The organism is Streptomyces sp. SP18BB07, from assembly GCF_036322545.1.
Lineage (GTDB): Bacteria > Actinomycetota > Actinomycetes > Streptomycetales > Streptomycetaceae > Streptomyces > Streptomyces deccanensis.
Map to the genome: position 1 here is coordinate 230,687 of NZ_JAQYWT010000370.1, position 227,547 is coordinate 458,233.

The window sequence follows — 227,547 nt, forward strand, 5'->3', positions numbered from 1 at the left end:
CCGGCGTACCGCGCCGACGCGACCGCCAAGTGCGACAGCGCGACGGCCGTCGACACCAACAGCACGGCGGCCGCGATCCAGGCGCTCGCAGCGGTCGGCGGGCGGGACGCCGAGGCCGGTCGGGCGGTGCGGTGGCTGAAGGACAACCAGAACGAGGACGGCGGCTGGGGCTACACCGCGGGCGGCCCCAGCGACGCGAACTCGACGTCCGTCGTGATCGGCGCGCTGACCGCTGTGGGCGACGCCCCCGGGAAGCAGCAGAAGGACGGCAACTCCCCCTACGAGGCCCTCCGTTCCCTCGCCCTGCCCTGCGGCGACGGGGGCAGGAAGGACGGGGACGCGAAGGACGGCGGGGCCTTCGCCTATCAGCCCGACAAGAAGGGCGGTCTCGCCGCGAACGCCGACGCCACGGCCGCCGCCGTGCTCGGCAGCCTGGGCAAGGGGTTCGTGGTCGGGGCGGGTAGCGGCGAGGGGAAGGGCGGGGCCTCGTTCGACTCCTGCGCCTCGGGTGACTCTCCGGAGGACCTCGCGCACAACGGGGCCGTCCATCTCGCCGGTGCCCTCACCGCCGACGGCTATCTGATGTCCTCCCTCGCGGGTGCGGAGGACCAGCCCGACCACGGCAACACCGCCGACGCGGTCGTCGCGCTCGCCGCCGCCGGGGACGTGGACGCGACCGAGAAGCCGCTCGCCTGGCTGGCGAAGAACCACGGCGTGTGGGCGGCCAAGGCCGGGCCCGCCGCGTACGCCCAGCTCGTCTTCGCGGCGCACGCCTCCGGTGGCGACCCGCGTGACTTCGGTGGTGCCGATCTGGTGGCCCAGTTGCAGGAGACCGGTCCGGCCGGGGAGGTGGACGACTACTCCTCGGTGCCGGTCGACGACACGGCCGCCGGGGACGAGGCCGACGGGACCGGCGACGGTCTCGCGGCGGGCGTGTGGTGGGTGATCGGGCTCGGGCTGGTCGTGGTCACGGCCGTGGTCGGGTTCGGGCTGGTGCGGGGCGCCCGGAAGCGGCCGCAGGCGTGACCGGGCGTCGGCCACGGGGTGGAGCGGTCGCGCCGCGAGGCGGGGTGCCCCCGCTGTGGGGTGGCGTGCCCCGGCTGTGGGTGGGGGTGCCCCGGCTGTGGGTGGAGGTGCCGGCCGCCTTCCTGAGCGGTCTGCTGCTGGTGCTGGGGAGTTCGACGCAGGCGCATGCCGCCGCGTACCGGTACTGGTCGTTCTGGGAGCGGGACGGTTCCGCGTGGGCGTACGCCACGCAGGGGCCGTCGACCGCGCGGCCGACGGACGGGGCGGTGCAGGGCTTCCGGTTCGCCGTGAGCCGTGACTCGGCCGACGCGCTCCAGCCGCGTGGCGCCGCCGACTTCGGTTCCGTCTGCGGGGACACGGCCGCGCGGGGCGGGGAGAAGCGGGTCGCGCTGGTCATCGACTTCGGTACGGCGGCGGACGCGCCGGAGGGGGAGACGCCTCCGGCGGCGCGTACGGCCTGTGCGCGGGTGCCGGACGACGCGACCACGGCCGAGGCGCTGGCGTCCGTCGCGAAGCCGCTCCGGTACGACACGAACGCGCTGCTGTGCGCGATCGGGGGATATCCGGGGAAGGGGTGCGGGGAGGCGGTCGGCTCCGACGCCGGGTCCGATGCCGGGTCCGATGGCAGGTCCGATGGCAGGTCTGATGCCGGCTCAGCCTCCGACGGCCCTGCTCACGCCCCGAGTTCGTCTGCCGCGGCTGCCCCCGAGGAGGGGCAGGGGCCGTCCGTCGGGTTGTTCGTGGGCGCGGGTGTGGTCGCCGTGCTGGGGGCCGCCGCGGTGTGGCGGGCGCGGCGGCGCCGGGGGTAGGGCGGCGCGATGCGGTGGTTCACAGGACGCCCGGAGTCGGGGCCGGCCGGGGGCGGGTCCCGCGACCCGGCGGCGCCGCACCGGCTCGGCGCGAGGTCGCACCGGCTCGGCGCGGGGTCGCGTCGGGGTGGGGTGCATGCTCTTGCCTGGTGGGGATGGGCGCTCGGGCTCGGGACCGCCGCGTCGCGTACCACCAACCCCCTGCTCCTCGCGCTGCTCATCGCGGTGGCCGGATACGTCGTGGCCACGCATCGGACCGACGCCCCCTGGGCCCGCTCGTACGCCGCGTTCGTGAAGCTCGGGCTGGTGGTGCTGGGCGTTCGGCTGGGGTTCGCGGTCGTGCTGGGCTCGCCCATCCCCGGGACGCACACCCTGCTCACCCTCCCCGAAGTGCCGCTTCCCGCCTGGGCGCAGGGGATCCGGCTGGGCGGTCGGGTCACGGCGGAGGGGTTCCTGTTCGCGCTGTACGACGGGCTGCGGCTGGCCACCCTGTTGATCTGCGTCGGCGCCGCGAACGCCCTGGCCAACCCGGCCCGCCTCCTCAAGTCCCTCCCTGGCGCCCTGTACGAGGCCGGCGTGGCCGTGGTGGTGGCGATGACGTTTGCGCCGCACCTGGTGGCGGACGTACAGCGGTTGCGGGCCGCGCGGCGGCTGCGGGGCCGGCCCGACCGGGGCGTGCGCGGGCTCCTGCATGTCGGACTCCCGGTGCTGGAGGGCGCGTTGGAGCGCTCGGTCGCGCTCGCCGCCGCGATGGACGCGCGCGGCTACGGCCGTACCGCCGAGGTCCCGGCCCGCGTCCGCCGTACGACCGCCGCGCTCACCCTCGGTGGACTGCTCGGCGTCTGCGCGGGAACGTACGGCGTGCTGACCGCCGAGGGCGGCGGCTACGGCCTCCCCGTGCTGCTCGCCGGACTGGCCGCCGCGCTCGCGGGACTGCGGCTGGGCGGCCGGCGCTCACCGCGCACCCGCTACCGGCCCGACACGTGGGGTGCGCGGGCGTGGCTGGTGGCCGGGTCCGGGGTGGCCGTCGCCGCGCTGCTGATCGTGTCCGCCGCGTACGACCCCGCCGCCCTGCACCCCACCGTCGTCCCCCTCACCTCCCCCGATCTGCCCCTGCTGCCCGCCGCCGCGATCCTGCTGGGCCTGCTGCCCGCGTTCGCCGTACCCGCGCCGACCGCCGCCCCGTCCGAGGAGGACACCTCATGATCCGCTTCGAGGACGTGTCCGTGACGTACGACGGAGCGACCGAACCCAGCATTCGGGGCGTGGACTTCGAGGTGCCGGAGGGTGAACTCGTGCTGCTCGTCGGGCCGTCGGGGGTCGGCAAGTCGACCGTGCTCGGGGCGGTGAGCGGGCTCGTGCCGCACTTCACCGGGGGCACCATGCGCGGGCGGGTGACGGTGGCCGGGCGGGACACCCGCACCCACAGGCCGCGTGAACTCGCCGACGTGGTCGGCACGGTGGGCCAGGATCCGCTGTCGCACTTCGTGACGGACACGGTCGAGGACGAACTCGCCTACGGGATGGAGTCGTTGGGGGTCTCCCCGGACGTCATGCGGCGCCGGGTGGAGGAGACGCTCGACCTGCTGGGTCTCGCCGATCTCCGCGACCGCCCGATCGCCACGCTCTCCGGCGGGCAGCGGCAGCGCGTCGCGATCGGGTCCGTGCTCACCCCGCACCCCCGTGTGCTCGTGCTCGACGAGCCGACGTCCGCCCTGGACCCGGCCGCCGCCGAGGAGGTCCTGGCCGTGCTCCAGCGGCTCGTCCACGACCTGGGCACGACGGTCCTCATGGCCGAACACCGCCTCGAACGCGTCGTGCAGTACGCCGACCGGGTCGCCCTCCTCCCGGCCCCGGGCGCCCCGCCGGTCCTGGGCACCCCGGCCGAGGTGATGGCCGTCTCGCCGGTGTACCCGCCGGTGGTGGACCTGGGCCGCCTGGCGGGCTGGTCCCCCCTCCCCCTGACGATCCGGGACGCCCGCCGCCACGCGGAACCACTCCGAGAAACCCTCGCCCTCAAGGGGCGCGGGGAACTGCGCGATCAACCACAAACCACCCGCACCCCGCAGACAACAGAAGCCCCCGAGCTCTCCCCGGCCCCACGCTCCCCCCTCCTCCGGCGCCTCCTCGGCAAACGCCGAACCCCCCAAGCCCCCTCCCCGCACCCGTCACCGAACCCGTCCCCGGCGACGGTCACCGCCCTCTCCGTCCACCACGGCCGCGTCCACGCCCTCACCCACGTCTCCCTCACCGTCACCCCGGGCGAGACGATCGCCCTCATGGGCCGCAACGGCGCCGGCAAGTCCACGCTGCTGTCCGCCCTGGTCGGGCTCGTGGAACCGGCGGCCGGTTCGGTGCGGGTGGGCGGGCTGGTCCCCCACCGGACGGCGCCCCCGGACCTCGTACGCCGCGTGGGCCTCGTACCGCAGGAACCCCGCGACCTGCTCTACACGGACACGGTCGCGGCGGAGTGCGCGGCGGCGGACCGGGACGCGGGGGCCGCACCGGGCACCTGCCGGGCCCTCGCCTCCGAGCTGCTGCCCGGGATCGGGGACGACACGCACCCGCGCGACCTGTCGGAGGGGCAGCGGCTGGCCCTCGCGCTCGCGGTGGTCCTCACGGCCCGCCCACCCCTGCTGTTGCTCGACGAGCCGACCCGGGGCCTGGACTACGCGGCCAAGGCTCGCCTGGTCACGCAGCTGCGCGCGCTCGCGGCCGACGGTCACGCCATCGTCCTGGCCACGCACGACGTGGAACTGGCCGCCGAGCTGGCGCACCGGGTGCTGATCCTCGCCGACGGGGAGGTCGTGGCCGACGGGCCGACCGCCGAGGTGGTCGTCGGCTCCCCGTCCTTCGCCCCGCAGGTCACGAAGATCCTCGCCCCACAGCCCTGGCTCACCACGACCGAGGTACGCCGCGCCCTGAGAGCGACGGACCCGGCACCCGAGCCGGAGCGGCCCGCCGCGCCCACCCGGGAGGAGCACCCGTGAGCAGCAGCCCCCCGCCCCTCCGCCGCCCCCGTCCCGTCCCCCTCTCCCCCCGCACCGTCGCCGCCCTCCTCCTCGTCAGCGTCATCGGTGCCGCGGCCTTCGGCTGGCCCTTCTTCGCGGATCCCGGTTCGCAGGTGACCGCGCACGCGCAGGACGCGCCCTGGCTGTTCGCCGGGCTGCTCGTGCTGCTGGTCGGGGTCGTCGGCGCGACGCTCTCCGAGGCGGGTCTCGGGGCGAAGGCGGTGGCGATGCTCGGGGTGCTCGCGGCGGTCGGCGCGGCGCTGCGCCCCATCGGGGCCGGCACCGCCGGGATCGAGCCGATGTTCTTCCTGATGGTGCTCAGTGGCCGCGTCCTCGGTCCGGGCTTCGGCTTCGCCCTCGGCGCGGTGACGATGTTCTCGTCCGCGCTGCTCACGGGGGGTGTGGGCCCGTGGATGCCGTTCCAGATGCTGACGATGGGCTGGTTCGCGATGGGCGCGGGGCTGCTCCCGGGCGCCCACCGTCTGCGCGGCCGCGCCGAACTCGCCCTGCTCGCCGGTTACGGCTTCGTCGCCGCGTTCGCGTACGGCACGGTCATGAACCTCTACGGCTGGCCCTTCATCGACTCCCTCGCCGCGAGCATCGCCTACGAGGCGGACGCGGCCCCGGCCGCCAACCTCGCGCGGTTCCTCGCGTACTGCCTGGCCACGTCCCTCGGCTGGGACCTGGGCCGCGCGGTCGTCACCGTCGTCCTCACCCTCACGCTCGGCACCCCGGTCCTCAAGGCGCTGCGCCGGGCCACCCGCAGGGCGGCCTTCGAGAGCGCGGTCACCTTCACCCCGCCGACCCGGTGACTCTCCGAACGGGCCGTGCTCACCGTCCGTCGCGTGAGCCGTGAACCACCCCACAGGACCCACATCACATACGAACCGGGCTCGTAGATCGAAACGCTTGGCATGCCCACGGTCTTACCCGCGCCGACCTGGGCTTTGAGAGCCACGTCACAGAACGGGCCGCACGCACGGATACGACTACAACTAGCAAAAGGGGTCATTGCGGACGACCGCCCCGGCTGTTTCTCTGGATGAGTCGCAACGGCGCCGACGAGCCCACCCGGGCCTCGGCGCCGACGTACGCCCCCACCACCACCTCACGTGGTGACGGCATGCCCGCGACGACCATGTCCCCGAAGAAAAGGATCCCCGTGACCCTCTCCGTTCTCCGCCGCATCGCCTCCCCGAAGAAGGCCCTCGCCGGTGCCACCCTGGCCGTCGCCGCCACCGGTGCCGTACTCGCCGCCGCGCCCGCCCAGGCCGCGTCGGAAGCCTCTCAGGCCCAGGCTGTCGCGAAGAAGATGATCGGGGACTCGGCGCAGTACAAGTGCTTCTCCAACATCGTCGACCACGAGAGCGACTGGGACGTCAACGCGACGAACGCGTCCTCCGGCGCCTACGGCCTGGTCCAGGCGCTCCCCGGCTCCAAGATGGCCTCCGCCGGCTCCGACTGGAAGACCAACGCGGCCACCCAGATCGAGTGGGGCGTGGACTACATGAAGGACCGCTACGGCAGCCCCTGTGGCGCGTGGAACTTCTGGCAGGCCAACAACTGGTACTGATCCGGCACGAGCGGCACCACCGGCGCGACCGAGCGCCGACACGGACCGAAGGCGGCGGCCCCCGATCCCCGGGGCCGCCGCCTTCGTCGCGTTCCGGGCCCTACCCGCACGCTCCGCCCGGCTCCTGGTCCGGCAGATACAGCGCCCTTTCCTGTCGGGAGAGGTCGCGGTGGACGGCTCGGCAGAGGTGGTCGATCACCTCGGCGGGGAGGGGCAGGTCGACGTCCCACAGCCGGAGACCGTCGCGCTGGTCGCCGACCACGAGGGTGCGGCCGTCGGGGCTGAACGCCAGCCGCGCCGAGCCGCCGTCCCCGCCGGGGAGCGTCGCCCGGGCGTACCTCGTGGTCGTGTCCCACAGCCGTACCGCGCCTCCCCCGGCCGTGGCGAGCGTCCGGCCGTCGGGGCTGAAGGCGAGCGTGACCGGCCCCTGCGTGAGGCTGACGGTGAGCGTGGCGTCGAGGTCTCCGGTGGCGGTGTCCCACAGCCGTACCGTGCCGTCGGCCTCGGCGGAGGCGAGGACGCGGCCGTCCGGGCTGAAGGCCATCGACTCCACCTGCCGGAACAACAGCGGGTCGTTCCGCGCCCCTCCTGGCGTGGCGCCGCCCACCGGTTCCGTGAGCGTGCGGCGGACGCGTCCGGTGGCGGCATCGCGCAGCCGGATCTCCGCCTCCTGTCCGCCGGTGGTGGCGAAGACCTCGCCCGTGGGGCTGAACGCGAGCGATGAGCCCTCCTCGGCCTTGGGGAGTTCGACGCGGGGGCGGCCGGTCCGGGTGTCCCAGAGGACGAGGCCGTCGCCCACCGTCACCAGCGTGCGGCCGTCCGGGCTGAACACCATCGCGCTGACGAACCGCTCGGGGAGGGTGAGCCGCGGCCGGCGGGTGCGGACGTCCCACAGTTGGGCCCGGGGGTATGCGGCGAGGGCGAGCGTCCTGCCGTCGGGGCTGATGAGGGCCTCCCCGACGTGGTTCCGCCGCCCGTCCAGCAGGGTGCGTGAGCGGCGGGTGGCCATGTCCCAGAGCCGTACGCTGCCGGTCATGTCCCTGGGGTTGTCGGACGTCCCGACGCTGCTGGTGACCAGGGTGTCGCCGTCGGGGCCGAGGGACATCGACTGCAGATCGCCGCCCGGGACGTGCAGCGTGGCCCGGGGGCGGTTCGTGCCCGCCTTCCACAGACGGATGGCGACGTCACCGCCGCCGCCTCCGAAGGTGTCGGCCTCGTTGCCCGCGACCAGTCCGCCCCCGTCGGGGTCGAACGCCACCGACATGACGGGGCTGGTGTGGCCGGTGAGGGTGGTGTCGGCGCGGCCGGTGGCGAGGTCCCAGAGGCGTACCGTGCCGTCGTAGCTGCCGGCGGCCAGGGTCCTGCCGTCCGGGGCGAACGCCATGGACTCGACCCTGCTGCTGGCGCTGGTGAGGGTGGTCCGCTGCTTGCCGTCGGCCACGTCCCACAGATGGACGGTGCCGTCCTCGGTGCCCGTCGCGAGGGTCTTCCCCGCGGTGTCGAAGGCCAGCGAACTGACCACTCCGGTACCGCTCTTGAGGGTGGAGAGCACCATTCCGGTGGCCAGGTCCCAGAGTTGGGCGGTGCGGTCCCGGGTGCTGGTGGCGAGGGTGCGTCCGTCGGGGCTGAAGGCCACTGCCATCTCGTGCCCGGTGGGGCCCTTCAGGGTGGTCGCGATGCGGTCCTCGGCCACGTCCAGCACCTGCCCGCCCTCGGCCACGGCGAGCGCGCGGCCGGCGCGGTCGAAGCCGACGGCCGCCATGTTGTCCTCGTCGGGTTTCCGGAGGGCGACCGTGGCCCGTACGCGTCCGGTGTCCAGGTCCCACAGCCGCGCGTCGTCGCCGTGGCTCGTGGCGAGGGTCCTGCCGTCCGGGCCGAAGGCCACGGTGCGGACGAGATCGGGGTCGTCCGCGTCCGCCCGGCCGGCGAGCACCTTACGGGTACGTCCGGTCGCGGTGTCCCACAGCCGGACCGTGCCGTCGAAGCCGCCGCTGGCGAGGGTCTTCCCGTCGGGGCTGTAGACCAGCGCGGACACGGTCCCGGTGTGCCCGGTCAGCCGGCGTTCGAGGGGGACGGCCGCGGCGGCGTACAGGCTCCGGGTGGCCTCGCGGGTGGGGCTGGTGCGGTACGCCTTGATGGCGAGCAGCGACGCGAGGTCGGTGTCGCTGTCCAGCAGGGCGGCGGACTGTGCCGCCAACTGGCGGGAGAGACCCTCGCGTTGGGCGTCCAGGGCGCTCTGGCGCTGCCAGTAGGCGACGGTGGTGGCGGTCAGGGCGAGGGCGAGGAGGCAGGCCAGGGAGGTGACGAGGACGCGCAGCCGGCGGGTGGTGCGGGCCTTGGCGCGCTCCTCCTGCTCCAGCGCGCCGAGTCCGGCCGCGAGGAAGGCGGCCTCCTGGTCGGTCAGGTCGTCGGTGTGGCCCGGACCCGCGAAGTACTCCCGCGCCGTGGCGAGCCGGCTGCCCCGGTACAGCGCGCCCGCGTCGCGGCCCAGCTCCTCCCAGGAGCGGGCGGCCTCGGTCAGTTGCCGGTGGGCGCGCAGGCGGTCCCGGTCCTCCTCGATCCAGCCACGCAGCCGGGGCCAGGCGGTGATCAGTGCCTCGTGGGCGAGGTCCACGGTCGGGCCGTCGAGGGTGAGGAGGCGGGCCCGGGTGAGCGCCTCCAGAACCCGGGCGACCTCGTCCCGTCCGGTGCCGGTGGTCTCCAGCTCGGCGCGTTCGGCGGGGCGGCGGGTGTCGGGCGTGCCGTCACCGGGCGAGATGAGCCGCAGCAGCACCCGGCGGGCGGTGGCCGCCTCGCTCTCGGTGAACCGGCCGTGGACGTCCTCGGCGGTCTTGGCGATCGCCCCGTCCAGGCCCCCGGCCGCCTCGTACCCGGCGAGGGTCAGGGTCTTGCCCCGGCGGCGCCGCCAGGTCTCCAGCAGGACGTGCGACAGCAGCGGCAGTCCGCCGGGCGCGTCGGTGATCTCCTCGACCAGCCGGGTGGTCAGCGCCCGCTCCACGGTCAGTCCGGCGGCCGCGGCCGGCTTGACGACGACCTCGCGCAGCTCGGCCGGACTCATCGGCCCGGCCAGCAGGTTGGCGTCGCCGAGCGCCTCGGCGAGCGCGCGGTGCTCGGCGCACCGGCCGTAGAAGTCCGCGCGCACCGCCAGCAACACCCGCAGTCCGCTGCCCGGTTCGCGTGCGGTGAGCAACAGATCGATGAACCGGGCACGTTCGGCGGCGTCGTGGCAGAGGGTGAAGACCTCTTCGAACTGGTCGACGACGACGAGAGTGTCACCGCCGCCGACACCCGCGCCGGAGCCGGTACCGGGGCCGGAGCGGGAGCCGGGGCCGGAACCCCCGCCGGGGCCGGAGCCTGAGCCGCCACCCGAGCCGGAACCACCGCCGGAGCCGGAGCCGGACCCGCCCTCGGAGCCGGCGCCACCACCGGCGCGAGTGCCACCGCTGGTGTCGCCGTCGCCCCCCGTGCCCCCTCCGCCGCCGCACGCCTCCCGCAGCAGCTCATAGGTGCGGGCCAGTTGGTCGCCGGGGGTCAGGATGCGGATCGCGGACGGGCGCAGGCCCGGCTCCTCGGACTGTCTCAGGGCGGGGATCAGACCGGCGCGCAGGAGGGAGGACTTGCCGATGCCGGAGGGGCCGAAAACCGCCGCGAACCGTCGACGGCGCATCAGGTCCACGAGGTCGGCGGTGAGGCGGTCCCGGCCGAAGAAGAGGCCGCTGTCCCCGGTCTCGAACCGGGCGAGACCGCGGTACGGCGGCTCCGCGGCCGTCTCGTCGCCGTCCGGGTCGAAGGCCGCGGCCTCCTCGACGGCCTGGTGCCACCGCGCCTCCCACTCCGCCGGATCGCCCCCGCAGGCCCGGACGAAGGCCAGGGCCACCGGCAGGGTGGGCAACTGCTCGCCGCCCGCGGCCTGGGAGAGGGTGGTGATCGAGTAGCCCGCCCGCCCGGCCATCGCCCGGTAGGTGAGGCCACCCGCCTCGGTCCGCAGTTTGCGCAACTCGAACGCGAACCGTTGCACCGGCCCGGCCCCCGGATCGACCGGCACCTCACGACGACCCGCCACCGCGCTGTTCCCCTCCCACCGCACCCACACCGTCCGCCACCAACGTACGCATCCGGCCACCCAAGCGGAGAGATCGCGTCCGGCCATTGTTTGGCAGCCTCGACCCCCCTGCCTGACAATGCGCGACCCGGTGAAATCAGTGGTGTGGGCGGTACGGGGGCCGCGCACACCGGGGGAACGGGCGGCACGACCGACCGCCACGGGGGAGCACGGCGGCACGGGGGAACCTGCCGCCACGGGGGAAACGGCGGCACGGGGGACTTGCCGCCGCAGGGGAGGGCCCTGCTGATCGCGGGACGACCAGCAGGGCCCTTTTTCCCCTCCCCCTCTTTCTCCTCCCGCCCGTCAGAGCCGCTGGATGATCGTCCCGGTCGCCAGCCCGCCGCCCGCGCACATCGTCACCAGCGCGAACTCCTTGTCCGTACGCTCCAGCTCGTGCAGCGCGGTCGTGATGAGCCGCGCCCCGGTCGCGCCCACCGGGTGCCCGAGGGCGATGGCGCCGCCGTTGACGTTCACCTTCGCCAGGTCCTGGTCGAAGACCCGCGCCCAGCTCAACACCACCGACGCGAAGGCCTCGTTGATCTCGACCAGGTCGATGTCCCGCAGTGTCATCCCGGCCTTGCCCAACACGGCCTTGGTGGCGTCGATCGGCCCGTCGAGGTGGAAGTGGGGGTCGGAGCCGACCAGCGCCTGGGCGACGATCCGTGCCCTCGGCCGCAGTTTCAGTGCCCGCGCCATCCGTTTCGACGCCCACATGATCGCGGCCGCGCCGTCGCTGATCTGGGAGGAGTTGCCCGCCGTGTGGACGGCCGTCGGCATGATCGGCTTCAGCCGGGCCAGTGCCTCCATGGAGGTGTCGCGCAGCCCCTCGTCGTGGTCGACGAGCCGCCACATGCCCTGCCCGGCTCCCTGTTCGGCCTCGGTCGTCGGGACCTGGACGGCGAACGTCTCCTTCTTGAACCGCTCCTCGGCCCACGCTGCGGCGGCCCGCTCCTGGGAGAGCAGACCCAGCGCGTCGACATCCTCCCGGGTGAGCCCCCGATGCCGGGCGATCCGTTCCGCGGCCTCGAACTGGTTCGGCAGGTCGACGTTCCACTCTTCCGGGAACGGTTTGCCCGGCCCGTGCTTGGACCCGGACCCGAGCGGCACCCGGGACATGGCCTCGACCCCGCAGCTGATCCCGACGTCGATGACACCGGCGGCGACCATGTTGGCCACCATGTGCGAGGCCTGCTGCGAGGAGCCGCACTGACAGTCGACGGTGGTCGCGGCCGTCTCGTACGGCAGGCCCATGGTCAGCCAGGCCGTGCGCGCGGGGTTCATGGACTGTTCGCCGGCGTGGGTCACCGTGCCGCCGACGATCTGCTCGACGCAGTCGGCGGGGATGCCGGTGCGGCCGAGGAGTTCACGGTAGGTCTCGCCCAGCAGGTAGGCGGGGTGCAGGTTGGCGAGCGCGCCGCCGCGCCTGCCGATGGGAGTGCGTACGGCTTCGACGATCACGGGTTCCGCGGCCATGGGAATCCTCTCGACGGTTACCCGCGCGGCGCGGGGCGTCCCGGCCCGACCCGCCACGCAGAACTAGTACGCGTTCTAGTTCTCTCCAGCAGTCTGCGGAGGGGCACTCCGGCACCGCAAGGGGCGTGCGGCAATTGGAAGCCGATTGGGGAGCCCGCACCCCTTGCTTGTTCTAGAACCCGTTACTACCGTCACCGCAATTCCCTCTATCTGATGCTCCGTCAGGAGTTGCCGATGCCCTGTCCAGCGCTGCCCGACGGGTTCGACTTCACCGACCCCGACCTGCTGCACCACCGTGTCCCCCTCCCGGAGTTCGCCGAACTGCGCCGCACGGAACCGGTCCACTGGGTCCCGCAGGAACCCGGCATCGCGGGCTTCGGGGACGAGGGCTACTGGGCCGTCACCCGGCACGCGGACGTCAAGTACGTCTCCACGCACCCGGAGTTGTTCTCCTCGACGGTCAACACCGCGATCATCCGCTTCAACGAGCACATCGAGCGCGACGCCATCGACGCCCAGCGGCTGATCCTGCTGAACATGGACCCGCCGGAGCACACCCGGGTCCGCCAGATCGTGCAGCGCGTGTTCACCCCGAGGGCGATCCGCGCGCTGGAGGACAACCTGCGCCATCGCGCCGTCACCATCGCCCGGGAGGCCGCCGACCGCCCCGGCCCCTTCGACTTCGTCACCGAGGTCGCCTGCGAACTCCCCCTCCAGGCCATCGCCGAGCTGATCGGCATCCCGCAGGAGGACCGCATCCGGATCTTCGAGTGGTCGAACCGGATGATCTCCTACGACGACCCGGAGTACGCCATCACCGAGGAGGTCGGCCAGCAGTCGGCGATGGAACTCATCGCCTACGCCATGAACATGGCCGCCGACCGCAAGCAGTGCCCGGCGAAGGACATCGTCACCACCCTGGTGGCCGCCGAGGACGAGGGGAACCTCGCCTCCGACGAGTTCGGCTTCTTCGTGCTGATGCTGGCGGTCGCGGGCAACGAGACCACCCGCAACGCCATCACCCACGGCATGCACGCCTTCCTCACCCACCCCGACCAGTGGGAGCTGTACAAGCGCGAGCGTCCGGCGACGGCCGCGGAGGAGATCGTGCGCTGGGCCGCCCCGGTCAACTCCTTCCAGCGCACCGCCACCCAGGACGTGGAACTCGGCGGCAAGCTCATCAGGAAGGGCGACCGCGTCGGCATCTTCTACGCCTCCGCCAACCACGACCCGGACGTCTTCGACAACCCCGACACCTTCGACATCACCCGCGACCCCAACCCCCACCTCGGCTTCGGCGGCGGAGGCCCCCACTTCTGCCTCGGCAAGTCCCTGGCCGTCCTCGAGATCGACCTGATCTTCAACGCGATCGCCGACGCGATGCCGAACCTCCGGCTCGCCGGCGATCCGAACCGCCTGCGCTCGGCCTGGATCAACGGGGTGAAGCACCTCCAGGTCACCACCACCTGACCGCCCCCCCTGAGCTCGGGCCGACGGCCTCCCGGCGCCGTCGGCCCGTCCCCGTCGCGGCCCGGTCGGCCCTGGTCAGCCCCAGTCAGCCTCGGTCAGCCCAGGGGAGCGGACAGCAGTGTCTCCAGGGCGACGCGGGCCTCCGCGACGCGGGAGCGCCACCGAGCGCCGCGCAGGGCCGTGATGTCCCATGCGGTGACCGGCTCGCCGCCGCTCACGCAGTAGCCGTAGACCTGGTGGGCCACCTGCTGGGTGAGCAGTTCGTCGTAGTGGAAGGAGCCCTCGAAGGCGGTCCAGGCGACGGCCCGCGTGCCCTCGCAGACCCGGCGGAGGGCCGCCCGCGTGTAGGCGTGGAGATCGAGCGAGTCGTCCTCGAAGTCGAGGTCGTACGAGACGAGCCCGAGCCGCGCCACGGTCGGCGGCGGCTCCCTCAGCGGGAACGCCGACACGGCGTCGGGCACGAGCCCGGCGAGGTGGAAGGCCTCCTTCGGCAGGGGCGTCCAGCCGGCCCCCAGGACGAACACGTTCACCGAGACCGGCCCCCTCCAGCAGAGGGCCGCGCGCAGGGAGTCCACCGCCGTCACCCGCTCCTGCGCCGCCCGGCCGGGGTGAGCCCGCCGTCCGGCCGGGCTCCGTCGCGCGGTCCCCCGTCGTCCTCGCGGGCCGTGTCCGTGCGGGGCCCGGTCAGGAGGTAGGTGAGGCCGAAGCCGGCGCCCACGACGGCCGCGCCCCCCACCGCGTCCAGCACCCAGTGGTTGCCCGTCGCGACGATCGCCAGGGCCGTGAAGAAGGGGTGGAGCAGGCCGAGGACCTTCAGCCACACGCGGGGGGCGACGATCGCGATCGTGAGCCCGCACCACAGGGACCAGCCGAAGTGCAGGGACGGCATCGCCGCGTACTGGTTGGTGAGTTCGGTCAGCTTGCCGTAGTCCGGCCGGGAGAAGTCCTGCACGCCGTGGATGGTGTCGATGATGCCGAGGCCGGGCATCAGCCGCGGCGGTGCCAGGGGGTAGAAGAAGAACCCGACGAGCGCGAGGACCGTGGTGAAGCCGATGGCCGTGCGCGCCCAGCGGTAGTCGGCGGGGCGGCGCCAGTAGAGCACGCCGAGGACGGTCAGCGGGACCACGAAGTGGAACGACGTGTAGTAGAAGTCGAAGAAGTCCCGCAGCCAGTCGACGCCGACCACCGCGTGGTTGAACCAGTGCTCGACATCGAGGAACAGGGCCTCCTCGACGGAGAGGACCTGCCGGGCGTGCTCCTCGGCGGTCGCCCGGCTGCCGGTGGCCTCCAGACGGGTGCGCTGGTAGGCCGCGTACGTGACGCGGATCAGCAGCAGTTCCAGGAGCAGGTTCGGCCGGGTGGCGACCCGGCGCAGCAGCGGGGCCCAGCTGAAGCGGGTCTCCGCCTTCGGGGCGTACTCCGTGGGGACGGGCGCCCGGTAGTACTCCGAGGTGCGGGACAGGAACGGCACGACGAGGGCGGCGGCGAGCGCGGCCAGCAGGACGACGTTGTCACGGACCGGGTGCAGGAGGTCCACGTTCGGGACCATCATCTTCGCCGGCAGGGTCATCACCAGGACGACCGCGACCGGCCACACGTACCGCGAGGACGCCTTCGTGCCGACCCGGCCGACGACCGCGAGCAGCACCCACAGCAGCTGGTGCTTCCAGGACGTCGGGGAGACGGCGACCACCACACAGCCGGTGATCGCGACGGCCAGCAGCAACTGCCCGTCGCGGGCGTGGTGGACGGCCCGCCGCATGCCGAGCACGGCGACGGCGGCGGCCAGCGCGAAGAAGACGACGATCTCCAGCGGGCCTTCGAGGCCGAGCCGGAGCAGCGCGCCGTGCAGGGACTGGTTGGCGAGGTCGTCCGCCCGGCCGCCGAGGCCGACGCCCGCGAGGTGGTGCACCCAGTAGGTGAACGAGTCGTGCGGCATCGCGGCCCAGGCCAGCGCGGTGGCCCCGGCGAACGTGATCCCCGTGCTGGCGGCGGCCCGCCTGCGGCCGGTGAACCACAGCAGCGGCACGAACAGCAGCACGGTCGGCTGGAAGGCCGCGGCGAGCCCTATGCAGACGCCGCTGGTGCGCTCCCCCCGTACCGCGAAGCAGCCCGCCAGGACGAGCAGGACGGGGATGATGCTGGTCTGCCCCAGGTAGAGCGTGTTGCGCACGGGCAGCGACAGCATCAGCAGGGTGACCGCGACGGGCGCCGCGAGCAGGGCCGTACGACGGGTGACGGGCTGGGGCAGGGCGCGGGCGGCGACCAGGCCGAGGGCGACGACCAGCAGGAGGGTGCCGAAGGTCCAGCCCCAGCCGAGGGCCTGTTCGGCCGTACGGGTGAGGGGCTTGAGGACGAGGCCGCCGAAGGGGGTGCCGGTGAACCGCGTCGAGTCGTACAGCGAGCCGTTCACATGGAGGACGCCGCTGGGCCCGACCCAGGTCTCCAGGTCCGTCAGGCGCTCGCCCTTGGGCGTGTGGAGCACGACCGCGATCTGGCGCACCGCCAGGACGGCGGCGACCAGCCACAGCACGGCCCGCAGGGCCCCCAGCCGCGCCGCCCCCGCACCCGTACCCACGGCACCGCCCGGTCTGCTCTGCTCCGTCGCCACGCGCTGTCGTCCTCCCGCCCCGTCGACCGTCCCCACCGGGAAGGCTCGCACCGTCCCCCGTGGTGAGACGCGGGCAACCCGGACTTCACCTGAGAGTCGCCCCTGTTTTGTCCGGATGACGATAGTCCGCGGAAGGCCTCCCGCCCGCTCAAGGGCACGACGCGGATCACGGATGCGCATCACGGGCACACCCGTGACAGGCCACTGACAAACACCTGGAACCATGGTTCCGAGCGGTACGGCACGTCAGCGGGGCAGGGGAAGGGCACGGGGGATGACGGGTTCGGTACGGGGGCGCGCGCGTCCGGTATGGAGGGCTCACGGGGGGCGCGGGGTACGCGGACGGCTCGTGGTGGTGGTGCTGGCGCTGCTGGGGCTTCAGTTGGCGTCGCTCGTGGCACCGGCGTACGCCTGTGGTTGCGGCGCGATGGTGCCGGACGACCAGCGGAGCGTGTACGTGAGCCGTGAGCGGTCCGTGCTGCGCTGGGACGGGCGCGAGGAACAGATCGTGATGAGTCTGACGGTCTCCGGTGACGCCCGGACGGCCGCGTGGATCATGCCGGTGCCCAACCGGGCGACGGTGGAGCTGGGCGACGCGTCCCTCTTCGACCGGCTCGACGAGGAGACCGCGCCCCGGTACGAGAAGCGCGAGTACTTCTGGCCACGCTCGGACGACTGGCCGTTCGACATGTTCGAGGGCGACGGGATGGCGGGGGACGCCGCGCCCGGGGACCCGCGGTCCTCGGTGGGCGTCGTCGGCCGTGAGCGGCTCGGCCCGTTCGACGTGGCCCGGCTGACCGCCACGGACTCCGGCGCGCTCGGCGACTGGCTGGAGGAGAACGGCTTCCGGCTCCCGGACCGTCTGGACACGGCGCTGGAGCCGTACGTCCGGCAGAAGTGGGAGTACGTGGCGATCCGGCTGGCGCCCGAGGACACGGCCGACTCCGCCCCGCTCTCCGGCACCCTCGACCCGCTCCACCTCACCTTCGCCAGCGCCGAACCGGTCTACCCGATGCGGCTGTCGCGGCTGGCCACCACGCCGCAGGCGCTCGGTCTGTACGTGCTCGCCGAGCACCGGATGGAGCCGGGTTCGGCGATCGGCGGGGACGAGCCGGAGGTGACGTTCGCCGGCCGTCTCGGCGCACCGGGCGGCGCGCTCGGCGAGCTGACCGAGGGCGGCACGGACTTCCTCACCGCCGTCGAGCAGGACTTCCCGCGGCCGGAGCGGATCTCCGGCGACCACACGCTGCGGCGGGCCGCGGCCGACGACACCTATCGAGAGGTCATCCACGTGGACGAGATGTGGACCGTCTGGGGCATCCCCGGCTGGCTGCTGTCCTTCGGCATCGGCATGGCCGTGCTGGCGATCAAGGCGGTGGCGGTCGCGATCGTGCTCAAGCGCAACGCCAAGCGGCAACTGCCGCCCGTACCCCCGCCGGGCGCGGCCTTCATGCCGCCGGGCGCCTATCCGCCGGGGGCACCGGGCGTCTATCCGCCGGGGGCGCACATGCCACCGGGCGCCTATCCGCCGGGAGCACACATGCCGCCGGGAGCACCGATGCCCCCCGGGGCTCCGATGCCGCCCGGGGCCCATCCGCCGGCCGCGCCCGAGGCCCCGGCCGGCCCCAAGTCCGCGCCGAACGGCTGACACGCCTCCGGGAACCGCTGACAGGGAGCCCACCCCGCGCCTATATTCATTAGCGCACCTACTTAGCCGTTCTAAGTAATAACCCTGATGGAAGGCGCGGGAGGCACAGCTTCATGAGCGAGTCACGGACCTGGGACGACGTCGACGCCTACTTCTCCACCCACCTCGCCCCGAACGACGAGGCCCTGGCGGCGGCCCTGCGCGACAACGAGGCGGCCGGACTCCCGGCCATCGACGTCGCCGCCAACCAGGGCAAGTTCCTGCACCTGCTCGCCCTGATCCAGGGCGCCCGGCGCATCCTGGAGATCGGCACCCTCGGTGGCTACAGCACCATCTGGCTGGCCCGCGCGCTGCCCGCCGACGGCCGGCTGATCTCCCTGGAGTACAGCGCGCGGCACGCGGAGGTCGCGTGCCGCAACATCGCCCGCGCCGGGCTCGACGGACTCGTCGAGGTACGGGTCGGCCCCGCCCTGGAGTCGCTGCCCAAGCTGACCGACGAGAACCCCGAGCCGTTCGACCTGGTCTTCATCGACGCGGACAAGGCCAACAACCCGCACTACGTGGAGTGGGCCCTCAAGCTCACCCGGACCGGCAGCGTCATCGTCGTCGACAACGTCGTACGCGGCGGCCGGGTCGCCGACGCCGGCAGCACCGAACCGGACGTTCGCGGCACCCGGGCCGCCATCGAACTCATCGCCACGCACCCGAAGTTGAGCGGCACCGCGCTCCAGACCGTGGGCAGCAAGGGGTACGACGGCTTCGCGCTGGCCCGGGTGACCGACTGACCCCGCCGCCGGGAGCGGGCCCCCTCAGGCCTCGTGGTAGAAGCCCACGTTGACGCTGCGGGGGGCCGTGCGGTCGAGGATGACGAGTTCGCCGGAGCTGCCGTGCGGGAGCTTCGCCGTGCCGCCGTACGGCAGGGGCGAGGGCTGGTGGCCGAGCAGGGTCAGCCGCACCTCGGAGGATGGGTCGGCGTGCGACCCGCGCAGCCAGGTGACCTGCCAGCTCCCGTCGGGGGCGCACAGGAACTCCAGGTGCACACGGGAGACGAAGAGCCAGTCGTCGGGTGTCGCGAGCCGGCACACCGCCCGATCGCGGCCCACCCGGAGCACGCCGCCCGGCTCGCTGGGCGCGTCGGCCATCTGCATGCCGGCCGTCGCCCCGGCGTCCGCCTCGGAGACCGAGGCCATGGTGAGTTCGAGCACGTACCGCTCCTAACGGGTCAAACTCCAATTGTCGCTGCGCACGGCGCGTTTGGCGCGCCGCCGCCGCATGATAAATCGCCGGATCGTCCTGTTGTGCGGGCTCCGGCACAATGGACGCATGACCGAGCGAAAGCCCCCCGGTGTCAGCTTCGAGTCGTTCGTCGACAAACAGATCCGCGACGCCGAGGCGCGCGGCGACTTCAAGACCCTCCCCGGCGTCGGCCGGCCCCTTGAAGGCGACGACACCACGTACGACGAACTGTGGTGGATCAAAAGCAAGATGGCCCGCGAGGGCATGTCCGTCCTGCCCCCGACGCTGGCCCTGCGCAAGGAGGCCGAGGACGCCCTCGCGGCGGCCGCCGAGGCCCCTTCCGAACGGGTCGTCCGCAAGATCGTCACCGAGATCAACGCCAAGATCCGCGACATGATGTTCAAGCCCCCACCGGGACCACCGCTCGGCCTGAAGCCGTACGACGTGGAAGAGCTCGTACGCGAGTGGCACGAGCGCCGGGAGGGACGGCAGCGCCAGGAGGGGTGAACCCGCCGCCCGACCCCCGACACCCGTGCGGCCGACCCGCTCCCCGAAGCCCCCGGCGTCCCTATGCTGTGGGCCATCCACGAGGGGGCTCCATCTGCTGGTGCTCGAAGTCAGGTGAGTGAGCGTAACCATGTATGAGTGAGTGTCGTTGTCGGAGTGTGAATCTGACGGAATGGGCGAAGACGCAGGGCGTGCATCCGCAGACCGCGTATCGCTGGTTCCATGAGGGAACGCTGCCGGTACCGGCTCAGCGGGTCGGGCCACGCACGATCTTGGTGAACATCGACGCGAACGCCAGGCCCGAGGCCATCGGTGGTCTGGGCCTGTATGCCCGCGTCTCCTCGCGCGATCAGAAGACCGATCTGGAACGCCAAGTTGCTCGGCTGTCGGCGTGGGCGGGGAAGGCCGGTCACCGAGTCGTTCGCATTGAGGCGGAGATCGCTTCCGGGATGAACGGCTGCCGTTCCAAGGCCCGGTGTCTGCTGGCCGACCCGAACGTGACCTGCGTGGTGGTGGAGCACAAGGACCGGCTCGGCCGGATGAACGTCGAGCTTGTCGAGGCCGCCTTGTCCGCGACGGGCCGTCGCCTGCTGGTGCTGGACGACGGCGAGGTCGAAGACGACCTGGTGCGCGACATGGTGGAGGTGCTGACCTCGTTCTGCGCCCGCCTGTACGGGCGCAGGTCGGCGAAGAACCGCGCTCGCAAGGCACTGGAGGCCGCCGGACATGGCTGACCTCCGCCCGGTCGCCGCACCGGTCGTCGCCCTCGGCCCGTCCGGTGTGGCGGTACGTGACCGCCTCAAGCACCTGACTGGCGAAGACGAGAAGGTGTTGAGTCTGGTCGGCGCGCACCTCGGGTCGCTCGCCTCGAAGGACCTCAAGACCCGCTGCCGTGACGGCTTGGAGCACTCCACCCACACGTGGGCGGCCCGGAAACGGGAGCTGACCGCCGAGTCGTCGTCCAGGTGGGCCGGTGCGATCACAAAGGCCACTCACGACCAGTGGGCGCTTGCCCGGCGCGGCCAGGTCGCGCACGTGAAATCCCTCGAAGCAGGTATCACGACGATTCGGCACCGGCTGTCGCTCCCGGTGGGGGAGAAGGGAAGCAAGCGCGCCCCCGGCGGATACCGCTCCACGCACGAGTGGTTCCACAAGACGCGACGGCTGCATGTGCTTGAGGAGCGGCTCGACCAGGTTCAGGCCGACAGAGAAGCCGGACGTGTACATGTGGTACGCGGCGGTAAACGTCTGCTGGGCACCCGCCACAACCTTGAGCAGGCGCAGCTCACCGAGGACGAGTGGCATGAACGCTGGGAAGCCTCACGCTGGTTCCTCCAGGCCGACGGCGAGTCGGGGAAAAGGTTCGGCAACGAGACGATCCGCATCACCCCCGAGGGCGAAGTATCGATCAAGCTCCCCGCCCCGCTCGCCGACCTGTCCAACGCCAGGCATGGCCGGTACGTACTCACCGCGAAGGTACGGTTCCCTCACCGGGCACAGGAGTGGGCCGACCGTGTGGAGGCCGACCGGGCGGTCGCCTACCGCATCCACCATGACGTGCAGCGCGGACGCTGGTACCTGACCGCCTCCTGGCAGCACCCGGTCACCAAGACCATCCCCATGGCCACAGCCCTGGCCCAGGGCGTGGTCGGCGTGGACACCAACGCTGACCACCTCGCCGTATGGCGTCTCGACACGCACGGCAACCCGATCGGCCGGCCGCGCCGGTTCTTCTACGACCTGTCCGGCACCGCCCAGCACCGCGACGCCCAGGTACGGCACGCCCTCACACGGCTGCTGAACTGGACGAAAGCCTGCGGCGTCAAGGCCATCGCGGTCGAAGACCTCGACTTCCAGGCCGAGAAAACCAGAGAGAAGCACGGGCGAAGGCGCCGCTTCCGGCAGCTCATCTGCGACATGCCGACCGGCAGGCTCCGCGCCCGGCTGACCTCCATGGCCGACACCACCGGTATCGCGGTCATCGCCGTGGACCCGGCCTACACCAGCAAGTGGGGCGCCCAGCACTGGCAGAAGCCGATGGCCGGCCCCACCCGTAAGACCACCCGGCACGATGCGGCGAGCATCGCGATCGGACGACGCGCCCAGGGACACCCGATCCGGCGACGGACGGCACCGCCCCGTGCACACCAGAGCGATGTGCACGGGCATCGGACCGTCCAGGCCGACCGGCGTACCCCTGGGCGTGAGGGACCCCGCCCCCGCATCCCCGGACCACGGACACGATCCGTGCCGCCGGACGCGGCGAGTACGCGGGCGACCAGGACATCCAAAACCGTTCGGGGTGTCCGCAGTGACCAGGCATGGGTCCAAGACTCACTCCTGCTCACTGAATAGGAACGGTACGTGTGGACGCTGTTGCCGGTGCTCGCCTGGCGTCGAGCGTGGTCGCTCCCCTGGTCAAGAAACTCTTCGTGCAGCAGGGCGCCGGCGCCGGTCTCGTCTCCCGGCCGGTGCGGGTCTCGGGGCTGGTGTCGTTCCGCGGCGAGAAGCGGACCCTCGGCGAGAAGGAACTCCAGAAGGTCGCGGCGGAGCTGGTCGCGCGTGCCGTCGGTTCGGCCGGCCCGGTCGAACGGCCGGTGGCCGTCGACGAGGAGGAGGCCGTCGCCGCGGCGCTGGCCCGGACGCTGAGCGCGCTGGGCGACCTGGAGATGGACGACGTCCAGGCGGTGCAGCTAGGCCACCGGGCACTGGCCAGACGGCTGCGTGACGCGGACCCCCGGGTGACCTTCGACCTCTCCGACGACGCCGCCCGGCTGCACGACACCCTGGTGGACGTCGCCTGCCTGCACATCCTGCGCTTCTTCACCCAGCGCTCGACGTTCGTCACCCGCACCCTGGTCAGCCAGAGCAGCCGGCTCGCCGAGGCCGTCACCCGGATCGACCTCCTGCTGGAACGCACCCCCTCACGGATCGGCGAGGACGCCGCCTTCGAGGCGCGGTACGCGGCGTACGTCATCGAGAAGTACGGCACACTCACGATCTACGGCATCGACTTCACCAACTCCCCGACGCCCGCTTCGAGATCACGACCATCGTCTGACGGGGCGCGACGGTCGGCCCGACCGCCCCGGTCACGCCTTCACAACAGCGCCCAGAAGATGCCACCGAAAAAGGCCAACGCGATCAGGATGCCCAGCAGTACGGCAAGCAGTGTGCGGGCGAGGGAGTCGGGGGCAATGATCGACTGCGGGTCCGCCGTCGACGTCGGCCAGACCGTCGACGGCTTTCGCGCGGGCTCCGGTCGGACCCGGGTGCGTTCCGCCTCACAGGTGCCCTCGGGTGTCCTCGACCAGGTCGTGCCCGTGGCGTGGTTCGTCGCGGAGAGGCGCACCAGGGCGTCGTGGTCGACGTCGAGCCTCACGTCGATGTCCGCGGCCCGGCCCCGCGCGGCCGCCGGCAGGTCGGGCAGATCCAGAAGGCCGATCAGAGCGTTGTCGGCCGCGTTGTCGCTCTCGCCCTCGTAGACCGGGATCCGGACGACGGCGCAGTCCTCCGCGTCCCCGTCGCGGGCCGGGGTGAACAGCTCCGAGCGCAGGGTCGGAAGGGTGGTGTCCCGCGCGATGAGTGTTCGCATGACGCCGCCCCGGGTGGCAACCCCCAGGGAGTGCGAGGTCACTTCCAGGACCAGGGCGTCGCGAACGATCCCGGTGAGTACGCCCGCCTGGAGCGCGGCGCCGTACGCGACAGCCTCGCCCGGCTGCGTCACCACGATCGGTGTGTGGTCGCCGAAGTGGTTCCGGACCAGCGAGAGCACGGAGGGCATCCGGGTCGCCCCTCCGGTCATGACGACCCGGGACACCTCCGACACCGAGATGCCCACAGCGGCGAACACCTCCGCCAGGGCTGCCCCGCACCGGTCGAGAAGAGGCCGGGTGACGTGTAGGAACTCGTCCCGGCTCAGCCGGTCGCGCAGATGCAGCGGCCCCGCTGCGGACATCGCGACGCAGGGCACCTCGATCGTGGCCTCGGGGGCCGACGAGAGTTCGATCTTGGCGTTCTCGGCGGCCTCGCACAGCCGGCGCAGGGACGTCGGGTCGGCCGCCGGGTCCATTCCGTGCAGCTCCCGGAAGCGGGCGGCGAGATGCCCGGCCGTCTCCCTGTCCCAGTCGTCACCACCGAGACGGGCGTCACCACGGCTCGCCTTGACCTCGACGACGCCGTCCCCGACCTCCACCAGGGAGAAGGCGAAGGTTCCACCGCCGCAGTGGACGACCAGGACGACCTCGTCGTCGCGGTTGATCCCGTCGAACAGGGCTGCCGCCGTGGGCTCGTTGAGGAGGCGCAGCACCGGCAGGCCCGCCAGTGCGCCCGCTTCTTTGACGGCCAGGCGGGCGGCGTGCGAGAAGTGGGTCGGCACGGTGACCACGGCACCGGTGACCTCCTCGTCAAGATACGTCTCGGCATCCCGCTTGAGCTTGGCGAGGAGCAGCGCGGTGATCCCGCTGGCCCTGTGGGTCCTCCCGCCGTGGACGTAGATCCGGCCGGTGCCCATGTGCTGCTTGACGCGGGAGACGGTGCCGGAGACATCGGCGACGGCCTGCCTGCGGGCCGCCTCGCCGATCAGCGTCATATCGTCCGCCGTGAAGGCCACCAAGGACGGTGTGATGCCGGAACCCTCAGCGTTGGGGACGACGAAGGGTTTTCGCCACGTCTCGGCGGTACCGTCGAGCGCTGCGACGATGGCGCCCTTCGTGCCCAGATCGATCCCCACGACACGTGCCATGCCGCCCCCTTCGAACATTCACGCAGCCTGAAGGGATGCTAGGAGCCCAGGGGCGCCCCGGGCGTGGTGCAGCGTGGATGCGCCCCCGGAACGCAACCATCCGCCGCACGACCATCCTCGCCCGGCCGGCCTGCGGCACCCCGGAATCGCGCACAGGAGACCGCGCCCCGGGGCACGACCCGGGGCGCGGTCTCGGCGTGTGCCGCCGTCGCCGTCAGAGGCGCAGCAGCCGTTCGGTCAGCTCGCGGTAGTCGCGCAGGGCGAGGCGGAGCTGTTCGGTGTCGGTGGCGGTGGCGCGGTCGTCGGCCGTGGTCTCCCAGGAGGAGCGGAGGGTACGGCGCCGCTGGGTCATCGCGTCGGTGAAGCGGGCGGTGACCTCTTCCAGGACGTGGTCGGCCTCCTCGACGGCGGACCGGGGCCCGTCGACGAACCCGCCGACCGCGTGCTGCATCCGCAGCGTCAGCTTGTCGCTTTCGTCATGGGGCAGCAGCGATGATCCGGCCCCACCTGCGGACCGGGAGCCGGTCCCGTCGGAAGCCCGGGTGGCGTTCTCGCCCCGGCCCCGGCCGGGCTCGTCGCGGACGCCCATCGTCTTGTGCTCGGTACGGCCGCCGGTGCCGCCCTCGTCGAGGTCGTGGCCGGCCACCAGCGATGCTCCGGTGCCGGTGCCGCCCGCCGTCGAGCCGGTCGCGTCCGCCGCGCGGGTGCCCGCAGCGACGCCGCCCGTCCGCGTGCCGTCACGCCTCGCGTCGGCTTCCCGCGTATCACGCGGACCGCGTTCGCGGATGCTCTCGCTCTTCGTCACGTCGTCAGTCATCCCCCTCAACTCCCTTTCGCGTGGCGCCTGGCCGGCGCCCATGGCAGATGGGACCGGTGGCGGCCGTCGGCAGCCGCACCGTCGCGCCCGTCGCGTCGGGCAGAGCCGTCGCGGTGAGCGCGGCCCGCGGAACCGGCCGAGGCGTCACGGTCGGCCCGCGCGTCCCGGCGGTCCGGTGTCACCAGGTCCTCGAACAGGGCGCGGGCCTCGATCACGGCCTCGCGCAGGTCCTCGGTGCCGGTGCCGGGACCGACGCCGTTGGCGTCACCCGTTCCCGTGCGGCCCTGCGTGGTGTCGCCGCTGGTGTGCGCCGCGAGGTGCACCCGGCGGTAGCCGTGCACATGGTGGGCGTGGTGGACGGAGAGCGCCTCCAGCTGGGTCTCGTAGCGGTCCCCTTCCGGGAAGCCACGGGCCGCGGCCACCTCGGAGAGCAGCCGGTCCGCCTCGGCGACCGCCTCACGGGGCGAGTCGACGAAGCGCTCCTGGGCGGCGGCCCAGCGCGACTCGTACCGTTCGCGCTCGGCGCTCGACAGCGGCCGCTTCTCCAGCGAGCCGTGCCGCTTCACCCGCTCCGCGAGTTCCCGGGCGGCGGCCCGCTCGTCGCCGTCGTGGCGGGCCACGGTCCGGTCGTACTCCGGTCCGAAACGCCGCTTCAGCGAGCCCCCGCCACCCGCGCTCCTCCGGGCGCGCAGGGCCAGGACTGCGGCCACGACGACCACGACCGCCACGATCACGATCAAAGCGATGATCAATCCTGTGGACATGAATGCCTTCCAGAGTCCTCGGCCCGGGCGTCTCGCCCCGTCGGGCCGTTTCGCACCGGGTTGCCCGAACCCGGTCGTTCAAACGGCAAGCGCGTGCGCGCGGACGACGACGTGACGCGCGGGGCGACGACGGCGTAAATCGTTTGCGAGCCGCCCCTCCCCGCTCCCGACAATGACCGCCATGACCCGTACGACACCCACCGCGGCACGCTGGTCCGTGGCCGCCGAGCCCTACGACTCCCCCGTGGCCGCCGCTCTCTGGCGGGCGTACTACACGGAGGTCAGCGACCGTTGGTACCTGCTGCACGAAGGGCGCGCCACGGACCCGGACGAACTGGAGCGGGAGGTCGCGGCCGACACCGGGGAGTACCTGGCGCCGCCGAACGGGCTGCTGTTGCTCGCGCAGTACGGGGGCGAGCCGGTCGGCACGGCCGGGGTGCGGCTGGCGGACGCCACGACGGCCGAGCTCAAGCGGGTCTACCTACGGCCGCAGGCCCGGGGCAGGGGCGGCGCCGCGCTGCTCGTCACGGCGGCCGAGGACGCGGCCCGCGCCCTGGGCGCCGAACGGGTGGTGCTCGACACCCGGGGCGACCTGGTGGAGGCCCGCGCGCTGTACGCGCGGCTCGGGTACGTGGAGAGCGCCCCGCACAACGACCACGCGTACGCGGAGCACTGGTTCACGAAGGAACTGACGGGGACGTCGGGGCCGTAGGAGGCGTGGGGGGTGCCGGTGGCCCGCCGGAGGTCGGCCTGACGACGGCCGACCGGCGGGTGATCGCCCCTGCGGCGTGCGGGCGTTCCTCGTCGGACCCGCACAGTTCGGCGTTGAGTTCCTCGACGAGACGGATGAGGTCGGTGGGACGGTCGGGGCCCCACCAGTCGCCGAGGAGTTCGGCGAGGGAGTCCTCGCGGGCCTTGGCGAGCCGGTCGGCGGCCTGGTGGCCGGTGTCGGTGAGGATGAGATCGATGCCGTCGCGACGGGCGAGACGACGCTCCTCGACCTGCCGGGTCGCCGCCATGATCACGTCGAGCGGGACGGTGCTGCGTTCCGCGAGCACGGCGGGTTCGGCCCAGCCGTACCGCCGGATCCGCAGCAGCAGCCAACTCGACGCGGGCAGCAGGTCGTAGCCGGCCCGTGCGGTGATCTTCCGGTAGATCTCGCGGCGGCCCTCCCGGGAGCCGAGCACCGACAGCGCCCGGCACACCTCGTCGTACGACGACCGCTCGACCGGGTTGCTGGCGAGCGTCTCCGTGGCGTCCGGCGCCGTCACGGACGCCCGCAGCCGGTCCTCGCGCAGGAACCAGGCGAGGACGAAGCCGAGGAGGGCGACCGGGGCCGCGTAGACGAAGACGTCGGTGATGGAGGAGGCGTACGCGTCGAGGACGGGCGGGCGCAGCGCGGCCGGAAGGTCGGCGATCTCACGCGGATCGGCCTTCAGCCCCTGCACCGTGACGCCGGAGGGCAGCGCGGCCCCGTCGAGCGCGTCGGTGAGCTTGTCGCCGAGGTGCCCGGCGAAGACCGTACCGAAGACGGCTACGCCGAACGAGGCACCGATGGACCGGAAGAAGGTCGCGCCGGAGGTGGCGACGCCGAGGTCCTCGTAGGAGACGGCGTTCTGCACGATGAGGACGAGGACCTGCATGACGAGGCCGAGCCCGGCGCCGAAGACGAAGAGATACGCGCTCATCTCACCGTCGCCGCTGTCCGCGTCCAGTTGGTGCAGGAGCAGCAGGCCCAGCGTGGTGACGGCCGTACCGGCGAGCGGGAACACCTTCCAGCGGCCCGTGCGGCTGACGATCTGTCCGGAGACGGTCGAGGACAGCAGCAGCCCGAACACCATGGGCAGCATGTGCACACCGGACATGGTCGGCGAGACGCCGTGCACGACCTGAAGGAACGTCGGCAGATAGGTCATCGCGCCGAACATCGCGAACCCGACGACGAAGCTGATCACGGCGGACAGGGTGAAGGTGCGGACGCGGAACAGCTTGAGCGGCAGGACGGGTTCGGCGGCCCGCCGCTCGACGGCCACGAACACGACGACCAGCAGCACGGCCAGCACGCAGAGGCCGACGATCTGCGGCGAGTTCCAGTCCCAGGTGGTGCCGCCGAGGGAGGCGACCAGGACCAGACAGGTGGCCACGGAGGCGATCAGGAAGGTCCCGAGATAGTCGATGACATGCCGCTCGGACCGGCGCGGGATGCGCAGCACGGCGGCGATGACGACCAACGCGACCGCTCCGACGGGCAGGTTGACGTAGAACACCCAACGCCAGCTCAGATGCTCGGTGAACAGTCCGCCCAGCAGCGGCCCGAGCACACTCGTCGCGCCGAAGACAGCGCCGAACAGCCCCTGGTAGCGCCCGCGTTCGCGCGGCGGGACGAGGTCGCCGACGATCGCCATCGACAACACCATGAGTCCGCCGCCGCCGAGACCCTGCAGCGCGCGGAACCCGATCAACTGGGGCATGTCCTGGGCCGCCCCGCACAGCGTCGACCCGATGAGAAAAATCACGATCGCCGTCTGGAACAGCCGCTTCCGGCCGTACTGGTCCCCGAGCTTCCCCCACAGCGGGGTCGCCGCCGTCGCGGCCAGCATGTACGCCGTGACCACCCACGACAGGTGCTCCAGCCCGCCGAGATCGCTCACGATCGTCGGCAGGGCAGTCGACACGATCGTCTGGTCCAGCGCGGCCAGCAGCATCCCCAGCAGCAGGGCCCCGATGGAGACCATCACCCCGCCGGGCACCCGCTCGGAGATGGGGACGCCGTGGCCACGAGGGCCGGGCCGGGGTGTGGGGCCGTGCGTGGGCTGGTGCGCGCGGTCGTGCGCGGGCCGGTGCGCGGGCCGGTGCGCGGGCTCGTTACCGATGTCGTCGGTCATGCAGACCTCCTGAGGACCCGAGGACCTCGTACAGCGCCCTCAGTCTCCTCTTCTTCTCCCTCTTCCTCCATGTCCGTTCCATGGTGGTCGGTGTGACCGGTTATGGCCTGTCGAAGCTTTCCGGAACCCGTCATTCCCGGGGTGCCTGGGAGATTCTGTGTCGACGCTTTGCTTAAACTCTGGAGACTTCACGGGGAGGAACGACACGTGAGTGAACCGACCAGTCACATATGCCCGGAGTGCTTCACACCCCGGGCCTCGGACGGCACGCCGTCCTGCGCGTGCGGCCGCCGCGCGTCCGAGGCCCTGCTGGAGACCCGTACGGCCGAGGCGGCGGCCGCGGAGGACTTCGACCCCCTCCGGATACGCCCTTACGTGGAGCTGGGTGACGACAGCGACGCCCGCCCCGGCCAGGCGCCGACGATCGCGATGCCGATGACCACGGCGAAGAACGCGACCACCGGGACCACCCCGACCGCACCGGACACGTCAGCCGTACGGCGGTCGTTCCTGTCCGGCCCCACGACCTCGGCGGCGCCCGCGACCCCCTTCCCCTCCGCCGCGACCGCCACGCCGTCGCCGGGGCGGCCCCGGGGCCGGCGCCGCCGCCGTACGGGGCTGATGGTCGCCCTCGCCGGGACGGCCGCCGCCGGAGTGATGGCCGCCGCGGGATTCGCGAGCGGGCTGTTCTCGTACGAGGCCCCCGTGCGGGACCGCGCGCTGCCGGACGACCTGCGAGCGAGCGTGCCGGACACGTCGCCCGACGGGGAGGCGTCGCCGGTGGAGCCGTCCGGTGAGGGCGGCGGCGGGGGCGGGGTGCCCGCACCCGCGCCGTCGAGCGGCGGCGGGGGGTCGCCGAGCCCGACGAAGGACCCGTCACCCTCTCCGTCCCCCTCCGAGCCGTCGGGCTCGCCGTCGCCGTCCGTGTCGCCGACGCCCGAGCAGAGCGCGCCGAGCGCGGGCGCCTCCACGGGTTCCTCGGCCGCCGGCGCGAACGAGGCGGACGACAGCCGCATCGTGGCCCCCAAGACGCTCCGCATCGGCGACGACGACCCCGAGGTCACCGAACTCCAGCTCCGGCTGCGCCAGTTGGGCATCTACGCCGGTGACATCGACGAGAGCTTCGACGAGCAGGTCGAACAGGCCGTCCTCGTCTACCAGAACACGCGCGGCATCACGAAGGACAGGGAGGAGCCGGGCGTCTACGGCCTGGTGACCCGGCAGCGCCTGGAGTCCGAGACGAAGGAGCCGTGACCGACGGGGGACTGCCGCTGCCCCCTCGTCGCACGTGATGCAGGATGAGGCCATGAGCATCGTCAAGATCAATGTCCTCACGGTTCCGGCCGAGCAGCGCGAGACGCTGGAGAAGCGGTTCGCTTCCCGCGCCGGGGTGGTCGAGAACTCCGATGGCTTCGAGTGGTTCGAGTTGCTGCGCCCCGTCGACGGCACCGACAACTACCTCGTCTACACCCGCTGGCGCGACGAGGCCGCGTTCCAGGCGTGGATGGAGGGCCCCATGAAGCAGGCCCACCAGGGCGGCGGCGACCGCCCCAGGCCGGCCGCCTCCGACTCCTCCGTCTGGACCTTCGAGGTCCTCCAGCAGACGGGCCCGAAGACCGACGCCTGACCCCCACTCGAAACACCTCCCGGCACCTGACCGCCACGACTCGGCGGTCAGGAGGCCTGGTGGTGGGACACCGTGACGCCGTCGGCCTTCAGGGTCGTGGGGTAGCGGGCCGACACCTCGTCGATGTCGGAAAGAACGAGCGCCGCGGGCCTCCCGCGCGCGGGGCGGACGGACGACCGCGCCTCGTCGCCCGGATCCGTGAACAGCTCGGCCTCGATACGTTCGTCCGGTCATCCGGCCTCCACGGGCCGGCGCCCACCGGCACACACGCGCGGGACCCCGATGCCCCGCCCCCCGAATACCCACCTTTTTGTGGGTACTTGGCGGCCGGCCGAGGGCGGGCGATCCTTGTGGTGAGGGAGCGGCCGACGGGGGCGCGCCACTGAGCGGGGCGGAAGACGAGACGATGACGTGACGGTGAGGCCTACGGCGACGACGTCGCCGACAGTGACGCTCCGGTGAGCGTCTCCAGGCGTCGGTGCCCCCAGTCCGACAACGGCCCCAGCAGCTCGGAGAGTTCGCGGCCGAACGGGGTCAGCGAGTAGACGGTCTTCAGCGGCAGCTCGTCGTGCACCTCCCGGTGCACGAGCCCGTCCGTCTCCATCTCGCGAAGCGCCTGCGTCAGCACCTTCTCGCTGAGACCGGGCAGCAGCCGACGCAGCTCACCCGGCCGGTGCGGGCCGGACTCCAGCCGCCACAGCAGCGACGTCTTCCACTTTCCCTCGATCACGGCGATCGCCGCGGTCACCCCGCACACACTCGCGTCCTGGGCACGCCTGCGCCTCATTCCCGCTCCCCCCAGCCCATCAGTCGCGAATTCACCAACCCACCTATTCTGCACAGGAGTTACCGAGCCATGCCCGCACACACCGAAGAGCACACCGCCGCCGACACCCCCGCCGTCACCGTACTCGGCCTGGGCCCGATGGGCCGCGCCCTCGCCGGCGCCTTCCTCGACGCCGGGCTGCGGACCACGGTCTGGAACCGGACGCCGGGCCGGGACGAGGAGCTGGTGGCGCGCGGCGCGATCAGCGCCGGGTCGGCGGAGGAGGCGGTGGCCGCGAGCCCGCTGACCGTCGTCTGCGTGGTCAACTACGACGCCTCGGACGCGGTGCTGCGCACCCCGGCGGTCACCGGCGCCCTCAAGGGCCGCACGGTGGTCAATCTGACCGCCGACACCCCGCACCGGGCCCGGGACACCGCCGCGTGGGCGGAAGAGCACGGCGTCGCGTACCTGGACGGGGCGATCATGACGCCGACGCCGGTCATCGGCACCCCGGACGGCGTGTTCATCTACAGCGGCGACGCGGAGCTGTACCGGGCGCACCGGCCCGTGCTGGACGCGCTGGGCGGCGCCCACACCCACCTGGGCGAGGACATCGGCCGGGCCGCCACGTTCGACGTCGCGCTGCTCGACCTCTTCTGGACCGCGATCACCGGTTACACGCATGCCCTGGCGCTGGCCCGGGCGGAGGGTGTCAGCGCCCAGGAGCTGACCCCGTTCGCCCAGGGGATCGCCGCGATCCTGCCGCCGCTCTTCGAGGAGGGCGCGAAGGAGGTCGACAGCGGCCGGCACTCCGGCGAGGGCAACCCGCTCACCTCGGCGTTGTCGACCATGACCCATGTCGTCGAGGTCTCCGAGTCGCACGGCATCGACGCGAGCGTCATGCGGTCGGCCGAGGGCTTCGTCCGCCGCGCCATCGCCCAGGGCCACGGCGAGGACGGCTTCACCAGGCTGACGGAGGTACTCGACCACCAGCGCTGACACCACGCGCCCCGGGGCCCACCAGGGCCCCGAGTCGCATTCGGAACATCAACCCACCGTGAGCCGGATCAGACCACCCGCGGCGACCTCGACCCGCACCGTGGTCAGGTCCGGCACCACGACGTCCGGCCCGTGGGACCGGGCCCGCTCCCCGATGCCCACGACCCGCATCCCCGCGGCGCGCCCGGCCCGGATCCCCGCCTCGGAGTCCTCGAACACGACGCAGTCCTCGGGCGCGACGCCCAGTTCGGCGGCCCCCTTCAGGAAACCCTCGGGGTCCGGCTTGCTCGCGCCGACGGACTCGGCGGTGACGCGCACCTCGGGCAGCGCCAGCCCGGCCGCACCCATCCGTGCGGTGGACAGCGCGACGTCCGCCGAGGTCACGAGGGCGTGCGGCACACCGCCGGCGACGAGGGAGGCGAGGAACTCGGGCGCGCCGGGTATCGGGACGACACCGTCCACGTCGGCGGTCTCCTCGGCCAGCATCCGCGCGTTGTCCGCGAGGTTCTGCTCCATGGGCCGGTCCGGCAGCAGAACGGCCATCGTGGCGTAGCCCTGGCGGCCGTGGACCACCTTCATGATGTCGGCGCCGTCCAGCCCGTGCCGCTCGGCCCAGCGCCGCCAGACGCGTTCGACGGCGGCGTCCGAGTTGACGAGGGTGCCGTCCATGTCGAGCAGGAGGGCGCGGGCGGTCAGAACGGTCGTGGCCGTCATCAGCAGCTCCAAGGCGCGAAAAAGGGGGCCGCGGACGGGGTCGCACCCGACGAGGCGGCCCGGAGGGAACAAGGCGGCCCCGCCCACCGGTCAGGGAATGCGGGCGGGAGCCACTTTGTTCCCCCACGGTACAAAACAATCCCGGCCCCCGCCACCCCCCTCACCCATCCGGCCCCTCATCCGGCCACGGCCTCCCACAGGCTCCACACACCGAGCCCGAGCATCAGCACGGCGGCGATCCGCGTGATCAGCGCCAGCGGAACCCGCTTCATCAGGGCCCGGCCGCCGACGATGCCGAGCCCGGCCACGGCCCACAGGGCGAGGACGGCCCCGAGTCCGACGGAGAGCGGGTCGTCGTAGCGGGCCGCGAGGTTCGCCGTCATGATCTGGGTGAGGTCACCGAACTCGGCGACCAGGATGAGCATGAAACCGGCGCCCGAGACCTTCCAAAAGCTCTGGTCCTCGGGCCTGCGGATCTCCTCCTCGTCCTCGTCCTTCCTCATCAGCAGCACCGCCGCACCGCCCAGGAACAGCACGCCGGTGAGCGCGTGCACGATCTGCTGCGGCAGCAGGGTGAGGACGCTGCCCGCCGCCACCGCGAGGGCGACATGCACGGCGAACGCGGCGGCGACCCCGGCGAAGACGTACGAGGCGCGGTAACGGGTGCCGAGGACGAGACCGGCGAGCGCGGTCTTGTCGGGGAGTTCGGCGAGAAAGACGACGCCGAAGACGAGCGCCGTGACACTGAAGCTGATCAAGGTTCCTCAATCGGTCGGGCCGCCCCACCGAGAGAATTCATCCGCTGACGCGACACCTCGGCACGGCAGCACACGGTCGGCCCGCGCCGGACGGCACGGACGGTGCACTGCTTGCCGAAGGTCTCGCTGGCGCGGTCCCGGTCAACGGGACCCGCCTCCGGGCGCCGGCTCAGACGAGCTGAGCAGTATGTCGACGGTCCGGCGAAGAGCTACTCCCCTTCTGCGCGGTCCATCGTACGCGGGGCGCGTCGCAGCTCGGGAGCGGGGGTCGCGTGAAAAGCACGGGGCGCAGCCCCGGCTTTTCAAGGGCGCGGGGAACTGCGCGAGCAACCACGAACCACCCGCACCCGCCGACGAATCAGGCACCCACCCCGAAGGCGCCCGGTCACAATCACGACCGCACCCCTTGTCGTGTCATGCACACGTCATTAACTTCTCACCCTACGCACATCCGCCGGTAACACCACGCCGCGACCCTTCAATCGCCGCTCCCCAACACCCCCGGCCCCACAAGGAGTTCACATGCGCAGGTTCTACGCGCGTCGACGAGTCAGCATACTCGCGGCGCTCAGCGGATTGATAGCCTCCGCCGCGCTCTTCAACGCTCCCACCGCCTCCGCCGCCCTCCCCACCCCCATCAGCGCCGCCACCGCCCGCTCCTACCTCGCCACCCTCACCGTGGCGACCGAGGACCGCACCGGCTACAACCGGGACCTGTTCAACCACTGGATCACCATCAGCGGCACCTGCAACACCCGCGAGACGGTCCTCAAGCGCGACGGTACGAACGTCGTCACCGACTCCGCCTGCGCCTCCACCAGCGGCAGCTGGTACTCCCCGTACGACGGCGCCACCTGGACGCTCGCCTCCGACCTGGACATCGACCACCTCGTGCCGCTGGCCGAGGCCTGGGACTCCGGCGCCGACGGCTGGAGCAGCGCCACCCGGCAGGCCTTCGCCAACGACCTCACCCGCCCGCAGCTCATCGCGGTCACCGACAACGTGAACCAGTCGAAGGGCGACCAGGACCCCGCCACCTGGATGCCGTCGCGCACGGCCTACCGGTGCACGTACGTCCGCGCCTGGGTCCAGGTGAAGTACTACTACGACCTCTCGGTCGACTCCGCCGAGAAGAGCGCCCTCACCAGCTACCTGGCGAGCTGCTGACCGCACGCGAGAAACTGGTCAGGAACCTCCCCGTTCCCCTCCGTCGTTCCGTACCGTACGGGGCGACGGAGGAGGGCGAGCCGAAGGGGCGCGCCGGTGCCGGGACGACGAACGCGCGGAGGCCCGAAGGGCTGAGCACGTTCGTCGTCCCGGCACCGGCTGGAGCGCCCCGGAGGCGAGCCCGACCAGAAAAAAGGTGTGTGATCGCTCATGGCGGGGCTGCGTCTGGGACCACTGCTGAGATATGTGGACGGCTCGTCCGCGACCGTCTGGGTCGAGGCGAGCCGACCGTGCGTCGCCGAGGTCCGCTGCGCGGGCGGCGGGCGCGGCGAGGCCCAGACCTTCCAGATCGCCGGCCACCACTACGCGCTGGTCCCGGTGACGGGACTCACGCCGGGCACGGTCTCGGCGTACGAGGTGCTCCTCGACGGCACACCCGTGTGGCCCCTCCCCGACTCCCCCCACCCGCCCTCCGAGATCCGCACCCCCACCGAGGACGACACCGTCCGGGTCGCCTTCGGCTCCTGCCGCTGGGCCGCGCCGCCCGCCGGGGAGCCGGACCCGGTGGGCCCGGACGCCCTCGACACGCTGGCCGCCCGGCTGGCCGCCGAACCGGGCGCGGAGCGCCCCGACGTCCTCCTGCTCCTCGGCGACCAGGTGTACGCGGACGAGACCTCCGACGCCACCCGCCGCTGGCTCGCCGCGCGCCGCGACCTCGCGGAACCGCCGGGTGACCAGGTGGCGGACTACGAGGAGTACACCCACCTCTACTACGAGTCCTGGCTCGACCCCGAGATCCGCTGGCTGCTCTCCACCGTCCCCAGCTGCATGATCTTCGACGACCACGACGTCATCGACGACTGGAACACCAGCGAGTCCTGGCTCGCCGACATGCGGGCGACCCCCTGGTGGCGCGAGCGGATCCTGAGCGGCCTGATGTCGTACTGGGTCCACCAGCACCTCGGCAACCTCTCCCCCGCCGAACTGGCCACCGACCCCGTCCACGCCGCCGTACGCGCCACCCCGGACGGCACGGACGCGCTGCGCGCCCATGCCGCCGAGGCCGACCGGGACCCGGCCTCGGTCCGCTGGAGCTACCGGCGGGACTTCGGCCGCGTACGGGTGCTGATGCTCGACTCACGGGCGGCCCGGGTCCTCGACGAGGGCGAGCGCTCGATGCTGAACCCCGGCGAGGCGCGGTGGTTGCGGGACCAGGCGCTGGACGCGCGCGGCTCGTACGACCATCTGCTCATCGGCACCTCCCTGCCCTGGCTGCTGCCCCACCTCGTGCACGACGCCGAGGCGTGGAGCGCCGCGCTCTGCGGGGGCGAGCGCGGGGACCGCTGGGCGCGGTTCGGGGAGAAGCTGCGCCGGGGCGCCGATCTGGAGCACTGGGCGGCCTTCCCCGACTCCTTCGAGGCCCTGACCCGGCTGGTCGCCGAGGCGGGCGGCGGCACCGACGCCCCGGCGACCGTGCTGGTGCTCTCCGGGGACGTGCACCACGCCTACATCGCCGAACCGTCGTGGCCGGAGGGCGGGACGGGCGGCAGCGGGGGCCCCGACGCCCGCGTGCTCCAGCTCACCTGCTCCCCCGTGCACAACTCCATCCCGCTCTCCATAAAGCTCGGCTTCCGCTTCGGCTGGAGCGGGACGGGGCGGGCGCTCGGCCGGTGGTTCGGGCGGCACGGGCGGGGCGCGCGGCCGTCCATCGACTGGCGCAGGACCGACGGCCCCTGGTTCGGCAACCACCTCATGACGCTGACGCTGCGCGGCCGTTCGGCGCGGCTGCGGCTGGACCGCGCACGGGTCCGCCGGGGCGGCGGGGCCCGACTCGAAATGGCGTCGGAGTCGGTACTCGCCCCCTAATCCACCCCTTGCGCACGGTTGTTGCCCCTGTTGTCCGAGATGCTCGTGAGGCATCCCACACCCGGCACTCCCGATGAGCCCCAAGGCTCTGTTCACGGCGCGCACGACGGCATGATGAGGCGGACCGTCCGCTTACCGGCGGGCGGTCCGCCGCACCGCGCCCCACCATGCGCCCCACACGCACGGGAGTTACTCCTTTGTCCGAACGGCCAGGGATCAGTGACATCGGCATCGCCCTCGTCGGAGCCGGCCCGCGCGGCACCAGCGTCCTGGAACGCCTCTGTGCCTCCGCCCCCGAACTGCTCGGTCCCGGCAGCCGTCTGACCGTCCATGTGGTCGACCCCGCGCCGCCGGGCCCCGGCCAGGTCTGGCGCACCGAGCAGTCCCCCCAGCTGCTGATGAACACGGTGGCTTCGCAGGTCACGCTCTTCACCGACGACAGCGTGGACTGCTCGGGCCCGACACGCCCGGGCCCGAGCCTGTACGAGTGGGCGAGCCGGGGGGCGGGGGAGCCGGGCGGGCCGGGTGCGCTGAGCCAGTTGGGGCCCGACGACTATCCGACTCGGGCCCAGTACGGCCGCTACCTGGAGTGGGTCTTCGCCGAGGTGGTGCGCGGCGCGCCGCCCACGATCCGGGTCGAGGTGCACGGCACCCGTGCGGTCCGGCTGGAGGACGCCCCCGACGGCGGCCAGCGGCTCACGCTCGCCACCGGCCGCGTCCTCACCGGCCTCGCCGCCGTGGTCCTCACCCAGGGCCACCTCCCCGCCCTCCCCGACCGGGCCGAACGGGACCTGACCGCGTACGCCGACCGCCACGGCCTGCGTCACTTCCCGCCCGCCAACCCGGCCGACCTCGACCTCTCCTCCGTCGCCCCCGGCGAACCCGTCCTCCTGCGCGGTCTCGGCCTCAACTTCTTCGACCACATGGCCCTGTTGACGACCGGGCGGGGCGGCGCCTTCGTATACGACGTTGAGAAGGGGGGCCTGCGGTACGAGCCGTCCGGCCGCGAGCCCCGTCTGTACGCCGGCTCCCGGCGAGGTGTCCCGTACCAGGCGCGCGGCGACAACGCCAAAGGCCCCTACGGCCGCCACACCCCGCTCGTCCTGACCCCCGAGGTCATCGCGGCGTTCCGCAAACGCGCGGACTCCGGCGAGGCACCGGACTTCCTGACGGAGATATGGCCCCTGGTGGCGAAGGAAGTCGAAGCGGTCTACTACGAGACCCTGTTGCCGACGGCGGGGCCGGCGTCGGCGTGCGGCACCCTCTCCCCTGCCTCCCCCTCCCGTGGCGGTGTGCGCGGGAGTTCGGCGTACGGGCCGTTCCCCGTGGTGTCCTGCGATCTCTTCGGCGGAGCCACCCTCTTCCGTGACCGTTTCCTCGCCGCGCCCCACGGCTCCCCCCAAGAGGCCGCCGTCCTCGACGAGTTCGGGATCGCGGAGACGGACCGGTGGTCGTGGGAACGGGTCTCGCGGCCGTACGCGGGGCGGGAGTTCACGGACGCGGCGGACTGGCGGGGCTGGTTGCTGGAGTATCTGCGGGAGGACGCCGCGCAGGCCGCCCTCGGAAATGTCCACGGCCCGGTGAAGGCCGCGCTGGACGTGCTGCGGGACCTGCGGAACGAACTGCGGCTGATCGTGGACCACGGCGGACTCGCGGGCGCGTCACGCCGGGAGCACCTGGACCGCTGGTACACGCCCCTGAACGCGTTCCTGTCGATCGGCCCGCCCCGTAGCCGCGTCGAGGAGATGTCCGCGCTGATCGAGGCGGGCACCCTGACCGTGCTGGGCCCCCGGCTCGAGACCCGCCCGGAGGACGGCGCCTGGCTGGCGCACTCGCCCGACGTACCGGGGTCGGCGGTCCGCGTGACGACGGTCGTCGAGGCGCGGCTCCCGGAGCCGGACCTGCGCAGGACAGCCGACGCGCTCCTCGCCGACCTGCTGGCGACGGGAGCCTGCCGTCCGCACCGGGTGGACGGCTACGAGACGGGAGGGCTGGACGTCACCCCCCGGCCGTATCACCTGATAGACCGTCAAGGAGTGTTTCACGCACGGCGGTTCGCGTTCGGCGTGCCGACGGAGGGCGTGCACTGGGTGACGGCCGCGGGTGCCCGGCCTGGAGTGGATTCGGTCACGCTTTCGGACGCGGACGCCGTGGCGCGAGCGGTTCTACGTGCGGCGACACCTGCGACGGCTCCCCAAGTCCAGGCAAAACGCTGGCCAGATGTTGAACTTGCAAGCATCGATTGAGCCTGCCTACCGTGGGTGACTCACCGGTAATAACCGTCCCCTCCGGTCTCACGAGGACCGGGTCACTACCGAAGGAGTCCCCCCACCATGACCGGACGCCTCAACAGCGCCCAGCCATACGCCCTCGGTCTCTTCCGCATCGTCATCGGCCTGCTCTTCGCCTGCCACGGCGCCATGACCCTCTTCGGCGTCCTGGGCGGCGCGGACGGGCAGGGCGGCACCGTCGCCGCCGGCACCTGGCCCGGCTGGTACGCGGCCGTCATCCAACTCGTCGGCGGCGCCCTGGTGCTCGTCGGCCTGGGCACCCGCTACGCGGCGTTCATCGCCTCGGGCTCCATGGCCTACGCGTACTTCAAGGTCCACCAGCCGGAGGGCCTGTGGCCGGTCGAGAACGGCGGCGAGGCCGCGGCGTTCTTCTGCTGGGCCATGTTCCTGCTGATCTTCACCGGCTCCGGCGCGCTCGGCCTCGACCAGCTCTTCGCCAAGCGCCAGGCCGCGTCCGCGGACAGGACCGCCACGAGCAAGGCCACCGTGACCGCCTGACCCCCACCGGCGGCCGGCCCTGACCCTCTCCCCTCCCCCATGAACACGGCGTGACAGACACATGAGCCCCTGTGAGCCGTCTGTCATACCCGGGGCGTACGCTGTTCGGCTGTCACGGGTCGCCGTGACGTCGGGGGAAAACAGGAGAGTGCTCGGTGCTTGAGAGTCTGGGTTGGCTGGCCGCCGGCCCATGGATCTACGCCGTGGTGGGCGCGTCCATCGTGCTGGACGTGTTCCTCCCGGTCCTCCCGAGCGGTGTCCTCGTCGTCGCGGTGGCCACGGCCGCCGCGGCGGAGACGGCGGCGGGCGCGATGCCCCGCGAAGTCCCCGACATCCTGGTGCTGATGCTCTCGGCGGCGACCGCGTCCGTGCTCGGTGACCTCGTGGCGTACCGCCTGGCCTGGCGCGGCAGCGCACGACTCGACCGCGCCATCGCCCGCTCCCGCCGTCTGACCACCGCGCAGGAACGTCTCGGCGCCGCGCTCGTACGCGGGGGCGGCCTCCTGGTCGTCGTCGCCCGCTTCGCCCCCGCCGGCCGCTCCGTCGTCTCCCTGGGCGCCGGCGCCGCCCGCCACCGCGCCCGCGACTTCCTCCCCTGGTCCGCGCTCGCCGGTCTCGCCTGGGCCGCCTACAGCGTGGCCCTCGGCTACTTCGGCGCCCAATGGCTCGGCCCCACCTGGCTCGCGACGGCGGTGTCCCTGGCCGCCCTCTTCGGCGCGGGAGCGGCAGCGGCGTACTTCATGCGCCGCCCCCAGCCCAACTGACGCGGGGCGGACGTTTGTTCAGGCTCCGGTGCCGTAGCGGGCGAGCATGAGGGCGACGGCTTCGTCCACGATCGCGGCGTCGGTGGGGTTGGGCGGGACGAAGTCGGTCCGTACGAGCTGAGGCCAGAGGAACTGGCCGGAGATCATGCCGAGGAACTGTTCGGCCACCGCCGACGCCGACTGGGGCTGTCCGTCGGCCGAACGGAAGTCGAGCGTGCCGGCCTCCGCTTCGGCCTCCAGGTAGTCGCGGAGCCGGTCGAAGAAGGGCCCGCGATCCATGGCGAAGCCGGTCCCGACGATGTCGGCGAGCTCCGGCATCTGGGGGAGTTCGGTGATGATGAGGCGGCACAGCGCCGCTGTGTGGGGCCGCGCGACCAGGCAGGCGTAGTCGCGGCCGATGTGGTCCAGGCCGTACCGGGGATCACCGGGCGGGGGCGGCGCTGCCCACTCCACATCCAGCTGCCACTGTTCGGCGGTGACGGCCGCGAACAGCGCGGCCTTGGAGGGGTACCGCTTGAAGAGGGTGCCGGTCGAGACGCGGGCCTCCTTGGCGATCTGGGCCAGGGAGGTCTTGTCGTACCCCTGGGCGAGGAAGAGGTCGCGGGCGGCGCGGATGATGCGCGCGCGGTTCTCTGCTTTGATCTGCGCGTGATATCCGGCTTTGGTCTGCCCGGGAGACTGGGTCCGGCACGTATCGCCACCGGTTTCCGCTCGGCCCGCCACCGACATACCCACGCCCCTCGCCCCTCGCCCGTCTCCCGGCCGCGTCCTCGCCGTCAGAGGACGGTCTGGCCTCCGTCCAGGATAAGGTCCTGGCCCACGGCGAAGGCCGAGGCATCCGAGGCCAGGTACACGACGGCTTCCGCGACCTCCTCGGGCAGACCCATACGACCCAGCGGGATACCGGCGCTGATCCCCTCCAGGACCGCCGCCTGCACCGCGGGGTCCTCGATCCCGAGCTTGGAGTAGAGCGGGGTGTCCACCGGGCCGGGGCTGACCGCGTTGAAGCGAATGCCGTGCGACTTGAGCAGGTCCGCGTTCCACGACCGCATCAGGGAGCCGACAGCCGCCTTCGTCGCGGCATAGGCGTTCGAACGCCCGTAGCCGCCGTGCGCGCTGCTGGACGCGTTGAGGATGACCGAGGACGGGTTGGCCAGCACGGGCACCAGGGCCTGGGTGAGGAAGAAGACGCTCTTGACGTTGATGTCGAAGAGCCGGTCGAAACTGTCCTCCGTGTGGTCCTCGAACGGCCGCCAGTCCGAGACGCCGGCGTTCAGGAACGCCACGTCCAGCGCCCCGAAGTGCTCACGCACCTGCTTGGCCAGGCCGCGCTGCGCATCGAGATCGCGTGCGTCGGCCTGCACGACCGGCACCTTGTCCCCGAGGATCTGGCGCGCCCTGTCGATGCTGGCCGGGGTGACGCCCGTGACCATGACGTCGGCCCCCTCCGCGACAAAATGCCGCGCGGTCTCCAGACCGATCCCGCTCGTGCCGCCGGTGATGAGGGCGCGCTTGCCCGCAAGACGATTCATTTCAGTCGTTCCTTGCCGAGTCGTAAGGTAAGTCAATGAACTCACCATGCGAAGCTAGCTCGCGCACCGACCTTATGGCAAGTCGGTCCACTTACCTCTCGGTCCGGGGGTAGGTGCGGCGGGCTGCGCGACAACTAGCCCACCCGCCGCGCAGCCCCCTTCACCTCCAACCCGGCCAGCAACGCGGCCGTAGCCTCCGCGACCGCGTCCACCGCCTGTTCGAAGACCTCACGGTTATGAGCGGCGGGCGCACGGAAGCCGGAGACCTTCCGGACGTACTGCAGGGCGGCGGCCCTGATCTCGTCCTCGGTGGCCTCTTCGGGAAGGACGGGCGGTCGAAGCGTCTTGATACTGCGGCACATGCCCCCAGTCTCCCGCGCACACCCGCCGAACCCCACCCCCGGAAGTCAGCAGGTCACCACGACACCGCAGTCCGCCCGAGCAACCCACCCAAGCCACCCCTTGGGTACTGGCAAGGTCCCCCGAGGATTGACTGCACCCTCCCCCCTTGTGATCATCACCGAAGCCGGCTCGACCCACCCGGCGGAAACGAGGGGACCATGTCGAACGAACGGCTCACGGTGGCGGTACTCGGCCCCGGCGGCGTGGGCGGACTGCTCGCCGCCCTGCTGGCCCGCGCCGGCAACCGCGTGATCTGTCTGGCCGGCGAGCGGACCGCCGAGACCCTGGAGCGGGACGGCATCGAGGTCACAAGCGCCCGCTTCGGCGACTTCACCGCCCGCGTCGAGACCGCGACCGAACTCCGGGAACAGGTCGACGCGGCCCTGATCACGGTCAAGCACACGACCCTGACGGCCTCCCTGGACCGCCTCCCGGCAGCGTCCCTCGGCCCCGGCACCCTGGTCGTCCCGTTCCTGAACGGCGTCGAGCACCCCGCACACCTCCGCGCCCACTACGGCGACACCGTGCCCCTCGCCCCCGCCACCATCCGCGTCGAGTCGACCCGGGTCGCCCCGGGCGTCATCGAGCACGGCAGCCCGTTCGCTGAGGTCGACCTGACCGGCGACAGGGTCCCCAAGGAGCGCCTCAACTCCTTTGCGGGGGCCCTGGAATGGGCAGGCGTGGGCACCCGCGTCCTGCCGGACGAGACGGCCGTGCTGTGGGCGAAGATGTCCTTCCTGGCCCCGTTCGCCCTGCTGACGACCCGTCACGGCCTGCCGCTGGGCGAGATCCGCACCCGCCACCGCGAGGAACTGACCGCCCTGGTCGAGGAGACGGCCGCGGTCAGCACGGCCGCCGGCGCCCCCGTCGACCCGGCCGAGACCCTCCGCCGCTACGACGCCTTCCCACCCGCCACCAAGTCGTCCATGCAACGCGACGCCGAGGCCGGCCGCCCCCTCGAACTGGACGCGATCGGCGGGGCATTGCTCCGTACGGCCGAGCGGCACGGCGTACGGGTGCCGGTGGCGACGGAGGTGGTGGCGGAGCTGGGGCGGCTGAGCTGAGGGCGGCGGAGGGACGTCGGACTGCCGAATAACCCCGCACAACCGAAGAACCCTGTACGGCGAACCACTGAGCCGACGTGCTTGAAGCGGAGGCCGGGACTCACTCCTCGACCGCCCGCACCCCACCCCCCACCCGCACCGCGTGCCGGGCCACCGTGTCGGCGAAGGCGCGGGCCGGGGGCGACAGGGCGTCCCAGCGCCGTACGGCCCAGCCGACGGTGAGCGGGGGCAGGTCGGGGACCGGGACGAAGCGGAGCCCGGGGTGGCCGGGGCCCGTCCAGCCCGGGAGCGCGGGGACCACGGCGTGGCCGACGCCGAGCTCGGCGAGGAGGATCGCGGTGTCCCAGTCGGCGACCCCGGCCCCGGAGGAGCTGACGGAGATGCCCAACTCCCGGTAGGCGGCGCCGAGATGGGCGTACGAGGTGGAGTTCTCCGGCAGCCCGATCAGCCGCATCCCGTCCAGTTCCCGGCCCTCCACCCGCTCCCGTCCGGCGAGTTCGTCGTCGGCGCGCACGGCGAGCACCCAGGGCAGTTCCGCCACGGCCCGCTGTTCGATGCCCCGGACGGCGGGCCCCAGTGTCAGCCAGGAGAGGTCGAGATCCCGGGACGGGTCGGCCAGCGCGTCGCAGCACCCGGCGCTCGACCGCACGGTCTGGAACTCCAGGCCCACGTCCGGGTACGAACGCCGGAAGTCGACGATGCCCTGCGTCATGAAGTGCCGCACGGTCGTGCCGCCGGTGGCGACCCGTACGACACCGCCGTCACCGCGCACCATCTCGGCCAGTCGACGCAGGGCGAGGTCAAGCCCGGTGATGCCTTCGGCCGCCGCCTCCTGGAGCACCCGGCCGGCCCGGGTGGGCACGACCCCTCGGGCCTGCCGCTCCACCAGGGCGACCCCGACCTCCCGCTCCAGCCGCCGCACGTGCTGGCTCACCGCCGACTGGGTGCACCCCAGCTCCCGGGCCACCGCGCTGAGACTCCCGGCCCGGCAGACGGCGACGAAGACACGGAGATCATCGAGGGTCATGTCGCGACGATACCCAAGGCTCACCTTGGGTACTGATCCGCACTCCAAGAGAGGCCTCTGCCGCACCCAACCGTTCGAATGAACCCGCGCCCGAAGTGTCAGAAGGAACTCGCATCCCAAAATCGAACAGGCGTACCATTGCCGTGTGGCTAAGACCTATGACTTCCCAGAGGACCTTCTCGCCGGTCAGGAGGAGCTGCATCAGGTCCGGGCCGAGCTCCTGGCACTGCTGAAGCGGTTGCCCTGGTCGGTCGCGCCCCTGGACGGTTTCAGCGACGACAACGGCTGGCGCAAGGTCGAGCGCCCCGCCTCGCCGGGCTGGACGGCCGACGAGCAGGCCGAGGTCGAGAAACTGCGCGAGCGCGAGCGGGAACTGGCGGTCTTCGTGAGCTGCCACCGCTTCTGGTCGGAGATAGCCACCGAGGAGAAGGTCGAGGCCCGCACCCATCTCAAGCACGCGCGGGATTCCCACGCGCGAGATTCCTGAGGCCCACGGGCCCGGACGCGCGAAGACCCCGGCCGTGATCGGCCGGGGTCTTGGTCTCGGTGGGCATGGACGGTTTCGAACCGCCGACATCCTGCTTGTAAGGCAGGCGCTCTACCCCTGAGCTACACGCCCGAGTACGCGTCGACAGCCTACATTGCCCGAGGGAGTGCCCGGCAAACGCGTATCGGGGCCGGCTCGGGGGTTAACCCCACCCCTGATCCGGGAGTGGCCCGGATCCCCCCGAACTCCCCTGCTCCGTACGGTCGAAGGACATCGAAGGACCGGCCCAGGGGGAGATCGTCATGACACGCACCGCTCGCACCGCACGCCCGGCGCATACCGCTCGTACGGCTCGTACGGCTCGTACGGCTCGCAGGTCGCGTGCGGGAGCGATGGGGGTCGCCGGTCTCGCCGTGGTGCTCATGGCGTCCGTGGCCGCGTGCGGGGCGGACGCCGGGGAGGACCGGGATCCGGAGCACCGGAGCTTCGCCCTGGCGGGCCGGACGCTCACGGTCGACTCGGACGACTCCGCGCTCGAACTGGTCGCGGCGGACGTGGACGAGGTCGAGGTCACCCGGTGGTTCGAGGGGCGGGTCATGGTCGGCGGGAAGCCCCGGGTGACCTGGGAGATGCAGGACGACCGGCTGGAGCTGCGGCTGAAGTGCGACGGCATCGTCGCCGACTGCGCGGCCAGGCACCGGATCGAGGTCCCGCGCGGGGTCGCTGTCGCCGTGCGCAGCGACGACGGGAGTGTGACCGCGAAGGGCTTCGCGGAGCCGCTGGAGGTCCGGTCGGCCGACGGTGCCGTGCGGGTCGGCGACACCACCGGGCCGCTGGAGCTGCACACCGACGACGCCTCCGTGCGGGCGCTCGGGGTCGCGTCGCGGAGCGTCAAGGTGAGCACGCAGGACGGTTCGGTCAAGCTCGAACTCGGGGTCGTGCCGGACCTGGTGGAGTCGCGCAGTGACGACGGTTCGATCAGTATCGGGCTGCCCCGGGACACGTCGTACCGGATCGAGACCGGGAGCGACGACGGTTCCGTGGACGTCTCGGTGCCCCGTGACGAGGGCAGCGCCCATGTGGTGACCGCCCACACGCAGGACGGTTCGGTGACGGTTCGCAACGTCGGCTGAGGGGCGGCCGCGAACATCGAACCGCTCGGCCCGTGTTTTCGTCCTTGACCGGTGGGAGAATGGCACCGGTCAGGGTGGATGACAGCACGGGAGAGGGAAGTGACGGCGACACCAGCAGAGCCGTACACACCAAGGGTGCCGAGCGCACGACAACCCCAAAGCCGCGCCCCCCACCCACCCACCGCCCCCGCGCCCCCACCCCACCGGCCCGACAGCCTCACACGCCCGCCGGCCAACCCGACCGCACGCCCGACCCCCGCACCCGCACCCGCACCCGGGACCGACGCCCCCGTGTCACGGCCCGGCGGACCCGCGCCCCACACCCAGCGCCCCTCCCTCCGGTCCCCCGTGACCCGGCGGGTGCGGCGGCGGGCGGCCGCGCTGGATCGGGCCGTGCTGATCGTGCTGCCCCTCCTCGCCGGTCTCGTGTTGCCCGCGGCGTTCGCCGGAGGCGGGACGCGGCGGTGGTTCGGGGGCCGGGCCGAGGGGCAGCGGGCGGAGGCGCAGGCGGCGAAGGACGCGGCCGCGGCCGCGTTCTACGAGCTGGACACCGCGCAGCGGGATCTGCGGATCTCCATAGAGACGATCACGGCGGTGGACGACTCCCCCGGCGCCCGCCACACGGCCGACGGCTTCGCGGCACTGGGCCGGCGGATCGACGAGGTCAGCCACCAGTACATCAACGCCGTCGACGCCCACGACCTGGACCGCGACGACCTGGAGGCGTCCGCGGCCGCCCGCGCCCGCACCGAGCTGACCGCCGCCAAGACCGAGCTGGACCGGGTCAAGCAGGAGCTGGACCGGTTCGCCCAAGGGCTCGGCCCGCTGCTCGGCAAGGCCGAGACCCAGCTGGCCCGGCTGGTCCCGGCGGTGGAGCGCGCCCGGCAGGGTCTGCTCGCCGCCTCCAACGCCCTGGACGCCGTACGGGGTTCGGGGCTGAAGGCCGACGATCTCGCCGCCCGTCTCGCGGCCCTCGCCCCCGAGCTGACCAAGCTCAACCAGGGGGCCGGGCAGCACGGCGTACGGGAGACGCTGGAACGGGCCGACCGGGTCGTGCGCGAGGCGGAGGCGGTGCGCGCGGAGGCCGAGCGGCTGCCGGAGAGAGCAGCCGAGATCGACCACCGGCTCGTGTCGCTGCGCACCCGCGCGGAGGCGCTGGGCACCCGGGCCGAGCAGGTGCCGCAGGTGCTGAGCGAGCTGCGGCGGCGGTTCGTGGCGGCCTGCTGGCAGGACCTCCAGCAGGTGCCGGACCAGGCCGCGCGGGACGTCGAGCAGGCCCAGCTGAAGCTGCGCGAGGCGCGGGCCGCGCGGGACGGCCAGCGGTGGCCGGACGCGACCTCGCTGCTGTCGACCGTGCGGGCGCTGCTGAACCACACCGACGAGGCGGTCTCGGCCGCCGGGGACCGGTTGCGGCGGCTGAACGCCGTGCAGAAGGACTCCCAGCAGGAGATCGACCGGACCAGGTTCGCGATCCGGGACGCGCAGCGGCTGGCCATGGCCGGGCGGTCGACACCGGATCCGCGGCACGCGCGCCCGCTGGACGAGTCCGTGGCACGGCTGGACCGGGCGATCGCCACGCTGGAGGGCCGGCACCCCGACTACTGGCACTTCCTGAGCGAGACCGAGGCCGTGCGGCAGGCGGTGGCCCGCGTGGTGGACCAGATCCGCAAGGAACGCGGCGCCGGAGCCTGACACCTCCTCCCCGACCCGGTTGCCCGGCGGAGCCGCGCGGCGGATGCTGAAGGGGTACGCAGGCCTCCGCGCACGCCCGATGGGAGGCGGACATGGCCACGCACGCCACGCACACACTGCGTCCGGGCAAGGGTCGGCACGCGGGTTCCCGGCGGCGGATCAGGATCGACGAGCACCTGCCCGTCGACCACCGCCTCAGCAGGGTCTACCGGATCGGGGCGGGCCTGATGGGTCTGTTCCTGCTCGCCTTCGGCATCCTGGGGCTCATCGACAAGGTGGGCTGGTTCGACACGAACGGCGACGAGGTCGTGGGGCTGAGCACCAACGGCACACTGAGCGTGCTGTCGATCGCCGTGGGACTGCTGCTGCTCGTCGGCATGGTGATCGGCGGCAACTTCGCCTCCACGCTGAACATGACCCTGGGCGTCCTGTTCATCCTGAGCGGCTTCGCCAACATGGCCCTGCTGGACACCGACTCGAACTTCCTGGCGTTCCGGATCCAGAACGTCCTGTTCAGCTTTGTCGTCGGCATCCTGCTGATGACGTTCGGGATGTACGGCAGGGTCGGCACGGCGCTGCCGCACGACAACCCGTACTGGCGGGCCCGCCACCCGGAGGAGTCGGAGCGTGAGACGCGGCGCGGGGAGGGTGTGGGGATGGCCGAGCGGGAACGGGCCGACGCCCTCCCCGATGCCACGGCGGAGTCCGGAACGGACACGGCCACGGGCGGAAAGGGCGCCGGCTGAGGCACCGTGAGGGCTGGGCTCAGGTGCGGTACGCGTAGTAGTTCGCGGTCGGGTACGAGGCGATGATGCTCGCGACCGAACGGCGGTAGGTGTCCGCGTCGTGGTACGTCAGGTACGGGACGCCGCTGGAGCTGCGGTAGGTCGTCATCATGGAGTGGTCCTTGGACCCGTCCTTGTCGAAGTCGACCTGGAGCACGTCGCCGACGTCCATCTGGTAGACGTTCGCGAGCGCGGTGGTCCGCTTGGCGGTCTGGGTGAACCAGGACCACTCGTTGACGCCGATCCACGCGTCGGCGGTGCCGTTGGAGGCGTAGTACCAGGTGTCGTACTCCTCCGGCGTGACCGTGGAGATCTGCTTCCAGCCGCCCGCCAGGAGGCCCTGGCTGAGGTAGTTGGTGCAGTCGCCGCCGGCCGCGTTGTACTTGCGGTACGCCGGGTTGTAGTTCTTCCAGTACTTCTCGGTGTACGTGGCCATCGCCTTGTAGTCGTAGGCGCCACCGGTGAGCGTCTTCGGCTTGGGGGCCGGGTTGCGCGTGGTCGCCGCCTTGGGGGCCTGGATGATGGCCATCGGCGTACGGCTGAGCTTGGTGTCCGCGGTGGCGGCGACGGGCTCGTTGATCCGCGGGGCGCCGCCGTCCGTGGAGCGCATCGCGGTCAGCTGCCAGGTGCCGTTCGCCTGGGCGGTGAAGGTGAGCACGTGGTGCGCGTCGAAGCCCGTGGAGGCGGGTTCGTCGCCGCGTATCTTCTTGTACTTCAGGGTCGTGGTCTCGGTGACCTGGACCGTGGCCTTCTTGCCCTTGACCTTGGCGCCGTCGACGGTGACCTTCGTGTCGGCCGAGGTGTAGGCCTCGCCCAGCGACGCCAGACGGGACTTGGTGCCCTTCAGGGCGGACAGCTTGCCGTCCTCGGCCTTCTTCTGGCCGGCGGACAGCTGCACACCGCCGGTGGGCTTCAGCGACTTGCGCGCGGCCTTGCTGCCGAGCAGCACGGCCGTACGGTCGGTGAGCACGTTGTCCGCGACGCGCCCGAAGGCGTCCTTGGTCGCCTTCGTGACCTTGGGCGTCGACGCGGCGGCGTTCGCCGCGGCGACGGGCAGCAGGGCGGAGGCCACGACGGCCGCCGCGAGGGTCGAGCCTGCGAGGCTCAACGTCCTTGATCTCACTGGGAATCTCCTTGACCCCGAGTTGGTCGTACCCGGGAGCGAATCTTTACATGACCTCCTCAAGACAAGTGAGGTCGGGGGGTGTAACAAGTGAGCAACATGGGTATCTGTGGGGCTATTTCACGACCGATGCCCAATCGGCCGGGGCCTGGGCGGGGTCGAGGCCGCGCAGGTTCGCCAGGGTCTCCGGCGACTGGACGTCCATCCAGTCGGCGAGTTCGTCGAAGGACACGCACTTGACGTCCTTCTTCACGCACACGGTCTTGATGACCTCGTCGACGGCGTTCATGTAGATGCCGCCGTTCCACTGCTCGAAGTGGTTGCCGATGAGCAGGGGCGCCCGACTGCCGTAGTACACGCGGTTGAAGCCGGCCATGTAGGTGTCGATGGTCTCCTGCTGCCAGGTCGGGTACATGGCCGGATCACCGTCGGTCTGGCCCTCGGACTGGTTGTAGAGGAAGTTGAAGTCCATCGACAGGGCCTGGTAGTCGTCGTTGTACGGGAGCATCTGCAGCGGGAAGTCCCAGATGCCGTTCTTCTTGCCCGGCCACACCTGGAAGGCGCCCGGGGAGCTGGCGTCGTAGCGGTAGCCGAAGTCCTTGACGGCCTTGAGGAGGTTGTTCTGGCCTTCCAGACAGGGCGCGCGGCCGCCCTTGACGGCGTCGACGGTGAAGGGCAGCGGGTCGAGGTCGGTCGCGCCGGTGTTGGTCTTCCAGTTGGCGAGGAAGGAGTTGAACTCCTTGATCTCCTGCTTCCACTCCGCGACGCTCCAGTCCGCGCCGCCCTTCTTGCCGCAGAAGTGGCCGTTGAAGTGGGTGCCTATCTCGTTGCCCTCCTTCCACGCCTCGCCGAGCTCCGCCAGGGTGGTGCGGACGTGTTCGTCGGTGGGGTAGCTGATCGCGGCGGCGCCCTTGTCGTGCTGCGGCGGGTCGTAGAGGTCCCGCTTCTCCTTGGGCAGCAGGTAGATGCCAGTGAGGAAGAACGTCATGTGGGCGTCGTACTTCTTCGCCATCTGCCGGTAGTGCTCGAAGAGGTTGTCGTCGCCCGCCAGCGCGCCGTCCCAGGAGAAGACGACGAACTGCGGTGGCTTCTCGCCCTTCTTGAGCCGCACGGGCTTCAACCGCCCCTTCTGCGGGCCCGTGTAGGAGGTGGAGCCATCCCCGATGATCTTCGTCTTGCCGTCCCAGACGGGTTCCTTCTTCGTGGCCCCCTTGTCGCTGCCGCTGCCGGCCGACGAAGCGGTCGGCGCGGTGTCGGCCGACTGATTCAGCACCAGGTAGCCGCCGACCAGGGAGGCCACCACGAGGAGCGCGGCCACCGTCAGGAACTGCGGGCGGGTGGTGCGGCGCGGCGGGCGCGCCTTGCGACGGCGGCCCTTGTGCGGCTTGCTGCCAGACTTCATGTACGGCTCATTCTGCGAGGGTGGCGGGTGCGGGTGCTCATCGGTGGTCAGCCGATCCTCATCGCACTGGACCAGATGTCGTAGGGGACCCCGGCATTGGGTGTTCCGGCGATCCCGTCGAGCGGCAGCGGCTCCAGGCTCTTGGCCAGGTCGATGCGGTAGACGACGACGGCGGTCGACACGTCGTCGGCCGTTCCGACGTACCAGGCGGCCTTGTCGTCCTGGGTGGTCCCACCCTTGGCGGCCACCTCGTAGGAGGCGGCGCCGGGCGAGGTGGGGTGGGCGTTGCGGTAGGCGTCGGTGAGCGCGGAGGTGACCTCGGCGGCCACCTTTCCGCTCATCGCGCGCTGCGGCTTCGGGGTGTTCAGGGCGACCTTGGACCCGTTGTGGGTCACCTTCCGCACGGAGTACGGCTCGGTGTGCTTGCCGAGGGCGGCGAAGGTGCTGTAGCCGCTGGCCATCCGGATCGCGCTGGGCGTGGCGCTGCCCACGGAGAGCGCCGGCACCTGGGCGCCGAAGCTGGAGCGGAGCAGTCCGGCCGCCTCGGCGGTGCCGCGCACCTTGGCCAGGCCGGTGTCCATGCCGAGCTGCATGAACGGGGTGTTCACCGATCGGGCGAGCGCGTCGTGCAGGGTGATCGGGCCCCAGGACTTCTTGTCGTCGTTGTGGGCGAAGACCCGGTCGCCGTCCCGGTCCCAGTAGGGCCCCTCGGGGGTGGTCACGGGCACGGCGTCGTTGCCGTCGTAGACCGTCTGCGGGGTGACAGGTGTCGCCTCGCCGTCCCGTTCCTTGACGACACCGTGTTCCAGCCCGGCCGCGTAGACGAAGGGCAGGAAGGCCGAGCCGGCCGGGACGGTGGTCGCGTTCGACTCGTTGAAGCCCTGTCTGCGGTGGTCGGGGCCGCCGTAGACGGCGAGGATCCGCCCGTCGGCGCCGACGGAGGAGGCCCCGATGTGCGCGGTCCTCGCCTTCTTCGGGTTGTCCTTCCGCACGTCCCCCCGCGCCGCGGTGACGGCGTCGGTCAGCTCGTCCTGCCGGTCCTTGTCGAAGGTCGTGTAGATCTGGTAGCCGCCCCGGTCGAACTCCTGGTCGGTGAGGTTCGCCGCGTTCTTCGCGTACTGGGAGGCCAGCTGCACCAGGTAGTCGCTCTGCTTGCCGGTGTCGTACTGGTTCGCCTGTTCGATCGGCTCGGGGAACTTCGTGTACGTGGCGCGCTCGGCCTTGGACAGCTTCCCGATGTCCACCATCCGGTCCAGGATCCACTCCCAGCGCTCGACCGCCCGCTCGCGGTTGGCCTTGCTGAGGGTGGGGTCGTAGAGGCCCGCCCCCTTGAGGAGGGAGGCGAGGACGGCGGCCTCGCTGACGTTCAGTTCGCTGACGTCCTTGCCGTAGTACGCCTGGGAGGCCCGCTGGATGCCGTAGGTGCCGCGGCCGAACCAGCTGGTGTTGAGGTAGCCCTCCAGGATCTCGTCCTTGCTCATCTGGTTGTCGAGCTTGAGGGCGAGCAGTGCCTCGTCGAACTTGCGGCCGAGCGAGCGGTCCTGGGTCAGATAGACGTTCTTGACGTACTGCTGGGTGATGGTCGAGCCGCCCTGGGTGTCCCCCTCGCCGACGGTGCGCACCAGCGCCCGGGTGATGCCGCTCACGGAGATGCCGGGGTCGGAGTAGAAGCTCGCGTTCTCCGCCGCGAGGACCGCCCAGCGCACGTCCTCGGGAACGTCCTTCAGGGGCATCGCCTGGCGTCGCACCCAGCCGGTACGGGCCATGGGGGAGCCGTCGGACCAGAAGTACACGTTGTCCTGCTGGGTGGCGAAGGTGTTGAGGTCCTCCGGGATGTCCGTGGCGGCGTAGGCCACGGACAGGAACATGCCGCTGATGCCCACGGCGAGCCCCGCGGCCCCCAGCGACTGCCGCCAGGACGGCACCCAGCGGCGCCAGTCGGCACGGCCCGGACGGGGGTACTGCGGGCGCATACGGCGGGCGAAGGGGGCGAACGGGGCCAGTCGCGCGCCGGCGACGGCGGTGAACCTGGCCAGAACGGACGGCCTGGGCGCCTTGCGCCTGCCTCGCTTCCCTGATGTCGGCTGCTCCTGCGGGAGGTCGAACGTGCCCGGCTCCAGCACCCGCAGCTGCATGGTCTCGTCCGCCCGGGCCGGCGGGAGCTTCAGCTGCATGGTGAGGTCGGACTCCTCGGGCATCCCCTCCCCCTGCCCCTTCCCCTTCCCCCGGCTACCCACGGCGGGCTCCCCGGCACGGACGGCCCGAGCGATGCGCAGCAACGATTCGGCGGTGCGCGGCAACCTTTCGCCCGCGCACGGCGACTATGCGACCGGGACACGTGGCTCCCGATCGACAAAGGACAGCGGTCATTACTGTCCCCCCTCCCCACTTGGCATCGCCGCGCGGATGGTCACTGCCGCCACACCCGCGACAGTGAGCCCCCTGTTCCCCTGACCTTCCGGTCTCCACACAGCGACCACAAATTATCAGTCAGTTTCACAACTGCTTCTGTCAGTAGCGTGAAAATTTGGCCAGTGTGACCGACCAGGCAAAACGCGGCGCTCCTGCCGCTCCCCGGACGCCGGTTAGCCTGACCCCATGCCTCGCTACGAATACCGCTGCCGGACCTGCGGCGACACCTTCGAACTGAGCCGCCCCATGGCCGATTCCTCCGCCCCCGCGGACTGCCCCGGGGGCCACTCCGACACGGTCAAACTTCTGTCGACGGTAGCCGTCGGAGGGACGGCCGCCGCGTCCGCCCCAGCGCCCAGGGCGGGCGGCGGCGGTGGCGGGTGCTGCGGTGGCGGCTGCTGCGGTTGATCAACACACTTCGATCAACGGACCCCGACGCCCGACCGTTCACCGACGCCTCAGGCTGCCTTCAGCTTCGTTCGTCTAGCGTGCGCGCATGACAGCCATGCAAGCGGAGTCGATGAGCGGCGCGCCCCTGTGGATCATCGGTCTGATGGATCTGCTGGGGGCGCCGGGCGCGGGCATCGCCGTAGCGCTGGAGAACCTCTTTCCGCCGATCCCCAGCGAGGTCATCCTCCCCCTCGCCGGCTTCGCCGCGAGCACGGGCCAGATGAACCTCTTCGCCGCCCTGCTGTGGACCACCGCGGGCTCGGTCGTCGGCGCCCTCGCCCTCTACGGCGTCGGCGCCCTCCTCGGCCGCGACCGCACGGTCGCCATCGCCGCGAAGCTGCCCCTGGTCAAGGTCTCGGACATCGAGAAGACGGAGGCCTGGTTCCTCAAGCACGGCACCAAGGCGATCTTCTTCGGCCGCATGATCCCCGTCTTCCGCAGCCTCATCTCGGTCCCGGCCGGCGTGGAACGCATGCCCCTGCCCGTCTTCACCCTCCTCACCACCCTGGGCAGCGCCCTCTGGAACACGGCCTTCGTCCTGGCCGGCTACTTCCTGGGCGCCAACTGGACCGAGGTCACGACGATCGTCTCGACGTACTCGAAGATCGTGCTGGGGGCGGCAGCCCTAGCGGTTCTGGCATTCACACTGGTCCGCTTCCTGAAAAAGAACCGCAGCAGCCAAGGTCAAGGGACGCGGGGAACTGCGCGACAAGCCACAGAGCACCCGCGGGCCGAAACGCACAGCACCCCCGCCCCCTGACCGGCACAGTCCCCCGGAGGGTCACCCCTCCCGCGACGCCCGCAAGAACTCCCGAAGAATCCGCTCCCCGGCCAACACCCCCCGCTCGGGCAGCGCACTCACCCCCGGCGCCACGAACCCCGCCTCCGCCAGCTCCCCATGCCCCGGCCGCCAGGCCCGATCCGCCGCCAGCAACAGATCCGCGTCGAGCAACGAATCCCCCGCGGCCAGGGTCAGCTCCACCCCGGTCCGCCGCGCGACCTCCCGCATCGCCGCCGACTTGGTGAGCGGCTTCGGCACGGCGTAGATCTTGCGCCCCTGGAGGGACACGGTCCACCCCCGGTTCTCGGCCCACACCGCGAGGTCCTTCACCCACTCCTCGGGAAGCAGCTCGCGCTCGACGACGAGATAGACGAACAGCTCCTCCGCGACCCGGTGCTTGCGCACCCACAGGGGGTCCGCCGTGGCCTCCAGATGCTCCCGCACCTCGGCGAGCGGCGCGCACTCCTCGGCGAGCCGGGCCGTCACCCGCTCGTGCCAGGCGACGTCCGTGACACCGTCCACCAGCAGGTGCCCGCCGTTGGCGCAGATCGCGTACGCCGGCTGCGGGCCCGGCAGATTGATCCGCTGGTACTGCTTGCGCGTCCGGGTCGTGGTCGGCACGAACACCGCCGCGTCCCCCAGCTCGGCGAGCAGCCCCGCGGCCGTCTCCGTCATGTACGACAGCGGCCTGCTCTCGTGCACCTCGACGGTGAGCAGCCGGGGCGCCCGCGCGTCCGGCATGGTCAGCGCGAGCGCGGCGGCCGAGTAGATGAGCGTACGGTCGAGATCGCTCGCGACGAGAACCCGAGGACCCGGCATCAGACCGCCACCGCCTTGCCGTCGGCGCCGGTGGCGCCCCGCGTGAACTTCGGGTGGATCAACCCCACGCATGTGTACGGCAGTTCGGCCACCTCTTCCACCGGTACCCCTCTCTGTTCGGCGAGCAGACGTACGTGGTCGAGGTCCGCGCCCGCCCCGGCCCGCGCGAGGATCTTCCACGGTACCCGGCGCAGCAGCACCCGAGTGGTCTCGCCGACACCGGGCTTGACCAGGTTGACGTCGTGGATCCCGTGCTCCTCGCTGATCCGCTCGACGGCCGCCCAGCCCTCCCAGGTGGGGGTGCGGTCGGCGGCGAGCAGCTCCTTCGTACGGGAGTCGACCGCGTCCGCGACGTCGTCGAACCGCTCGGACACGGCGTCCAGGAAGGCCACCGACACATCGACGCCGGCCAACTCCCGGTAGAACTTGGCCCCGTGGAAGTCGTCGGGTCCTATGAGGTCCGCGCGCAGCACGGTCCGCGAGATCAGCCCGGAGACGGTGGAGTTGAGGCAGGCGGAGGGAATCAGGAAGTCCTCCCGCGTGCCGTACGTCCGCACGCACGAGCCCGGGTCGGCGAGCACGGCGATCTCCGGGTCGAAGCCGGTGATCCCGTCGGACGCCTCGAACTCCTCGATCGCGGCGGCGAGTTCACGGGTGATCGCGCCCTTGCCGGTCCAGCCGTCGACGAACACGACGTCGGCGGGGTCGTGGTGGGCGGCGAGCCAGCGCAGCGCGTTGGCGTCGATGCCGCGGCCCCGCACGATCGACACGGCGTAGTGCGGTACGTCGATCCCGTGCCGGTGCCGTGCCCACCGTCGCATCAGCACGCCCACGGGGGTACCGGCCCGGGCCAGCGACACGAGGACGGGTCGCGCCGACCGCTCGGCCAGCACGGTCTCGGTCACCGCGCCCACGGCGACGGCGATCCGCTCGGCGGACGCGTCGAGGGCGCTGTGGAAGAGGGCCTGGTACTGCTCGCTCGGCTGGTACTCGACCGGCAGGGACTCCGCGTAGTGCGCGCCCCCGCTCTGGATGGCCTCCTCCCGCTCCTCGGTGGGCGCCTCCAGCGTCACGTCCGACAGGTCCTGGAGCAGCCACCCCACCTCGTCGGCCGCGTAGGAGGAGAAGTCGGGGCCGCGAAGGGGCTCGGGAAGCATGGATGACCTTTCAGGGTGGTGCGGCGGGGGCGGTGGCGCCGGGACGTACGACGGCACGACGGCGAGCAGCACGGCGGGGGTGTGGGCGGCGAGGGCGGCCGGCAGACCGTCCTCGGCGTGCAGTTCCACCGTGTCCGCGACCGAGTCCACGACCGCGATCACGGCGTCGAAGCCGGCGCCGGCCACGTTGTAGGCGTAGCGCTCCCCCGGGCCGTCCGCCGGGTCGTCGTGGGAGGGGAAGACGATACGGCTGCGTATCGCGTAACCGGGGTCGTCGACGGCGAGGACGGGCGACCGGGTCGTGGTGGAGAACCGTATCTCCAGCCCGTCCGCCGCCACCGCCTTCTCCAGCTCCCGCGCGAGCGCCAGCGGGGCGTACATCAGCTCCTCGAAGCCGAGCACGAGCACCCGACGGGCCCCCGCCGGCAGGGCCTCGGCGAGGCGGGCCGCCATGGCGGGCAGCGCGCGCTCCAGCCGGGCGCGATGCGCGGGGGTGAAGCCGTGCCGCCCCCCGTCGGGCACTCCGGCGGGCCACCCCAGCTCGACCCGCGTGACCCCGGCCACCGAAGCCCGGGCCGGATCCGCACCCGTGCCCACACCCGCGGCCGCCTCGTGTTCCGCCACGAGTGCCTGGCCCTTCTCCAGGACCCCCTCCGGCAGCCGCACGGTCCCCTTCGCGGCGGCCACCAGGTCGACCCGCGCCCCGATCTCCCGGGCGAACGCGGCCAGCCGCCCCTGGTCGGCGGTCGAGCGCATGTCGACCAGCGCCACGACGACGTACCGCTCGCGCGGATACCGCTCGTGCAGCGCGCGGATGGTGTTGAGGACGGTGTTCCCGGTGGAGAACTCGTCGTCGACGAGCACCAGCGGCCCCGGCCCCGCGAGCAGCGCGGGATCCTCCGGCAGCAGCAGGTGCGAGGTCGCGTGGGAGTGGGACTCCTCGAAGCCCCCGGCCTGGGCGACGCCCTCGACGGGACGCCGGGTGGAGTGCAGGTAGGGCGCCTCGCCCACGCCGTCCGCGACCGAGTGCCCGAGCCCGGTGGCCGTCTCGGCGTACCCGAGGACGACCGCGGCCCGCGCCCCGTCCTCCCCCAGCAGCTCCCGCACCCGGCGGCCCAGCGCGAACCCGTGCCCGTACACGACGGCCGGGGACTGCGGCACATGCTTGCCGAGGACGTTCGACACCAGCAGATGCGCCCGCTTGGGGTTGCGCCGCAACGCGAGCCCGAGCAGCTCGGTCAGCTCCTCGTCCCCGACCAGTTCCACCCCGAGCCGCTCACGGACCCAGGCCCCGGACCAGACCGCGCCGGGCGCCCCGCTCGTGTCGTTCGCTGTGTTGATCATCGATTCCTTTGTCGGTACGGCGAGTGGATGGTCAGTCGGGCAGGCCCGCGGCAAGGGACGGCTGGTCAGTCGGGCAGGCCGGCGGCCAACAGGTCCACGAACCCGATGTCCTCGTTGGCGACACCGAACACCTCGGCGCGCTGCAGAACCCTTTCCGCCCAGGCGCGGTGCGGCTTGACCTCGTTCATCTTGTTGCGGGAGGCCGAGCGCAGGACCCCGCCCCCGTGCCGGTCGGGCCGCACGATGTCCTGGGCGTCGCCGAACTCCTCGCGGCTGACCACGGACAGCGCGTGCACCGGCAGGACGTGCGAGGGATGGATGCAGGTCTTGCCGAGCAGACCGTTGGCGTGGTCGAGGGAGATCTCGCGCAGCAGACCGTCCAGCGCGTGCTCGATCAGCGACTCGCGCAGCTCCACGGCCCGGTTCGCCAGGAAGGGGCTGGAGCGCAGCTGTGGCTTGAACATGCGCTCCTGGACCCGGAAGTACTCCCATACCGGCCCGGTCACCGTGAACCCGGTGCCGTCGGCGCGCCCCAGCACGTTCACCACGTCCGCGATCACGGAGGCGATGATCTGGACGTCGTACGCGGTCATGTCGGGCGCCCGGCGCAGCGCGTAGGAGGAGCAGAAGTCGGTGACGCCGAGGCGCAGCGCGAGGACCCGGTCGCGGTACTTGTCGACGGTGTGGGCGATGCCCTGGAGCGCCTCTACGCGCGTCTCCCTGTACATCAGCTCGGGCGATTCGAGGACGGGCATCCCGAACAGCCGCCGCCCGCTCGCGGACTCGGCGGCGGTGAGCGCCTCCAGGAAGGCCACGCCCCGTTCCTCGGTGAACTTGGGGAACACGAAACCGGACAGCAGCCGTACGGCAGGGCCGAACCTGCTGACCAGGTCGGGTATCTGCTCGGGGAAGCGGACCCGGATGAAGAGCAGCGGAAGCTCGACGTCCGGCCGGCCGGCGAGGTCCGTGAACTGCCGGACGAGGTTCTCCTCGGCGCCCACGACCTCCGCGTCGTCGATGGAGTCCTCCAGGCACAGCACCATGGAGACCACACCGCGTCCGGCCTGCTTGACGATGTCGTCGGCGAGCCGCTCCCGGGTCGCCGGGCTGTAGAGCGTGGCACCGAGCGCGACGGCGAGCACCCGGGCCGGGGAGTCGGCGTCGAAGACACCCGGCTCCCGGTAGAAGAGACGCCGCCGCTCCTCAGGGGCGATGTGCCCGAAATGACGCATGTGGTTCCCCCGTGGCTGCTCGGCTTCCGGTCACGATCGTGGCCGGTAATAGTACGTACAAATGTGTGACATCAGTTCCCGGCGAGCGTGAAGTTCTGGTAACCCGGCCATGTCGGGCGCTGAACGATTTCACCGACGGTTCGCCGCCCCCGCGTTGTCGTGATCAGGACCGAGAAGGCAGGATGACCGCATGACGCACGCGATGCTGAAGGGGTCGAACGTCCCGATCGAAGCCACGGCGGTCCGCGCCGTGCTGCGCTGGGCGCCGGGGCAGGACGCCCCGGACGTCGACGCCTCGGCGCTGCTCCTCGGCCCCGACGGACGCGTACGGTCCGACGAGGACTTCGTCTTCTACAACCAGCCACGCCACCCGTCGGGCAAGGTCTGGCGGCTCGGCAAAAAGCGTGTGGCCGACGGCCTCACCGACACCATCCAGACGGATCTGAGCGGTGTCGAGTCCGCCGTCGGCCAGATTCTCCTCGTGGCCTCCGCCGACGACGTCTCCGGGGAACCCGTCTCCTTCGGCCGCGTACGGTCCCTGCGCATCCTGCTGTACGACGCCACGGTCGCCGACGCCGAACCGCTGGCGTATTTCGACATCAAGCCGGAGACCGGCGACGAGACCGCTCTGATCTGCGGCGAGCTCTACCGCCGGGGCGGCGGCTGGAAGTTCCGCGCGCTGGGCGAGGGCTACACCAACGGCCTCCAGGGCCTCGCCATGGACTTCGGCATCTCGGTGGACGAGTCGGAGGCGGCTGCCGCGGCGGCGGACGAGGCCGCCACGACCCAGACCCCGGCCCCGGAGGTCTCGGCCCCCCTGCCCCCCGAGCAGCCCCCGACGGGTGTCCCGGCGCAGCCCGGGTACGGCTACCCCCCGGCGGCCCCGCCCCAGCAGCCGGCCTACGGCTACCCGCAGCCGCAGCCGACCCCCGCCACCAGCAACGGCCCGGCGTACGGCTACCCGCAGCCCACGGCGGCGGCCCTGGACCCGAACTTCCGTCTGCCCCCGCAGGGCCCGCAGTTCATCGGCCGCTGAGCGGCGGCCCGTCCGGGCGCGGGGGTGCCAGGACCCGCGTCAGCGCTCGGTCTTGGTCTTGTAGCCCCGGCCCCACTGCAACCCCCACCCGTACAACCGATCGAGCTCGGCCTGGAAGCCGTAGACGAACTTCACCTCCCGGCGCACGGTGATCTCGCCCTTGACGTTCTCGATCATCACCACGGCACACGACCGGGCCTGCGGATGCCGCTCGTCCAGGCCTATCTCGATCCGGGGCCCGTTGCTCGGGTACAGCGTCACGATCGCGTGCGTCCGGTCGAAGGCCGGCGTCTGGTCGTAGATGTAGACGAAGACCAGCATCCGCTTGAACTGGTCCCGGTGGTCCAGGTTGATGTACATCGTCTCGCCGGACCCGGAGCCGAACCGGTCGTCCCCGCTCAGCCGCATGTACGGCGCCTCGTTGATGTCGCCGAGGAAGCCGCCCAGCGGCTGGACGACCCCCTTGGTGCCGTCGGCCAGCTCGTAGAGGCAGCCGAGGTCGAGGTCGACGTTCACCATGCTCTGGCTGTGCGCCTGCACCTCCTCCGGCCTGAGCGCCTTGAAGGGGTGCCGCAGCACGCTCTGCCGCTTGGGCCCGCCGATGTCGGAGGTGCGCATCCGCCAGGACAGGTTGACGCGCAGATGTCCGGCCGCCGCGTTCTGCTTGGAGAGGGACACCTTCTGGTGCCGCTTGGTCAGCTCGATCGCGTTGGTGGCCGCGTTGCCCGCGTCGAACTCCGAGGCCCGCCCGCGCCACAGGTTGTCCAGAAAACTCATGCCCGCCCCACACCTGCCGTGTCGTCGCGTCAACCACCAGCGGGGCGGCCGACGAGGACGCATCCTCGTCGGCCGCCCCGCTCAGAGCCTGCCCTCACCCCGCAGGTGGTCACACCCCGGAGGAGACCTCCGCCTTGTCGGCGTCAGCTTTTCCCTCCGCGGCCGCCAGCGCCTTGTTGCGGCGGACGGAGGACCAGAAGGACCAGGCGATCAGGATGACACCGACGGAGCCGGTGATGAACTCGTTGATCTCGTACTGGATGGTGACCAGCAGGATCGCGGCGAGCGCGCCGATCGCGTAGTGCGCGCCGTGCTCCAGGTAGACGTAGTCGTCGAGGGTGCCCTGGCGGACCAGGTACACGGTCAGCGACCGGACGTACATCGCGCCGACACCGAGGCCGAGCGCCATCAGGACGATGTCGTTGGTGATGGCGAAGGCGCCGATGACACCGTCGAAGGAGAAGGACGCGTCCAGGACCTCCAGGTAGAGGAACATGAAGAACGCGGCCTTGCCGGCGAGGGCGACGGCCGAACGGGGCTTGCCGGTGCGGGCCGCCTCTTCCTCCTCCTCGTGCTCGCGCTCCTCGTCCTCCTCCAGCTTGTCCTCGAAGTAGCCGGAGAGACCACCGACGATCAGGTAGGTGATGAGGCCCGCCAGGCCGGAGATCAGGACCGTCTGCGCCTTGTCGGCATGGGTGCCGCCGTGCTGGTGGGCGTGGGTCGCGAAGGTCATCGAGGTGATCAGCAGGACGATCATCGCGATGCAGGCCGACAGCATGTCGACCTTGCCGAGCTTGGACAGCGGGCGCTCCAGCCAGCCCAGCCACTTGATGTCCCGGTCCTCGAAGATGAAGTCCAGGAAGATCATCAGCAGGAACATACCGCCGAAGGCCGCGATCGACGGGTGCGCGTCGGTCACGTACTGCTGGTACTGGTCCTTGTCGGTCAGCGCCAGGTCGACGGCCTCGATCGGCCCGAGCTTGGCGCTGATGGCGACGATGACGACGGGGAAGATCAGCCGCATACCGAAGACGGCGATCAGGATGCCGACGGTGAGGAAGATCTTCTGCCAGAAGGCATTCATCTTCTTCACGATCCCGGCGTTGACCACCGCGTTGTCGAACGACAGCGAGATCTCCAGAACGCAGAGGATCGCGACGAGCCCGAGGGCCGTCCATCCGTCGTAGAGAACCGCTGCGACCAAGCCGAGCGCGGTGACCGCGAACGACCAGCCGAAGGTTTTCAGAACCACTGGCTACCCAATCGTGTGTGTACGGGGTTCCCCTGCGCCGCGCGCGGCTTTGCGAAACTTTGAACCCGAAGTCTAGTCGGGTACCTCTCGCACCCCACACGGCCCCGGCTTTTGCGCTTATAGCGCTACGAGACGTTCACCCCGAAGTCGAGGGCGATGCCCCGCAGGCCGGACGCGTACCCCTGTCCCACCGCGCGGAACTTCCACTCGCCGCCGTAGCGGTAGACCTCGCCGAAGATCATCGCGGTCTCGGTGGAGGCGTCCTCGGAGAGGTCGTAGCGGGCGAGTTCCTGGCCGTCGGCCTGGTTGACCACACGGATGAAGGCGTTGCTGACCTGCCCGAAGGCCTGACCGCGGTTCTCGGCGTCATGGATGGAGACCGGAAAGACGATCTTGTCGACGGCGGCCGGCACCCGGGAGAGGTCGATGATCAGCGACTCGTCGTCGCCATCGCCCTCACCGGTGAGGTTGTCGCCGGTGTGCTCGACCGAGCCGTCCGGGCTCTTGAGGTTGTTGTAGAAGACGAACCACTCGTCCCCCAGCACCCGGCCGCCCTGGCACAGCAGCGCGCTGGCGTCGAGGTCGAAAGGGGCTCCGGTGGTGGTCCGGACGTCCCAGCCGAGCCCGACCAGGACTTGAGTGAGATTCGGCGCGGCCTTGGAGAGGGAGACATTGCCTCCCTTGGCGAGTGTGACGCCCATGGTGCTGGTCCTCCCCGATTTTCGAGCTTCAGTGGCTCAACTGTTCAGTTGTTCCGTACGCGCGGGCCGCCGGGCCCTCGTCGTACGAGCGCGTCCGGCGCCGCGGTCGGTGTCGACCGCGGCGCCGGACGTGGTGAGTCTGTGGCGCACGGGGGTCTTCCCCCGTGACTCAGACGTTCACACCGAAGTCCTGGGCGATACCGCGCAGACCCGAGGCGTAGCCCTGGCCGATGGCGCGGAACTTCCACTCGGCGCCGTGCCGGTAGAGCTCACCGAAGACCATGGCGGTCTCGGTGGAGGCGTCCTCGGAGAGGTCGTAGCGGGCGATCTCCGCCTCGCCCGCCTGGTTCACCACGCGGATGAAGGCGTTGCGGACCTGGCCGAAGGACTGCTGACGGTTCTCGGCGTCGTAGATCGAGACCGGGAAGACGATCTTCTCGATCTCGGCCGGGACGGTCGCGAGGTTGACCTTGATCTGCTCGTCGTCGCCCTCGCCCTCACCGGTGAGGTTGTCGCCGGTGTGCTCGACCGAGCCGTCGGGGCTCTTCAGGTTGTTGAAGAAGATGAAGTTGGCGTCACTGCTGACCTTGCCCGACGCGTCCAGCAGCAGGGCACTGGCGTCCAGGTCGAAGTCGGTGCCGGTCGTGGTGCGGATGTCCCACCCCAGCCCGATGATGACCGCGGTCAGGCCCGGCGCCTCCTTGGTCAGCGATACGTTGCCGCCCTTGCTGAGGCTGACTCCCACGAGGTCCTCCGTTTGGTTTCAGGGGCGGGGAGCCCCTGCGTTGCGTTGGTGTCGGATCAACGTGTCGATCCTAGTGACGGGTTCCCGTTCCCCGCAGGGTGTGGAACCGAAGAATCACAGGGTGTCGAGGGCCGTGAGGTACTCGTTCAGGTCGCGGGCGTCGGGCAGGGCGTTGACGACCGTCCAGCGGACGATGCCCTCCTTGTCGACGATGAACGTGCCGCGCACCGCACAGCCCTTGTCCGTGTCGAACACGCCGTACGCCCGAGAGACCTCGCCGTGCGGCCAGAAGTCCGACAGCAGCGGGTACTCCAGACCCTCCTGCTCGGCGAAGACCCGCAGCGTGTGGATCGAGTCGTTCGACACGGCCAGCAGCTGCACGTCGTCGTTGACGAACTTCGGCAGCTTGTCCCGCAGCTCGCACAGCTCGCCCGTGCAGACCCCGGTGAACGCGAACGGGTAGAAGAGCACCACCACGTTCTTCTCGCCCCGGAAGTCCGAGAGCCGCACCGTGGCGCCGTGGTTGTCCTTGAGCTCGAAGTCGGGCGCCTTGTCACCGACCTGGATCGCCATGATTCTTCCTGGGTCCCTTCATGGACTGTTCGGGTGACCCAGCCTAAAACGACGCCCCTCGAAGGGCCCCGCAGGGGCACCTTCGAGGGGCGCGGGGAACTGCGCGACAAGCCACGACGTACGCGCGGCCGCCCTGGCGCAGAACCCACCGAGTTCTCAGGCGAGCGTCACCTCTTGCCGGACTTCGCCGCCTTCGGCGTCACGAGCCGACTGCCACTCCAGTCCTTGCCCACGCTGACACTCTTCGACGCGGACAACCCCGCAGTCGTCGCGGCCTCCGAAATGTCGCTGGGCTCCACATAGCCGTCGCGCCCGGTCTTGGGCGTCAGCAGCAGGATCGAGCCACCTTCCTCGATGTACGTGGTGGCGTCCACCAGCACATCCGTCAGGTCGCCGTCGTCGTCTCGGAACCACAGCACGACGGCATCGGCCACGTCGTCGTAGTCCTCGTCGACGAGCTCACTGCCTACGACTTCCTCGATGGACTCGCGGAGCTCCTGGTCGACATCGTCGTCGTAGCCGATCTCCTGGACCACCTGCTCGGGCTGGAACCCCAGCCTTGCGGCAGGGTTCGTCCGCTCCTCCGCGTGGTCCGCGGTCGCGCTCACGGGTTGCCTCCTGATCATGTTCGGGTGGGGTCGCCCCCTGGGGAATCAGCCACGCGCGTGCGCGAAGCATTGGCCGTAGTCCACACGGGCGGGGCGGATCGCGCAAGTACCCAGCCTTCGAGACCGCCGAAACGGTGACGATCCGGGCCGTGTCACCGCAACTCTCTACGCGGATTCACAGCCTCACGTGACGCACGCCACACCGTTCTGCCCGTTTTGCGCATTCGGCAACCATCCGGGGGTACGAGCATCGAATACCTTTACTACCTTTGTCGAGCGAGTAACCGTCCTGGTTACCTCTCGGTAGAGATGACGTTTGCGTCCCCGAGGTACACGATGGGGGGCGGTGCAGGCACCTAGAGAACCCCCTCAACACCCTGCAGAAACCCTGAAGAGCGGCCCTCTGACAGCTAAGGAACAGCGTGGCTTCCGGATCCGATCGCAATCCGATCATCATTGGCGGCCTTCCGAGTCAGGTCCCTGACTTCGATCCCGAGGAGACCCAGGAGTGGCTCGACTCGCTCGACGCCGCCGTGGACGAGCGCGGGCGTGAGCGCGCGCGCTACCTGATGCTCCGGCTCATCGAGCGGGCCCGCGAGAAGCGCGTGGCCGTGCCCGAGATGCGCAGCACGGACTACGTGAACACCATCCCGACCAAGGCCGAGCCGTTCTTCCCCGGCAACGAGGAGATCGAGCGGAAGATCCTCAACGCGACCCGCTGGAACGCCGCCGTGATGGTCTCGCGCGCGCAGCGGCCCGGGATCGGCGTCGGTGGTCACATCGCGACCTTCGCGTCCTCCGCCTCCCTCTACGACGTGGGCTTCAACCACTTCTTCCGCGGCAAGGACGAGGGCGACGGCGGCGACCAGATCTTCTTCCAGGGCCACGCCTCGCCCGGTATCTACGCCCGCGCGTTCATGCTCGACCGGCTCGACGAGCGGCAGCTGGACGCGTTCCGCCAGGAGAAGTCCAAGGCGCCGTACGGGCTGTCCAGCTACCCGCACCCGCGTCTGATGCCGGACTTCTGGGAGTTCCCGACCGTGTCCATGGGGCTCGGCCCGCTGGGCGCGATCTTCCAGGCGCGGATGAACCGGTACATGGAGGCGCGCGGGATCGCGGACACCTCCAAGTCGCACGTCTGGGCGTTCCTCGGCGACGGCGAGATGGACGAGCCGGAGTCGCTCGGCCAGCTCACGATCGCCGCCCGTGAGCACCTCGACAACCTCACCTTCGTGGTGAACTGCAACCTCCAGCGCCTCGACGGCCCGGTGCGCGGCAACGGCAAGGTCATCCAGGAGCTGGAGTCGGTCTTCCGGGGCGCCGGCTGGAACGTGATCAAGCTGGTCTGGGACCGCTCCTGGGACCCGCTGCTCGCGCAGGACCGCGACGGTGTGCTGGTCAACCGGATGAACACCACGCCGGACGGCCAGTACCAGACGTACGCCACGGAGACCGGGGCGTACATCCGCGACCACTTCTTCGGTGACGACCACCGGCTGCGCGCGATGGTCGAGAACATGACCGACGACCAGATCCTGCACCTGGGCCGCGGCGGTCACGACCACCGCAAGATCTACGCGGCGTACAAGGCGGCGTACGAGCACAAGGGCCAGCCGACGGTCATCCTGGCGAAGACGGTCAAGGGCTGGACCCTCGGCCCGAACTTCGAGGGCCGCAACGCCACGCACCAGATGAAGAAGCTGACGGTCGCCGACCTCAAGGGCTTCCGCGACCGGCTGCACCTGCCGATCTCCGACAAGGAGCTGGAGAGCGGGGCCCCGCCGTATTACCACCCCGGGCGGGACTCCGAGGAGATCCAGTACATGCACGACCGCCGCAAGGGGCTCGGCGGGTACGTCCCGACGCGTGTCGTGCGTGCGAAGCCTCTGCCGCTGCCCGAGGACAAGACGTACGCGAGTGTGAAGAAGGGTTCCGGTCAGCAGTCGATCGCCACGACCATGGCGTTCGTGCGACTGCTGAAGGACCTCATGCGGGACAAGGAGATCGGCAAGCGGTTCGTGCTGATCGCGCCCGACGAGTACCGCACCTTCGGCATGGACTCGTTCTTCCCGAGCGCGAAGATCTACAACCCGCTGGGCCAGCAGTACGAGGCGGTCGACCGCGATCTGCTGCTCGCGTACAAGGAGTCGCCGACGGGTCAGATGCTGCATGACGGCATCTCGGAGGCGGGCTGCACGGCGTCGCTGATCGCCGCCGGTTCGGCCTACGCCACGCACGGCGAGCCGCTCATCCCGGTCTACGTCTTCTACTCGATGTTCGGTTTCCAGCGCACCGGTGACCAGTTCTGGCAGATGTCCGACCAGCTGGCGCGCGGTTTCGTCCTGGGTGCGACCGCCGGCCGTACGACGCTGACCGGTGAGGGTCTGCAGCACGCGGACGGCCACTCGCAGCTGCTGGCGTCCACCAACCCCGGCTGCGTCGCCTACGACCCGGCGTTCGGGTACGAGATCGCGCACATCGTGAAGGACGGTCTGCGCCGGATGTACGGCGAGACGCCGGACGGCAAGCCGGGCGAGGACGTCTTCTACTACCTCACCGTCTACAACGAGCCCATCCAGCACCCGGCCGAGCCGGCGGACGTGGACGTCGAGGGCATCCTCAAGGGCATCCACCGCTACCGGGCCGGCGAGGCGGGCTCGATCCCCGCGCAGATCATCGCCTCCGGTGTGGCGGTGCCGTGGGCGGTCGAGGCGCAGGAGATCCTCGCCGCCGACTGGAACGTCAAGGCGGACGTCTGGTCGGCGACCTCCTGGAACGAGCTGCGCCGCGAGGCGGTCGAGGTGGAGCGGCACAACCTGCTGCACCCCGAGGAGGAGCAGCAGGTCCCGTACGTGACGAAGAAGCTGAGCGGCGCCGAGGGGCCGTTCGTGGCCGTCTCCGACTGGATGCGGTCGGTGCCGGACCAGATCTCGCGCTGGGTGCCGGGCACGTACCAGTCGCTGGGCGCGGACGGCTTCGGCTTCGCGGACACCCGGGGTGCGGCGCGGCGGTTCTTCCACATCGACGCGCAGTCGATCGTGGTCGCGGTGCTGACCGAGCTGGCGCGTGAGGGCAAGGTCGACCGTTCGGTGCTGAAGCAGGCCATCGACCGGTACCAGCTGCTCGACGTGACGGCGGCGGACCCCGGGGCCGCGGGAGGCGATGCATAGCATCGGTTTTCAGGTCAAGGGGTGGTGAACCGGTGGGTTCACCACCCCTTCACGTTTTCTACTATGCGGCCATGAAGCAACGAGCGGTCTCGGCGCAGATCCGGTGGGAACAGCGGACTCAGCGGCCGTTGTTCGGCCTGGCCCTGGTGTTCGCCGTCGCGTACGCCGTGCCGATCGTGCGGCCGGACGCGAGCGCGGACGTGAAGTGGTGGTGCGAGGTCGCCGAGTGGGGGGTGTGGGGCGCGTTCGCGCTCGACTACGTCGTCCGGCTCCTTCTCGCCGAGCGGCGGTGGGAGTTCGTCCGGACGCGATGGCTGGACCTGGCGGCCGTGGTGCTGCCGATCGTCCAGCCGCTGCGGCTGCTGCGGCTGGTGGCGACGTTGCTGCTGGTCGGGCAGCGGGCGCGGATGGCGTCGCAGATAAGGCTCACGACGTACGTCGGCGGGGCGGTCGTCGGGCTGCTGATGTTCGGGTCGCTCGCGGTGCTGTCCGTGGAGCGCGACGCGCCCGGGGGCAACATCAACACGCTGGACGACGCCGTGTGGTGGTCGTTCACGACGATGACGACCGTGGGGTACGGGGACCACGCGCCGACGACCGGGCTGGGGCGGGTGCTGGCGGTGGGGCTGATGCTGTCCGGGATCGCGCTGCTCGGTGTGGTGACGGCGAACATCGCGGCGTGGTTCATAGCGCGGTTCGACAAGGACGACGCGGAGGAGCGGCGGCAGACGGCCGCGATAGCGGAGCTGGCCGAGGAGGTTCGGCTGCTGCGGGCGGAGGTGGCGTCGTTGAAGTCCGTGTCCGTGGAGGGGGTGCGTGAGCAGCGCCGGTGAGTGGGGACCGTGGGGTGCGTTGTCGGGTGCGGGTGGGTGGGGCTTCTCGCGCAGTTCCCCGCGCCCCTGAAAGACCAGGCCCTGCGGGCCTGAAAAGCGCGGGGCGCAGCCCCGGCTTTTCAGGGGCGCAGGGAACTGCGCGGGAAGCCCCACCGGAGCCGCAGGCCGCGACGGGGGCGTACCCCTATGGCGCGGCTCGGGTCAGAAGACGCCGATTCCCGGGCCGGCCGTGCCGGACAGCCAGATGATCGCCAGGATCGTGTCGATCGCACCCAGAACGACCGCGATGAGCGCAGGGACGGGGCGGGCACCGGACCACGTGCGGTTCATGGCCAGCCAGCCGCAGAGGACCGCCACGGGTCCCAGGACGATGCCCAGGACGAAGAATCCGGCGACCGCGCAGATGACTCCGATGATCCCCAGCGTCGCGCGATCCGGCCCGCTCCGTGACCACGTCCGGCCACGTGAGCGAGGGTGCCTGCGCGAACTGTGTCCGAAACCCGCCATTGTCAACAACTCCCTGAACCTCGCGGTCAGTTCGAGTACGACGTGGCGAGTACCCCAGCGAAGTGGTTGAAACCAGGGACGGTTGGCGGAGCCGTCTGCGCGCGCTGCCCCCCTCCGGCAGCGCGCCGCAGACCCCCGGGTTCCTCCGCGGTCGAACGACCATGCCGTGCGGAGGACTTGACCCACTGTGACCTGCGGCGCGCGCCGGGTGGAAGCGATCTTCAGACTTGTCACCCTGATAGGCGAACGCGGGCGGAAACCCGCGCGTGAAGCAGCGGTGGAGCTGTTAGATGTGCGCCGCTCCGGCACCCGCCTCGGCGTTCGCGCCGCGCTTGGTCAGGAACGCCACGACAACGGCGACCGCGGCCACCCCGGCGGCGACGAGGGACGCGAGGCTCATGCCGGAGATGAACGTGTCGTGCGCGACCGTGGTGATCTTCGCGGCGATCTCGGCCGGGGTACCCTCGGCGACCGGCGCGGCACCCTGCTGCACGGCCTGCTTGGCCTGGGCGAGCTGCGCCTCGTCGAGCGGCGGGAGCCCCGCGTCCTTCCAGTTGCCCGCGAAGTCGCTGTCCACCTTGGACGTCATCACGGCGCCCAGCACGGCCGTGCCGAGGCTGCCGCCGATCTGCATCGCGGCCTGCTGGAGACCGCCGGCGACACCGGACAGCTCCAGGGGCGCGTTGCCGACGATGACCTCGGTGGCGCCGACCATCACCGGGGCGAGGCCCAGGCCGAGGAGGGCGAACCAGAGGGACATCACGGCGCTGCCGGTGTCGGTCTGGAGCGTCGACATGCCGTACATCGCGATCGCGGTGAGGGCCATGCCGCCGGCCAGCGGGATGCGCGGTCCGGCCTTGGTGATCAGCGCGCCGGCCAGCGGCGAGCCGACGATCATCATGCCGGTGAGCGGGAGCAGGTGCAGGCCCGCGTCGATGGGGCTCATGCCGTGCACGTTCTGGAGGTAGAACGTCACGAAGAACAGGCCGCCCATGAAGGCAATGGCCATCAGGACCATCAGCACGACACCCGCCGACAGCGGTACGGAACGGAAGAGGGCCAGCGGGATGAGCGGCTCCTTCACCTTCGTCTCCCAGAGGGCGAAGAGGGCGAAGCCGACGACGGAGACGACCAGGAAGGTCCAGGTCTGGGCGTCGCCCCAGCCCCACTCCGGGGCCTTGATGAGCGCCCACACCAGGCAGAACATGGCTCCGGACAGCAGGACGATACCGAGGACGTCGAAGGAGCGCGGGGCGTTCTCGGCACGGTGGTCCAGCAGGATCCAGGCGCCCAGGGCCACGGCGAGGACACCGACCGGGACGTTGATCCAGAACACCGACTGCCAGCTGACGTTCTCCACCAGGAAGCCGCCGAGGATCGGGCCGCCCGCGGTGGAGGCGCCGATGACCATGCCCCAGATGCCGATCGCCATGTTCAGCTTCTCAGCGGGGAACGTGGCCCGCAGCAGGCCGAGCGCGGCCGGCATCAGCAGCGCGCCGAAGAGGCCCTGGAAGACGCGGAAGGTCACCACGAAGGCGACCGAGTCGGACAGACCGATGGCGCCGGAGGCGGCGGCGAAGCCGACCACGCCTATGAGGAAGGTCTGGCGGTGGCCGAAGCGGTCGCCCAGCTTGCCCGCGGTGATGAGGGTGACGGCGAGGGCGAGGAAGTACGCGTTGGTGATCCACTGGACATCGGCCCAGGTGGCACCCAGATCCTTGGCGATGGCCGGGTTGGCGATCGCCACGATGGTGCCGTCGAGGGCGACCATCATGACGCCGACGGCCACGGTGAGGAGGGTGAACCAGGGATGGCCGCGCAGGCCCCGGCCCTGGTTCGTCGTCGGGTCCGACGGGACGCCTGGCGCCTTGTCCCCCGGTCCCGTCTTGTCGACAGTGGTCTGACTAGTCATGCGTGCGAGGCTAATGACAGCCACTGACAGTTGACAAACCAATTCACAAGTCGGTAACTGTCACGTCACTCGCCGCAGGGGCGGGTGGAAACGAGGGTTCATGGAGACGGCGTCGACGGCGCGGGAGCGGCCCGGGCTGCGCGAGCGGAAGAAGCAGCGCACCCATGACGCGCTGCTGCGGGCGGCCCTGGAGCTGTTCACGACCCGGGGCTACGACGCGACCACGGTCGACGACATCGCCGAGGCCGTCGACGTGTCGCAGCGCACCTTCTTCCGCTACTTCGCGGGCAAGGAGGAGGCCGCGCTCGCGGTCATGAGCCTGACCCACGAGCACTTCCTGGCGGCGGTGCGCGCCCGGCCGGCGCACGAGGCCCCGCTGGAGGCCATGCGCAACGCCGTCCTGGAGGGCTGGGACGCCTTCGGCGAGGCCGTCGACCAGGTCGTTCCGCTCGACCTGCATCTGCGGGCGTACGGGATGGTCGAGTCGACGCCCGCGCTGCTGGCCGCGCATCTGCGCCGGGCGGACGAGGTGGGGCGGCAGATCGAGCGGATCATCGCGGAGCGCGAGGGGCTCGACGTGGAGACCGACCCCCGGCCGCGCGTGGCGGTGGCCGTGTTCGCCGGCGTCATGCGCGTGACCGAACGGCTGTGGGCGCAGGGCGGTGACCTCAGCATGGAGGCGATGCGGGAGCTGACCGCCGCGCACCTGGACGCCCTGCGCCCCTCGTTGGCCGAAAAGTGGCGCACTGACTGAAACCTGTCAGCAAGGGCATCATCGGGACCTTCTCTGCGCACCGTGCGGAACAGGCGTGATCGAAACGTGATCCGCCTCACTTGGTTAACGCGAGACCCTTCCGTTCTCTTAGTGTGTCCTTTCAGTGACTTCCTTCGACTCCTCCCCGCAACTGAACGTCTGGCGCGCACTACTGGCGCTGGCCGTGGTTTTCGTGATGCTGGCGACCACCGGCTGGACCGCGATCCGCAGCCACCGAGAGAAGTCGCCGCTCCAGGCGTCGCTCTCCGCGTGGCAGAGCGGACACCTCGACGGCCGTGAACTGCCGGACGCCGAATCGCCCCCGCACCGCCTGGCGGACTTCTTCGCCTCGCTCACCGCGCCGCAGCGCACCCGGCTCGCCCTGCGCTACCCGCTCGCCGTCGGCAACATGAACGGCGCGCCCGTCGAGCTGCGTTACCGGGCCAACCGCGTCGCGCTGAAGCAGCAGAGCCGGCACGAACGAGAACGCATGCACGACAAGCGGCTCTCCGAGACCGGCCGGTACGAGGCCGGCCGCCGGATGCACCGCTTCGAGATGCTGGCCGCGAAGAAGCGGCACATCCTCGCCTTCGACCCCGAGGGCAACGGCCGCGTCGCCGAGGTCTTCGGCGACCTCGACAAGGCCGAGCGGGTGTCGGTCGTCGTCCCCGGCGTCGACACCAACGTGCTCAACTTCCAGCGCACCAACCGCCGGTACTCCGCCCCCGTCGGCATGGCCGAATCGCTCTACGACGCTGAGCGCGCGGCGAGCCGCGGGACGCGTACGGCCGTCATCGCCTGGGCCGACTACACCGCGCCCGACGGCCTCGGCCTGGACTCGGCGACCGCGCTGCGCGCCGGACAGGGCGCGATCCGGCTGAACGCGCTGGTGCGGAGCCTGCCCGGCGCCTCCACGGTCGCGCTGGTCTGCCACAGCTACGGCTCCGTGGTGTGCGGGGTCGCCGCGCGCTCGCTGCCGTCGCGGGTCACCGACATCGCGGTCGCGGGCAGCCCCGGTATGCGCGCCGAGACGGTCGGCCAGCTGCGGACGGCGGCCCGGGTGTGGGCCATGCGGGACGCCGACGACTGGGTCCAGGACGTGCCCTACCTGGAGGTCGGCGGGCTCGGTCACGGCGCCGACCCGGTCTCCTCGGAGTTCGGGGCGCGCATCCTGTCGGCGGCCGACGCCCAGGGGCACAGCGGCTATTTCGAGCCGGGCACCGAGAGCCTCCACAACTTCGCCGAGATCGGCATCGGCGCGTACCAGTCGGTGCGGTGCGCGCGGGACGACGACGCGTGCCGGACGGGTCTGTCCGACAGCGCTGCGGCCTGACGCGCGTAGAGGAGGGTAAAAGTGCGGTTCGCCTCGGTCGGGACTTCCCCGCGTCGCCCGCATACGATGAGCCGCATGGGTGACGTACTGGCCGGATTTCATGCCGCCTGGGAGTTCGAGTCCGACTCCGTGCTCATCCGCTTCGAACGGGGGATTCGTACGCCGAAGCTGTTCGCCGCGCTCGGCGAGCGCCGTATCCCCCTGGAAGCGATCGCGGACGTGACGCTGACACCGGGGAAGCGGGGCACCGTCGTACTGCGTGCCGTACCGCGACCGGGCGCCGATCCACTGATGGAGGCGGCGGCGGACCAGCTCAAGGAGGGTTCCGACCCGTACCGGCTGGTGCTGCCCGCCGAACGGGAGACGCTCGCGGAGTACTACGCCGACGGGCTGCGGGCGCGGTTGACCGGGACCGGGCCGGCGGAGCGGTTCCTGGTGGACGCTCCCGAGGTGCCGTTGCAGTTCAAGGCGTACGACGGGAAGGCGTCGTTCGACGGGAGCTCGGTGTCGTTCCGGTGGTCCTGGACGGGGGCGTCGTCGGCGAAGTGGAAGGCCGGTGACCAGAGCTTTCCGGTGAGCGCGCTGGGCGGGGTCGAGTGGCGGTCGCCGGAGGTGTTCGAGGGGTATCTGCGGTTGCTGCGGCGCGATGCGTCCGGGGAGCGGCCGGCTCAGCCTGATCATGATCCGGCCGCGGTGGTGTTCGGGCTGGGGTACGGGCCTGTGCACGAGTCGTTGCCGTTCGCTGCGGCGGTGTTGGCGGCGGTTCGCTCCGCGGGGGGTGCGGCGGCCGCGGCGCCCGCCGACGCCGGGGGCCGGCGGGACCCGGCCGACATCGCCGACCGGATCCGGCATCTGGGTGAGTTGCATGAGGCAGGGCTGGTGACGGATGAGGAGTTCAGTGTGAAGAAGGCGGAGTTGTTGGCTGAGCTTTAGCCACGCGCCGTTCGTGGGGAGCGCCGTGGACCAGGGACGGTGCGTCGGGGCTCGTCGCGCCCACGCGGCGGAGCCGCAAATCGACACAGCCCCGCGCCCCTGACTCCGCTGCCGTACCCCCGCCCGAGAAGTCCGCCCTCCTCCCCGCCCGGTAAGTCGGTCCTACTCCCTGCCCGCCGACGTGAAGCGCATGTCCGCGTAGCGGTCTCCCGCTACCTTTGCCGCTATCGGTTCCAGGAGGGTCATGTCCTCCTCGCCCAGGACGATGCCCGTCGCCGCCACGTTCTCCTCCACCCTCCCCGGCCTGCGGGTGCCCGGGATCGGGATGACCGGGAGGTCGTGCGTCGCCGACTGCTGGTGGACCCAGGCCAGGGCTATCTGGCCGAGGGTGGCGTCGTGGGAGGCGGCGACCTCGCGGATCGGGGTCAGGAGGGCCGCGTTGGCCTCGGCGTTGTCGCCGGTGAAGCGGGGCTGCTGGCGGCGGAAGTCGTCGGCGGTGAGGTCCTCCGCCTTGGCGAACGAACCGGTGAGGAAGCCCCGGCCCAGCGGGGAGTAGGCGACGAGGGCGACGCCGAGCTCGCGGGCCGTGGGGACCACGTTCGCCTCGATGTCCCGGCTGAAGAGCGACCACTCGGACTGGAGGGCGGCGACGGGGTGCACGGCGTGGGCCGCGCGGAGCTCGGCGGCCGTGACCTCGCTCAGGCCCAGCTGCTTGACCTTGCCCTCACGGACCAGGTCGGCCATGACGCCGACGGTCTCCTCGATGGGGACGCTCACGTCGCGGCGGTGCATGTAGTAGAGGTCGATCACGTCGACGTCGAGACGGCGCAGGCTTCCCTCGACGGACTCCCGGATGTGGGCGGCGTCGTTGCGGATGATCCGTTTCGTCGGGTCGTCGGGGTCGATCGCCAGGCCGAACTTGGTGGCGACGACGACCTCGTCGCGGTGTGCCTTGAAGAAGGGAGAGAGGAACCTCTCGTTCTCCCCGGCGCCGTACGCGTGGGCCGTGTCGTACAGCGTGACGCCCAGTTCCAGCGCGCGCTCCAGGGTGGCCCTGGACTCCGCCGCGTCCGAGGGGCCGTACGCGAAGCTCATGCCCATGCAGCCGAGGCCCTGTACGCCGACCTCGGGGCCGTCGGCGCCCAGTCGTGCCGTCGCGATCGCGCCGTTCGTGCTGCCGTCCGTCATGAAGCCCTCTCCGACGCCAGGGCCCGCCCGGCGTCAGCGTAGAAGTTGATCTTGCGGTCGAGCACGTTCAGGGTGTCCTGGAGCTCGGCGATCCGGGACAGGACGTCGTCCCGGGTCGACTTGAGCAGGTCGAAGCGCTCGGTGTAGGTGTGGTCGCCCTCGCGCACCAACTCGGCGTAGCGGACCATGTCGGCGACCGGCATACCGGTCAGCCGGAGCTTGCCCACGAGGTCGAGCCAGTCGAGGTCGCGGTTGCGGTAGCGGCGCTGGCCGGTGTGGGAGCGGTCGATGTGCGGCATCAGCCCGATCCGCTCGTACCAGCGCAGGGTGTGCGCGGTCAGACCGGTCAGGTCCACGACCTCGCTGATCGTGTATCTGTCCTGCCCGTCCGGTCGACGCGGCTTCAGCGGCGGACCGGCGCAACTGTCGGTACCGGCAGCACCCGTGGCACTCTCGACACTCGGCGGACTCGTGGTCTCCATCACCGTCATGTCCCCCACGCTAAAACCTTGGAGTGCGCTCGAAGCAAGCGAATCGGGTGAGAAAACACGAGGACTTGACGTGATCGTGGTGGCTAGCGTGCGGGCATGAGTCTCGTACGACGTGCCACGGGCGAGGACGCGGCGGAAGTGCTCCGGCTGCGTCAGGTGATGATCGACTCGATGGGGCCCCCGGGAGCCGGCGGCCCCACCGACTGGCACACCGAGTCCCTGCCGGTCCTGCGCCGCCGACTCGACGACTCCGAGGGGGAGTTCGCGGCCTTCGTCGTCGACCATCCGGAGCGGCCGGACGCGCTGGCGGCGCTGGTGGTGGGGACGATCGACTACCGGATCGGGAAGCCCGGCAACCCCCGTGGCGCGGTCGGACACGTCTTCAGCGTGGCCACCGACCCGGACTGCCGGCGCCGCGGGTACGCCCGCGCCTGCATGGAGGCCCTGGTCGAGTGGTTCCGCGAGGCCGGCGCCGGATACGTCCATCTGACCGCCTCCGCCGAGGCCGAGCCGCTGTACGCGTCGATGGGCTTCCGGCGCAGGCCCGACCCCTTGATGCAGCTGAACCTCTGAGCCGCTTAGGCTCGTGCCCATGTCTTTGCAGAGCCTCGCCCTGATCGAGAACTGGCCGGTTCCCACCGCCGCCGCCGCTGTCGTCCGGGCGGACGGCACCGTCCTCGGGACCCACGGCCCCCGCGGGCACCGCTTCCCGCTGGCCTCGGTCACCAAGCCGCTCGCCGCGTACGCCGTGCTGGTCGCGTACGAGGAGGGGGCGATCGAGCTGGACGAGGCGGCGGGGCCCACGGGGTCGACCGTGCGGCATCTGCTGGCGCACACCTCCGGGCTGGCCTTCGACGAGCACCGGGTGACGGCCCCGCCCGGGGAGCGGCGGCTGTACTCCAACGCCGGGTTCGAGGTGCTCGGGGACCATGTGGCCAAGGCGGCGGACATCCCGTTCGCGGAGTACGCCCGGCAGGCGGTGCTGGAACCGCTGGGCATGACGTCCACCTCGCTCGACGGCTCCCCGGCGAAGGACGGTGTCTCGACCGTCGAGGACCTGATGCGGTTCGCCGCCGAGGTGCAGGCACCCCGGCTGCTGGACCCGCGCACGGTCGCGGCGGCGATGACCGTGCAGTACCCGGGCACGAAGGGCGTCCTGCCGGGCTACGGGCACCAGAACCCCAACGACTGGGGACTCGGCTTCGAGATCCGGGACACCAAGTCGCCGCACTGGACGGGCACTTCCTCGTCCCCGGGGACCTTCGGGCACTTCGGCCAGTCGGGGACGTTCCTGTGGATCGACCCCGTCGCCGGGCTGGCGTGCGTCGCGTTGACGGACCGGGCGTTCGGGCCGTGGGCGGTCGAGGCCTGGACTCCGTTCACGGACGCGGTGCTCGCGGAGGTCGGACGGTAACCACGCCCTGCGGGGAGGCCGTTGATCCTTTTCCTATACCCTCCCCCTGCACACACGCCACAGCGAACGCAGGGCGCCGGGGGAAACGATGGGCGAGGTACGGCCGGGCGGGCAGTTCCGTCCGCTGGACGACAGCGATCCGAAGGACGTGGCGGGTTACCGGCTCGCGGCACGGCTGGGTTCGGGCGGCATGGGCACCGTGTATCTGTCGTACACACCCGGCGGGCATCCCATCGCACTCAAGACGATCCGGCCGGAGCTGAGCGAGGATCCCGAGTTCCGCCGCAGGTTCCGGCAGGAGGTGCGGGCCGCCCAGCGAGTGCAGGGCCTGTACACCGCGCCGGTCATCGATCACGACACCGAGGGCGCCCAGCCGTGGCTGGCCACCGCCTATGTAGCCGGTCCGTCGCTGCACTCGTCGGTCGCCGAGCACGGCGCGCTGCCGGTCCCCTCTGTCCTGCTGCTGCTCGCGGGGGTGGCTGAGGCACTGAAGGTGATCCACGCCGCGGGCATCGTCCACCGCGACCTGAAGCCCTCCAATGTGCTGCTCGCCTCCGACGGGCCCCGCGTCATCGACTTCGGCATCGCGCGGGCCGCCGACGCCACGGCCCTGACCGGCACCGGTGTCTCCATCGGAACCCCGGCGTTCATGTCACCGGAGCAGGCGGCCGGGAAGCCGATAACCCCCGCGTCGGACGTCTTCTCACTGGGTCAGGTGGCGGCGTACGCGGGGCGGGGCAGCAGCGCGTACGGCGACGGTCCCTCGCACGCCGTGCTGTACCGCGTTGTCCACGAGAAGCCGGACCTCTCTGGTCTCCCGGACGCGCTCCGCTTCATCGAGCGCTGTCTGGCGAAAGACCCCCAGGACCGGCCCTCGCCCGAAGAAGTCATCGCGCTGTGCCAAGCCGCGTCGCCCGGCCCGCTGGTGCAGTCGGGCTCCTGGTTGCCGCACGCCATCGGCGCCGACATCACGCGCCGGGTCTCGGCATCGGCGGAGCTGCTGGCCGCGCGGAACAAGGTGGCAGAGGCACCGACCGCGGCGCCCGCACCCATGCCGCCCACCGCCCCGGTGACCCAGTTGGACGCCCAGGCCACCGGCCACGCCACACCGCCGGTGCACGCGGCGCCGACGATGTACTCCGGGCACGCAGGGCCGGCGGCCCCTCCCCCGCAGGGCCCGCCGTCGACGCCTTACCCGTCGCGACCGACCGTGCCGTACCCCCCGCAGCCGGGGCCGCACACCGTGCCGATCGGGCTCCCGACGCCCTACCCGCAGCCGCCGCACGTCTGGCACCCCCAGCCCCAGCCGCGTCCGTTGCCCGTCAAGCCGCGCAGGAGTGCGGGCAGTTGGATCGGGATCGGCGTCGCGGTGGTGTTCGGTCTGTTCTGGCTCGGCAGCTGCGCCTCGGTCCTGAAGAACATCGGGAACTCGGAGGACAGCGCGAACGGCTCCCCCGGCAGCGGTTCGAACTCCGCGAACGCCAAGCCGCTGCCCGACCCGAAACCGGTGACGTACAAAGGCGTCGACATCCCCGATGGCTACCTCGTGCAGTTCGCGGACTCGCCGCCCAAGCCGGTGGACGGCACCGCCGGCAGCGTCTGGAGCGGCGACCTGTACTACTACGAGGACAAGATGGGCAGCGGCGGCGACAAGATCGTCCTGCTGAACAACGCCCAGCAGGGCTCACTGAAGACGTGCCGCGAGGAGACCCGGTACGCCGAAAAGGTCACGCTGAGCCAGCTCTCCAGGGGCTCCCAGATGTGCGTGCACACGTCGTCGGGTCACATCTCCCTGGTCACGTTCAAGGGCACCGCGCCCGCGAGCGACCCCAGCGACTTCGTCTCGGTCGACCTCACGATCTGGCGCAACGCCGAGGAGCCCAGCTCCTAGGAGACCTAGCTCACTCCGCCAACTCCCACACCAGCACCTCGACCGGGCCGGCGACGGCCACCAGCTCCAGCCCCTTCTCGTCCTCGACCCGCACCGCGTCCCCGGGCTCCAGTTCGTGCGGCCCCAGCCGCACCGCGCCCCGGACGACGTGCGCATACACCCGCGCCGCGTCCGGCACCGCGGTCCGCTCCCCCGCCGTGCCCAGCCGCCGGACGTGCAGCATGGCGCCGGCCTCGGGCACGGCGTACGGGGTGGAGTCGGCGATGCCGCGCACGATCTCGTACGCCGGGTCGCCGCCGGGGTCCAGCGGGGCCAGCCACATCTGCACGAAGGTCAGCGGCGCGGAGCCGTCGTTGCGCTCGACGTGCCGGACGCCGCCGGCCGAGCTGAGCCGCTGGACGTCGCCGGGGCGGACCACCGTCTCGTGGCCCGTGGTGTCCCGGTGGGTCAGTTCGCCCTCGACGACCCAGGTGACGATCTCGGTGTGGCTGTGCGGGTGCTCGTCGAACCCGGCACCGGGTTCGAGCCGCTCCTCGTTGCAGGCGATCACCGCGCCGAACCGCAGGTTGTCCGGGTCGTAGTGCGCCCCGAAGGAGAACGCGTGCAGCGAGGCGATCCCCGCCTCCGGGTCCCCACCGGGGTAGCGCGACTCGGCGCGCCTCAGGTCCATCACGTACTCCACGGTAGCGACCCGCGCCGCATGCGAGTGTCCTGATGAGGCAGTCTTGTCCCGTGCCCGAACCCGAAACCCGCAAATCCGCAACCGCGCCGTACGTCCATCCGCACTCCGCGACGCTGCGGCGGCTGGAGAAGTCGTCCGGAAGCCTCGCCGCGCAGGCCATCGCGCGGATGGACGAGACGCTGCCCTGGTACCGGGCGATGCCGCCGGAGAACCGGTCGTGGATCGGGCTGGTCGCCCAGGCCGGTATCGCCGCCTTCACCGAGTGGTTCCGGCACCCGGACGCCCCGCAGGCCATCTCGACGGACGTGTTCGGGACCGCGCCGCGTGAACTGACCCGGGCGATCACGCTCCGGCAGACCGTGGAGATGGTGCGCACGACCATCGAGGTCATGGAGTCCGCCATCGACGAGGTCGCCGCCCCCGGCGACGAGAGCGTGCTCCGCGAGGCCCTGCTCGTCTACGCGCGGGAGATCGCCTTCGCCACCGCGCAGGTGTACGCGCAGGCCGCCGAGGCACGGGGTGCCTGGGACGCCCGGCTGGAGTCCCTGGTCGTGAACGCGGTGCTCAGCGGCGAGGCCGACGAGGGCGCCGTGAGCCGGGCCGCCGCCCTCGGCTGGAACTCCCCCGACCATGTCTGTGTGGTCCTCGGCACCGCCCCGGACGGCGACAGCGAACTGACCGTGGAGGCCATCCGGCGCGCGGCCCGGCACGCCAAGCTGCAGGTGCTCACCGGGGTGCTGGGCGACCGTCTCGTGGTGATCGCCGGCGGGAACAACGACCCGCTGCAGGTGGCGAAGTCGCTGATCGGGCCGTACGCGGCGGGGCCGGTGGTGGCCGGGCCGATCGTGCCCGACCTGCTGGCCGCGACCCGGTCCGCGCAGGCCGCCGCCGCCGGACTCAAGGCGTGTTCGGCGTGGCAGGACGCGCCGCGCCCCGTTCTGGCGGACGATCTGCTTCCGGAGCGCGCGATCGCTGGTGATCCCAGTGCGCGCGAGCAACTGGTGGAGGAGATCTACAGACCGCTGGAGGAGGCCGGCTCCGCTCTCCTGGAGACGCTCAGCGTCTATCTCGAACAGGCCTCGAGCCTCGAGGGCGCGGCCCGGATGCTGTTCGTCCATCCCAACACCGTGCGCTACCGGCTTCGACGTGTGACTGACGTCACCGGCTGGTCGCCTTCCGATGTACGCTCGGCCTTCACCTTGAGGATCGCGCTGATCCTGGGGCGTCTGGTGGATGGGGATCCCCAGCTCTAGGGTTTTGTCGGAGGGCTACAAAACCCCCTCCTGTTCTTCGTCCCTGTCCCCACGGGCGGCCTGAGCCGTCCCCAAGAGAGAGTGTGAGAGTGCTCGTACTCGTCGCTCCCGGCCAGGGCGCCCAGACGCCCGGCTTCCTGACTCCTTGGCTCGACCTCCCCGGCGCCGCCGACCGTCTCGGCGCGTGGTCGGACGCCATCGGGCTGGACCTCGCCCACTACGGCACCGAGGCCGACGCCGACGCGATCCGCGACACCGCCGTGGCCCAGCCGCTGCTCGTGGCGGCCGGGCTGCTGTCCGCCGCCGCCCTCGGCGACGTGGTGCCCGGCGCGGTCGCCGGTCACAGCGTCGGTGAGATCACCGCCGCCGCGTTCGCCGGTGTCCTCGACGACACGGCCGCGCTGGCCCTCGTCCGCAAGCGGGGCCTGGCCATGGCCGAGGCCGCCGCGATCACCGGGACCGGCATGTCCGCGCTGCTCGGCGGCGACCCCGAAGTGACGATCCCGCACCTGGAGAAGCTGGGCCTGACCCCGGCCAACGTGAACGGCGCGGGCCAGATCGTCGCCGCCGGCACCCTGGAGCAGCTGGCCGCCCTGGAGGCGGACAAGCCCGAGGGCGTACGGCGTGTCGTGGCCCTGAAGGTCGCCGGCGCCTTCCACACGCACCACATGGCTCCCGCCGTCGACGCCCTCGCCAAGGCCGCCGAGGACCTGTCGCCCGGGAACCCCAAGGTCACGTACGTCTCGAACAAGGACGGGCAGGCCGTCGCCACCGGCGCCGAGGTGCTCTCCCGTCTCGTCGGTCAGGTCGCCAACCCGGTCCGCTGGGACCTGTGCATGGAGACGTTCAAGGAACTGGGCGTGACCGCGCTCGTCGAGGTCTGCCCCGGCGGCACCCTCACCGGTCTCGCCAAGCGCGCCCTGCCGGGCGTGGCCACAGTGGCGTTGAAGACACCCGACGACCTCGACGCCGCTCGCGCGCTCATCGCCGAGCACCAGAACTAGGAGCCCGGGAGCTATGTCGAAGATCAGGCCGAGCAAGGGCGCCCCGTACGCACGCATCCTCGGCGTGGGCGGCTACCGCCCGGTCCGGGTGGTGCCCAACGACGTGATCCTGGAGAAGATCGACTCCTCCGACGAGTGGATCCGCTCCCGCTCCGGCATCGAGACCCGGCACTGGGCGAACGACGACGAGACCGTCGCCGCCATGTCGATCGAGGCGTCCGGCAAGGCGATCGCCGACGCCGGGATCTCCGCCGAGCAGATCGGCGCGGTCGTCGTCTCGACCGTCTCGCACTTCAGCCAGACCCCGGCCGTCGCCACCGAGATCGCCGACAAGCTGGGCACGGCCAAGGCCGCCGCCTTCGACATCTCGGCCGGCTGCGCGGGCTTCGGGTACGGCCTGACCCTCGCCAAGGGCATGGTCGTCGAGGGCTCGGCGGAGTACGTCCTCGTCATCGGTGTCGAGCGGCTGTCCGACCTCACCGATCTGGAGGACCGGGCCACGGCCTTCCTCTTCGGTGACGGCGCCGGCGCGGTCGTCGTCGGTCCCTCCCAGGAGCCGCACATCGGCCCGACGGTGTGGGGCTCCGAGGGCGACAAGGCCGGCACGATCAAGCAGACGGTGCCGTGGAACGAGTTCCGGATCGGGGACGTCGACACGCTTCCGCTGGACAGCGAGGGCAACGTCAAGTTCCCCGCTATCACGCAGGAGGGCCAAGCGGTGTTCCGCTGGGCCGTGTTCGAGATGGCGAAGGTCGCTCAGCAGGCGCTGGACGCGGCCGGGATCAGCTCGGACGACCTGGACGTCTTCATTCCGCACCAGGCCAACGAGCGGATCATCGACTCGATGGTGAAGACACTCAAGCTGCCGGAGCACGTCACGGTCGCGCGTGACGTGCGGACCACCGGCAACACCTCGGCCGCCTCGATCCCGCTCGCGATGGAGCGGCTCCTGGCGACCGGCGAGGCGAAGAGCGGCGACACCGCGCTCGTCATCGGCTTCGGGGCGGGTCTCGTGTACGCCGCGACGGTCGTTACCCTCCCCTAGGCACCCGCTCCGGATCTTGTGGTCCGGTGCGGGAAACGCACAACCTGCCGCTGACGCGGCGGGCGCCCCACCCTCTCGAAACAGTCTGAAACTACGAAGGAGCGCCTGACATGGCCGCCACCCAGGAAGAGATCGTCGCCGGTCTCGCCGACATCGTGAACGAGATCGCCGGCATCCCGGTCGAGGACGTCCAGCTGGACAAGTCCTTCACCGACGACCTGGACGTCGACTCGCTGTCCATGGTCGAGGTCGTCGTCGCCGCCGAAGAGCGCTTCGACGTCAAGATCCCGGACGACGACGTCAAGAACCTCAAGACGGTCGGCGACGCGACCGAGTACATCCTCAAGCACCAGGCCTGATCCCCGGATCGGGTCCGGGTCCGGTCCTCGGACCGGTCCGTTGCCCCGCCACCCGGCGGTGGCGCCGCTGAATCCTCGTAACCGTTGGAGAACATTCCCGTGAGCTCGACCAATCGCACCGTGGTCGTCACCGGTATCGGCGCAACCACACCGCTGGGTGGCGACGCGACTTCCACCTGGGAGGGGCTGGTCGCCGGCAAGTCCGGTGTCGGTCCCCTGGAGCAGGAGTGGGCCGCCGACCAGGCGGTCCGTATCGCCGCGCAGATCGCCGTGGAGCCGACCGAGGTCATTCCCCGGCCGCAGGCCCGCCGGCTGGACCGCTCGGCGCAGTTCGCGCTGATCGCGGCCAAGGAGGCGTGGACCGACGCCGGTTACACGGAGACCTCGGCCGACGAAGGCATCGTCGACGCCGACCGCGTCGGCGCGGTCATCGCCTCCGGTATCGGTGGAGTGACGACCCTGCTCGACCAGTACGACGTGCTGAAGGAGAAGGGCGTACGCCGTGTCTCCCCGCACACCGTGCCGATGCTGATGCCCAACGGCCCGTCCGCCAACGTCGGTCTGTACGTCGGCGCGCGCGCCGGTGTGCACACCCCGGTCTCCGCCTGCGCGTCGGGCGCCGAGGCCATCGGCTACGCCATCGAGATGATCCGCACCGGCCGCGCCGACGTCGTGATCGCCGGTGGTACCGAGGCCGCCATCCACCCGCTGCCGATCGCCGCGTTCGGCAACATGATGGCGATGTCCAAGAACAACGAGGACCCGCAGGGCGCCTCCCGTCCGTACGACACCGGCCGTGACGGCTTCGTCCTGGGCGAGGGTGCCGGTGTCGTCGTCCTGGAGTCGGCCGAGCACGCGGCGGCGCGGGGTGCCCGGGTCTACGCCGAGGCCGTGGGCCAGGGCATCTCCGCCGACGGCCACGACATCGTGCAGCCGGAGCCGGAGGGGCGTGGGATCGCCCACGCCCTGCAGAACCTGCTGGACCGCACCGACCTGGACCCGGCGGAGATCGTGCACGTCAACGCGCACGGGACGTCGACGCCGGCCGGTGACATCGCGGAGCTGAAGGCGCTGCGGAAGGTGTTCGGTGACGACACCGACCACTTCGCGGTGTCGGCGACGAAGTCGATGACCGGGCATCTGCTCGGTGGGGCCGGCGGTGTGGAGACGGTGGCGACGGTGCTCGCGCTGTACCACCGGGTGGCTCCGCCGACGATCAATGTGAACGACCTGGACCCGGAGGCGGAGGCCAACGCGGACATCGTTCGCGGGGAGGCCAGGAAACTGCCGGTCGAGGGGCGTATCGCCGCGCTGAACGACTCGTTCGGGTTCGGTGGGCACAACGTGGTGCTGGCGTTCCGGACGGTTTGATCTCTGGTGCCGTGAACGGTGAGTGGCCCGCACCCCGGGTTGGGGGGCGGGCCACTCACCGTTGTGTTGTGCGTTGTCAGCCGGGTGCGGAGCGGTGGGGCTTCTCGCGCAGTTCCCCGCGCCCCTCAAAGACCGGGGGCGCCCCCTCCTTTTCAGACCACCTGGTGGAGCCAGCGGACCGGGGCGCCCTCTCCCGCGTAGCGGAAGGGCTCCAGTTCGTCGTCCCACGGCTTGCCCAGGAGCTTCGCGAGGTCGGACTCCAGGTCGGTCTCGCCTCGTTGGCTGCGGAGCAGGGCCGCGCGGAGGCGGTCCTCGGGGATGAGGATGTCGCCGTGGATGCCGGTGACGGCGTGGAAGATGCCCAGTTCGGGAGTGCAGCTGTAGCGCTCGCCCTCGGCGGTGGCGCAGGGCTCGGCGGTGACCTCGAAGCGCAGGAGGTGCCAGCCGCGCAGGGCGGACGCGAGCTTGGAGGCGGTGCCGGCCTGGCCCTGCCAGGAGAACTCGGAGCGCCAGGTGCCCGGGGCGGCCGGCTGCCGGATCCAGTCGAGGTTCACGCGGGTCCCGAGGACACCGGCGACGGCCCACTCGACGTGCGGGCACAGCGCACGCGGCGCGGAGTGCACGTACAGGACTCCACGTGTCGTCACCGGGGCCTCCACAGAGCAGGGCATCTTGTCGTTCGACGGATCGGCAGTGGCAGGGCGGCCACGTGGCGAGGCTACCGTGCGGCGGGGCAAGGAGTGTGACGTACCGTCGGAGCCGACGCCAGGACGCGGCGCTGTTTCACCCAGGGGGACGCGTGTGCGGTACGGAACAGTTGCACCGTTCGCCGCAGCGTTCTCGTAGGTCTCCCGTGTCGGGAACTCTCGCGCGTTGTCATGGGTGGGAACTTGCACGTGTAGGACCGACCGAGGGGACCAGGGGATGCGGAAGCGACGCCACCGTTCGAGGGCGGTGTGGGGCGCGGTCTCGGCGGCGTTCCTGCTGGCCGTGACCGGGTGCGACGCCACCGGTGGGGACTCCCCCGGCCCCGAGGGGACGGGTCCGCGTGCCGCCGCGTCGCCGAAGCCCACGCCCGTCTGGGACAGCACCCCCGAGTCGCTGGTCGCCGTGGGTGACTCCATCACCCGGGGCTTCGACGCGTGCAAGGTCCTCTCCGACTGTCCCGAGGTGTCCTGGGCGACCGGCACCGACGCCTCGGTCGACAGTCTCGCCGTACGGCTGCTGGGCCGCTCCGGCGCGCTGCGGCACAGCTGGAACTACGCGGTCACGGGGGCCCGGATGGCCGATCTGCCGCAGCAGATGGCCCGGGCGGCGACCCGGAAGCCCGAGTTGGTCACGGTGATGGTCGGCGCGAACGACGCGTGCCGCGCGACCGTCGACGCCATGACGCCGGTCGCCGACTTCCGCGCGGACTTCGAGGACTCGATGGCGACGCTGCGGGACGCCCTGCCCAAGGCGCAGGTGTTCGTGGCGAGCGTGCCCGATCTGAAGCGGCTGTGGTCCGAGGGCCGCGCCAGCCCGGTCGGCAAGCAGGTGTGGAAGCTGGGCATCTGCCCGTCCATGCTGGCCGACCCGGACGCCCTCACCACGGCGGCCGGCGAGCGGCGCGACGCCGTCCAGGACCGGGTGGAGGCGTACAACGACGTGCTGCGCGAGGTCTGCGAGAAGGACCGCCACTGCCGGTACGACGGGGACGCCGTCTTCGACTACCGCTTCGGGCAGGCACAGCTCAGCCAGTGGGACTGGTTCCACCCGAGCGTGAACGGGCAGGCGCGGCTGGCGGAGATCGCGTACCGGATCGTCAGCGCCAAGGAGTCGTGACCCGGAGTTCCGTGGTGACCTAGGGTTTCGCTCATGAGCGAACTTTTCGGCACACTTTCCGACGGCGCGCCGGTGCACCGATGGACGCTGGAGCGGGGCGGCACGCGGGTGCGGGTCCTGACGTACGGCGGGATCGTGCAGTCCGTGGAGGTGCCCGACCGGGACGGGCGGACGGCCGACGTGGTGCTGGGGTTCGCCGACCTCGACGGGTATCTGCGCCATCAGGGGCCGTTCTTCGGAGCGCTCATCGGCCGGTACGCCAATCGGATCGCCGGCGGACGCTTCACCCTCGACGGACAGGTGTACGAGCTGGCGCGCAACAACCCGCCGAACTCCTTGCACGGCGGTCCGCTCGGTTTCGACAAGCGGGTGTGGGAGGCGGAGGGCGTCGCGGACGGGGCCGGTGTGCGCCTGACGCGGGTGAGCCCGGACGGGGAGGAGGGCTTCCCCGGGCGGCTGGAGGTCTCCGCCACGTACACGCTGGAGGAGGACGGGGGCGCGCTGCGGATCGCGTACGAGGCGGTCACGGACGCGCCGACCGTGGTGAACCTGACCAACCACTCGTACTGGAACCTCGCGGGGGCCGGCTCCGGGAGCGCCGGTGCGCATGAGCTGCGGATCGACGCGTCGCGGGTGACGCCGGTGGACGCGGACCTCATTCCGACCGGCGAGTTGGCGGGGGTCGAGGGGACCCGGTTCGACTTCCGGACGGCACGGAAGGTGGGGAGCGGGTACGACCACAACTTCGTGCTGGACAAGGGGGTTACGGAGAGTGCGGTGGGGGTCGCCGAGTTGTGGGAGGCGGGGTCGGGGCGGGTGTTGAGCGTGGCGACGACCGAGCCGGGGATGCAGCTTTATACGGCGGATCATCTGGAGGGGCCGTTCGGGCCCGGGGACGGGGTCGCGTTGGAGACGCAGCACTTTCCCGATTCGCCGAACCGGCCGCGGTTTCCGAGTACGGAGGTGCGGCCGGGCGGCGTGTATCGGTCGGAGACTGTTTATGGGTTCGGGGTGCGTTCGTAGGTGTGTCGGGTGCGGGTGGGTGGGGGCTGGTCGCGCAGTTCCCCGCGCCCCTGACGGGGCGCTGCCGGCTCCCGATGCCTCGAATGTCGCCCTTACTCGGCGGTCCTCGATCGAACGGCCTGCCTCCAGGGCGTACGAACCCTTCACGTACACCCACGCGTTGGTCGTCTCGTCCCAGATCTCGAAGGCTCGGCGGGGGAGTTGGATGGCGGCCTCCGCCGTTTCGCCCGGGGACGCCTCCACCGTCGCGAAGCCCGCGAGCCAGCGGGTCGGGCGGGTGGGGTCCGGGGTCGTGGGGGCCAGGTAGAGCTGGATGGTCTCGTGGCCCTGGCGGGTGCCCGAGTTGCGTACCCGTACCGTCGCCGTCGTGCCGGTGACGTCGAGCGACTCGTAGGTCCAGTCGGTGTAGCCGAGGCCGTGGCCGAAGGGGTACGTGGGGGTCCTGCTCTCCTTGTCCCAGGCGCGGTAGCCGATGAACACGTCCTCGTCGTAGGTGAGTTCGCCGGAGGTGGGGGTGACCTGGGTGACCGGGGCCTCGGACAGGGTGCCCCAGGTGGTGGGGAGGCGGCCGCCGGGCTCGTGGGTGCCGGTGAGGACGTCGGCGAGGGCGGCGCCGCCCTCCTGGCCGGGGAACCAGGTGAGGAGGACGGCGGCCACGTCGTCGCGCCACGGGAGTTCCACCGGGGAGCCCGCGTTGACGACGACGATCGTGGCGGGGTTGGCGGCGGCCACCGCGCGGACCAGGTCGTCCTGGCGGCCGGGAAGGCGCAGGTCCTTGCGGTCGAAGCCCTCGGACTCGACCCGCTCGGTGGTGGCGACCACGACGACGGCGGTGTCGGCGGCGCGGGCGGCCTCGACGGCCTCGACGATCAGGTCGTCGGGGTCGCGCTGCGGGCCCTGGTGGCAGAGGGTGAAGGCGAGCATCGTGATCGGGGCGTCGGCGGCGAGTTCCACGACGTGGGTGAGGGAGACCCGTATCGGGGTGCCCTCGGTCAGTTCGACCTGGGCCAGCGGGACGGGGGCGCCGAAGAACGACACGAAGGGGTCGTCCGTGTCGGTGGTCCGGACACCGTCGAAGTGGGTGGTGCCGTCGACGGTGAGGGTGTAGGTGCCGAGGCCCTTGATGCCGAAGGTGTGGGTGCCGGTCTCGCGGGGGACGAAGGTGCCGGTCACCTCGACGGTGTGCAGGGTGGTGTGGGTGACGCCGTCGGGGAGGTCCGAGCCCATCCACTGGATGTGGCCGTTGGGCGAGGAGCGGGTGCCGATGACCGTGCCGGAGGTGTCACGGCAGACGGCTTCGAGGGTGAATCCCTTGTCGGCGACGCCCAGTTCCTCGTTGGGGTCCGCGCCCACGGCGTACGTCAGCGTGCCCTCGGTGAGGGCGGCGGTGAGGCCGTCGAGCGGGGAGACGATGTGGTCGGGGAAGACGGTGGCCGAGCCGCCGCCGAGGACGCGGGCGTCGCGGGCCGCGGCGCCGATGAGGGCGACCGTCGAGCCCGGCCGGAGGGGGAGGGCGGCCTGGCCGTCCGGGGCCTCGTTGCGGACGAGGACGAAGGAGCGGCGGGCGATCTCGCGGGCCAGGGCGTCACCGTCGACGGGGGCGGGGAGTTCGGTGACGACCGGGTCGGCGCCTTCGAGGATGCCGACGCGGGCGGCCAGGAGCAGCACGCGGCGGACCGCCTCGTCGAGTTCGGCCTCCGTGACCTCGCCGGCACGGACGGCGGCGGCCAGGGCCTCGCCGTAGACGGTGACCGGGCCGGGCATGGCGACGTCGAGGCCGCCGGTCAGGGCGGCGGTCGTGGAGCGGGCGGCCAGCCAGTCGGAGACGTTGAAGCCGTCGAAGCCCCACTCGCCGCGCAGGACCTCGTTCACGAGGTAGCGGTGCTCGCTCATCGTGGTGCCGTTGACGGTGTTGTAGGCGGTCATGATGCCCCAGGGGTGGGCGTTCGCCACGATCGCCTCGAACGGGGCCAGGTACAGCTCGCGCAGGGCGCGTTCGGAGACCAGGTTGTTCACGGTGAAGCGGTCGGTCTCGGCGTCGTTGGCGACGAAGTGCTTGACGGTGGTGCCGACGCCGCCGGACTGCACGCCCGCCACATAGCCCGAGCCGATCTCGCCGGTGAGGTAGGGGTCCTCGCTGTACGCCTCGAAGTGGCGGCCGCCCAGTGGTGAGCGGTGCAGGTTGACCGTGGGGGCGAGGAGGACGTGGACGCCCTTGCGGCGGGCCTCCTGGGCCAGCAACACCCCGGCGCGGTGGGCGAGTTCGGGGTCCCAGGTGGCGGCGAGGGCGGTCGGGGAGGGCAGCGCGACGGAGGGGTCCTCGGCGGTCCAGCGCACTCCCCGTACGCCGATGGGGCCGTCGGACATGACGAGGGAGGCGAGACCGATCTCGGGGAGCTCGGGCAGCGTCCACATGTCCTGGCCGGCGAGGAGCCTCGCCTTGGCGTCGATGTCCAGCCTGGCGAGGGCCTTCTCCACGGCCGCCGCACGGGCCTCGTCGGCCGGGGTGGGGTGGGTGCCCGGGGTTGCCGCCATCGCGGTGCCTCCTCGTCGAGTCCGGTTACGTCCTCGCCATCGTGCACGCATCACCTGTAGATCGGTAGGTTTCGTTATGGTGCCGTTATATTTGGCGCGGTCCGGTGGGGTCGGATGCCGTACGGTGACGGCATGAGCGGGACCAGTCGAACCAGGAGCGTCAGGGGCGAGGAGCGGCGCGCGGAGATCGTGCTGGCGGCGCTGGAGGTGATCGCCGAGCGCGGTTACCGGGGCGCGAGCATGGCCGCGGTCGCCGACCGCGTCGGGCTCACCCAGCAGGGGCTGCTGCACTACTTCCCCACCAAGGAGGCGCTGCTCGTCGCCGTCCTCAGGGAGCGGGACCGGTGGGACGCCGTCCCCGACAGCCCGCTGCGGCTCGATCTGCTGGGGTCCCTGGTCGAGTACAACGCGATGCGGCCCGGGATCGTGCAGACCTTCTCCGCGCTGCTCGGCGAGAGCGTCACCGACGGGCATCCCGCGCGCGAGTTCTTCACCGAGCGGTACGAGCGGGTGCGGGGCTCCATGGCCGAGGTGCTGCGCGCCGAGTACGGCGACCGCCTCCCGAGCGGCCTCACACCGGAGCGCGCGGCCCCGCTGCTGGTGGCCGTGATGGACGGCCTGCAGTACCAGTGGCTGCTGGACCCGGGCACCGTGGACATGTCGGGTGCGTTCCGGGACTTCCTGGCCCTGCTGGGCGAGGACGCCGACTAGGGGCCCTGGGTCAGGCTCGCGCGGGCACCGCCGCCACCACCTCGACCTCCACCAGTGCCTGTGGTCTGAAGAGTTTCGGGACCTCCATCGTCATGCTGGTCGGGGGTGTGCCCGGCAGGTACCGGGTGCGTACGGCGCCGTACTCGTGGAGCTTGGTGATGTCCGTGAGGTAGGTGCGGATGTTGATGATGTCGGCGAGGGTGGCGCCGTGCGCCGCGAGGAGCGCGGCGATGGTCTCGAAGACGGCTCGGCTCTGGTCGGCCACGGTGGCGCCCTCGCCGATCTGGCCCGACAGGTACAACAGGGCGCTGCCGTCGGCCAGTTGCACGCGGGCGACCTGGGAGTAGTAGGGACTCAGCGGTTGCGGCGCGGAGGGCGGGTTGTCGAGGGTGATCTCCATGGCCTCGACGCTAGGTCCGGCCGCGTGATGCGACAAGCGAATGTCTAGCATGGCCGCCATGCATGATGCGCATGACGTCGGGGGTGCGTCCCACGCCGCCGGCGTTCCCGATCTGTCCGCCTTCTGGCTGCGTGTGTTCCTCGAGGTCGCGCGGCACGGGTCGTTCACCGTCGCCGCGCGGTCGCTCGGCTGGACCCAGTCGGCCGTGTCGCGGCAGGTCGCCTCGCTGGAAGGGGCATTGGGCGGATCGGCGCTGTTCGACCGGCTGCCGCGCGGGGTGCGGCTCACGGAGGCGGGGCGCGCGCTCGTCCCGCACGCCGAGGCGGTGGTGGAGCGACTGGGGCTGGCGGAACGGGAGTTGACCGCGCTGCGGGAGGCGGCGGGCGGGCGGCTGCGGATCGGGGCCTTCGCCACGGCGGACGCGGCGCTCGTCCCGCACGCGATGGCCACGTTCCGGGCCCGGCATCCCGGTGTACGGCTCACCCGCGACGAGGGGTTCACGCCCGCGTTGCTCGACCGGCTGGCGTCTGGCGGGCTGGACCTGGCGATCGTGTCGACCACGGGGCGCGTGCCCCTCGACGCGTACGACCTGCATCACCTCCTCGACGAGCCGCTGTACGTCGCCGTCCCCGTCGGCCATCCGCTCGCGGGGCGGGGTTCCGTGCGGCTTCCCCAACTCGCCGACGCCGACTGGATATCCGGCGACGCCCACCCCGAGGGGACCCTTCTCGACGCGGCGCTGCGGCACGGTTTCCGGCCCAGGGTCGCGCATGTCGTCGTGGAGTGGATCGCCAAGCTGGGCTATGTGGCGGCCGGGCTCGGGGTCACGCTGGTACCGGCGCTCGCCGCCGCGTCCGTGCGCTCGGACATCGTGCTGCTGCCGGTGGCGGACGAGGAGGCGGCCGGGCGGGTGGTGTACGCGGCGACGGCACGCGGGGTGACGCCTTCCCCGGCCGCGCGCGCGTTCCTCGGGGCTCTGCGGGAGGCGGCGGCACGGATTCCGGTGCCGCGAGGCGCGGACGAGTGAGCAGCGGGGCGCCACGTGCGTCCCCTACACCGCCGGACATGGCGCGCGCACCTTCCGGCACGCGATACTGCCGCCGTCCGGAGCGGCACCCCACGGCACGACCCAGACGGAAGGACCCGAACTCCCTTGACTTCCCTACCGACTTACCGACGGGCACGCGGAGCGACGATAGGGCTGGCGGCGCTGCTCGCCGGTCTCTGCGCCCCCGCCTCCGCCTCCGCGTCGCCCCCGGCAGCCGCGTCGGTCTCCTCGGCCGCGGCCCCCACCGTCGAGGAGCAGCGGCTCGATCGGGCCGTACCCCAGGAGATCCTGCGGCGGTCCGGATTCGACACCGTGGCGCCGGAGTTCGCGCGGGCGCTGGACGGGGCGCGGTCGTACGCGCAGGCCGAGCGGATCGTCGTACGGCAGGGCGGGCGGTTGTGGACGCGGGCCGTGGACCGGGCGCAGGGGCGGGGGCCGGCGGGCGGTGATCTGAGCCGGGACGACGACCGGCCGCTGTACTGGGCGCGGTTGGGGATGACGCGGGAAGTGCGGGGCTGGGAGCCCGCGTTCGAGCTGAGTGAGCAGCAGAGGGCGCGGCTGCTGGACGAGTTGGAGACCGCGTCGCGCGGGCAGGACTCCCTGCGCTTTCCGCCGCGTGACAAGGGAGTGAAGCGGGTCCTCGTCACCGGGTTCGATCCGTTCACGCTGGACCGGGACATACGGATCTCCAACCCGTCCGGGGCGACGGCACTCGCTCTCGACGGAACGGTGATCCGCACCGCCGACGGGCCGGCCCGCGTCGAGACCGCCGTCTTCCCCGTCCGCTGGCAGGACTTCACGGACGGCACGGTCGAGCGCGCGCTGCGCGACCGGTTGCCCCGCGTGGATCTCTTCGCGACCGTCAGCCAGGGCCGGGTGGGGCGTTTCGACATCGAGCGGACCAACGGGGCCTGGCGCGGCGGCTTCGCCGACAACAACAGCGTCGGCCGCGCCGAGACCATCCCGGTGAGCGATCCCGCCACCCAGCCCCAGTGGACGACCACGACCCTGCCGTACGCGGACATCGTCGCCGCCAACACCGGTCGCTTCCCCGTCTACGACAACACGAGCGTGACCGAGATACCGGCGGGCGGCACGGTGGCGGTCGTCCGCCCGGACGGGCCGACGCCGGGCTCGACCGCGCGGGCCGGGGGCGGCGGCGACTACCTCTCCAACGAGATCGCCTACCGGGCGACGCTCCTGCGCGACCGGCTGGGGCTGGGCTCCACGGTGCCGGGCGGGCATGTGCACACGCCCGTCCTGCAGTTCGGGACCGGCAACACGGATCCGGCGACGGGGGCGGTGACCGATCCCGAGTTCGTGCGCAACCGGCTGGACATCATCGCCCAGGTGCGGACGATCGTGACGGTCGCCGTGGACGCCACGGCCCCCGACACCGCCACCTCCACGGCGGCGGACTCAGGCGCCGCTAGTGCGACGGGGCGAACGCGAGGCTGATGCCGAGGCCGGCCAGGACGGAGCCGATCGCCTTGTTGAGGACCTTCTGGCCGCGCAGCATCACGGCACGCATCCGGTCATGCGAGAAGAAGACGGCGACGACGCCGAACCACAGCAGGTGGGCGAGGGCCATGAACAGGCCGTAGCCCGCCTGCTGGACGACCGGCGTGCCGGGGCTGACGACCTGGGCGAAGGTCGAGACGACGAAGAGGGTCGTCTTGGGGTTGAGCACGTTGGTCAGGAAGCCGGAGCGCAGCGCGGCGAGCGGGGTCACGGTCGCCGTGGACTCCGCCAGGTCCACCTGGATCTCGTCGCGGGTGCGGAAGGTGCGGACGCCGATGTAGACGAGGTAGGCCGCGCCGACCAGCTTGATCACCGTGAACAGGAAGGTGGAGGAGGCGATCAGCAGGCCCACGCCGAGCATCGTGTACGTGACGTGCACGAGGACGCCGGCCGCGACCCCCGTCGCGGAGAGCAGACCCGTCGTGCGGCCGTAGAGGTAGCTGTTGCGGATGACCATGGCGAAGTCCGCGCCGGGGGCGATGACCGCGAGGACGGTGATCACCGCGACAGCGAGGATCTCGTTCACGCGCCGACTCCGGGCTTGCGGAACACGGGCGGAGCCGGGTGGGCGGGGTGGCCGGCGCCGGGGACGCGGTTGCGCTCGTCCTCGCCGGTGGTCTCCTCGCCCAGCAGGTCGCGGGCCATGAGGGTGGCGCCCGCGACCGCGCCCGGCATCAGGAAGACGGCGACGAACGGCACCAGGAAGGCGAGGCCCAGCGGGGTGCCGAAGCCCCAGATCAGTGTCTTGCGGGAGCGCAGGAGGGCGAGGCGGTCGCGGAGTTCGACCCCGCGGCGCTGGAGGGCGACGGAGGTCAGTTCCTCGGTGAGGAAGAAGCCGGTCACGAAGAAGCCGATCACGGGGACGACCGTCTGGCCGATGAACGGGACGAAGCCGAGGGCGAAGAGCAGGACGGCCCAGACGAGCGCCCGTAGGAGGACGCGGAGGCTGTCCCGGGCCGAGATCCACAGCTCCTGCCACAGCGGCAGGTCGGACTCCGGGGCGGTGCCGTCGGGTGAGACGTCCCGGTCGACCTTCTCCGAGAGGTTCTCGTAGAAGGGCTGGCCGATGAGGAGGGTCACGGCGGTGAAGGTGATGACCGCGAGGGCCAGGGCCAGGGCGAACAGGACGGCCGTGAGGAGGCCGCGGAAGAGGCCCGGCCAAGGGCTGGCCCAGTCGTCGGCGAAGGGGGTGGCCCAGGTGACGAAGTCCGGGCCCCAGGCGGCGAGGGCCACGAGGGCGGCTATGTAGAGGACCAGGGTGATGAGGCCCGGGATCAGGCCGAAGCCGTACTGCTTCCCGTGCCTGGCCACCCAGCGTTGGCCTTGGACGAGGTACTGGAAACCCACCCTCAGATCGCGCATGGGGCGCACTTTATCGTTCGGTGCGTTTGCGCAGGAGAGCTCGGGGGGTGGGGTGCGCGGGCGACTGCGGGTTCCATGTGGTCGCTCGCGCAGTTCCCCGCGCCCCTTGAGGGGCCTGCGGCCCCTCAGGGCGCGAAGGCGCCCTTGGCTGCGAAGGCCAGTTCCGCGAAGCGTTCTCCGATGAGGTGGTGGGTTTCGGCGTCGGGGTGCAGGTCGTCCGGGAGGGGGAGGGTGGTGGCGTCCTGGTCGCCGTAGAGGGCGAGGCCGTCCAGGTAGTGGAGGGCGGGGTCCTCCTTGGCGCGCTGGGCGACGATCGCCGCGAGTTCCTCGCGGATGACGCGGAGGGTGAGCCTGCCGGGGGTGAGGTCCTCCGGGTCGCCCATGGCGCGGAAGCGGAGGCGGCCCTCGGCGAGGCCGGTGAAGTCGGGGGCGCTGGGGCCGGGGGTGTCCTCGTGGATGGGGCAGAGGATCGGGGAGACGACGAGCAGCGGGGCGGTGGGGTGGCCGTCGCGGATCGTGTCGAGGAAGCCGTGGACGGCCGGGGTGAAGGCGCGCAGCCGCATCACGTCGTGGTTGACGAGGTTGATGCCGATCTTGACGCTGATCAGGTCGGCAGGAGTGTCCCGGATGGCGCGGGCGACGAAGGGGTCGAGGAGGGCGCTGCCGCCGAAGCCCAGGTTGATGAGGTCGACCCCGGCCAGGCAGGCGGCGTGGGCGGGCCAGATGCCGGTGGGGCTCGCGGCGTCGGAGCCGTGGCTGATCGAGCTGCCGTGGTGCAGCCAGACACGGCGGCCCCGGTCGGGGGCGGGCTCGACGGGGGCGTCGGTGCGCAGCGCGACGAGTTCGGTGGTCTCGTTGTGCGGGAGCCAGATCTCGATCGTCTTGAGGCCGTCGGGGAGGTCGGTGAAGGTCACCGTGCCGGGCGGGCCCGGCCGGTGCTCCGCCGTGCCGGTGGTCATGTCGATGGTCACGGTGTTGCCGTCCGGCACGCTGCCCCGGGCGGTCGGGCGGCCGTCGACGAGGAGGTCGTACAGGCCGTCCGGGCGGGGCGGGGCGCCCACGTAGGTCCGCTTGGTGCGCAGGGCGTCGAGTTCGACGGCGGTGGCGCGGGTGCGGAAGACCAGGCGGACGCCGGAGGGCTGGGACTCGACCATGGCCAGCTGCGGGTCGGTGCACTGGGCGCGGGCCCGTGCGGGCAACCGGTGCGGCAGGACGCCGTGTTCGGTGCGCTCCAGCTCCAGGGCGCCGCGCAGGAGGTCGTCGGTGATGGGGGTGGTGATCCAGGGGGAGGTCATGGCTCAACCTGACGATCGTGGGGGACGGAGGGATCGGTGGTGGTCGGCGGCGGGGCGCCCGGGGTCAACGGGGTGGCGGGGCAGGCCAGTTGCGCAGCAGGGCGTCGAGGGCGTCGAGGACGCGTTCCCAGCTCTCCTGCGAGTCGGGGGCGCTGTGGCTGAAGCCGCCGGCCGACTCCAGGCTGACGTAGCCGTGGAAGACGCTGCCGAGGAGCCGGACGGCGTGCGTCTGGTCCGGCTCGGTGAGGTCGTAGCCGCGCAGGATCGCCCTGGTCATCTGTGCGTGCCGGCCGCCCGCGCTCGCCGCGGCCGCCTGGGGGTCCAGTCTGAGCTGGGCCGCCGCGTACCGGCCGGGGTGTGCGCGGGCGTAGTCGCGGTAGACGTCGCCGAGGGCCGCCAGCGCGTCCTTCCCGGCCCGGCCGGCGAGCGCGGCGGCGCCCCGGTCGGCCATCTCCTCCAGGGCCAGGAGGGCGATCCGGGTCCTGAGGTCCTGGGAGTTGCGCACGTGCGAGTACAGGCTCGCGACCTTCACGTCGAAGCGGCGGGCCAACTCCGAGACAGTCACCTCGTCGAAGCCGATCTCGTCGGCCAACTCGGCGCCCGCGAGGGCGAGACGTTCCGGGCTGAGTCCCGCGCGTGCCATGCCCGTGACCCCGTCCTTCCGATCCGTTCGCCGGTGTCGATTATGCAACTGCCTAAAGATTTTAGGCAAGTGACGACAATCCCTAGGTGTCCGTGTCGCCTGTGCCCTCTTGTTGCCCGGGAGTCGAACATGTAGACCACCTGTGGTCACCCGCACCGGCACGTCGTAGGAACCGCTCCAAGGAACCCCACTCCAGGAGGTAGCGTGCGTCCGCCGAGACCCGGCCCGAGATCCGCACTGTTCAGCGTCGCCGCCGTCACCGTCACCACGGGGTCGTTGCTGATCGCCCCGCACCCCGCGGGCGCCGACCCGAAACCGCCGGTCCGCGAGGGGTCGGCCCTGTCGTCGGGCGCCGCCCGGACCCCGGCGAGCGTGACCGGGCGAGCCCTGACCGCACCGGTCGCGGACCTCGCCGACACGGCTGGTTCCAGCCGCGGTTACCCGCGCGAGCAGATCCTCTCCCCCGACCCGGAGAACCCGGCCGACAAGTCCCTCAAGCTGGGCCTCACCCCGTACCACGCCATCGCCCCGAAGCTGAACGCCCTTCAGCGGCTCGGCGACCGGGTGAGCGTGGAGATCACCGGCCGGTCGGCCGGCGGGCACCGGCTCTACCTCGTCACCGTGACCGCCCCCGAGTCCGCCCGCCAGGCCCGCGCCCAGGCGCGGATGCGTGAACTCATCGAGTCCGCACCCCGGTCGGCCGCCAGGAGCCCGGAGATCCGCAAGACGTACAAGGCGCCCGTCTTCTTCAACAACAACATCCACGGCAACGAGTGGGAGGGCACCGACGCGTCCCTCCGGCTGATCGAGCGGCTGGCGACGGCGACCGACGCCAGGACGAAGGACCTCCTCGCGCACTCCCGGCTGTACTTCAACATCACCGCCAACCCGGACGGCCGGATCGCGGGCACCCGCGCCAACGCGGCCGGGTTCGACATGAACCGGGACTTCGTCACCGCCTCGCAGCCCGAGGTACGGGCGATGCGGCGGATCCAGATCGACAAGCAGCCCGCCGTGATGCTCGATCTGCACGGATACGTCAACGGCACCCTCATCGAGCCGACCACTCCCCCGCACGGCGAGAACTACGAGTACGACCTGTTCCTGAAGAACACCTACGCGAACGCGCTGCGCATGGAGTCGGCCGTCAACGGTCTCGGTCACACGCCCGCGAAGGACGGCGTCGAACCGGCCCAGATCCCGTTCCGCGACTCGGCGGAGGGGTGGGACGACTGGCCGCCGATCTTCACCCCGCAGTACGCCGCCTTCCACGGCACGGTCGCCGCGCACACCGTGGAGATCCCGCTGCAGGTGAACAACGCGGCGTACGAGTCGCTGCCGGTCGGGGAACTCCGCCGCCGGTCCGCGATCAACGTCGACGTGGCCGGCGCGGCCCTGCGCGCGACCCTCGACTTCGTACGGGAGAAGCGGACTTCGCTGATCGCCGACCAGATCGAGGTCTTCCGGCGCGGTGCCGAGGGCGCCGCGCAGGTGCCGGTCTCGGCGAAGACCGTGCCCGGGGTGCCCGGCATCGGCCCCGAGGACGTCTACACGACCGAGTTCCCGCGCGCCTACGTCGTCCCCGCGGGCGGCGGGCAGCGCTCCGCCACGGCCGCCGCGCGACTCGTCGACCACCTGCTCGCCAACGACGTACGCGTGACGCGCGCGACCCGTGCCTTCCGGCTCGACGGCCGGTCGTACGCGAAGGGGTCGTACGTGGTCGACCTGCGTCAGCCCAAGCGCGGGATGGCCAATGTGCTGCTCGCCGACGGGCGGGACATCAGCGACAAGGTCTCGGTGATGTACGACATCTCCGGCTGGAGCCTGGGGCGGCTGTGGGGCGCCACCGTGGTGGCGGCGGACAGCGGTCGTCCGTCCGCCGTGCCCGCCCGGCCTGTGACGTCCGCCGCCCGCGTCGGACACGTCGCCCCGCGCGGTGACCTGCGCCTCCGGCTCGACTCCCCGCAGGAGATCGCCGCCCTCAACTCCCTGCTCAGGGAGGGGGTTTCCGTACGGCGGGCGGCCGACGGCAGCGCGCTCGTGCCGTCCTCGGCGCGGCGGAGGGCCGAGGCGCTCGCCCGCTCGTACGACGTGGTCTTCGACGCGGTCGAGGGCCGTCCGAAGGGCACACCGCTGCGGCCGGTCCGCGTGGCCGCGGCCGTCACTGCGGGTGAGCTGTTCGCGCTGCGCGAGATGGACTTCGACGTGGTGCCGGTGTCGACGGCGATCCTGAACGCGGGCTTCGACTGGTCGGGGGCCGATGTGCTGTTCGTGTCGTCCGGTCTGTCGTACGGCGCTCTGAACCCGTCCGCCCGTACGGCCCTCACCGGGTTCCTCGCCGGGCACGGTCTGGTCGGCCGGGGCGCGGCCGGCGCGGCGCTCGCCTCGGCCACCGGGCAGTTGGAGGTCACGGCGGTGCAGGGCAACGGGGACGCCAACGGCGTGGTGCGCGTGGTGAATTCGGGTGGCACGGTGACCGGCGGCGCACCGGACCACAGCTTCGTCTACGCGCCCGTATGGTTCACCGCGCTGGGTGACGGCGTGACCGTCGAGCAGGCGTACGGCACCGGGAACCCGCTGATCTCGGGGCACTGGCGGCCGTCGGAGGACGGCTCCGGCGGCCCGGCGGCCGCGGCGGGCCGGCCGTCCGTGGTCAGCGGGCCGAACGCGGTCCTCTTCGGCACGGAGCCCCTCTTCCGCGCCCATCCGAAAGGGGAACTCCCGCAGGTGGGGCGGGCGTTGCTGACCGTGGGGAGATAGCCGGGAGTCGAGGAAGAGGAGTGCGCATGACCGAGGGGACCCGGACGGCCGCCGTCCACGGGACCGTGGCCGACGGCTTCGAGACGGTGCGCGAGGAGTTCACCGCGTTCGTGGCCGGTGAACGGGCCGACTACGAGGGCCAGTTGGCCGCGTATGTACGGGGGCGGCGGGTCGTCGACCTGTGGGCGGGCCCCGCCGAGGAGGCGGAGACGGGTGGCGACGCGCTGCACGGCGTGTTCTCCTCCACCAAGGGTGCCGCCCATCTCGTCGTCGCGCTCCTCGTCCAGGACGGGGTGCTGGAGCTGGACCGTGAAGTCGCCCACTACTGGCCGGAGTTCGCGGCCGAGGGCAAGGGGGCGGTGACCCTGCGGGAGCTGATCTCGCACCGGGCGGGGCTCATCGGCACCGACGCCGGGTTCACCCTGGAGGAGCTGGCGGACGACCGGGTCATCGCCGAACGCCTCGCCGTGCAGCGCCCGTACTGGCGGCCCGGCGCCGCCTTCGGCTACCACGCGCTGGTCATCGGGGCGCTCACCGGCGAGGTCGTACGGCGGGCGACAGGGCGCACGCTCCAGGAGGTGTACGAGGAGCGGATCCGCGCCCCGTACGACCTCGATCTTTTCCTGGGGCTGCCGGCCGAGCACGAGCCCCGCTTCCGAACCGTGCAGCCGATGCTGCCGACGCCCGCGCAGCAGGCCGAGCTGGACGCGGCGCCCAGCGGCCCGCACACGCTGACGTCGATCGCGTTCAACAACCAGGTGCCGGAGCCGGGTGAGCTGACGGACTTCCCCAACGCGCGGATCGTGCGCGCCGGCGGGCAGGCGTCGGCGGGTGGCATCGGCTCGGCACGGGGGCTCGCCGGGATGTACGCGGCGGCCGTCAGCGAGGTCGACGGGCGGCCGCCGCTGCTCAAGCCCGACACCATCGGCGAGTTCGGCCAGGTCCACTCCCTCGGCCACGACCTCGTCTCGCGGGCCCCGAAGGCGTTCGGCCTGGGCTTCCAGGCCACGGCCGAACTGGTCCACCCCTTCCTCGGCGCCGGCACGTTCGGCCACAGCGGCGCCGCCGGCTCCCAGGCCTTCGCCGACCCCCGCAGCGGCCTCGCCTACGGCTACACCCGCCGCCGCATGGCCTTCCCGGGCGGGGCGGCCCCGGAGAACGCGGGTCTGGTGCGGGCGGTGCACACGGCGGCGCTGGCGTCGGCACTCTGAGCCGACGCACACGACAGAGTCCGCACCCCACGTCCAGGGGTGCGGACTCCGCGTTGTGCAACGACCGTGAGCGGGCGACCGTCACGGGGTGGGGCTCAGAGCTTGACGATCATCTTGCCCGTGTTGTCGCCGCGCAGGACGCCGAGGAAGGCCTCCAGGTTGTTCTCGATGCCCTCCACCACGGTCTCGCGGTACTTGAGTTCGCCCGACGCGACCCAGGGGCCGACCTCCTGGACGAACTGCGGCTGGAAGTCGTAGTGGTCGCCGACGAGGACGCCCTCGACGCGGAGGCGGTTCTGCAGGATCTTGACCATGTTGCGCGGGCCGGGGGTCGGCTCCGTCGCGTTGTACTGGGAGATCATTCCGCAGATCACGGCCCGGCCGCGCAGGTTGAGCGCGCCGATCGCGGCCTCCAGGTGCTCGCCGCCGACGTTGTCGAAGTAGACGTCGATGCCGTCGGGGGCGGCCTCCTTGAGCTGCTCCGCCACCGGGCCGTTCTTGTAGTTGAAGGCGGCGTCGAAGCCGTACTCCTCCACGAGGAGCTTGACCTTCTCGTCGGAGCCCGCGGAGCCGATGACCCGTGAGGCGCCCTTGAGCTTGGCGATCTGGCCGACCTGGCTGCCGACGGCACCGGCGGCGCCGGAGACGAAGACCGCGTCGCCCTCCTTGAAGGCGCCGACGCGCAGCAGGCCCGCGTAGGCGGTGAGGCCGGTCATGCCGAGGACGCCGAGGTAGGTGGAGAGGGGCGCGGCGTCCGGGTCGACCTTCACGGCCTGCTTGGCGTCGATGGTGGCGTACTCGCGCCAGCCGCCGAAGTGCAGCACGTGGTCGCCGACGGCGATGCCGTCCGCCGCCGAGGCGACGACCTCGCCCACGGCGCCGCCCTGCATGACCTTGCCCAGCTCGAACGGGGCGACGTAGGACTTCGCGTCGCTCATGCGGCCACGCATGTACGGGTCCACGGAGAGGTACTTGTTCCGTACGAGGACCTCACCCGCGCCGGGCTGCCGGATCTCCGCCTCGACCAGGGCGAAGTCCTCGTCCTTGGGCCAGCCGGCGGGACGGCTCAGCAGGTGCCATTCACGGCTGGTGGCGGGGAGGGCGGGGGTGTCGGACATGGGGGGCCTTTCTGCGGTGTGCGGTGCATGCGGCGGTGCGTACATACCGATCGGTTACTTCAGCATCTGAAACAACCATGCTCCTGAATATTTCATGTTGTCAAGTAAAGGGGTACCCTCGACGTCATGCCCACGCAGAAGACGACCCCCCGCATCGACCCGTTGACCATGGAGGTCGTCGAACTCATCGGCACGGTGGTGGCCCGCTACCACGAGGAGTACGAGGACGCCGCCGCCGAACACAGCCTCACCGGCGCCCAGGCCCGCCTCCTCGGCCTTCTTTCCCTGGAGCCGCTCCCCATGCGTCGTCTCGCCCAGAAACTCCGCTGCGAGCCGTCGAACGTGACCGGCATCGTGGACCGCCTGGAGACCCGGGGCCTGGTGGAGCGCCGCCCCGACCCGAACGACCGCCGCGTGAAACTGGCGGCCGCCACCGCCGAGGGCCGCCGGGTGGCCGGCAGCCTCCGGGACTCCCTGGACTTCGCCCGCGAGCCTCTGGCGGGCCTGAGCACCACCGAGCGGGAGTCCCTGCGGGATCTGCTGCGGCGGATGCTGGAGGCGTAGGCGCGGGGGGCGATGGGCCGGGCGCGGGCGGGCGCCGGGCGCGGGAGCATCGGGTGTAGGTGCACCCGATGGTCGTCCGGCCTACGCTGAGCAGGGGAGTCTTTGCTGGAGGTCTGGATGACCAACGGGAAGGCCTTCGACGGCGCCGACGGGTCCGACGGTGCCGACGGCCCGAAGAAGCCCCGCGTCGCCGCCGTCGCCCTCGCCTGGATCGCCGCACACGTCCTCGGGCGCACATCGGCGCGGGACCGGGCGTCGCGCCCTGCCGCCGACGGACCGACCCGGCCGGAGCCCATGGCCCAACTCCCCCGCCCCGCCGAGGAGATGTTCCGGGGTCACCGGACGGCCTGGCGCGAGCGTGCCGTCGCCCACATCCTCTATCTGGAGCAGCAGGCGGCCCGTGAGGGATGCCGGGCGGTCGAGGACCCGGTCGAGCGGTGCCGGCGGGAGAAGACGCTGGAGGGGATCGCCCGGCAACTGCGGGAAGCGCGCGAGGCCGTCTCCGCGCGGCGCCGACTGTTCACCGGGGCCGCCGCCCTGGAGAGAACCTGGGCCAATGTGCGCGCGGCCGACGTGATGCTGCTCGCGTTGTGTTCGGATCAGGACCTGGTCGGCCGCAGCGCCGACGTGCTGAGCCACGTCGAGCAGCATCTCCGCCCGAACGACACGCTGCGGGTGAAGGTGGCCGCGGCCGCGGGACGCGTGGAGGCGGCGGAGCGGCTGCCGGGCGACCGTGAACTGCTCGTCTCCGGCCTGAGCGCCTCCTACGAGGCGCTGGACGGCGAGTTCAGCAGGGTGCGCAGCCTCAGCATCATCCTGCGGATCGCGACCTTCTTCGTCCTCCTCGGCGCGGGCGGACTCGCGGTCTGGGGATGGGCCTGCCCCGACTCCCTGAACATGTGCTTCCTCCCCGACAGGAGCGAGTACGCCGCCTGCCCGTCGGGGGAGGTCCACCGTAACGACGAGAAACTGGTGCCCAGCGACTACGCCCGGCGGGTCGACGTCCTCGTCGTGGAGGCCGCGGGGCTCGCCGGCGCGGCGCTCACGGTCATCGCCTCCCTGCGCCGCATCAAGGGGACGAGTTCGCCGTACATGCTGCCGCTCGCGGCGGCCCTGTTGAAGTTCCCCACGGGGGCCCTGACCGCGTTCGTCGGAGTGCTGCTCATCCGGGGTGCGTTCATCCCCGGTCTGAGCTACCTGGACTCCAGTCCGCAGATCGTGGCGTGGGCCGTCATCTTCGGTGCCGCCCAGCATCTCGTGACCCGTTTCGTCGACGCGCGTGCGCGCGAGACGCTCTCGGACGTGGGACGGCCACCGACCGATCCGCCCGAACGACGGGCCCCCGACGGAGGGCAGAGCCTTGGCTGAGCCGGGTGAGCTGACCATCGCGCTGGAGGAGGGGTTCGAGGGCCAGCACGTCGTGGTCGTGGTGGACGGGGACGTCGTCCTGGACGATCCCGAGGTCCGCACACGGCGGCAGATCGGCCTCGCCCGCTCCGTCGCCGTCCGGCTGCCGGAGGGGGACCACGCGATCGGCGTGCGGGTCGACGGCGTCGAGCGGCTGAGCATCCGGGTCGACACGGGCGCCGTGCGGTGGGTGGCGATCAGCCGCGCCGCCGACGGCGGCCTCGACGCCGTGACCGGCAGCGGGCTACGCGGCTACGCGTGAGGGCCGTGAAGGCCCGTGCAGGCCGGGTCCGGTTGCGGCTCTCCCCCGCCGGGCTTTGACTGGCCAGTGGGAACAAACCCGCCTGTCGGGTGAATAACTCCCCTTTCGTGCGCCGTCCGACGTCGCGTTCCCCGAACGACGCCCCCCCCCGCGGCCGCCTCCGACGGCCGCGGCGCACAGGCCGACGTCGCCCAGGCCCACGTTTCTCCGGTCCGGAACGGTCCGGGCTCCCGGCCGTTCACCGTTCACCTTCGTCCGCCCACGCTCGGGCGTGGGCGGAAGCGGGAGGCAGCATGACCACTCAGGAATCCAGCCAGCGCAGCGAGTTCGACCAGCTCGTCAGCGCGGTGATGGGCACGATCACCCGCCGTCTGGGCGGCGAGAGGCAGACCGGGCCCGAGGCGGCCGCGGAGGGCGCGGCCATCGCGGCGACCGGGCGCAGCGGCGTGTACCTGCGCCTCGATCTCCCCGTGCCGCCCGGCGGCCTCGCGCAGGCCGCCGAGGCCCCTCCGGCCGCCGACGCGGGGCCGGTCGCGACGGCGGCGGTCGGCTTCCCCTGGACGGCGGGCGCGTCGTCGGGCAACGGCGAACCGGTCACCCCGCAGCAGATCGTGTCCGGTCAGGCCCCGACCCAGGCAGCCGAGGTCGCGGCACCCGAGAGCGCCGTGGTGTCGTTCGAGGAGCTGCGCGTGGACGTGGACGGCCCGGCTCCCACCATGACGGTCTCCGGCACGGTCTGGCGGCTCCTCAGCGGCCGGCTCACCTGGCTCGCCAAGGTCCGCAAGGAACCGAACGGCACCTACGCCGGACCGATCGAGTACCGCGACGGCAACACGGCCCTGCGGCCCGGCACGGCGATCCGCGTCCAGCTCACCGGCACGCCGCCCCTGCAGCCCATGGGCGCGCTCGTCACCTTCGTACGGCCGGACGCCCCGGACGAGGTGGTGCGCTACGCGCACGTCACGCCGCACTTCCGCGAGGTGGAGATCGAGTACGACCGGGTCTCCGACGCCGAACAGACCGTCGAGTACGCGCTGCACGACCACCCCGTCCGGCCGCCGGACCTCCCGAACACCACCCTCACCGTGGAGGACGCGTTCAGCAGGCAGGGCATCCATGTCACGCGCACCCGGGGCAGCAACGAGATCCCGCTCTCCGCCTCGGTGAACGGCAAGTGGTCCGACATCGAGATGCACGACGCCATGCAGCAGCACTGGTCCGCCTGGAAGCCCGGCCCTTCGGGACAGGGCGTCGCCCAGTGGCAGGTGTGGACGCTGTTCGCCGGTCAGCACAACAGGGGTCCGAGTCTGGGCGGCATCATGTTCGACTTCGTCGGCAAGGTCCAGCGGCAGGGCTGCGCGGTGTTCTCGAAGTCGTTCATCTCCGAACGGCCGCCGGACGACCCCGACCCCGAGGCGTACGTGCGCCGGATGCGCTACTGGACGGCGGTGCACGAGATCGGTCACTGCTTCAACCTCGCGCACTCGTGGGACAAGTCGTCGGACACCTCCTGGATGCCGCTGCGCAACGAGCCGCGCGCCTTCAGCTTCATGAACTACCCGCACCGCTTCGAGGGCGGACCGCAGGCGTTCTTCGCCGGCTTCCGGTACTTCTTCTCCGAGGACGAACTCCGCTTCCTGCGGCACGCTCCCGAGCGGTTCGTGCAGCAGGGCAACATCGCCATGTTCGACCACCACGGCTTCGAGCAGGCCCGACGCAGCGTCGGCACGGGGCCGTTGAAGCTCACCCTGCGCTTCAACCGCGACGCCGACCGGCAACAGGCCTACCGCTTCGGCATGCTGGAGCCGGTGATCGGGGAGCTGAAGCTGACCAACACCTCCGGCGTCCCCACGATGGTGAACCGCGCGACGCTGAGCAGCGACGAACTCAGCATCCTCGTCCAGCGGGAGGGCACGACCGAGGCCCGGGTGGTGCAGCCGTACCTGCGTTACTGCCTGCGCCCGGAGCCCGTCCTGCTGCAACCGGGCGAATCCCTGTACGAGCAGGTCGTGCTCTCCTCGGGCCTCGACGGCTGGCAGATCTCCGAGCCGGGTGCCTACCGGGTGTACGCGGCGCTGCGGTCCGCCCGCGACGGGGCCTCGGCCGCCGGCGACCCCTCCGGTGGCCAGGTCCTGGCGGCCCCGATCACCGTCCGGGTGGAGCGCCCGGCCAGCCGGGACCAGGAGCGCCTCGCGGACGACGTGTTCACCGACACCGTGGGACGCGTCCTCGCGCTGGGCGGCAGCCGGGTCCTGGACGACGCCAACGACGTGCTGCGCGAGGTCACCGAGCGGATCCCCGACACCGCCGTGGCCAAGCACTCGGCCGCGTGTCTCGCCACCGCGGCCGCCGTCCCCGGCAAGGTCCTCACGACCCGCGACGGCGCGGTGAGCGTCGTGGCCGCCGGGACCGACGCCGAGGCGGGCGGGCAGCTCGCCGAGCAGGCCTACGGTGATCTGGGGGCGGCGGCGAACACCTTCGGTCACATCCGGCTCACGAACGACGTGACGCGGGCCGCGGCCGGCCTGGACGAACTGGGCCGGCGCGACTCGGCGACCCACCTGCTGGACGGGCTCGTCCACACCCTGGAGGAGCGTCAGGTCAAGCCCGAGGTGGTGCGGAAGGTGCAGTGGGAGAGGCAGCAGATCGCGGAGGGCCACACCGACCGGTGACTCCGGATCCGCGTCCGGCGACGGCCTCCTGACGGTGCGTCAGGGGGTCGCCGACCGTCGGGCGCCTGCCGCTAGGCGCACCACCACAGGAACCTCTCGCAGGTCTCCGAGGGTGACGGCTCGGGGGCCGGGTCGTCGGGGGTCGGGTCGGAGGTGGGCTCCGTCGTCGGGTCGGGGGCGGACGTGGCGGCAGGGGCCGAGGTGGAGACCTCGGGGCGGGAGCCCGCGGTCGCGGACTGGGCGTCGCGTTCCTTCTCCTCCTCGGCCTCGTCCTTGTCCTTGTCCTTGTCGTCCTTCTCCGACGCGGAGGCGGACGGCGAGGCGGACTTGGAGGGCGAGGCGGACGGGGAGGCGTCCTCGCCGGAGGCCCCGGTCGTGCCGTCCCGCTCGGCCGCGCCCCCGTCGGGGCTGGCCGAGGCGCCACCCGCACGTTCGTCGTCGGCCGCGTTGGTCGTCGGACCGGAGCCGGGGGACTCCATGCCCAGCTCCGTCAGGCTCAGCGCGCCGACGGCCAGCAGCAGCCCGGAGCCGATCAGCAGGGCGCGCTTGCGTCGGCGCCGGTGGGCGGCCGCCTTGCGGTCACGTCGGTTGGAGCGCGTCCCCGCGCGCTCACGGCCGGCCCGGCGGCGCGAGGTGCGGGGGCCGGGCTCGTCCTCGGGTGCCGAGGTGGTCTCCTCGGTGTCCTCGGGGTGCGCGTCGGCGTCGTCCGCGTACGCGCGTAGCTCTTCGACGGGGGTGCCGCAGCCCGGGCAGGCGAGGGCGCCGTTGAGGTGCCGTCGGCACGGGTGGCAGTAGTCCATGACGCGGGAAGACTAGATTCCGCACAGGGAGCGTTCCTAGAGGCTGCTGTGAAGGTTGTGTGCGGAACTGGGCTTTCCGGTTTGCCTGGTTGAGGTCAAGCCCGACCATTCGCCGCGAGTCGGCGAAACGCCGCGCGGTCCGCCGCACGGGGTATGCGACGGACCGCGAGAGTCGACGGCCCGCGAGAGCCGACGTGCCGGAAGGGCCTGTGTGCCGGGAGCTGCTCGGCTCAGGTCTGCTTGCGGGCCGTCATGGTCCGCTGGATCAGGATGAACGCGCAGAGGAGCACACCGGTGGCGATCTTCGTCCACCAGGAGCTGAGGGTGCCCTCGAACTGGATGATGCTCTTGATCAGGCCCAGCACCAGGACGCCGAAGAGGGTGCCGATGACATAGCCGGAGCCGCCCGTCAGCAGGGTGCCGCCGATGACCACCGCGGCGATGGCGTCGAGTTCCATGCCGACGGCGTGCAGCGGGTCGCCGGACTGGATGTACAGCATGAACAGCAGGCCGGCCAGCGCCGAGCAGAAGCCGCTCACCGTGTAGACCGCGATCTTGGTGCCGCCCAGCGGAAGCCCCATCAGCAGCGCCGACTGCTCGTTGCCGCCGATCGCGTACACACGGCGTCCGAAGCGCGTGTAGTGCAGTACGTAGAAGGCGAACGCGAGGACGGCCAGGGCCACCAGGGCGCCGATCGACAGGTCCCCCAGCCCGAGGGGCACCCGGGTCTGGGCCAGGCTGCTCACCGTGGAGTCGCTGATGGAGATGGACTCCTTGCTGATGACCAGGCACAGGCCCCGGAAGAGGAAGAGGCCTGCGAGGGTCACGATGAACGGCTGGATCTCGAAGTTGTGGATCACATAGCCCATGAGGAAGCCGCCGAACGCGCCCACGCCGAGGGCGAGGGGGACGACCACGATCAGAGGCAGGCCCTGACGCTCCACCAGCCAGGCGGTGAACATCGTGGTGAAGCCGATCAGCGAGCCCACGGACAGGTCGATGCCGCCGGACATGATGACGAAGGTGGCGCCGACGGCGGCGACCAGGAGGTAGCCGTTGTCGATGAACAGGTTGAGGAACACCTGCGAATCGGCGAACCCGTAGTTCTGGTACCGGCTGAGGCCGGTGACGTACATCGCGAGGAACAGGGCGGCCGTGACCAGGACGGGCAGCCGCCGGTCGCCGAGCAGGCGGGTGACCGCGGACGGCCCGGACGCCGTACGGCCTTCCGGCGCCGTGGGGGTCTTGGTGGTCGCGCTCATCGCGACACCTCCATCTTCGGGGCGGCGTCGGCCGGGGTGGCGGGCTCCGCCGGGGCGGCGGGCTTTCCGCGCCCCTTGGCGCCGAAGACCTTGGCCCGGAACTTCGGGGACTGCAGCAGGCAGACGACGATGACGACGGCGGCCTTGAAGACCAGGTTGGTCTGGGTCGGCACACCGATGGTGTAGATCGTGGTGGTCAGGGTCTGGATCACGAGGGCGCCGATCACCGTGCCGCCGATCGAGAACCGGCCGCCGAGCAGCGAGGTGCCGCCGATGACCACGGCGAGGATCGCGTCCAGTTCGATCCACAGGCCGGCGTTGTTGCCGTCCGCGGCCGAGGTGTTGGAGCTGATCATCAGGCCCGCGATGCCCGCACACAGCGCGCAGAACATATAGACCATGATCTTGATGCGCCGGGACCGGATGCCCACCAGGCGGCTGGCCTCGGCGTTGCCGCCGACGGACTCGACGAGCAGTCCGAGCGCGGTCTTCCGGGTCAGCGCGACGGTGACGGCGACGACCGCGGCCACCACGAAGATGGAGAAGGGCAGCGTCAGCCAGTAGCCGCCGCCGATCAGCTTGTACGGCTCGCTGTTGATGGTGATGATCTGGCCGTCGGTGATCAGCTGGGCGACACCGCGGCCGGCGACCATGATGATCAGGGTCGCGATGATCGGCTGGATGCCCATCCGGGCGACCAGGAACCCGTTCCACAGACCGCACAGGACCGCGGCCACCAGCCCGATCCCCATGGCCAGGAACACCCCGGCCAGGGCGTTCTGGTCGGCCTGGTCGCTGATGTACGAACAGGTCAGGGCGCCGGTGATGGCGACGACCGCGCCGACGGAGAGGTCGATGCCGCCGGTGGCGATGACGAGGGTCATGCCGACCGCGACCAGGATCAGCGGCGAACCGAACAGCACGATCGAGACGAGGCTGCCGTAGAGGTGGCCGTCCGTCATCTTGATCGCGAAGAAGTCGGGCGTGAAGGGGACGTTGATGAGCAGCAGGGCCACCAGGACCGCGACCGGCCAGAACAGGTGGTGCTGCGTCAGCGCCCGCCAGCGGGAGGTGCTGGCTGCGGATGGGGTGCTCACTGGTGTTCTCCGCTCGCGATGGTCTCCAGGATCTTGCTGGTGGTGATCTCCGGCCCGTTGGTGAGCCGGGCCACCAGCTTGCGGTCGCGCAGGACGCCGATGGTGTGGCTGAGGCGGAGGACCTCCTCCAGTTCGGCCGCGATGTAGAGGACGGACATGCCGTCCTCGGAGAGGGAGACGACCAGTTTCTGGATCTCCGCCTTCGCGCCGATGTCGATGCCGCGCGTCGGCTCGTCCAGGATCAGCAGCTTCGGCTGGGTGATCAGCCAGCGGGCGAGCAGCACCTTCTGCTGGTTGCCGCCGCTGAGCTGGCCGACCCGGGCCTCCGGGTTGGCGGGGCGGATGTCCAGCGCCTTGATGTACTTGGCGACCAGTTCGTCGCGCTGGCCGGCCGGGATGGGCCGGGTCCAGCCGCGGGACGCCTGGAGGGCCAGGATGATGTTCTCCCGGACCGTCAGATCGGGGACCAGGCCCTCGGTCTTGCGGTTCTCCGAGCAGAACGCGACCCCGGCGGCGATGGCGTCGTTCGGGGCGCTCATCGAGACCTGCTTGCCGCCCACGGTGACCTTGCCGCTGTCGGGCTGGTCGGCGCCGAAGAGCAGCCGGGCGAGTTCGGTGCGGCCCGAGCCGAGGAGACCGGCGAGGCCGACGACCTCGCCCTTCTTGATCTCCAGGTCGAAGGGGGCGATGCCGCCGGTGCGGCCGAGGCCCTCGGCGGCGACCAGGGTCTCGCCGACGTCGGAGCGCAGCTGGTGCTCGTGGAGCTCCTCCAGCTGGTCCAGGGCCTTGCCGATCATCAGCTCGATCAGCCCGACCTGGTCGAGGTCGCGGACCATGTGCTCGCCGACCAGGGTGCCGTTGCGCAGCACCGTCATCCGGTCGCAGATCTCGTAGATCTGGTCCAGGAAGTGCGAGACGAAGAGGATGGCGACGCCCTCGTCCCGCAGCCGCCGCATCAGGCGGAACAGTTCGAGGACCTCGTCGCGGTCGAGGCTGGAGGTGGGCTCGTCCAGGACCAGCACCTTGGTGCCGGAGCCCTCGCCGTCGCTGTCGCCGTGGCCCACCGACCGTACGATCGCGACCAGTTGCTGCACGGCCAGCGGGTATGCGGACAGCGGCGCGGTGACGTCGATGTCGAGGCCGAGCCGGTCGACCATCTCCGCGGCTTCCTTGCGCATCCGCTTCCACTGGATGCGGCCCGCGCGGGTGGGTTCACGGCCGATGAAGATGTTCTCCGCCACCGAGAGGTTGGGGCAGAGGTTGACCTCCTGGTAGACCGTGCTGATGCCGGCCTGCTGGGCCTCCAGCGGGCTGCCGATCCGCACGGACTCGCCGTCGAGGGTGACGGTGCCGCCGTCCCGGGAGTAGACCCCCGTCAGCACCTTGATGAGGGTGGACTTCCCGGCTCCGTTCTCGCCCATCAGGGCGTGGATCTCACCGGGGAAGAGCCGGAAGTCGACGCCCGACAGAGCCCGTACCCCCGGAAATTCCTTGACTATGCCCGTCATCTCCAGGACGGGCCGCGGCTCTGCCATGAGCAGCGCTCCTCTTGACATGGGTTCAGGCCCGCGGGGAGCCTCCGGGACCGGGTCGTGCCCGGTCCCCTGGAGGCTCCCTGCCGGTGGGGCGGGTGGGTCAGTACTTACGGGTGGGGAGCGCGTCCTTGGCCTGGTCCTGCATGAAGTCGCTCTCCTCGGTCTTGATCCAGCGCTCGACCTTCTCGCCGTCCTTGACCTTCTGCACGACCTCCATCAGCTGGGGGCCGAGCAGCGGGTTGCACTCGACGATCGCGTTGATCTTGCCTTCGGACATCGCGATGAAGCCGTCCTTCACACCGTCGACCGTGACGATGAGGATGTCCTTGCCGGGCTTCTTGCCGGCCGCCTCGATGGCCTGGATGGCGCCGAGGCCCATGTCGTCGTTGTGCGCGTAGAGGACGTTGATGTCCGGGTTGGACTGCAGGAAGGCCGCCATGACCTGCTTGCCGCCGGCGCGGGTGAAGTCGCCGGTCTGGCTGACGACGATCTCCCAGTCGTCCTTGTGCTCGGCGTCCATGATCTCCTTGAAGCCCTTGGCGCGCTCGATCGCCGGGGCGGCACCGGTGGTGCCCTCCAGCTGGGCGATCTTCACCTTGCCCTTGTGGCCGGCCTTCTCCAGGACCTTCTCCAGGATCTTGGCGGCGCGGCGGCCCTCGTCGGTGAAGTCGGAGCCGACCAGGGTGACGAACAGGGACTCGTCGCTCTCGACGGAGCGGTCGGTCAGGACGACGGGGATCTTCGCGGCCTGGGCCTCCTTGAGGATGGCGTCCCAGCCGGTGACAACGACCGGCGAGAAGGCGATGACGTCCACCTTCTGCGCGATGTAGCTGCGGATCGCGGAGATCTGGTTCTCCTGCTTCTGCTGCGCGTCGGAGAACTTGAGGTTGAAGCCCGCCTCCTTGGCGGCCGACTTCACGGAGTCGGTGTTGGCGCTGCGCCAGCCGCTCTCGGAGCCGACCTGGGAGAAGCCGAGGGTGATCTTCTTGCTGCCGCCGGAACCGGCGTTCCCGCCGGAGCCCTCGTCCTCCTTGGCACAGGCCGCCAGGGTGCCCGCCGCCGCCACGCCGATCGCCGCGGTGAGGAAGTTCCGTCTGTTGAGCATGTTTCTTCTCCTTTGAAGAGCCGGTCCGGGGACGGACCGTTGGTACTCAGGGACCGGCCGCACTGCGTCCAACCTGTCGATCATTGTTCGAAATGTCGGCCACGCTGATGGATGAATGACGTTCAGTTGTTCGGTGCCGCGTCAGCCCGGAGCGGGCCCCGCCAGGGGGACGTACGGGAAGGTGCTGGCGCGGACGACGAGCTGGGGTTCGATGGCGACCCGGGAGACGGAGGGGGCCCGGCCCTCGATGAGGTCCAGCAGCAGGGCGATGCTCCGCTGACCCACCGTGGCGAAGTCCTGTCGGACGGTGGTGAGCGGCGGGGCGAAGAACTCCGACTCCGGGATGTCGTCGAAGCCGACCACCGCCACGTCCTGCGGGGTCCGCACGCCCGCCTCGCGCAGGGCCCGCAACACCCCCAGTGCCATCTGGTCGTTGGCGACGAAGACGGCGGTCAGGCCGCGGCCCACCCAGCCGGCCAGTTCCTGGCCCGCCCGGTAGCCCGAGAGCGGACTCCAGTCCCCCCGCAGCGGCTGCGGCGGTTCGACGCCCGCCTCCTCGAGGGTGGCCCGCCAGCCGGCGGTCCGGTCGGCGGCCTCCTGCCAGTACTCGGGTCCGGCGAGATGCCAGACCTTCCGGTGGCCGGCGGCGAGCAGATGGCCGGTGGCCAGCCGCGCGCCGAGGTGCTGATCCACGTTGACGCTCGGGATCTCCGCCCCGGAGCCGGTACCCACGGCCACCACCGGGAAGGGGTGCCGGAGTTCGGCGAGGGCGGCGACCGCCGACCGCTGCGGGGCGAGGGCGATCACTCCCTCCACCCCACCCTCGCTGAGGCGGTCCAGGGCCTCGGACAGCGCCTGGACGGTGAGTTCGCGCAGACTGACCGTCGAGACGAGGTATCCCTCGGCCCGCGCGGCCTCCTCCAGCGCGAACAGCGTGCTGGCCGGGCCGTAGAGCGTGGTGTTCGAGGCCACCACGCCCAGCGTCTGGGTGCGCCTGGTCGCCAGGGCCCGTGCGGAGAAGTTGCGGCGGTAGCCCATCTCCTCGATCGCCCGGAGCACCTTGGCCCGGGTCTCGTCCCGCACGTTGGGGTGGTCCCCCAGCACACGGGACACGGTCTGGTGGGACACCCCGGCCTGGCGGGCGACATCGGCCATGGTGGGCGGCCGCAGCTGCGAGTGTGTCACGGCCGCACCTCCTTGGCGGTCGTCTGCCGATAAGACCTGTCGTGCGGGAGCGCGCTCCCGCGCCGCCGGTTTCATACCAAATTTCCGGAACGCCCCAAGACATCCGAGGGGAAGCCGAGTTGGCGCGAGTCCGACACGACGCTCATACCTCCTGGGATGTTGCCGGGCGATGAATGGTGCGTTGCGGAGGTCATTGTGAGCGCTAACAATTCCCGGCGGTCAAGAGGGCTGCAGCAGGGAAGGCGGTCACGTTTGAGTAACGCGACGGGCGGCGCGGGTCACGGAGAGGGCGTTCGGCCGCCCCCACCGGCCGCCCAACAGGCTTTTGGCCCGAACGCGTTGACGCGAGCCGCCTCACAGCCGTGCGCCGGGGTCCCGTCCGGCGTGATCTCCCTGGCAGGAGCCGCGTCCAGCATGGCGACGGGTCGCAGGCGAGCCGAAACTCGACGCGCCCGGCTAGGCCGGAATTCACCGCACGGCGCCCAACTCACCCTGGACGCAACGGGCATCACGCCCGCCACCAGGGGACTCTTGGACATCCACGCCCCCGTCAAGGACACCGCTCACATCCGCTCGCCGCGCGCCGCGTTCACCAGCGCCCAGATCACCCCGTACCGTTCCCGGGGCGCGGGCCGCACGGGCCGTCTTGGACCGTTGTGTGTTCGACCCATTGACACTCAGACCGGGTCGTCCTTACTGTCGCGACCAGCATTTCGAACGAGCGACGAAATTTCGAACAACTACGAGCTACAGAGGGCAGGGAGTACCGTGCGCATCACGGGAATCAGCACGCACGTGGTCGGGACGCCGTGGCGAAACCTGACCTACGTCCTCGTGCACACCGACGAGGGCCTCACCGGAGTCGGCGAGACCCGCATGCTGGGCCACACCGACGCGCTGCTCGGCTACTTGCACGAGGCGAAGACCAACCACATTCTCGGTTCCGACCCGTTCGCTGTCGAGGATCTGGTCAAGCGCATGAAGTACGGCGACTACGGGCGCGCCGGCGAGATCGTGATGTCCGGCATCGCCGTCATCGAGATGGCCTGCTGGGACATCAAGGGCAAGGCCCTCGGCGTCCCGGTCTGGCAGCTGCTGGGCGGCAAGGTCACCGACAAGGTCAAGGCGTACGCCAACGGCTGGTACACCACCGAGCGGACGCCCGAGGCGTACCACAAGGCGGCACAGGGTGTGATGGAGCGCGGCTACAGGGCGCTCAAGATCGACCCCTTCGGCACCGGCCACTTCGAGCTGGACCACGAGCAGAGCCTGTACGCCGTCTCGCTGATCGAGGCCGTGCGCGACGCCATCGGGCCGGACGCCGAGCTGATGCTGGAGATGCACGGCCGCTTCTCGCCCTCGACCGCCGTACGGCTCGCCAAGGACCTGGCGCCCTTCAAGCCCGCGTGGCTGGAGGAGCCGGTGCCGCCGGAGAACCTGAAGGCGCTGGAGAAGGTCGCCGCCAAGGTCGACATGCCGGTGGCCACGGGCGAGCGGATCCACGACCGGATCGAGTTCCGTGAGCTCTTCGAGAGCCAGGCCGTGGACATCATCCAGCCGGACGTCGGTCACATCGGCGGCATCTGGGAGACCCGCAAGCTGGCGGCCACGGCGGAGACCCACTACATGCTGGTCGCGCCGCACAACGTGGGCGGCCCGGTGCTGACGGCGGCCTCCCTCCAGGTCGGTTTCACCGCCCCGAACTTCAAGATCCTCGAGCACTTCAACGACTTCGCGGACGCGGACATCAAGAAGGTCGTCTCGGGTGCCCCGGAGGTCGTGGACGGCTACTTCCACCTCTCCGACAAGCCCGGCCTCGGCGTCGAGCTGGACGTGGACGCGGCGGCGGAGTTCCCGCAGCAGCAGGCGCGCTTCGACCTGTGGGCCGAGGGCTGGGAGCAGCGCAAGCCCAAGGGGACCGCGTGAGCGCCTCGTCCGACGCGGCCGACTCCGGCACGCCGGCCGTCGCCGTCGTCATCGAGGCGCCGGGCGAGCATCGGCTCGTCCCGCACGAGGCCCGGCAGCCGGCGGCCGGCGAGGCCCTGGTCCGGGTGCACGCCTCCGGGATCTGCGGCAGCGACCGCGAGGTCTTCCAGGGCAACCGGCCGGAGGGGTACGTCCGCTACCCGCTCACCCCGGGCCACGAGTGGTCCGGGACCGTGGTCGAGGTCGGCGCCGGCGTTCCTTCAACTCTTGTAGGGCGCAAGGTAGTTGGCGAGGGTTTCCGGAACTGCCAGGTGTGCGACCGCTGCCACGCGGGCGAGACCACCCTGTGCTCCGCGGGGTACGAGGAGACCGGGTTCACCCAGCCCGGCGCGATGGCCACGACCCTCACCCTGCCGGCCCGTCTGCTGCACGTCCTGCCGGACGACGCGGATCTGACGGCGGCGGCGCTGCTGGAGCCGGCCGCGTGCATCGCGGCCGCCGCGCTCAAGGCGAACGCCGTTCCGGGTGAGCGGGTCGCCGTGGTGGGGACCGGGACGCTCGGGATGTTCGCCGTTCAGTTCTTGAAGGCGGCCTCCCCCGCCGAACTGCTCGTCGTGGGCACCCGGCCGGACCGCGCGGAGCTGTCGAAACGCTTCGGTGCCACGGACTTCCGGACGAAGGACCAGGACCTGCCGGGCGACTTCGACGTGGTCATCGAGACCGCCGGGTCCGCGGACGCGGCGCGCACGGCCGCCGCCCTGCTGCGGCGCGGCGGACGGCTGGTCCTGACGGGCATCCCGGCGCCGGGCGCGGACGGGCTCGACCCGACCGATCTCGTCGTCCGGCAGCTGGAGGTGCACACGGTGTTCGGCGCGGCGCCGGACGCGTGGGCGCACACGGTGCGGGTCTTCGGAGCCGGGCTGCTGGACCCGCTGCCGCTCGTCACGCACGAGCTGCCGCTGGCGGAGTTCCCGCAGGCCATCGAGCTGGTGGGATCCGGCGACCCGACGGTCGGAAAGGTCCTGCTGCGGCCATGACACACCCCTGAGCCGTACGCCGGTACGGGGTACCTGACGACTTCGTACCGGCGTACACCCAAGAGCTTTGTGCACCAAGAGCCGCGAACTTCGTCCGATATACCGAACATGAAGGACAGCTTGTGACCGACACCACCGCTCCGGCGCCGCGCCGACCCGGCGAGCAGGCCCTCGCCGCGCTCGGGCTGAACGCACCCGCCCTCGACCCTTCCGACGCCTCACCGCACACCTTCCCCGGTGGCGGCCGCTGGCGCACCGAGGTGCCCTCCGTGGAGGGGCCGGAGGCGCTCGCCGTGGTCCTCAAGGAGGCCTCGCGGCTCGACGTCCCGATCCACCGGATCAGCCAGGGCAGCGGTGTGTGGATGCTCACCGACGCCGAGATCACCGAGATGGTGGAGGCGACGGCCGAGCGCGACATCGAGCTCTGCCTGTTCACCGGCCCGCGCGGCACCTGGGACATCGGCGCCTCCACCCGTACGGACTCCAAGGGCGCGGGCCTCCGCGCCCGGGGCCACGACGCGGTCGCCGGCTGTGTCGAGGACGCCGTGCGCGCGACCGAGCTGGGCGTGAAGTGCCTGCTCGTCGCCGACGAGGGCGTGCTGTGGACACTGCACCGGGCGCGTCTGGAGGGGATCATCCCGGCCGACACGACCTTCAAGGTGTCGGCGCTGATCGGACCGGTCAACCCGACCGCGTACGCCGTGTACGAGAACCTCGGCGGCGACTCGATCAACGTGCCGAGCGACCTCACGCTCGACCACCTCACGGAGATCCGGCGGGTGTCCGGCGCGCCCATGGACATGTACATCGAGGCGCCCGACGACCTCGGCGGCTACGTCCGGATGTACGAGGTCGCCGAGCTGATCCGGCGCGGTGCGCCGATCTACCTGAAGTTCGGCCTGTCGAAGTCGCCCGGGATCTACCCCTACGGGCACCACATGCGGGACCTCACGCTGTCCACGGCCAAGGAACGCGTCCGGCGCGGCCGGCTCGCCCTGGACCTGCTCGCACGGCACGGAGCGGACGGCGACATGGCGCCGCTCGGCACCCGGCTGCCCGGCGAACTGAAGCGATTCGGAAATCCCTCATAACGAACCGGACAACTGTCTTCACAGAAGAAGACGCAGTCACACAGAATCCCCCACATCTTCTCTGGCAGCTTTCGGCTCATGAAGCGCCGTCCTCGCCAGAACGTTCCAGGCCTTCAAGACATCAAGGATGATGATCATGCGCACTCGCCGAGCCGCACTCGCCGCCATAGCCTCCGCCGCATCCCTGGCCCTCACCCTGTCCGCCTGCGGCCAGAGCGGTGAGGGTGGCAGCAAGGAGGAGAGCGGCAGCACGGAGGGCGCCACCATCGGCATCTCGATGCCGACCAAGTCCTCCGAGCGGTGGATCGCCGACGGTGACAACGTCGTCGCGGACCTGAAGTCCAAGGGCTACAAGACCCAGCTGGTCTTCGGCGAGGACGACCCCGCCAAGCAGGTCTCCCAGATCGAGAACATGATCACGCAGGGCGTGAAGGCCCTGATCGTCGCGGCGATCGACAACAAGTCGATGAACAACGTGCTCCAGCAGGCCAAGGACGCCAACATCCCGGTCATCTCCTACGACCGCCTGATCCTCGGCACCGACAACGTCGACTACTACGCCTCGTTCGACAACGAGAAGGTCGGCGAGCTCCAGGCCAACTACATCGTCGAGAAGCTCGGCCTGAAGGACGGCTCCAAGAAGGGCCCGTTCAACATCGAGCTCTTCGCCGGCTCCAACGACGACAACAACACCCGCTACTTCTTCAACGGTGCGATGAACGTCCTCAAGCCGTTCATCGACAAGAAGCAGCTGGTCGTGAAGTCCGGCGAGACCGACATCACCAAGGTCACCACGCTGCGCTGGGACGGCGCCACCGCCCAGCGCCGCATGGACGACATCCTGACCAAGGACTACAAGAGCGGCAAGGTCGACGCCGTCCTCTCGCCGTACGACGGCATCTCCATCGGCATCCTCTCCGCGCTGAAGTCCGACGGCTACGGCTCCAAGGACAAGCCGCTGCCGATCGTCACCGGCCAGGACGCCGAGGTCGCCTCGGTGAAGTCGATCATCGCGGACGAGCAGTCGATGACCGTCTACAAGGACACCCGCGAGCTCGCCAAGGTGGCCTCGAACATGGTCGACGCGCTGCTCAACGACAAGAAGCCCGAGACCAACGACACCGAGACCTACGACAACGGCTCCAAGGTCGTCCCGGCGTACCTCCTCGAGCCGGTCGCCGTCGACAAGACCAACTACCAGAAGGTCGTCGTCGACTCCGGCTACATCAAGGCCGGCGACCTCAAGTAACCGCCGGCACCAACTGATTGGAAGGCACGACCATGGCGGGACCCGTCCTGGAAATGCGCTCGATCGTCAAGACCTTTCCCGGCGTCAAGGCGCTGTCGGACGTCACCCTGACCGTCCGCCAGGGCGAGGTCCACGCCATCTGCGGTGAGAACGGCGCCGGAAAGTCCACCTTGATGAAGGTGCTCTCCGGCGTCCATCCGCACGGCAGCTACGAGGGCGAGATCCTCTTCGAGGGAGAGGTCTGCGAGTTCAAGGACATCCGCGCGAGCGAGCAGCGCGGCATCGTCATCATCCACCAGGAGCTGGCGCTGTCGCCGTACCTCTCCCTGGCGGAGAACATCTTCCTCGGCAACGAACACGCCAAGGGCGGGTTCATCAACTGGCGGGAGACCCTGCGGCACGCGACCCAACTGCTGCGCAGAGTCGGTCTCGACGACCACCCCGAGACCCGGGTCACCGACATCGGCGTGGGCAAGCAGCAGCTGGTGGAGATCGCCAAGGCCCTGTCCAAGAAGGTGAAGCTGCTCATCCTGGACGAGCCGACCGCGGCCCTGAACGACGAGGACAGCGGCAAGCTCCTCGAGCTGATCCTGGAGTTGAAGAAGCAGGGCATCACCTCGATCATCATTTCCCACAAGCTCAACGAGATCCGCAAGGTCGCCGACTCGGTGACGATCATCCGCGACGGGAAGTCGATCGAGACGCTCGACGTGAAGGCCGCGGAGACCACCGAGGACCGCATCATCAGCGGCATGGTGGGCCGCGACCTCGACAACCGCTTCCCCGACCGCACCCCGCACGAGCCGGAGGTGGGCGCGGCGCCGGCCCTGGAGATCCGCGACTGGACCGTGCTCCACCCCATCGACCAGCAGCGCAAGGTCGTCGACAACGTGTCGATCAACGTGCGTCGCGGGGAGATCGTCGGGATCGCGGGCCTCATGGGCGCCGGCCGCACGGAGCTCGCGATGAGCGTCTTCGGCCGGACCTACGGCCGCTACGCGGGCGGCACGGTCCTGAAGGACGGCACGGAGATCCGTACGAAGTCGGTCGCCGAGGCCGTCAAGCACGGCATCGCGTACGTCACCGAGGACCGCAAGCACTACGGCCTCAACCTGATCGACACGATCAACCGGAACATCTCGCTGACCGCCCTGAACAAGGTCGCCAAGCGGGGCATCGTCGACGAGCACGAGGAACGTCAGGTCGCCGAGCGCTACCGCAAGACCATGAACATCAAGGCACCGACGGTGTTCGAGCCGGTCGGCAAGCTGTCCGGCGGCAACCAGCAGAAGGTCGTCCTCAGCAAGTGGATCTTCGCGGGTCCGGACGTGCTGATCCTGGACGAGCCGACGCGCGGCATCGACGTCGGCGCCAAGTACGAGATCTACACGGTCATCGACAAGCTTGCCGCCGAAGGCAAGGCGGTCGTCTTCATCTCCTCCGAGCTGCCGGAGCTCCTCGGGATGTGCGACCGCGTCTACACCATGGCGGCGGGACGGCTGACAGGCGAGTTCTCGCGTGCCGAGGCCACGCAGGAATCGCTGATGCGCCAGATGACGAAGGACAAAGAGGTAACCCGATGAGCACGGATGTGACCGCCAAGAGCCCGGCCCCGGCGCCGCCGGGCGGCACCGGATCGGCCACGGGCGGCGGCCTGTTGCAGCTGATGCTGGACGGCATGCGCCGCAACATGCGGCAGTACGGCATGCTGATCGCCCTCGGTCTGATCGTCGCGTTCTTCGCGATCCTGACCGACGGCGACCTGCTGCTGCCGCGCAACGTCTCCAACCTGGTCCTGCAGAACAGCTACATCCTGATCCTCGCGATCGGCATGATGCTGGTGATCGTCGCGGGCCACATCGACCTGTCGGTCGGTTCGCTCACCGCCTTCGTGGGCGCGTTCGCGGCCGTGCTGACGGTGCAGCACGACGTGCCCTGGCCGGTCGCCGTGGTGCTCTGTCTGGTGGCGGGCGCGGTCGCGGGCGCGGCGCAGGGGTTCTTCATCGCGTATCTCGGGATACCGTCGTTCATCGTCACCCTCGCCGGCATGCTCGTCTTCCGTGGTGTCACGGAGATCCTGCTGGAGGGCCAGACCCTCGGCCCGTTCCCCGACGGCCTGCAGAAGATGGGCAACGGCTTCCTGCCCGAGGTCGGCCCCACGACCAACTACCACAACATCACGCTGCTGCTGGGCTTCACCCTGATCGCCTTCGTGGTCATCCAGGAGATGCGTGACCGCAAGCGTCAGCAGGAGTTCGCGCTCGACGTGGCACCGCGCAACATCTTCCTGCTCAAGCTGGTCGCCATCGTGGCCGCGCTGCTCACCGTGACCATGCTGCTGGCCAGCTACAAGGGCGCGCCGATCATCCTGCTGGTCCTGGGCGCGCTGGTCGTCGGCTACGGCTACCTGATGCGCAACTCCGTCTTCGGCCGGCACATCTACGCGATCGGCGGCAACCTGCCGGCCGCGAAGCTCTCCGGTGTGAAGGACAAGAAGGTCACCTTCCTGGTCTTCGTCAACATGGGCGTGCTCGCGGCCCTGGCCGGTCTGGCGATCGCCGCCCGGCTCAACGCGGCCTCGCCGAAGGCGGGTCTGAGCTACGAACTGGAGGCCATCGCCTCAGCGTTCATCGGTGGCGCGTCCATGAGCGGCGGTGTCGGCACCGTCCTCGGCGCCATCATCGGTGGTCTCGTCCTCGGCGTCCTCAACAACGGCATGAACCTCCTCAGCGTCGGCACCGACTGGCAGCAGGTCATCAAGGGCCTGGCCCTGCTGGCGGCCGTCGGGTTCGACGTGTGGAACAAGCGCAAGAGCGGTTCCTGACACACCGTGAGGGGGCCTCGCCGAAAGGCGGGGCCCCCTTTTTTCATGAACAGGAAAGTGGGGCGTCACCCGTGAAGGAACTCTTCGGCAAGCTCGCCGACGGGACCGAGGTCCACCGCTGGTCGCTGGAGAACGGCGGCACACGGCTGAAGGTCCTGTCCTACGGCGGCATCGTGCAGTCACTGGAGGTACCGGACGGCCAGGGCCGGTATGCCAACGTCTCCCTCGGCTTCGACACCGTCGAGGCGTACGTCGCCGACTCCCCGTACTTCGGCGCGCTGATCGGCCGGTACGGCAACCGCCTCGCCGAGGGCCGCTTCACCCTGGACGGCACGGCGTACGAGCTGTCCGTCAACGACGGCGCCAACAGCCTGCACGGCGGCGCCGGGGGCTTCGACAAGGTGGTGTGGGAGGTCGAGCCGTTCGAGCGGGACTCCGAGGTCGGGCTGTACCTGACCCACACGAGCGCCGACGGCGACATGGGATACCCGGGCACGCTCGACGTGAAGGTGACGTACACGCTCACCTCGCGGGGCGAGTGGCGCGTCGACTACGAGGCCACCACCGACCGGACCACCGTCGTCAACCTCACCAGCCATGTGTACTGGAACCTCGCGGGCGAGGGCAGCGGCTCGGTCGGCGACCACCGGCTGACGATCGCCGCCGGCCGCTACACCCCCGTCGACTCCGGGCTGATCCCCACCGGTGAGCCGGCCGGGGTGGAGGGCACCCCCTTCGACTTCCGTACGGGCAAGACGATCGCCGAGGACCTCCGCCGGGCCGACCCGCAACTGCTGTACGCCAAGGGCTTCGACCACAACTGGGTCCTCGACAAGGGCGTCACGGCGGAGCCGGAGTGGGCCGCGACCCTGGTGGACCCGGCGTCGGGCCGCACACTGCGGATCTCCACGACCGAGCCGGGGCTGCAGTTCTACTCCGGGAACTTCCTGGACGGCACACTCGTGGGCCCCTCCGGGACGATCTACCGGCAGGGGGACGCGCTCTGTCTGGAGACGCAGCACTTCCCGGACTCGCCCAACAAGCCGTCCTACCCGTCGACCGTGCTGCGACCTGGGGAGACGTACCGCTCGACGACCGTCCACGCATTCGACTGAGGCGCGGCGGCGGCGCGGCCGCCGTCCCGGCCGACGGCGATCTTCACAGCCCACTCACAATTTCCCACCAAATCCTCAGTGGTTGAACAGCGCCCCCCAAGCCTCCGTATGTAGGGGCGGCCCGTGCTCCCCCGCCCGGGCCGCCCTTAGTCGTCGGACCCGGTCGTCCCCAACGGGTCCGCCCCCTACGGAGGTTCCATGGCCGACAACGTCACCTCGTTGTTCCGCAGCACTGCGGCGCACAGCCCCTCGATGGCGGCGCTGACACGTGAGGGCGGCGACGGTGCGGGTCCGGTGGACTTCTGTATCCCCTGCAACCCCTACTTCCCCACCCCCGCCATGTTCGACGACATGGCGAGCAAGCTGCGCGACATCATCACGTACTACCCGAGCAGCGCCGACACGATCACGGCCGAGCTGTGCAACCTGCTCCAACTGCCGCCGCAGTGCGTGGCGATGGGCAACGGCTCCACCGAACTCATCACCTGGATCGACCACTTGCTGGTCCGGGAGTCCCTCGCCGTCCCCGTCCCCACCTTCGGCCGCTGGACCGACCAGCCCATGGAGACCGGCAAGCGGGTCGACATGTTCCCGCTCCAGGAGTCCAGCGGCTTCGCCCTCGACCTCGCGCAGTACGCCGAGTTCATCCGGGCGCGCGGCACCAGGGTCGCCGTCATCTGCAACCCCAACAACCCCGACGGCGGCTTCCTGCACCGGCACGCGCTGGTGCAGTTCATGGACGCGATGGCCGACCTGGACCTGATCGTCATCGACGAGTCGTTCCTGGAGTTCGCCGACGCCGAGTCCGAGCCGTCCACGGTCCAGGACGCGGTCATGCGGCCCAACGTGGTCGTCCTGCGCAGCCTCGGCAAGAACTTCGGCCTGCACGGCATCCGCTTCGGCTACCTGGTCGCCAACCCGGCGCTCGCCGGCAAGATCCGCTCGATGCTGCCGAAGTGGAACCTCAACTCCTTCGCCGAGCATGTGGTGTTCATGTTGAAGAACCACGGCGCCGAGTACATGGAGAGCCTGCACCAGGTCCGCCGGGACCGGCTGGACATGGCCCGCCAGCTCTCCGCCCTCCCCGGGCTGACGGTCTACCCGTCGCAGGGGAACTTCCTCTTCGTGCGCCTGCCCGTGGGCGCCGAGGGCACCGTGGTCCGCGACCGGCTGCTCACCGAACACCGGATCCTGGTCCGCGAGTGCGGCAACAAGGTCGGCTCGTCCAGTCGCTTCCTGCGACTCGTGGTCCGGCCCCAGGTGGACGTGCGTCGCCTGGTGTCCGGCCTGGAGTCGGTTCTCTACGGGTCCAGGAGGGGAGCCGCCGTGCCCGAGCTGAGCACCGGGACCAGCTACAGCTCGGGTACGGCGGCCGTGGACCGGCTGATGGGCGAGACCAGCGGCACCGGCATGCAGAACCTCGCCGCGCAGGCCATGAGCATGCCGGCCCCGGCCCCGGCGTCCTCCATGCAGTTCGCGTCCCCGGCGCCCGCCCCGGCTCCCGCGCCCGCCGCCGCCTCCATGCAGTTCCCGTCTCCCGCGCCCGCGCCCGCGCCGGCCCCGATGCCGATGCCGATGCCGATCCCCGCACCCGCCCCGGCCCCGATGCCCGCCGCACCGGCCGCCGCCATGCCTGCCCCCGGCCTCCAGCCCGTCGCCCAGACCGGGATGCCCGGTCTCGCGGCCGCCGCCCAGGGCCGCCGCACCATGGGCGCGGCCCAGGGCCTCACCGCGGCCCAGGTACGCGGCCGCACCCAGCCGGAGCCCCTGGAGGAGCCCCAGGGGTGGCCGGCGGCGGGCGGGGTCTACAACCAGGTGGGCTGAGCCAGGTGGGCTGAGCCCCGCCCCGGCGCATCGGCACGTCGATACATCGGTGATCCGGCACACCGGCAGACCGCCATGACCGACGCCCCCAACGGGCCCTGTACGGGCCGCTGTTGGGGGCGTCGGCGCGTTTCGTCCGTGCAGCCCGCCCTCGCCCTGCACGGACGAGGCGGTCTCCGGTGAAGTGAACGACGGTGGGCCCGAATCCGTACTTCCTGTCGCCGGTGGGGCATCTCGGTCACTTCGCCACACCGTCACGCTGGCACACAGTCACGCTGTCACGCCGTCGGAATCAAAACGCAACGCCCACGGCCCCGAACGCACCGGCACGCACCATACGATCAAGCCCGATCACGACTCCTGTCAGGAAGCTGGAAGAGGGTGGACCGTGCGCCACAACGCCCGGACGATCGTGGCGGTCGCGGCCGCGCTGGGGCTCACGGCCGGGCTGTCCGGCTGCGGCGGCGACGCGGACGCCGAGTCGGGGACGGTCTCCCTGACGGTCGTCGCCACCAACTACGGCGACAGCGTCCGCAAGAACTCCGAGGGCTACTGGGACCGCGTGGCCCTCGCGTTCCGCGCCGAGCACCCGGAGATCGACGTGAACGTCCAGGTCCACGACCCGGACGAGGTCGACGCGAAGGTGGCGGAGCTCGTCGAGCGGGGTGAGGCACCGGACATCGTGCAGACGGACAGCTACTCGGAGTACGCCGCGCGCGACCTCCTCTACAGCGCCGACGAGGTGCTGTCGGTCCCGGTCCAGGCCTCCTTCGTACGGAGCCTCGCGAACGCCGGGGAGATAGACCGCGCCCAGTACGGCATGCCGTTCACCGCAAGCACCCGGCTGCTCTACTACAACAAGGACCTGTTCGCGTCGGCGGGCCTGGAGCCCCCTACGACCTGGGACGAACTCCTCACCGACGCGCAGGTGTTGAAGGCGCGGGGGGTGAAGTACCCGATCGCCGTGCCGCTCGGCCCGGAGGAGGCGGAGGCCGAGACGCTGATGTGGCTGCTGGCCGGCGACGGCGGCTACACCGACTCCACCAACCGCTACGACATCGCCTCCGACGCCAACGTGGCGACGCTGACCTGGCTGAAGGAGAACCTGATCGGCGAGGGTCTCACCGGCCCGGTCCCACCCGCCAAGCTGAACCGGGGGGAGGCGGTCGAGGCGTTCCTCACCGGTGAGGCGGCCATGGTCAACGCGCCGTTGTCGCTCATCCGCCAGATCGAGGACTCCTCCGACTCCGTGCCGTACGGGGCCGTACCGCTGCCGAGCCGCGACGGCGACGAGACGCCGACGATGGGCACCGCGGACTGGGTCGTCGCCTTCCGCGACGACGACCACCGCGCCGCCATCGGCCAGTTCCTCGACTTCCTCTACACCGACAAGTACGTGACCGAGCAGGCCGCCCAGTACGAACTGCTCCCCGTCACCACGTCCGCCGCCGACGCGATGCGCGCCGACAAGGCCCACAAGCCCCTGTGGAACGGCCTCGACACCCTCCAGAACCTCCGCCTCTACCCCGTCGCCGAGACCAACTGGTCCGAGGTGGCCGCCGAGATCCGCCGCCGCATCGGCAAGGCGGTGACCCCGGACGGAAACCCCCGGGAGGTTTTGGAGTCGATCGCGAAGGTGGCGCGCTGAAGGGCCGATGAGGGGCCGGCGAGGGCCGGTGGGTGAGGGGCCGATGAGGGCCGGTGAGGGCCGGTCCGGGTGGGGGGTCCCGCCATCGCCTGTCGCCGGAGCGCGCGCCAGCACCCGCGCCCGCGCCCGGAACAAACCGATCACCCGCGCGCCGCCGGTGCCGTAAGGTGCGCGGGTCGGTCGGACGGAGAGGCGGTTCGGAACATGGCACCCGGTGCGGTGACGCGGGAGCGGTTGGGGAGCGCGGCGCGGGCCGCGCTGGGCGGCGGCCGGCGGCTGGAGGCGGTCGAGCGGGTCGCGGGCGGCAGCAAGAAGGGCGTGTACCGCCTGGTGATGGACGACGCGACGACCGCGATCGCCTACCTGTGGGACGACGCCGAGAACTACTGGCCGGCGACCGAGGGAGACGACGACCTGACCGACCCGTTCTCCCCCGGCCTCGGGCTCGATCTGTTCGAGGCCGCGCACACGCGACTGGCCACGCTCGGCGTCCGCGTCCCCGCGATCCGCCTCGTCGACCGCGAAGGCGGCGCCCACGGCCCGGCCGATCTCGCGATCGTCGAGGATCTCCGGGGCGAGAGCCTGGAGGAACTGCTCGCGCGCGACCGTCGCGCGGCCGCGCCGGTCATGGCCCGGCTCGCGGAGTCGCTGGCGGCGATGCGGGCTCACCGGGCACCGGCGTACGGCAAGGCGGCCGTGGTCGACGCGGGCGGCACCTCGCGCGGTACGTCGTGCGAAGGCGTGGTGCTCGACCGCGCGCTGCGCGACCTCGCCGAGGCGGCCTCGCGCGACCCGCGGATGGCGGGAGCCCGCGACCGGTTGGAGGAGCGGCTGCTCGGCCTGGCGGCGGCGGTGCGGCCGCGCGCGGAGTACGCGGTCGTACACGGCGAACTGGGGCCCGACCATGTGCTGGTGGACGCGGACGGGAACCCCGTGGCGATCGACATCGAGGGGTTGATGTACTTCGACGTCGAGTGGGAGCACGTGTTCCTGCGCATTCGCCTGCACGACGACTACCGGCCGCTGGAGGTGGCCGGGTTGGACGAGGACCGGCTCGCGCTGTACCTGCTCGCGCAGCGGCTCTCACTGACGGCGGGGCCGCTGCGGCTGCTCGACGGGGACTTCCCCGACCGGGCCTTCATGGCGGGCATCGCCGAGCACAACCTGCGACAGGCGCTGGAACTGGTCGGCGCCTGAATCCCCGGTATCCCGGTATCCCCGGTGCCGGGAAGCAGGGGAACCGGAAGCCGGGAAGCAGGCGATCGGTGTGCGTGTTGTGCTGTCGCATGAGTCTGCGATTCTCACTGATGGGTCCGGTACGAGCCTGGCGCGACGAGGAGGAGATCGAGCTGGGGCCCCGCCAACAGCGGGCGGTACTGGCGGCGTTGCTGCTCAACAACGGCGTCCGGCTGAGCAACGACCAGCTGATCGACATGGTCTGGGACGACCCGACGCCGAGCGCGGTGATGGCGTTGCGGACGTACATGTACAAGATCCGCAAGGCGCTTCCGGAGCTGGACCTGAGGTCCAGGGACGGCGGGTACACGGCCCGCGCCGAGATCGTCGACGACTGCCGCGGCGAGCCTTTGGAGGGTCTGCGGGGCGCCTACTTCGACGCACAGCGGGTGCGGCTCGGCGACCACCGGCTCAAGGCGCGCGAGGACTGTCTCGAACGCGGTCTCGACGTGCTGGGGCTGCAGGAACACGTCGCCGCGTTCCCCCTCAGGGAACGGCCCCGTGCCCTCCTGATGCGCGCGCTCTACCTGGACGGCAGACAGGGCGAGGCACTTGACCACTACCACCGGGCACGCGCCCTCCTCGGCGAGGAACTCGGTCTCGAACCGGGACCGGAGCTGCGCAGGGTCCACGCGCAGATCCTCAGCGGCGGCCTCACCGCACCACACAGGCCGGAGCAACTGCTGCCGGACCTGATCGACTTCACCGGCCGCGCCGAGGAGATCGCGCGGGCGCTGCGGACGTTGCCCGGCACCGTGGGCATCACCGGGATGCGGGGCAGCGGCAAGACCGTACTGGCCACCCGGATCGGCCACCTCGCCAAGGGCCGCTACCCGGACGGGCAGATCTTCGTCAGGGGCGGGGACGTCGCCGGTGAGCTGCTGCGGGCGGTCGGCGTGGAGAACCCCGTCGGCGACAAGGCCGCGCTGTGGCGGGAGAAGGCGCGCGGCAAGAGGTTCCTGGTCGTGGTGGACGACGTCCAGGACGCGGCGGACGTGCGCGATCTGGCCACGCCTGGTTCGGCGATGATCCTCACGAGTGTCCGCCGGTTGCACGAGCTGCCCGGCGTGACCTGGATGACGATCGCCGGGCTGACCGAGCGGGAGGCGCGGGAGTTCTTCCGCGGGATCCTCGGACCGGCGCGCGCGGACGCGGAACCCGAGCAGGTCGGGAAGCTGCTGGAACGCCTCTCGCGACTACCGGCCCCGATCAGGGTGGTCGGCGGCCTGCTCAGCTCGCGCCCCGGCTGGACGATCGAGATGTCCGTGCTGCAGATGGAGCGGGAGAGCAAGCCCGCCGACGCGCTCCCGCCCTACTGCGCCGCGATGGTGGCCCCGATGATCGCGGCAGATCGGCGGCTGAGCGATCCGGAACGGCACCTGCTCAGGTGTTTCGCGCGCCAGGACACCGAGGTGATCGACTGCCACGAGGCGGCGCGGATGTCCGGGGGCGACCCTGGTGAGATCGATTTGCTGCTGGAGTCACTCGCGGCGGTCCACCTCATCGAGCCGCTCGTGCTCGGCCGCTACCGGCTGCCGCGGTTCGTGCGCCTCTACTTCGGGCTGCGCACGGCGGCGCTGACGGGCTGAGGGGCTTAGGGGCTGAGCTGAGGGCTAAACGTTGGCCCGCACATGACCAACGGCGTGCAGCACGTCGTGGCCGTACTGCTTCTGCTTGCTTCCTCAGGCCCTGACCAGGCGGTATATGCGGAATTTATGCGCCGACGATGTGGCGGGGCCAAGTTGGCAGACATGACAACCAAGGAACTCCAGGGCAAGAAGGCACTCGTCACCGGCGCCACGTCGGGCATCGGCCGCGCGATCGCGGTCAAGCTCGCGGAGGCGGGGGCCATCGTCTATGTGACCGGGCGCAGGGCCGAACTCGGCAAGGAGACTGTCGAGCTGATCGAGCGGGCGGGCGGCACGGGCCACTTCGTCGTCGCGGACGTCGCGAACATCGACGAGGTTCGCGGGCTCGCCGCGGAGGTCGGCGAGGTGGACGTGCTCGTGAACAACGCGGGCATCTTCCCGTTCTCGTCGACCCCCGAGCAGTCGCTCGACGAGTACGAGCGGGTCTTCGACGTCAACGTCCGCGCGGCCTACTTCCTGACGGCCGCGCTCGCGCCGGCCATGGTGGCGAGGAAGAGGGGCGCGATCGTCAACGTGTCGTCGGTCGCCGGGCAGATCGGCACCCCGGTGGGCTCCGTCTACCACGCCTCCAAGGCCGCGATGGACTCGCTGACGCGGTCGTGGGCCGTCGAGTTCGGCGCGGCGGGCGTGCGCGTCAACTCCGTGGCGCCGGGCCCGATCCGCACCGACACGGCCGTCGACACGGTGGGCGAGATCTTCGAGACGTTCAGCCAGAACACACCGCTCACCCGGGCCGGCGAGCCGGAGGAGGTGGCGGAGGCCGTGGCGTTCCTGGCCTCGGACAGGGCCAGCTACATCACCGGTGCGGTGCTCGTCGCCGACGGCGGCTACGTCGCGACCTGAGACGCCGACCGAGTGCTGGAGCGTTCGTCAACTCGGGTGGCTCACAACGGACTTGACTGCCGATCACTTTGCCGAACTGACAGCTGACGGACAGTTTCCGTTTCTAGGGTGCCGTGTTCATGACAGACACGTCAGTGCCCTCAGAGGCACCCGAGGCGACTTCGATCGGTCGCCGTACCGTCCTGATCGCCACCGGCGCCACGGCCGCCACCCTGGCCGTCGGCGCCGCCGCGACGCCTGAAGCCCCCACGGCCGCGACGGCCGACACGGCCGACACGGCCGACACGGGGAACACCACCCCCGTGGCCGCCGCGGCCGTCTGCACCCTCACGAAGGAGATGACCGAAGGCCCCTACCACCTCGACGGACAGCTCGTCCGCACCGACATCAGGGAGGACAAGACCGGCTTCCCACTGGTGCTCACCCTCACCGTCGTGGACGACGACACCTGCGCCCCGCTCAGCAACGCCCTGGTGGAGATCTGGCACTGCGACGCGCTCGGCGAGTACTCCGGCTTCGTCGGCGACAACGGCCATGACGAGCCCGACAACGGCACGTTCCTGCGGGGTGCCGTGCTGTCGAACTCCAGCGGGGTCGCGCGGATCACGACGGTCTACCCCGGCTGGTACCGGGGCCGGTGCGTCCACATCCACCTCAAGGTGCACACCGACGTCACGCTCACCTCCGACGGCTCGTTCACGGGCGGTCAGGAACTCCACACCGGCCAGCTCTTCTTCTCCGAGACCGTCACCACCCGCGTCGCCGCGCTCTCCCCCTATTCGGCGAACAGGGTTCCCCGCACGACGCTCGCCCAGGACTCCATCTACGACGAGGGAGGCGCCGCCTCCGGCCTCCTCACCCTGACGGCCCTGGGCACGTCCCCGACGGCCGGGTACGCGGGGTCGCTGACGGTGGGGGTGGAGTCCGGCTGACCCAGAAGGACCGCGACGGCCGCGACGGCCGCGACGGCTCCCTCCCGGACCGTGCGGGAGGGAGCCGGGCCGATGCCATGTCGCGGACCCCCTCGGCTGATCGATGGACGGAAACCGATCAGCCGAGGTCGGGCGAATCCGAGCACCATTCGATCGAATTCATACGGTTACGACCAGGCGTGATGTCCTCTCGATCCACTGGGTACTCATCGGGCGAGCACGGCTAGCGTGGGCGATGTGCGGCAGTTCGCCTTTGACTCGCAGCGCCCCGTGCCCGTACCCATCGACACCCATCGAGAGGAGGCGGTCGTGATGCCGGGCGGGGAGAGAGACGGCGCGGTCCGTGCGACGGGCGGAGCGAGGGGCGACGCCCCGGCCCTCCCTCCCGAAACGCTCCTGCTGAAACGCCACTTCACCGGAGAGAACCTCCCCCAGGTGCGGGCCCAGGTCGAGGACACGGCCGCGGCGGCGGGCCTGGGCGGCGTACGGCTCGGCGAGTTCACCCTCGCGGTCAGCGAGATCGCGGCCAACGCGGTCGAGCACGCCGGCGGTCAGGGCCGCCTCGAACTGCGCCTCCTCCCCCACGAGCTGGAGTGCCGCATCACCGACAACGGCCCCGGCTTCACCCCCGCCATCCCCGAACTCCTCCCCGGCCTCACCGACACCTGCCCCGGCCGCGGCCTCTGGCTCGCCCACCTGGTCACGGACCGCCTGACGGTGACGACGGACGTGACGGGGGCGGGGGCGGAGGTCACGTTGGCCGTGCGGCTGGGGTGAGTGTCGGCGGGCCTTCTCCTGGTCACAGTGGCTCGGCGTCTGCTGGCTACGGTCGGTCCATGCAGTGGATCACCCTGATCAGCACGATAGTGGGCGCGGCGATCGCCACGGGCTCCGCCCTGCTCCTGGACCGTCAACGCTGGAAGCGAGAGCGCCTGGAACGGGAGACACAAGCGCGTCGCACTCTTTACGGGGAGTATCTGGCCAGTCTGTCCGAGGCCCGGCACGCGTGCGGCAACGTAGCCCGGGACCCAGACATGGAGCCGTCGGTACGCCGGACCACCGCCCGTCACGCCTTCGGGCCGTGCATCGGACTCAGATACCAGATGACCATCAGCGCGCCCGGCCGCGTCGTTGACGCTTCAGAGGATGCTTTCCGCCGCCTGCGCGACCTCCGCGACCGGGTCATGGAGGGAGTACTCGCCACCGAGCCCGTGTACGTGGCGGGACGCCTGGCCTACAACGACGCCCTCGCCGTCCTCCGTGCACGCATGCGAGAGGACCTGCACGTCGGTGGGGACGGCGCCGCGCCCTGAGTTCGTGTCGTACGCCAGGACTCCACCCGTCACTCGTCATCCCCGGAGGCACGTCCAGGACTCCTGCCGGGGATGCGCCCGAGAGACGTCCCTACGTCCAAGGAGCCAGGAGCTACCCCCTCCCCACGATGCGCGACGTTCCGGGCGAGGCCTGGACCGACTGACGGCAGTCGGGCGCGGCCGGAGGCGTCGGCTCACCGTCGAGTGCGCGGCACAGTGCGGCGTGCAGATGCTCGGCCTCGGCGAGGGTGAGGGTCAGTTCGGCGTCCGTGGCGTGGCCGTCGGTGAGGGACAGACGCAGGGGTACGGCGAGGCGGTTGTCAGCGGTGCGGCGTACGGGCCGACCCGGTGGGCGTTCGATGGTCCAGGTCATGGCGCCGTCGCCTTTCCGATGCGCGCGAGGCGGTACGAGCCCCAGAGCCGCCGTCCGTCCTCGCAACCGTCCTGAGCCCTGGGTACGCCTTTGCAGCCGACGCCGCACTTGCGGGCGTGTTCGAACCACAGCCGGTAGGCGCGCAGCATGGGGAGCTCGGCGCGAGGGGCGGTGGGCCGGCGTTTCTGTACGTCCGTCATGGGCGCGTCTCCTCGGCCGAGCGTGCCGCGGCGCGTGCGAGTCGGCGCACGTCGGGTGGCAGGAGGTAGATGCCGACGAGGCCGCTGGTGATGTCGGCGGCGGTGATCGCGGGGAGTTGGCTGTGCGGCCAGGGGCGCGGGGCCCTGCGACGGCGGGCGCTTGCGAGGATCGCGGCCCAGATCGAACACGTCGGCTTCGCTCTGGTCGTCGCGTACGCCGCCGGCACGGCGGTCGGGTTCGGGTACGCGTTCCCGTGCGACGCGGCGTACTGGTTCGGCGCCGAACTGATCGACCAGGTACCCGAGGCCGCCCGGACCGAGCGGCTGATGGGCCTGTGCGAACTCGCCGTACGTCCGCCCTGGCAGTCCCAGGGCATCGGCTCCCGCCTCCACGCCGAACTCCTCAAGACCATCGCCCCGTCCTGGTCGTCCCTCCTCGCCCTGCCCTCCAACCTTCGCGGACAGGACCTGTACGCCCGACTCGGCTACGAGTACGCGGGCCCGTACCGCAATACGCCTGACGGCCCCGAGTTCGACCTGCTGCTTCTGCGCGTGGGAACGCGGTTCGACTCGTGACGCTCGGTGGCGGGCGAAATGTTGGCCGAAATACAGCGGGTGGGAGCGAGGGTATCGATGTACCCGGTCGAGGACGACGGGCGATGGGCCCAGCACTCCGGGTGGACTGGCGCCACAGGCTCTGCAGGTGTTCGAGTACCTGTTGCGCAACCCTGGCCGGGAGATCCACTGCATGAGCAGGGCGCATGGCAACAGCGAGCGGCGCTACCCGTTGTCTGGTGGGAAGCCCCTCAGGGGCGCACGGGTGCGACGTACGCGGCAAGGCCCTCAGTGGCGGCGGTGTTCCTGGTCGGTCGGCTCGGGCGGTGACACTGGGGGCCGGAACGTGATCGCCAAGTGGGTGATCCGGGCACGTCTTCGCGAACGTGAGATCAGGGAGGGGGGCGTATGGAGCCGTCGGAGCTTCGTCGCGCGGTTGAGGCGGGGTGGGCGACCGCCTCGGGGCTGGGACTTCAGGTCGACGATGTGGTCGTCGTCCACGATTCGGACCGTGTCGCGCTGCGCCTGGTTCCCTGCGATGTGCTGGTTCGGGTCGCGCCCGTGGAGCAGCTGGCCGAGTCCGAGTTCGAAGTGGAGGTCGCTCGCCGTCTCACCGTCGCCGGGGCTCCGGTGGCGGAGCTCGAACCCCGGGTCGAGCCACGGGTCCATGTGCGTGGTGACTTCGCCGTCTCGCTGTGGACCTACTACGAACCGCTGGGGTCGGAGATCGCGGCGGCCGACTACGCGGACGCGTTCCTGCGGCATCATGCCGTCCTGCGCCGGATCGATCTGGACGCACCGCATGTCACCGATCGAGTCGCCGCGGCGCTCAGAGAGGTGAACGACCGGGAACGCTCCCCCGAGTTGCCCGATTCCGACCGGGAACTCCTCAGCGACACACTCAGCGGGCTGCGCACCGCGCTCAGCGTCGAGCGGGCCGGCGAGCAGCTACTGCACGGCGAGCCCCATCCGGGCAACCTCCTCAACACGCGGCGAGGCCCGCTCTTCGTGGACCTCGCGACGTGTTGCCGTGGGCCGGTCGAGTTCGACCTCGCCCACGCGCCCGAGGACGTGGCACAGCACTACACGGGGGCCGACCACGACCTGATCCACCGCTGCCGCGCCCTGAACTGGGCGATGTTCTCGGCCTGGCGATGGCGCCGGGACGACCGGATGCCCGACCGGGGCCACTGGAGAGTGGAGGGGCTCAGCCGGGTCCGTGCCGCACTCGATCGCCACGAACCAAGCTGAACTCAGACGCCACGAACCAAGCTGAACTCAGAACACAGACAGAACGCAGACAGAGCACAGGACAGAACCCAGGGACAGCCGTTACCGGCGGGCCGCCACCCGCTCGTCGAGGCCCGTCGCGCCCTCCCCCGCGTCCCCGAGGGGCGCGGGCGTGGGCGTGGGCGTCGCCCTCTCCTTCAGGTGTTCGCGGATCGAGTACGTCAGCGCCGCCGCCCAGAGGGTGTAGATCGCGAGGTAGACCACCGTGCTCACCGCTCCCGACGCCGCGAGCCAGTCACTGTTCAGGAGGGTGCGGGTGTTTGTCGCGATGATGACTCCGCCCACCGCCGAGCCCAGGACTCGCGGCGGGACCAGGCGGACCAGCCACGCGGCGATGGGCGCGGCGATCAGGCCGCCCAGCAGGAAGGCGGCGACCCAGGCCCAGTCCAGGCCCTGGGAGCCGAGGGAGACGAGGAAGCCCAGGCTCGCGGAGACCGCGACGAGGAACTCGCTCGTGTCGATGGAGCCGATGACCTTACGGGGTTCCATGCGGCCGCTGGCCAGCAGCGCCGGCGTGCCCACCGGGCCCCAGCCGCCCCCGCCGGTCGCGTCCAGGAAACCGGCGACCAGGCCCAGCGGGGACAGGAACCGCTTCCGCAGCGGCTGGCCGAGGCGTTCCTTCGGCAGGCCGCGCAGGGTGAAGCGGGACAGGACGTACACGCCCAGGCCGAGCAGGATCAGCGACATCAGCGGGCCGGCGGTCTCCGTGGACAGCGACGAGAGGACCGTCGCGCCGAGGAACGCGCCCACCGCGCCCGGTACGCCGATCCTGGCGACGACCTTCCAGTCCACGTTCCCGAACCGCCAGTGCGAGGCGCCCGACATCAGGGTCGTGCCGATCTCGGCGAGGTGCACCGTGGCGGAGGCGGCGGCTGGATTGGTGCCCATGGCGAGCATCAGCGTCGTCGAGGTCACGCCGTAGGCCATGCCCAGGCTGCCGTCCACCAACTGCGCGCCCAGGCCCGCCAGCGCGAGCAGTACCAGCGTCCGCATGCGTCCTTCGTCCCGTCTTCCGTTTCCGTCGCCGCTGTTCCCTGGCTTCCCGGGCTTTCCCACCGGTTAAGTAGGGATGGGCCGAACGGCAACGGTACGAGAGCAAGCTGAGGAATGGCTGAGGAGGAGGTGACGATCCTGTGCACGGCACCGGACCGCGCTACGGGTTCTCCCAGGCCGTCGGCTCCGCCGCCAGGTCCTTCACCGGGTCGGGGAGGGCGCCGGCCGCGATGTCGGCCACGGTGACGCCCTCCAGGATGCGGCGGACATTGGCCCGCAGGGCGATCCACAGCGGCAGCAACGGCTCGGCGGAGCCGGTGTAGGTCAGGCCGGTGGGTCGTTCGCCGCGCACCGACACGATCGGCCCGTCGACGGCCCGGATCACATCGGCGACGGTGATGGCGGAGGGCTCGCGGGCGAGCAGGTACCCGCCGCTGCCGCCCCGCCGGCTGGTGACCAGGCCGCCCCGCCGCAGGTCCGCGAGGATGCCCTCCAGGAACTTGTGCGGGATCTCCTGCACGGTCGCGATGACTTCCGCCTTCACCGGACCGCCGTCCTGCCGTACGGCGACTTCCAGTACCGCGCGTACGGCGTAATCCGCCCGTGCCGAGATCCTCATGCGGAACATTGTCGGCCACGCGGACGCCACGGCGGTCCCGCGCCCGTCGGGGGCGCGGGCTCGATCACGGCCTCTCAGCCGAGCCGGATCACGTTCCACGACAGCGGCTCGAGGGTCGTGCTCAGCATGCCGTCGCGCAGCGCCGCCCCCTCCACCACCCGCGGGGCGACCCGCTCCGGTTCCGTCAGCGTGTTCCGCGCGTCCGGGTCCGCGTCGGCCAGCACGCTGTGCTCGACGACCCGGGTCAACTCCAGGCCGTTCAGGGCGATTTCGAGCGGCAGCGGCCGCGTACGGTCCCGGTTGACCGCGAAGACGGTCACCGAGCCGTCCTCGGCCCGCACCGCCGTCGCGTGCAGCAGATCCGCCTCGCCGTACTTCTTCGTCTCGTACGTCGGCGAGTCCACCCGTACGTCGAGCACCTCGCCCCGCCCGTACTTCGCGGCCTGGGCGAACGGGAAGAACGTCGTCTGCCGCCAGGCCGGGCCGCCGGGCTCGGTCATGATCGGGGCGATGACGTTGACGAGCTGGGCGAGGCAGGCGACGGTGACGCGGTCGGCGTGCCGGAGGAGCGCGATGAGGAGGGAGCCGAAGACGACGGCGTCGGTGACGCTGTAGTTGTCCTCCAGCAGTCGGGGGGCCTCGGCCCAGTCCCGCGCGCCGGAGTTCTCGATCGCGTGCCACTCCGAGATGTACCAGACGTTCCACTCGTCGAAGGAGAGGTTGATCTTCTTCTTGGACTTGAGGCGGGCGCCGACGTGGTCACAGGTCGCGACCACGTTGTCGATGAACGACTCCATGTCCACGGCGGACGCCAGGAAGGAGTCGATGTCGCCGTCCTCGGGCTGGTAGTAGGCGTGCAGGGAGATGTGGTCGACGAGGTCGTACGTCTCGGCGAGGACCGTCGCCTCCCACTCGGCGAAGGTCTCCATGGACTGGCTGGAGGAGCCGCAGGCGACCAGTTCCACGGTCGGGTCCATCTGGCGCATCGCGCGGGCCGTCTCGGCGGCGATACGGCCGTACTCCGTCGCCGTCTTGTGGCCGGTCTGCCACGGGCCGTCCATCTCGTTGCCCAGGCACCAGAGCTTGATGCCGAAGGGGTCCTTGTCGCCGTGGGCGACGCGGAGGTCGGAAAGGGCGGTACCGGCGGGGTGGTTGGCGTACTCCTGGAGTTCCAGGGCCTCGGCGACGCCCCGGGTGCCGAGGTTGAGGGCCATCATGGGCTCGGCCCGGGGGCCGACCTTCTTCAGGAAGGCGATGTACTCGGAGAGGCCGAAGCGGTTGGTCTCGGTGGAGCGCCAGGCGAGGTCGAGGCGGCGGGGGCGGTCCTCGACGGGGCCGACGGAGTCCTCCCACTTGTAGCCGGAGACGAAGTTGCCGCCGGGGTAGCGGATCGTGGTGACGCCCAGTTCGCGGACCAGGTCCAGCACGTCGGTGCGCAGGCCCGCCTCGTCGGCGGTGGGGTGGTCCGGTTCGAAGATGCCGGTGTAGACGCAGCGGCCGAGGTGTTCGACGAAGGAGCCGAAGAGGCGGGGGTTGACCTCGCCGACCTTGAAAGCGGGGTCGAGGGTGAAGCGGGCGGTGCGGGTCATGTGGGGCGGCCCCTCAGTACTCGGCGTTCGGTATTGCGGATGGTGCTCGTTGCGTCGAACGGGACGCTATGGTCGATGTCGGGGCCAGTCAATGGGGTCTCGCGGCCGGACGGGGCGCGCGCCCTGCGCGTCTGCCGGGCGTTGTTGACGGGCGGGTGCGGGTCGTTCGTGGTTGCTCGCGCAGTTGCCCGCGCCCCTGGAGGGGCGCGGATCTCACCCTCTTCCCGGTAGCGCAACCATCGTTGGTCGGAATTCAACGATCGTTGGATTCTCGTGGTGTGGGCAGGCGGCGGCACGTAGGGTCGGCGCGTGTCTGCGCTTCCCGATCCCCTTGCCGAGACCCTGACGCGACTGGGCGCCCGTATCGCGGAGGCCGGTGCCGACCGGGGCCGGATTCTCGACGTACGGGCGCTGGCGGACCGTACCGCGCTCGGTGAGGACGAGGTGCGGGCGTTGCTCGGCGGGGCCGCGCCGGTGGCGGAGCGGGTCGACGACCGGGTGCGCCGGCGGGTGCGGGCGGTGCACGAGGCGTATGTCGCGCGGAGCGGGAAGCGGGCCGGAGAGGTCGGCCGGGAGGTCGCGCGGCGGCTCTCGATCAGCCCCGAGTGGGCCCGGCAGCTGCTGCTCGGCAGGAAGATGCCGAACGTCCCCGATCTGACCGAACTCGCGGAGTTCTTCGGGATCGAGGAGGGCGTCCGGTTCTTCACCGACCCGGCCACGACCGTCCTGAACCGGGAACTCGGGCGGGTCCTCGCGGAACTCGAAGAGGACGCGGACGACGACGGACCGCTGGTCGAGTTCGCCACCCGGCACGGGGTCGTCACACTCGCGCTGCGCGGGCAACGGCTCACCCGTCGCAAGCAGGAGGCACTCGCTGTCATGCTCGAAGGGCTGCTCGGCATCGACGACGAGGAGGCCCGGCGATGAGGCGTGGGGTCCTCGGCAGGGTGCGGGACGCGTTGGTTCCGTCGCGGTCCTCCGCCGAGATGCGGAAGCTGACGGCCGGGCTCAGCAAGGCGGTGCGGGGGAGGCTCGACGCGCCCGTCGGAGTACGGGAGTTGGGCGCGGCGCTGTGCGCGGAGATGAGCGCGCGGCGGGGCGGGCGGCCGGTGGAGCTGCGGTTCGAGCGGTTCCCGGACGGGATAGGGGTGACCGGACTGTGGATGGAGTTCCCCGACTTCGATCTGGTGATCGTCGAGGAGCGGGCCGAGACCGTGCAGCAACTGGTCATCCTGGGGCATGAGTTGTGGCACATGCACGCCGGGCACTGCCATCACCAGCTGCCGGGAGCGGACGCGGCGGCGCTCGCCGCCGCGGACCCGGGCGCGCCGGGCGTACCGGGCGAGCGGGCGTCCGCGTTGCCGCCGCTCTCCCCCGAGTTGTCGGCCGCCCTCGGGCAGGGCGGTACGCCCATCGCGGCCCGCAACGGCTCGCACGAGTCGGACGAGCAGCAGGCCGAGGACTTCGGCCACCGGCTGGCGACCGCCTTCCGTTCCTGGGTGGACACCGGGCAGAGCGGATCCGCCGAAGCCGCCGAAGCCGCTGGAGCCGCCGGAACTGCCGGAACAGCCGGGTCCGGGGACCCCGTCGGGCAGGCCATCCAGGCGTCGCTGGGCTACCGTCGGCACGGGAGATGAGGGGGACGGCCGTGCCCGCCACCATGACCGGGGCCCTCGGCTCGAGCGGTCCCGCCGACTTCTTCTCCGAGCTGTACATCTCGTTCTGGATCCCCACCGCCGTCCTGACCGCCGCCCTGGTGATCAAACTGCCCAGCATTGTGAAGCTGTGGCGGGACTCGCTGCTGCGGGCGGTCGGCGGGCTGCTGCTGCTCGCCTGCTGCGTGTTCGTGTTCGCGGTGCCCTCCGTCATCGCCTGGACCAACCAGGTCGTGGGCGTGCCGAACGTCGCCGCGCCCTGGGTGTACTCCCTGATCACCGCGTTCTGCGCGTGCTGTCTGCTGCTGATCGCGGCCTGGCGCGACGGCCCCGCCGACCGCTCCCGGGCGACCCGTCGGCTCATGCGGTGGGTCGTCGCCGTCTACGCGGGGGTGATCGTCGTGCTGTGGGTGCTCTTCGCGCTGGCGGACGTCCCCCGCGAACGGCTGCGCGACCTGGACACGTACTACGCCACGACGCCCTTCATGCGCGAGGAGATCCTGCTCTACCTCGTCGCGCACTCGGTGGCCTGCCTGATCACCTACCGGCTGATACGGAACTGGGTCCGCGCGGAGAGCCTGGACGTGTGGCTGCGCGGCGGCCTGCGGGCGCTGGGCCTGGGCTGCGCGCTCAACCTGGTGTTCGACGCCGCGAAGCTCACGGCGGTGGTGGCCCGCTGGACGGGGCACGACCTGGACTGGCTGAGCACGGACGTGGCGCCGCCGGTCGTCGCCGTGGGAGCCATCTGCATCGCGGTGGGCTTCATCCTGCCGCACGGCGGTCAGTATCTGCAGGACCGCTGGCGGGTGCGCACGAGCCACCTCCGGCTGCGGCCCCTGTACCTGCTGACCAGGGCCGTCGACGACTCCCGCGTCCCGTTCACGCTGCGCGCCACCCCGGAGCTGCGGCTCACCCGCCGGGAGACGTTCATCCGGGACGCCCTGCTCCGGCTCGCCCGTCACCTCGACGAGGATCTGCGGCGCCGTGCGTACGACGCCGCGCTGGACCTCGGGCACGACCCCGGCCGGGCGAAGGCCCTCGCCGCCGCCGTGGCGGTCCAGGACGCGGTGGCGACGCGGAGGAGGTCGCCGGACGGCGCGACGACGGCCACGCTCACCTCGGGTCCCCTTGTCTTCCCGAAGGCGGGGCCGGGGGCGGGCTCGGGGACGGCGTCGGGCTCGGGCGAACCGGCGGGGGCGTCCGGCCGTACTGCGTTCCCCGAGCTCACGGTCTCCTCCGACCCCACCGATCTGCTGCAGGACATCGACGCCCTGTCGCGGGTACTGCGCGAGCCGGCCGAGATCGAGGCGGTACGGGCGCTCGCCGCCACGTCCCGGGCGGAGAGCGGTGTGCCCGCGCGTGAGTGACCTCCGTGGGCGGGCATGACACTCCCCGACTGAAGACGATACGAACCGTCTTGTAGGGTGAGGGCATGGCTTCCTCCCGCGCGGCCCGCCTCCACCCACCTCGACGATCATGACCGGCTCCCTGCCACCGGAGCGCGCCCGCCGCACCGCCGCCGCCGTCGACGCGGCTGTCGGGGCGGGCCGCGATCTCGGACTCGCCGTGACCGATGCCCGGGTCCTCCACGACGTCTTCTCCGTGGTGGTCCATCTCGCGCCCTCACCGGTGGTGGCCCGGATCCCCACCGTCCTGCCCCACACGGAGAGCCCCGACTCCCTCGCGCACCGCCAGCGGGCGGAACTGGACGTGGCACGCTGGCTCGCCGACCGCGGCACTCCCGTGATCCCGCCCAGCCCGCTCGTGCCCCGCGAACCCGTTCGCCGCGGTGGATTCTCGATGACGTTCTGGCAGTTCGTCGAGGAGGACCGGGACAGGGAACCCGACTACGTGGCGAACTCCGAGAGCGTCGCCGACCTGCACGCCGCGATGCGCGACTACCCGGGGCGTCTGTCGTTCCTGTCCGCCGCCGACCCCCGTTTCGTCACGGAGAGCCTGGCGCTGCTGGACGGGTTCCCCAGCCTGATCGGCCCGTCCGAGCTGGACCAGGCCCGGCGCGAGTGGCGGATCCTCGGACCTCTGGTGCGCTCCCGCGCGGCGTTCGAAGCGGCGTTCCCGGGGATCGACCTCCAGCCCGTCCACGGCGACTCTCCGCCCGCGAACATCTTCGCCGGGACGGACGGGGACCTGTACTCCGACTTCGAGCTGGTTACGCTGGGCCCCGTGGAGTGGGACCTGGCCGCTCTCGGGCCCGTCCACGAAGCCGCCTACGACCGGGGCGCCCGGCGCAACGGATCGAGACCGTTGGACGAGGGCGTCCTGAGGTTCGTGAACGCCGTCGGGATGCTGCGGATCATCGCCGCCCTCTCGCTCGTGCCCCAACTGCCCGAGCTGGTGGAGTACCTCGGGCCGGCCGTCGAACAGTGGCGGACCACGCCGTTCGCCGGAGGCCTGCCGGACTGACCGGCCGACACCCGCGCGCGCACGGCGGCCTCAGCCGGCGAACGCCGGCTGGGTGAGGCCCTTGCCCGCGCCCGGTACCACCAGCAGGGAGCCCGAGAGGGGGTGCGGGGTGTCCGTTCCCGTGCGGGCCGTCGTGATGTAGAGGTCGGTGAGGTCGGGGCCGGCGAAGGCGCAGGCGGTGGGGCGGGGGGTGGGGAGGGTGATGACCCGGTCGAGGACGCCGGCCGGGGTGTAGCGGCGGACCGCGCTCCCTTCCCACAGCGCGACCCAGACACAGCCCTCCGCGTCGACGGTGAGGCCGTCGGGATACCCCGCGCCGTCCTCGATGGTGACGAAGGGGCGGCGGTCGGCGGGGAGGCGGACGCCACCCTCGGTCTCCCGGTAGTCGAAGACGTCGATCCGGCGGGTCGGCGAGTCGATGTAGTACATGAGACGGCCGTCCGGGCTCCAGCCCGTGCCGTTGCTCACGGCGACGTCGTCGAGGACGGTCGTGGTCAGACCCTCGGCGGTGAAGCGGGCCAGGGTGCCGCCGCCCGGGGCCTCGTCGTAGCGCATGGTGCCGGCGAAGAGGGAGCCGTCGGGGGCGACGGCGGCGTCGTTGGCGCGGCGGCCCGGGACCGGCTCGTGATGCAGCCATCGGAAGGAGCCGTCGGGGTCGGTCAGACCGACGCCGTCCCGGAGGTTCAGGACGAGGCCGCCGCCGGCGCGGGGCTTGACCGCGCCGACGTGCTGCTCGGTGACGAGGACCGTGCGGCGGCCGGAGGCCGGGTCGTAGGTGTGGACCCGGGAGCCGAGGATGTCGATCCAGATCAGGCGCTGGGCGGCGGCGTCCCAGGTGGGGCCCTCGCCGAGGGCCGCGTACTCCCGGACCGCCACCTCGTAGGCCGGGTGACTCGTGTGCGCGCTCATGCGACGCTCCGGTGGCCGAGGCGCTCGGACAGTTCCGCGGCGCCCTTGGCGGCGAGCTGCTCCAGCTCGATCCGGCGCTCGTCGCTCCAGCGGATCATGGGGACGGAGATGGAGATCGCGGCGACGACCCTGCCGGTGCGGTCGCGGACCGGCGCGGCGACGCAGGAGACGTCCGGGTTGGACTCGCGGTTCTCCACGGCGAGACCCCGCTCACGGATCCGGGCCAGGGCCTCGCGCAGAGCGGCCGGGTCGGTGATGCTGTTGGGGGTCATGGCGAGCAGGTCGGCGTCGTCCGGAATGCGGGCGTTCAGCTCGACCTCGGGAAGGGAAGCGAGGAGCATCTTGCCGACGGAGGTGCAGTGCGCCGGGAGGCGGCGGCCGGCTGCGGAGACCATGCGCACGGCGTGCGTGGAGTCGACCTTGGCGATGTAGATGACGTCGGTGTACTCCAGGATCGCCACGTGCACCGTCTCGTCGCAGGTCTCGGCGACGGACCGGGCCACCTGCTGGCCCTCGGCGGCGAGGTCCAACTGCTCGGCGTAACGGCTGCCGAGCTGGTACGGGCGGACACCGAGGCGGTAGCGCCCCGGCTGGCCCTGCACCTGGACGATGTAGCCCCGGGCGGCGAGCGTGGTGACCAGCTCGTGCACGGTGGTCCGGGGCAACTGGAGTCTGCGCACGATGTCGGGGGCGGACAGTGTGCCGTCCCCGTCCAGGAAGAGCTCCAATATGTCGAGCGCCCGGGTCACGGCAGGTACGAGGCGTCCCACGGCCGGCCCCCTTCCTCTGTCTGTCGGTTCGGTGTTCTGTCTGCGGCGATGCGTCTGCGGCGGTGTTCGAAATTTCAACGGTCGATCGGCATGACGAACACAGGCTAGTCATAGTGCGTTGACCGGGCAATAACCGCGGACGATCGAGAGGAGTGTGGTGGGAGGCGAGGTGCGTTGTCGGGTGCGGGTGAGTGGGGGTTCTCGCGCAGTTCCCCGCGCCCCTAAAAGCATCAGGCCCCTGCGGGCCTGAAAGACCACGGCCCTGCGGGCCTGAAAGGGCGACGGGGCTGCGGGGTGAAAAGCACGGGGCGCAGCCCCTGCTTTTCAGGGGCGCGGGGAACTGCGCGAGAAGCCCCACGCAGCCGCACCCGCCATCGCACCCGCACCCCCGAGCCATGAGGCGCCCCGGTCACCGCCGCCCGCGCGGATCCCCCAGCTCCCCCCGCAACCGCTGCGCCCGAAGCACCAGCTCCAACTCGAACCGGCGATCGGGATCGTCGATCTCGTCACCCCAGAGCTCACGTATCTGACGAAGCCGATACCGAACGGTTTGCGGGTGCACACCAAGACGCGTGGCGATCTCGGGCGCACCGCCCCGCGTCTCCAGCCACGCGAGAAGGGTCTCCGCGAGCCGGCGGCCGTGGGTGGGACCGCAGTGGGCCAGCGGCGCGAGGCACCGCAGGGCGAGGTCGTCGATCAGCTCCTCGGGCTGGAGGAGGACGAGGGCCTCGGTGTGCTCGGTGCAGTGCAGCACCTCCCCGGCGGGCAGCAGCCGCCGTTCCATCAACCGCACCGCCGCCTCCGCCCAGCGCAGCGACTTCGCCGCGTCAGCCAGCGGCACCGGCGGTCCGATCGCGCCGGACCAGCCGGTCAGCGCGCGGTGCAGGAGTTCGGGGCGGCCGGCCGCGTCCGGTTCGGGGACGACCATGCGGGGCTGCTCGTACTCCATGTCGAGCAGGACGCCCTGCCCGACGGCCGGCGCCATGGCCTCACGGGCCGGGCGTAACAGGACCCCGACCGCGACCTTCTCCGGGAGGGTCCAGCCGATCCGGGCCGCGCGTTCGGCGAGCGCGTCGGCGGGGTCGCCCCTGTGGTGCTCGGCGAGCAGCAGCTCCATCAGTCGGCGTTGCAGTCGCAGACGCTCGCCCGCCTGCCGGGCCGCCGCCTCCGCGTAGCCGCGCACCGACTGGTCCACCAGGCCGTCCAGGTATTCGTATCCGGCGTCGACGAGCTCGTACATCGCGGGCGGAGGGATCTCCACGCGCTGACCGATCTCCGCGAAGCGGCGCCAGGCGAGGCGTACGCCGAGGCGGTAGATCGCCTGGAGCGAGTCGAGGCTGCGGCCGTTGAGGCCCTCGCCGCGGCCGAACTCCTGGAAGACACCGGGAGGGACGCGGGGGCGGCCCTCGGCGGTCTCCAGGTGCTGCACGAAGACCTCGATCGCGCGGCGGATGCCGATGAGGGCCATCGGTTCGCCGGAGTCGTCGAGGACGACGGGCAGATGCGGGTACTCGCGGCGGATCTCGCCCAGGATCTCCTCGGCGAGGGCGGGGGCCTCGGCCATGGCGATCGCGGCGAACTCGCGGACCTGGAGGCGCGGCACGTCGTGCCACGCGGAGCGGACCGTCACGGTTCCCGGCACACCGGTCACCCCTCAGCGCTCCCGACCGGCGTTCTCGTACGTGATGAGCGGCGTGTTCGGCTGGTCCGGCGTCGCGTCGAGCAGCGCGACGATGCCGAACGCGGCCCCCAGCGCGAGAGCGGCGGCGGCCACCATGGTGAGCACGGCGGCGAGCAGTCTGGACATCGCAGGGTCAGCCTCTCGGTCGACAGGTCGGCCCCACCCAGGCACCCCGCCGACTCAGTGTCAGCAATGCATTGACACTGCGTCAAGTCTCCGCCTACGGTTCCCGGCCCATACGTCACGCGCACCTTCCCCTGGCGTCGTCTTTGCCGCACGTCTACCCGAGCCGCACCTCCCAACGCCCCCTGGAGTGCCCGGATGCGCCGTACAGCCTCACCGTTCTCACTGGTCCTGCTGGGCCTCGGCACCTTCCTGCTGGTGCTCGCGCCGCTGCTCGCGTGGTACGTGGAGCCACGGGCCGCCGTGAATCCCATCGACATCGACACGACCGCCGTCTACACCGGCACGGGCAGCGTCTTCGACGTCGAGCAGGTGAAGACCGTGCCGGACCAGAAGATCACCGTGACCCAGCGGGTGCGCGGCAATGTGGCCGAAAGTGAGCGCAGCGGGGCCGCCGTGTGGGACGTGATCACCTCGGTGGACACCGACGAGTCGCTGCCGGCGGCCGACCCGCACGACGCGCTGGACTTCACCCCGCACCGCTGGGTCAGCGACCGGAAGACCAACCGACCGGTGCACTGCTGCGACGAGAAGCCGTACATCGAGGGCGAGGCGTACCTGAAGTTCCCCTTCGACGTGCAGAAGCGCTCCTACCGCTGGTGGGACAACACGCTCGGCGCGACGGTGACGCTCCACTACGAGGGCCGGAAAAAGATCCGGGGCTACGAGGGGCTGCGCTTCACGGCAAAGGTTCCGGCCACCAGGACCGGTACGCGTCTCGTCCCCGGCGCCCTCGTCGACGAGCCGAACCGGCCGCAGGTGCTCGCCGAGGAGTGGTACGCCAACCACGGACTCGAACTGGTCGTCGACCAGAGCACGGGACGGGTGCTCTACGCGCAGACCGGGCCGCGCCGCACCCTGCGGGCCCCCGGCGGCGACGAGGACGCGGCGGTGCTGCTCGACAGCGAGAAGCTCGCGTTCACCACGGCGACGCAGAAGTTCGCGGTGGACCAGGCGGAGAAGGACAGCGGACTGCTGCGACTGGTGGGGCAGACGGTGCCGATCGGTGGCGCTGTCGCCGGGTTCGTCCTCGCCGCCGTGGGCGCCGCTTTGGTCGTGCGTGGCAGGCGGCGCCCCGATACGCCCGAGTCCTCCCAGGCCCCCATCACGATGTGACAGGTCGTCAGTTCAATAAACCCCGGAAATTGTCACGCCGGTGAGTAGCAGCTTCTTACCTCTGGGCGAAAACTGTCCACCCCACCCGAGCACAGCCCACCCACACCTCGCCCACAAGAGCCCACCGGAAGACCGAAGAACCGAAGAACCGGAAGACCGAAGAAACCGTAGGAACCGTAGGAACCGTAGGAACCGACAGATCCATCCGGACCCCCCCCTCCCACCGGAACATCCCCCACAGCGAACGTCCTTCTCCCCGCTGAGTTCCGCACCCCGAGACGAGTTGGAGCACCCATGCCCCAGCACGTGCCGTTCTCGCTGGTCGAGGTGTTTCCGCGCCTGGACCAGCACCGTTCGGCAGGCCCCCCACAGCCGCGCCGGATCGTCTTTCTCGCCCGCCGTGACCTCGATAATCCGGCCGCGGGGGGCTCCGAGCTCCTCGTCGACCGGCTCGCCGAAGGCCTGACCGAACTCGGCCACCAGGTCACCCTGGTGTGCGGCGGCCCCGCGGCCTACCGCGACTACCGGGTCGTCTCCGCCGGCGGCGACCTGAGCCACCATCTGCGCGCCAAGTCGACCTTCGCCCGTCAGGTCGGCGACTGCGACCTCCTCGTCGAGGTGTGCAACGGCATGCCCTACCTCGCGCCGCTCTGGCACCACGGTCCGACGATGTGCCTGGTCAACCATGTGCACACGGATCTGTGGAAGCAGCGGTTCGGCGGCCCGCTGGCGCCGGCCGCACGGCTCGGCCGAAGACTCGAACACTGGTCGCTGACAGTCGCGCAGCGCCGGAACCTGCTGGTCGCCGTCTCCTCGTCCACGGCCACCGCGCTCCGCTCGATCGGGGTGGAGCGCGAGCGGATACGGGTCGTGCACAACGGCGTCGAGGAACCCGGGCCGCGTGCCGACCGGTCCTCCGAACCGCTGTTCGTGGCGGTGGGGAGGCTGGTCGAGTACAAGCGGATCGATCTGCTGCTGCGGCTCTGGGAACGGGTGCGGCCGGTCACGGGCGGACGGCTCGTGATCGTCGGTGACGGGCCCGAGCGGGCGCGGCTGGAGGCGATGGCCGGAGCCGGTGTCGAGTTCGCCGGGCACGTCTCCGAGGAGGAGAAGCACCGGCTGCTGTGCGCGGCCTGGCTGCTGATGCACCCCTCCTCCGTGGAGGGGTGGGGGCTGGTCGTCACGGAGGCCGCCGTGCGGGAGACCCCCTCGGTCGCCTTCGACGTGCCCGGACTGCGGGACTCCGTGGTGGACGGGGAGACCGGGGTGCTCGCCCGGGGGGAGTCGTCGTTCGCGGCGGCCTGGTGTGCGCTGGCGTTGTCTACCGATCGGCGAGTGCTGATGGGGAAGGCGGCGCGGGAGCGGGCCGCGCACTATCGGTGGGGGCACACGGTTCGGCAGTTCCGGGCGGTGGCTGCGGAGGCGGTGCGGGGTTGGACGCCGTGAGCGCGAAATGGAGTGCCACCCGGGTGCGTTGGCGGGTGCGGGTGCGTCGTGGCTTGTCGCGCAGTTCCCCGCGCCCCTTGGGAAGCGGGGGTTTCAAGGACCCCTCTTTTCGGCGCTCCCTCACCCTCTTCCGGGCCTTCATGCGGGAGCAGGACGATCCCGAGTACTGCTACTCCCTGCTCGCCCGGGATGCCGTCGACCAGGTCGAGGCGTACCGGGGCGGGCCCGTCGACGGGCTGACCGTCGTCGATGTCGGCGGCGGGAGCGGGTACTTCACCGAGGAGTTCCGGCGGCGGGGCGCCCAGGCGTTCCTCTTCGAGCCGGACTTGGGCGAGTTGGGCGCTAAGCCGCCGGACGGGGCCGTCGTCGCCGACGGGTATCTGCTGCCCCTCGCCGACGGGGTCGCGGACGTCACCTTCACCTCCAATGTGCTGGAGCACGTCGCCGATCCGCCGACCTTCATCAGTGAGCTCGTACGGGTCACCCGGCCCGGCGGGCTGATCTACGTCTCGTTCACGAACTGGCTGTCCCCGTGGGGCGGTCACGAGTGGGCGCCCTGGCACTACCTGGGGGCGGAGCGGGCACGGGCCCGCTATCGGCGCCGTACGGGTAAGGACGCCAAGCACACTCTCGGCGAGAACCTCTTCGCCGTGCACATCGGACGCACTCTGCGGCAGGTGCGCGACCGGGACGACGTGACGGTCGTGTCGGCGCGCTCCCGCTACTGGCCGTTCCTCGCGGAGACCGTCGTGAAGGCGCCGGGCCTGCGTGAGTTCGCCACCTGGAACCTCCTCCTCATCCTCCGGCGGTGTCCACCATGACGAGCACGGTCCAGGCTCCACCTCCCGCGCCGGTACGGCCGCCGGGCACGACCGAGGGACCCCCCGAGGGCCCTCGGTCGCGGCGCTGGCTGCTGGGGTTCTGGGCCGTGGTGTTCGTGCTGCTCGTCGCGGCGCAGCCGGGGCGGCAGACCTTCGACACCAAGCTCGGGGTCACCACCGACCCCTGGCAGTTCGTCTCCGACCTCGGCCAGCTGTGGCACGACCGGGGCGGGTTCGGCGGCATCGCGGACCAGTACGTCGGTTACCTGTGGCCGATGCTGCCGTACTACGGGCTGACCGATCTGGTCGCGCTGCCGGTGTGGCTGGCGGAGCGGCTGTGGCTGTCGCTGATCGTGTCGGTGGCCTTCTGGGGTGCGCTGCGGCTGGCGGAGCGGCTGGGGGTCGGGAGTTCCGCGTCGCGGCTGCTGGCCGCCGGGGCCTATGCGCTCTGGCCCGTGTTCACGACGGTCGTGGGGTCGACCTCGGCCGCCGCGCTGCCCGGGGCGTTCCTGCCGTGGGTGCTGCTGCCGCTGACGAACGAGCGGTACAGCGCGCGGGTGGCGGCCCTGCGGTCGGCGCTGGTCATCCCCTTCATGGGCGGTGTCAACGCCACCGCGACCCTGGCCTCGCTGCTGCCCGTCGGGCTGTATCTGCTCACCCGGACGCCGGGGCCCAGACAGCGGAGGCTGATCGCGTGGTGGGTGCCGGGGGTGATCCTGGCGACCGCGTGGTGGGTGGCGCCGCTGCTGCTGCTCGGTTTCTACGGGGAGAACTTCCTTCCGTACGTGGAGAGTTCGCAGACCACGACGGCCACCATGTCGGCCACCGAGGCGCTGCGGGGCGCCGGGAACTGGGTGGCGTATCTGAACTTCGGTGAGCCCTGGCTGCCGGCCGGCTGGTCCGTCGCCGCCTCCGTGATCGTGATCCTGTCGTCGGCGCTGGCGGCGGGGCTGGGTCTCGCCGGGCTCGCGCGACGGGACATGCCCGAGCGGCGGTGGCTGGTGCTGACCGTGCTGGTCGTCGCGCTGGTCACGCTCGCCGGGTACGGCGGTGTGTTCGGGGCGCCCTTCCACGGGGTGGTCCAGGACTGGCTGAACGGGGGCCTCGCGCCCTTCCGGAACATCTACAAGTTCCAGACCGGGCTGGCCCTCGCGCTCGTGCTGGGGCTCGCGCATCTGGTGGGGGTCGCCGCGCAGGCGCGTGGGGCCCGCCGGGTGCGGGGGCGGCGGTTCGCACCGCTGATCGCCGCCGTGCTCGTCGTCCCCGGGCTGCTGTGGCCGTACCTCAACGGGTCGGTGCTGCAACCCGGTTCGTTCCAGGAGCTGCCCAAGTACTGGCAGGCGACGGCCGACTGGCTGGAGAAGTACTCGCCGGACTCGCGGGCGCTGGTCGTGCCGGCCACCGCGCACGGCATCCATACCTGGGGCACCACCGTCGACCAGCCTCTCGACGTGCTCGCCGAGTCCCGCTGGGCGCAGCGTGACTACGTGCCGTTCGGCACGCCCGGCAACCGGCGCGCGATGGACGCCGTCGAGCAGGCGCTGCTCACGGGCGCCGAAGTGCCGGGCCTCGCCGACTACTTGAGCCGGGCGGGTCTCTACTACGTCGTCGTCCGCAACGATCTGGACCCCGACCAGATCGGTGCCGTGCCGACCACGACCGTGAAGCGGACCCTGGAGCAGTCGGGGTACGAGCGGGTCACCGGGCTCGGGCCGGTCATGACCGGCGGGCGGATCGCCGAGGACACCCCGCTGCAGGTCGAGGGGCTGTACGCGCGGCAGCGGGCCGTGGAGATCTACCGGCCCGCCGAGGACGTGCCGCGTCCCGGGCAGGCAGGGCTGAAGGCGATCGCGGACACGGCCGTCGTCTCCGGCGGGCCCGAGTCGCTGCTGCCGCTGGCCGCCGACCCGGAGCTGCGCGACCGGGCCACCGTGCTGACCGGCGACAACCATCCCGGCCTCGGTACCCCGGCCGTCCAGGTGGTCGGTGACGGGCTGCGCCGGGCGGACACCCGGTTCGGCCTGGTCAACGCCAACACGTCGTACACGTACACGGCGGACGAGCGGAACGCGAGCGGGAGTGTGCAGGACGCCGGTGAGCAGCCGAAGCAGATCCTGCCGGTGTCGGGGCTCGACCATCAGACGGTGGCCGAGCTGCGCGGCGCGAAGTCGGTGACGGCGTCCACCAGCGGCAACTGGCTCTTCCATCTGCCGCAGTACGACCCGGTGAACGCCTTCGACGGCGACCGGGACACCGCCTGGGCGGAGGGCGCGGCCGGGTCGGCGAACGGGCAGTGGCTGAGGATCGACTTCGACGGCGGCCAGGACATCCCGGAGACGTTCGAGGTCACCCCGCTGCCGCAGGACGGGGTACGGTCGGCGCCGACCCGGATCAAGGTGGAGACCGAGCGTGGCTCGCGCTCCACCAACCTCCAGCCGGACGGATCCACCCAGACCGTCAACGCCCGTCCCGGCGAGACGCGTTGGCTGAAGATCACGATCCTGGACTCGGCGGAGCGGCACACCGGGCTCGTCGGCGCGGGCTTCGCCGAGGTCGACATCCCAGGCGTCAAGGTCACCCGGATGCTGCGGCTGCCGACCGACGCCCAGGACCCCGAGGGCACGGCCGCCTCGGCCGAGGTGGTGTCGCTGGCGCGGGCCGCCGACCCGACCGGCCTCTCCCCCACGGGCACCGAGCCCGGCCTGCACCGCACCTTCGCCACCAGCACGGCGGGCACGTACGAGATGAAGGCGACGGCCGTCCCCGTGCCGGGCGACGAGCTGGACAAGCTGCTGTACGAGGTCGCCCCCGACCAGCAGACCCGGATGACGGCGACCGCCGACTCCACGGCCTCGCTCGGGGCCGGGCTCTCGCCCCGCAACCTCACCGACGGCGACCTGACCACGGCGTGGATCGCGGGCGACGAGCCGACGATCCACCTCAGCTGGAAGGACAAGTGGCCGGTGGGGTCGCTCGTGCTGGCCCCGGCGGGCGGGCTGTCGGCCCGGCCGACCCAGGTCGAGATCAGCTCCCCGGACGGGGCCGTGATCGCCGCCGTCGACGAGAACGGCTGGGTCCGCTTCGACCCGATCAACACCGACCAGCTCGACATCACCGTCACCGAGACGGCCCCGATGACCGTCCACAACCCCGTCGCCGACGACGACCTGCAACTCCCGGTCGGGCTCACGGAGGCGTACGTCCCGGCCCTCGACCAGTACCGCACCCCGCAGCCCGCCCCGACCCGGGACTTCGAGCTCCCGTGCGGCGAGGGCCCGACGGTCGAGGTCGACGGGACGCTGTACGAGACGAGCGCGCGGGGGACGGTACGGGACCTGGTGGAGCGTCGGCCGGTCGACCTGACGCTCTGCCAGGGCGACCGTGCGGGCGGCGGGTTGGAGCTGGACGCCGCCGACCGGCACACCTTCGAGTCCGAGGACTCGGGCGCGCTGGCCGTCACGACCGTGACGCTCACCCGGGGAACGGTCACCGAACCCGCCGTCTCCGGACGGGACTTGGGCGTACGGGACTGGCTCGGCGACCGCCGCGCGGTCACCGTCGGCGACGGTGCGGCGTCCTACCTGACGACGTACGAGAACTTCAACGACGGCTGGAAGGCCACGCTGAACGGGCGCGAACTGACCCCGGTCCGGCTCGACGGCTGGCAGCAGGGCTGGCGTGTGCCCGGCGGCGCGGGCGGCACGGTCAAGCTGTCGTACGAGCCGTCCGTGACGTACGAGGCGGGGCTGATCGGCGCGGGCGTCGCTCTGGTGGCCCTCATCGGGCTGGCCCTCTGGCGCCGGCAGGAGCCCAACCCGGACGCGCCGCAGCCGACGCCGCCGGGCCCCGGCCTCTGGCTCGGCACGGTCGCGCTCACCCTCGTCGGCATCGTGATCGCGGGCTTCTTCGCCCTCCTCGTCCCGCTGCTGGCCCTCCTCGCCTGGAAGCGGCACACCCTGCTCGTACCGATCGCCTTCCTCGCGCTGGCCGGTGCGGGGGTCGCGGCCGCGTTCGGAGCGGGGGAGCCGGTGGCCGCGGATGCGGGCGCGTTCGGGCCTGTGGCCCAACTCCTCGCGCTGATCGGTCTGTTCGCGGCACTGGTGAGCGTGGGAGCGGACGTCGCCACCTCGCCGGAACGGCCGGGCGCGACCCGGGAGTTCGAGCGCCCGCCGGGGGCGGGGGCACCGACGGAGCCGCTGCCGCAGCGGCGACGGTTCGGCAAGACGCTGAACGGCGGGCCGGGCGGGGCGGGAGCGGGAGCGGGAGGCGGCGCACCGGTCGCAAGCCCGACGATCTCCGCACGCGGCCCGGCCGCCCTGCAAGGAGACCCCGACACCCCGACCCGCCGCATCCCCTTCACGAAGCGGAGGCCGAGCACGACACCGGTGGAGGACGGGGACGGCAGGGGTGCCGGCGGCACGGGAGGCGGCGGTACGGGAAGGGGGGAGCCGGGATGACGGCGTTGGACCGGCCCGCGCGGGACGAGGCCGCGCCGGGGCCCGTGCGGATCCCCTTCCCGGTGGTGGACGAGGTGTCACGGCACTGCGTCCAGGAGGCGGAGCCCGAGACCGTCCACATCGAGGTCCACCTCCCCGGCCGGCTCGACCCCGACCGCCTCCGCACCGCCTTCGTCGCCGCGCTCCACCGCCACCCCCGCATCCTCATGCGCGAGGCCCCGGGCCACTGGTACCGGCGCCGCTACGAGTGGGAGCTGACGGAGGAGCCGGAGGTCGAGGTGGTGACCTTCCTGCCGGCCGGACCGCACGCGTTGCGAGACGCCCGGACGAGAGCGCTGATGGAGGCACCCCCGCTGACCCTCTCCCCACCGATCCGCCTGGAGGTGGTGGAAGGCGCGGGCCCGGCGGTAGGCAGCGAGGCCTCGGACGCGGTCGGCCTGACCACGATCGGTCGCGCCGCAGCAACCCCCCGCCCACCCGCGGCCTCCTCCCCCGCCCACCCAGCTGCGGGCAATCGTGCCGCTGGGGCGGCACGGGTGGGCGCAGCGGCACCTCGCACCGCCGAGCAGCGGAAACACCCCCCGGCCAGCACCACCCCCGGGCGCCACATAAGCACCGGCACCACCACCCCTGGCCCAAAACCCCCCGGCACCGTCCTCTTCCTCACCATCAACCACACCGCCCTGGACGGCCCCGCCTGCCTCCGCATCCTGGCCACCGCGGCGGAGCTGTACGGCGGCCAGGACAACGCCCCCACCGCCCCACCCGTCCGCCCCACCCCCACCCAGGACGACCCACCCCCGGCCGAGGCGCCGCCCCCCTCCAACTGGTCCCGTCCCGCCCGCGTGGCCCCCGGCACCCCCGAACCCTCCCCCGGCAACGGCCTGCTCGTCACCGAGCTCCCCGTCCCCCGCCGCCCGAAGTCCGCCCCCTACACCGTGAACGACCAGCTCATGGTCACCACGGCCCTGATGCTCGCCCACTGGAACCGGGAACACGGCGCCCACCCCCGCCCCCTGCGCATCACCATGCCGGTGGACGACCGCCCGAGGGACACCGCCATGCCGATCGGCAACGGCACCCGCCTGGTCGAAGTCCCCTTCTCTCCGGCCGAGTTGCATCAGGACCACACTCCCCTCGCCACCCTCCTGCGCCGCACGGCCGACCGCACCCGCGCCCTGAAGTCCCTCCCCCGCCCCCAACTCGGCCACGGCGCCTCCCTGTTGACCGCGCCGGTGGTCCCCGTGTCCTGGCGGGCCGCCCTCACCAGGGGCCTGCGCCGGGCGGCCGCGCCCTGGACGTCGACCACCCTGCTCAGCAACATCGGCCGGGTCCCGTACGCGCTGGACTTCGGCGAGGAGGCGGGCCGCGCCCACGCCGTCTGGTTCTCCGCCCCCGCCCGGATGCCCCGAGGCCTCACCGTCACGACCGCCTCGACGGCGGGCCGCCTCCATCTGGCCCTGCGCTGGTCCCGGGCCCTGCTCAGCCACGGCGACGGCGCCCACCTGCGCGACCTCTTCGAGCACTATCTGCACGCGACGGAAGAGGACATCGAGTGATGCCGACCACCACGTCCACCACGACGTCCACCGCCACAACAACAGCCGCCCGGCGCAAAGGACTTCGGGACTTCTACGAGGACCCGTCCGTCCCGGTCGCCTCCGGCACCCCGCGCAGCCTCGCGCAGGCCCGCATGCTGGCGGCCGCCCTGGGCCCGGCGGCCCGCACCGGCCCCCGCACGATCCTCGACATCGGCTGCGGCGACGGCACGGCCGCGGCCACCGCCGCGCCCCTGCTCCCCGGCCACCGCATCATCGGCGTCGACTGGTCCCAGGACGCCCTGCGCCGCGCCCGTACCCGGGTCCCGTACGCGATCCGCGGTGAACTGGCGGACGGCGGGCTGCCGTTGCGGTCGGAGTCCGCCGACGCGGTGCTGTTCAGCGAAGTCATCGAGCACCTGGTCGACCCGGACTCGGCCCTCGACGAGATCCGCCGCGTCCTGCGCCCGGGCGGCCATCTGATGCTGTCGACGCCCAACCTGGCCGCCTGGTACAACCGCGCCCTGCTCCTCGCGGGCGTCCAGCCGGTGTTCTCGGAGGTGAGCCTGCGCGGTATCCACGGCCGCCCGGGGACGGAGGTCGTGGGCCATCTGCGGCTCTACACCGCCCGCGCGCTACGGGAGTTCGTGACCGCGTCCGGGTTCGAGGTCGTCCGGCTGCGCGGGGCGCCCTTCCACGGCGTACCGCGTCCGCTGCGCCCGCTGGACCGGCTGGCCTGCGCGGCCCCGTCGGCGGCGTCGATCCTGCTGCTGCACGCGCGGAGGACGTAGCCGATGTGGTGGGGAGTGGCCGCGGCACTACTGGCGAACGCGCTGTACAGCACGGGATTCGTTCTGGAGAAGCGGGCCCTCACCGCGATGCCGCAGGTGACGGTCCGGGAGCCGTTGAAGCTGCTGCGGCTGGTCGTCGGCAGCCCGCTGTGGATCGCGGGCTCACTGTCGCTGGCCGCCGGGTTCGCCGCCCAGCTGGCCGTGTACCGGACGCTGCCGATCGCCGCCGCCCAGGGCATCTTCGTCTCGGGTCTGGTGCTGCTGGTCCTGCTGTCGGCGCGGCTGCTCGGGGAGGAGACGACGGGCCGGGAGCGGTACGCCCTCGGGGCCATCCTCGCCGCGCTGCTGATGGTGGTGCTGTCGCTGGACGAGGGCACCGACACGGTCAGCCGCGAGGCGCCGTACGCGCTGGTCCTCACGATCTGCCTGCCCGCGCTGGCGGCGGGGGTCGGGCTGTATCGGTCCGCCGAGCGGCGCGCCCGGCACCGGCACCGGCTGCCGACCACGGGCGTCGAGTACGGCGTGGCCGTGGGCCTGCTGTACGGCGTCAGCTCGCTCGCGATCAAGGGCGTGTCGAGCTATCTGACGACGAGCTCGCTCGGGGACGCGGTCGTCGGTCTGCTGCGCTCCCCGTACCCGTACCTCCTGCTGTTCACCGGCGCGTTCGGTCTGGTGATGTCGCAGGCGGCGCTCCAGCGCTGCCGGGCCTCGCTGATCGTGCCGGTCTGCACGACGGTGACCTGCCTGTTCACGGCCGTGCTCGGCACGCTGTCGTTCGGCGAGTCGCTGCCCGACGATCCGCTGCGCCTGACGCTACGGCTGTCGGGCACGGTACTGGCGGTGGGCGTCCTGCTGAGCATGCCCAAGCACGACAGCCCCCCGCCGGCCTCCCCCTCCCCCGCACCCGCCAAGGAGTTGACCCCTCCATGAACCCCGACGACCCGTTGCTCCAGATCCTGGCGTGCCCGCTGGACAAGGGGCCGCTGCATCTGGTGGTCCACGAGCAGGAACGCCCCGGCCACTCGGGTGCCGACGCCGACGCCGGCCGGGCGCCGGAGTCGCTCTACAACCCCCGGCTGCACCGGCGTTACCCGATCGTCGACGGCATTCCGCAGCTGCTGCCGTCGTCGGGCGAGCAGGTGACGGAGGACGAGCACGCCAAGCTCTCCGAGCTGTTGAGGAAGTCGGAGTCATGACCACACTCGCCGCGCGGCTCGCGCCGCTTCTGCCGGACCGGCTGGTCGCCGCGACCGCCCGGTTCGTCTACCCGCGCTTCGAGCCGGAGCTGTCCCGGCTCGACGAGCTGTGCCCGCCGGGGTGCGGTACGGCCGTGGACGTCGGCGGCTGGTACGGCCCCTGGACACGCCGGCTGGCGGGACGCGCGGAGCGGGTGGTGACCGTCGAGCCGGTGCCCCGGCTGGCCCGGCTGCTCGTCTCGACGGCCCCCCGCAACGTCCGCGTCGTGCAGGCCGCCGCCTCGGACCATCCGGGCGCGGCCCGCCTCTGGCTGCCGCCGGGCGACGACGGCGGGCGGGGTCTGTCCTCCCTGGTCCGCCGGGACATCCACGGCCGGGCGCTGGACGTCCGCTGTGTGACCCTCGACGGCCTCGGTCTGACCGACGTGGGCTTCGTCAAGATCGACGTCGACGGCAACGAACTGGCCGTCCTGCGCGGCGCGTCCGGCCTCCTCGTCCGGGACCGCCCGGCGCTCTTCATCGAGCTGGAAGCCCGTATCCAGCCGATCGCCCCGGTCGTCGACCTGCTCGCCGGCCTCGGCTACGCCGGCTGGGTCCTCCCCGCCGGCACCTGGCGCCGGCTGGACCCGGCCACCCTGGAGGCCCACCAGGCCCGTACGTCGCACCTGGCGTCCAAGGGGCTGCTCCGGCGGGTCCTGCCGTTCTCCGGGCCCCGGTACGTCAACTCGGTGCTGTTCCTGCCGGACGGGCGCCGCCCGGGTGAGCCTGCCGCCGCGTCCGGCGCCGTACGCGACCATGGAGGGCATGTCCTCCGCGAAACGCCCCGGGCCGGATAGGCCCTCCGGCCCGTTCACCCCGCTCGACTTCCAGCTCGTGCTGCTGCGCCGGATGGCCGACCACAATCCGGAGCTCGTCGAGGACGCCCGGCGCGAGCTGGGCGTCCCGGTCGCGCGGATGCGGGAGGCGAACCGGCGGTGGCAGGCCATGGTGCGCTCGCCCCGGGCCCGGGGGTCGGCGTCCCGGTACCGGTCGGTCCTGGGCGCGCCCGAGTCCGTGACCCGCCGCCGCATCGGGGACCTGGAGTGCGAGGCGTGGCTGTGGCCGGTGCCGTTGTGGGACGACCTCCGGTTCGAGGTGCTGCTCGCGCCGAACGGGGCGGCGTGGAACGAGTGGCTGGTGCGGGCGCCGGGGGTGGCCGGGCCCGAGCCGCGCGCTCTGGAGGATCTGACCCCGTGGTCCTGCACGGTGGACGAGGTGGCGCGGGCGTTCGCGCCGGCCCGACCGTTGGAGGGGACGGCGCCGACGCGGTGGGGGCTGCGGTTCGTCGCGCCGGACGGGGACGGGGTGCGGCGGGAGTGCGTCGCGGAGTTCACGTGGGGGTTGTTGCAAAGGGTGACCTAAGCGGAAAGCGCCGGTCACCCCCGGTCGGGTAGCGCACACTCTCGATCAGACTTCTCTCCCACTCGTCCCGAAATCCTCCCAACCAGAAGATTGGCGATCATCCGGCCGTCGGGGGCGCCGGTGGGCCTACTGTCCGTGCAGAGTTCTGATCCTCACGGGAAGGCCCCCCATGACGACCCAGCACCCCGCGGAGCGAACCGTGCCCGTCGAGCGGCTGCGGCTGGGCGATCACGCGTGCATGGGACCGAGGGACCAGGAGCGGACCGACGAGTCGCCGTGGAAGGTCTTCACCGCGTACACCCGGACGAGTCTGGCGCGCGGCGAGAAGGTCATGCTGGTGATGGACCCGGACGATCTGAGCGACGACGAGGTGGTCGCGCTGCTGGACCGGGGCAGCGGGCAGGTGGTGGCGGCGCGGGACGGCGGCCAGCTGTCGGTCAGACGGAACACGGAGATCTACGTGCCCGACGGCCGTTTCCAGGAGCGGCGCACCATCGACACCTACGCCTCCGAGGTCGACCGCGCCTGCGACGAGGGCTGGGCGGGGCTGCGGGTCACCGCCGACATGAGCTGGGCGCCCCGGGTCAACCTCGGCCACGACCGGCTGCTCGACTACGAGGCCTCGGTGGCGCCGCTCTTCGCGGACCCGCTGTTCACCGCGATCTGCTGGTACGACCGTCAGCGCTTCGACGACGAACTGACCTCCCGCGTCGGCAAGGTCCATCCGCTGCGGGTCATGGAACGCCTGGACTCCCTGGAGGTCACCGGGACCCCGGACGGCGGCCGGATGGCCGGCACCGCCGAGCTGAGCACCCGAAGCGCGTTCGTCGAGGCGCTGCGTGAGGCGCTGGAGCACCGTGACGACTCGGGGCCCAGCCACTTCGTCCTCGACCTGCGCGACCTGTGCTTCATGGAGGCCCACTGCGCCTGGCAGCTGATCAGCCTCGCCTCCTCGCTCCCGGCCGGCAGCGAGGTCACCGTGCGCTGCGGTGAACTGCTGGGGCTGGTGCTGGAGCAACTGGGCGCCGACGAGGTGCCCCAGCTGCTGGTCCGCGTGGAGGGCGAAGGGGACGAGGAGGACGCCGGGTGAGCGAGGGACTGAGGCTGCGGATGGAGTTCCGCGACACCGAACTCCCCCTGGTGCGCGCCCTGGTGGAGGAGGCGTCACTGCGCGCCCGTCTCACCGGCTCCGCCGGAGGTGCGTTCGGGCAGGCCGTGCTGGAGATCGCCACGGACGCCGCCGCCCGGGGCGCCGACCCGGGGACCGTCGAACTCCGGGTGCGGCAGGGCGAGTTGCTGGGCAAGGTGACGTACGGCGGTGGTGGCCCCTCGACGGCGCGGCCCGAGGGGCTCGGCCCGCGCCTCGCGGAGTCCCTGATCGCCGGTATCGGCGCTCCCGCCCGGATCGACGTCCGCGACACCCCCGGCGGCACCTCGGTCACCCTGTCCGCCCCGCTGCCCGCCCCGGCGCGTACGCCGCCCGCTACAGCCCTGCCCGCGCGCTGAACCAGGCCGCCACCTGACTGCGGTTGTGGAACCCCAGCTTCACGAGGATGCGTTCGACATGGCCCTCGGCGGTACGGCGGGCGATGACGAGGTGGTCGGCGATCTGCTTGTTGGTGCGGCCCTGGGCGACGAGGGCCGCGACCTGGAGTTCACGGCGGGTCAGCGGGACCGGGTCGACGACGGGCGCGGCGACGGGGGTCGAGGCGTGCGTCGAGGCGTGCGTCGATGCCTGCGTAGAGGCCTTGGTCGAAGCCGGGGCGCGGGCCGGACCGTCGGCCGTGAGGGAGCCCTCCCGTGGGCCGGAGGAGGAGTTCCGCGCGGTCCCGCGTACGGCGGACACCTCCCCCGTCCGCACAGCGGGACCCGAGCCGCCCCGCCCGTCGTCCGTCCCCGGCGCGAACGCCGCGCCGTCCCGTCGCGCGCCCGCGCGCGAGCCCGCGCCCGTGCCGTCCCGCCGCCCGGCGCGCGCGCCGGCGTTCGGTCCCTCGCCGGGCTCGCCCAGGGCGTAGGCCACCGCCTGCTCCGGTGTCAGACGGCCGCCCCGGCGGTGGGCCAGGGCGTAGGCGTGGTCGCCGAGGGCACGGCGGGCGTGGTGTTCGGCCGCCCGGGGGCGGCCCGGCCGATGGTCGACCATGGGGTTGCCGCCGATGTCGTGCCAGATCCGGTCGACGGCACCGCGCAGCACACCGGCCCGCTCGGCGTCGCCCGCCGACGCCTCGGCGGCGGCCAGCAGATCGAGGGTGCGGGCGAGGCTCTGGTGCTGGCTCACGGTGTACGGCAGCCGCAGACACGCGCGGGCGTGCTCGGCGGCCCGGTCGTACTGCCCGGCCGACCAGTGCGCGAGGGCGAGGGTGCGCAGCGCCCAGGAGCGGGCCCACTGTTCACCGTGGGCCTCGCAGAGGGCGACGGCCTCGGCGCACAGCGGGATCGCCTCGTCGGCGCGGCCCCGGCTGACGAGGGTGCAGGCCAGCTCGACGCGGGTGAGGACGACGAAGGCGGTGCAGGCGCGGGCCCGGCCCGGGACGAGAGCGCCGGCCGGCACGGGCGGCGGGGCGGGCACCGGGAGTTCCTCGTCGGCGTCGGCCGCGGTGCGCACCGGGTCGAGGCCGGCCAGGACGGCGGCGGAGCGGCTGTGGACCAGGGAGGTCAGGGCGCCCGCCCACATGGCGCGGGTCAGGGCCTCGTCGGGCCGGGCCCCGGCGCGCAGGGCGCCGTCCATCCAGTGCCGTCCCTCGCCCCAGATGCCGCCCGCGACCCAGTGGAACCACAGCCCGGCGGCGAGCCGCAGCCCGTGCTGGGCCTCGCCGGGGGTGGTGAGGCAGAAGTCCAGGGCGGCCCGGAAGTTGTCCTGGTCGATCCGGATGCGTTCGGTGATCTCCGTCTGGTCGGGGCCGAACCAGGCCTGCTCGTACTCGGCGACCAGGCGCGCGAAGTGGTCCCGGTGCCGTCGCCGGGTCTCGGTCGCCTCGCCCAGGTCGTGCAGCTTCTCCAGGCCGTAGTCGCGCAGCGAGACCAGCAGCCGGTAGCGGACCTGGCCGGCGTGCTCCTCCCGGACGAGGACCGACTTGTCGACGAGCCCGGCGACGGCGTCCAGCACCGCGCACGGGGTGATCGTCTCCCCGGTGCCGGCGTCCTCCCCGGCGCAGACCGCCTCGGCGGCGGCCAGGTCGAAGCCGCCGACGAACACCGACAGCCACGCCCACACCAACTGCTCCTGCGGGGTGCACAGTTCGTGGCTCCAGTCGACGGCGGAGCGCAGGGTGCGGTGGCGGGGTGCGGAGGTCGGGCTGCCGCAGGTCAGGAGCTGGTAGCGGTCGTCGAGGCGTTCGACGAGCTGGTCCACGCCGAGGGCCCGCACCCGGACCGCCGCCAGTTCGATGGCGAGCGGAAGTCCGTCGAGGCGGCGGCAGAGCCGGGCCACGGCCTGCTGGTTCGCCTCGCCGATGGTGAAGCCGGGCACCACGGCCGCCGCCCGGTCGGCGAACAGCCTGAGCGCGGGGAAGGACTCGACCGCCGACGAACCCGTGGCCGGGCTCAGCTCCTCCGGCGCGGGCGCGGGCAGCGGCGGCACCTCGAACAGCTGCTCCCCGGCGAGCCCGAGCCGGTGTCTGCTGGTGGCAAGAATCCGTACGCCCTCGGTGGCCGCCAGCACGGTCCCCGCGAGGACGGCGCAACTGCGCAGCAGGTGCTCGCAGTTGTCGAGGACGATCAATAACCGCCGCTCGCGCAGATGGTCGACGAGGATCTCCAACGGGGGGCGCACGGTCTCGTTGCGCACGCCGAGCGCGTCGTTGACGGCGTGCGGGACGAACGCCTCGTCGCTCAGCGCGGCCAGCGGCACGAGCCACACGCCGTCCGGGAAGGCCCGTGCGACCTGTCCCGCCACATGTCCGGCGAGCCGGGTCTTGCCCACCCCGCCGGGTCCCGTCAGCGTCAGCAGTCTGCCCGCCGACAACAACCGTCTGACATCGGCCGCCTCGTCCCGTCGCCCCACGAAGCTCGTCAGCTCCGCCGGGAAACCGGAAGTGCGCCGCGACTCCGATCCGCCCACGATGCTGGTCACGCCCTCAGTTGTGGTTCCCGTACGCGCTGTTGTAACCCCGAAGGGTAGGCAGCGGGCACGGGCGGGACGCCCGCTTCGTGGATTTCCCGCCTCTTCGGGTGAGGGCGCCGGGCGGGGTCAGCCGGTGGCGGCGGCCAGGATCGCCCCGACCACCGGGGGCAGCGAGTCCGGGTGGAGCCACAGGAAGAGGTTGGGCTCGACGAGTTCCAGCTCCATCACGCACGGCTGCCCGTCCGCCCCCGTGACGAGGTCGACGCGCGCGTACAGCAGCTCGGGCCGTCCCGGTACGGCGGCCAACGCCCGCTCGGCGACGGCGAGTTCGGCCGCGGTCGGGGTCCAGGGCACCAGGTCGGGGTGGGCGGTCTTCTCGGCGTCGTAGGCGGTGCCGGGCGAGAGCACCGCGCCCTTGCGGCTGGCGTGCAGCAGTCGGCCGCCGAAGAACTGCAGGGCCCGCTCCCCCTCGGTGTCGATGCTGGTCACGAACGGCTGCACCATCGCGGTGAGCCCCTCGGCGCGCATCCGCTCGACGTGCGCCTCGGCGGTCTCGCGCCGGTCGGGGGTGTAGCGGGCGGCGAACCGGGCGCCCGCGCCGGAGGTGGGCTTCACGACGTACTCGTGCGCCTCGGGCAGCCGCAGGGGGTCGCCGGGCGCGAGATAGTCCGTCGGTACGACGGGCACCCCGGCCCGCGCGAGGTCGCCGATGTACCGCTTGTCGGTGTTCCAGCGCACGACCTCGGCCGGGTTGGCGAGCCGGGTGGCCGCACCGGTCTTCTCCGCCCAGGCCACGAACTCGGCCGCGCGCCAGCTGTAGTCCCAGGTGGACCGGATGACGACGAGGTCGTACGCGGCCCAGTCCGCCGCCGGGTCGTCCCAGTGCACGGCCGCCGCGTCGGCCCCGGCCTCCCGCAGCGCCTCCACCAGCACCGGCAGATCCCGGTCGTGGTTGATCCTGGGGCCGGGATCGTAGGTGGCGAGAGCGATACGGGGGGCGGCTGTGCGGGCCACGGGGGGGCTCCGTTCTCTTACGTCTTCGGCTGACTGGCACTCCGGCGCAGGCTAACAACCGCGGGTGACGTGACGGGACCGGGTTTTCGCGGGGACCCTGGTCGCCGTGGGCCCGTTCCGGATCACGGCACCGAGGGCCCCGTGAGGAAGCGGCCGTCCCTGTCGTACGGCCAGACGTTGGGGACGCAGCCCTTCATGCCCTTGATCTGCTGCATCATCGCCGGGGCGGGCTTGCCCTTGCCGGGGCAGGTGACGTGGCCCTGGCCGAGGAAGTGACCGACCTCGTGGTTGATGATCAGGGCGCGGTAGGCCTTGACGTCGTCGGCGTAGACGGGGGTCGCCAGCTCCCAGCGTTCGAGGTTGACCATGACGTCGTCGCCGGCCTGGCAGTTGAACTCGCCGCGGGTGTTCAGCCCGACCCGGCTACAGAACGCGTCGACCGTGCCGGGGGTCGCCACCTTGACGACGAAGTCGGTGGGGCCGCTGGAGACCCGCTGGAACGCCGATGCGCCGTCGGTGGTCCAGCCGCGCGGGTCGGCGAGCACCGCCTCCACCTCGTCGGCGACCTCGGCGGCCGACAGCGACAGTCCCTTCTCGACGTCCACCCGGTAGCGCAGGGGCGTGCCCTTGCCCACCTTGGGGCTGCCGCCGGAGGCCGTGGTGAACGTGCCGGGCCCGGTTCTGGGGATGGTGATGGGCGAGTTACCGGGAGAGGGCGACCCGGAGTTGCTCGACGACGGGCTGGGCGAGGAGGAGGGACTGCCGGAGGCACCCGCGTCGGCGTCGGCGCTCCGGCTGGGAGCGGTCGAGCGCCGGGACCGCTCGGGCGAGGGCTCGGCGGAGGGGCCGGCCGCGGGCTCACGGGCTGTCTCGCCCGTGCCGCCGCCCATCCACCCCACCGCGGCTAATCCGGCGACACCGACGACCGCCACCGCCCCGAGGCCGCTCCGCAGAGGCATTCTCGCGCGCGGCTCACGGGCCTTCCGCCGACGGCCGGTGCCGGTTCCGGTGCCGGTACGAGTGCCGGTGCGAGAACGTGTTGCCTTGTGCGCGCTCATGTTCCTTCAGAGTGTGATCAGTATGTGATCGGATGTGGCCGAGTCAGTCACGAAAAGATAACGGATGATCGACTCTGCTCCGTACCAGCGCTTGACCTTCACCTTCGGTGAAGCCCCAGCATCGATCGCGGAACGAGGAACACCAGGTCCGCGAAAAGCCAGAGGAAGCCAGGGGGAGCCATGGAGATGCTGACGATCGGGGCCTTCGCCAAGGCGTGCCGGCTGTCACCGAAGGCACTGCGGCTCTACGACGAGCTGGAGCTGCTGCGGCCCGCCCGGGTCGACCCCGACACCGGCTACCGCTACTACGCCGCCGAGCAGTTGGAGCAGGTCCGGCTGGTGGCCTGGCTCCGCCGGCTCGGGATGCCGCTGGCCCGTATCCGTACGGTGTGCGCGCTGGAGCCGGGCCCCGCGGCCCGGGAGATCCGGGCGTACTGGGCCGGTGTCGAGGCCGAGACGGCGACCCGACGCGACCTGGCGGCCTTCCTCGTGGACCACCTCACCCACCCGTCCGAGGAGGACACCGCGATGCTCGAACTCCGTTACGCCGCCCTCTCCGACACCGGCCTCGTCCGGCCCGCCAACCAGGACACCGCCTACGCCGGCACCCGCGTCCTCGCCGTCGCCGACGGCTTCGGCCCCGCCGGGGCCCCCGCGAGCACGGCCGCCGTGGAGGCGCTGAAGACCCTGGACCGCGACACTCTCCCGGCGGGCAGTGTGCTGAACCTGCTGGAGGACGCGGTCCGGGGCGCGACCGACGCCGTACGGGACGTCGCGGGGACCGGGGACGACGGCACGACCCTGACGGCGATGCTCTGGACCGGCTCGCAGCTCGCCCTGGTCCACATCGGCGACTCCCGCGCGTACCTGCTGCGCGACGGCGAACTGTTCCGGATCACCCACGACCACACCGTCGTCCAGTCGATGATCGACGAGGGGCGCCTGACCCCGGAGGAGGCCACCACCCATCCCCAACCCGCCCTGCTCCTCAAGGCGTTGACCAACGGCGGGACCACCGCCACCCCCGACCTGCGCCTCCACGACGCCCACCCCGGCGACCGCTACCTCCTGTGCTCCGACGGCCTCTCCTCGGTCGTCCCCGACCCGGCCCTCCGGCGCACCCTGTCCTCGACCCCCGACCCCGAGACCGCCGTACGCGCCCTCGTCACCGAGGCGAACGAGGCGGGCGGCCCGGACAACGTCAGCTGTGTGGTGGCGGACGTGGTGGGCGGGGAGCGCTAGGGGGCGCCGCCCACACGTCCGCTGCCGTTCCGCCGCGCCGCAGGCGGTCCCGGCACCCGTTCCAGCGCTCGGCCCAGGCGGTTCACCCACTCCTCGGCCGTGCCCCGCACCCGGGGGTGCGCGGTGCGGAAGTCCGCCCAGTCCGCGGCGTCCAGGACGAGCGTGTCCACGCGCAGGGGGTCGGCGGGGGCCGGGGCGCCGGTGCCGGGCTCACGACGGAAGACCCTGTGGAGCAGCCGCGCGGAGAGCCGGGTGACCTCGGCCTCGGCGAGGAGGACGGCGTCGTAGAGGTCCTTGGCCTGCGCGCGGCCCTCGGAGGCGCAGTCGGTGTGCAGCCACAGGAGCTTCCAGGCGAGGGACAGGGCGGGGCCGGGGGTGCGGACCACGGTCCGGCCGGAGCCGTCGGCCCGGGGTATCGCCGTCCACACGGGGAGCTCCGGGAGCCGCTCGTCACGGGCGAAGTCCAGCCGCGCCTCGCCGGGCGGCAGGCCTTCCGCCGTCCAGGGGATGATCAGACGGGTGCCGGGGGTCTCGTACTCCGTGTAGGTCCAGATGCCGTCGGGCCGGGCGCCGTCCACGTCGAGCACCACGCCCGGCGCGGCGACCGGCCGTTCCCGGACGAGGTCGAGCAGCGCCAGATGCGGCGGCCGTTCCTCCGGCTCCACCTCGAAGACCCAGTGCAGTCCCTCGGGCGGAACCGCCGGCCGCAGACCCCCGGTGTCGAACTCCTCGAACTTCCAGATCTCGTACCGCCCGGCGCCGGCGGCCGCCTCCGGCCACTGCTGCACGGCCTCCAGCCCGTCCACGTACGGATAGGGATGGCCGGGGTCCACCGGGATCAGCAGGGGCTGGGGAACGATCCAGTCGAGGTCGGCGGGCTTACGCGCCTCCGCCCCCACCCACGCCGGCATGACCATGCTCCCCCGCAGCACCAGGTCCTCCCCCAAGGGGGAGTGGTCGGCGACGAGATGGAGCAGATGGTCGAGCACGGCCCGGTGCGCGGCCTGGTGCTCGGCCCGCCACCGCTCGTCGTCCTCCGGCGACCGGTTCACCGGACCTCCGCCGGCTCTTCGGCACGCACGTCCGTCCGCTCGTCGATCCATCCCGCGTCCAGACCCGGGCGGTCGTCGTGGACGACGAACTCCTCCTCCACCTCCACGGCCTTGAACCCCGCCGTCGCGAGCGCGTCGAGGAGGGCGTCGAGACGGCGGCGGGCCTCGGGGCGGCCGACATCGCGGCAGCGCTGGGTGACGAACCGCTCGTGCCCGCGACCGGACCGCCCTCCCTGTCGTCCCACGGCCTCGCCCAGCTCGCGGCGGGCGTTGCGTGACACATGGGCCGAGTGGCGCTCGGCGAGGGCGCGGACCGACGCCACCTCGGTGTCGTCGGCGAGGACGAGCTTGACGTGGTGTTCGAAATAGCAGCCGGGAGGGAGGGCGCGTGCCTCGGTGGCCGTCCGGGGCACGTCCTCGTTCCAGGGCGTGGCCTCGATCTTCACCCGGGTCACGTCGAAGCCCTCGGCGCATAGCCGTCCGACCCACGCCGACGCGGCCGCCCGCTGCGCCGACAGCGCCCCCTGGCCACGGACCGTCAGCATCGGCTGGTCGGGCGTCGCTCCCCGGTCGAGCACGATCCGCGTGTACTTGACCCGGTGACGCTCCGCCCAGCGGCGTATCCGGTTCTCGCCACCGGCCCCGGATGGGGCCACCACCGTCAGATGGGTCTCGAACTCCCCCGTGAACTCCCGCACCGCCGCCCCGCATTCCCCCGTGCTCACCCGCCGGCGTCCGCCGACCTGTCGGCACCCGCCGACTCACCGGTGGCCGACTGTACTGACCGCCACTGACAACGGCGGCACGGCGACCGGGGCCGGGGGCGGGGGCGGGGGCCGCGCTCAGGTGGGCGAGTCGCCCGGGTCCCAGTCCAGCAGGCGGACCTTCGCGACCGTGCGGACGTGGCGGCGCATCGCGGTCGCCGCCTGCTGGGGCTGCCGGGCGGCGATGGCGTCGAGGATCGCCTGGTGCTGGGCGAGGGAACGGTCGGGCCGGCCGGGCTGACGCAGCGACTCGGTGCGGCTCTCGGCGATCTGGTCGGCGATGGAGCGCATGAACTCGGCGAGCAGACTGCTGTGCGCGGCCGCCGTGACCGCCGCGTGGAACAGCCGGTCCCCTTCGACGCCGTGCCCGTCCCGCTCGATCTCCCCGGCCATGTGCGCCAGCGCGTCCCGCATCGCGGCCAGATCGTCCTCCGTACGGCGCTCGGCGGCCAGTTCGGCGAGCTTCGTCTCCAACGCCTCGCGGGCCTCCAGCACATCGGGCAGCCGCCGACGCCGTTCGACCATCCGCTCGACCGGCTCGACGTCCAGGCTGTCCCGGACGAGATACGTGCCGCCGCCGTGCCTGGCCTCCACCAGGCCCTGGACCTCCAGCACCACGATGGCCTGCTTGACCGAGGCCCGGCTCACGCCCAGCCGCTGGGCCAGGTCCCGCTCGGGCGGCAGCCGGTCGCCGGCCTTCAGACCGCCCTCGGCGACGTACTGACGCAGCCGGTCGAGGACCTGCTCGTAGAGCCGCTGCTTGGCCATGGGGCGCAGGGCGTCGCTCACGATTCCCCCTCTGTACGGCTCGTACTGCCCATCGGGGCCATCCTGCTCGTGCTGCTGGTCCGGCGTCTGCTGCTGGTCCGGCGTCGCTCGTCGGGAGCGTAACACCGGGCGGAGCCAGTGGCCCGATGGTCGAGTGGCTGAACCAATTTTCGCGCACCCTCTTGACGCGACCCTCGTACGCCCGCACGCTGACCAACCATAAGTGGCTCAGCCACTCGGCCACTGACCCAATTGTCACCCCGCTGCCCCCTCCCCTCCGCCTTCCGGGACCCAACGACGGGAGCCCGTATGTCCCCCGAACTGATCTCGATCCTCGTCCTCGCCGTGGTGTTCGTCATCGCCACGACCCGTTCCGTGAACATGGGTGCGCTCGCGTTCGCCGCCGCCTTCGGAGTGGGCGAACTCGTCGCCGACCTCGACGCGGACGGCATCTTCGCCGGCTTCCCCGGTGACCTGTTCGTCGTCCTCGTCGGCGTCACCTACCTCTTCGCGATCGCCCGCGCCAACGGCACGACCGACTGGCTGGTCCACGCCTCGATCCGGCTCGTACGGGGGCGGGTGGCGCTGATCCCCTGGGTGATGTTCTTCCTCACCGGCGCGCTCACGGCGATCGGCGCGGTCAGTCCGGCGGCCGTCGCGATCGTCGCCCCCATCGCCCTCAGCTTCGCCTCGCGCTACGGCATCAGCCCCCTCCTGATGGGCGCGATGGTCGTCCATGGCGCGCAGGGCGGCGGCTTCTCCCCGATCAGCATCTACGGCACGATCGTCAACGGCATCGTCGAACGCGAAGACCTCCCCGGCAACGAACTGTTCCTCTTCCTGACGTCCCTGATCGCCAATCTGGTGATCGCGGGAGTGGTGTTCGTCCTCTTCGGCGGCCTGAAACTGACCTCGCCCCCCGCCTCCCCGGCCGCTGCCACCACCGGGCCGGACCCGGACCCGGACCCCGAGCCCGACACCCGCCTCACCCCCGCCGTCACGGCCACCCTCACCTCCCTCGCCGCCCTGGTCATCGCGGTCCTCGCCTTCGATCTGGACGCGGGCCTCACCGCCGTCACGCTCGCCGCCCTCCTCAGCGCCCTCTGGCCCGACGACAGCCGCAAGGCCGTGACCCAGATCGCCTGGTCCACGGTCCTCCTCATCTGCGGTGTCCTCACCTACGTGGGCGTACTCGACGAGATGGGCACCATCACCTGGGCCGGCGAGGGCGTCAGCGACATCGGCGTCCCCCTCCTCGCCGCCGTACTCCTCTGCTACATCGGCGCGATCGTCTCCGCCTTCGCCTCCTCCGTCGGCATCATGGGCGCCCTGATCCCCCTGGCCGTACCGTTCCTGGCCCAGGGCGAGATCGGCGCGGTCGGCATGATCGCCGCGCTCGCCGTCTCCGCGACGGTCGTCGACGTGAGCCCCTTCTCCACGAACGGCGCGCTGGTCCTGGCCGCCGCACCGGACGTCGACCGCGAGCGTTTCTTCCGGCAGCTGATGATCTACGGAGCCATCGTCGTGGCGGTGGTCCCCGCGGTGGTATGGCTGGTGCTGGTGGTCCCGGGGTTCGGGTAGTCACCCGTACGGCAGCGGTACACCGGCAGCGGTACCTCGAACGACGACAACCAAGGAGTACGAGACGTGTCCCCTCTCTTCCCGGCCCTCACCGGCGAAGCCCGGACCCCCGACCGGCCCGCCCTGCGCTTCGGCGACCGTTCCCTGACGTACGGGGAACTCGCGGCCGTCACCGACGCACTGGCCGCCCGGATCCGGGACGCGGGCCGCGTGGCCGTCTGGGCGACACCGACGCTGGAGACGGCGGTGGCCGTCGTCGCCGCGCTACGGGCCGGTGTCCCCGCCGTACCCCTCAACCCGAAGTCGGGCCAGAGCGAGCTGGGACACATCCTCAAGGACAGCACCCCCGCACTGATCCTCACCGCTCCCGACGCCGAACTCCCCTCCGCCCTCGCCGGGTTGCAGCGCCTGAACATCGACGTACGGGACACCTCGACATCGCAGGCGGCGCAACCGACGGACGCGGCGAGCGAACCGACGGACGAACCGACTCCCGCGGCCCCCGCCCTCATCGTCTACACCTCCGGGACCACCGGCCCGCCCAAGGGCGCCGTCATCCCCCGCCGCGCCGTCGCGACCACCCTGGACGCGCTGGCCGACGCCTGGCAGTGGACCGCGGACGACGTACTGGTCCACGCCCTGCCCCTCTTCCATGTGCACGGCCTGATCCTGGGCATCCTGGGCCCGCTGCGGCGCGGCGGCGCGGTCCGCCACCTCGGCAGGTTCGACACGACCGCGGTGGCCCGGGAGCTGTCGGCGGGCGCGACGATGCTGTTCGGCGTCCCCACGATGTACCACCGCATCGCCGAGACCCTGCCCGCCGACCCGGACCTCGCGAAGGCGCTCGGCCGCGCCCGCCTCCTCGTCTCCGGCTCCGCCGCGCTGCCGGTGCACGACCACGAGCGGATCGCGGCGGCGACCGGCCGCCGGGTGATCGAGCGGTACGGCATGACGGAGACGCTGATGAACACCAGCGTCCGCGCCGACGGCGAACCCCGCGCCGGCACGGTCGGAGTCCCGCTGCCCGGCGTGGAGTTGAGGCTGGTCGAGGACGACGGCACCCCCCTCACCGCCGACGACGGCGAGTCGGTCGGCGAGATCCAGGTGCGCGGCCCGAACCTCTTCACCGAGTACCTCAACCGCCCCGACGCCACCGCCGCCGCGTTCACCGCCGACGGCTGGTTCCGCACCGGCGACATGGCCGTCCGCGACCCCGACGGCTACGTACGCATCGTCGGCCGCAAGGCCACCGACCTCATCAAGAGCGGCGGGTACAAGATCGGCGCGGGCGAGATCGAGAACGCGCTCCTGGAGCACCCCGGCGTACGGGAGGCCGCCGTCACCGGCGCCCCCGACCCCGACCTGGGCGAACGCGTTGTCGCGTGGATCGTCCCGGCGGACCCCCAGTCCCCGCCCCCGGCCGACGAGTTGGCGGACCACGTCGCCGCCCTCCTCTCCCCCCACAAGCGCCCCCGCACCGTCCACCACCTCTCCACCCTCCCCCGCAACGACATGGGAAAGATCATGAAGCGCGCGCTGAAGCCCGAGGCCTGAGGAGCGATGAGTGATGAGTGACCGGCGCGGCTCGGCCCGCGAGGCCATCGCCTCCCTGACGGACGACTTCACCGAACTCCCCACCCCACGACGGGAGTACGCCCCCGACGGCCCCCTCGCCTGGCACGGCTACGACTCCGCGCGCGCCCGCGCCGCCGAGCGCACCGGGGAGGAGGAGTCGGTGGTGTGGGGCCGGGCGACGATCGGTACCTCACCAGCCGGTCCGATCCCCGCCGTGCTGATCTCCTTCGAGTTCGGCTTCCTCGGCGGTTCGCTCGGCGAACGCACCGGCGACCGTCTGGAGGCGGCGCACACCTACGCCCGCGCCCACCGGCTGCCGGTCGTCTCCCTGGTCGCCACGGGCGGCAGCCGTATGCAGGAAGGCATGCGCGCCCTCACCCAACTCCAGCGCGTAGCCGGCGAGTCGGCGCTGACGCGGGAGGCCGGGCTGCCCCAGATCGCGGTCCTCCGCGACCCGACGACCGGCGGCGGCTGGGCCACCCTCGGCGCCGGCGCGGACATCACCCTCGCCCTCCCCACCGCCCAGATCGGCTTCGCCGGCTCCCGAGTCCGCCCCCCGGACGCGGACCCGACGGCGTACACGGCGGAGTCCCAACTCACGGCGGGCTCCATCGACGCGGTGGTCCCCCCACCGTCCCTACGCACCACCCTGCTCCTCTACCTGACCCTCCTGACCACGCCCTCCACAACCCCGGCACCCCCACCCCGGGCCCTCCCACCCGGCGCTTCCCCGGGGCCGGGGAAGCACGGGGCGCAGCCCCTGCTTCCCAGGGGCGCGGGGAACTGCGCGACAAGCCACGACGCACCCGCAGCCGCCACCCCACCGAACCCCCCACCCCAAAAGGCGCCCCTCCCCCAACTCCCCCCCACCGGCTGGGAAGCCGTACAACGCGCCCGCTCCCCCCACCGCCCCCGAGCCGAGGCCTACCTGGACGCCTACTTCACCCGCCGAGCCCCCCTGCAAGGGGACCGCTGCGGCGGCACCGACCCCGGCATGCTCTGCGGCTTCGGCGAACACGAGGGCCGGACCGTCGCCTACGCGGCCCAGTGCGGCACCCCGACCCGCCCGGCGGGCTACCGCACCGCCACCCGCCTCATCCACCTCGCCGACCGCCTCGGCATCCCCGTCCTGACCCTGATCGACACCCCCGGCGCCGCGAACGACGCCGAAGCCGAACGCCAGGGCGCGGGCCCCGCCATCGCCGCCCTCTTCACCGCCGTCGCCACCGCCCGCACCCCCGTCACCAGCCTCCTCATCGGCGAGGGCGGCTCCGGCGGAGCCCTCGCCCTCGCCGCCCCCGACCACACCTGGGCCACCCCCGACTCCTACTTCTCGGTGATCGCCCCGGAACTGGCGGCCGCCATCCTCAAGCGCCCGGAGAACGAGGTTCAAGCGACCGCCGACGAGCTGCGGGTACGACCGCAGGACCTGGTGGAGCTGGGCGTCGTACGAGGCATCGTCGAACCCGCGAAGTCGCCCTCTCGCGCGTCCGACACGCGCTGAACCACCCGTACGGACGCACCCCCACCCGGCCCACCCGACAGGCACCCCGCTCCCGTCCCCCGCACGATGCAAAAGGGAACCAGGGGACCGCCGACCGGCGGCGGTCCGTACGGTCCGTGCTCTCGGGAGGATCCGCAATGACCGCGATGACCGCCAGTCTGGAGCAGCTGCGCCGCTGCCACTTCGGCGTCGACCTCGGGGCCGCGCGGACCCGGGTGTATGTGAAGGGCGCGGGCCTGGTCGTGGACCAGCCGAGCGTCGCCGCCGTGAACACCCGGACGGGCGCGCTGATCGCGGTCGGGGAGTTCGCGGAGAAGATGACGGGCCGTACGCCCGACTACATCCGGGTCGTCCGGCCCGTCGCCGGCGGCACGGTGGTCGACATCGAGATGGCCCAGCGCATGCTGCGCCAGCTGCTGGGCGACCGCGTCCGCCGCAATCTGCGCCGCAAGCCCGTGCTGCGGGCCGCCGCCTGCACCCCGCACGGCGCGGACCCGCTCGCCCAACGCGCCACGATCGAGACGCTGGTGGGCCTCGGCGCCCGCCGGGTGGAGCTGGTGGACACCCTCATCGCGGCGGCGGTCGGCTGCGGTCTGCCCGTGGAGCAGCCCGAGGCGACCATGATCATGGTGTGCGGTGCGGGGGCCACCGAACTCGCCGTGCTCTCGCTCGGTTCGGTCGTCAGCGCGGTACGTATCCCCGTCGGCGGCGAGACCATCGACCACGCGATCGTGCAGCATCTGCGGCTGCGCCACGAACTGACGCTGCCGAGCCAGTCCGTACGGCCGCTGCAGCTGGCCCTCTCCGGCAACGGCCTCACCCCGCACGGCCCGACCTCCACCGAGATCCACGGTCTGGACGTGGCGACGGGGCTGGCCCGTTCCGTGCAGGTGGACACGGCGGCCGTACGGGACGCCATCCAAACCCCCCTCACCGCCGTGGTCGACGGCATCGGCAAGGTGCTCCGCGACTGCCCACCCGACCTGGTGGCCGACCTCGCCGACCGCGGCATCATGATGGTCGGCGGCAGCGCCCTGCTCCCCGGCTTCGACCAGATGCTCCGTCACGCCACCGGGATGCCGGTCCACATCGCCGAACGCCCCGACGTCTGCGCCGCACTCGGCGTCGGAGCCATGCTGGACGGCCGGATCGCGCCCATCAGCCTGGACCCGGTGGGCGACTGACCTACGCGCTCGCGGCCACCCCGACCCCCGAGACCGCCTCACCGACACCCCCTACGAACACTTTTCCGAACATGCCCGCGAGCGGCAGCACCCGGAGCACACGAGGGCGGTCGGCACCACGACGGTCACCCGGCGGTCGCCCCCGTGAGCCCGTGACGCCCCACCGAACACCCGTACGTGTCGTTCTCGCCGAAGTCCCCCGCCGCTAGGGTTACTTGGAGGAACACGGCCACGGAGGTGAGCGCACGGATGCCAGGGCCCGTGACCCGGATCGGTATCACCGGACACCGGGAGATCCCGGAGGCCGCCCTGTCCGCCGTCCGCTCGGGCATCCGGGCGGAGCTGCGCGGCCGCCCCTCCGGCACCCGGGCCCTCAGCAGCCTCGCCGCCGGCGCCGACCAGCTGTTCGCGGAGATCGCCCTCGAGAGCGGCCTCCAACTGACCGCCGTCATCCCCGGTATGGACTACGAGACCCACCTCGGCGACGACCAGGTCCGGGCCGCCTACCGCCGTCTCCTCAAGTGCTGCGCCGAACGCGAGCAGCTGCCGTACGAACGCACCCACGAGGAGGCGTACTACGCGGCCGGCCGGTACATCGTCGACCACACCGACCGCATGATCGCCGTCTGGGACGGCGCCCCCGCCCGCGGCCTGGGCGGCACGGCCGACATCGTCGACTACGCACGCCTCACGGGCGTCCCGGTGACGGTCCTGTGGAGCCCGGGCGTACGCCGCGCCTGACCCCTCGCCCGCCCCCTGCCGAAGCGCGGCGACGCGTGGCGCCCCTCTGCCCGTCAGGACCCGAACCGCACCAGCCAGTCCGTGTGCTGCGGCGAGACCAACCGCTCCGCCTCCGCGACCGCGTCGGCCCACCCGTCCTCCGTGACGGTGGTGGTCATGGTGACGCGCAGGGTGTCCAGATCCTGTTCGACGAGCTTGTGCGCGTACGTGAGCGGGCGGTGCCGTCGTACCTCCTGCCAGGCGACACCGGCCGCGGCGGCGGCACTGAGGACACCGGTCGGGTCCCAGCGGCTGCCGAGGACCCCCAAGGCCCGGGCCACGGCGGTGACCAGGGCCACCGCGGTCAGGGTGGTGGTGACGCCCGACCAGCGCACGGACGCCTGGTGCGCCTGCCCGGCCTTGGCGCCGTACCAGGCCAGCTGGTTCAGCACCCGGTCACGGAGATAGATGTCGCGCCGCGACGCGAACGTCTTGGCGCGCACCGCACGCATCATCGGTGTGATCTGCCCGAGCCCGAGCTCGGTGACGGACTCGCGCGGGTCCTCCCAGCCGACCTTGCGCAGTTCGCTGAGCCGTTCCTCCAGCCGTTCGGCGAACCGTGCCTCGGGATTGACGAGCCGTGAGGGGAACGGCCCGCCGTGGACCATGAACTGCCAGGCCAGCGACTTGACCACCTCGGCCGCCGCCCGGTGCGCCTGCCACTGCGCCCGCGCACGGCGCCGGGACACCCAGAAGCCGATCCCGATGGTCAGTGCGTACAGCACCGCCGCGACGGCCGAGGGCACCCGGCTGCCGACCCGCTCCGCCAGTGACGCGGTGGCGGTGGCGAGCAGCAGGACGACCAGTTGCATCCGGACGACCTTGAACGACTCACCCTGATGGGTCACCGCCTTCTCATCGCACACCTGGAACAACGGAGACAGATCTCGATCACTCACCGTAGTGCTGGGGCCGGGCGTCGCAGCCATGCAGACCTCATACGGGTACCGGAAGCCAACGGAACGGTCATGCTCTCGTCAATCTTGAATTCGCGCCAGGCCGCCTGCCGAAGGACAGGCACCCTTTACCCTCGGAGGCGTGCGTGGTATAGGGCGTGCATGATAGAACCATGCCTGACAGTGTCGTCCGAACCTCAATGACCAGGCCCAAGCCACGGGATCTCGTCGGCAAGGGACTGATGACGCATTGGTCTCTTGAGGAGGACGAGAAATCTATGAACGTTCCGGGCACGAAGCCGATCCGCCGACCGGGCGCGACTCGACCGGCCACCCAGCGGACGGCCACTCTCGCGACGATCGACACGCGTGAGCCCCGCGTCCAGCGGTTCACCCGTCGCGTGACAGATGTTCGCGAGTCGGGCCCAGCCGGAACGGGCGAGTTCAACTCGTCCATCTAGCTCCCGAGCACGACACCGAGACCCCAACCTTCTTGATCAACAAGGGTGTTGGGGTCTCTCGCCGCATCCACCTGACCGCCTCGGCGCGTACACTCCGGGAAAGTGACGGACTTCCGCGGCCAGCGATCGATCCAACAACTGGTCCTCAAGGTGCACAGCCGCTGCGACCTGGCGTGCGACCACTGCTACGTGTACGAACACGCCGACCAGAGCTGGCGCGGGCGGCCCGTGGTGATCGCCGAGGAGACCCTCGGCCAGGTGGCCCGCCGCCTCGCCGAATACGCGGCCGACAGCGAATTGAAATCCGTCGCCGTGATTCTGCACGGCGGAGAACCACTTCTCGCCGGACCGGCCCGGTTACGGCACATGTGTGCGGAACTCACCCGTGTATTGGCACCGGTCACGACATTGGACCTGCGCATTCACACGAATGGCGTACAACTGAACAAGCGGCACTTGGAAGTCTTCCGGGAATTCGGAGTGAAGGTCGGAATTTCGCTCGACGGCGACCGTGTGGCGAACGACCGCCATCGGCTGGACCGCCGGGGCCGCAGCAGCTACGACCGGGTGCTGCGAGCGATCGAGCTCCTGCGCCTGCCGGAGTACCGGGACCTCTTCCAGGGCCTGCTGTGCACGGTGGACGTGGCCAATGACCCGATCGCGGTGCACGACGCGCTGACCGCCCTCGAACCGCCCCGCGTCGACTATCTCCTCCCGCATTCGACGTGGGACAGCCCTCCTCCCGGACACGGCCGGGGGACGCCCTATGCCGACTGGCTGCTGAAGATCTTCGACCGCTGGGAGGAGCAGGGGCGTCCCATGCCGGTCAGGACCTTCGACTCGGTGCTCAGCACCCTGCGCGGCGGCCCCAGCCTGACCGAGGCGCTGGGACTCGCCCCGTCCGACCTGGCGGTGATCGAGACCGACGGCACCTTCGAGCAGGCCGACTCCCTCAAGACCGCGTACGAGGGCGCGCCCACCACCGGCTACGACGTCTTCCGGCACGGCTTCGCGGAGTTCGCCGAACACCCCGGCGTCCGGGCCCGGCAGCTGGGCCTCGCGGGAGTCAGCGAGACCTGCCGTCGCTGCCCGGTCGTGGAGTCCTGCGGCGGCGGCCTCTACGCCCACCGGTACAGCGGGGAGCGGGGCTTCGACAACCCCTCCGTGTTCTGCGCCGACCTGCGGGGCCTGGTCGAGGGCATCGCCGAGCGGATCACCGAGCGCGCGCTGCACCCGGCGGTCACGGACACCGAACGTCTCCGGCTGGCCCAACTGGACCTGAACCGGAACCTGTTGGCCCGCGTGAACACCGTACTGGCGAGTGACGCGGGCTGGGACGCGACCTGGGGGCTCCTGGTCGAGCTGGACTCCGACGCCGCCACCGCGACCCACCTGGACGCCGTTCTCGCCCACCCGTATCTACGGACCGTGCTGCTGCGTGCCCTGGACGGTCACGCCGACCTCCCCCGGCTGGCGGCGACCGCCCTGGCGGCCGCCGTGCTCGCGGAGAAGGAAACCGACCTCACCTGGTGGCAGCCGACCCGGGACGTGTACCTTCCGACCCTCGGGACGCTGCGCCTCTCGGCTCCCGGACGGGTGGAGTGCGCGATCACGGCGGACGGTCTCCAGGTGGCCGGAACGGACCGGGACGGCGGCGAACTGCACGTCGAATGGCGTCCGTTGAAGTCGACGGGACCCACCGGCGGACCGGTGCTCCTCATCGACGACGCCGACCCCGGCCGCGACTGCTACCCGGTGCCGGTCGCGCCCCCGCTGAGCCCCAGCGACCTGGCACTCTTCGGCAAACGACTGCGCGCCGCCTGCGACGCGCCGGAGACGGACGAGCCGAGCCGGCCGCCGGGCCCGGACCTGTCCCTGTGCACCACGATCACGCCCCTCGCGGCGGGCGGCGGACTCCTGCTGCCGAGGACGGACACACCGGGCGCCCTGGGGGTGGCCGTCGACTTCGATGCCGAGGAGCTGGCCCGCGAACTGCCCCGACTGCTGCGGCGGTCCAGGCTCGCCGCCCTGCGCCAGGTGGCGGACCTGAACGTGCCGGGCACCGGCGCCGGACGCCTCCTCGACGAGGCGAGCGAGGCCATCGGCCGTGCGACGGTGTCGACCGACCGGGCCGCCCGCAGCGAGGAACTGCGCCACGCCCGCCACACCCTGGACCGGCTCACCGCTTTCCAGGATGCCCAACTCACCGAGTCAGGAGTTCACTTGGCAGAGGAACTACGAAGAGAATGGGTGACGCTGCATGGGTGACGCCACTCGACCGCAGGGCCCGACGGCCCGTCTCCACCACGACCTGGCCGAGTGGGGTGTCCGCCCCGGAGGCGTCCTGATGGTGCACTCCTCGCTGAGCGGCACCGGCCTCGCCCCCGTCGCCGTACGCGACGCGCTGCTGAGAGCCCTGGGCCCCGACGGCACCCTCGTCGTCCCCGCCTTCACCCCGGAGAACTCCGACACCTCCCGCGAGTACCAGGCGTTCACGGACGGCATGACCGAGCGGGAGAAGGCCGAGTTCCGGGCGGGGATGCTGCCGTTCGAGAAGGACGCCACGCCCTGCCCGGCGATGGGCGCGCTCGCCGAGTGCGTGCGCAGCACACCGGGAGCCGTGCGCAGCGCCCACCCGCAGACCTCCTTCGCCGCACTCGGCCCGCGCGCGGCGGAGCTGCTGGGCGACCACGATCCGCGCTGCCATCTCGGCGAGCGGTCCCCCATGGCCACGCTGTACGCGGCGGACGCCCAGATACTCCTGCTGCGCGTGGGGTTCGAGGTGTGCACCGCGTTCCACCTCGCCGAGTACCGGACCAGCCCGGCCCCGCCGACGCGGACGTACCGCTGTGTGCTGGAGGAGAAGGGCAACTGGTTCGAGTACGAGGATCTCGCCCTGTTCGACGGGGACTTCGGGGAGATCGGGGCGCAGTTGCCCCGTGAACTGCTCAGGGTGCGGGAATGGGCGGGAAAGCCCGTCCTCCTCCTTCAGATGCGGGCCGCTGTCGACACCGCGGTCCGGCTCATGTCCGGATATCGCTGACAAATGACGTGAAACAAGCCATGCGGTCACGGGGGTGGTCGGGCACATTGTTGGTTCCGGCCAGATGACTCTCCGGCGGGGGAACAGAGGGCATCGACAGGCGGGGGGCGCGTGAACAGACATGTACGAGGGCGAGGCGCACCGGACAACCGGCCCTACTTCTTTCTGAGCTATGCCCACACTCCGTCCGGGCCCGACAGCAAGGACCCGGACCACTGGGTCTACACGCTCTACAAGGACCTGTGCGCCGACATCCTGGCCATCACCGATCTACCGGCGGGCACCCCCGCGGGCTTCATGGACCGGGAGATGCGCTCGGGTGAGGGCTGGCCGGTCCGGCTCAGCGACAACCTGGCGCACTGCCGGGTGTTCGTGCCGCTGTACTCCCCGCGGTACTTCAGCAGCGAGGCCTGCGGTCGGGAGTGGTTCGCCTTCAGCGACCGCATACGCCAGGCCCGGGACGCGGGCGCCGGCGACATCCCGGCGATCGTGCCGGCGCTGTGGAGTCGCGTCGGCATGGACCGGCTGCCCGAGTCGGTGCGCCATCTGCAGGTGGAGCGCAACGCGTTCCCGGAGCGCTATCTGGACCACGGGATCTACGGGCTGATCAAACTCCAGCGGCTGCGGGACGAGTACGACGAGACGGTCTTCATGCTCGCCCAGCGCATCGTGCAGGTCGCCGAGGAGACGCCGCTGCCGTCGAGCACCCCTCGGCCGTTCGAGTCCACGCCGAGCGCCTTCGCTCCCCCGGGGGACGGACCCCGCCGTATCCATCTGACCGTGGCGGCCCCCGCCCGTCACCTGGTCCCGGAAACCCGCAGGAACGGCCTCTACGGCGAGAGCGCCCTGCAGTGGAACCCCTACGGCGACGAGACACCACGGCCCATCGCCACGCTGGCGGAGGAACTGATCCGCTCGCTGGACTACCGGATCACCGTGTCCGACTTCGACAACGAGGACCCGACCACCGACGACCTGGCGGCCGGCGGGTCCGACGAACACCCCGGGGCCGAGGAGCCCGAGACCGGCCACCCGGCGATCCTGCTGGTCGACTGCTGGGCGGTCCTCGACGAGGACCGGCGGCGCAGGCTCAAGGCGTTCGACGCGAACGCCCGCCCCTGGGTCGGCGCGATCGTCCCCTGGAACCACAGCGACGAGGAGTGCCACGGCGCGGAAGGACGGCAGGTCAAGGCGAAGCTGGAACGCACCCTCCCCCTGATCCTGGAGCGGGGGCGCCGGACCGACTGCCGGATCGCGGCCAACGGCGTGCCCTCGCTCCAGGTGTTCGCCGACGTGCTGCCGGCTCTGGCGGCGCACACGACCCGGCAGTACCTCAGGCACGCGCAGGCGCATCCGCCCGAGGGCCCACAGCTGCCGAAGCCCCGCCTCATGGGCCCCACCTACCCGCAGCAGCCCGCCGCGGGTTTCGATCACGGAGGAGAAGCATGACGGCCGGGCAGCGTGGACGGATCATCACCTTCTATTCGTACAAGGGTGGTACGGGCCGCACGATGGCCCTGGCCAACACGGCGTGGATCCTCGCCGCGAACGGCAAGCGGGTCCTGACGGTCGACTGGGACCTGGAGGCGCCGGGGCTGCACCGCTTCTTCGAGCCGTTCCTCGACCCCAACGTGCTCGCCGCCACCTCGGGCGTGATCGACATCATCACCGAGTACTGCTGGGCCGCGACCACCGGCGGGCCGCGTTCCGGGCCCTGGCACCGGGACTACGCCCGTGTCGAGGACCATGCCATCTCGCTCGCCCCCGAGCGCCTCAACCTGGCGTTCCCGGACGGCGGTTCGCTCGACTTCCTGTCGGCCGGGCGGCAGAACCGCGAGTACTCGGCGACGGTGTCGTCGTTCGAGTGGGACAACTTCTACGAGCGGCTGGGCGGCGGCCTGTTCCTGGACACGCTCCGCGAGGACATGAAGGCGTCCTACGACTACGTCCTCATCGACAGCCGGACGGGGCTGTCGGACAACGCGGACATCTGCACCATCCAGATGCCCGACGTGCTGGTGGACTGCTTCACCCTCAGCGGCCAGGCGCTGGACGGCGCGGCCGCCGTGGCGCACAGCGCCGAGAAGGGGTACGGCAAGCGGTGGATCCGGGTGCTGCCCGTCCCGATGCGGGTCGACGAGGCCGAGAAGGAGAAGGCCGACGCGGGACGGGCGCTGGCCCGGCTGAAGTTCGAGGGGTTACCGAAGGGAGCCGACCGTGCGGACCTGGCACCCGAGGCGCTGAACGCGTACTGGGGCAAGGTCGAGATCCCCTACCGCCCCTACTACGCCTACGAGGAGACCCTCGCGACCGTCGGCGACAAGAGCGGCAACGCGAACTCCCTGCTGTCCGCCTTCGAACGCCTCACCTCGGTGCTCTCCGACGACGAGGTCACCACGCTGCCGCCCATACCGGAACAGGTGCGGCTGCGCTGCCTGGAGGCGTTCACCCGTCAGCTGCCGCAGACGCAGGCCGTGGAGGTCCTGGTGGTCCACGCGGCGGAGAACCGCATGTGGGCCGAGTGGGTGGAGGGCGTGCTCAAACGGTCCGGCTGCCGCGTCACCCTGCACGACGTGGCCGGCGGACCGCCGGAGCCCCCCGCCCCGGACACCCGCGTCCTGCTCCTGCTGTCGCACGCCTTCGACAAGTCCCGTCACGCGGAAAGGGTCCGCCAGGCCCTCACCACGGCCGGCCAGAACGCCCCGGCCGCCCTGCCGGCCCTGGCCCGGGTCGAGGAGGTCCGGCCGACCGGCGCCTACAGCGAGGTGGTGGACCTGCACCGGCTCGGCGAGGCGGACGGCGCCGACGGACTCCACGAGGCCCTGCGGCTGCGGGCCGAGCCCGTGACCGCAGGGGGTTCGGACGCCAGGTTCCCCGGCCGGGCACCCGACATCTGGGACGCGCCCCAGCGCAACACCACCTTCACCGGCCGGAGCGTGATCCTCGACCAGCTCCGGGAGCAGCTCCGCGGCGGCATCTCCGTCGTACTGCCGCGCCCGCAGGCGCTCTTCGGGCTCGGCGGCGTCGGCAAGACCCAGGTGGCGCTGGAGTATGTGCACCGGTTCATGGCCGACTACGACCTGGTGTGGTGGATCTCCGCCGAGCACATCGACAACGTGGTCGCCTCGCTCGCCGAACTGGGCGCCCGGATCGGCGCCCCCGGCGGTGACGACATGGCCCTGGCCTGCCAGGAAGCCGTACGCATGCTGGGCCGGGGCGTGCCGACCAAGCGCTGGCTGCTGGTCTTCGACAACGCCGACACCCCCGAGGAGCTGACCCGTTTCTTCCCCACGGGCGGCGGCGGGCACATCCTCGTCACCTCCCGGAACCAGGCCTGGGCGCAGCAGGGCGCGTCGCTGCCCGTCGACGTGTTCCTGCGCCAGGAGAGCGTGGAGCACCTCTCGCTGCGGGCGCCCGGCCTCAGCCCCGAGGAGGCCGACCGGGTGGCGGAGGCGGTGGGCGACCTCCCGCTGGCCGTCGAGCAGGCGGCGGCCTGGCTCGCCGAGACGGCCACACCGGTCGAGGAGTACCTCAGCGAACTCGCCGAACAGACCACCCATGTGCTCGACCTCAACCAGCCCACCGACTACCCCACTACCGTGGCCGCGACCTGGAACATCTCCATCGCCCGGCTGCGGGAACGTTCTCCTGCCTCGGTGCGGTTGCTGCAGCTGTGCGCGTTCATGGCCCCCGAGCCGATATCGTCCCGCCTGCTCTACAGCAAGGAGATGCGGGACGAGTTGCGCAAGGTGGACCCCGCCTTCCAGGAGAGCCTGATGGTGGGCCGGGCCATCAGCGAGATCGCCCGGCTCGCCCTCGCCAAGGTCGACCAGGTCAGCAACAGCGTCCAGATCCACCGGCTGGTGCAGGCGGTCATCCGTTCGCAGCTCACCGAGGAGGAGCAGCGGCACGCCCGGCACGTCGTCCACACCGTGCTCGCGGGCGCCCGGCCCGACGACGACGAGCCCACCGACAATCCCGAGGACTGGCCGCGCTTCGAGGTGATCTGGCCCCATCTGCGCGCCTCGGACATCCGCAACTGCGTGGAGTCGGAGCCCCGCCGGCTGCTCATCGACCGCGTCCGGTACATGTGGAAGCGCGGGGACTTCCCCGGCGCCCAGCGCCTCGCCGACGATCTGCTGGCGCACTGGAAGCCCGAACTGGGCGAGAACCACCGGCAGTACCTGTATCTGCGCTGCCAGCTCGCCAACGTGCTGCGCTCGCAGGGGCGTTACGTCGAGGCCGAGGAGATCGACCGGGATCTGCTGGAGCGTCAGCGCCGGGTGCTGGGGCCCTCGGACGCGCACACGTACATCACCACGTCGTCCCTCGCCAGCGACTACGCGGCCCTGGGCGAGTACGCCAAGGCGGAGAAGCTGGCCCGCGAGGCACGGGAGGGGTTCAGCCGCACCTTCTACCCCGCGCACCCGAGGACGCTGAGCGCGGCGAACAACCTGGCGCTGGCCCTGCGCATGGTCGGGCGCTACGACGACGCCCGGGACATCGACCAGGACACCTACTTCCGCCGCAAGGACGTCCTCGGACCCGACCATCCCTACACCCTGTCGTCGGCCTCCAGTCTCGGCCGGGATCTGCGCGAGGTGGGCCACTACACCGAGTCGGTCACTCTGCTGTCGGGGGCGTACGAGGCCCACAAGCGGGTGCTCGGCAAGGACTTCCCCGGCACGCTCAGCTGCGCGAAGTCGCTGGCCGTGTCGCTGAGGCGGGCGGGCGAGTTCAAGGACGCGCACCGTCTGACGCAGGCGACCCGGGACCAGTACCACGCGCAGTACGACGCCCACACCCCCGACTCGCTCGCCTGCGACCTGAACCTGGCGGCCGACCTGTACGCCGCCGACAAGCGGGAGGAGGCGCGGCGGATCGCGATGGAGGCGCTGGCCGAGTACCGGAAGGTACCGGGCGAGGAGCATCCGTACACCCAGGCCGCGCTCAACAACCTGGGCGTCTACCACTGGGCCTGCGGCGACGCGGAGGAAGCGGAGAAGGTGTTCCTGCGGGTGATGCTCCGCATGGTCGAGGTGCTGGGCGACCACCATCCGCACACGCTCTTCTGCCGCACCAACTACGCCAACGTCCTGGCCGAGCAGGGCCGCGCGGAGGAGGCGTGGGCCCTGGAGGAGCCCGCCCGTGAGGCCCTGAAGGAGGTGCTCGGTGAGCACCATCCGGAGGCGTTGGCGGTGGTCGCCAACTCCACGCTGACGCTGCGCGCCCTGGGGCGGGTGCCGGAGGCGGACCGGCTGCGCGAGGAGGTGGTCACCGAACTCACCAAGCTCAGAAGGCAGTTGGGTGAGGGCAGTGGGGTCACCCAGCTGGTGGCGCAGGGGCGTCGGGTCTACCGGGACCTGGAGCCGCTGGCGGTGTGAGGGCCCCCGCGCGGGGGCCGCTCGACGGTCAGAGGGACGGGGCCAGGGACAGCAGAGTGCCTCTCAGGAGCCAGCTCAGGACCCCCGGCAGGGCGCGGAGCGAGGCGAAATGGGCGGCGGCGGGTTCGAGGACGGCGGTGGCGCGGGGGATGCGGTCGGCCAGCCAGGAGGAGTGGGCCGCCGGGGAGAAGACGTCCTTCGCGCCGTACCAGAAGAGCACCGGCACCCGAATCTCGCCGGGTTCGAACCCCCAGGGGGAAGTCAGCGCCAGGGCGTCGTCGATCCATCCGTAGGGTGAAGTGCGCACCGCTTCCTGGTAGTTGCGCAGCAGCATCGCGCGGATGCCGTTGTCGGAGACGATCAGCCGGTCCTCGTCGGTGAGGTCGTCGCGCAGCTGCTCCAGCAGCCGCGCGGGATCGGAGCGGATCGCCGCCGAGCGCGGGATCAGCCGGGCCGTGAAGCCCTGGGGGTCGGTGTGCGCGGAATGGAACTCATGGACGTTGGAGGGCGCCATGCCCGCGTACCAGTCGAGTCCGGCGGCGTCCTGTGGCGCCAGCGTCACCAGCGCGGCGGCCCGGGTCACCCGGTGCGGCAGCAGTGCCGCGCAGGCCAGGGCGTGCGGGGCCCCGCCGGAGCGGCCCACCACCGCGAAGCGGTCCACGCCCAGCGCGTCGGCGACGACGGTCACGTCCTCGACGGCGTCGACGACCCGCCGGCCGGGTCTGCGGTCGGATCCCCCGTACCCCGGGCGGTCGTAGCTGATGAGCCGGGTCCCCCGCTGGTAGAGGAACATCGGCCGCGGCCGGGGGCCGACCCGGCTGCCGGGCATGCCGTGGAACAGGAAGACGGGCCGCCCGGCGGGATCCCCCGAGCACTCGACCCTCAGCAACCGCCCGTCGGGCGCCCGGACATGGGTCGGTGCCCGTGCCAGGTCATACACAGCGCTCCCCCTCCCTCGACCCGTGGGCCGAGAACACGCTGCCGGAACATTTCCCGGCCGCCCACCCCATGAAACGAACCGCGTCGGCGCCCCTCCTCCCCGGGGGAGAGGAGCGCGTGCGTCCGGCTCGCACCCCACAAGCACCATGCCCTACGCGTGTCTTGACTTCACCATGCCTTCACGTCAGATTCGAGGCTCCGCACACAGCCCGGGGCGTACGGGGGGTTGCCGCGTTGCCGCCGGGGGATCAGCACGGCCACCCGTCCCTTCGCGAGGCTGGAGCGTCCCGCATGTCCAAGAGCGCGGATCCTGAGAGACGTACGGGGGCCGAGGGGGGCCCGAGCCGGCGACGGGTGCTGGGCACGGCCGCGGGAGCGGGCGCCGCGATCGCCGCGGGCGGCGGGCTCGCGGGGACCGCCGTCGCCGCCGCCCCGCCCCTCCTCGGCACCTATGACGTGGTCGTCGTCGGCTCCGGAGCGGCCGGGATGACCGCCGCGCTCACGGCGGCGAAGCAGGGGCTGAGTTGTGTCGTCGTGGAGAAGGCGCCGACGTTCGGGGGGTCGGCGGCGCGCTCGGGCGCCGGGATCTGGCTGCCGAACAACAGCGTGATCAAGGCGGCGGGGGTGCCGGACACCCCGGCCAAGGCGGCGCAGTACCTCGCGGCCGTGGTCGGCGACGACGTGCCCGCCGACCGGCAGAAGGCGTTCCTCGACCACGGGCCCACCATGCTGTCGTTCGTCATGGCGAACAGCCCGCTGAGGTTCCGGTGGATGGAGGGGTACAGCGACTACTACCCGGAGCTGCCGGGCGGGCTGCCGAACGGGCGGTCCATCGAGCCGGACCAGTTCGACGGGAATCTGCTGGGTGAGGAGCTGGCGCGGCTGAATCCCGCCTATCTGGCCACGCCGGCCGGGATGGTGGTGTTCAGCGCCGACTACAAGTGGCTCGCGCTGACCGCCGTGAGCGCCAAGGGGCTCGCCGTCGCCACCGAGTGCTTGGCCCGGGGCACGAAGGCCGCGCTGCTCGGGCAGAAGCCGCTCACCATGGGGCAGGCGCTGGCCGGCGGGCTGCGGGCCGGACTGCTCGGCGCGAATGTGCCGGTGTGGCTCAACTCCCCTTTGACCGACCTGCACTTGGAGAACGGGGCGGTGACGGGAGTGGTCGTCACCCGGAACGGTTCCGCCGGTCTCGTCCGCGCCCGCCGGGGCGTGATCGTCGGCTCCGGCGGCTTCGAGCACAACGCGGCCATGCGGGCGCAGTACCAGGAGCAGCCCATCGGGACGCAGTGGTCGGTGGGGGCCAAGGAGAACACCGGCGACGGGATACGGGCCGGTCAGCGGGCGGGTGCCGATCTCGCGCTGATGGACGACGCCTGGTGGGGGCCTGCCATCGACACCCCGGGCCAGGCCTGGTTCTGCCTCGCCGAACGCACGCTGCCCGGTGGGCTGTTGGTCAACGGGGCCGGTGCGCGGTTCGTCAACGAGGCGGGCCCGTACAGCGATGTCGTCCACACGATGTACGAGAAGGACACCTCGTCCGCCTCCCACATCCCGGCCTGGCTGATCGTCGACCAGAACTACCGCAACCGGTATCTGTTCAAGGACATCGCGCCGACCTTCCCGTTCCCCGACGAGTGGTACGACGCGGGGGCCGTCCACAAGGAGTGGACGCTCGACGCGCTGGCCGGCGCGATCGGTGTGCCCGCCGCCGCCCTCCGCTCCACCGTCGACCGTTTCAACTCCCTGGCCCGGAAGGGCGACGACACCGACTTCGGGCGCGGCGACAGCGTGTACGACCACTACTACACGGACCCGTCCGTGGCGCCCAACCCCTGCCTGGCGCCCCTGTGGTTGCCGCCGTTCTACGCCCTGCGCATCGTCCCCGGCGACCTCGGCACCAAGGGCGGGCTCCTCACCGACGCCCGCGCCCGCGTCCTGCGCCCGAACGGCACGGTGATCCCCGGCCTCTACGCGGCGGGCAACGCCAGCGCCGCCGTGATGGGCCGCAGTTACGCGGGCGCCGGCTCGACGATCGGCCCGGCGATGACCTTCGGGTACGTGGCCGCGCTGGACATCGCGGGGAAGCTCTAGGGGGTGTCAGGAAGAGGGACCCGTGCCGTCGAGTCGTAGGTCGATCCACGGGATCGTGTCGCCGTCCAGCAGATAGCGGTCGGTCTCCACGAAACCGTGGTCGAGCGCGAACCGCAGACCGTCCTCGTTCGAGGACAGTACGCAGGTCTCGATCGCCCGGGCGCCCAGTTCCCGCGCCTGCCGCACCGCCCGCCCGTACAGCTGCTCGCCGAACCCCCGGCGCCGGTGTTCGGCGAGCACGCGCGCGATCACCGTGGCCGTGGCGCCGTCCCCCTCGGGCGGACGGACGGTCGAGTTGCCGACGAGGACGCCGTCGGCGTAGGCGAGTTCGAGGTGGTTGCGTACGGCGCGGTCGCGGACGTCGTCGAGGGAGAGGAGGTGGGCCGGGATGATCGTGTTGTGGACGTGCCGCCAGGCCTCGAGTTCCTCGTCCCCGGCCGCACCGTCCACGCGCTTGATGTCGAGATCGGTCACGGCGTCAGCCTAGACATTCGCCCGCGCCGGCCGACTTCCGGCTACCCGTCGAGGAGCGCGTACGCCTCGGAGCCGGTCACCGACGACGAGTACCGCGCGGTCACCCCCGGCCCGCCTCTGGACCACGCCCGCGCCGTGCACGTCTCGCGCCGCCGGGCGCGCGATCGACGCACCCGGGCGACCTGGCGGAGGCGGTACCCGGCGACCCGGCCGCGCGTCGCCGGAGACCCGGCGGAGGCAAGGCCCGGCCACCGGGCCGCGCGTCGCCGGGCGGCCCGGCGGAGGGAGTGCCCGGCCGTCCGGCCGACGCGTTGCCGGCGATTCGGGGGCGCACCGGCGGCGGTTTAGCGGGTGGTGGATCCGGCGTGCTCCCGTGCGGCCGCCGCCTTGCTCGCCGTCGTCTCGTTCGGCGTCGTCCCGGCACCCGGCTCGGTGCTCTTCTTCGCGAAGCCGCGCCGGCCCGGCAGGACCGCGAGGACGATCAGGGTTCCGGCGGCCATGATGATGCCGCCGATGAGGCTGGTCTGGGCGACTCCGTGGGCGAATGCCTGGTGGACGGCGTCCACGAGAGCCTGGGCCTGCTGCGGACCGACGGACGGGTCCTGGGCTATGCGCTCGGCGACGGCCAGGCCACCACCCACCGAGTCCTTGGCGGTCTCCATCGCCTCGGCAGGGAGCCGGTCGCCGACCAGGCCGGCCAGCTCGTCCCGGTAGGCCGTGCCCAGCAGTGAGCCCAGCACCGCGATGCCCAGCGCCCCGCCCAGCTCCAGCGCGGTGTCGTTGGCGCCGCCGCCGACGCCCAGCTCGGACTCGGGGAAGGAGTCCATGATCGTGTCGGTCGCCGGGGAGACGCTCAGCCCGATCGCGAAGCCCAGCATCATCATCGGCGCCAGGAAGTCCCCGTACGTCGAGCCCTTGTCGATCTGGGTGAGCAGGAACACGCCCGCCGTGCCGATGACCATGCCGGTCACCACCATCGCCTTCACCCCGAGCTTCGGCGTCAGCTTCCCGGTCACCACGGCCCCGAGGAACACCGCCCCGGCCAGCTGCAGCAGCCGTACACCCGTCTCCAGGGCGTCGTAGCCGAGGACGAACTGCAGGAACTGCGTCGAGTAGTAGATCGCGCCGAACGTGCCGAAGAAGAAGAACAGCACCGCGAGCATCGAGCCGCTGAAGGGCCGCAGCGCGAACCTGCGGACGTCCAGCATCGGGTGCGGGTGCCGCAACTCCCAGGCGACGAAGGCGGCCAGACCGACACCGGCGACCACCGCGGCCGTGACGGGGCCCGCGCCCCAGCCGAAGTGCGGGCCCTCGATGGCCGCGTACACCAGCGAACCGACGGAGACAATCGACAGCAGACCACCGACGTAGTCGATCCGGCCCATGCCCTCCGCCCGGGACGGCGGCACGAGGGCGAGCGCGCCGAACACGGCGACGACGGCGATCGGCACGTTGATCAGGAAGGTCGAGCCCCAGGCGTGGTCCTCAAGGAGCCAGCCGGCGACCAGCGGACCGACGGCGATCGCCAGACCCGAGGTCGCGGTCCAGGCGGTGATGGCCTTGACCCGCTCACTCCGGGGGAAGGTCGCGACCAGCAGGGACAGCGTGGCCGGCATCACGACCGCCGCGCCGACGCCCATGATCGCGCGGGCCGCGATGACCAGCGAGGTCTCGTCGACCATGCTCCCCATCACCGAACCGCCGGCGAAGATCAGCAGACCCAGCACCAGCGCGCCACGCCGACTGTACTTGTCGCCGATCGAGCCCAGCACCAGCATCAGCGCCGCGTACGGAACGGTGTAGCCGTCGACGACCCACTGCAGATCACTGCTGCTCAGGCCCAGGTCGGTGGTCATGTCGGGGGCGGCGACGATCAGCGACGTGTTCGCCATCACCACGATCAGCAGGCTCAGGCACAGCACGAGCAGCGCCCACCAGCGCCGCGCGTACGGCCCGGTCATCTTCTCCACGGGGGTGTTCGCGAGGAAGGGCATCGAAAGCTCCCAAGAGGACGGGGAGGACGGGAAGGACGAGCGGAATCACATAATTGCCCATCGATGTGCAGACTAGTTTATTGCCCATTGCTGTGCAACTATCGCGATGACTCCCTCCCCTCCCCCGCTCCCGAGGTACCGACATGACCAGCCGACCAGCACGAACACCGACGGCGAGGCCGACACGGTCTCCGACCCAGCCCTACGGCTCGCCTCTCCCTCCCCCTCCGACTGCGGCATCGACGCCGCGCCGGGACGCGCGGGCCACCCGGACCCGGATCCGGATCCTCGACGCGGCCCGGCGGGAACTGACCCGCGACCCCGACAGCAGCCTGGAGGACATCGCCGGTGCCGCCGGTGTGGCCCGGCGCACCGTGTACGTCCACTTCGCCGGCCGGGCCGCGCTCGTCGAGGGCCTGGCCGCCGAGGCCGCGGACGCGATCCGGCGCGCCGTCGCGGGCGCGCCCGTCGAGAGCCCCGACGCCGCCGCCGACCTGGCACGCTTCGTCCTCACGGTGTGGCCCGTCGGCGACCGCTACCGCACCCTCATCCGGTTGGCCCGCGGCCAGGACCTCGCCCGGGTCCGCGTCGACGAACTGCTGGCCCCCGCCCGCGACTTGGTCGCGAGGGTGCTCGCGCACGGCCGGCGACAGGGCGTCTTCCAGACCACCGTCCCGCCCGACCCGCTCACCCGAGCCATCGAGGCCCAACTGCTGGCCCTGCTCGACTGCGTCAACCGCGGCCTCTGGTCCGACGACGGCACCGGAGCCGCCACCGCCGCCCTGATCGCCGCCGGAGTCGCCCCGGACACCGCCGCAACGAAGGTCGCTCACGCACGGAAGACCGGGTCGCCCCCGAGTCCCGTCTGAAACCCGAGTCCCGCCTGAAACCCGGAGCCCGTACCCCACTCACACGAATCGGCATCAATTCCAGCCCCCGCACGCACCGTTGGCGTCGACGCCCCCTCGCGATCGCCGCAGCGCCACTGGCCACGGCTTCCCGGTGATCACGCAGGCGGCCTCCGGCTGCGCTCGGTCACCACCACGGAGCAGGGCATCGCCGCCCACTTCTCCGGCAGGTAGCTCACCATCCGTCGCGACGACGCCCGGGGCATCTCCTCGAACGGGTCGGCCTGACGGAAATCAGGCGCCGTCGGCCGGAGGAACCGCAGCCAGCGCCGACGCGACCTCCGCGACCACCGCACTCGCCCGCCCCTCCGGCACACCGGCCGCGATGAGGGTGGCGGTGGCGATCCGGTGCCCGTCGTCCTCCAGCGCGCCGGTGTTGACGGACTCCAGGAGCGCGACGTACATCGCCTCCAGGCCGGCGCTCTGCACGGCGGGCGGCAGATGGGAGTGGAAGACGCCGTCCCGCTGGCCGCGCTCCAGGATCGCCGTGGCGGCATCCCGGGCCGGCGCGAGCACCTCGGCGACGCGCTCGGCGCCGAGGTCCCGCCGGGCAAGCGAGAGCAGCATCCGGTAGCGGTCGCCCACGGGCCACATCCGGAGCACGAACCGCGCCAGCGCCCACTCGGCCGGCTCCGCCGGATCCCCCGACTCCGGCCGGGTCTCCACCGTGTTCCGCAACGTCTCGGCGGCTTCCTCTGCGAGCGCCTCCAGCAGCGCGGCCCGCCCCGGGAAGTGGCCGAAGAGGGTACGCCGGACGACCCCGGCGGCCCGCGCCAGCTCCTCCAGCGTGACATCGGGGTTCCGCCCCAGCTCCTCACGAGCCGTGGCCAGGATGCGCGCCCGGTTGGACCGCGAATTACGGCGCAGCGGCTCGCGGGCCACGGGCTTGCTCACGGAGAACCTCGAAGAAGGGAAGGGAAGGACGGCAGGACGGCAGGACGGACGAACAGCAGGCCCCATTTTGTCACGCCGAGCCGGAATCCCCGCGGCCGCAAGCCGCCCGGCCGCAAGCTGCCCGGCCACCAGCTACTCACGCCGCAAGCTGCTCGGCCCGCGCCACGCGCCCCCAACGCTCCGCGCCCCACGGCCCGCCCCCCGCGCACCCCACACCACGCGCACCCCACGGCCCGCCCCCCGCGCACCCCCACCCGACATCGCTCACCCGCGGATCAGCCCCAACTCCCCGGCCCGCACCCCCGCCTGGAAGCGTGAGGCCGCGTCCAGGCTGACGAGGAGTTCCGCGACCCGGCGGCGGTAGGTGCGCAGCGACATGCCCAGCTCTCGTGCGGCCGCCTCGTCGGTGGCGCCGGAGACCAGGGCGTGCAGGACCTTGGCGGTCCGGGCGTCCATGCGGGGCCGCCGCGGATCGAGGAAGGTGGACAGCTCGGCCGCGCTCTCCCAGGCGGCTTCGAAGAGCGAGTAGGTGCCGCCGATCAGGGCCGGCGAGCCACTCATCGTGTACGTGCGCGGCGTACGGGCGCCCGGCGTGGAGGCCGCCGGGTCGGTGAGGATCATGGTCCGCCGGTCGATGATGACGGTGCCCTGCGGCAGCGGGGCCGTGGCGATCCGGATGCGGAAGCCGTGCGCGGCCATCTCCCGCAGGGCCTCCCGGTCGCGCTCGTCGGCTAGGGGGTGTTTCGAAAGTCCTGTGCGGTGCCCGTTGGGTGCGGATCCAGCAGGCTCACACCCATGAGCGACAGATTCCGACGCTCTGGTCTCTCGGACGAAGACGAAGGACGCGTCATGAATCTCCTGATCCTCGGTGCGACCGGCCCCACCGGCCGCCACGTCGTCGACCTGGCCCTCGCGGCGGGCGACACCGTCACCGTCCTGGCCCGCAGGCCGGAGGCGCTGGCGGACCTGGCGGACCGGGTGGCCGTGGTCGCCGGAGACGCCACCTCGCAGAGCGACGTCGCGAAAGCCATGGTCGGGCAGGACGCCGTCGTCTCCGCTCTCGGCAGGAGCACCTCGATACGCGCCGACGACCTGTTCACCCGCGCCGCGGCGGCCGTGGTCGGCGCGGCCGGGGAACAGCACGTCTCCCGGCTGGTGTGGCTGTCCTCGTTCGGGGGGGTGAGACCTACAGGTCGGCGAGCGCCGTACAGAAGATCTTCTACCGCACCTTCCTCCGGGACATCTACGCGAACAAGGAGCTCTCCGAGAGGGCGATCCGCTCCAGCGGCCTGGACTGGACGCTGGTCTACCCGACCATGCTGACCAAGGGCCCCGCCAAGGGCAGTTACCTCGCCGACGACCGTCTCCCGATGAGGGGCAACCCGACGATCAGCCGCGCGGACGTCGCCGACTTCCTGCACAAGGCGGCCCACGACCCCACCTGGATCCACCGCGACGCCGTCATCACGGACTGACGGCTGCCGGCTGACGGCTGACGGCTGACGGCTGACGGCTGTGGGCTGACGGCTGACGGGTGACGGCTGACGGCTGACGGTCAGTCGACTCCGCTCGACGGATCAGACCGCGAACTCCCGGATCACCACGTTCCGGAACACCGCCCGCCCGTCGATCGTGAACAGCGCCAGCCCCGTGTCGGACGGGTCGGGGAAGACCACGGTCGAGTGCGTGTACCGGCCGTCGTCGACGAACATCTCGACGGACGTGCGGTCGACGAGGATCCGCAGGCGAACCGTGCCGGCGGACCGGTCGAAGGGCGTACGGCTCTCCTGCCAGCGTCCCGTGGCATCCGGGCCCACGGTGTAACCGCGGTTGACGAACGCGTAGTCGCCGTATATCCCCACGTCGATGTGCCGCCGACCGTCCGCCGACCGCCGCAACTGCAGCCCGGCGCCCAGCAGTTGGTCCCAGGTGATGTCGCAGGTCAGCTCGTACGCCGTACCCGTGTGGTCGAGCTGCCGCGTGCCGTCGACCGTGATGTCGCCGAGCTCCACCGTGCGCGACACATGGTCGTCCAGCGCCGCCACCGGCCGGGACGCCAGATAGTAGGCACCTGACGCCGCGCGCCGCAGCCGTACCTCGCGGACGATCGAGTCGGTGCCGTTGAAGCCGTCGCACTCCATCGTGGGCGTGGTGCCGGCGTAGTCCCAGTGGTTCATCCAGCCGATCGCGTACCGTACGGCCGGGTCCAGGGCCCCGTTCGCGTCGCGTTTGTCGAAGGTGACCGCCGCGTACCAGTCCCAGCCGTGGTCCAGCCACTGGGGATCGGACGCGTCCGCGGTGAAGGTCGTGCCGTCGAAGGAGCCCGTCCAGTAGGCGAACGTGCTCGGCAGGCCGGAGCCCTTGCCGTTGGCGCTGACGCCCAGGACCCACTTCCAGGTCCCGTCCTCCGCCCTGACGCGGAACAGGTCGGGGCACTCCAGGACGCCGATGCCACCCTTGATGAAACCGCCGACGTAGGTCCAGGCCTTGAGGTCGGCCGAGTGGTAGAAGCCCACTTTGTCGTTCTCGGCGAGCAGCATCACCCACCGCCCGCGCTCCTCGTCCCGGAGGATCTTCGGGTCGCGGAAGTCCCGTACGCCGGGGTTGGGGAGGACCGGGGCGGTGCCGTGGTTCGTGAAGGTGCGGCCGCCGTCCGTCGAGTAGTAGAGGTACTGCGCCTGGGTGGTGTCGTCGGGCGCCATGGTGGCGAGGACGATCACCGCGCCCGCGCCGAAGCCCGCCGTGTCGTCCGTGTCGATGACCGCCGAGCCGGACCAGACATCGCCGTTGGGGGTCGTGTCCTTCGGTACGGCGATCCCCCGGTCGGTGAAGGAGACGAGGTCGGTGCTGGTGGCCAGGCGCCAGGCGGTGCCGGCCGTCGTGCCGCCCGTCGAGTAGTCGGGGTTGTAGAGGTAGTAGAAGTGGTACTCGCCGTCGATCCAGATCGGGCGCTGCGGGTCGTTCATCCACTGGTCGGGGACCGTGAAGTGGTACTCGGCGCGGTAGCTGCCCGTGCACGCGGCGGTCGCCTCTCCGGCCGCCGCCACCGCCACCGCCGGTCTCCCGACACCCGGCAGCAGAGCACCGGCGAAGCCGACGGCCGAGGCCGCCAGCAGCGACCGCCTGGACGGTGCTCCCCCTGGCCCCAGCGAACTCCTCGACATGCCACGCATGGTGCGGCTCCCTTCCCCCGACGTCGTCGTCGGAACACGGCTCCTGTGGCCGGAACCGTATACCTAACTCGTTAAAGGTCAAGCCCTCGCGCACCGTCCGTCCACGCAACTCCCCATCGGACAACATCCCTTGACAGAGCCGTGACAGGGTTCCCATCATCGGGAACCACCTTCGGCTAACTCGAGTTAGGCTCGCCGATGACCGACTCGCTCCTCTCCCGCCGTGGCCTGATGCGCTACGGCGCGTACGGCGCCGGAGCCGCCGCCGTCGCCGGTGTCGCGGCCGGCTGGGACCGCCTCACCGCCGCCGACATCCCCGGCCGCGACGACGGCTCGCTCGTCATCGCCACCCTCGGCTCCGCCTTCAACCCCGAGGCGCAACGCGCCCTCCGCGACGGGTTCCGCGAGGTCCACCCCGACATCAGGATCCGTATCAACCCCGTCCAGGCCTACGACTGGTCGGACTTCTTCTCCAAGATCCTCACGCAGATCGCCGCGGGCACCGCACCCGACCTCGTGTACGTCGCCACCGAGGGCGTGCAGCTCTTCGCCCGGCGGCTCGGCGTCCCGCTGGACGCGTGGGCGAAGCGGGACGCGGCCGAGCTGCGCCCGTACTTCGCCGACGTCCACCCCTCGCTGGTCGAGTCGATGATGTACGAGGGGAGCCTGTACCAGCTGCCGGTCGAGTTCAACGCGGCCGACATGTACCTCAACACCCGGGTCCTGGAACGCGCGGGCGCCGATCTCCCCGACGACGACTGGACCCGCGACGACTTCACGACACTGCTGCGCGCGATGAAACGCAGCAACGGCGCCGGGTTCACCCCGTACTTCTGGACCAACCGCCTGTGGGGCGGAGTGGTCCCCTGGCTGTTCGCGGGCGGCACCAACCTCCTCGCCGAGTCCAAGGCCCCCGGGGGCGACTGGCTCTGGAACTCCTTCTACCCCGAGGCGGAACGGCGCGGCCGGGGCGGCGGCTACCGGTGGACGACCCCGCTGGCCGACACCGACCGGGTCGCGGAGGTCTACGACTACCTCGCCTCCCTCGTCCAGGACGACCTGTGCACCCGGCCGGAGGGCGGCGACGGCCGGAACCTCGTCGGTGTGTTCTCCACCGGCCGCGTCGGTGTCACCCCTGCGGGCGGCTTCTGGGCCGGCGGCCTGCACGAGGCGGGCATGAAGCCGACCGACTACGACGTCCGGTACTTCCCGCGCGGGCGCGCACGGCGTCACCAGTTCGGCGCCGCCGGGTATGCCCTGCTGCGCACGTCGAGGATGCGGGACGAGGCCTGGGAGTTCATCAAGTACACCGCCCGCGAGGACGTGATGACCCAGCTCTTCGCGGCCAACCAGACCACCCCGGCCCGCCGCTCCATGGTCGACGCGGCCCGCTACCGGAAGACCGGCCCGGCGCACTGGCAGGTCTTCTACGACACCCTCGACAAGATCCCCTCGACCGGCCCGATCCCGGCCCCGCCGCAGGTCAACGAGGTCGAGCAGCTGCTGATCAAGCACACCGGAACCGCCCTCGCGAGCCCCGGGGCGGTGCGCCCCGCGCTGCGCCGGCTGCAGGGGGACCTGGAGCGGGCCATGGAGCGTGAAGTGTGACGAACACCGAGATCAGGGCCGTACGGCCGGAGTCCGCCGGTCCCCGCAAGACCCGCAGGACCCTCGGGCCCCGTCAGTCCCGTAAGCCCTCCGAGTCCACGACCGCCACGACCCCCGCCTCCCGCTCCCGGGGCGCCCGCCTGCTCGCCATCCTCTTCCTCGCGCCCACGGTCGTCGGCATCGTCGTCTTCACGGTCGTCCCGATCGTCGGCTCGATCGTCCTCAGCCTGTTCCAGTGGGACGTGATCGAGGACCCGCGGTGGGCCGGAGCGGCCAACTACCGTGAGATCCTGACCGATTCGACGGTCCTCGTCTCCTTCCGCAACACCCTCGTCTTCATGGTGCTCGCGGTCGCGCTGCAGTTGCTGATCGCGCTCGCGCTGGCGATAGCGGTGAACGGCCGGATGCCTACGTGGCTCCGCTCCGTGTTCCGTTCGGCGTTCTTCTTCCCGCTGGTGCTGTCCGCCGCGTCCATCTCGGTGGTGATGAAGTACCTGTTCAACCAGGACTTCGGCCCCGTCAACTGGCTGCTCGGCACGGTCGGCATCCCCTCGGTCCCCTGGCTGACCTCGGAGAACGGGGCGATGGCGGCGGTGGTCCTGGCGTACGTCTGGCAACAGTTCGGCTTCTCGTTCCTGCTGTTCGTCGGCGGCCTGAACACCATCCCGAAGGAGGTGCACGAGGCGGCGTCGCTGGACGGCGCGAGCGGTCTGCGCAAACACCTCTTCATCACCCTGCCGCTGCTGTCGCCGACGCTGCTGGTGGCGTCCGTGGTCGGCTTCATCAACGCCCTCCAGGTCTTCGAGCAGCCGTACGTCCTCACGGCCGGCGGCCCCGGCGACTCCACCCGCACGGTCGTGATGGTCATCTACGAGACGGCCTTCGAGCAGCTCCGCTTCGGCGAGGCGTCCGCCGTGGGCGTCCTGCTGTTCGCCCTGATCATGGCGGTCACCGCACTCCAGTTCCGGCTCAGCCGGCGTTACGTCCACTACCAGTGAGCCGGGTGAGCCCTATGAGTACGACTTCCCTCACGAGCCCCGCCGTGTCACGCGTACGGCACAGCCTCGCTCCCCTGACCCGGATCGCCGGGCTGACGCTGTGCGCGCTGCTGACGCTCGGCCCGGTCATCTGGACGGTGTCGACGTCGCTACGCACACCGGCGGAGTCCTTCGACCTGCCGCCGAGGATCATCCCGGGCGACGCCACCCTCGACGCCTACCGCGGGGTCTTCGACCAGATCGACGTGTGGCTGTACGCGCTGAACTCCACCTTGGTGACCGCGCTGATCGCGGCCGGGCAGATGATCACGGCGGGCCTGGCGGGCTATGCCTTCGCCCGTCTCGAATTCCGCTTCAAGAGGCCGCTGTTCGCGCTGGTCCTGGCCACGATGATGGTGCCGTTGCAGGTCACGATGGTCCCGGTCTTCCTGGAACTCAAGGAGATGGGACTGACCGACACCCTCCTCGGCCTCATCGTCCCGGCCTTCCCGACGGCCTTCGGCACCTTCCTGATGCGGCAGTACTTCCTCGGCATGCCGAAGGACCTGGGCGAGGCGGCGATGATCGACGGCGCGGGCCCGTGGCGCGTCTTCCGGTCCGTGTACGCGCCCCTGGCGGCCCCCGGTCTCGCCATCGTCGGCGTACTCGCCTTCAACTACCACTGGAACGAATTCTTCCGGCCGCTGATCCTTGAGACCTCCACCGAGAACCTCACGCTGCCCCTGGGCCTGGTCTCCCTCCAGGGCAATCTCGGCACCGGCTCGATCTCCGTCGTCCTCGCCGGAGTCGTCCTGTCCATGCTCCCCGCCGTCGCCGTGTTCGTCGTCGGCCAGCGCCCTCTGCGCGAGGGCATCACCTCCGCAGGAGTCAACCGTTGAGTTCCGCGAGCCCGTCGACCGACCTCCACAGCCCGCGCTTCCGGGTCCGCCCGCCGGCCAACTGGATGAACGACCCGAACGGGCCCCTGCGTTGGGGCGGCCGGTACCACCTCTTCTACCAGTACAACCCCGACGCCCCCGTCCACGCGAACGTCCACTGGGGCCACGCCTCCAGCCCCGACCTCGCCCACTGGGAGGACCACGGGATCGCCCTGCGGCCGACACCCGGCGGCCCGGACGAGGCGGGCTGCTGGTCCGGCTGCGTGGTCGACGACGACGGCGTACCGACGGCGGTGTACTCCGGGATCGACCACGGCCACCGGGGCCTGAGCACGATCTGTCTCGCCGTGGCCGAGGACGACGGCCTCCGGGCGTGGAAGCAACTGCCGCTGCCGGTGGTCACCGGCCCGCCGGCCGGCCTGGGCGTGACGATGTTCCGGGACCCGTTCGTCTTCCGCTTCGCCGGACGCCGCTGGGCACTGGTGGGCGCGGGCCACGCCGACGGCACCCCGTCCGTCCTGGTGTACGACTGCGAGGACCTGTACGCATGGCGGTTCGCCGGGGTCCTCCTGGACGGCCGCGATCCGGGGGCGGCCCGCGTCCTCGGCACACGGGCGATCGGCTGGGAGTGCCCGCAGCTGTGGGAGACCACCGGGGGCGACTGGGTGCTGGCGGTGGCTCTGTGGGACGGCGACCCGCTGAGCACGGCTTATCTGACGGGACGTCTGATCAGCTCGACAGACGGTGAGTTGAGGTTCGTGACCGGCAGCGGCGGCGGCCCCCTGGACCACGGCCGTGACTTCTACGCCCCGTCCGTCCTCCAGGACACGGAGTCCGGCCGTGCCCTGCTCTGGGGCTGGTCCTGGGAGTCCCGCCCGAGCGAGGAGGTCGACCGCGCGGGCTGGTCCGGAGTCCTCACGGCACCACGCGTGGTGGACACCCATGACGACGGCACGCTGAGGGTCCTACCGGCCCCGGAGCTCGAACTCCTCCGAGCGGCCGCCCCGTTCACGACCGCACCCGGACCGTACCGGCCGCTCCCCCACGCGTACGACCTGCTGGTGACCGCCCGGTCGGAGGCGACCGTGACCCTCCTGCGGGCCGCGTCCGGAGCCGAACTGACCGTGCGCCTGGACCCGGCGTCCGGCACGGTGACCCTGGACCGCACGGCCTGGCCGCGCTCCCGCCCGGACGGCGCGGCCCCCCTGGTCCTGCCCATCCTGCCGGCCTCGTCGGGCGTGCCCCTCACCGTACGGATCCTCGTGGACGGCTCCCTGCTGGAGGTGTTCGCGGGCGACCGGGCGGCGGCCACGGAACGGGTCTACCGACGGGACGACGACATCGCGGAGCTGGCCGTGTCGGGGACGGCGGTCGAGGTCACGGGCTGGGAGCTGGTCCCACCGAACCCCGTGTGACGACCGGGCACTCCAGCCGCCGGGTGGTGACCGGCGGCGCGGTCCCGCTGTCGATGGCGTCCAGGAGCAGGCGGACGGCCGTCTCTCCCATCGCGCGGTGGGGCAGGGCGACCGTGGTGAGGGGCGGGCTGAGGAAGGCGGCCATGTGCTCCTGGTCGTCGTAGCCGACGACGGACAGATCGGCGGGCACGTCGAGCCCGAGGCGCGCGGCGGCGTGGAGGACGCCTGCGGCCACCCGGTCGTTGTAACAGACGATGCCCGTGGGCCGCCGGTCGGCGGGAACGCCGTCCAGCAACCGCAGCGCCCCCTCGTACCCGGCGGCGATCTCCCCTCCCGTCCGCACGATCCAGTCCTTCTCGGCGGTCAGCCCCGCCGCCCGCAGCGCGTCCCGGAAGCCGCGCAGCCGCTCGGCGGTCGCCATGTCGTCCAGGCCGCCCACCAGGGCGACACGGCGGTGGCCCGCGTCGAGGAGGACGCGGGCGGCGCTGCGGCCACCGGCCCGCTCGGCGGGGATGACGGCCGGGAGGGAGCCGTCCTCGGGAAGGCAGTTGGCGAACACGGCGAACGTGCGGTGCAGCCCGTCCGGGACCCGGGCGCGGCGCAGCGACAGCGCGGCGTAGATGATGCCGTCGACCCTCCGGTCGAGCAGTTCGGCGACGGCCGCGTCCTCGGTGGCCGGGTCCTGCCCGGAGTCGACGGTGAGCACCAGATGCTCACTGTTCCACGCGGTGTCCATGGCCCCGCGCAGCAGCCGCCCGGCGAACGGCGAGGTGGCGATCTCGTCCGTGACCAGACCGATCACGGCGGTACGACGGCGGCGCAGGCCGCGGGCGACCGAGTGCGGCCGGTAGCCGAGTTGTCTGGCCGCCTTGCGGATCTTCTCCTGCGTCTCGGCGGAGAGGTTGCCCTGCGCACGCCCGTTGAAGACGAAGGACACGGCCGTGTGCGAGACCCCGGCGAGCCGGGCCACATCCCGTGAGGTCGCCCGCTCGCCCCCGTCACCCCGCGCCTTCTCGACCCCGCCCATGCCTCGTCCCCGCCGACCTCGCCCGATCGGGCAAGCCTACCCGCGGCCGACATCGGCACCGGGGCGGCGGCACCCGTGCAGGCCGGGAACGCGGCAGCGGACGACCGGACAACCTTGCGCGTGGTGGGTCATCGCGCGAGGGCCAGGAACTGGGTGGCCGCCAGTCGCGCGTACAGCCGGTCCCGGGCCACCAGTTCCTCATGGGCGCCGATGTCCCGGACACGGCCGCCGTCCATGACGACGATCCGGTCGGCGCCCGTCACCGTCGACAGGCGGTGGGCCACCACCAGCACAGTGGTCTCGCGGGCCACCTCCGCGACGACGTCCCGCAGCGCCAGCTCGTTGACGGCGTCGAGCTGCGAGGTCGCCTCGTCCAGCAACAGCAGGCGTGGCCTGCGCAGCAGGGCGCGGGCGATGGCGACACGCTGCCGCTCACCGCCCGACAGCCGCGAACCGCGGTGGCCGACCGGGGTGTCCAGGCCGTGGGGCAGGCGCTCGACGAGGGAGTCGAGCTTCGTACGGGCCAGGACGTCGCGGAGTCGTCGTCGAGTCGCACCGGTTCGCACCGGACGGGCCGGAACAAGACCCGGAACAGACCCTGCCGGTCGGCGGGTAGGCAACCGCCGGTCGGCGGGGCCGTCACCGAAGCCTGCCGGATGGCTCCCCGCCCAGCGGCGCCGCGAGAGTCACCCCATGCCACAGACACCATCGACACCGCAGAGCACGTCAGCTCCGCAGGGCACATCAGCTCCGCAGGAGAACCCGCCTCCGCAGCCCCGGCCCTCCCCCGAGTCCGCCACGCCGGCCTCGCCGGCTCCCTCGATGGGACGCCTCGTCGGGGTGGACCTGGCCCGCGCGCTGGCGGTGTTCGGCATGTACATCGTGCACATCGGCCCCCCACTGTCCGCCGCGACCGGCGTGGCCGGCTGGATCCGTTACGTGGCGGACGGTCACTCCTCGGTCCTGTTCGCCACCCTGGCCGGGTTCTCACTGATGCTGATCGCCGGCCGCCGCGAGCCCAGGACCGGCGTGGCCGGCAGGCAGGCGAAGGCCCGGATCGCGATCCGCGCCGTCGTCCTGCTGGCGCTGGGCACCGCGATGGCCACGGAGTACGGAGGAGTGATCATCCTCGGCTTCTACGGGGTCTACTTCCTCCTCGCCCTGCCTCTGGTACGACTGCGTGCCAGGACCCTCGCGATCATCGCGGCCGCGCTCGCCCTCGTCGCACCGCAGTTGGCGTTCGTCCTGAACTCCCTGCTGACCGAGCCGATCCGGCAGAGCATCAACACCTACGACCCGCTCCACCGGCTCAGCGACGTGGGAGTGCTCGATCTGCTGCTCAGTGGCTTCTACCCGGCGCTCACGTGGATGTCGTTCGTGATCACGGGCATGGCACTGGGCCGGCTCGACCTGCCCTCCGGCACTGTCCAACGGCGTCTGGCCGCGCTCGGTGCCGCCCTCACGCTGGCCGCGTACGGCATGTCCTTGCTGCTGGCCGGTGGGGACGCGTTGAGGAGCATGGCGGAGGACGGGCCGTCGTCCGGCGGCTCCGGGTCACCGGCCCTCGACAGCGGGTCGGCGTCCCTGGACGGGGGGTCGTTCCCCGACATGCCTGCGTCGTCGCTCCTGACGGCCGGACCGCACAGCGGCACCACGTTCGACATCATCGGCAGCGTCGGAGTGGCGATCCTCGTGATCGTGGGCGCGACGGTGGCGATGGACCACCTGCCGCGACTGCGCCGCCTGGCCACACCGGTCATCGCCGTGGGCACCATGTCCCTGACCGCCTACGTCGGCCACTTCCTCGCACAGTCCGCGCTGTCCATGCCCGCCGGGACCAGCACCCAGCAATCATGGGTGCCGCTGCTCATGTTCATCCTCGGAGCCACCCTGTTCGCGACCGTCTGGTCCCGCTTCTTCCGCCGTGGCCCCCTGGAGCACCTGCTCAACGCCGCCACCAAGCCGGCGAAGCGCATCCGTTGACACCCGCCCGGGTGGGACGCCTTCCGCGCCCCACCCGGCATCGCGCGCGGACGGCGGGACGACTCCGTCACTCGGGCCCAGCTTGAGCTTCGGTCGTCCCCCGGCTGTGCGGGAAGCAGTCGCTCGGTCGAGGCTACGCCTTGCCTGATGGCAATTGCGTCGCCGGCCGGGGTGGTCATGTCTACGCTGACGGCGTGACCGTGGTGTGGGTGACGGGCAATTCAGGGACCGGTAAGTCCACGGTCTGTGGGGTGTTGCGAGAGCGTGGCTACGTCGCGCTCGACGCCGACGAGGACGGCTTCAGCCACTGGATCGACCGGGCTACGGGCGAGGTCGTGGTGGATCCTCCGTATCCGGTTCCCGGGGGCTGGCTCGATCGATACGGGTGGGCGATCGTCCGCGAACGCGTTGAGACCCTCGTCGAGGAGTCTCGTTCCCGAATCGCGTTCTTGTGCGGGTCGGCGGAGAACGAGGCAGATGTCCTCGATCTTTTCGACGTCATCGTGGGCCTGGTGATCAACGATGACATCCTCCGACACCGGCTCGCGACCCGCACTACGAACCCCTTCGGTACACATCCCGAAGAGCTCGCAGCGGCCCTGAAGTGGAATCCTCGGATGCGAGCGATCCACGAAAGCCGTGGCGCGACGATCATCGATGCGTCCAAGCCGGTGACCGAGGTGGTGGACAGCGTGATTGCCGCGGTTCAGGAGCTGAGAGGCGGCGCGTAAGTCGATGTCCGTTCCGCGCTTCCGGGAGGGACAAGCGGCGACCGCGGTGCCGCCGGAAGGCTACGGCCGCTCGCGGCCCGGTACCTTTTTTGCCGCATCACGCCCTGTCGACTGCGCGGTCACCCCGGCCGGGATTCGTCGATCATGGCGGATCAGAGCGTGCACCGGCCGAAGGCTGCCCCGCGAGCAGGGCCGCGGTTGGCGGGGGATCCGGCAGTTCGGTGAAGGAATACGGGGGCCAGGGGCCCAAAAAACGGATACGCACGGCGGGTTGACGTGCCTGGAGGTCGCTCAGGACTCCACCCACGGTGTCGATGTTCTCCTGCCGGGTGAGGAGGGCCGCTGACAGCACATGTGTCTCGTCCGGGGATTGCTGGGTGCGGCCGCGGTCACGCAGGTCTTCCGCGATGGCGAGCAGTCTGCCGCGGACTTCCGCGTGCACCTCGTCGGCCAGCCGCTCGGCCGTCTGCCTGGCGGTCTGTTCCTCCTGTTTGGCGAGGAGCCGGCGCATTCCCGCCGAGCGGTGCGTCGAGGCTGCGTCTGTGTGCGAGGCCGGTGTGGCGCCGAGGACTCTGCGGTCCAGGGCTATCTCCACCCGCAGTTCGCACCGGTCAGCCAGTGTGCGTAGCTGTTCGTCGATCTCGGCTGCCCGTTCGGCGATCCATTCCGTCAGTCGCTCGGCCGCCTTCCGCCCGCCTGCGGACCCGCCCGCCGGGGACGGCTCATCGGCGACCAGGACATTGAAGGTCATGGGCAGGACACTGCCGGTTCGTTCCCACACGGTGGTGACGACCTCGCTCTGCTGCCTCACCCAGCGGCGGACCTGGTCGTCACTGCCCTGGTACGGGGTGGCGGGGGCATCGTGCACCAAGGCCGCGATGCCTGTGCCCGGGGCGTGGACGAGCCGTGTGGGACACCCGTCGAGACCGGTGACCTCGCAGGTGGTTGCTGTCTCCGAACGCAGTAAGGCGTACACGTACAGGGCGTGTTCCCCGGTCATGCGTCGGCCTCCTCTGCCCAGCGCCGAGGGTTGACGAGTTTGTCGACCACGTCGTCGACCACCTCGTCCAGGCCCCGGTGCAGGTCCGCGACGGAGGTAGTGATGCCGTGGTCGTCCTTGATCTGGTCCATCGCCTCATCCAGTTCCAGCAGGGCGTCGGCCAGGCGCTCGCTCTCCTCCAACGTCAGGTCGCCTCCGTTGATACGGCGCAGAGCCTGGCGTTCGAGCGCCTCCTGGATGACCTCCACCAGCGTGACCACCAGAGACAACACGCCGTGCTTGAGGCTTTTCTCGTCGACGGTCAGGGGCATGACTGCCCACCTTTCTGTGTCGCGGTTCGCCGTACGGTCATGCGGCCGGTGGGAGGGACCCCGCCATGGTCAGCGCCTGCGTCCAAGGCACCGAGTCGCCTGCGGCCAGCAGCACTTCGCCCCGCCCCATGGCGCGGAGGACGAGCACTTCGCCGTCCCCGGCGGGGCTGGTCCCGTTCGCCGTACGGCGCACATCGGTGATCTCCGCGGTGGGGACGACCAGGGCGGGCCGGGAATCCATCGGAGACTTCCACGTCAGTGCCTCACCGGTGAGTCGCCCCTGCCCGCAGCGCCACAACGGGCCGCCGCGGCGCGGTTCGTGGAACCACAGCCGCCCCTCCGCCAGCGGCCGCTCCTCGACAGCCGGCGACGTGTGCCAGAACGCGTTGTCCAAACGGCCCGCGCATGCGTCGGTGAGATGGTCGTGCAGCCCCTCGGGGTCCTGGGCCGAGAGCAGTTCCTCCGTACCGTCGGCCAACGCCACCCGTACCCGCAGGCGTTCCTCGCCGCCCACCGTGGACTCCGGGGCGAGTCGGACACCCCGGACCACGCCGAGCTCGCTCTCCCACAGGACTTCCCGAGGCTCGTCCCGCACCACGGCCAGACGCTGGTCGGTCAACCAGACGGTGCCGGGCCGCCACGTGTGGCTCGGCCCCTCTGTTGCCAGGTGTCCGCCGCTCATGCGGCTGATGACTCTTTCGCCGTCCCGCAGGTCGATCGTGCGGCGCGCGGCAGACCGTTCGGCCCAGGCCCGGGTCGCCTCGTCCCAGTTCCGCATCATGCCGTACTCGAGCATCGTCTCCATACCCGCGACGGCCGCCCGAAGACTGACCCCGATCAACGGGACGTCCGACACGGCGACAATGAGGTCCAGGTGCAGGACCGCGCCCTTGTTCAGCAGGACCTCCACCAGGTCGTCCAGTGTCACCCGGGGGTCACGCGTCGGACGCAGGGGCGATGGCTCAACCGTCACGCCGGGCCGCCTCGTCCCGAGCCTCCACGCTCGCGCGGTCGGCACCTGCGGCGGAGCCGTCGAGAGGGACGGGACCCGAGGCGGCTTGCTCCGTCAGTCGGGCGTGGGCACTGCGCCAACCGCACCAAGGGCAGTACTCCTGCAGCAGTTGCTCGACGGGAGCACGTTTGTCGCACTGGGGGCAGGTCTCCTTCGCCACCCGCGCCTGCCGCCAGGCGGCCGTCTCCGTGTCCGTACCGGAGGGGAACTCCAGCCCGTAGTGAGCGGCTGTCTCGAAGGAGGCCAGGGCGGCGCGCAGACGGATGCCGAGCAGTTCCACCCCCGCCACCGACACCATGATGTCGGCGTTGAGGACCAGCCCTTTGTCCAGCAGGGTCTCCACGACATGGGCCAGACCCCCGTCGCCGTCCCGTCTGGGCTGCAGCGGAACGGCTCCCACGCCTCGCGCTCCGGCCATCGCCCCATCGCGGCGTGTGCTCGCGGGCGGTAAGGCGGCCCGGTTGCCCACGTTGTTGTCCGGATAGCTGCTCATGCCTGTGCGCGTATCCGCCCTCACGCGGCTTACACACCCGACACGGCGGAGGTCGGCCGTCCTGGCGGGTCCGGGGCACGGCACGCGCGGGTGAAATGCCGTACCCACCCGCCGTATTTCGTCGATCACTTGTCGGTGGTCGCGCCACCGAGCGCAACGCCGGGGCAGCACGTCAGGAGTACCGGCAGGCCACGGTCCCGGCTCAGCTGTCGACCGCTGTTGGTTACTGGTAGGACCGGTCACGCTCGGCGCTCTTCGTCACCGGCTGCGGGCGGCGGTGAATACCTTGCGCAGTTCGCCCACGCCGGAGAAGGTGGCCGACACCGGTGCGAAGGCGAGGCCGGCGGCGTCGGCGAGGAGCCGGGCCATGGTCGTCTTGCCGACGCTGGGCGGCCCCCACAGGGTTGCGGAGCTGAGGCGGCGCTGCGCGAGCAAGCGGCCCAGTGGGGCGTCCGGGGCCAGGAGGTGGTTCTGTCCGACGACGTCCGCACGGTGATTCCTGTCGGCTGAGGGCGCGGCTGGTTCGCACCGGCGGGAAGGTGCGCGGGGGTTCAGGCGCCGGCCCGCCGCGATCCTGTGGGCCTGGGCGGGCGCTTGTCGTGGGGCAGACGGTCGACGACCAGGTCGTAGGAGTGCCCGACCGCTTCGTCGACCAGGCGCTTGGTGATGCCTCGTCCGGGACCGACCGAGATCCAGTGCTTCTTGTCCAGGTAGCGGCCCGGGGTGATCGAGGCGTAGCCGCGCTCCAGTGCCCGCGCGTGCTCGGGCTCGCACTTGACCGTGATGATCTGTTCGTCCGGGTCGTCGGTGACGATCAGGAACACCTTGCCCGCGACCTTGTACACGTCGAGTTCCGGGGTGAAGGGGTAGCCGTGGCTGACGCCGGGGAGGGCCAGAGCCGCCTGGCGGGCGGTGTCCTGGAGGCGGTCACCGGCCGCGCTCACCGGGCCGCCCGCGGGCCGACGCCGTAGGTGTGCGGGTCGAGGGGCCGCTCGGCCTTGGGCAGACGGGCGACGACGAGCCGGTAGGAGTCGGTGACAAGCTCCCTGACGAGCTCCTTGTCGACAGCTTCTCCGCCCTCCACGGTGATCCAGTGCTTCTTGTTCATGTGATAGCCGGGGGTGATCTGGCTGTACTGCTCCCGCAGGGCGTGGGCCTCGCCGGGGTCCGCCTTGAGGATCACGACGGGCCGCCCCGGGACCTCGGTCATCAGCATGAACACCTTGCCGCGCACCTTGAAGACCTCCCAGTCGGGGCCGAAGGGGTGCTCCAGCTGGGCTCCGGGGAGTTCCTCCGCGCAGTCGGCGGCGGTCTTGTGCAGGGCCGATCCGTTCATCGGGCGTGCCTTCCTCAGGTGGTGACGGACTGTGGCATCGAGGAATGTGGAGGGCGCGCCGAGTGGGCGCGGTGGCACGTCCCATCCTTCCGCCGCAGTCAGCCGGAAGGGCGGTAGGCTGCGGACACGTGATGGTCGACAAGCGACACCCTGATCCGAGCGGCAGCGCGGGCGGTCCGGCCGCGGTCCCGCTGTTCGGTTTCCAGCCCCCGGTCGGTACCCCGTACGGCCTTGAGGTGAGCACCGTCGAGGACTTCTTCGCCCACCACGACGACTGGCCGTGGAACCCGCCCCGTCCCGGCCGCGCCACCTTCCACTACCTCATCGCCGTCACCGAGGGCGAGCTGTGGCACGACGTCGACCACGTCACGCGGACCGTCACCCCCGGCCAGTGGCTGTGGGTGCGTCCCGGACACGCGCAGTGCTGGCATCCGCCCGGCGCGGCCCGCGGCCCGTTCATCCTCTTCGAACCGGACGTACTGCGGCCCGACCTCGCTCGTCTCCTGGCCCCGCTCACCGCGCACGACGCCCCCGCCGTGCTCACCCCGCACCCCGACGACACCGCCTGGCTCCGGCAGACGGCACTCCAACTCCTGGACGAACACCGCGCACTGGGGCGCCGCCCCCTCGACATCCACCACGCCCTGCGGCGCAGCCTGCTCGAATCGCTGCTGCTGCGCCTGGCCAACTCCCCGGACATCGCCCCCATCGGCACGGCCACGGCCCACGCGGGCCGAGCCGACCGGTACGGACGCTTCCTGGACGCCTTGGAACTGCACTTTCGCGAACTCCACCACGCCGCGGACTACGCCGAGTTGCTCGGCTGCTCGGTCCGCACCCTCAGCCGTGCCGCCCGGGACGCCACCGGCAAAGGAGTACGCGAACTCATCGACGAGCGGCGCCTCCTCGAAGCCCGGCGCCTGCTGGGAGGTACCCGATGGGATGCCCGGACTGTGGCCGTCCACCTCGGCTTCACCGATCCCGCGAACTTCGGCCGCTTCTTCCGCGACCGCACCGGCCTCACCCCGGCCGCCTTCGCGGCCGGCAAGGCCACGACCGTCCCCCCTCCTCTCCTTGGCTGACGGGTCTCGGTGGTTTCCGGCCGGGTCTCAGCACGATGCCGGGGTCGGGGATGGACTGGCCGTCATGGTCATGGAAGACGGCGATGTCGGGACCGGGTGACCAGTAGGCGATGTCGCCGATCTCCTAGCTGGACCGCGGCGTGCCTCCTGCGGTCAGGGACCGGGGCAGGTGACCGGAGTGGGTACGGGAACTCATCGACGAGCGGCGCCTCCTGGAAGCCCGGCGTCCGCTGGCAGGCGCCCGATGGGATGCCCGGGCTGGGCCGTCCATCGAGGACTTCTTCCACTCCTGTGCCAGTTCCTCGTACGGATGCTGTGGCCGGCCGTCGTCGACCGTCAGGCATCGTGGGCGGTTGTTTGTCGTTTCTCAGTTGCCCAGGTCTCAGTCGCCCAGGACGACGACGTGCTTGCCCGGTGTGGTGCCTGACTCGACATCGGCCTGGGCGTCACGGACCTGTTCCAGGCCCTGGTAGACCTTCGCGACCGGGACTTTGAGACGCTCTTCGGCGATGGCCCGGAGCTGGCGGGTGAAGACGTCGGCCGGGAGGTCGGCGGCCTGACCGCCGTAGGACGTCAGCCGCACCCCGCCCGGGATCATGAACGGGGTGAAATCGGGGATCGTCCACTGGCCCGCCAGGGCTCCGGTGAAGCAGACCGTGCCGTGCCGGCGGACGGCGTTGAGGGTGTCGGCGAGGACCGAGCAGCCCACCAGCTCCAGTACGGCGTCGACACCCTCCGGCATCAGCTCGCGCACCTGGTCGGCGATCGTGCCGCTGTCGACAAGGGGATGGTCGACGCCCGCGGCCCGCAACCCCCCGGCCCGCTCCGGGCTGCGGGTGGTGGACAGCACGGTGGCTCCGAGGTCCTTCGCGATCGTGGCCGCGCTCAGCCCGACCGTGGAGGTGCCGCCGCGGATCAGCAGCGTCTGCCCGGCCTTGAGGTCCAGGCCGGTGGTCAGCGATCCGTAGGCGGTCTGGAACATCTCCGGAAGCGCACCGACGACCTCCCACGGCAGGCCGGTCTCGAACGGGATGACCTGCGCCGCGGGGACGGTCACGTACTGGGCGTACGCGCCGTCGTACGAGCGGCCCATGCCGCCCATCATCGTGGCCACCTGCTGTCCCGGCCTCAGCTCGCTGTCCTCGTCGGCCTCGTCGACCACGCCGACGCCCTCGATGCCGGGTACACGCGGGTAGGTGACCTCCGCGTCCGACTCGCCCTTGCGGGTGGTGACCTCGGACTCGTTGACGCCGAACGCCTTCACCCTGATCCGCACCCAGCCGGACTTGCGTACCGGCACCGGCAGATCCTTGATCTGCAGTGCGTCGAGGCCGCCGGGCCGGGTGACGACGACGGCCCGCATCGTCGCCGGTGTGGCGTCGCCGGCTGCTGTCGGTTGGCTCATACCGAGTTCCTCACTCTGTTTCGCCCCCTTGGTGCGCTATTCCGGATGGCGTCCCGCGCCGGCCGTCAGGGGCGGTCGATGCCCTCCCACAGGTCGAGGGCCTGCTGGTAGTGGGCGGTCGCCTCGAAGGGCGGGGTGCCGACGCTTCCCGAGGTGGGTTTGTCCGTGACGGCGGGCCACAGACAGGACTGCTCACCGGTGGCGAAGTCGAGCACGATGTCGCGGATCCGCGTGTCACGCTCGGCCTGTTCGGCGCTGCGGCCCTGCTGTTCCTGGCCGACCAAGGCGTACATCTCGGTGCCGTGCACCGCGGGCGCGCCCTCGGCGGGCCCGATCATCAGAAGATGGGCGTTGCCGCCGGCGGCGGCGTGCGCCAGGCAGCCGCGGGCGGCAGGGAGTGCGAAGAGGTAGTCCGCCATGACTGCGGCGCGGACCTCGGCCGGGGTTCGGCCGCCCTGGTCGTAGGCGTCGACGATCTTCTTCGCGCGGGAGCGGGAAATACGCCACCCCGCGACCTCGTCGACGACGCGGTCGAGGGTGTGCGGGTTGAAGCGGTCGAGGTCGTTCGCCACCCACCACCCCATGTCGTCACTCGCCATGCTCAGCAGCACGTCGACATCGCGGTGCGCGCCCGAGGCGAGGACGTCCATGGGGTGGGCGTGCACCACCGCGCCGGGCTGCCCGATGTCCAGGACGACGCCGGTGGCCTTGTTGTCCACCCCGCCGCGGACTCCGAGGTCCGTCGGGGCGACCTTGCGCAGGGCGTCCCTCAGGGAGACCGCGTCGAGGTCGACCAGCTTCTCCGGGTTGTCCGCTACGCCGAGTTCGGTGACGAACAGGTGCGCGAGCTCCTCGGCCCACCAGGCCGGGACGCTACGAGCGGGCCCACCGGAGAACCCGGCCAGTCGCCGGTACAGGCCGTCGGCGGAGGAGGCGCCGAGCAGACCGAAGGTGGAGTAGGCGCCGGCGCTGTGGCCGTAGACCGTGACCTGGTCGGGGTCGCCGCCGAAGTGGACGATGTTCCGCTTGACCCAGGTCAGCGCGGCGATGACGTCCTGCAGGAAAAGGTTGCTGGCCTCGGCGAGCCGCCCGTCGTATTGCGAGAGCGAGAGCGCGCCCAGTGCGCCGAGCCGGTAGTTGACCGACACGCTCACCACGCGCCCCGTCGCGGCGAGACCGGAGGCGTTGGAGGTGATCTGGGTGTTCGCGCCGTACTCGAATCCGCCGCCGTGGATGTACACGGTCACCGGGAGCGCCTTGTCGGCCGGCTGCTCAGGGGCCCACACGTTCAGGTTCAGGCAGTCCTCGCCCATCCCGCTGTCCGCTTCGAGCCAGTCGCCGCTCTCGGGCTGGACAGAGACGACGCCCTTGCGGTCATAGGGTCGGTCTGGATCGAAGTCCGCGATCACGGGGCGGCGATACCGCTCGGCGGTGGCGTACGGGATCCCCCACCAGGACCGCACCCCCGGTGCAGTCGGAGCCTTGGGGGTGGTCGCGGTCATGACACGTCCTTCCAGCGCGGTTCGGGCATTCGCGCGGTGCTTCGGCGGCTGGCTGCTCGCGGTGACGTCTCCCATCGTTTCCCGGGATTCGACAAGACGCCCGGCGGGCGACGGTCACCCGGTGGTCATCAGGTGACACTTTCGGGAACAAGATCTCGGTGCCGGCCATGAGCTTCTCCTCCATGACCGACGGCCGGATCGTCGGCGATCGGGGCCGGCCTGACCTCCCGCGAGAGGTCTGTCTCCACTGCGGACCGGCAGCCGCACCCCGCCGCAGGCAAGACCGGCGGGGTGGTGAGATGCTCCCCGCCACGCGTCGGCCGCGCGGACGTCACAGCACCGGCATCGCCTCAGTCGGCCAGCATCTTGAACGTCCGTTGGTGCCAGACGAGGGGACTGCGGTCGTCGTCGGCCATCATGGCCAGCACCCGCAGAACGATGATGTCGTGGTCGCCGGCCGGGTAGTGGTGCTCGATCGCGCACTCCAGCCAGACCGGGGCGCCCTGAAGGAAGATCGCGCCGGATGCCGCTTCCGCCGTGTCGAGGCCCGCGAACCGGCTGTCCTTGCTGGGGGACGCGAGTTGCCGGGCCCTGTCGCCGTGTTCCTCGCCCAGGACGGACACGCCGATCGCCCGCGCGCGGGACAGCACCGGCCAGGTCGTCGAGCTGTGCTGCACGGCGAAGGAGACCAGGGGCGGTTCGGCGGAGACCCCGACGGTGAACGACGAGACGATCATGACGGTCGGGTCGCCGTCGACGCGCGCCGACAGGGCGGCGACCCCTGACGGGAACGCGGCGAACGCCCTCTTCAGCTCGCCGAGATCGGAGGTGAGGGTTTCCATGGTCGTCATCGTGCGGTCCTCGTCTTCGCGGCGTCGAGCACGGTCCGGCTCCACTGCCCGGCCCAGCGGGCGAGTGAGTCATCCGTCGTGTAGGTGGAGTCGAGCTGGTAGAGGCCCTGCGCGGGGCAGGTCGCGCCGAGTTCGACGAGTACGGGTTTGAGGGTGAGTTCGGGGGCGAGGGCGTGCCCGGGTCCCGCGCCGAGCATGAGGGGCAGCGCCACCTGGCCGGCGAGGCCGGTCGCCGTGGGGAGCTGGTCGAGGAAGAGCTTGAGCAGGCCGGTGTAGGTGCCCTTGTAGGTGGGAGATGCCGCGATCACGACGTCGGCGGACCGCACCCGCCGGGCGGCCGCGGTGACGTCCGGGTCGCCCCAGGCGAGCAGACCGGCCCCGAGTTCGGCGACTTCGAGGACCTCGCAGTCCAGCCCGAGGGCTGCGGCGAGGCGTTCGGCGGCATCGCGGGTGCGCGAGCCGGCCTTGGGGTTTCCTATGACGGCGACAGCCTTCATCAGGCGACTCCTGTCGGTAGAGAGGGAGCGGCGGCGGACACCGCGGGAGATCCGGCCCCTGGACGGTCGACCCGGAGGAGCGCGGAGGCGAGGAGACAGAACAGTCCGGCGGCGGCCAGTCCGCCGAGGGTGGCGGCGTAGCCGAATCCGGCCAGGAGTACGGCGCCGGCGGCGCTGCCCAGCACCGCGCCGAGTTGCTTCACGGCGTTGAAGGCTCCCGACGCCGCCCCGACCTCGTCCGCCGCGACCGTGGTCACCGCCGCGATCGACAGAGGTGACCAGACGAACGAGTTGCCCACTCCGTACACCGCGAAGGCGGCGGTCAGGGCGGGGATCGGCGCGTCCGTCGCGACGAGTACCGCCGAGGCCGCGATGGACAGGACGAGCGCCGACGAGCCGAGGACGGCGACGGCACGGGGCCCGATCGTGTTGTTGAGCCGGGCCGACAGCGGAGCGCTGAGCAGGCACACCACACCCATCGGTACGAGCGTGAGCGCCGCCGCGCCCGGGGCGAGCCCGCGCTCCTGCTGGAGGTAGAGCATCAGCGGGATCATGGCCGAGCCCGCGCAGAAGGCCGCGGCCGCGCCACCCCAGGCCGCGGTGACGAACCCGCGGCTGCGCAGCAACGCGACCGGCAGGAGGGCGCGCAGCCCGTCACGACGCTGCAGCCAGACCACGGCCACGACGACCATCGCGCCGGCGGCGGTGAGCACCCAGCGCGGTACGCCCCACGCGTCGGCGCTCACGGCATCCGTGCCCTGGATGCCGAGGACGAGTGCGCCGACGCCGGCGGCGTTCGCGCAGATCGCCCACACCGGGATGCCCACCTCCTGACGGGGCAGGACGGGGACGAACGCGGACACGGCGACCATCGCCGCCACGCCGACCGGGACGTTGACCCAGAACACCGCGGGCCAGCCGCCGACGGCGACGAGCAGGCCGCCGACCAGCGGCCCGGCGGCCACCGCAGCGCCCCCGACCGCGCCCCAGATGCCGAGCGCGACGGCGAGGCGGGGTGGCTGGAACAGCGCCTTGATGAGGGTCAGGCACTGCGGTGTCATCAGCGCGGCACCGACGCCCTGGACCACCCTCCATCCGATGAGTGCCTCGATGGTGGGGGCCAGCGCGCACAGCAGCGACCCGAGCGTGAAGGCGGCGAGTCCGATCAGGTGGACGCGCCGGTGGCCGTAGCGGTCGCCCAGTCGTCCCGCGGCGAGCAGGGGCACCGCGTACGCGATGAGATAGCTGCTGTTGACCCAGATCGCGAGGGTCTCGCTGGTGTGCAGGCCGGTGATCAGCGCGGGCAACGCGACCGAAGTGACGGTGCTGTCCAGCAGCAGCATGAAGAACCCGGCGCACAGGCTGCCGAGGGCGAGCCAGTCGCGTCGCCCGCTTGCCGCGGTCATCTCACACCGCCAGGTTCTCGCGCAGCGTGGCGCCGGGGTGGGCGGGCGCGAGGGCGCCACGGCGGCGCAGCTCGGGCAGCAGCAGCTCGCTGATGTCGTTGAAGCCGGAGGGCATGGCCAGCGGGCAGGAGATCATGTAGCCGCCGCGTGATCCGGTCGCGGCGAAGTTCTCCTCCAACGCGTCGGCCACGGTGGCGGCGTCGCCGACGACGCTGTGATCGAGACCGGTCGCGCTGCCGCGGCCGTGGGTGAAGAACTCGTCGCGGCTCATCGTGTGCTCCTCGCCGAACTCCGCGATCAGCGAGCCGATGAGGCCCGCCGGGCTGGCGTTGGCCGCGACGATCTCGTCGCGCAGCTCGGCCAGCCGGAAGGACCCCGGCAGCGTCGAGAAGTCGTACCCGGCGTTGTGCGACAGATAGGTGGCGACGGCTTCCTCGTTCCAGAACTCGTGCACCGCGTCGCGGCGGGCCCGTGCCTCGGCCGTCGTGCGGCCCACGATGACCTGCGTGGCCCAGAGGATGCCCACGTGGGCCGGGTCGCGCCCCACGGCGAGGAGTGCCTCGTCGAGCAGCTTGCGGTGGCGCTGCTGGCCCATGAGGTTGCCGCCGAAGCCGAAGACGAGATCGGCGAACCGTGCCGAGGCGGCGATGCCGCGGGGTGAGTTGCCCGCCTGGACGATGAGCGGGTGGTGCTGCGGACTGGGAACCGACGCCAGCGGCCCCTTGACGGTGAAGAAGCGCCCCTCGTGGTCGATCGGGTGCACCTTCGCCGGGTCGGCGAACCGGCCCGTGGCCCGGTCGCGCACGATGGCGTCGGGTGCCACCGAGTCCCACAGCGCGCGGCAGACGGCGACGAACTCCTCCATCCGCTCGTAGCGCAGGTCGTGGTCCATCAGCTCGCCGAAGCCGTAGTTCGCCGCGTCCGCGCCGCGCGTCGAGGCGACCACGTTGAAGGCGATGCGCCCGCCCGTCACATGGTCGAGCGAGTTCAGCAGCCGGGCGACGTAGAAGGGGTGCATGAACGTCGAGGAGTACGTCAGACCGAAGCCGACCCGCTCGGTCACGGTGGACATCGCCGCGATGACCGGTGACATGTCGTGGCGCGGCCACTGGATGCCCCACTCCACCGCCGGCTCGATGCTCCCCCGCCAGGTGCTCGGTATGCCGCTGCCGTCGCCGAAGAACAGCATCCCGACGCCGGCACGCTCGGCCGTCCGCGCCAGCTCCATGTACATGCGTACATCGGGGAAGTCCCGTCCGACCCAGGAGCCCTGCCGGGCCCAGGCGCCCTCGGTGTGGGCGAAGGAGAGATCGAAGGCGATGTGCATGCCGGTCACAGTGCCGCCTTCTTCCACAGGTCGACGACCTCGTCGGTGTCGCCGAGCACGGCCACGTTGAGTCCCAGCTGCACGAGCGCCGCGGCATGGACGTCGAGGTCGTAGGCGGCCGTGGCGTCCCGGGGGACGACGACGGGCCAGTCCAGTTGCACGGCGTCCTGGGCGGTCGCGTAGACGCAGCACTCGCTCGTCAGGCCCACGACGGTGAGCCAGTCGCAGCCGGCCCCGCGCAGCCGCGCCTCCAGTTCGGTGCCGAGGAATCCGCTGTACGCGCGCTTGACCACGCGCGGTTCGCCCTCGGCGGGCCGCACCCGGTACCACTCGGCACCCGGCGTACCGAGCACGCACGGCTCGTCCGGGCTCATGGGGGCGTCGTAGTCGCCTCCCCGCAGCCAGTTGCTCGACCGCCACGGCCGCGCGGGGTCACTGCCCAACTCGACCCAGACGACCGGCACTTCGGCAGCACGCGCGGCGTCGACGAGGTCGCCGATGCGGGTGACGGCCTGGTCGAGCGCCGACAGAGCGGCATCCGTCAGTCCGTATGCCGTGAGGCGCTCCGGATCGGCGAAGTCGCGCTGTACGTCGACCACGACCAGCGCGGGCCTGCTGCCGGGCCGGGTGACGTGGGCGAGTTGCCGTTCCCGCAGGTCTTGTCTGTCACGGATGTCGGACATCACGCCGCCACCTCGTCACGGGCGCGCAGGGCCGGCAGTACGGTCTCGCCGAACAGCAGCATGTCCTTGTCGTACTCCGGGAAGATCAGCATGAGTCCGTCCAGGTCGGCCTCGCGCACGATGTACTCGATGTGGTCGGTGACCGTCCGCGCCGATCCGGCGACGTACGCGGTCTGGAACGCCGCCTCACCGGTGGCGCCGTCGGCCCACGCGCGGGCCTGGTCCTCGGGCATGCCCCAGGTGCGACGCATCTGGGTGAGCGCCTCACGGTCGAGACCCGCGCTCCACTCCCTCACCTTCCTGGCGGCCAGTTCGTCGGTCTCGTCCTGGACGACGGTGAGCATCGAATAGGTCTTGCAGACACGACCGTTGGCCTTCGCCCGCTCGTGGACGTCCGCCGAGAGCTCCCGCATCTCGTCGAGGCTGTCGGCGGCGAGGAAGGCACCGTCGGCGTATCGGGCCTGGAAGCGGCGGGCCTCCTCCGACCGGCCCGCGTTGATGAGGGTCGGGCGGACGGCCGGGTGCGGGCGGGACTCGCAGTCGACGAGGTCGAAGTACGGCGTGCCCATGGTGACGGAGTCCTCGCTCCACAGCCGGGTGACCGCCTCCGTCCACAGCTCCGTCATCTGGTAGCGGTCCTCGTGGCTGAGCCGCGGGTCCCACATGCCGAACTGCTCGAACTCCCCCGCGTAGGCGCCGTTGACGATGTTCATGCCGGCGCGGCCGCCGGAGATGTCCTGGAGGGTGGTGAACATCTTCGCCGCGATGGCGGGGTTGTGGACGTTCGCGTGCATGGTCGCCCAGATCTTGACCCGGCTGGTCGCCTCGGCGAGCGCCGACATCATCGTCATCGACTCCAGCGAGCGGCCCCAGTGGTCGGTGCTGCCGCCGAAGCCGCGCCACTTCGCCATCGACATGATGAAGTCGAGGCCGATGGTCTCGGCGTGCAGGGCCGCGCGCTTGTTCCACGCGTAGTCCGCCTCGGGGTGGGGAGCGGTCGTGGACAGCATCCATCCGCCGTTCCCGATGGGGAGGAAGATTCCGTACTCTTTCGCGGGCATGTGAGCGCCTTTCGTGAGATGTCTGATCCGCGATGCGGCTACGGGGCGGGCCAGACGAGCTTGCCGCCTGCGCCTGCGTAGATGTCCCTGACGTAGGAGGTGTCGAACCAGCCCTCGGCCCGGTCGGCGGTCACGCCGGCGGGCACGATCTCGAACTGGTGCAGCATGTCGACGATCCCCGCGACGTTCTTGGGGTCGATGCCGCCCAGCGGCTGCCCGGGCGTCGGATGGCCCTTGACGTAACGCGTCTCGGTCTTCCAGATGGTGGTGTTCAGCTTCCTGTCGTACGTCGGTCCGGACAGCTCGGCCGCGTACCCGACGCACTCGGCGATGTGCTCGTCGCTGGAGTTGCAGTAGTCGTAGGCGTGCAGCGCGGCGCGCAGGATGTCCTCGACGGCGTGCGGGTGCGCCTTGGCGAACGTCGGGTTCACCGCCATCGCGCCGAGCGAGCTCGGGACGCCGTAGTCGATCGGCTTCCACACCGTGACGGCGTGGCCGGCCGCCTTGAGCTGGTTGGGCTCGTTGGAGAGGAATCCCGTGAGGGCTTCGAGGCCGCTCTGCTTGCGCGGCAGTACGGAGGGGTCGTAGCCCTGCTTGACCAGCTTGAGCGAGTCCCACTTGACCCCGGCCTTGACCAGCATCGCCCGGACGGTGGCGGGGACGTAGCCCTTGTGGCCGACGACCTTGCCGTCGAGCTGCGTCAGCTTGGTGATGTCCTTGTTCGTCATCAGAACCTCGAGGCCCGCGTTCGAGTACGAGGAGATGCCGGTGATGTCGATCCCGTTGGCCCGGGCCTGGATGATGTCCTGCTCGGCGACCGGACCCACGGTCGCCTGACCGCTGGCGAGCAGCTTGGTGTTCTGCGCGGTGTCGCCGCTGCCGGGCTTGAGGTCGACGTTCAGGCAGAGGTCCTTGAAGTAGCCGAGCTTGCGGGCGGCGACGTATTCGAGGATCGACACCGACGACTGGTACTGGTAGCCCGACAGGTAGGTGATCGTGCCGGCGGCCTTGTTCTCGGCGCAACGCTTCGCGGAGATCGCGGAACCTGCCGAGCCCGCCGAGGTGTCGGCGGCGGAGTACGCGCCGCATCCCGCGAGGGCGGTGGTCAGGGCGACGGCGGCGAGCGTGGTTCTGATGAGGCGGGGGTGTGGCATGGGTGACTCCAAACTGGCGGTGGCCGCCGGGGAGGGTGCGGAGGAGGGCATGGGTCGCCGAGCGCCCCGCCATCGCGGGCCACGGGCTGAACAAGGAAGGGGGAAACGTCAGTTGTGCGCGCTGTCGTGCCAGTGCAGCACGCGACGTTCGACCAGCGTCACGGCGAGCAGCAGCAGTACGCCCATGACGGCCAGGACGAGAATCGAGGCGTATACGACCGGCAGCTGGTTCATCGACGAGGCCGTGCTGATCGCGGTGCCGAGGCCGCGGGTGGATCCCGACGCCGACATCTCGGCCACCACGGCGCCGACGATCGACAGCGGGAAGACGATGCGCAGCGCCGCGAACAGGAACGGCAGCGCGTTGGGGATGCGCACGTGCCACAGCAGCTCGAAGCGTCCGGCATCCATCGTCCGGTACACCTGCAGCACCTCCTGCGGCACGGACCCCAGACCGGCCGCGGTGTTGATGAGGATCGGGAAGAAGCAGATCAGCCCGGCGATGATGAGCTTGGGCAGCGGACCGAAGCCGAAGGCCACGACCAGGGCGGGTGCGATCGCCACGAGCGGGGTGACGTTGAGCACGACCGCCATCGGCATGACCGCCCGGCGCAGGAGCGGCAGTTCACTCGTCAGCACCGCGAGGACGAACGCGGCGACGAACCCGATCGCGAGGCCCCCCGTCGCCTCACCCACGGTCACCAGGGCGTTGTCGACGTAGTAGCCGAACTGGGTGGTGAGCGAGCTGCCGATACTCGGCAGCGGCGGCAGCAGGTAGGGCAGTTCCCGGGCGGCCCACTGCCACAGGACGGCGAGGAACGCCAGCATCACGAGGAGGGGCGCCCACACGGAAGGCCGGACCCACCCGATCCGGGACTTCGGATGCCTGAGGCTGAAGCGCGACGGTTCGACGGGCTGCTCGCTCTCGGCCGCCAGAGTGGCGCGTTCGGCGGTCACGGTCATCTCCAGGCCCCCACTCATGCGGCTTCACCGCGCCAGGCGCGGCGCAGTCGGTCTCGGATCAGGTCCTCGTACTCGTGGAAGCGGCGCTCCCCGAAGAGGCGGTCACCGCGTGGCCGGGGCAGGTCGACATCGATGACGTCCACGATGCGGCCGGGGCGCGGGGCCATGACGACCACGGTGTCGGAGAGCCGGACGGCCTCGGACACGGAGTGGGTGACGAACAGCACCGTCGTCTTCAACTCGTCCCACAGGTCGAGCAGTTGGTCCTGGAGGCTCTCGCGGGTGAACTCGTCGAGCGCCGAGAACGGCTCGTCCATGACGAGGACGTCGGGCCGCAGACCGAAGGCGCGGACGATCGCCGCACGCTGCCGCATGCCACCGGAGATCTGCGCCGGGAGCTTGTGCATGGCCTCGCCGAGACCGGCCTTGACGAGGAGCTCCCGCATGTCGGGGACGGACGGCGCGGGCTGCGCGGACTCGTGCTCCGCGAAGCCTGCGATGCGCTCGCGGCGCCTGGCCGACCCTTTATTGATCTTCTGCGGCAGAGTGACGTTCCGGAGCACGGACAGCCACGGCAGCAGGGCGGGGCTCTGCGGCACGAGCCCGATCATCTTGGCGGCGCACGCCTGCGCGGGCGGGACGCCGTGCACCCGGACCTCGCCCCGGTCGGGCCGCTCAAGGCCGGCCGCGAGGCGCAGCAGTGTCGACTTGCCGCAGCCGCTGGGCCCGATGAGGCTGACGAAGCGGCCGGACGGCACCGTCAGATCAACGTCGTCGAGGGCATTCGTCGCGGACGGCCCGAATCCGTAGACCCGGTGCACCGACCGCAACTCAAGTGCTGGCGTACCAGTCACCTTCACGCTCCCATCCATGTCGCGAGCGCGAAGGCTCGATCCTGGAAGTCGGAGAGCGTGCGTAGCGAGTGCGGGACTGCGACGCGGAAATCCGCTTAGGTGCTCCGGACACTAGGAGCCCTGTGTTTCGCCGCCTGACCGTACTGTGTTTCGCGGACTTTACGTTCGACTGCCCAGTGTTACGGCCGCGTTCCCGTCGAAGACGTAGACCTCGATGCCGAGGTCCGCCGCCGCGCGTGCCACCCAGCCGCCGAGAGCCTGCACGATCAGCTCGGTGACGAGGAGCACCGCGCGCTCGGCGGTCGGCACCGAGTTCCGCAGCCAGAGCAGCTTGAACATGTCCGCCATGACCTTGTTGCGGTAGGCGGGCTTGTACGCACCCTGATTGCTGACGAGCTGCACGAGCACGCGGCCCGCGGCGTCGATTCCCTCGACCTCGACGCGGCTGCTGTCGGGCAGCATGAGCGGCTTCGGACGCAGGCTGGTGCCGAGTTGGTCGCCGAGGGCGAGCAGCATGCGGCGTTCGATGGACCCCTCGGTGAAACGGCTCCACTCGGTAGGGGCGTCAAGGACGGTAAGGTGCACGCGCCGGAGTCTAGAAAACGCCCGTTTCGCCCGTGTTTCACGCTGTCGGCCGTCCCCACGCCGGTCGTCGGCCAACTCCGGCCACCGTCGCGAAGTCATGGTCCACGTGGAGGACGGTGTGCCCATGGCGTACAGCTGTCGCACACACCAACAGGTCGATCGCTCCCGTCGGCCGATTTCGGCCCCTCCGAGCCTCTGAGGCCATTTCCGCAGGCCAAACGTTGTCTCGTCAGCCCATGCGGCTCAGTCGCCTCCTTCCAGAGTGAGCCGAAGGGATCGGGCGGGCGGCGGCTTCGAGCGCGCGGCGTGGAGAGGTTGGGTGGTCTGCGGGCCGGCCTCGCTCAGGCCGAAGCACTTGCCCTTGCCCGCGTCGATCAGCTCCTTGACGGTGCTCCGGCAAGGAACCCGACCCAGCGTCGTCCACCAGGCGAATCGGTTGCGATCACCGACTCAGCCCCCTTACAATTACGATCGTAATTCAATGGATGTGGCACATCAGGCCACGCCATCAGTGCTCTGACCATCTCCCCTCCACTTCACCGGGAACCTTCATGGACCTCTCCGCCAGCACCGCCCTTGTCACCGGAGCGAACCGAGGCTTCGGCCGGGCCCTCGCCGCCGAACTGCTCAGCCGCGGCGCCACCGTCTACGCCGGCGCCCGCAATCCCGACCAGGTCGACCTGCCCGGCGCCAAGCCGATCGCCCTCGACATCACCGACCCCGCCTCCGTCGCGGCCGCCGCCGCGGCCACCGGCGACGTGACCATCCTGGTCAACAACGCGGGCTCCTCCACGGGAGCCGACCTGCTCACCGCCGATCTGGACGACATCCGCCTGGAGATGAACACCCACTACCTCGGCACCCTGACGGTGGCCCGCGCCTTCGCACCCCAGATCGCGGCCAACGGCGGCGGGGCCATGCTGAATGTCCTGTCCGGCCTGTCCTGGGTCAGCTTCCCGGAGTTCGGCGCCTACTGCGCCGCCAAGTCCGCGGAGTGGTCGCTCACCAACACCCTGCGCGTGCAACTGGCCGACCAGGGCATCCGCGTCGCCGGCCTGCACGTCGGCTACATGGACACCGACATGGTCCGAACCGTCGACGCGGACAAGTCCGACCCCGCCGACATCGCGCGCATCGCCGTGGACGGCATCGCCGCCGGCGCCTACGAGATCCTCGCCGACAACGCGGCCCGCCAGGCACAGGCAGCATTGTCCGGGGGCGTTTCGGCGCTCTACCCGCAGCTCCCCTGAGGAGCACCCGCCCGCACGGGCCGACCGCCAGGCATGTCGGCCAAGGGAACGTCATGGCACAGCATCACAAGCAACCGTTCCGGGCGGCACGCCGTCTGGTCCGTGATCATCATCAGCATGGCCGGATTCCTCACCGCGCCGGACGGTCTCGACTGCTGGGATTCGCCGGCTGGTCACACGTGTGAAACAGCTGGCCGGTGACTGGCCCCGCGTGTCGGGTCTTGCCTGCCGAGCGACTCTCGACCTATTGTCTTACGATCGTAAGGTAAAAGGCGGGGACCGAGCGGTGGCTCGCCATCAGCTCGACCGAACGGACCCCACACCACGCCGCACAGGTGCAGGCGGGGCCGGCTCAGCCGATGCAGCTCCGAGTGACAGGTCGGCGACACCCGCCCCCCACCAGCCCCAACAGCCCTGTGGTCGCCGGACGCGGTCACGGCCACGCAAGCCCAAGCCCCCTCTATGAAACGGAAACCACACCATGAGCCAGCCCAGCACGATCCGCCTTGAGCGGACGACTCCGCGGACCGCGAGGATCACGTTCTCGAATCCTCCCGTGAACCTGGTGGTCCCCGAGTCGATCGTGACGCTGCACAAGATCGTCTCGGAGCTGGAGAACGACCCGGACATCCAGGTCGTCGTCTTCGCCAGCGAACTTCCCGACTTCTTCATCAACCACTTCGACGCCGCCGCGGCCGCCGACCTTCCCTTGCCCGAGCACGAGGACGACAACCCGTTGTGGACCGACATGGTCCTGCGGCTGAGCAAGGCTCCGTTCGTCAGTATCGCGGCCATCCGGGGCCGCACCCGGGGCGCCGGCAACGAGCTGGCCCTCGCCTGCGACCTGCGCTACGCCAGCCGCGAGAAGGCGTTCTTCGGCCAGCCCGAGGTCGGCCTCGGCCTCGTCCCCGGCGGAGGCGGCGGCGAGCGGCTCCCGCGCTCCATCGGCCGCGACCGCGCGCTGGAGGCCATCCTGACCAGCGCCGACTACGACGCCGACCTGGCCGAACGCTGGGGATGGGTCACCCGGACCCTGCCCGACGCGGAGCTCGACGCCTTCGTCGACGCGACGGTCGCCCGTCTCGCCTCCTTCGACCGGCAGGCAATTGCGACCGCGAAGTCCCAGGTCAACCGGGCGACCCTGCCGCCGGACGCCCACCTGGTCGCCGCCTTCGGCGAGTTCGCGGGCACCCTGACGCAGCCGGGATTCGCCGCGCGCGCGGTCGGACTCGGCGCCCTGGCCGCCGAGAAGGGCCTCGACGTCGAGTACCAGCTGGGCGACTACATCGGGCGGGTCAGCGAAGCCCTCTGATCGCTCCGGCCGCGCCCACGACCGACCGCAGCGCCCCGCAGGGCGCCCGTGGGCGCCGCGACACTCCGGGCGGGTTCCATCCCCGGCCCACCGGGGTCCCCATGGCGGCCGGGCAAGCTCCCCCACGGCGGCCCGGCCGCCGGCTCCCGGCCGGAGGCCCCGCCCAGCCCGCCGGGGTCCGAACACGGAGGCTGTGTCCGGCGCCTCACCGAGAGGGTCGCTGCCCAGCTCAAGGCGATTCTTCGCTGGGGAAGTCAAGCACCGATGGACTTCTCCTCGATCCGGCGTCCCGTGCTGGTCGCGTACGGCGAGGACGACCGCAGGCTTCCCACACGAGCATCGTCCGACCTCGCGCATCGCCTGCCCGACGCCTTCACTTCAGATCTACCCCGATGCCGGCCATGACGGCGTCTTCCAGCACCCACGAGCACCACGAGCAGTTCGTGCCGCATGTTCCGGAGCTTCTTCGATGAGCTCCCAAGCCGGAGGTATCAGAAAGATGCGTCTGAAAAAGCTGGTTCTTGGTTCCGCGGGCCTCGGGCTCGCCGTGATCGGGGTGATCTATCTCCTGGCTCCCCACCTCTTGCTCGACGTCTACGGGGTCGACATCCAGTCGCCATCGGAGGCGAACATTTTCAGGAGCGGTTCCGGGTCACTGTTCGTAGCCATGGCGATCTTGTTCTGCTTGGGAGCCTTTAACACGCGTTACACCAGGACTTCGCTCATCACGCTGTTCACCCTCATGAGCGGCCTGGCTGTGGGGCGCCTGGTCAGCATCGTGGCGGATGGGTGGCCCCATGCGGTGCTGATCGCCGTTCTTGTCGTCGAGGCTTCCTACGCCGGCGCTGCGGCCTATGTATTGCGGGTGGAGGACTCCTCTGTATTGCGGGTGGAGGACTCCTCCCCGCAGCTGAAAGAGACCGCCTGACAGTAGTGTCGCGCGATGCCGGCCGCCCCATCTGATGACTCGTTCTCGCGGTACAGAGGCGTGACCTGCGAGAACGGGAACCTGCGGCTCGATCGCGCAGCCAGACCATCAAGCCCGCCCGCGTGCGCTGCCGGCCTCAACGAAACCGCCGACCATGAAGAACAAGCTCAGGCTTCTGGGCTCAGTGCCGCCGACTGGTCACCGCTGCCGTGCGCCAGCGAGGCGAGAATCTCCTTGCGGCTGACATCGAGGATTTCGTCCGCCAGCGGAGAATCGTCGGGACATGCCCGCGACAGCACGATCGCTCCGATCGAATGGGCGAGCATGTCGATCAGCATGGCGCGGGCCGCGCCCTGATCCTGGTCCGCATCCCCCGGTGTGCCGCTTGGGGCCTGAAGGGCCGTCAGCAAGTTCTCGATCCCGGCTGCGAACTCTCCTTTGATGTCCGCCGACTGACGTGCGGCATCGCCGCTGAGGGCCGCGATGGCGCAGCCGTCGCCGCGCCCGTCGCGATGCCCCCGGGAGACGTAGCTCTCGACGAACTCGGCCGGGCCCCGACCTTCTGCCCGTGCCGCGATCTGCGAGAGCCCACTCGCGGACGCTTCGGCCATCAGGTCGGCCTTGGACCGGAAGTGCTTGTAGAACCCGCCATGGGTGAACCCGGCAGCCGCCATCAGCTCGGCCACGCCGACACCGTCATAGCCGCGCTCACGGAACAGCCTGGCCGCTGTCGCGACGATGTGCGCACGGTTCTGCTCCGCCTGCGCCTTGGTCACTCGCATGTCCAGCCTCCCCTTCCACGGTCGACACTCGGCGGTCAAGCATACATAGATGCCGATCGACATCTAAAGGCTTGACTTTTTAGATTACGATCGTCATCGTATTGCTCATCCCCACCAGAAAGGCTCAGGCCATGAGCGATACGCATGTGACCGCCCCGACCCAGTACGTCGAGGTCGATGGCGACCGGTTCGCCTACCGGCGCTGGGGCAAGCCCTCCGGCGTACCGATCTTCCTCGTCCAGCACTTCCGCGGGGGAATGGACCACTGGGACCCCCTGCTCACCGACGGCCTGGCCGAAGGCCGTGAGGTCATCCTGTTCAACGGGCGCGGCATCGCCTCCTCATCCGGCACACCGCGCAACCGGGTCGAGGACATGGCCGACGACATCGCCGCGGTCATCCGGGCGCTGGGGCTGGAGCAGGTCGACCTGCTCGGCTTCTCCCTCGGCGGTTACCAGGCAGAGGAAGTCGCGCTGCGCCACCCCCGGTTGGTGCGCAAGCTCCTCCTGCTCGGCACCGGCCTGCGGGGCGGGGACCCGACGATGGATCCCAAAGTGCCCGAGGTGGCCCTGAATCCGGTCCCCGGCCTTGGAGGACTTCCTCTTCCTGTTCTTCGGTCGCTCGGAAGCCGCGATCGAAGCGGGCCGGGCCTTCTGGGAGCGACGCCACCAGCGGGTGGACCAGGACCCGCCGAGCTCACCCGCAGTCGGGCAGGCGCAGTTCGAAGCATCCATGGCCTACGCGGAACCCCTGCCCGGCGAGAACCCCTACACCTTCCTGAACGCGATCACCCAGCCGACCCTGGTCATCAACGGCACGAACGACGTGATGATCGCCTCGATCAACTCCTGGCACCTCGCCCAGAACATCCCCAACGCCCAACTGCTGATCTACCCCGACGCCGGGCACGCAGCGCACTTCCAGTACCCCGAGCGGTTCCTGAAGCACGCGCTTCAGTTCCTCGACGAGTAAGCAGCCGCGCGCGCAGGGCGAGCGGCACGCCCTCGGCCGACGGTCACCCCGGCCCCCTTCCCGCGCCGCCCACCACCCAGCAAAGTATTATGTGCGTAATATAATTGACCCATGCTCATGGCGGATGCCTCATCGGACTCACAGCCCGGAACGCAGGTCTGCCGGATGTCCGCCACCAACACCTGAGGAACCACGCATGCTCGACAGCCTGTGGACCCCGACCGTCGCCGGAAAGATCTCCCTGCCGCACCGTCTGGCGATGTCCCCCCTGACCCGCAGCCGGGCCACCCCGGACGGCGTGCCGACCGAGCTGAACGCGGAGTACTACGCCCAGCGCGCCTCGCACGCCCTCATCATCACCGAGGGCACCCAGCCCTCCGCCGACGGCCAGGGCTACCCGGTGACCCCCGGCATCTACACCGACGAGCACATCGCCGGCTGGCGCAAGGTCACTGACGCCGTGCA

General features: G+C 71.4%; 200 protein-coding genes, 1 tRNA gene and 7 pseudogenes (2 of these 208 only partly in view). 115 read left to right on the forward strand and 93 right to left on the reverse strand.

The genetic code is table 11. From position 1 onward, the window contains the following. The 6 genes from PUR53_RS46435 to PUR53_RS46460 form a co-directional block, all read left to right on the forward strand. Positions 1–1,026, forward strand: the 3' portion of a protein-coding gene (locus PUR53_RS46435) for a prenyltransferase/squalene oxidase repeat-containing protein (RefSeq protein ID WP_329912492.1). The gene continues 312 nt to the left of window position 1, outside the view; the window shows 1,026 of its 1,338 coding nt (coding positions 313–1,338); the start codon falls outside the window, past its left edge; its stop codon occupies positions 1,024–1,026. A 65-nt stretch (positions 1,027–1,091) separates the two neighbouring features. After that, positions 1,092–1,835 (forward strand): SCO2322 family protein, encoded by a 744-nt coding sequence (locus PUR53_RS46440; RefSeq protein ID WP_329912493.1) that lies wholly within the window; start codon positions 1,092–1,094, stop codon positions 1,833–1,835. A 132-nt stretch (positions 1,836–1,967) separates the two neighbouring features. Further along, on the forward strand, positions 1,968–3,041 hold the full coding sequence (locus PUR53_RS46445) for a CbiQ family ECF transporter T component (RefSeq protein WP_329912494.1): 1,074 nt from the start codon (positions 1,968–1,970) through the stop codon (positions 3,039–3,041). After that, positions 3,038–4,825, forward strand: a complete 1,788-nt coding sequence (locus PUR53_RS46450; RefSeq protein WP_329912495.1) for an ABC transporter ATP-binding protein — start codon at positions 3,038–3,040, stop codon at positions 4,823–4,825. Before PUR53_RS46445 ends, PUR53_RS46450 begins: the two co-directional genes overlap by 4 nt. Then, on the forward strand, positions 4,822–5,658 hold the full coding sequence (locus PUR53_RS46455) for an ECF transporter S component (protein WP_329901512.1): 837 nt from the start codon (positions 4,822–4,824) through the stop codon (positions 5,656–5,658). Before PUR53_RS46450 ends, PUR53_RS46455 begins: the two co-directional genes overlap by 4 nt. A gap of 326 nt (positions 5,659–5,984) precedes the next feature. After that, positions 5,985–6,419 carry a lytic transglycosylase domain-containing protein gene (locus PUR53_RS46460; protein WP_329901708.1) on the forward strand — a complete coding sequence of 145 codons (435 nt, stop codon included), beginning with the start codon at positions 5,985–5,987 and terminating at the stop codon, positions 6,417–6,419. 100 nt (positions 6,420–6,519) lie between these two features. On the opposite strand, the gene PUR53_RS46465 is transcribed toward PUR53_RS46460, so the two are convergent. Both PUR53_RS46465 and PUR53_RS46470 read right to left on the reverse strand, forming a co-directional pair. Next, positions 6,520–10,482: an nSTAND1 domain-containing NTPase gene (locus PUR53_RS46465; RefSeq protein WP_329912496.1), complete on the reverse strand. Its 3,963-nt coding sequence runs from the start codon at positions 10,480–10,482 to the stop codon at positions 6,520–6,522. A gap of 345 nt (positions 10,483–10,827) precedes the next feature. Beyond that, the gene (locus tag PUR53_RS46470; protein ID WP_239753866.1) at positions 10,828–11,997 is read right to left on the reverse strand and encodes a steroid 3-ketoacyl-CoA thiolase; all 1,170 of its coding nucleotides are present in this window, start codon (positions 11,995–11,997) and stop codon (positions 10,828–10,830) included. A gap of 234 nt (positions 11,998–12,231) precedes the next feature. Here PUR53_RS46470 and PUR53_RS46475 point away from each other — a divergent pair, with 234 nt between their 5' ends. Next, positions 12,232–13,467 (forward strand): cytochrome P450, encoded by a 1,236-nt coding sequence (locus tag PUR53_RS46475; RefSeq protein ID WP_329912497.1) that lies wholly within the window; start codon positions 12,232–12,234, stop codon positions 13,465–13,467. A gap of 95 nt (positions 13,468–13,562) precedes the next feature. Here the strand turns inward: PUR53_RS46475 and PUR53_RS46480 are convergent, their stop codons facing one another. After that, positions 13,563–14,051 (reverse strand): hypothetical protein, encoded by a 489-nt coding sequence (locus PUR53_RS46480; protein ID WP_329901516.1) that lies wholly within the window; start codon positions 14,049–14,051, stop codon positions 13,563–13,565. After that, positions 14,048–16,078, reverse strand: coding sequence for a bifunctional glycosyltransferase 87/phosphatase PAP2 family protein (locus PUR53_RS46485; protein WP_329912498.1), 2,031 nt, complete (start codon positions 16,076–16,078; stop codon positions 14,048–14,050). Before PUR53_RS46485 ends, PUR53_RS46480 begins: the two co-directional genes overlap by 4 nt. A 349-nt stretch (positions 16,079–16,427) precedes the next feature. Here PUR53_RS46485 and PUR53_RS46490 point away from each other — a divergent pair, with 349 nt between their 5' ends. Both PUR53_RS46490 and PUR53_RS46495 read left to right on the forward strand, forming a co-directional pair. Beyond that, positions 16,428–17,726 carry a DUF2330 domain-containing protein gene (locus tag PUR53_RS46490; protein WP_443080446.1) on the forward strand — a complete coding sequence of 433 codons (1,299 nt, stop codon included), beginning with the start codon at positions 16,428–16,430 and terminating at the stop codon, positions 17,724–17,726. A 113-nt stretch (positions 17,727–17,839) separates the two neighbouring features. Then, positions 17,840–18,511 (forward strand): O-methyltransferase, encoded by a 672-nt coding sequence (locus PUR53_RS46495; protein ID WP_329901519.1) that lies wholly within the window; start codon positions 17,840–17,842, stop codon positions 18,509–18,511. Between the two features lie 24 nt (positions 18,512–18,535). Here the strand turns inward: PUR53_RS46495 and PUR53_RS46500 are convergent, their stop codons facing one another. Beyond that, complete coding sequence (locus tag PUR53_RS46500) at positions 18,536–18,931, reverse strand: FHA domain-containing protein (RefSeq protein WP_045557963.1); 396 nt, start codon at positions 18,929–18,931, stop codon at positions 18,536–18,538. 118 nt (positions 18,932–19,049) lie between these two features. Here PUR53_RS46500 and PUR53_RS46505 point away from each other — a divergent pair, with 118 nt between their 5' ends. The 4 genes and pseudogenes from PUR53_RS46505 to PUR53_RS48460 form a co-directional block, all read left to right on the forward strand. Then, complete coding sequence (locus PUR53_RS46505; protein WP_329901520.1) at positions 19,050–19,469, forward strand: J-domain-containing protein; 420 nt, start codon at positions 19,050–19,052, stop codon at positions 19,467–19,469. A gap of 158 nt (positions 19,470–19,627) precedes the next feature. After that, positions 19,628–20,203 (forward strand): IS607 family transposase, encoded by a 576-nt coding sequence (locus PUR53_RS46510; RefSeq protein WP_329901521.1) that lies wholly within the window; start codon positions 19,628–19,630, stop codon positions 20,201–20,203. After that, entirely contained in the window at positions 20,196–21,824 is a 1,629-nt protein-coding gene (locus PUR53_RS46515; protein WP_329901522.1) for a transposase, read from the forward strand. The genes PUR53_RS46510 and PUR53_RS46515 overlap by 8 nt, the downstream gene beginning before the upstream one ends. A gap of 77 nt (positions 21,825–21,901) precedes the next feature. Next, positions 21,902–22,324 (forward strand): annotated as a pseudogene (locus PUR53_RS48460) (NACHT N-terminal Helical domain 1-containing protein); the annotation flags it as partial. A gap of 245 nt (positions 22,325–22,569) precedes the next feature. Here the strand turns inward: PUR53_RS48460 and PUR53_RS46525 are convergent. The 3 genes from PUR53_RS46525 to PUR53_RS46535 form a co-directional block, all read right to left on the reverse strand. Continuing rightward, positions 22,570–24,213 carry an Hsp70 family protein gene (locus PUR53_RS46525; protein WP_329901524.1) on the reverse strand — a complete coding sequence of 548 codons (1,644 nt, stop codon included), beginning with the start codon at positions 24,211–24,213 and terminating at the stop codon, positions 22,570–22,572. 214 nt (positions 24,214–24,427) lie between these two features. After that, complete coding sequence (locus PUR53_RS46530) at positions 24,428–25,030, reverse strand: hypothetical protein (RefSeq protein WP_329912501.1); 603 nt, start codon at positions 25,028–25,030, stop codon at positions 24,428–24,430. A 5-nt stretch (positions 25,031–25,035) separates the two neighbouring features. Continuing rightward, positions 25,036–25,794 carry a hypothetical protein gene (locus PUR53_RS46535; protein WP_329912502.1) on the reverse strand — a complete coding sequence of 253 codons (759 nt, stop codon included), beginning with the start codon at positions 25,792–25,794 and terminating at the stop codon, positions 25,036–25,038. Between the two features lie 181 nt (positions 25,795–25,975). Here PUR53_RS46535 and PUR53_RS46540 point away from each other — a divergent pair, with 181 nt between their 5' ends. Then, positions 25,976–26,506 (forward strand): GNAT family N-acetyltransferase, encoded by a 531-nt coding sequence (locus tag PUR53_RS46540; RefSeq protein WP_329912503.1) that lies wholly within the window; start codon positions 25,976–25,978, stop codon positions 26,504–26,506. Here PUR53_RS46540 and PUR53_RS46545 read toward each other — a convergent pair. Next, positions 26,472–28,529 (reverse strand): MDR family MFS transporter, encoded by a 2,058-nt coding sequence (locus PUR53_RS46545; protein ID WP_329901709.1) that lies wholly within the window; start codon positions 28,527–28,529, stop codon positions 26,472–26,474. The genes PUR53_RS46540 and PUR53_RS46545 overlap by 35 nt on opposite strands. Before the next feature lie 357 nt (positions 28,530–28,886). Here PUR53_RS46545 and PUR53_RS46550 point away from each other — a divergent pair, with 357 nt between their 5' ends. After that, complete coding sequence (locus PUR53_RS46550) at positions 28,887–29,933, forward strand: peptidoglycan-binding domain-containing protein (protein ID WP_329901528.1); 1,047 nt, start codon at positions 28,887–28,889, stop codon at positions 29,931–29,933. A gap of 52 nt (positions 29,934–29,985) precedes the next feature. Continuing rightward, complete coding sequence (locus PUR53_RS46555) at positions 29,986–30,306, forward strand: antibiotic biosynthesis monooxygenase family protein (RefSeq protein ID WP_329901529.1); 321 nt, start codon at positions 29,986–29,988, stop codon at positions 30,304–30,306. 424 nt (positions 30,307–30,730) lie between these two features. On the opposite strand, the gene PUR53_RS46560 is transcribed toward PUR53_RS46555, so the two are convergent. Beyond that, entirely contained in the window at positions 30,731–31,093 is a 363-nt protein-coding gene (locus PUR53_RS46560) for a winged helix-turn-helix transcriptional regulator (RefSeq protein WP_329901530.1), read from the reverse strand. Positions 31,094–31,162: 69 nt separating this feature from the next. Here PUR53_RS46560 and PUR53_RS46565 point away from each other — a divergent pair, with 69 nt between their 5' ends. Then, positions 31,163–32,071 (forward strand): NAD(P)-dependent oxidoreductase, encoded by a 909-nt coding sequence (locus PUR53_RS46565; RefSeq protein ID WP_329901531.1) that lies wholly within the window; start codon positions 31,163–31,165, stop codon positions 32,069–32,071. A 48-nt stretch (positions 32,072–32,119) separates the two neighbouring features. Here the strand turns inward: PUR53_RS46565 and PUR53_RS46570 are convergent, their stop codons facing one another. Both PUR53_RS46570 and PUR53_RS46575 read right to left on the reverse strand, forming a co-directional pair. Continuing rightward, positions 32,120–32,785 carry an HAD family hydrolase gene (locus tag PUR53_RS46570; protein WP_329901532.1) on the reverse strand — a complete coding sequence of 222 codons (666 nt, stop codon included), beginning with the start codon at positions 32,783–32,785 and terminating at the stop codon, positions 32,120–32,122. 176 nt (positions 32,786–32,961) lie between these two features. After that, positions 32,962–33,543 (reverse strand): TMEM165/GDT1 family protein, encoded by a 582-nt coding sequence (locus PUR53_RS46575; protein WP_319246924.1) that lies wholly within the window; start codon positions 33,541–33,543, stop codon positions 32,962–32,964. Between the two features lie 522 nt (positions 33,544–34,065). On the opposite strand from PUR53_RS46575, the gene PUR53_RS46580 reads away from it, so the two are divergent. The 5 genes from PUR53_RS46580 to PUR53_RS46600 all read left to right on the forward strand — a co-directional run bounded on the left by PUR53_RS46580 (position 34,066) and on the right by PUR53_RS46600 (position 40,129). Beyond that, complete coding sequence (locus tag PUR53_RS46580) at positions 34,066–34,710, forward strand: HNH endonuclease family protein (RefSeq protein WP_329901533.1); 645 nt, start codon at positions 34,066–34,068, stop codon at positions 34,708–34,710. A gap of 210 nt (positions 34,711–34,920) precedes the next feature. After that, a complete protein-coding gene (locus tag PUR53_RS46585; protein WP_329901534.1) occupies positions 34,921–36,576 on the forward strand; it encodes an alkaline phosphatase D family protein in 1,656 nt (551 codons plus the stop codon). A gap of 167 nt (positions 36,577–36,743) precedes the next feature. After that, positions 36,744–38,822: an FAD/NAD(P)-binding protein gene (locus PUR53_RS46590; protein ID WP_443080447.1), complete on the forward strand. Its 2,079-nt coding sequence runs from the start codon at positions 36,744–36,746 to the stop codon at positions 38,820–38,822. 87 nt (positions 38,823–38,909) lie between these two features. Beyond that, entirely contained in the window at positions 38,910–39,365 is a 456-nt protein-coding gene (locus PUR53_RS46595) for a DoxX family protein (protein WP_329901536.1), read from the forward strand. 155 nt (positions 39,366–39,520) lie between these two features. Further along, positions 39,521–40,129 (forward strand): DedA family protein, encoded by a 609-nt coding sequence (locus PUR53_RS46600; protein WP_239753896.1) that lies wholly within the window; start codon positions 39,521–39,523, stop codon positions 40,127–40,129. A gap of 18 nt (positions 40,130–40,147) precedes the next feature. Here the strand turns inward: PUR53_RS46600 and PUR53_RS46605 are convergent, their stop codons facing one another. The 3 genes from PUR53_RS46605 to PUR53_RS46615 all read right to left on the reverse strand — a co-directional run bounded on the left by PUR53_RS46605 (position 40,148) and on the right by PUR53_RS46615 (position 42,023). Next, positions 40,148–40,858 (reverse strand): TetR/AcrR family transcriptional regulator, encoded by a 711-nt coding sequence (locus PUR53_RS46605; protein WP_329912622.1) that lies wholly within the window; start codon positions 40,856–40,858, stop codon positions 40,148–40,150. A 47-nt stretch (positions 40,859–40,905) separates the two neighbouring features. Next, a complete protein-coding gene (locus PUR53_RS46610) occupies positions 40,906–41,661 on the reverse strand; it encodes an SDR family oxidoreductase (protein WP_329901537.1) in 756 nt (251 codons plus the stop codon). Between the two features lie 134 nt (positions 41,662–41,795). Continuing rightward, positions 41,796–42,023, reverse strand: a complete 228-nt coding sequence (locus tag PUR53_RS46615) for a DUF2277 domain-containing protein (RefSeq protein ID WP_329901538.1) — start codon at positions 42,021–42,023, stop codon at positions 41,796–41,798. A gap of 198 nt (positions 42,024–42,221) precedes the next feature. On the opposite strand from PUR53_RS46615, the gene PUR53_RS46620 reads away from it, so the two are divergent. Beyond that, complete coding sequence (locus PUR53_RS46620; protein ID WP_329901539.1) at positions 42,222–43,127, forward strand: ketopantoate reductase family protein; 906 nt, start codon at positions 42,222–42,224, stop codon at positions 43,125–43,127. A gap of 100 nt (positions 43,128–43,227) precedes the next feature. Here PUR53_RS46620 and PUR53_RS46625 read toward each other — a convergent pair whose 3' ends face one another. Beyond that, a complete protein-coding gene (locus PUR53_RS46625; RefSeq protein ID WP_329901540.1) occupies positions 43,228–44,154 on the reverse strand; it encodes a LysR family transcriptional regulator in 927 nt (308 codons plus the stop codon). 145 nt (positions 44,155–44,299) lie between these two features. On the opposite strand from PUR53_RS46625, the gene PUR53_RS46630 reads away from it, so the two are divergent. Continuing rightward, on the forward strand, positions 44,300–44,641 hold the full coding sequence (locus tag PUR53_RS46630) for a hypothetical protein (protein WP_329901541.1): 342 nt from the start codon (positions 44,300–44,302) through the stop codon (positions 44,639–44,641). Between the two features lie 60 nt (positions 44,642–44,701). Here PUR53_RS46630 and PUR53_RS46635 read toward each other — a convergent pair. Further along, positions 44,702–44,773, reverse strand: a tRNA-Val gene (locus PUR53_RS46635). Positions 44,774–44,943: 170 nt separating this feature from the next. Here PUR53_RS46635 and PUR53_RS46640 point away from each other — a divergent pair. From PUR53_RS46640 to PUR53_RS46650, 3 genes are all read left to right on the forward strand, one after another. Continuing rightward, positions 44,944–45,774, forward strand: a complete 831-nt coding sequence (locus PUR53_RS46640; RefSeq protein ID WP_443080448.1) for a DUF4097 family beta strand repeat-containing protein — start codon at positions 44,944–44,946, stop codon at positions 45,772–45,774. 78 nt (positions 45,775–45,852) lie between these two features. Then, positions 45,853–47,466, forward strand: a complete 1,614-nt coding sequence (locus tag PUR53_RS46645) for a hypothetical protein (RefSeq protein WP_443080449.1) — start codon at positions 45,853–45,855, stop codon at positions 47,464–47,466. A gap of 92 nt (positions 47,467–47,558) precedes the next feature. Next, a complete protein-coding gene (locus PUR53_RS46650) occupies positions 47,559–48,212 on the forward strand; it encodes a DUF4383 domain-containing protein (RefSeq protein WP_329901544.1) in 654 nt (217 codons plus the stop codon). Between the two features lie 19 nt (positions 48,213–48,231). On the opposite strand, the gene PUR53_RS46655 is transcribed toward PUR53_RS46650, so the two are convergent. The 3 genes from PUR53_RS46655 to PUR53_RS46665 form a co-directional block, all read right to left on the reverse strand. Further along, positions 48,232–49,374 (reverse strand): amidase domain-containing protein, encoded by a 1,143-nt coding sequence (locus PUR53_RS46655; RefSeq protein WP_329912505.1) that lies wholly within the window; start codon positions 49,372–49,374, stop codon positions 48,232–48,234. Between the two features lie 115 nt (positions 49,375–49,489). Beyond that, positions 49,490–50,776, reverse strand: a complete 1,287-nt coding sequence (locus tag PUR53_RS46660; RefSeq protein ID WP_329901546.1) for a hypothetical protein — start codon at positions 50,774–50,776, stop codon at positions 49,490–49,492. Positions 50,777–50,823: 47 nt separating this feature from the next. Further along, positions 50,824–52,950, reverse strand: a complete 2,127-nt coding sequence (locus PUR53_RS46665; RefSeq protein ID WP_443080454.1) for a transglycosylase domain-containing protein — start codon at positions 52,948–52,950, stop codon at positions 50,824–50,826. 424 nt (positions 52,951–53,374) lie between these two features. On the opposite strand from PUR53_RS46665, the gene PUR53_RS46670 reads away from it, so the two are divergent. Together PUR53_RS46670 and PUR53_RS46675 are read left to right on the forward strand one after the other, a co-directional pair. Beyond that, a complete protein-coding gene (locus PUR53_RS46670) occupies positions 53,375–53,596 on the forward strand; it encodes an FmdB family zinc ribbon protein (RefSeq protein WP_329901548.1) in 222 nt (73 codons plus the stop codon). Positions 53,597–53,693: 97 nt separating this feature from the next. Next, the gene (locus tag PUR53_RS46675; protein WP_443080455.1) at positions 53,694–54,398 is read left to right on the forward strand and encodes a DedA family protein; all 705 of its coding nucleotides are present in this window, start codon (positions 53,694–53,696) and stop codon (positions 54,396–54,398) included. 21 nt (positions 54,399–54,419) lie between these two features. Here the strand turns inward: PUR53_RS46675 and PUR53_RS46680 are convergent, their stop codons facing one another. The 3 genes from PUR53_RS46680 to PUR53_RS46690 all read right to left on the reverse strand — a co-directional run bounded on the left by PUR53_RS46680 (position 54,420) and on the right by PUR53_RS46690 (position 58,971). Further along, the gene (locus tag PUR53_RS46680) at positions 54,420–55,238 is read right to left on the reverse strand and encodes an HAD family hydrolase (RefSeq protein WP_329901550.1); all 819 of its coding nucleotides are present in this window, start codon (positions 55,236–55,238) and stop codon (positions 54,420–54,422) included. Then, positions 55,238–57,739 (reverse strand): phosphoribosyltransferase, encoded by a 2,502-nt coding sequence (locus PUR53_RS46685; protein WP_329912508.1) that lies wholly within the window; start codon positions 57,737–57,739, stop codon positions 55,238–55,240. The genes PUR53_RS46680 and PUR53_RS46685 overlap by 1 nt, the downstream gene beginning before the upstream one ends. 65 nt (positions 57,740–57,804) lie before the next feature. Further along, positions 57,805–58,971, reverse strand: coding sequence for an HpcH/HpaI aldolase/citrate lyase family protein (locus tag PUR53_RS46690; protein WP_329912509.1), 1,167 nt, complete (start codon positions 58,969–58,971; stop codon positions 57,805–57,807). Between the two features lie 190 nt (positions 58,972–59,161). Here PUR53_RS46690 and PUR53_RS46695 point away from each other — a divergent pair, with 190 nt between their 5' ends. Beyond that, positions 59,162–60,007: a TerD family protein gene (locus PUR53_RS46695; RefSeq protein WP_329901553.1), complete on the forward strand. Its 846-nt coding sequence runs from the start codon at positions 59,162–59,164 to the stop codon at positions 60,005–60,007. Positions 60,008–60,046: 39 nt separating this feature from the next. Here the strand turns inward: PUR53_RS46695 and PUR53_RS46700 are convergent, their stop codons facing one another. The 6 genes from PUR53_RS46700 to PUR53_RS46725 form a co-directional block, all read right to left on the reverse strand. Continuing rightward, entirely contained in the window at positions 60,047–60,784 is a 738-nt protein-coding gene (locus PUR53_RS46700) for a TerD family protein (RefSeq protein WP_329901554.1), read from the reverse strand. 109 nt (positions 60,785–60,893) lie between these two features. Next, positions 60,894–62,036, reverse strand: a complete 1,143-nt coding sequence (locus tag PUR53_RS46705) for a DUF475 domain-containing protein (RefSeq protein ID WP_329901555.1) — start codon at positions 62,034–62,036, stop codon at positions 60,894–60,896. Positions 62,037–62,161: 125 nt separating this feature from the next. Next, on the reverse strand, positions 62,162–62,737 hold the full coding sequence (locus PUR53_RS46710) for a TerD family protein (RefSeq protein WP_184894669.1): 576 nt from the start codon (positions 62,735–62,737) through the stop codon (positions 62,162–62,164). Between the two features lie 169 nt (positions 62,738–62,906). Further along, positions 62,907–63,482: a calcium homeostasis/redox stress adaptation protein gene (locus PUR53_RS46715; RefSeq protein ID WP_005478762.1), complete on the reverse strand. Its 576-nt coding sequence runs from the start codon at positions 63,480–63,482 to the stop codon at positions 62,907–62,909. Positions 63,483–63,596: 114 nt separating this feature from the next. Next, positions 63,597–64,055 carry a peroxiredoxin gene (locus tag PUR53_RS46720; protein ID WP_329912510.1) on the reverse strand — a complete coding sequence of 153 codons (459 nt, stop codon included), beginning with the start codon at positions 64,053–64,055 and terminating at the stop codon, positions 63,597–63,599. A 167-nt stretch (positions 64,056–64,222) separates the two neighbouring features. Next, a complete protein-coding gene (locus PUR53_RS46725; protein WP_033527287.1) occupies positions 64,223–64,663 on the reverse strand; it encodes a DUF3052 domain-containing protein in 441 nt (146 codons plus the stop codon). A gap of 422 nt (positions 64,664–65,085) precedes the next feature. On the opposite strand from PUR53_RS46725, the gene aceE reads away from it, so the two are divergent. After that, positions 65,086–67,833, forward strand: coding sequence for a pyruvate dehydrogenase (acetyl-transferring), homodimeric type (aceE, locus tag PUR53_RS46730; RefSeq protein ID WP_329901557.1), 2,748 nt, complete (start codon positions 65,086–65,088; stop codon positions 67,831–67,833). Between the two features lie 71 nt (positions 67,834–67,904). Continuing rightward, complete coding sequence (locus PUR53_RS46735) at positions 67,905–68,666, forward strand: potassium channel family protein (protein ID WP_329901558.1); 762 nt, start codon at positions 67,905–67,907, stop codon at positions 68,664–68,666. Positions 68,667–68,867: 201 nt separating this feature from the next. On the opposite strand, the gene PUR53_RS46740 is transcribed toward PUR53_RS46735, so the two are convergent. Continuing rightward, positions 68,868–69,173, reverse strand: a complete 306-nt coding sequence (locus PUR53_RS46740) for a small hydrophobic protein (protein ID WP_329901559.1) — start codon at positions 69,171–69,173, stop codon at positions 68,868–68,870. A 273-nt stretch (positions 69,174–69,446) separates the two neighbouring features. Next, positions 69,447–71,085: pseudogene (locus PUR53_RS46745) on the reverse strand (MFS transporter); the annotation flags it as partial. A gap of 100 nt (positions 71,086–71,185) precedes the next feature. Between PUR53_RS46745 and PUR53_RS46750 the strand changes: the two are divergent. The 3 genes from PUR53_RS46750 to PUR53_RS46760 all read left to right on the forward strand — a co-directional run bounded on the left by PUR53_RS46750 (position 71,186) and on the right by PUR53_RS46760 (position 74,105). Then, positions 71,186–71,839, forward strand: a complete 654-nt coding sequence (locus PUR53_RS46750; RefSeq protein ID WP_329901561.1) for a TetR family transcriptional regulator — start codon at positions 71,186–71,188, stop codon at positions 71,837–71,839. Between the two features lie 124 nt (positions 71,840–71,963). Continuing rightward, positions 71,964–73,172: an alpha/beta hydrolase gene (locus PUR53_RS46755; protein WP_329912511.1), complete on the forward strand. Its 1,209-nt coding sequence runs from the start codon at positions 71,964–71,966 to the stop codon at positions 73,170–73,172. A 75-nt stretch (positions 73,173–73,247) separates the two neighbouring features. After that, positions 73,248–74,105: a DUF4429 domain-containing protein gene (locus PUR53_RS46760; protein ID WP_329912512.1), complete on the forward strand. Its 858-nt coding sequence runs from the start codon at positions 73,248–73,250 to the stop codon at positions 74,103–74,105. A gap of 162 nt (positions 74,106–74,267) precedes the next feature. On the opposite strand, the gene PUR53_RS46765 is transcribed toward PUR53_RS46760, so the two are convergent. After that, positions 74,268–75,293, reverse strand: coding sequence for an aldo/keto reductase (locus PUR53_RS46765; protein ID WP_329901564.1), 1,026 nt, complete (start codon positions 75,291–75,293; stop codon positions 74,268–74,270). Beyond that, positions 75,290–75,784 carry a MerR family transcriptional regulator gene (locus tag PUR53_RS46770; protein ID WP_329901565.1) on the reverse strand — a complete coding sequence of 165 codons (495 nt, stop codon included), beginning with the start codon at positions 75,782–75,784 and terminating at the stop codon, positions 75,290–75,292. The genes PUR53_RS46765 and PUR53_RS46770 overlap by 4 nt, the downstream gene beginning before the upstream one ends. 96 nt (positions 75,785–75,880) lie before the next feature. Here PUR53_RS46770 and PUR53_RS46775 point away from each other — a divergent pair, with 96 nt between their 5' ends. The 3 genes from PUR53_RS46775 to PUR53_RS46785 all read left to right on the forward strand — a co-directional run bounded on the left by PUR53_RS46775 (position 75,881) and on the right by PUR53_RS46785 (position 79,089). Further along, positions 75,881–76,357 (forward strand): GNAT family N-acetyltransferase, encoded by a 477-nt coding sequence (locus PUR53_RS46775; RefSeq protein ID WP_329912513.1) that lies wholly within the window; start codon positions 75,881–75,883, stop codon positions 76,355–76,357. Between the two features lie 19 nt (positions 76,358–76,376). Then, entirely contained in the window at positions 76,377–77,198 is an 822-nt protein-coding gene (locus PUR53_RS46780) for a serine hydrolase domain-containing protein (protein ID WP_329912514.1), read from the forward strand. An 88-nt stretch (positions 77,199–77,286) separates the two neighbouring features. Beyond that, positions 77,287–79,089: a protein kinase domain-containing protein gene (locus tag PUR53_RS46785; RefSeq protein WP_329912515.1), complete on the forward strand. Its 1,803-nt coding sequence runs from the start codon at positions 77,287–77,289 to the stop codon at positions 79,087–79,089. A gap of 10 nt (positions 79,090–79,099) precedes the next feature. Here the strand turns inward: PUR53_RS46785 and PUR53_RS46790 are convergent, their stop codons facing one another. After that, positions 79,100–79,759, reverse strand: a complete 660-nt coding sequence (locus PUR53_RS46790; protein ID WP_329901711.1) for a pirin family protein — start codon at positions 79,757–79,759, stop codon at positions 79,100–79,102. 62 nt (positions 79,760–79,821) lie between these two features. Between PUR53_RS46790 and fasR the strand changes: the two genes are divergently transcribed. From fasR to fabF, 5 genes are all read left to right on the forward strand, one after another. Continuing rightward, positions 79,822–81,024, forward strand: a complete 1,203-nt coding sequence (fasR, locus tag PUR53_RS46795; protein ID WP_329901569.1) for a fatty acid biosynthesis transcriptional regulator FasR — start codon at positions 79,822–79,824, stop codon at positions 81,022–81,024. Positions 81,025–81,113: 89 nt separating this feature from the next. Then, positions 81,114–82,028, forward strand: a complete 915-nt coding sequence (locus tag PUR53_RS46800) for an ACP S-malonyltransferase (RefSeq protein WP_329901570.1) — start codon at positions 81,114–81,116, stop codon at positions 82,026–82,028. 13 nt (positions 82,029–82,041) lie between these two features. Then, entirely contained in the window at positions 82,042–83,073 is a 1,032-nt protein-coding gene (locus tag PUR53_RS46805; protein WP_239753935.1) for a ketoacyl-ACP synthase III, read from the forward strand. Positions 83,074–83,183: 110 nt separating this feature from the next. Then, positions 83,184–83,432 carry an acyl carrier protein gene (locus PUR53_RS46810; RefSeq protein ID WP_152787270.1) on the forward strand — a complete coding sequence of 83 codons (249 nt, stop codon included), beginning with the start codon at positions 83,184–83,186 and terminating at the stop codon, positions 83,430–83,432. A 99-nt stretch (positions 83,433–83,531) separates the two neighbouring features. After that, the gene (fabF, locus tag PUR53_RS46815) at positions 83,532–84,803 is read left to right on the forward strand and encodes a beta-ketoacyl-ACP synthase II (RefSeq protein WP_329901571.1); all 1,272 of its coding nucleotides are present in this window, start codon (positions 83,532–83,534) and stop codon (positions 84,801–84,803) included. Positions 84,804–84,955: 152 nt separating this feature from the next. On the opposite strand, the gene PUR53_RS46820 is transcribed toward fabF, so the two are convergent. Next, a complete protein-coding gene (locus tag PUR53_RS46820; protein ID WP_239753937.1) occupies positions 84,956–85,450 on the reverse strand; it encodes a DUF3145 domain-containing protein in 495 nt (164 codons plus the stop codon). Positions 85,451–85,727: 277 nt separating this feature from the next. Between PUR53_RS46820 and PUR53_RS46825 the strand changes: the two genes are divergently transcribed. Together PUR53_RS46825 and PUR53_RS46830 are read left to right on the forward strand one after the other, a co-directional pair. Next, positions 85,728–86,627, forward strand: a complete 900-nt coding sequence (locus PUR53_RS46825; RefSeq protein WP_329912516.1) for an SGNH/GDSL hydrolase family protein — start codon at positions 85,728–85,730, stop codon at positions 86,625–86,627. 33 nt (positions 86,628–86,660) lie between these two features. Next, positions 86,661–87,650: an aldose epimerase family protein gene (locus PUR53_RS46830; RefSeq protein WP_329901573.1), complete on the forward strand. Its 990-nt coding sequence runs from the start codon at positions 86,661–86,663 to the stop codon at positions 87,648–87,650. Between the two features lie 84 nt (positions 87,651–87,734). Here PUR53_RS46830 and PUR53_RS46835 read toward each other — a convergent pair. Then, positions 87,735–90,185 (reverse strand): annotated as a pseudogene (locus PUR53_RS46835) (glycoside hydrolase family 3 protein); the annotation flags it as partial. Between the two features lie 114 nt (positions 90,186–90,299). Here PUR53_RS46835 and PUR53_RS46840 point away from each other — a divergent pair. Beyond that, complete coding sequence (locus tag PUR53_RS46840; protein ID WP_329912517.1) at positions 90,300–90,896, forward strand: TetR/AcrR family transcriptional regulator; 597 nt, start codon at positions 90,300–90,302, stop codon at positions 90,894–90,896. 10 nt (positions 90,897–90,906) lie between these two features. On the opposite strand, the gene PUR53_RS46845 is transcribed toward PUR53_RS46840, so the two are convergent. Further along, entirely contained in the window at positions 90,907–91,296 is a 390-nt protein-coding gene (locus tag PUR53_RS46845; protein WP_329901576.1) for a RidA family protein, read from the reverse strand. A gap of 49 nt (positions 91,297–91,345) precedes the next feature. Here PUR53_RS46845 and PUR53_RS46850 point away from each other — a divergent pair, with 49 nt between their 5' ends. Beyond that, positions 91,346–92,323, forward strand: coding sequence for a LysR family transcriptional regulator (locus PUR53_RS46850; protein WP_443078313.1), 978 nt, complete (start codon positions 91,346–91,348; stop codon positions 92,321–92,323). A 126-nt stretch (positions 92,324–92,449) separates the two neighbouring features. After that, the gene (locus PUR53_RS46855; RefSeq protein ID WP_329912518.1) at positions 92,450–93,802 is read left to right on the forward strand and encodes a pyroglutamyl peptidase; all 1,353 of its coding nucleotides are present in this window, start codon (positions 92,450–92,452) and stop codon (positions 93,800–93,802) included. On the opposite strand, the gene PUR53_RS46860 is transcribed toward PUR53_RS46855, so the two are convergent. From PUR53_RS46860 to PUR53_RS46875, 4 genes are all read right to left on the reverse strand, one after another. Further along, positions 93,774–94,391: a LysE family transporter gene (locus PUR53_RS46860; RefSeq protein ID WP_329901579.1), complete on the reverse strand. Its 618-nt coding sequence runs from the start codon at positions 94,389–94,391 to the stop codon at positions 93,774–93,776. The genes PUR53_RS46855 and PUR53_RS46860 overlap by 29 nt on opposite strands. Next, positions 94,388–95,227: an EI24 domain-containing protein gene (locus tag PUR53_RS46865; RefSeq protein WP_329901580.1), complete on the reverse strand. Its 840-nt coding sequence runs from the start codon at positions 95,225–95,227 to the stop codon at positions 94,388–94,390. The genes PUR53_RS46860 and PUR53_RS46865 overlap by 4 nt, the downstream gene beginning before the upstream one ends. 125 nt (positions 95,228–95,352) lie before the next feature. Continuing rightward, positions 95,353–96,522 (reverse strand): GDSL-type esterase/lipase family protein, encoded by a 1,170-nt coding sequence (locus PUR53_RS46870; RefSeq protein ID WP_329912519.1) that lies wholly within the window; start codon positions 96,520–96,522, stop codon positions 95,353–95,355. A 64-nt stretch (positions 96,523–96,586) separates the two neighbouring features. Further along, positions 96,587–97,165, reverse strand: coding sequence for a TetR/AcrR family transcriptional regulator (locus tag PUR53_RS46875; protein ID WP_329901582.1), 579 nt, complete (start codon positions 97,163–97,165; stop codon positions 96,587–96,589). A 204-nt stretch (positions 97,166–97,369) separates the two neighbouring features. On the opposite strand from PUR53_RS46875, the gene PUR53_RS46880 reads away from it, so the two are divergent. Continuing rightward, entirely contained in the window at positions 97,370–99,925 is a 2,556-nt protein-coding gene (locus PUR53_RS46880; RefSeq protein WP_329912520.1) for a M14 family zinc carboxypeptidase, read from the forward strand. A 26-nt stretch (positions 99,926–99,951) separates the two neighbouring features. Further along, complete coding sequence (locus PUR53_RS46885; protein ID WP_329901584.1) at positions 99,952–101,136, forward strand: serine hydrolase domain-containing protein; 1,185 nt, start codon at positions 99,952–99,954, stop codon at positions 101,134–101,136. A gap of 95 nt (positions 101,137–101,231) precedes the next feature. Here PUR53_RS46885 and PUR53_RS46890 read toward each other — a convergent pair whose 3' ends face one another. Then, positions 101,232–102,254, reverse strand: a complete 1,023-nt coding sequence (locus PUR53_RS46890; protein ID WP_329901585.1) for an NADP-dependent oxidoreductase — start codon at positions 102,252–102,254, stop codon at positions 101,232–101,234. A gap of 126 nt (positions 102,255–102,380) precedes the next feature. On the opposite strand from PUR53_RS46890, the gene PUR53_RS46895 reads away from it, so the two are divergent. The 4 genes from PUR53_RS46895 to PUR53_RS46910 all read left to right on the forward strand — a co-directional run bounded on the left by PUR53_RS46895 (position 102,381) and on the right by PUR53_RS46910 (position 107,159). Then, a complete protein-coding gene (locus PUR53_RS46895) occupies positions 102,381–102,818 on the forward strand; it encodes a MarR family winged helix-turn-helix transcriptional regulator (protein ID WP_329901586.1) in 438 nt (145 codons plus the stop codon). 117 nt (positions 102,819–102,935) lie between these two features. Continuing rightward, positions 102,936–104,186, forward strand: coding sequence for a hypothetical protein (locus PUR53_RS46900; protein ID WP_329912521.1), 1,251 nt, complete (start codon positions 102,936–102,938; stop codon positions 104,184–104,186). Next, on the forward strand, positions 104,179–104,487 hold the full coding sequence (locus PUR53_RS46905) for a hypothetical protein (RefSeq protein ID WP_329912522.1): 309 nt from the start codon (positions 104,179–104,181) through the stop codon (positions 104,485–104,487). Before PUR53_RS46900 ends, PUR53_RS46905 begins: the two co-directional genes overlap by 8 nt. A 293-nt stretch (positions 104,488–104,780) precedes the next feature. After that, positions 104,781–107,159 (forward strand): hypothetical protein, encoded by a 2,379-nt coding sequence (locus tag PUR53_RS46910; protein WP_329912523.1) that lies wholly within the window; start codon positions 104,781–104,783, stop codon positions 107,157–107,159. A 71-nt stretch (positions 107,160–107,230) separates the two neighbouring features. Here the strand turns inward: PUR53_RS46910 and PUR53_RS46915 are convergent, their stop codons facing one another. The 6 genes from PUR53_RS46915 to PUR53_RS46940 all read right to left on the reverse strand — a co-directional run bounded on the left by PUR53_RS46915 (position 107,231) and on the right by PUR53_RS46940 (position 114,143). Next, complete coding sequence (locus PUR53_RS46915; protein WP_329912524.1) at positions 107,231–107,959, reverse strand: SCO2400 family protein; 729 nt, start codon at positions 107,957–107,959, stop codon at positions 107,231–107,233. A 230-nt stretch (positions 107,960–108,189) separates the two neighbouring features. Continuing rightward, positions 108,190–109,221 (reverse strand): galactofuranose ABC transporter, permease protein YjfF, encoded by a 1,032-nt coding sequence (gene yjfF, locus PUR53_RS46920; RefSeq protein WP_329901591.1) that lies wholly within the window; start codon positions 109,219–109,221, stop codon positions 108,190–108,192. After that, positions 109,218–110,318, reverse strand: coding sequence for an ABC transporter permease (locus PUR53_RS46925; RefSeq protein WP_329901592.1), 1,101 nt, complete (start codon positions 110,316–110,318; stop codon positions 109,218–109,220). Before PUR53_RS46925 ends, yjfF begins: the two co-directional genes overlap by 4 nt. Next, positions 110,315–111,853: a sugar ABC transporter ATP-binding protein gene (locus tag PUR53_RS46930; RefSeq protein WP_329901593.1), complete on the reverse strand. Its 1,539-nt coding sequence runs from the start codon at positions 111,851–111,853 to the stop codon at positions 110,315–110,317. The genes PUR53_RS46925 and PUR53_RS46930 overlap by 4 nt, the downstream gene beginning before the upstream one ends. 100 nt (positions 111,854–111,953) lie before the next feature. Further along, entirely contained in the window at positions 111,954–112,958 is a 1,005-nt protein-coding gene (locus PUR53_RS46935) for an ABC transporter substrate-binding protein (RefSeq protein WP_329901594.1), read from the reverse strand. A 141-nt stretch (positions 112,959–113,099) separates the two neighbouring features. Then, a complete protein-coding gene (locus PUR53_RS46940; RefSeq protein WP_329901595.1) occupies positions 113,100–114,143 on the reverse strand; it encodes a LacI family DNA-binding transcriptional regulator in 1,044 nt (347 codons plus the stop codon). Between the two features lie 768 nt (positions 114,144–114,911). Between PUR53_RS46940 and PUR53_RS46945 the strand changes: the two genes are divergently transcribed. The 15 genes from PUR53_RS46945 (at position 114,912) to PUR53_RS47015 (ending at position 132,830) form a co-directional block, all read left to right on the forward strand. Beyond that, positions 114,912–116,069 (forward strand): mandelate racemase/muconate lactonizing enzyme family protein, encoded by a 1,158-nt coding sequence (locus PUR53_RS46945; protein ID WP_329901596.1) that lies wholly within the window; start codon positions 114,912–114,914, stop codon positions 116,067–116,069. Then, positions 116,066–117,106, forward strand: coding sequence for a zinc-dependent alcohol dehydrogenase (locus PUR53_RS46950; RefSeq protein ID WP_329901597.1), 1,041 nt, complete (start codon positions 116,066–116,068; stop codon positions 117,104–117,106). The genes PUR53_RS46945 and PUR53_RS46950 overlap by 4 nt, the downstream gene beginning before the upstream one ends. 122 nt (positions 117,107–117,228) lie before the next feature. Then, complete coding sequence (locus PUR53_RS46955) at positions 117,229–118,197, forward strand: hypothetical protein (RefSeq protein ID WP_329912525.1); 969 nt, start codon at positions 117,229–117,231, stop codon at positions 118,195–118,197. 136 nt (positions 118,198–118,333) lie between these two features. Beyond that, complete coding sequence (chvE, locus tag PUR53_RS46960) at positions 118,334–119,446, forward strand: multiple monosaccharide ABC transporter substrate-binding protein (RefSeq protein ID WP_329901599.1); 1,113 nt, start codon at positions 118,334–118,336, stop codon at positions 119,444–119,446. A gap of 32 nt (positions 119,447–119,478) precedes the next feature. Then, complete coding sequence (mmsA, locus tag PUR53_RS46965; RefSeq protein ID WP_329901600.1) at positions 119,479–121,029, forward strand: multiple monosaccharide ABC transporter ATP-binding protein; 1,551 nt, start codon at positions 119,479–119,481, stop codon at positions 121,027–121,029. Continuing rightward, positions 121,026–122,270: a multiple monosaccharide ABC transporter permease gene (gene mmsB, locus PUR53_RS46970; protein ID WP_329901601.1), complete on the forward strand. Its 1,245-nt coding sequence runs from the start codon at positions 121,026–121,028 to the stop codon at positions 122,268–122,270. The genes mmsA and mmsB overlap by 4 nt, the downstream gene beginning before the upstream one ends. After that, positions 122,243–123,385, forward strand: a complete 1,143-nt coding sequence (locus PUR53_RS46975) for an aldose epimerase family protein (protein WP_443078314.1) — start codon at positions 122,243–122,245, stop codon at positions 123,383–123,385. Before mmsB ends, PUR53_RS46975 begins: the two co-directional genes overlap by 28 nt. A 198-nt stretch (positions 123,386–123,583) precedes the next feature. Then, positions 123,584–125,209, forward strand: a complete 1,626-nt coding sequence (locus PUR53_RS46980) for a pyridoxal phosphate-dependent aminotransferase (RefSeq protein ID WP_329901603.1) — start codon at positions 123,584–123,586, stop codon at positions 125,207–125,209. Positions 125,210–125,597: 388 nt separating this feature from the next. Beyond that, positions 125,598–126,857 (forward strand): ABC transporter substrate-binding protein, encoded by a 1,260-nt coding sequence (locus PUR53_RS46985; protein ID WP_329912526.1) that lies wholly within the window; start codon positions 125,598–125,600, stop codon positions 126,855–126,857. Between the two features lie 204 nt (positions 126,858–127,061). Beyond that, on the forward strand, positions 127,062–128,054 hold the full coding sequence (locus PUR53_RS46990; protein WP_329901605.1) for a phosphotransferase family protein: 993 nt from the start codon (positions 127,062–127,064) through the stop codon (positions 128,052–128,054). A gap of 89 nt (positions 128,055–128,143) precedes the next feature. Beyond that, on the forward strand, positions 128,144–129,682 hold the full coding sequence (locus PUR53_RS46995) for a BTAD domain-containing putative transcriptional regulator (protein ID WP_329912527.1): 1,539 nt from the start codon (positions 128,144–128,146) through the stop codon (positions 129,680–129,682). Between the two features lie 162 nt (positions 129,683–129,844). Then, complete coding sequence (locus PUR53_RS47000) at positions 129,845–130,585, forward strand: SDR family NAD(P)-dependent oxidoreductase (RefSeq protein WP_329912528.1); 741 nt, start codon at positions 129,845–129,847, stop codon at positions 130,583–130,585. Between the two features lie 119 nt (positions 130,586–130,704). Then, positions 130,705–131,517 (forward strand): intradiol ring-cleavage dioxygenase, encoded by an 813-nt coding sequence (locus PUR53_RS47005; RefSeq protein WP_329912529.1) that lies wholly within the window; start codon positions 130,705–130,707, stop codon positions 131,515–131,517. A 312-nt stretch (positions 131,518–131,829) separates the two neighbouring features. After that, entirely contained in the window at positions 131,830–132,294 is a 465-nt protein-coding gene (locus PUR53_RS47010) for an ATP-binding protein (protein ID WP_443080456.1), read from the forward strand. Between the two features lie 59 nt (positions 132,295–132,353). Next, positions 132,354–132,830, forward strand: a complete 477-nt coding sequence (locus PUR53_RS47015; RefSeq protein ID WP_329901610.1) for a hypothetical protein — start codon at positions 132,354–132,356, stop codon at positions 132,828–132,830. A gap of 112 nt (positions 132,831–132,942) precedes the next feature. Here PUR53_RS47015 and PUR53_RS47020 read toward each other — a convergent pair whose 3' ends face one another. Both PUR53_RS47020 and PUR53_RS47025 read right to left on the reverse strand, forming a co-directional pair. Continuing rightward, on the reverse strand, positions 132,943–133,203 hold the full coding sequence (locus PUR53_RS47020; protein WP_329901611.1) for a hypothetical protein: 261 nt from the start codon (positions 133,201–133,203) through the stop codon (positions 132,943–132,945). Then, a complete protein-coding gene (locus tag PUR53_RS47025) occupies positions 133,200–133,403 on the reverse strand; it encodes a hypothetical protein (RefSeq protein WP_329912530.1) in 204 nt (67 codons plus the stop codon). Before PUR53_RS47025 ends, PUR53_RS47020 begins: the two co-directional genes overlap by 4 nt. A gap of 69 nt (positions 133,404–133,472) precedes the next feature. Here PUR53_RS47025 and PUR53_RS47030 point away from each other — a divergent pair, with 69 nt between their 5' ends. The 3 genes from PUR53_RS47030 to PUR53_RS47040 all read left to right on the forward strand — a co-directional run bounded on the left by PUR53_RS47030 (position 133,473) and on the right by PUR53_RS47040 (position 135,209). Continuing rightward, positions 133,473–133,979, forward strand: a complete 507-nt coding sequence (locus tag PUR53_RS47030; protein ID WP_329912531.1) for a GNAT family N-acetyltransferase — start codon at positions 133,473–133,475, stop codon at positions 133,977–133,979. 57 nt (positions 133,980–134,036) lie between these two features. Beyond that, a complete protein-coding gene (locus PUR53_RS47035; RefSeq protein ID WP_329901614.1) occupies positions 134,037–134,288 on the forward strand; it encodes a DUF6416 domain-containing protein in 252 nt (83 codons plus the stop codon). A gap of 78 nt (positions 134,289–134,366) precedes the next feature. Next, complete coding sequence (locus tag PUR53_RS47040; RefSeq protein ID WP_329912532.1) at positions 134,367–135,209, forward strand: phosphotransferase; 843 nt, start codon at positions 134,367–134,369, stop codon at positions 135,207–135,209. A gap of 81 nt (positions 135,210–135,290) precedes the next feature. Here the strand turns inward: PUR53_RS47040 and PUR53_RS47045 are convergent, their stop codons facing one another. From PUR53_RS47045 to arfA, 3 genes are all read right to left on the reverse strand, one after another. Next, entirely contained in the window at positions 135,291–136,241 is a 951-nt protein-coding gene (locus tag PUR53_RS47045; RefSeq protein WP_329912533.1) for a sulfite exporter TauE/SafE family protein, read from the reverse strand. A gap of 160 nt (positions 136,242–136,401) precedes the next feature. Beyond that, a complete protein-coding gene (locus PUR53_RS47050) occupies positions 136,402–136,860 on the reverse strand; it encodes an RrF2 family transcriptional regulator (RefSeq protein ID WP_329901617.1) in 459 nt (152 codons plus the stop codon). 74 nt (positions 136,861–136,934) lie between these two features. After that, complete coding sequence (arfA, locus tag PUR53_RS47055; protein ID WP_329912534.1) at positions 136,935–138,449, reverse strand: arabinosylfuranosidase ArfA; 1,515 nt, start codon at positions 138,447–138,449, stop codon at positions 136,935–136,937. Between the two features lie 309 nt (positions 138,450–138,758). Here arfA and PUR53_RS47060 point away from each other — a divergent pair, with 309 nt between their 5' ends. The 4 genes from PUR53_RS47060 (at position 138,759) to PUR53_RS47075 (ending at position 142,528) form a co-directional block, all read left to right on the forward strand. Continuing rightward, positions 138,759–139,376 carry a transcriptional regulator gene (locus PUR53_RS47060; protein ID WP_329912535.1) on the forward strand — a complete coding sequence of 206 codons (618 nt, stop codon included), beginning with the start codon at positions 138,759–138,761 and terminating at the stop codon, positions 139,374–139,376. A gap of 59 nt (positions 139,377–139,435) precedes the next feature. Further along, entirely contained in the window at positions 139,436–140,086 is a 651-nt protein-coding gene (locus PUR53_RS47065) for a toxin-antitoxin system, toxin component (RefSeq protein WP_443080457.1), read from the forward strand. Continuing rightward, positions 140,083–141,471: an MAB_1171c family putative transporter gene (locus tag PUR53_RS47070; RefSeq protein WP_443080450.1), complete on the forward strand. Its 1,389-nt coding sequence runs from the start codon at positions 140,083–140,085 to the stop codon at positions 141,469–141,471. The genes PUR53_RS47065 and PUR53_RS47070 overlap by 4 nt, the downstream gene beginning before the upstream one ends. A 109-nt stretch (positions 141,472–141,580) precedes the next feature. Then, positions 141,581–142,528 carry a phosphotransferase gene (locus PUR53_RS47075; protein WP_329912537.1) on the forward strand — a complete coding sequence of 316 codons (948 nt, stop codon included), beginning with the start codon at positions 141,581–141,583 and terminating at the stop codon, positions 142,526–142,528. Positions 142,529–142,558: 30 nt separating this feature from the next. Here PUR53_RS47075 and PUR53_RS47080 read toward each other — a convergent pair whose 3' ends face one another. The 4 genes from PUR53_RS47080 to PUR53_RS47095 all read right to left on the reverse strand — a co-directional run bounded on the left by PUR53_RS47080 (position 142,559) and on the right by PUR53_RS47095 (position 146,014). Then, complete coding sequence (locus PUR53_RS47080) at positions 142,559–143,437, reverse strand: SMP-30/gluconolactonase/LRE family protein (RefSeq protein ID WP_329901622.1); 879 nt, start codon at positions 143,435–143,437, stop codon at positions 142,559–142,561. After that, positions 143,434–144,207: an IclR family transcriptional regulator gene (locus tag PUR53_RS47085; protein WP_329901623.1), complete on the reverse strand. Its 774-nt coding sequence runs from the start codon at positions 144,205–144,207 to the stop codon at positions 143,434–143,436. Before PUR53_RS47085 ends, PUR53_RS47080 begins: the two co-directional genes overlap by 4 nt. A 409-nt stretch (positions 144,208–144,616) precedes the next feature. After that, complete coding sequence (locus tag PUR53_RS47090) at positions 144,617–145,858, reverse strand: helix-turn-helix domain-containing protein (RefSeq protein ID WP_192332641.1); 1,242 nt, start codon at positions 145,856–145,858, stop codon at positions 144,617–144,619. A gap of 3 nt (positions 145,859–145,861) precedes the next feature. After that, positions 145,862–146,014, reverse strand: coding sequence for a hypothetical protein (locus PUR53_RS47095; RefSeq protein ID WP_329901624.1), 153 nt, complete (start codon positions 146,012–146,014; stop codon positions 145,862–145,864). Positions 146,015–146,209: 195 nt separating this feature from the next. On the opposite strand from PUR53_RS47095, the gene PUR53_RS47100 reads away from it, so the two are divergent. The 12 genes from PUR53_RS47100 (at position 146,210) to PUR53_RS47155 (ending at position 160,343) form a co-directional block, all read left to right on the forward strand. Next, positions 146,210–147,187 (forward strand): DUF3068 domain-containing protein, encoded by a 978-nt coding sequence (locus tag PUR53_RS47100; protein ID WP_329901625.1) that lies wholly within the window; start codon positions 146,210–146,212, stop codon positions 147,185–147,187. 294 nt (positions 147,188–147,481) lie between these two features. Beyond that, positions 147,482–148,633 (forward strand): glycosyltransferase family 4 protein, encoded by a 1,152-nt coding sequence (locus PUR53_RS47105; RefSeq protein WP_329912538.1) that lies wholly within the window; start codon positions 147,482–147,484, stop codon positions 148,631–148,633. Between the two features lie 140 nt (positions 148,634–148,773). Then, complete coding sequence (locus PUR53_RS47110) at positions 148,774–149,454, forward strand: class I SAM-dependent methyltransferase (RefSeq protein ID WP_329901627.1); 681 nt, start codon at positions 148,774–148,776, stop codon at positions 149,452–149,454. After that, positions 149,451–153,911, forward strand: a complete 4,461-nt coding sequence (locus PUR53_RS47115) for an alpha-(1->3)-arabinofuranosyltransferase domain-containing protein (RefSeq protein ID WP_329912625.1) — start codon at positions 149,451–149,453, stop codon at positions 153,909–153,911. Before PUR53_RS47110 ends, PUR53_RS47115 begins: the two co-directional genes overlap by 4 nt. After that, entirely contained in the window at positions 153,908–155,470 is a 1,563-nt protein-coding gene (locus PUR53_RS47120; RefSeq protein WP_329912539.1) for a condensation protein, read from the forward strand. Before PUR53_RS47115 ends, PUR53_RS47120 begins: the two co-directional genes overlap by 4 nt. Then, positions 155,470–156,240, forward strand: coding sequence for a class I SAM-dependent methyltransferase (locus tag PUR53_RS47125; protein ID WP_329901629.1), 771 nt, complete (start codon positions 155,470–155,472; stop codon positions 156,238–156,240). The genes PUR53_RS47120 and PUR53_RS47125 overlap by 1 nt, the downstream gene beginning before the upstream one ends. Positions 156,241–156,255: 15 nt before the next feature. After that, entirely contained in the window at positions 156,256–157,170 is a 915-nt protein-coding gene (locus tag PUR53_RS47130; RefSeq protein ID WP_239760316.1) for a hypothetical protein, read from the forward strand. Then, positions 157,167–157,436, forward strand: a complete 270-nt coding sequence (locus PUR53_RS47135; RefSeq protein ID WP_329901630.1) for a Trm112 family protein — start codon at positions 157,167–157,169, stop codon at positions 157,434–157,436. The genes PUR53_RS47130 and PUR53_RS47135 overlap by 4 nt, the downstream gene beginning before the upstream one ends. Next, positions 157,433–158,272, forward strand: coding sequence for an FkbM family methyltransferase (locus PUR53_RS47140; protein WP_329912540.1), 840 nt, complete (start codon positions 157,433–157,435; stop codon positions 158,270–158,272). Before PUR53_RS47135 ends, PUR53_RS47140 begins: the two co-directional genes overlap by 4 nt. Next, entirely contained in the window at positions 158,232–158,837 is a 606-nt protein-coding gene (locus tag PUR53_RS47145) for a hypothetical protein (RefSeq protein WP_443078316.1), read from the forward strand. Before PUR53_RS47140 ends, PUR53_RS47145 begins: the two co-directional genes overlap by 41 nt. Positions 158,838–159,006: 169 nt before the next feature. Then, positions 159,007–159,927, forward strand: coding sequence for an MEDS domain-containing protein (locus tag PUR53_RS47150; RefSeq protein WP_329901633.1), 921 nt, complete (start codon positions 159,007–159,009; stop codon positions 159,925–159,927). Then, positions 159,924–160,343 (forward strand): ATP-binding protein, encoded by a 420-nt coding sequence (locus PUR53_RS47155; protein ID WP_329912541.1) that lies wholly within the window; start codon positions 159,924–159,926, stop codon positions 160,341–160,343. Before PUR53_RS47150 ends, PUR53_RS47155 begins: the two co-directional genes overlap by 4 nt. Here PUR53_RS47155 and PUR53_RS47160 read toward each other — a convergent pair. From PUR53_RS47160 to PUR53_RS47170, 3 genes are all read right to left on the reverse strand, one after another. Next, a complete protein-coding gene (locus tag PUR53_RS47160) occupies positions 160,321–162,906 on the reverse strand; it encodes a LuxR C-terminal-related transcriptional regulator (RefSeq protein ID WP_329901635.1) in 2,586 nt (861 codons plus the stop codon). The genes PUR53_RS47155 and PUR53_RS47160 overlap by 23 nt on opposite strands. 117 nt (positions 162,907–163,023) lie before the next feature. Then, entirely contained in the window at positions 163,024–163,911 is an 888-nt protein-coding gene (locus tag PUR53_RS47165; protein WP_329901636.1) for an ATP-grasp domain-containing protein, read from the reverse strand. Between the two features lie 122 nt (positions 163,912–164,033). After that, a complete protein-coding gene (locus PUR53_RS47170) occupies positions 164,034–164,870 on the reverse strand; it encodes a DUF3152 domain-containing protein (RefSeq protein ID WP_329912542.1) in 837 nt (278 codons plus the stop codon). 279 nt (positions 164,871–165,149) lie between these two features. On the opposite strand from PUR53_RS47170, the gene PUR53_RS47175 reads away from it, so the two are divergent. After that, positions 165,150–166,211 (forward strand): MerR family transcriptional regulator, encoded by a 1,062-nt coding sequence (locus PUR53_RS47175; protein WP_329912543.1) that lies wholly within the window; start codon positions 165,150–165,152, stop codon positions 166,209–166,211. Here PUR53_RS47175 and PUR53_RS47180 read toward each other — a convergent pair. From PUR53_RS47180 to PUR53_RS47190, 3 genes are all read right to left on the reverse strand, one after another. After that, on the reverse strand, positions 166,208–167,263 hold the full coding sequence (locus tag PUR53_RS47180) for a nucleotidyl transferase AbiEii/AbiGii toxin family protein (RefSeq protein WP_329912544.1): 1,056 nt from the start codon (positions 167,261–167,263) through the stop codon (positions 166,208–166,210). The two genes, PUR53_RS47175 and PUR53_RS47180, sit on opposite strands and share 4 nt — an antisense overlap. Further along, positions 167,260–167,988 carry a hypothetical protein gene (locus PUR53_RS47185; protein WP_329912545.1) on the reverse strand — a complete coding sequence of 243 codons (729 nt, stop codon included), beginning with the start codon at positions 167,986–167,988 and terminating at the stop codon, positions 167,260–167,262. Before PUR53_RS47185 ends, PUR53_RS47180 begins: the two co-directional genes overlap by 4 nt. A gap of 117 nt (positions 167,989–168,105) precedes the next feature. Then, positions 168,106–168,816, reverse strand: coding sequence for a FadR/GntR family transcriptional regulator (locus PUR53_RS47190; protein WP_329901640.1), 711 nt, complete (start codon positions 168,814–168,816; stop codon positions 168,106–168,108). Positions 168,817–169,104: 288 nt separating this feature from the next. Here PUR53_RS47190 and PUR53_RS47195 point away from each other — a divergent pair, with 288 nt between their 5' ends. From PUR53_RS47195 to PUR53_RS47215, 5 genes are all read left to right on the forward strand, one after another. Further along, positions 169,105–170,376, forward strand: a complete 1,272-nt coding sequence (locus PUR53_RS47195; RefSeq protein WP_329901641.1) for an SLC13 family permease — start codon at positions 169,105–169,107, stop codon at positions 170,374–170,376. Positions 170,377–170,442: 66 nt separating this feature from the next. Then, complete coding sequence (locus tag PUR53_RS47200) at positions 170,443–171,930, forward strand: acyl-CoA synthetase (RefSeq protein WP_329912546.1); 1,488 nt, start codon at positions 170,443–170,445, stop codon at positions 171,928–171,930. A 13-nt stretch (positions 171,931–171,943) separates the two neighbouring features. Then, positions 171,944–173,455, forward strand: coding sequence for a carboxyl transferase domain-containing protein (locus PUR53_RS47205; protein ID WP_329912547.1), 1,512 nt, complete (start codon positions 171,944–171,946; stop codon positions 173,453–173,455). A gap of 146 nt (positions 173,456–173,601) precedes the next feature. Then, the gene (locus PUR53_RS47210; protein ID WP_329901715.1) at positions 173,602–174,639 is read left to right on the forward strand and encodes a rod shape-determining protein; all 1,038 of its coding nucleotides are present in this window, start codon (positions 173,602–173,604) and stop codon (positions 174,637–174,639) included. A gap of 249 nt (positions 174,640–174,888) precedes the next feature. Next, positions 174,889–175,380 carry a hypothetical protein gene (locus tag PUR53_RS47215; RefSeq protein ID WP_329901644.1) on the forward strand — a complete coding sequence of 164 codons (492 nt, stop codon included), beginning with the start codon at positions 174,889–174,891 and terminating at the stop codon, positions 175,378–175,380. Between the two features lie 53 nt (positions 175,381–175,433). Here PUR53_RS47215 and PUR53_RS47220 read toward each other — a convergent pair whose 3' ends face one another. Then, positions 175,434–176,348: a DUF4231 domain-containing protein gene (locus PUR53_RS47220; RefSeq protein WP_329901645.1), complete on the reverse strand. Its 915-nt coding sequence runs from the start codon at positions 176,346–176,348 to the stop codon at positions 175,434–175,436. 530 nt (positions 176,349–176,878) lie between these two features. On the opposite strand from PUR53_RS47220, the gene fxsBH reads away from it, so the two are divergent. From fxsBH to fxsT, 4 genes are all read left to right on the forward strand, one after another. Next, positions 176,879–179,044, forward strand: coding sequence for a radical SAM/SPASM protein FxsBH, inactivated beta-hydroxylase extension form (gene fxsBH, locus PUR53_RS47225; RefSeq protein ID WP_329912548.1), 2,166 nt, complete (start codon positions 176,879–176,881; stop codon positions 179,042–179,044). Further along, positions 179,037–179,819 carry an aminoglycoside N(3)-acetyltransferase gene (locus PUR53_RS47230; protein ID WP_329912549.1) on the forward strand — a complete coding sequence of 261 codons (783 nt, stop codon included), beginning with the start codon at positions 179,037–179,039 and terminating at the stop codon, positions 179,817–179,819. The genes fxsBH and PUR53_RS47230 overlap by 8 nt, the downstream gene beginning before the upstream one ends. 111 nt (positions 179,820–179,930) lie before the next feature. Then, positions 179,931–181,268, forward strand: coding sequence for a TIR-like protein FxsC (locus PUR53_RS47235; RefSeq protein WP_329901648.1), 1,338 nt, complete (start codon positions 179,931–179,933; stop codon positions 181,266–181,268). Next, positions 181,265–185,203, forward strand: coding sequence for an FxSxx-COOH system tetratricopeptide repeat protein (gene fxsT, locus PUR53_RS47240; RefSeq protein WP_329912550.1), 3,939 nt, complete (start codon positions 181,265–181,267; stop codon positions 185,201–185,203). The genes PUR53_RS47235 and fxsT overlap by 4 nt, the downstream gene beginning before the upstream one ends. A gap of 28 nt (positions 185,204–185,231) precedes the next feature. Here fxsT and PUR53_RS47245 read toward each other — a convergent pair whose 3' ends face one another. After that, entirely contained in the window at positions 185,232–186,143 is a 912-nt protein-coding gene (locus PUR53_RS47245) for an alpha/beta fold hydrolase (protein ID WP_329901650.1), read from the reverse strand. A 290-nt stretch (positions 186,144–186,433) separates the two neighbouring features. On the opposite strand from PUR53_RS47245, the gene kstD reads away from it, so the two are divergent. Then, entirely contained in the window at positions 186,434–188,233 is a 1,800-nt protein-coding gene (gene kstD / locus PUR53_RS47250) for a 3-oxosteroid 1-dehydrogenase (RefSeq protein WP_329912551.1), read from the forward strand. A gap of 6 nt (positions 188,234–188,239) precedes the next feature. Here kstD and PUR53_RS47255 read toward each other — a convergent pair whose 3' ends face one another. Both PUR53_RS47255 and PUR53_RS47260 read right to left on the reverse strand, forming a co-directional pair. Further along, positions 188,240–188,707 carry a GNAT family N-acetyltransferase gene (locus tag PUR53_RS47255; RefSeq protein WP_329901652.1) on the reverse strand — a complete coding sequence of 156 codons (468 nt, stop codon included), beginning with the start codon at positions 188,705–188,707 and terminating at the stop codon, positions 188,240–188,242. Positions 188,708–189,051: 344 nt separating this feature from the next. Beyond that, entirely contained in the window at positions 189,052–190,701 is a 1,650-nt protein-coding gene (locus tag PUR53_RS47260; RefSeq protein ID WP_329912552.1) for an MFS transporter, read from the reverse strand. Between the two features lie 143 nt (positions 190,702–190,844). Here PUR53_RS47260 and PUR53_RS47265 point away from each other — a divergent pair, with 143 nt between their 5' ends. Further along, complete coding sequence (locus PUR53_RS47265) at positions 190,845–191,570, forward strand: TetR/AcrR family transcriptional regulator (protein ID WP_329912553.1); 726 nt, start codon at positions 190,845–190,847, stop codon at positions 191,568–191,570. A gap of 273 nt (positions 191,571–191,843) precedes the next feature. Here PUR53_RS47265 and PUR53_RS47270 read toward each other — a convergent pair whose 3' ends face one another. Both PUR53_RS47270 and PUR53_RS47275 read right to left on the reverse strand, forming a co-directional pair. Continuing rightward, on the reverse strand, positions 191,844–192,503 hold the full coding sequence (locus PUR53_RS47270; RefSeq protein WP_329912554.1) for a TetR/AcrR family transcriptional regulator: 660 nt from the start codon (positions 192,501–192,503) through the stop codon (positions 191,844–191,846). Between the two features lie 264 nt (positions 192,504–192,767). Next, positions 192,768–193,514 (reverse strand): DNA-binding response regulator, encoded by a 747-nt coding sequence (locus PUR53_RS47275; RefSeq protein ID WP_329912626.1) that lies wholly within the window; start codon positions 193,512–193,514, stop codon positions 192,768–192,770. On the opposite strand from PUR53_RS47275, the pseudogene PUR53_RS47280 reads away from it, so the two are divergent. Together PUR53_RS47280 and PUR53_RS47285 are read left to right on the forward strand one after the other, a co-directional pair. Then, positions 193,407–193,631: pseudogene (locus tag PUR53_RS47280) on the forward strand (NAD(P)H-binding protein); the annotation flags it as partial. The gene PUR53_RS47275 and the pseudogene PUR53_RS47280 overlap by 108 nt on opposite strands. 29 nt (positions 193,632–193,660) lie before the next feature. Beyond that, positions 193,661–193,978, forward strand: a complete 318-nt coding sequence (locus PUR53_RS47285; RefSeq protein ID WP_329912555.1) for an NAD(P)-binding oxidoreductase — start codon at positions 193,661–193,663, stop codon at positions 193,976–193,978. A gap of 102 nt (positions 193,979–194,080) precedes the next feature. On the opposite strand, the gene PUR53_RS47290 is transcribed toward PUR53_RS47285, so the two are convergent. Continuing rightward, complete coding sequence (locus tag PUR53_RS47290; protein WP_329912556.1) at positions 194,081–195,667, reverse strand: glycoside hydrolase family 32 protein; 1,587 nt, start codon at positions 195,665–195,667, stop codon at positions 194,081–194,083. 207 nt (positions 195,668–195,874) lie between these two features. On the opposite strand from PUR53_RS47290, the gene PUR53_RS47295 reads away from it, so the two are divergent. From PUR53_RS47295 to PUR53_RS47310, 4 genes are read left to right on the forward strand one after another with little or no spacing between them, the layout of a single operon-like run. Further along, positions 195,875–197,284, forward strand: a complete 1,410-nt coding sequence (locus PUR53_RS47295; protein WP_329901659.1) for an extracellular solute-binding protein — start codon at positions 195,875–195,877, stop codon at positions 197,282–197,284. Then, positions 197,281–198,282 carry a carbohydrate ABC transporter permease gene (locus tag PUR53_RS47300; RefSeq protein ID WP_329912557.1) on the forward strand — a complete coding sequence of 334 codons (1,002 nt, stop codon included), beginning with the start codon at positions 197,281–197,283 and terminating at the stop codon, positions 198,280–198,282. The genes PUR53_RS47295 and PUR53_RS47300 overlap by 4 nt, the downstream gene beginning before the upstream one ends. 14 nt (positions 198,283–198,296) lie before the next feature. Next, the gene (locus PUR53_RS47305; RefSeq protein ID WP_329901661.1) at positions 198,297–199,160 is read left to right on the forward strand and encodes a carbohydrate ABC transporter permease; all 864 of its coding nucleotides are present in this window, start codon (positions 198,297–198,299) and stop codon (positions 199,158–199,160) included. Next, positions 199,157–200,575 carry a glycoside hydrolase family 32 protein gene (locus PUR53_RS47310; protein WP_329912558.1) on the forward strand — a complete coding sequence of 473 codons (1,419 nt, stop codon included), beginning with the start codon at positions 199,157–199,159 and terminating at the stop codon, positions 200,573–200,575. Before PUR53_RS47305 ends, PUR53_RS47310 begins: the two co-directional genes overlap by 4 nt. Here PUR53_RS47310 and PUR53_RS47315 read toward each other — a convergent pair. Both PUR53_RS47315 and PUR53_RS47320 read right to left on the reverse strand, forming a co-directional pair. Then, complete coding sequence (locus PUR53_RS47315) at positions 200,538–201,602, reverse strand: LacI family DNA-binding transcriptional regulator (protein WP_329912559.1); 1,065 nt, start codon at positions 201,600–201,602, stop codon at positions 200,538–200,540. The genes PUR53_RS47310 and PUR53_RS47315 overlap by 38 nt on opposite strands. 128 nt (positions 201,603–201,730) lie before the next feature. After that, positions 201,731–202,138 (reverse strand): annotated as a pseudogene (locus tag PUR53_RS47320) (ATP-binding cassette domain-containing protein); the annotation flags it as partial. A gap of 286 nt (positions 202,139–202,424) precedes the next feature. On the opposite strand from PUR53_RS47320, the gene PUR53_RS47325 reads away from it, so the two are divergent. Next, positions 202,425–203,585, forward strand: a complete 1,161-nt coding sequence (locus tag PUR53_RS47325) for a DUF418 domain-containing protein (protein ID WP_329912627.1) — start codon at positions 202,425–202,427, stop codon at positions 203,583–203,585. 194 nt (positions 203,586–203,779) lie between these two features. Then, positions 203,780–204,316, forward strand: a complete 537-nt coding sequence (locus PUR53_RS47330) for a hypothetical protein (protein WP_329912560.1) — start codon at positions 203,780–203,782, stop codon at positions 204,314–204,316. 142 nt (positions 204,317–204,458) lie between these two features. On the opposite strand, the gene PUR53_RS47335 is transcribed toward PUR53_RS47330, so the two are convergent. From PUR53_RS47335 to PUR53_RS47365, 7 genes are all read right to left on the reverse strand, one after another. After that, a complete protein-coding gene (locus PUR53_RS47335; RefSeq protein ID WP_329912561.1) occupies positions 204,459–205,316 on the reverse strand; it encodes a GvpL/GvpF family gas vesicle protein in 858 nt (285 codons plus the stop codon). Beyond that, positions 205,313–205,627, reverse strand: a complete 315-nt coding sequence (locus PUR53_RS47340) for a gas vesicle protein K (protein WP_329901667.1) — start codon at positions 205,625–205,627, stop codon at positions 205,313–205,315. The genes PUR53_RS47335 and PUR53_RS47340 overlap by 4 nt, the downstream gene beginning before the upstream one ends. Positions 205,628–205,664: 37 nt before the next feature. Beyond that, a complete protein-coding gene (locus PUR53_RS47345) occupies positions 205,665–206,600 on the reverse strand; it encodes a gas vesicle protein (protein ID WP_329912562.1) in 936 nt (311 codons plus the stop codon). Next, positions 206,590–207,132 (reverse strand): gas vesicle protein, encoded by a 543-nt coding sequence (locus tag PUR53_RS47350; protein ID WP_329901669.1) that lies wholly within the window; start codon positions 207,130–207,132, stop codon positions 206,590–206,592. Before PUR53_RS47350 ends, PUR53_RS47345 begins: the two co-directional genes overlap by 11 nt. Positions 207,133–207,390: 258 nt before the next feature. Then, positions 207,391–207,567 carry an AAA family ATPase gene (locus PUR53_RS47355; protein ID WP_329901670.1) on the reverse strand — a complete coding sequence of 59 codons (177 nt, stop codon included), beginning with the start codon at positions 207,565–207,567 and terminating at the stop codon, positions 207,391–207,393. Positions 207,568–207,683: 116 nt separating this feature from the next. Continuing rightward, complete coding sequence (locus PUR53_RS47360) at positions 207,684–208,076, reverse strand: MmcQ/YjbR family DNA-binding protein (protein WP_329912563.1); 393 nt, start codon at positions 208,074–208,076, stop codon at positions 207,684–207,686. Next, complete coding sequence (locus tag PUR53_RS47365; protein ID WP_329912564.1) at positions 208,073–208,468, reverse strand: MmcQ/YjbR family DNA-binding protein; 396 nt, start codon at positions 208,466–208,468, stop codon at positions 208,073–208,075. The genes PUR53_RS47360 and PUR53_RS47365 overlap by 4 nt, the downstream gene beginning before the upstream one ends. A 128-nt stretch (positions 208,469–208,596) precedes the next feature. On the opposite strand from PUR53_RS47365, the gene PUR53_RS47370 reads away from it, so the two are divergent. Then, on the forward strand, positions 208,597–209,550 hold the full coding sequence (locus tag PUR53_RS47370) for a helix-turn-helix domain-containing protein (RefSeq protein WP_329912565.1): 954 nt from the start codon (positions 208,597–208,599) through the stop codon (positions 209,548–209,550). 382 nt (positions 209,551–209,932) lie between these two features. Here PUR53_RS47370 and PUR53_RS47375 read toward each other — a convergent pair whose 3' ends face one another. The 13 genes and pseudogenes from PUR53_RS47375 to PUR53_RS47435 form a co-directional block, all read right to left on the reverse strand. After that, positions 209,933–210,955 carry an alcohol dehydrogenase catalytic domain-containing protein gene (locus PUR53_RS47375; RefSeq protein ID WP_329912566.1) on the reverse strand — a complete coding sequence of 341 codons (1,023 nt, stop codon included), beginning with the start codon at positions 210,953–210,955 and terminating at the stop codon, positions 209,933–209,935. Between the two features lie 65 nt (positions 210,956–211,020). Continuing rightward, on the reverse strand, positions 211,021–212,457 hold the full coding sequence (locus tag PUR53_RS47380) for a carboxylesterase family protein (protein ID WP_329912567.1): 1,437 nt from the start codon (positions 212,455–212,457) through the stop codon (positions 211,021–211,023). A 350-nt stretch (positions 212,458–212,807) separates the two neighbouring features. Next, positions 212,808–213,308: a flavin reductase family protein gene (locus PUR53_RS47385; protein WP_329901676.1), complete on the reverse strand. Its 501-nt coding sequence runs from the start codon at positions 213,306–213,308 to the stop codon at positions 212,808–212,810. After that, positions 213,305–213,805, reverse strand: a complete 501-nt coding sequence (locus PUR53_RS47390; RefSeq protein ID WP_329901677.1) for an NADPH-dependent FMN reductase — start codon at positions 213,803–213,805, stop codon at positions 213,305–213,307. Before PUR53_RS47390 ends, PUR53_RS47385 begins: the two co-directional genes overlap by 4 nt. Further along, complete coding sequence (locus PUR53_RS47395; protein ID WP_329912568.1) at positions 213,805–215,211, reverse strand: MFS transporter; 1,407 nt, start codon at positions 215,209–215,211, stop codon at positions 213,805–213,807. The genes PUR53_RS47390 and PUR53_RS47395 overlap by 1 nt, the downstream gene beginning before the upstream one ends. A 1-nt stretch (position 215,212) precedes the next feature. Continuing rightward, the gene (locus tag PUR53_RS47400) at positions 215,213–216,538 is read right to left on the reverse strand and encodes an NtaA/DmoA family FMN-dependent monooxygenase (protein WP_329912628.1); all 1,326 of its coding nucleotides are present in this window, start codon (positions 216,536–216,538) and stop codon (positions 215,213–215,215) included. A 5-nt stretch (positions 216,539–216,543) separates the two neighbouring features. Next, positions 216,544–217,221 carry a cysteine hydrolase family protein gene (locus tag PUR53_RS47405; protein WP_329912569.1) on the reverse strand — a complete coding sequence of 226 codons (678 nt, stop codon included), beginning with the start codon at positions 217,219–217,221 and terminating at the stop codon, positions 216,544–216,546. Continuing rightward, positions 217,221–218,282 carry an LLM class flavin-dependent oxidoreductase gene (locus tag PUR53_RS47410; RefSeq protein ID WP_329912570.1) on the reverse strand — a complete coding sequence of 354 codons (1,062 nt, stop codon included), beginning with the start codon at positions 218,280–218,282 and terminating at the stop codon, positions 217,221–217,223. Before PUR53_RS47410 ends, PUR53_RS47405 begins: the two co-directional genes overlap by 1 nt. A 38-nt stretch (positions 218,283–218,320) precedes the next feature. Then, positions 218,321–219,436 (reverse strand): ABC transporter substrate-binding protein, encoded by a 1,116-nt coding sequence (locus PUR53_RS47415; protein ID WP_329912571.1) that lies wholly within the window; start codon positions 219,434–219,436, stop codon positions 218,321–218,323. 108 nt (positions 219,437–219,544) lie between these two features. Then, positions 219,545–220,417 carry an ABC transporter permease gene (locus PUR53_RS47420; protein ID WP_329901682.1) on the reverse strand — a complete coding sequence of 291 codons (873 nt, stop codon included), beginning with the start codon at positions 220,415–220,417 and terminating at the stop codon, positions 219,545–219,547. Continuing rightward, positions 220,414–221,253, reverse strand: coding sequence for an ABC transporter ATP-binding protein (locus PUR53_RS47425; protein WP_329912572.1), 840 nt, complete (start codon positions 221,251–221,253; stop codon positions 220,414–220,416). Before PUR53_RS47425 ends, PUR53_RS47420 begins: the two co-directional genes overlap by 4 nt. Positions 221,254–221,412: 159 nt before the next feature. Beyond that, positions 221,413–221,838: a hypothetical protein gene (locus PUR53_RS47430; protein ID WP_329912573.1), complete on the reverse strand. Its 426-nt coding sequence runs from the start codon at positions 221,836–221,838 to the stop codon at positions 221,413–221,415. A 37-nt stretch (positions 221,839–221,875) separates the two neighbouring features. After that, positions 221,876–222,013: pseudogene (locus tag PUR53_RS47435) on the reverse strand (PIN domain nuclease); the annotation flags it as partial. Between the two features lie 376 nt (positions 222,014–222,389). Between PUR53_RS47435 and PUR53_RS47440 the strand changes: the two are divergent. The 3 genes from PUR53_RS47440 to PUR53_RS47450 all read left to right on the forward strand — a co-directional run bounded on the left by PUR53_RS47440 (position 222,390) and on the right by PUR53_RS47450 (position 225,328). Next, a complete protein-coding gene (locus tag PUR53_RS47440) occupies positions 222,390–223,088 on the forward strand; it encodes an SDR family oxidoreductase (protein ID WP_329901686.1) in 699 nt (232 codons plus the stop codon). 481 nt (positions 223,089–223,569) lie between these two features. Beyond that, positions 223,570–224,400, forward strand: coding sequence for an enoyl-CoA hydratase/isomerase family protein (locus PUR53_RS47445; protein WP_329901687.1), 831 nt, complete (start codon positions 223,570–223,572; stop codon positions 224,398–224,400). Between the two features lie 469 nt (positions 224,401–224,869). Next, on the forward strand, positions 224,870–225,328 hold the full coding sequence (locus PUR53_RS47450) for a DUF4345 domain-containing protein (RefSeq protein ID WP_329901688.1): 459 nt from the start codon (positions 224,870–224,872) through the stop codon (positions 225,326–225,328). Between the two features lie 167 nt (positions 225,329–225,495). Here PUR53_RS47450 and PUR53_RS47455 read toward each other — a convergent pair whose 3' ends face one another. After that, positions 225,496–226,110: a TetR/AcrR family transcriptional regulator gene (locus PUR53_RS47455; RefSeq protein ID WP_329912574.1), complete on the reverse strand. Its 615-nt coding sequence runs from the start codon at positions 226,108–226,110 to the stop codon at positions 225,496–225,498. A 257-nt stretch (positions 226,111–226,367) separates the two neighbouring features. Here PUR53_RS47455 and PUR53_RS47460 point away from each other — a divergent pair. The 3 genes and pseudogenes from PUR53_RS47460 to PUR53_RS47470 form a co-directional block, all read left to right on the forward strand. Continuing rightward, positions 226,368–226,604: pseudogene (locus PUR53_RS47460) on the forward strand (alpha/beta fold hydrolase); the annotation flags it as partial. Between the two features lie 94 nt (positions 226,605–226,698). After that, positions 226,699–227,082: an alpha/beta fold hydrolase gene (locus PUR53_RS47465; protein ID WP_329912575.1), complete on the forward strand. Its 384-nt coding sequence runs from the start codon at positions 226,699–226,701 to the stop codon at positions 227,080–227,082. 196 nt (positions 227,083–227,278) lie between these two features. Next, positions 227,279–227,547, forward strand: the 5' end (the start) of a protein-coding gene (locus tag PUR53_RS47470; protein WP_329912576.1) for an alkene reductase. 799 nt of this gene lie beyond the right edge of the window; 269 of the gene's 1,068 nt are visible here — the first part of the coding sequence; its start codon is at positions 227,279–227,281; its stop codon lies off the right edge, out of view.

Excerpts from the sequence above, each read along its gene's own strand:
- chvE (WP_329901599.1), top strand. The coding sequence starts at position 118,334 with ATGCGCACTCGCCGAGCCGCACTCGCCGCCATAGCCTCCGCCGCATCC.
- PUR53_RS46720 (WP_329912510.1), bottom strand. The coding sequence starts at position 64,055 with ATGGCGATCCAGGTCGGTGACAAGGCGCCCGACTTCGAGCTCAAGGAC.
- PUR53_RS47220 (WP_329901645.1), bottom strand. The coding sequence starts at position 176,348 with ATGGCTGCGACGCCCGGCCCCAGCACTACGGTGAGTGATCGAGATCTG.
- PUR53_RS47095 (WP_329901624.1), bottom strand. The coding sequence starts at position 146,014 with ATGTCCAGACTGCTCGCCGCCGTGCTCACCATGGTGGCCGCCGCCGCT.
- PUR53_RS46595 (WP_329901536.1), top strand. The coding sequence starts at position 38,910 with ATGACCGGACGCCTCAACAGCGCCCAGCCATACGCCCTCGGTCTCTTC.
- yjfF (WP_329901591.1), bottom strand. The coding sequence starts at position 109,221 with ATGAGCGCGACCACCAAGACCCCCACGGCGCCGGAAGGCCGTACGGCG.
- PUR53_RS46565 (WP_329901531.1), top strand. The coding sequence starts at position 31,163 with ATGCCCGCACACACCGAAGAGCACACCGCCGCCGACACCCCCGCCGTC.
- PUR53_RS47455 (WP_329912574.1), bottom strand. The coding sequence starts at position 226,110 with ATGCGAGTGACCAAGGCGCAGGCGGAGCAGAACCGTGCGCACATCGTC.
- PUR53_RS46765 (WP_329901564.1), bottom strand. The coding sequence starts at position 75,293 with ATGACGGACGGCAGCACGAACGGCGCGATCGCGACGGCACGACTGGGC.
- PUR53_RS47405 (WP_329912569.1), bottom strand. The coding sequence starts at position 217,221 with ATGTCCGACATCCGTGACAGACAAGACCTGCGGGAACGGCAACTCGCC.
- PUR53_RS46865 (WP_329901580.1), bottom strand. The coding sequence starts at position 95,227 with ATGCGCGATCTGAGGGTGGGTTTCCAGTACCTCGTCCAAGGCCAACGC.
- PUR53_RS46555 (WP_329901529.1), top strand. The coding sequence starts at position 29,986 with ATGAGCATCGTCAAGATCAATGTCCTCACGGTTCCGGCCGAGCAGCGC.
- PUR53_RS46660 (WP_329901546.1), bottom strand. The coding sequence starts at position 50,776 with ATGAAGTCTGGCAGCAAGCCGCACAAGGGCCGCCGTCGCAAGGCGCGC.
- PUR53_RS47075 (WP_329912537.1), top strand. The coding sequence starts at position 141,581 with ATGACCGGCTCCCTGCCACCGGAGCGCGCCCGCCGCACCGCCGCCGCC.
- PUR53_RS46845 (WP_329901576.1), bottom strand. The coding sequence starts at position 91,296 with ATGGAGATCACCCTCGACAACCCGCCCTCCGCGCCGCAACCGCTGAGT.
- PUR53_RS46825 (WP_329912516.1), top strand. The coding sequence starts at position 85,728 with ATGCGGAAGCGACGCCACCGTTCGAGGGCGGTGTGGGGCGCGGTCTCG.
- PUR53_RS46525 (WP_329901524.1), bottom strand. The coding sequence starts at position 24,213 with ATGGCACGTGTCGTGGGGATCGATCTGGGCACGAAGGGCGCCATCGTC.
- PUR53_RS46450 (WP_329912495.1), top strand. The coding sequence starts at position 3,038 with ATGATCCGCTTCGAGGACGTGTCCGTGACGTACGACGGAGCGACCGAA.
- PUR53_RS47015 (WP_329901610.1), top strand. The coding sequence starts at position 132,354 with ATGCAGTGGATCACCCTGATCAGCACGATAGTGGGCGCGGCGATCGCC.
- PUR53_RS46805 (WP_239753935.1), top strand. The coding sequence starts at position 82,042 with ATGTCGAAGATCAGGCCGAGCAAGGGCGCCCCGTACGCACGCATCCTC.
- PUR53_RS46980 (WP_329901603.1), top strand. The coding sequence starts at position 123,584 with ATGGCCGACAACGTCACCTCGTTGTTCCGCAGCACTGCGGCGCACAGC.
- PUR53_RS47305 (WP_329901661.1), top strand. The coding sequence starts at position 198,297 with ATGAGTACGACTTCCCTCACGAGCCCCGCCGTGTCACGCGTACGGCAC.
- fxsT (WP_329912550.1), top strand. The coding sequence starts at position 181,265 with ATGACGGCCGGGCAGCGTGGACGGATCATCACCTTCTATTCGTACAAG.
- mmsB (WP_329901601.1), top strand. The coding sequence starts at position 121,026 with ATGAGCACGGATGTGACCGCCAAGAGCCCGGCCCCGGCGCCGCCGGGC.
- PUR53_RS46650 (WP_329901544.1), top strand. The coding sequence starts at position 47,559 with ATGGCCACGCACGCCACGCACACACTGCGTCCGGGCAAGGGTCGGCAC.
- PUR53_RS47290 (WP_329912556.1), bottom strand. The coding sequence starts at position 195,667 with ATGTCGAGGAGTTCGCTGGGGCCAGGGGGAGCACCGTCCAGGCGGTCG.
- PUR53_RS47120 (WP_329912539.1), top strand. The coding sequence starts at position 153,908 with ATGACGGCGTTGGACCGGCCCGCGCGGGACGAGGCCGCGCCGGGGCCC.
- PUR53_RS47375 (WP_329912566.1), bottom strand. The coding sequence starts at position 210,955 with ATGAGCCAACCGACAGCAGCCGGCGACGCCACACCGGCGACGATGCGG.
- PUR53_RS46695 (WP_329901553.1), top strand. The coding sequence starts at position 59,162 with ATGACGCACGCGATGCTGAAGGGGTCGAACGTCCCGATCGAAGCCACG.
- PUR53_RS46605 (WP_329912622.1), bottom strand. The coding sequence starts at position 40,858 with ATGTCGGTGGCGGGCCGAGCGGAAACCGGTGGCGATACGTGCCGGACC.
- PUR53_RS47005 (WP_329912529.1), top strand. The coding sequence starts at position 130,705 with ATGACAGACACGTCAGTGCCCTCAGAGGCACCCGAGGCGACTTCGATC.
- PUR53_RS46570 (WP_329901532.1), bottom strand. The coding sequence starts at position 32,785 with ATGACGGCCACGACCGTTCTGACCGCCCGCGCCCTCCTGCTCGACATG.
- PUR53_RS46710 (WP_184894669.1), bottom strand. The coding sequence starts at position 62,737 with ATGGGCGTCACACTCGCCAAGGGAGGCAATGTCTCCCTCTCCAAGGCC.
- PUR53_RS46535 (WP_329912502.1), bottom strand. The coding sequence starts at position 25,794 with ATGTCCACAGGATTGATCATCGCTTTGATCGTGATCGTGGCGGTCGTG.
- PUR53_RS46675 (WP_443080455.1), top strand. The coding sequence starts at position 53,694 with ATGCAAGCGGAGTCGATGAGCGGCGCGCCCCTGTGGATCATCGGTCTG.
- PUR53_RS46850 (WP_443078313.1), top strand. The coding sequence starts at position 91,346 with ATGGCCGCCATGCATGATGCGCATGACGTCGGGGGTGCGTCCCACGCC.
- PUR53_RS46735 (WP_329901558.1), top strand. The coding sequence starts at position 67,905 with ATGAAGCAACGAGCGGTCTCGGCGCAGATCCGGTGGGAACAGCGGACT.
- PUR53_RS46830 (WP_329901573.1), top strand. The coding sequence starts at position 86,661 with ATGAGCGAACTTTTCGGCACACTTTCCGACGGCGCGCCGGTGCACCGA.
- PUR53_RS47415 (WP_329912571.1), bottom strand. The coding sequence starts at position 219,436 with ATGCCACACCCCCGCCTCATCAGAACCACGCTCGCCGCCGTCGCCCTG.
- mmsA (WP_329901600.1), top strand. The coding sequence starts at position 119,479 with ATGGCGGGACCCGTCCTGGAAATGCGCTCGATCGTCAAGACCTTTCCC.
- PUR53_RS47080 (WP_329901622.1), bottom strand. The coding sequence starts at position 143,437 with ATGAGCGCGCACACGAGTCACCCGGCCTACGAGGTGGCGGTCCGGGAG.
- PUR53_RS46760 (WP_329912512.1), top strand. The coding sequence starts at position 73,248 with ATGGGTGACGTACTGGCCGGATTTCATGCCGCCTGGGAGTTCGAGTCC.
- PUR53_RS46470 (WP_239753866.1), bottom strand. The coding sequence starts at position 11,997 with ATGGCCGCGGAACCCGTGATCGTCGAAGCCGTACGCACTCCCATCGGC.
- PUR53_RS47070 (WP_443080450.1), top strand. The coding sequence starts at position 140,083 with ATGAGGGGGACGGCCGTGCCCGCCACCATGACCGGGGCCCTCGGCTCG.
- PUR53_RS47010 (WP_443080456.1), top strand. The coding sequence starts at position 131,830 with ATGCCGGGCGGGGAGAGAGACGGCGCGGTCCGTGCGACGGGCGGAGCG.
- PUR53_RS47030 (WP_329912531.1), top strand. The coding sequence starts at position 133,473 with ATGCCGACGAGGCCGCTGGTGATGTCGGCGGCGGTGATCGCGGGGAGT.
- PUR53_RS46540 (WP_329912503.1), top strand. The coding sequence starts at position 25,976 with ATGACCCGTACGACACCCACCGCGGCACGCTGGTCCGTGGCCGCCGAG.
- PUR53_RS46545 (WP_329901709.1), bottom strand. The coding sequence starts at position 28,529 with ATGGTCTCCATCGGGGCCCTGCTGCTGGGGATGCTGCTGGCCGCGCTG.
- PUR53_RS47000 (WP_329912528.1), top strand. The coding sequence starts at position 129,845 with ATGACAACCAAGGAACTCCAGGGCAAGAAGGCACTCGTCACCGGCGCC.
- PUR53_RS47410 (WP_329912570.1), bottom strand. The coding sequence starts at position 218,282 with ATGCCCGCGAAAGAGTACGGAATCTTCCTCCCCATCGGGAACGGCGGA.
- PUR53_RS47025 (WP_329912530.1), bottom strand. The coding sequence starts at position 133,403 with ATGACGGACGTACAGAAACGCCGGCCCACCGCCCCTCGCGCCGAGCTC.
- PUR53_RS46590 (WP_443080447.1), top strand. The coding sequence starts at position 36,744 with ATGCGCCCCACACGCACGGGAGTTACTCCTTTGTCCGAACGGCCAGGG.
- PUR53_RS46885 (WP_329901584.1), top strand. The coding sequence starts at position 99,952 with ATGACCGAGGGGACCCGGACGGCCGCCGTCCACGGGACCGTGGCCGAC.
- PUR53_RS47065 (WP_443080457.1), top strand. The coding sequence starts at position 139,436 with ATGCGGAAGCTGACGGCCGGGCTCAGCAAGGCGGTGCGGGGGAGGCTC.
- PUR53_RS47205 (WP_329912547.1), top strand. The coding sequence starts at position 171,944 with ATGAGTGACCGGCGCGGCTCGGCCCGCGAGGCCATCGCCTCCCTGACG.
- PUR53_RS46460 (WP_329901708.1), top strand. The coding sequence starts at position 5,985 with ATGTCCCCGAAGAAAAGGATCCCCGTGACCCTCTCCGTTCTCCGCCGC.
- PUR53_RS46505 (WP_329901520.1), top strand. The coding sequence starts at position 19,050 with ATGACCGAGCGAAAGCCCCCCGGTGTCAGCTTCGAGTCGTTCGTCGAC.
- PUR53_RS47380 (WP_329912567.1), bottom strand. The coding sequence starts at position 212,457 with ATGACCGCGACCACCCCCAAGGCTCCGACTGCACCGGGGGTGCGGTCC.
- PUR53_RS46990 (WP_329901605.1), top strand. The coding sequence starts at position 127,062 with ATGGCACCCGGTGCGGTGACGCGGGAGCGGTTGGGGAGCGCGGCGCGG.
- PUR53_RS46475 (WP_329912497.1), top strand. The coding sequence starts at position 12,232 with ATGCCCTGTCCAGCGCTGCCCGACGGGTTCGACTTCACCGACCCCGAC.
- PUR53_RS46915 (WP_329912524.1), bottom strand. The coding sequence starts at position 107,959 with ATGGACTACTGCCACCCGTGCCGACGGCACCTCAACGGCGCCCTCGCC.
- PUR53_RS47150 (WP_329901633.1), top strand. The coding sequence starts at position 159,007 with ATGACGACCCAGCACCCCGCGGAGCGAACCGTGCCCGTCGAGCGGCTG.
- PUR53_RS47450 (WP_329901688.1), top strand. The coding sequence starts at position 224,870 with ATGAGCTCCCAAGCCGGAGGTATCAGAAAGATGCGTCTGAAAAAGCTG.
- PUR53_RS47145 (WP_443078316.1), top strand. The coding sequence starts at position 158,232 with ATGGAGGGCATGTCCTCCGCGAAACGCCCCGGGCCGGATAGGCCCTCC.
- PUR53_RS47295 (WP_329901659.1), top strand. The coding sequence starts at position 195,875 with ATGACCGACTCGCTCCTCTCCCGCCGTGGCCTGATGCGCTACGGCGCG.
- PUR53_RS47215 (WP_329901644.1), top strand. The coding sequence starts at position 174,889 with ATGCCAGGGCCCGTGACCCGGATCGGTATCACCGGACACCGGGAGATC.
- PUR53_RS47315 (WP_329912559.1), bottom strand. The coding sequence starts at position 201,602 with ATGGGCGGGGTCGAGAAGGCGCGGGGTGACGGGGGCGAGCGGGCGACC.
- PUR53_RS46775 (WP_329912513.1), top strand. The coding sequence starts at position 75,881 with ATGAGTCTCGTACGACGTGCCACGGGCGAGGACGCGGCGGAAGTGCTC.
- PUR53_RS46770 (WP_329901565.1), bottom strand. The coding sequence starts at position 75,784 with ATGACGGTGATGGAGACCACGAGTCCGCCGAGTGTCGAGAGTGCCACG.
- PUR53_RS47440 (WP_329901686.1), top strand. The coding sequence starts at position 222,390 with ATGGACCTCTCCGCCAGCACCGCCCTTGTCACCGGAGCGAACCGAGGC.
- PUR53_RS47140 (WP_329912540.1), top strand. The coding sequence starts at position 157,433 with ATGACCACACTCGCCGCGCGGCTCGCGCCGCTTCTGCCGGACCGGCTG.
- arfA (WP_329912534.1), bottom strand. The coding sequence starts at position 138,449 with ATGACCCGCACCGCCCGCTTCACCCTCGACCCCGCTTTCAAGGTCGGC.
- PUR53_RS47340 (WP_329901667.1), bottom strand. The coding sequence starts at position 205,627 with ATGCCCCTGACCGTCGACGAGAAAAGCCTCAAGCACGGCGTGTTGTCT.
- PUR53_RS46750 (WP_329901561.1), top strand. The coding sequence starts at position 71,186 with ATGGAGACGGCGTCGACGGCGCGGGAGCGGCCCGGGCTGCGCGAGCGG.
- PUR53_RS47105 (WP_329912538.1), top strand. The coding sequence starts at position 147,482 with ATGCCCCAGCACGTGCCGTTCTCGCTGGTCGAGGTGTTTCCGCGCCTG.
- PUR53_RS47020 (WP_329901611.1), bottom strand. The coding sequence starts at position 133,203 with ATGACCTGGACCATCGAACGCCCACCGGGTCGGCCCGTACGCCGCACC.
- PUR53_RS47035 (WP_329901614.1), top strand. The coding sequence starts at position 134,037 with ATGTACCCGGTCGAGGACGACGGGCGATGGGCCCAGCACTCCGGGTGG.
- PUR53_RS46515 (WP_329901522.1), top strand. The coding sequence starts at position 20,196 with ATGGCTGACCTCCGCCCGGTCGCCGCACCGGTCGTCGCCCTCGGCCCG.
- PUR53_RS46780 (WP_329912514.1), top strand. The coding sequence starts at position 76,377 with ATGTCTTTGCAGAGCCTCGCCCTGATCGAGAACTGGCCGGTTCCCACC.
- PUR53_RS46930 (WP_329901593.1), bottom strand. The coding sequence starts at position 111,853 with ATGGCAGAGCCGCGGCCCGTCCTGGAGATGACGGGCATAGTCAAGGAA.
- PUR53_RS46900 (WP_329912521.1), top strand. The coding sequence starts at position 102,936 with ATGACCAACGGGAAGGCCTTCGACGGCGCCGACGGGTCCGACGGTGCC.
- PUR53_RS46670 (WP_329901548.1), top strand. The coding sequence starts at position 53,375 with ATGCCTCGCTACGAATACCGCTGCCGGACCTGCGGCGACACCTTCGAA.
- PUR53_RS47210 (WP_329901715.1), top strand. The coding sequence starts at position 173,602 with ATGACCGCCAGTCTGGAGCAGCTGCGCCGCTGCCACTTCGGCGTCGAC.
- PUR53_RS46585 (WP_329901534.1), top strand. The coding sequence starts at position 34,921 with ATGGCGGGGCTGCGTCTGGGACCACTGCTGAGATATGTGGACGGCTCG.
- PUR53_RS47175 (WP_329912543.1), top strand. The coding sequence starts at position 165,150 with ATGGAGATGCTGACGATCGGGGCCTTCGCCAAGGCGTGCCGGCTGTCA.
- PUR53_RS46740 (WP_329901559.1), bottom strand. The coding sequence starts at position 69,173 with ATGGCGGGTTTCGGACACAGTTCGCGCAGGCACCCTCGCTCACGTGGC.
- PUR53_RS46530 (WP_329912501.1), bottom strand. The coding sequence starts at position 25,030 with ATGACTGACGACGTGACGAAGAGCGAGAGCATCCGCGAACGCGGTCCG.
- PUR53_RS47420 (WP_329901682.1), bottom strand. The coding sequence starts at position 220,417 with ATGAGTGGGGGCCTGGAGATGACCGTGACCGCCGAACGCGCCACTCTG.
- PUR53_RS46890 (WP_329901585.1), bottom strand. The coding sequence starts at position 102,254 with ATGTCCGACACCCCCGCCCTCCCCGCCACCAGCCGTGAATGGCACCTG.
- PUR53_RS47195 (WP_329901641.1), top strand. The coding sequence starts at position 169,105 with ATGTCCCCCGAACTGATCTCGATCCTCGTCCTCGCCGTGGTGTTCGTC.
- PUR53_RS47170 (WP_329912542.1), bottom strand. The coding sequence starts at position 164,870 with ATGCCTCTGCGGAGCGGCCTCGGGGCGGTGGCGGTCGTCGGTGTCGCC.
- PUR53_RS46700 (WP_329901554.1), bottom strand. The coding sequence starts at position 60,784 with ATGAGTTTTCTGGACAACCTGTGGCGCGGGCGGGCCTCGGAGTTCGAC.
- PUR53_RS47385 (WP_329901676.1), bottom strand. The coding sequence starts at position 213,308 with ATGACGACCATGGAAACCCTCACCTCCGATCTCGGCGAGCTGAAGAGG.
- PUR53_RS47125 (WP_329901629.1), top strand. The coding sequence starts at position 155,470 with ATGCCGACCACCACGTCCACCACGACGTCCACCGCCACAACAACAGCC.
- PUR53_RS46610 (WP_329901537.1), bottom strand. The coding sequence starts at position 41,661 with ATGAATCGTCTTGCGGGCAAGCGCGCCCTCATCACCGGCGGCACGAGC.
- PUR53_RS47260 (WP_329912552.1), bottom strand. The coding sequence starts at position 190,701 with ATGCCCTTCCTCGCGAACACCCCCGTGGAGAAGATGACCGGGCCGTAC.
- PUR53_RS47110 (WP_329901627.1), top strand. The coding sequence starts at position 148,774 with ATGCGGGAGCAGGACGATCCCGAGTACTGCTACTCCCTGCTCGCCCGG.
- PUR53_RS47395 (WP_329912568.1), bottom strand. The coding sequence starts at position 215,211 with ATGACCGCGGCAAGCGGGCGACGCGACTGGCTCGCCCTCGGCAGCCTG.
- PUR53_RS46645 (WP_443080449.1), top strand. The coding sequence starts at position 45,853 with ATGACAGCACGGGAGAGGGAAGTGACGGCGACACCAGCAGAGCCGTAC.
- PUR53_RS47115 (WP_329912625.1), top strand. The coding sequence starts at position 149,451 with ATGACGAGCACGGTCCAGGCTCCACCTCCCGCGCCGGTACGGCCGCCG.
- PUR53_RS46665 (WP_443080454.1), bottom strand. The coding sequence starts at position 52,950 with ATGCAGCTGAAGCTCCCGCCGGCCCGGGCGGACGAGACCATGCAGCTG.
- PUR53_RS46640 (WP_443080448.1), top strand. The coding sequence starts at position 44,944 with ATGACACGCACCGCTCGCACCGCACGCCCGGCGCATACCGCTCGTACG.
- PUR53_RS46680 (WP_329901550.1), bottom strand. The coding sequence starts at position 55,238 with ATGCCGGGTCCTCGGGTTCTCGTCGCGAGCGATCTCGACCGTACGCTC.
- PUR53_RS47050 (WP_329901617.1), bottom strand. The coding sequence starts at position 136,860 with ATGAGGATCTCGGCACGGGCGGATTACGCCGTACGCGCGGTACTGGAA.
- PUR53_RS46625 (WP_329901540.1), bottom strand. The coding sequence starts at position 44,154 with ATGACCCTCGATGATCTCCGTGTCTTCGTCGCCGTCTGCCGGGCCGGG.
- PUR53_RS46690 (WP_329912509.1), bottom strand. The coding sequence starts at position 58,971 with ATGCGTCATTTCGGGCACATCGCCCCTGAGGAGCGGCGGCGTCTCTTC.
- PUR53_RS46620 (WP_329901539.1), top strand. The coding sequence starts at position 42,222 with ATGTCGAACGAACGGCTCACGGTGGCGGTACTCGGCCCCGGCGGCGTG.
- PUR53_RS46995 (WP_329912527.1), top strand. The coding sequence starts at position 128,144 with ATGAGTCTGCGATTCTCACTGATGGGTCCGGTACGAGCCTGGCGCGAC.
- PUR53_RS46810 (WP_152787270.1), top strand. The coding sequence starts at position 83,184 with ATGGCCGCCACCCAGGAAGAGATCGTCGCCGGTCTCGCCGACATCGTG.
- PUR53_RS46870 (WP_329912519.1), bottom strand. The coding sequence starts at position 96,522 with ATGACCTCCCCCTGGATCACCACCCCCATCACCGACGACCTCCTGCGC.
- PUR53_RS46560 (WP_329901530.1), bottom strand. The coding sequence starts at position 31,093 with ATGAGGCGCAGGCGTGCCCAGGACGCGAGTGTGTGCGGGGTGACCGCG.
- PUR53_RS47265 (WP_329912553.1), top strand. The coding sequence starts at position 190,845 with ATGACCAGCCGACCAGCACGAACACCGACGGCGAGGCCGACACGGTCT.
- PUR53_RS47400 (WP_329912628.1), bottom strand. The coding sequence starts at position 216,538 with ATGCACATCGCCTTCGATCTCTCCTTCGCCCACACCGAGGGCGCCTGG.
- PUR53_RS46840 (WP_329912517.1), top strand. The coding sequence starts at position 90,300 with ATGCCGTACGGTGACGGCATGAGCGGGACCAGTCGAACCAGGAGCGTC.
- PUR53_RS46790 (WP_329901711.1), bottom strand. The coding sequence starts at position 79,759 with ATGGACCTGAGGCGCGCCGAGTCGCGCTACCCCGGTGGGGACCCGGAG.
- PUR53_RS47040 (WP_329912532.1), top strand. The coding sequence starts at position 134,367 with ATGGAGCCGTCGGAGCTTCGTCGCGCGGTTGAGGCGGGGTGGGCGACC.
- PUR53_RS47230 (WP_329912549.1), top strand. The coding sequence starts at position 179,037 with ATGGGTGACGCCACTCGACCGCAGGGCCCGACGGCCCGTCTCCACCAC.
- PUR53_RS47365 (WP_329912564.1), bottom strand. The coding sequence starts at position 208,468 with ATGAACGGATCGGCCCTGCACAAGACCGCCGCCGACTGCGCGGAGGAA.
- PUR53_RS47325 (WP_329912627.1), top strand. The coding sequence starts at position 202,425 with ATGGGACGCCTCGTCGGGGTGGACCTGGCCCGCGCGCTGGCGGTGTTC.
- PUR53_RS46935 (WP_329901594.1), bottom strand. The coding sequence starts at position 112,958 with ATGCTCAACAGACGGAACTTCCTCACCGCGGCGATCGGCGTGGCGGCG.
- PUR53_RS46495 (WP_329901519.1), top strand. The coding sequence starts at position 17,840 with ATGAGCGAGTCACGGACCTGGGACGACGTCGACGCCTACTTCTCCACC.
- PUR53_RS46875 (WP_329901582.1), bottom strand. The coding sequence starts at position 97,165 with ATGGCACGCGCGGGACTCAGCCCGGAACGTCTCGCCCTCGCGGGCGCC.
- PUR53_RS46895 (WP_329901586.1), top strand. The coding sequence starts at position 102,381 with ATGCCCACGCAGAAGACGACCCCCCGCATCGACCCGTTGACCATGGAG.
- PUR53_RS47045 (WP_329912533.1), bottom strand. The coding sequence starts at position 136,241 with ATGCGGACGCTGGTACTGCTCGCGCTGGCGGGCCTGGGCGCGCAGTTG.
- PUR53_RS47390 (WP_329901677.1), bottom strand. The coding sequence starts at position 213,805 with ATGAAGGCTGTCGCCGTCATAGGAAACCCCAAGGCCGGCTCGCGCACC.
- PUR53_RS46580 (WP_329901533.1), top strand. The coding sequence starts at position 34,066 with ATGCGCAGGTTCTACGCGCGTCGACGAGTCAGCATACTCGCGGCGCTC.
- PUR53_RS47335 (WP_329912561.1), bottom strand. The coding sequence starts at position 205,316 with ATGACCGGGGAACACGCCCTGTACGTGTACGCCTTACTGCGTTCGGAG.
- PUR53_RS46785 (WP_329912515.1), top strand. The coding sequence starts at position 77,287 with ATGGGCGAGGTACGGCCGGGCGGGCAGTTCCGTCCGCTGGACGACAGC.
- PUR53_RS47135 (WP_329901630.1), top strand. The coding sequence starts at position 157,167 with ATGAACCCCGACGACCCGTTGCTCCAGATCCTGGCGTGCCCGCTGGAC.
- PUR53_RS47445 (WP_329901687.1), top strand. The coding sequence starts at position 223,570 with ATGAGCCAGCCCAGCACGATCCGCCTTGAGCGGACGACTCCGCGGACC.
- PUR53_RS47350 (WP_329901669.1), bottom strand. The coding sequence starts at position 207,132 with ATGAGCAGCTATCCGGACAACAACGTGGGCAACCGGGCCGCCTTACCG.
- PUR53_RS47100 (WP_329901625.1), top strand. The coding sequence starts at position 146,210 with ATGCGCCGTACAGCCTCACCGTTCTCACTGGTCCTGCTGGGCCTCGGC.
- kstD (WP_329912551.1), top strand. The coding sequence starts at position 186,434 with ATGTCCAAGAGCGCGGATCCTGAGAGACGTACGGGGGCCGAGGGGGGC.
- PUR53_RS46685 (WP_329912508.1), bottom strand. The coding sequence starts at position 57,739 with ATGATCAACACAGCGAACGACACGAGCGGGGCGCCCGGCGCGGTCTGG.
- PUR53_RS46910 (WP_329912523.1), top strand. The coding sequence starts at position 104,781 with ATGACCACTCAGGAATCCAGCCAGCGCAGCGAGTTCGACCAGCTCGTC.
- PUR53_RS46615 (WP_329901538.1), bottom strand. The coding sequence starts at position 42,023 with ATGTGCCGCAGTATCAAGACGCTTCGACCGCCCGTCCTTCCCGAAGAG.